The 226023-nt window shown below is 74.9% G+C and carries 197 protein-coding genes and 1 pseudogene (2 of these 198 cut by a window edge); 102 read left to right on the top strand and 96 right to left on the bottom strand.

Features of this window, described 5'->3' with window-relative positions; genetic code table 11:
• Together ACW14Y_RS31205 and ACW14Y_RS31210 are read left to right on the top strand one after the other, a co-directional pair.
• Positions 1–123, top strand: partial view of an MbtH family protein gene (locus tag ACW14Y_RS31205; RefSeq protein ID WP_380309469.1) — the 3' portion only. 75 nt of this gene lie to the left of the window's left edge; the window shows 123 of its 198 coding nt (coding positions 76–198); the start codon falls outside the window, past its left edge; the stop codon is at positions 121–123.
• Positions 120–1577, top strand: a complete 1458-nt coding sequence (locus ACW14Y_RS31210) for a DHA2 family efflux MFS transporter permease subunit (RefSeq protein WP_402721894.1) — start codon at positions 120–122, stop codon at positions 1575–1577. The genes ACW14Y_RS31205 and ACW14Y_RS31210 overlap by 4 nt, the downstream gene beginning before the upstream one ends.
• 79 nt (positions 1578–1656) lie before the next feature.
• On the opposite strand, the gene ACW14Y_RS31215 is transcribed toward ACW14Y_RS31210, so the two are convergent.
• The gene (locus ACW14Y_RS31215; protein ID WP_456984230.1) at positions 1657–2640 is read right to left on the bottom strand and encodes an N-acetyltransferase family protein; all 984 of its coding nucleotides are present in this window, start codon (positions 2638–2640) and stop codon (positions 1657–1659) included.
• 490 nt (positions 2641–3130) lie between these two features.
• On the opposite strand from ACW14Y_RS31215, the gene ACW14Y_RS31220 reads away from it, so the two are divergent.
• Positions 3131–3628: a beta-class carbonic anhydrase gene (locus ACW14Y_RS31220; protein ID WP_030391822.1), complete on the top strand. Its 498-nt coding sequence runs from the start codon at positions 3131–3133 to the stop codon at positions 3626–3628.
• Between the two features lie 57 nt (positions 3629–3685).
• Here ACW14Y_RS31220 and fes read toward each other — a convergent pair whose 3' ends face one another.
• A complete protein-coding gene (gene fes, locus ACW14Y_RS31225) occupies positions 3686–4885 on the bottom strand; it encodes an enterochelin esterase (RefSeq protein ID WP_456984232.1) in 1200 nt (399 codons plus the stop codon).
• A 19-nt stretch (positions 4886–4904) separates the two neighbouring features.
• The gene (fhuB, locus tag ACW14Y_RS31230) at positions 4905–7076 is read right to left on the bottom strand and encodes a Fe(3+)-hydroxamate ABC transporter permease FhuB (RefSeq protein WP_456984234.1); all 2172 of its coding nucleotides are present in this window, start codon (positions 7074–7076) and stop codon (positions 4905–4907) included.
• Positions 7077–7240: 164 nt separating this feature from the next.
• Between fhuB and ACW14Y_RS31235 the strand changes: the two genes are divergently transcribed.
• From ACW14Y_RS31235 to ACW14Y_RS31275, 9 genes are all read left to right on the top strand, one after another.
• Complete coding sequence (locus tag ACW14Y_RS31235) at positions 7241–8296, top strand: ABC transporter substrate-binding protein (protein WP_456984236.1); 1056 nt, start codon at positions 7241–7243, stop codon at positions 8294–8296.
• A gap of 102 nt (positions 8297–8398) precedes the next feature.
• A complete protein-coding gene (locus tag ACW14Y_RS31240) occupies positions 8399–9190 on the top strand; it encodes an ABC transporter ATP-binding protein (protein ID WP_266273696.1) in 792 nt (263 codons plus the stop codon).
• 228 nt (positions 9191–9418) lie between these two features.
• Positions 9419–10672: a PQQ-dependent sugar dehydrogenase gene (locus tag ACW14Y_RS31245; protein ID WP_456984238.1), complete on the top strand. Its 1254-nt coding sequence runs from the start codon at positions 9419–9421 to the stop codon at positions 10670–10672.
• A 160-nt stretch (positions 10673–10832) separates the two neighbouring features.
• The gene (locus ACW14Y_RS31250) at positions 10833–11687 is read left to right on the top strand and encodes a DUF4132 domain-containing protein (RefSeq protein WP_380311751.1); all 855 of its coding nucleotides are present in this window, start codon (positions 10833–10835) and stop codon (positions 11685–11687) included.
• Positions 11684–16861: a hypothetical protein gene (locus ACW14Y_RS31255; RefSeq protein WP_456984240.1), complete on the top strand. Its 5178-nt coding sequence runs from the start codon at positions 11684–11686 to the stop codon at positions 16859–16861. The genes ACW14Y_RS31250 and ACW14Y_RS31255 overlap by 4 nt, the downstream gene beginning before the upstream one ends.
• Positions 16858–18024: an ATP-binding protein gene (locus tag ACW14Y_RS31260; RefSeq protein WP_456984242.1), complete on the top strand. Its 1167-nt coding sequence runs from the start codon at positions 16858–16860 to the stop codon at positions 18022–18024. Before ACW14Y_RS31255 ends, ACW14Y_RS31260 begins: the two co-directional genes overlap by 4 nt.
• 121 nt (positions 18025–18145) lie before the next feature.
• On the top strand, positions 18146–22264 hold the full coding sequence (locus tag ACW14Y_RS31265; protein ID WP_456984244.1) for a DUF5682 family protein: 4119 nt from the start codon (positions 18146–18148) through the stop codon (positions 22262–22264).
• Positions 22261–24267: a hypothetical protein gene (locus ACW14Y_RS31270; protein WP_456984246.1), complete on the top strand. Its 2007-nt coding sequence runs from the start codon at positions 22261–22263 to the stop codon at positions 24265–24267. Before ACW14Y_RS31265 ends, ACW14Y_RS31270 begins: the two co-directional genes overlap by 4 nt.
• Positions 24268–24458: 191 nt before the next feature.
• A complete protein-coding gene (locus ACW14Y_RS31275; RefSeq protein ID WP_380307177.1) occupies positions 24459–24926 on the top strand; it encodes a MarR family winged helix-turn-helix transcriptional regulator in 468 nt (155 codons plus the stop codon).
• Positions 24927–24988: 62 nt separating this feature from the next.
• Here the strand turns inward: ACW14Y_RS31275 and ACW14Y_RS31280 are convergent, their stop codons facing one another.
• The 5 genes from ACW14Y_RS31280 to ACW14Y_RS31300 form a co-directional block, all read right to left on the bottom strand.
• Entirely contained in the window at positions 24989–25561 is a 573-nt protein-coding gene (locus ACW14Y_RS31280) for a GTP-binding protein (RefSeq protein WP_380384438.1), read from the bottom strand.
• 126 nt (positions 25562–25687) lie between these two features.
• On the bottom strand, positions 25688–26068 hold the full coding sequence (locus tag ACW14Y_RS31285) for a DUF742 domain-containing protein (protein WP_030391835.1): 381 nt from the start codon (positions 26066–26068) through the stop codon (positions 25688–25690).
• Positions 26065–26496 carry a roadblock/LC7 domain-containing protein gene (locus tag ACW14Y_RS31290; protein WP_030391836.1) on the bottom strand — a complete coding sequence of 144 codons (432 nt, stop codon included), beginning with the start codon at positions 26494–26496 and terminating at the stop codon, positions 26065–26067. The genes ACW14Y_RS31285 and ACW14Y_RS31290 overlap by 4 nt, the downstream gene beginning before the upstream one ends.
• Complete coding sequence (locus ACW14Y_RS31295; protein ID WP_456984248.1) at positions 26496–28769, bottom strand: ATP-binding protein; 2274 nt, start codon at positions 28767–28769, stop codon at positions 26496–26498. The genes ACW14Y_RS31290 and ACW14Y_RS31295 overlap by 1 nt, the downstream gene beginning before the upstream one ends.
• Positions 28770–29147: 378 nt before the next feature.
• Positions 29148–30419 carry an acyl-CoA dehydrogenase family protein gene (locus ACW14Y_RS31300; protein ID WP_380307200.1) on the bottom strand — a complete coding sequence of 424 codons (1272 nt, stop codon included), beginning with the start codon at positions 30417–30419 and terminating at the stop codon, positions 29148–29150.
• A gap of 558 nt (positions 30420–30977) precedes the next feature.
• On the opposite strand from ACW14Y_RS31300, the gene ACW14Y_RS31305 reads away from it, so the two are divergent.
• The 3 genes from ACW14Y_RS31305 (at position 30978) to ACW14Y_RS31315 (ending at position 36546) form a co-directional block, all read left to right on the top strand.
• Entirely contained in the window at positions 30978–32042 is a 1065-nt protein-coding gene (locus ACW14Y_RS31305) for a GAF domain-containing protein (RefSeq protein WP_380307185.1), read from the top strand.
• Between the two features lie 397 nt (positions 32043–32439).
• Positions 32440–33957 (top strand): lipase maturation factor family protein, encoded by a 1518-nt coding sequence (locus ACW14Y_RS31310; RefSeq protein WP_456988301.1) that lies wholly within the window; start codon positions 32440–32442, stop codon positions 33955–33957.
• A gap of 285 nt (positions 33958–34242) precedes the next feature.
• Complete coding sequence (locus ACW14Y_RS31315) at positions 34243–36546, top strand: hypothetical protein (protein ID WP_456984251.1); 2304 nt, start codon at positions 34243–34245, stop codon at positions 36544–36546.
• Positions 36547–36687: 141 nt separating this feature from the next.
• Here the strand turns inward: ACW14Y_RS31315 and ACW14Y_RS31320 are convergent, their stop codons facing one another.
• Positions 36688–37464, bottom strand: a complete 777-nt coding sequence (locus tag ACW14Y_RS31320) for a helical backbone metal receptor (protein WP_456988303.1) — start codon at positions 37462–37464, stop codon at positions 36688–36690.
• A 197-nt stretch (positions 37465–37661) separates the two neighbouring features.
• Between ACW14Y_RS31320 and ACW14Y_RS31325 the strand changes: the two genes are divergently transcribed.
• The 3 genes and pseudogenes from ACW14Y_RS31325 to ACW14Y_RS31335 all read left to right on the top strand — a co-directional run.
• Positions 37662–38753 (top strand): ABC transporter substrate-binding protein, encoded by a 1092-nt coding sequence (locus tag ACW14Y_RS31325; RefSeq protein ID WP_380384451.1) that lies wholly within the window; start codon positions 37662–37664, stop codon positions 38751–38753.
• Positions 38754–38867: 114 nt separating this feature from the next.
• Positions 38868–39902, top strand: a complete 1035-nt coding sequence (locus ACW14Y_RS31330) for a FecCD family ABC transporter permease (RefSeq protein ID WP_380307206.1) — start codon at positions 38868–38870, stop codon at positions 39900–39902.
• Positions 39899–40669: pseudogene (locus tag ACW14Y_RS31335) on the top strand (ABC transporter ATP-binding protein); the annotation flags it as partial. The gene ACW14Y_RS31330 and the pseudogene ACW14Y_RS31335, both read left to right, overlap by 4 nt.
• Positions 40670–40843: 174 nt before the next feature.
• Here the strand turns inward: ACW14Y_RS31335 and ACW14Y_RS31340 are convergent.
• From ACW14Y_RS31340 to ACW14Y_RS31350, 3 genes are all read right to left on the bottom strand, one after another.
• Positions 40844–41842 (bottom strand): L-tyrosine/L-tryptophan isonitrile synthase family protein, encoded by a 999-nt coding sequence (locus ACW14Y_RS31340; protein ID WP_380307193.1) that lies wholly within the window; start codon positions 41840–41842, stop codon positions 40844–40846.
• A gap of 117 nt (positions 41843–41959) precedes the next feature.
• Positions 41960–43321 carry a cytochrome P450 family protein gene (locus ACW14Y_RS31345; RefSeq protein WP_340633339.1) on the bottom strand — a complete coding sequence of 454 codons (1362 nt, stop codon included), beginning with the start codon at positions 43319–43321 and terminating at the stop codon, positions 41960–41962.
• A 56-nt stretch (positions 43322–43377) separates the two neighbouring features.
• Positions 43378–44832 (bottom strand): MFS transporter, encoded by a 1455-nt coding sequence (locus ACW14Y_RS31350; RefSeq protein ID WP_380307196.1) that lies wholly within the window; start codon positions 44830–44832, stop codon positions 43378–43380.
• Between the two features lie 229 nt (positions 44833–45061).
• Here ACW14Y_RS31350 and ACW14Y_RS31355 point away from each other — a divergent pair, with 229 nt between their 5' ends.
• Complete coding sequence (locus tag ACW14Y_RS31355; RefSeq protein WP_380307198.1) at positions 45062–45799, top strand: class I SAM-dependent methyltransferase; 738 nt, start codon at positions 45062–45064, stop codon at positions 45797–45799.
• 82 nt (positions 45800–45881) lie between these two features.
• Here the strand turns inward: ACW14Y_RS31355 and ACW14Y_RS31360 are convergent, their stop codons facing one another.
• Positions 45882–46469: a sigma-70 family RNA polymerase sigma factor gene (locus ACW14Y_RS31360; protein WP_266273678.1), complete on the bottom strand. Its 588-nt coding sequence runs from the start codon at positions 46467–46469 to the stop codon at positions 45882–45884.
• Positions 46470–46524: 55 nt separating this feature from the next.
• Here ACW14Y_RS31360 and ACW14Y_RS31365 point away from each other — a divergent pair, with 55 nt between their 5' ends.
• Positions 46525–46881: a zf-HC2 domain-containing protein gene (locus tag ACW14Y_RS31365; protein WP_456984254.1), complete on the top strand. Its 357-nt coding sequence runs from the start codon at positions 46525–46527 to the stop codon at positions 46879–46881.
• 487 nt (positions 46882–47368) lie between these two features.
• Here the strand turns inward: ACW14Y_RS31365 and ACW14Y_RS31370 are convergent, their stop codons facing one another.
• Positions 47369–48241 carry a hypothetical protein gene (locus tag ACW14Y_RS31370; protein WP_380441969.1) on the bottom strand — a complete coding sequence of 291 codons (873 nt, stop codon included), beginning with the start codon at positions 48239–48241 and terminating at the stop codon, positions 47369–47371.
• Between the two features lie 330 nt (positions 48242–48571).
• Here ACW14Y_RS31370 and ACW14Y_RS31375 point away from each other — a divergent pair, with 330 nt between their 5' ends.
• The gene (locus tag ACW14Y_RS31375) at positions 48572–49936 is read left to right on the top strand and encodes a cytochrome P450 (protein ID WP_456984257.1); all 1365 of its coding nucleotides are present in this window, start codon (positions 48572–48574) and stop codon (positions 49934–49936) included.
• An 80-nt stretch (positions 49937–50016) separates the two neighbouring features.
• Positions 50017–51432, top strand: a complete 1416-nt coding sequence (locus ACW14Y_RS31380; protein ID WP_456984258.1) for a CoA transferase — start codon at positions 50017–50019, stop codon at positions 51430–51432.
• A gap of 23 nt (positions 51433–51455) precedes the next feature.
• Here ACW14Y_RS31380 and ACW14Y_RS31385 read toward each other — a convergent pair whose 3' ends face one another.
• A complete protein-coding gene (locus ACW14Y_RS31385; RefSeq protein ID WP_456984260.1) occupies positions 51456–52055 on the bottom strand; it encodes an HdeD family acid-resistance protein in 600 nt (199 codons plus the stop codon).
• Positions 52056–52220: 165 nt separating this feature from the next.
• On the opposite strand from ACW14Y_RS31385, the gene ACW14Y_RS31390 reads away from it, so the two are divergent.
• Positions 52221–54041 (top strand): NAD-binding protein, encoded by a 1821-nt coding sequence (locus ACW14Y_RS31390; protein ID WP_456984262.1) that lies wholly within the window; start codon positions 52221–52223, stop codon positions 54039–54041.
• A 52-nt stretch (positions 54042–54093) separates the two neighbouring features.
• On the opposite strand, the gene ACW14Y_RS31395 is transcribed toward ACW14Y_RS31390, so the two are convergent.
• The 4 genes from ACW14Y_RS31395 to ACW14Y_RS31410 all read right to left on the bottom strand — a co-directional run bounded on the left by ACW14Y_RS31395 (position 54094) and on the right by ACW14Y_RS31410 (position 56505).
• Positions 54094–54492 carry an NUDIX hydrolase gene (locus ACW14Y_RS31395; RefSeq protein ID WP_456984263.1) on the bottom strand — a complete coding sequence of 133 codons (399 nt, stop codon included), beginning with the start codon at positions 54490–54492 and terminating at the stop codon, positions 54094–54096.
• Positions 54493–54613: 121 nt separating this feature from the next.
• Positions 54614–55168: a GNAT family N-acetyltransferase gene (locus tag ACW14Y_RS31400; RefSeq protein ID WP_456984265.1), complete on the bottom strand. Its 555-nt coding sequence runs from the start codon at positions 55166–55168 to the stop codon at positions 54614–54616.
• A 193-nt stretch (positions 55169–55361) separates the two neighbouring features.
• On the bottom strand, positions 55362–55937 hold the full coding sequence (locus ACW14Y_RS31405; protein WP_456984267.1) for an HD domain-containing protein: 576 nt from the start codon (positions 55935–55937) through the stop codon (positions 55362–55364).
• A 100-nt stretch (positions 55938–56037) separates the two neighbouring features.
• A complete protein-coding gene (locus ACW14Y_RS31410) occupies positions 56038–56505 on the bottom strand; it encodes an NUDIX domain-containing protein (protein WP_402721983.1) in 468 nt (155 codons plus the stop codon).
• A 17-nt stretch (positions 56506–56522) separates the two neighbouring features.
• On the opposite strand from ACW14Y_RS31410, the gene ACW14Y_RS31415 reads away from it, so the two are divergent.
• The 5 genes from ACW14Y_RS31415 to ACW14Y_RS31435 all read left to right on the top strand — a co-directional run bounded on the left by ACW14Y_RS31415 (position 56523) and on the right by ACW14Y_RS31435 (position 59525).
• Positions 56523–57302 (top strand): GntR family transcriptional regulator, encoded by a 780-nt coding sequence (locus ACW14Y_RS31415; RefSeq protein WP_402721878.1) that lies wholly within the window; start codon positions 56523–56525, stop codon positions 57300–57302.
• A 162-nt stretch (positions 57303–57464) separates the two neighbouring features.
• Positions 57465–57905, top strand: a complete 441-nt coding sequence (locus ACW14Y_RS31420; protein WP_402721877.1) for an ATP-binding protein — start codon at positions 57465–57467, stop codon at positions 57903–57905.
• Positions 57902–58054, top strand: coding sequence for a hypothetical protein (locus ACW14Y_RS31425; RefSeq protein ID WP_402721876.1), 153 nt, complete (start codon positions 57902–57904; stop codon positions 58052–58054). Before ACW14Y_RS31420 ends, ACW14Y_RS31425 begins: the two co-directional genes overlap by 4 nt.
• A 197-nt stretch (positions 58055–58251) precedes the next feature.
• Positions 58252–58386 carry a hypothetical protein gene (locus tag ACW14Y_RS31430; protein ID WP_286163382.1) on the top strand — a complete coding sequence of 45 codons (135 nt, stop codon included), beginning with the start codon at positions 58252–58254 and terminating at the stop codon, positions 58384–58386.
• Positions 58383–59525 carry a methyltransferase domain-containing protein gene (locus ACW14Y_RS31435; RefSeq protein ID WP_456984270.1) on the top strand — a complete coding sequence of 381 codons (1143 nt, stop codon included), beginning with the start codon at positions 58383–58385 and terminating at the stop codon, positions 59523–59525. The genes ACW14Y_RS31430 and ACW14Y_RS31435 overlap by 4 nt, the downstream gene beginning before the upstream one ends.
• Positions 59526–59583: 58 nt before the next feature.
• Here ACW14Y_RS31435 and ACW14Y_RS31440 read toward each other — a convergent pair whose 3' ends face one another.
• The 7 genes from ACW14Y_RS31440 to ACW14Y_RS31470 form a co-directional block, all read right to left on the bottom strand.
• Positions 59584–60363 carry an enoyl-CoA hydratase gene (locus tag ACW14Y_RS31440; RefSeq protein ID WP_030391862.1) on the bottom strand — a complete coding sequence of 260 codons (780 nt, stop codon included), beginning with the start codon at positions 60361–60363 and terminating at the stop codon, positions 59584–59586.
• Between the two features lie 146 nt (positions 60364–60509).
• Complete coding sequence (locus ACW14Y_RS31445) at positions 60510–61553, bottom strand: enoyl-CoA hydratase/isomerase family protein (protein ID WP_456984272.1); 1044 nt, start codon at positions 61551–61553, stop codon at positions 60510–60512.
• Between the two features lie 206 nt (positions 61554–61759).
• Complete coding sequence (gene fahA, locus ACW14Y_RS31450) at positions 61760–62983, bottom strand: fumarylacetoacetase (RefSeq protein ID WP_380304508.1); 1224 nt, start codon at positions 62981–62983, stop codon at positions 61760–61762.
• A complete protein-coding gene (locus tag ACW14Y_RS31455) occupies positions 62980–63918 on the bottom strand; it encodes a hypothetical protein (protein WP_456984274.1) in 939 nt (312 codons plus the stop codon). The genes fahA and ACW14Y_RS31455 overlap by 4 nt, the downstream gene beginning before the upstream one ends.
• Positions 63915–65114: a cupin domain-containing protein gene (locus ACW14Y_RS31460; RefSeq protein WP_456984277.1), complete on the bottom strand. Its 1200-nt coding sequence runs from the start codon at positions 65112–65114 to the stop codon at positions 63915–63917. Before ACW14Y_RS31460 ends, ACW14Y_RS31455 begins: the two co-directional genes overlap by 4 nt.
• A gap of 129 nt (positions 65115–65243) precedes the next feature.
• Complete coding sequence (gene hppD / locus ACW14Y_RS31465) at positions 65244–66458, bottom strand: 4-hydroxyphenylpyruvate dioxygenase (protein WP_266273659.1); 1215 nt, start codon at positions 66456–66458, stop codon at positions 65244–65246.
• 307 nt (positions 66459–66765) lie between these two features.
• A complete protein-coding gene (locus ACW14Y_RS31470; RefSeq protein WP_380304504.1) occupies positions 66766–68115 on the bottom strand; it encodes a phosphoribosyltransferase family protein in 1350 nt (449 codons plus the stop codon).
• A gap of 407 nt (positions 68116–68522) precedes the next feature.
• On the opposite strand from ACW14Y_RS31470, the gene ACW14Y_RS31475 reads away from it, so the two are divergent.
• The 5 genes from ACW14Y_RS31475 (at position 68523) to ACW14Y_RS31495 (ending at position 72337) form a co-directional block, all read left to right on the top strand.
• Positions 68523–69527, top strand: coding sequence for a 3-dehydroquinate synthase family protein (locus ACW14Y_RS31475; RefSeq protein WP_456984278.1), 1005 nt, complete (start codon positions 68523–68525; stop codon positions 69525–69527).
• 145 nt (positions 69528–69672) lie between these two features.
• Positions 69673–70953 carry a hypothetical protein gene (locus tag ACW14Y_RS31480; protein WP_456984280.1) on the top strand — a complete coding sequence of 427 codons (1281 nt, stop codon included), beginning with the start codon at positions 69673–69675 and terminating at the stop codon, positions 70951–70953.
• A complete protein-coding gene (locus tag ACW14Y_RS31485) occupies positions 70950–71516 on the top strand; it encodes a hypothetical protein (RefSeq protein ID WP_456984281.1) in 567 nt (188 codons plus the stop codon). The genes ACW14Y_RS31480 and ACW14Y_RS31485 overlap by 4 nt, the downstream gene beginning before the upstream one ends.
• Positions 71513–71923 carry a pirin family protein gene (locus ACW14Y_RS31490; protein WP_380304496.1) on the top strand — a complete coding sequence of 137 codons (411 nt, stop codon included), beginning with the start codon at positions 71513–71515 and terminating at the stop codon, positions 71921–71923. Before ACW14Y_RS31485 ends, ACW14Y_RS31490 begins: the two co-directional genes overlap by 4 nt.
• 216 nt (positions 71924–72139) lie before the next feature.
• A complete protein-coding gene (locus ACW14Y_RS31495) occupies positions 72140–72337 on the top strand; it encodes a hypothetical protein (protein ID WP_380304494.1) in 198 nt (65 codons plus the stop codon).
• An 82-nt stretch (positions 72338–72419) separates the two neighbouring features.
• Here ACW14Y_RS31495 and ACW14Y_RS31500 read toward each other — a convergent pair whose 3' ends face one another.
• On the bottom strand, positions 72420–74591 hold the full coding sequence (locus ACW14Y_RS31500; protein ID WP_456984283.1) for an ATP-binding protein: 2172 nt from the start codon (positions 74589–74591) through the stop codon (positions 72420–72422).
• A 259-nt stretch (positions 74592–74850) separates the two neighbouring features.
• Here ACW14Y_RS31500 and ACW14Y_RS31505 point away from each other — a divergent pair, with 259 nt between their 5' ends.
• The 3 genes from ACW14Y_RS31505 (at position 74851) to ACW14Y_RS31515 (ending at position 79451) form a co-directional block, all read left to right on the top strand.
• Complete coding sequence (locus ACW14Y_RS31505; RefSeq protein ID WP_380304516.1) at positions 74851–75492, top strand: response regulator; 642 nt, start codon at positions 74851–74853, stop codon at positions 75490–75492.
• Positions 75493–75597: 105 nt separating this feature from the next.
• A complete protein-coding gene (locus ACW14Y_RS31510; protein WP_456984284.1) occupies positions 75598–77940 on the top strand; it encodes a sensor histidine kinase in 2343 nt (780 codons plus the stop codon).
• Positions 77941–78107: 167 nt separating this feature from the next.
• Positions 78108–79451 (top strand): M28 family metallopeptidase, encoded by a 1344-nt coding sequence (locus ACW14Y_RS31515; RefSeq protein WP_380384536.1) that lies wholly within the window; start codon positions 78108–78110, stop codon positions 79449–79451.
• Between the two features lie 75 nt (positions 79452–79526).
• Here the strand turns inward: ACW14Y_RS31515 and ACW14Y_RS31520 are convergent, their stop codons facing one another.
• Both ACW14Y_RS31520 and ACW14Y_RS31525 read right to left on the bottom strand, forming a co-directional pair.
• Positions 79527–81227: an acyl-CoA dehydrogenase family protein gene (locus ACW14Y_RS31520; protein WP_380304486.1), complete on the bottom strand. Its 1701-nt coding sequence runs from the start codon at positions 81225–81227 to the stop codon at positions 79527–79529.
• Between the two features lie 88 nt (positions 81228–81315).
• Positions 81316–81936 carry a PadR family transcriptional regulator gene (locus ACW14Y_RS31525; RefSeq protein WP_456984287.1) on the bottom strand — a complete coding sequence of 207 codons (621 nt, stop codon included), beginning with the start codon at positions 81934–81936 and terminating at the stop codon, positions 81316–81318.
• Between the two features lie 202 nt (positions 81937–82138).
• Between ACW14Y_RS31525 and ACW14Y_RS31530 the strand changes: the two genes are divergently transcribed.
• A complete protein-coding gene (locus ACW14Y_RS31530) occupies positions 82139–82609 on the top strand; it encodes an SPW repeat protein (RefSeq protein ID WP_340633305.1) in 471 nt (156 codons plus the stop codon).
• Positions 82610–82735: 126 nt separating this feature from the next.
• Here the strand turns inward: ACW14Y_RS31530 and ACW14Y_RS31535 are convergent, their stop codons facing one another.
• Both ACW14Y_RS31535 and ACW14Y_RS31540 read right to left on the bottom strand, forming a co-directional pair.
• The gene (locus ACW14Y_RS31535; RefSeq protein WP_380384676.1) at positions 82736–84133 is read right to left on the bottom strand and encodes a class II fumarate hydratase; all 1398 of its coding nucleotides are present in this window, start codon (positions 84131–84133) and stop codon (positions 82736–82738) included.
• 174 nt (positions 84134–84307) lie between these two features.
• Positions 84308–85030 carry a carbon-nitrogen hydrolase family protein gene (locus ACW14Y_RS31540; RefSeq protein WP_380384545.1) on the bottom strand — a complete coding sequence of 241 codons (723 nt, stop codon included), beginning with the start codon at positions 85028–85030 and terminating at the stop codon, positions 84308–84310.
• Between the two features lie 243 nt (positions 85031–85273).
• Here ACW14Y_RS31540 and ACW14Y_RS31545 point away from each other — a divergent pair, with 243 nt between their 5' ends.
• Positions 85274–87232, top strand: coding sequence for a cholesterol oxidase substrate-binding domain-containing protein (locus ACW14Y_RS31545; RefSeq protein ID WP_456984289.1), 1959 nt, complete (start codon positions 85274–85276; stop codon positions 87230–87232).
• Positions 87233–87281: 49 nt separating this feature from the next.
• Here the strand turns inward: ACW14Y_RS31545 and ACW14Y_RS31550 are convergent, their stop codons facing one another.
• Positions 87282–87923 carry a helix-turn-helix domain-containing protein gene (locus ACW14Y_RS31550; protein ID WP_456984290.1) on the bottom strand — a complete coding sequence of 214 codons (642 nt, stop codon included), beginning with the start codon at positions 87921–87923 and terminating at the stop codon, positions 87282–87284.
• Positions 87924–87992: 69 nt separating this feature from the next.
• Between ACW14Y_RS31550 and ACW14Y_RS31555 the strand changes: the two genes are divergently transcribed.
• Both ACW14Y_RS31555 and ACW14Y_RS31560 read left to right on the top strand, forming a co-directional pair.
• Positions 87993–88715 carry an AzlC family ABC transporter permease gene (locus ACW14Y_RS31555; protein ID WP_456984292.1) on the top strand — a complete coding sequence of 241 codons (723 nt, stop codon included), beginning with the start codon at positions 87993–87995 and terminating at the stop codon, positions 88713–88715.
• Positions 88715–89023: an AzlD domain-containing protein gene (locus ACW14Y_RS31560; RefSeq protein ID WP_380304474.1), complete on the top strand. Its 309-nt coding sequence runs from the start codon at positions 88715–88717 to the stop codon at positions 89021–89023. The genes ACW14Y_RS31555 and ACW14Y_RS31560 overlap by 1 nt, the downstream gene beginning before the upstream one ends.
• A gap of 22 nt (positions 89024–89045) precedes the next feature.
• Here ACW14Y_RS31560 and ACW14Y_RS31565 read toward each other — a convergent pair whose 3' ends face one another.
• The gene (locus ACW14Y_RS31565; protein WP_456984293.1) at positions 89046–89381 is read right to left on the bottom strand and encodes a hypothetical protein; all 336 of its coding nucleotides are present in this window, start codon (positions 89379–89381) and stop codon (positions 89046–89048) included.
• A 37-nt stretch (positions 89382–89418) separates the two neighbouring features.
• Complete coding sequence (locus tag ACW14Y_RS31570; RefSeq protein WP_456984294.1) at positions 89419–90042, bottom strand: N-acetyltransferase family protein; 624 nt, start codon at positions 90040–90042, stop codon at positions 89419–89421.
• Positions 90043–90162: 120 nt separating this feature from the next.
• Here ACW14Y_RS31570 and ACW14Y_RS31575 point away from each other — a divergent pair, with 120 nt between their 5' ends.
• From ACW14Y_RS31575 to ACW14Y_RS31595, 5 genes are all read left to right on the top strand, one after another.
• A complete protein-coding gene (locus tag ACW14Y_RS31575) occupies positions 90163–91353 on the top strand; it encodes an acyl-CoA dehydrogenase family protein (RefSeq protein WP_375921059.1) in 1191 nt (396 codons plus the stop codon).
• Between the two features lie 144 nt (positions 91354–91497).
• Positions 91498–91848 (top strand): hypothetical protein, encoded by a 351-nt coding sequence (locus ACW14Y_RS31580; protein WP_380304512.1) that lies wholly within the window; start codon positions 91498–91500, stop codon positions 91846–91848.
• Positions 91849–92038: 190 nt separating this feature from the next.
• Positions 92039–92917 carry an alkaline phosphatase family protein gene (locus ACW14Y_RS31585; RefSeq protein WP_380304468.1) on the top strand — a complete coding sequence of 293 codons (879 nt, stop codon included), beginning with the start codon at positions 92039–92041 and terminating at the stop codon, positions 92915–92917.
• A 318-nt stretch (positions 92918–93235) separates the two neighbouring features.
• On the top strand, positions 93236–93715 hold the full coding sequence (locus ACW14Y_RS31590; RefSeq protein ID WP_380304466.1) for a hypothetical protein: 480 nt from the start codon (positions 93236–93238) through the stop codon (positions 93713–93715).
• Positions 93716–93833: 118 nt separating this feature from the next.
• The gene (locus ACW14Y_RS31595) at positions 93834–95198 is read left to right on the top strand and encodes a multidrug effflux MFS transporter (protein ID WP_380304464.1); all 1365 of its coding nucleotides are present in this window, start codon (positions 93834–93836) and stop codon (positions 95196–95198) included.
• A 228-nt stretch (positions 95199–95426) separates the two neighbouring features.
• On the opposite strand, the gene ACW14Y_RS31600 is transcribed toward ACW14Y_RS31595, so the two are convergent.
• The 10 genes from ACW14Y_RS31600 to ACW14Y_RS31645 all read right to left on the bottom strand — a co-directional run bounded on the left by ACW14Y_RS31600 (position 95427) and on the right by ACW14Y_RS31645 (position 108082).
• A complete protein-coding gene (locus ACW14Y_RS31600) occupies positions 95427–97517 on the bottom strand; it encodes a glycosyl hydrolase family 18 protein (protein WP_380439978.1) in 2091 nt (696 codons plus the stop codon).
• Positions 97518–98565: 1048 nt separating this feature from the next.
• On the bottom strand, positions 98566–99300 hold the full coding sequence (locus tag ACW14Y_RS31605) for a hypothetical protein (RefSeq protein ID WP_456984295.1): 735 nt from the start codon (positions 99298–99300) through the stop codon (positions 98566–98568).
• A 153-nt stretch (positions 99301–99453) separates the two neighbouring features.
• On the bottom strand, positions 99454–100452 hold the full coding sequence (locus tag ACW14Y_RS31610) for an ABC transporter substrate-binding protein (protein ID WP_456984297.1): 999 nt from the start codon (positions 100450–100452) through the stop codon (positions 99454–99456).
• Between the two features lie 161 nt (positions 100453–100613).
• Positions 100614–101306 carry an ABC transporter permease gene (locus ACW14Y_RS31615; protein ID WP_380304405.1) on the bottom strand — a complete coding sequence of 231 codons (693 nt, stop codon included), beginning with the start codon at positions 101304–101306 and terminating at the stop codon, positions 100614–100616.
• Complete coding sequence (locus tag ACW14Y_RS31620; RefSeq protein ID WP_456984299.1) at positions 101303–101971, bottom strand: ABC transporter permease; 669 nt, start codon at positions 101969–101971, stop codon at positions 101303–101305. The genes ACW14Y_RS31615 and ACW14Y_RS31620 overlap by 4 nt, the downstream gene beginning before the upstream one ends.
• Positions 101961–103202: an ABC transporter ATP-binding protein gene (locus tag ACW14Y_RS31625; protein WP_456984301.1), complete on the bottom strand. Its 1242-nt coding sequence runs from the start codon at positions 103200–103202 to the stop codon at positions 101961–101963. Before ACW14Y_RS31625 ends, ACW14Y_RS31620 begins: the two co-directional genes overlap by 11 nt.
• Before the next feature lie 304 nt (positions 103203–103506).
• The gene (locus ACW14Y_RS31630) at positions 103507–103941 is read right to left on the bottom strand and encodes a rhodanese-like domain-containing protein (protein ID WP_456984303.1); all 435 of its coding nucleotides are present in this window, start codon (positions 103939–103941) and stop codon (positions 103507–103509) included.
• The gene (locus tag ACW14Y_RS31635) at positions 103935–104444 is read right to left on the bottom strand and encodes a cysteine dioxygenase (protein ID WP_266273623.1); all 510 of its coding nucleotides are present in this window, start codon (positions 104442–104444) and stop codon (positions 103935–103937) included. Before ACW14Y_RS31635 ends, ACW14Y_RS31630 begins: the two co-directional genes overlap by 7 nt.
• A gap of 312 nt (positions 104445–104756) precedes the next feature.
• Positions 104757–104834: a putative leader peptide gene (locus ACW14Y_RS31640; RefSeq protein ID WP_106981192.1), complete on the bottom strand. Its 78-nt coding sequence runs from the start codon at positions 104832–104834 to the stop codon at positions 104757–104759.
• 47 nt (positions 104835–104881) lie between these two features.
• The gene (locus tag ACW14Y_RS31645) at positions 104882–108082 is read right to left on the bottom strand and encodes a hypothetical protein (protein ID WP_456984305.1); all 3201 of its coding nucleotides are present in this window, start codon (positions 108080–108082) and stop codon (positions 104882–104884) included.
• A gap of 439 nt (positions 108083–108521) precedes the next feature.
• Here ACW14Y_RS31645 and ACW14Y_RS31650 point away from each other — a divergent pair, with 439 nt between their 5' ends.
• From ACW14Y_RS31650 to ACW14Y_RS31660, 3 genes are all read left to right on the top strand, one after another.
• Positions 108522–109364, top strand: a complete 843-nt coding sequence (locus tag ACW14Y_RS31650; RefSeq protein ID WP_030391905.1) for a nitrilase-related carbon-nitrogen hydrolase — start codon at positions 108522–108524, stop codon at positions 109362–109364.
• Between the two features lie 22 nt (positions 109365–109386).
• A complete protein-coding gene (hydA, locus tag ACW14Y_RS31655) occupies positions 109387–110910 on the top strand; it encodes a dihydropyrimidinase (protein ID WP_456984307.1) in 1524 nt (507 codons plus the stop codon).
• 123 nt (positions 110911–111033) lie between these two features.
• Entirely contained in the window at positions 111034–112053 is a 1020-nt protein-coding gene (locus ACW14Y_RS31660) for a TIGR03842 family LLM class F420-dependent oxidoreductase (protein ID WP_456984309.1), read from the top strand.
• Between the two features lie 235 nt (positions 112054–112288).
• Here the strand turns inward: ACW14Y_RS31660 and ACW14Y_RS31665 are convergent, their stop codons facing one another.
• Positions 112289–112741, bottom strand: a complete 453-nt coding sequence (locus ACW14Y_RS31665; protein ID WP_456984311.1) for a MarR family winged helix-turn-helix transcriptional regulator — start codon at positions 112739–112741, stop codon at positions 112289–112291.
• Between the two features lie 92 nt (positions 112742–112833).
• Here ACW14Y_RS31665 and ACW14Y_RS31670 point away from each other — a divergent pair, with 92 nt between their 5' ends.
• The gene (locus ACW14Y_RS31670) at positions 112834–113247 is read left to right on the top strand and encodes a hypothetical protein (RefSeq protein WP_456984313.1); all 414 of its coding nucleotides are present in this window, start codon (positions 112834–112836) and stop codon (positions 113245–113247) included.
• A gap of 53 nt (positions 113248–113300) precedes the next feature.
• Here the strand turns inward: ACW14Y_RS31670 and ACW14Y_RS31675 are convergent, their stop codons facing one another.
• A complete protein-coding gene (locus ACW14Y_RS31675) occupies positions 113301–114221 on the bottom strand; it encodes an NAD-dependent epimerase/dehydratase family protein (RefSeq protein WP_380384590.1) in 921 nt (306 codons plus the stop codon).
• Positions 114222–114348: 127 nt separating this feature from the next.
• On the opposite strand from ACW14Y_RS31675, the gene ACW14Y_RS31680 reads away from it, so the two are divergent.
• Entirely contained in the window at positions 114349–115068 is a 720-nt protein-coding gene (locus ACW14Y_RS31680) for a TetR/AcrR family transcriptional regulator (protein ID WP_456984315.1), read from the top strand.
• Between the two features lie 505 nt (positions 115069–115573).
• On the opposite strand, the gene bla is transcribed toward ACW14Y_RS31680, so the two are convergent.
• Together bla and ACW14Y_RS31690 are read right to left on the bottom strand one after the other, a co-directional pair.
• Complete coding sequence (gene bla / locus ACW14Y_RS31685) at positions 115574–116491, bottom strand: class A beta-lactamase (protein WP_456984316.1); 918 nt, start codon at positions 116489–116491, stop codon at positions 115574–115576.
• A gap of 98 nt (positions 116492–116589) precedes the next feature.
• Positions 116590–117831: a glycosyltransferase gene (locus ACW14Y_RS31690; protein WP_456984318.1), complete on the bottom strand. Its 1242-nt coding sequence runs from the start codon at positions 117829–117831 to the stop codon at positions 116590–116592.
• A 242-nt stretch (positions 117832–118073) separates the two neighbouring features.
• On the opposite strand from ACW14Y_RS31690, the gene ACW14Y_RS31695 reads away from it, so the two are divergent.
• A complete protein-coding gene (locus tag ACW14Y_RS31695; protein ID WP_030302213.1) occupies positions 118074–118340 on the top strand; it encodes a GlsB/YeaQ/YmgE family stress response membrane protein in 267 nt (88 codons plus the stop codon).
• Positions 118341–118449: 109 nt separating this feature from the next.
• Here the strand turns inward: ACW14Y_RS31695 and ACW14Y_RS31700 are convergent, their stop codons facing one another.
• The 5 genes from ACW14Y_RS31700 to ACW14Y_RS31720 form a co-directional block, all read right to left on the bottom strand.
• The gene (locus ACW14Y_RS31700; RefSeq protein WP_456984319.1) at positions 118450–119058 is read right to left on the bottom strand and encodes a TetR family transcriptional regulator; all 609 of its coding nucleotides are present in this window, start codon (positions 119056–119058) and stop codon (positions 118450–118452) included.
• A gap of 167 nt (positions 119059–119225) precedes the next feature.
• Positions 119226–120248 carry an aldo/keto reductase gene (locus ACW14Y_RS31705; protein ID WP_456984320.1) on the bottom strand — a complete coding sequence of 341 codons (1023 nt, stop codon included), beginning with the start codon at positions 120246–120248 and terminating at the stop codon, positions 119226–119228.
• 87 nt (positions 120249–120335) lie between these two features.
• A complete protein-coding gene (locus tag ACW14Y_RS31710; protein ID WP_456984321.1) occupies positions 120336–120863 on the bottom strand; it encodes a (4Fe-4S)-binding protein in 528 nt (175 codons plus the stop codon).
• Positions 120863–121165 (bottom strand): GNAT family N-acetyltransferase, encoded by a 303-nt coding sequence (locus tag ACW14Y_RS31715; RefSeq protein ID WP_380384611.1) that lies wholly within the window; start codon positions 121163–121165, stop codon positions 120863–120865. The genes ACW14Y_RS31710 and ACW14Y_RS31715 overlap by 1 nt, the downstream gene beginning before the upstream one ends.
• Before the next feature lie 145 nt (positions 121166–121310).
• Positions 121311–122303 (bottom strand): class I SAM-dependent methyltransferase, encoded by a 993-nt coding sequence (locus ACW14Y_RS31720; protein ID WP_456984323.1) that lies wholly within the window; start codon positions 122301–122303, stop codon positions 121311–121313.
• A gap of 163 nt (positions 122304–122466) precedes the next feature.
• Between ACW14Y_RS31720 and ACW14Y_RS31725 the strand changes: the two genes are divergently transcribed.
• The 3 genes from ACW14Y_RS31725 (at position 122467) to ACW14Y_RS31735 (ending at position 126957) form a co-directional block, all read left to right on the top strand.
• Positions 122467–123993 (top strand): sensor histidine kinase, encoded by a 1527-nt coding sequence (locus tag ACW14Y_RS31725; RefSeq protein WP_456984325.1) that lies wholly within the window; start codon positions 122467–122469, stop codon positions 123991–123993.
• Positions 123990–124667, top strand: coding sequence for a response regulator (locus ACW14Y_RS31730; protein ID WP_456984327.1), 678 nt, complete (start codon positions 123990–123992; stop codon positions 124665–124667). Before ACW14Y_RS31725 ends, ACW14Y_RS31730 begins: the two co-directional genes overlap by 4 nt.
• Positions 124668–125361: 694 nt before the next feature.
• Positions 125362–126957 carry a M20 family metallopeptidase gene (locus ACW14Y_RS31735; protein ID WP_380440016.1) on the top strand — a complete coding sequence of 532 codons (1596 nt, stop codon included), beginning with the start codon at positions 125362–125364 and terminating at the stop codon, positions 126955–126957.
• A 115-nt stretch (positions 126958–127072) separates the two neighbouring features.
• Here ACW14Y_RS31735 and ACW14Y_RS31740 read toward each other — a convergent pair whose 3' ends face one another.
• Positions 127073–127720 carry an ArsR/SmtB family transcription factor gene (locus tag ACW14Y_RS31740; protein WP_456984330.1) on the bottom strand — a complete coding sequence of 216 codons (648 nt, stop codon included), beginning with the start codon at positions 127718–127720 and terminating at the stop codon, positions 127073–127075.
• Positions 127721–128212: 492 nt separating this feature from the next.
• Here ACW14Y_RS31740 and def point away from each other — a divergent pair, with 492 nt between their 5' ends.
• The 6 genes from def (at position 128213) to paaE (ending at position 133257) form a co-directional block, all read left to right on the top strand.
• The gene (gene def, locus ACW14Y_RS31745; protein ID WP_380384626.1) at positions 128213–128932 is read left to right on the top strand and encodes a peptide deformylase; all 720 of its coding nucleotides are present in this window, start codon (positions 128213–128215) and stop codon (positions 128930–128932) included.
• A 260-nt stretch (positions 128933–129192) separates the two neighbouring features.
• Positions 129193–130329, top strand: coding sequence for a 1,2-phenylacetyl-CoA epoxidase subunit PaaA (gene paaA / locus ACW14Y_RS31750; protein ID WP_456984332.1), 1137 nt, complete (start codon positions 129193–129195; stop codon positions 130327–130329).
• Positions 130326–130619 (top strand): 1,2-phenylacetyl-CoA epoxidase subunit PaaB, encoded by a 294-nt coding sequence (gene paaB, locus ACW14Y_RS31755; RefSeq protein ID WP_030391930.1) that lies wholly within the window; start codon positions 130326–130328, stop codon positions 130617–130619. The genes paaA and paaB overlap by 4 nt, the downstream gene beginning before the upstream one ends.
• A 17-nt stretch (positions 130620–130636) precedes the next feature.
• Positions 130637–131518 carry a 1,2-phenylacetyl-CoA epoxidase subunit PaaC gene (gene paaC / locus ACW14Y_RS31760; RefSeq protein ID WP_456984335.1) on the top strand — a complete coding sequence of 294 codons (882 nt, stop codon included), beginning with the start codon at positions 130637–130639 and terminating at the stop codon, positions 131516–131518.
• Complete coding sequence (gene paaD, locus ACW14Y_RS31765; protein WP_456984337.1) at positions 131515–132063, top strand: 1,2-phenylacetyl-CoA epoxidase subunit PaaD; 549 nt, start codon at positions 131515–131517, stop codon at positions 132061–132063. Before paaC ends, paaD begins: the two co-directional genes overlap by 4 nt.
• Positions 132064–133257: a 1,2-phenylacetyl-CoA epoxidase subunit PaaE gene (paaE, locus tag ACW14Y_RS31770; RefSeq protein WP_456984339.1), complete on the top strand. Its 1194-nt coding sequence runs from the start codon at positions 132064–132066 to the stop codon at positions 133255–133257. It begins immediately after the preceding gene.
• 36 nt (positions 133258–133293) lie between these two features.
• Here paaE and ACW14Y_RS31775 read toward each other — a convergent pair whose 3' ends face one another.
• Together ACW14Y_RS31775 and ACW14Y_RS31780 are read right to left on the bottom strand one after the other, a co-directional pair.
• Positions 133294–134481 carry an NAD(P)-binding domain-containing protein gene (locus ACW14Y_RS31775; RefSeq protein WP_456984341.1) on the bottom strand — a complete coding sequence of 396 codons (1188 nt, stop codon included), beginning with the start codon at positions 134479–134481 and terminating at the stop codon, positions 133294–133296.
• A gap of 179 nt (positions 134482–134660) precedes the next feature.
• Entirely contained in the window at positions 134661–135035 is a 375-nt protein-coding gene (locus tag ACW14Y_RS31780; protein WP_030391935.1) for a YbjQ family protein, read from the bottom strand.
• A gap of 147 nt (positions 135036–135182) precedes the next feature.
• On the opposite strand from ACW14Y_RS31780, the gene ACW14Y_RS31785 reads away from it, so the two are divergent.
• Positions 135183–136115, top strand: coding sequence for a hypothetical protein (locus ACW14Y_RS31785; RefSeq protein ID WP_380300329.1), 933 nt, complete (start codon positions 135183–135185; stop codon positions 136113–136115).
• A 158-nt stretch (positions 136116–136273) separates the two neighbouring features.
• Positions 136274–136951 carry an aminoacyl-tRNA hydrolase gene (locus ACW14Y_RS31790; protein ID WP_380384679.1) on the top strand — a complete coding sequence of 226 codons (678 nt, stop codon included), beginning with the start codon at positions 136274–136276 and terminating at the stop codon, positions 136949–136951.
• Positions 136952–136987: 36 nt separating this feature from the next.
• Here the strand turns inward: ACW14Y_RS31790 and ACW14Y_RS31795 are convergent, their stop codons facing one another.
• Together ACW14Y_RS31795 and ACW14Y_RS31800 are read right to left on the bottom strand one after the other, a co-directional pair.
• Positions 136988–137785, bottom strand: a complete 798-nt coding sequence (locus ACW14Y_RS31795; RefSeq protein WP_380440030.1) for a hypothetical protein — start codon at positions 137783–137785, stop codon at positions 136988–136990.
• Positions 137782–138690, bottom strand: coding sequence for an ABC transporter ATP-binding protein (locus ACW14Y_RS31800; protein ID WP_456984343.1), 909 nt, complete (start codon positions 138688–138690; stop codon positions 137782–137784). The genes ACW14Y_RS31795 and ACW14Y_RS31800 overlap by 4 nt, the downstream gene beginning before the upstream one ends.
• Positions 138691–138829: 139 nt before the next feature.
• On the opposite strand from ACW14Y_RS31800, the gene ACW14Y_RS31805 reads away from it, so the two are divergent.
• Together ACW14Y_RS31805 and ACW14Y_RS31810 are read left to right on the top strand one after the other, a co-directional pair.
• Complete coding sequence (locus tag ACW14Y_RS31805) at positions 138830–140137, top strand: sensor histidine kinase (protein WP_456984344.1); 1308 nt, start codon at positions 138830–138832, stop codon at positions 140135–140137.
• Positions 140134–140799: a response regulator gene (locus ACW14Y_RS31810; protein WP_380300333.1), complete on the top strand. Its 666-nt coding sequence runs from the start codon at positions 140134–140136 to the stop codon at positions 140797–140799. The genes ACW14Y_RS31805 and ACW14Y_RS31810 overlap by 4 nt, the downstream gene beginning before the upstream one ends.
• Before the next feature lie 101 nt (positions 140800–140900).
• Here ACW14Y_RS31810 and ACW14Y_RS31815 read toward each other — a convergent pair whose 3' ends face one another.
• The 3 genes from ACW14Y_RS31815 to modA form a co-directional block, all read right to left on the bottom strand.
• Positions 140901–141977 (bottom strand): ABC transporter ATP-binding protein, encoded by a 1077-nt coding sequence (locus tag ACW14Y_RS31815; RefSeq protein ID WP_380300334.1) that lies wholly within the window; start codon positions 141975–141977, stop codon positions 140901–140903.
• Positions 141978–142080: 103 nt separating this feature from the next.
• Positions 142081–142935, bottom strand: coding sequence for an ABC transporter permease (locus ACW14Y_RS31820; RefSeq protein ID WP_456988307.1), 855 nt, complete (start codon positions 142933–142935; stop codon positions 142081–142083).
• Between the two features lie 56 nt (positions 142936–142991).
• Complete coding sequence (gene modA / locus ACW14Y_RS31825) at positions 142992–143858, bottom strand: molybdate ABC transporter substrate-binding protein (RefSeq protein ID WP_456984346.1); 867 nt, start codon at positions 143856–143858, stop codon at positions 142992–142994.
• A 391-nt stretch (positions 143859–144249) separates the two neighbouring features.
• Between modA and ACW14Y_RS31830 the strand changes: the two genes are divergently transcribed.
• The 3 genes from ACW14Y_RS31830 to ACW14Y_RS31840 all read left to right on the top strand — a co-directional run bounded on the left by ACW14Y_RS31830 (position 144250) and on the right by ACW14Y_RS31840 (position 148269).
• Complete coding sequence (locus ACW14Y_RS31830) at positions 144250–145665, top strand: cytochrome P450 (RefSeq protein ID WP_380300336.1); 1416 nt, start codon at positions 144250–144252, stop codon at positions 145663–145665.
• Between the two features lie 792 nt (positions 145666–146457).
• Positions 146458–147177, top strand: coding sequence for an RNA polymerase sigma factor (locus ACW14Y_RS31835; protein WP_456984348.1), 720 nt, complete (start codon positions 146458–146460; stop codon positions 147175–147177).
• Positions 147178–147222: 45 nt separating this feature from the next.
• Positions 147223–148269 (top strand): hypothetical protein, encoded by a 1047-nt coding sequence (locus ACW14Y_RS31840; RefSeq protein ID WP_456984349.1) that lies wholly within the window; start codon positions 147223–147225, stop codon positions 148267–148269.
• A gap of 147 nt (positions 148270–148416) precedes the next feature.
• On the opposite strand, the gene ACW14Y_RS31845 is transcribed toward ACW14Y_RS31840, so the two are convergent.
• The gene (locus tag ACW14Y_RS31845; RefSeq protein ID WP_456984350.1) at positions 148417–149886 is read right to left on the bottom strand and encodes a cation:dicarboxylate symporter family transporter; all 1470 of its coding nucleotides are present in this window, start codon (positions 149884–149886) and stop codon (positions 148417–148419) included.
• Positions 149887–150105: 219 nt separating this feature from the next.
• Between ACW14Y_RS31845 and ACW14Y_RS31850 the strand changes: the two genes are divergently transcribed.
• From ACW14Y_RS31850 to ACW14Y_RS31865, 4 genes are all read left to right on the top strand, one after another.
• On the top strand, positions 150106–151788 hold the full coding sequence (locus ACW14Y_RS31850) for a sensor histidine kinase (protein WP_380437065.1): 1683 nt from the start codon (positions 150106–150108) through the stop codon (positions 151786–151788).
• Entirely contained in the window at positions 151785–152549 is a 765-nt protein-coding gene (locus tag ACW14Y_RS31855) for a response regulator (protein ID WP_380437063.1), read from the top strand. The genes ACW14Y_RS31850 and ACW14Y_RS31855 overlap by 4 nt, the downstream gene beginning before the upstream one ends.
• Before the next feature lie 130 nt (positions 152550–152679).
• Positions 152680–154104 carry a diaminobutyrate--2-oxoglutarate transaminase family protein gene (locus ACW14Y_RS31860; protein ID WP_456984352.1) on the top strand — a complete coding sequence of 475 codons (1425 nt, stop codon included), beginning with the start codon at positions 152680–152682 and terminating at the stop codon, positions 154102–154104.
• Complete coding sequence (locus tag ACW14Y_RS31865) at positions 154101–155681, top strand: pyridoxal phosphate-dependent decarboxylase family protein (RefSeq protein ID WP_456984354.1); 1581 nt, start codon at positions 154101–154103, stop codon at positions 155679–155681. Before ACW14Y_RS31860 ends, ACW14Y_RS31865 begins: the two co-directional genes overlap by 4 nt.
• A 25-nt stretch (positions 155682–155706) precedes the next feature.
• Here the strand turns inward: ACW14Y_RS31865 and ACW14Y_RS31870 are convergent, their stop codons facing one another.
• The 11 genes from ACW14Y_RS31870 to ACW14Y_RS31920 form a co-directional block, all read right to left on the bottom strand.
• Positions 155707–156390 carry a hypothetical protein gene (locus ACW14Y_RS31870; protein WP_456984355.1) on the bottom strand — a complete coding sequence of 228 codons (684 nt, stop codon included), beginning with the start codon at positions 156388–156390 and terminating at the stop codon, positions 155707–155709.
• A gap of 69 nt (positions 156391–156459) precedes the next feature.
• On the bottom strand, positions 156460–157260 hold the full coding sequence (locus ACW14Y_RS31875; RefSeq protein ID WP_456988309.1) for an inositol monophosphatase family protein: 801 nt from the start codon (positions 157258–157260) through the stop codon (positions 156460–156462).
• Between the two features lie 141 nt (positions 157261–157401).
• Complete coding sequence (locus ACW14Y_RS31880; RefSeq protein WP_456984357.1) at positions 157402–158661, bottom strand: type III PLP-dependent enzyme; 1260 nt, start codon at positions 158659–158661, stop codon at positions 157402–157404.
• The gene (locus ACW14Y_RS31885; RefSeq protein WP_456984359.1) at positions 158658–160439 is read right to left on the bottom strand and encodes an IucA/IucC family protein; all 1782 of its coding nucleotides are present in this window, start codon (positions 160437–160439) and stop codon (positions 158658–158660) included. Before ACW14Y_RS31885 ends, ACW14Y_RS31880 begins: the two co-directional genes overlap by 4 nt.
• Positions 160436–161746: an MFS transporter gene (locus ACW14Y_RS31890; RefSeq protein ID WP_456984360.1), complete on the bottom strand. Its 1311-nt coding sequence runs from the start codon at positions 161744–161746 to the stop codon at positions 160436–160438. Before ACW14Y_RS31890 ends, ACW14Y_RS31885 begins: the two co-directional genes overlap by 4 nt.
• Positions 161743–163590 carry an IucA/IucC family protein gene (locus ACW14Y_RS31895; protein ID WP_456984362.1) on the bottom strand — a complete coding sequence of 616 codons (1848 nt, stop codon included), beginning with the start codon at positions 163588–163590 and terminating at the stop codon, positions 161743–161745. The genes ACW14Y_RS31890 and ACW14Y_RS31895 overlap by 4 nt, the downstream gene beginning before the upstream one ends.
• Positions 163587–164819, bottom strand: a complete 1233-nt coding sequence (locus ACW14Y_RS31900; protein WP_380300348.1) for an ATP-grasp domain-containing protein — start codon at positions 164817–164819, stop codon at positions 163587–163589. The genes ACW14Y_RS31895 and ACW14Y_RS31900 overlap by 4 nt, the downstream gene beginning before the upstream one ends.
• A 212-nt stretch (positions 164820–165031) precedes the next feature.
• A complete protein-coding gene (locus ACW14Y_RS31905) occupies positions 165032–166051 on the bottom strand; it encodes an ABC transporter substrate-binding protein (protein ID WP_380300349.1) in 1020 nt (339 codons plus the stop codon).
• A 106-nt stretch (positions 166052–166157) separates the two neighbouring features.
• A complete protein-coding gene (locus ACW14Y_RS31910) occupies positions 166158–167132 on the bottom strand; it encodes an ABC transporter ATP-binding protein (protein ID WP_456984365.1) in 975 nt (324 codons plus the stop codon).
• Complete coding sequence (locus tag ACW14Y_RS31915) at positions 167132–168235, bottom strand: FecCD family ABC transporter permease (protein WP_456984367.1); 1104 nt, start codon at positions 168233–168235, stop codon at positions 167132–167134. The genes ACW14Y_RS31910 and ACW14Y_RS31915 overlap by 1 nt, the downstream gene beginning before the upstream one ends.
• Entirely contained in the window at positions 168232–169197 is a 966-nt protein-coding gene (locus ACW14Y_RS31920; RefSeq protein WP_380300381.1) for a FecCD family ABC transporter permease, read from the bottom strand. The genes ACW14Y_RS31915 and ACW14Y_RS31920 overlap by 4 nt, the downstream gene beginning before the upstream one ends.
• 258 nt (positions 169198–169455) lie before the next feature.
• On the opposite strand from ACW14Y_RS31920, the gene ACW14Y_RS31925 reads away from it, so the two are divergent.
• Positions 169456–170277, top strand: coding sequence for a (2Fe-2S)-binding protein (locus tag ACW14Y_RS31925; RefSeq protein WP_380437041.1), 822 nt, complete (start codon positions 169456–169458; stop codon positions 170275–170277).
• A gap of 48 nt (positions 170278–170325) precedes the next feature.
• The gene (locus ACW14Y_RS31930) at positions 170326–170727 is read left to right on the top strand and encodes a VOC family protein (RefSeq protein WP_380388914.1); all 402 of its coding nucleotides are present in this window, start codon (positions 170326–170328) and stop codon (positions 170725–170727) included.
• Positions 170728–170859: 132 nt separating this feature from the next.
• On the opposite strand, the gene ACW14Y_RS31935 is transcribed toward ACW14Y_RS31930, so the two are convergent.
• The 9 genes from ACW14Y_RS31935 to ACW14Y_RS31975 form a co-directional block, all read right to left on the bottom strand.
• On the bottom strand, positions 170860–171573 hold the full coding sequence (locus ACW14Y_RS31935; protein ID WP_380300354.1) for a bleomycin resistance protein: 714 nt from the start codon (positions 171571–171573) through the stop codon (positions 170860–170862).
• 120 nt (positions 171574–171693) lie between these two features.
• Positions 171694–172275 (bottom strand): GNAT family N-acetyltransferase, encoded by a 582-nt coding sequence (locus ACW14Y_RS31940; protein WP_456984370.1) that lies wholly within the window; start codon positions 172273–172275, stop codon positions 171694–171696.
• Positions 172276–172402: 127 nt separating this feature from the next.
• Positions 172403–173017 (bottom strand): GNAT family N-acetyltransferase, encoded by a 615-nt coding sequence (locus ACW14Y_RS31945; RefSeq protein WP_380300356.1) that lies wholly within the window; start codon positions 173015–173017, stop codon positions 172403–172405.
• A 96-nt stretch (positions 173018–173113) separates the two neighbouring features.
• Positions 173114–173611 (bottom strand): hypothetical protein, encoded by a 498-nt coding sequence (locus ACW14Y_RS31950; protein WP_456984372.1) that lies wholly within the window; start codon positions 173609–173611, stop codon positions 173114–173116.
• Positions 173608–173997, bottom strand: coding sequence for a hypothetical protein (locus ACW14Y_RS31955; RefSeq protein ID WP_380300358.1), 390 nt, complete (start codon positions 173995–173997; stop codon positions 173608–173610). The genes ACW14Y_RS31950 and ACW14Y_RS31955 overlap by 4 nt, the downstream gene beginning before the upstream one ends.
• Positions 173994–175553: a hypothetical protein gene (locus tag ACW14Y_RS31960; RefSeq protein WP_456984374.1), complete on the bottom strand. Its 1560-nt coding sequence runs from the start codon at positions 175551–175553 to the stop codon at positions 173994–173996. The genes ACW14Y_RS31955 and ACW14Y_RS31960 overlap by 4 nt, the downstream gene beginning before the upstream one ends.
• Positions 175550–175930: a type VII secretion target gene (locus tag ACW14Y_RS31965; protein ID WP_380388899.1), complete on the bottom strand. Its 381-nt coding sequence runs from the start codon at positions 175928–175930 to the stop codon at positions 175550–175552. Before ACW14Y_RS31965 ends, ACW14Y_RS31960 begins: the two co-directional genes overlap by 4 nt.
• 242 nt (positions 175931–176172) lie before the next feature.
• On the bottom strand, positions 176173–177219 hold the full coding sequence (locus tag ACW14Y_RS31970; RefSeq protein WP_380437033.1) for an ABC transporter substrate-binding protein: 1047 nt from the start codon (positions 177217–177219) through the stop codon (positions 176173–176175).
• An 80-nt stretch (positions 177220–177299) separates the two neighbouring features.
• Positions 177300–178076 (bottom strand): MerR family transcriptional regulator, encoded by a 777-nt coding sequence (locus ACW14Y_RS31975; protein WP_380300362.1) that lies wholly within the window; start codon positions 178074–178076, stop codon positions 177300–177302.
• 202 nt (positions 178077–178278) lie between these two features.
• On the opposite strand from ACW14Y_RS31975, the gene ACW14Y_RS31980 reads away from it, so the two are divergent.
• From ACW14Y_RS31980 to ACW14Y_RS31990, 3 genes are read left to right on the top strand one after another with little or no spacing between them, the layout of a single operon-like run.
• The gene (locus ACW14Y_RS31980; protein WP_456984376.1) at positions 178279–180033 is read left to right on the top strand and encodes a flavin-containing monooxygenase; all 1755 of its coding nucleotides are present in this window, start codon (positions 178279–178281) and stop codon (positions 180031–180033) included.
• Positions 180030–181013, top strand: a complete 984-nt coding sequence (locus tag ACW14Y_RS31985; protein ID WP_380300364.1) for an alpha/beta fold hydrolase — start codon at positions 180030–180032, stop codon at positions 181011–181013. Before ACW14Y_RS31980 ends, ACW14Y_RS31985 begins: the two co-directional genes overlap by 4 nt.
• Positions 181010–181948: an SDR family oxidoreductase gene (locus ACW14Y_RS31990; RefSeq protein WP_456984377.1), complete on the top strand. Its 939-nt coding sequence runs from the start codon at positions 181010–181012 to the stop codon at positions 181946–181948. Before ACW14Y_RS31985 ends, ACW14Y_RS31990 begins: the two co-directional genes overlap by 4 nt.
• Before the next feature lie 173 nt (positions 181949–182121).
• Here ACW14Y_RS31990 and ACW14Y_RS31995 read toward each other — a convergent pair whose 3' ends face one another.
• The 4 genes from ACW14Y_RS31995 to ACW14Y_RS32010 form a co-directional block, all read right to left on the bottom strand.
• A complete protein-coding gene (locus ACW14Y_RS31995) occupies positions 182122–183270 on the bottom strand; it encodes a serine hydrolase domain-containing protein (RefSeq protein ID WP_456984379.1) in 1149 nt (382 codons plus the stop codon).
• A gap of 7 nt (positions 183271–183277) precedes the next feature.
• Positions 183278–184216, bottom strand: a complete 939-nt coding sequence (locus ACW14Y_RS32000; protein ID WP_045938018.1) for a DUF6895 family protein — start codon at positions 184214–184216, stop codon at positions 183278–183280.
• Positions 184213–185016, bottom strand: coding sequence for a hypothetical protein (locus tag ACW14Y_RS32005; protein WP_380300367.1), 804 nt, complete (start codon positions 185014–185016; stop codon positions 184213–184215). Before ACW14Y_RS32005 ends, ACW14Y_RS32000 begins: the two co-directional genes overlap by 4 nt.
• A gap of 186 nt (positions 185017–185202) precedes the next feature.
• A complete protein-coding gene (locus tag ACW14Y_RS32010) occupies positions 185203–185394 on the bottom strand; it encodes a hypothetical protein (RefSeq protein WP_340632386.1) in 192 nt (63 codons plus the stop codon).
• A 176-nt stretch (positions 185395–185570) separates the two neighbouring features.
• Between ACW14Y_RS32010 and ACW14Y_RS32015 the strand changes: the two genes are divergently transcribed.
• Together ACW14Y_RS32015 and ACW14Y_RS32020 are read left to right on the top strand one after the other, a co-directional pair.
• A complete protein-coding gene (locus tag ACW14Y_RS32015) occupies positions 185571–186344 on the top strand; it encodes an SDR family NAD(P)-dependent oxidoreductase (protein ID WP_380300368.1) in 774 nt (257 codons plus the stop codon).
• Between the two features lie 196 nt (positions 186345–186540).
• Positions 186541–188355, top strand: coding sequence for an ABC transporter ATP-binding protein (locus ACW14Y_RS32020; RefSeq protein ID WP_380388884.1), 1815 nt, complete (start codon positions 186541–186543; stop codon positions 188353–188355).
• A gap of 54 nt (positions 188356–188409) precedes the next feature.
• On the opposite strand, the gene ACW14Y_RS32025 is transcribed toward ACW14Y_RS32020, so the two are convergent.
• A complete protein-coding gene (locus ACW14Y_RS32025; protein ID WP_380300369.1) occupies positions 188410–189078 on the bottom strand; it encodes a lysophospholipid acyltransferase family protein in 669 nt (222 codons plus the stop codon).
• A gap of 216 nt (positions 189079–189294) precedes the next feature.
• Here ACW14Y_RS32025 and ACW14Y_RS32030 point away from each other — a divergent pair, with 216 nt between their 5' ends.
• Positions 189295–189507, top strand: coding sequence for an EF-hand domain-containing protein (locus ACW14Y_RS32030; RefSeq protein ID WP_266273537.1), 213 nt, complete (start codon positions 189295–189297; stop codon positions 189505–189507).
• Between the two features lie 157 nt (positions 189508–189664).
• Here ACW14Y_RS32030 and ACW14Y_RS32035 read toward each other — a convergent pair whose 3' ends face one another.
• The gene (locus tag ACW14Y_RS32035; protein ID WP_380437023.1) at positions 189665–191875 is read right to left on the bottom strand and encodes a bifunctional glycosyltransferase/CDP-glycerol:glycerophosphate glycerophosphotransferase; all 2211 of its coding nucleotides are present in this window, start codon (positions 191873–191875) and stop codon (positions 189665–189667) included.
• An 897-nt stretch (positions 191876–192772) separates the two neighbouring features.
• On the opposite strand from ACW14Y_RS32035, the gene ACW14Y_RS32040 reads away from it, so the two are divergent.
• From ACW14Y_RS32040 to ACW14Y_RS32050, 3 genes are all read left to right on the top strand, one after another.
• A complete protein-coding gene (locus ACW14Y_RS32040) occupies positions 192773–193042 on the top strand; it encodes a hypothetical protein (RefSeq protein WP_266273535.1) in 270 nt (89 codons plus the stop codon).
• Positions 193043–193284: 242 nt separating this feature from the next.
• Positions 193285–193758 (top strand): YjbQ family protein, encoded by a 474-nt coding sequence (locus ACW14Y_RS32045; protein WP_380300372.1) that lies wholly within the window; start codon positions 193285–193287, stop codon positions 193756–193758.
• A 165-nt stretch (positions 193759–193923) separates the two neighbouring features.
• Positions 193924–194337, top strand: a complete 414-nt coding sequence (locus ACW14Y_RS32050) for a GNAT family N-acetyltransferase (protein ID WP_456984381.1) — start codon at positions 193924–193926, stop codon at positions 194335–194337.
• A 12-nt stretch (positions 194338–194349) separates the two neighbouring features.
• Here ACW14Y_RS32050 and ACW14Y_RS32055 read toward each other — a convergent pair whose 3' ends face one another.
• Positions 194350–195048, bottom strand: a complete 699-nt coding sequence (locus tag ACW14Y_RS32055) for a DUF1990 family protein (protein WP_456984383.1) — start codon at positions 195046–195048, stop codon at positions 194350–194352.
• 84 nt (positions 195049–195132) lie between these two features.
• Here ACW14Y_RS32055 and ACW14Y_RS32060 point away from each other — a divergent pair, with 84 nt between their 5' ends.
• Positions 195133–195402 (top strand): hypothetical protein, encoded by a 270-nt coding sequence (locus ACW14Y_RS32060; RefSeq protein ID WP_456988429.1) that lies wholly within the window; start codon positions 195133–195135, stop codon positions 195400–195402.
• Between the two features lie 69 nt (positions 195403–195471).
• Here ACW14Y_RS32060 and ACW14Y_RS32065 read toward each other — a convergent pair whose 3' ends face one another.
• Both ACW14Y_RS32065 and ACW14Y_RS32070 read right to left on the bottom strand, forming a co-directional pair.
• Positions 195472–198627, bottom strand: coding sequence for an AAA family ATPase (locus ACW14Y_RS32065; RefSeq protein WP_456984384.1), 3156 nt, complete (start codon positions 198625–198627; stop codon positions 195472–195474).
• Positions 198624–199793, bottom strand: coding sequence for an exonuclease SbcCD subunit D (locus ACW14Y_RS32070; protein WP_380312136.1), 1170 nt, complete (start codon positions 199791–199793; stop codon positions 198624–198626). The genes ACW14Y_RS32065 and ACW14Y_RS32070 overlap by 4 nt, the downstream gene beginning before the upstream one ends.
• A gap of 444 nt (positions 199794–200237) precedes the next feature.
• Here ACW14Y_RS32070 and ACW14Y_RS32075 point away from each other — a divergent pair, with 444 nt between their 5' ends.
• The 3 genes from ACW14Y_RS32075 to ACW14Y_RS32085 all read left to right on the top strand — a co-directional run bounded on the left by ACW14Y_RS32075 (position 200238) and on the right by ACW14Y_RS32085 (position 203225).
• Positions 200238–201203: a hypothetical protein gene (locus ACW14Y_RS32075; RefSeq protein WP_456984385.1), complete on the top strand. Its 966-nt coding sequence runs from the start codon at positions 200238–200240 to the stop codon at positions 201201–201203.
• Between the two features lie 216 nt (positions 201204–201419).
• Entirely contained in the window at positions 201420–202073 is a 654-nt protein-coding gene (locus tag ACW14Y_RS32080; protein ID WP_456984387.1) for a hypothetical protein, read from the top strand.
• A 351-nt stretch (positions 202074–202424) separates the two neighbouring features.
• A complete protein-coding gene (locus ACW14Y_RS32085; protein WP_266273527.1) occupies positions 202425–203225 on the top strand; it encodes an SGNH/GDSL hydrolase family protein in 801 nt (266 codons plus the stop codon).
• A gap of 105 nt (positions 203226–203330) precedes the next feature.
• On the opposite strand, the gene ACW14Y_RS32090 is transcribed toward ACW14Y_RS32085, so the two are convergent.
• The 3 genes from ACW14Y_RS32090 to ACW14Y_RS32100 form a co-directional block, all read right to left on the bottom strand.
• Positions 203331–204401: a nitroreductase/quinone reductase family protein gene (locus tag ACW14Y_RS32090; protein WP_456984389.1), complete on the bottom strand. Its 1071-nt coding sequence runs from the start codon at positions 204399–204401 to the stop codon at positions 203331–203333.
• 336 nt (positions 204402–204737) lie between these two features.
• Entirely contained in the window at positions 204738–205967 is a 1230-nt protein-coding gene (locus ACW14Y_RS32095; RefSeq protein ID WP_456984390.1) for a polysaccharide deacetylase family protein, read from the bottom strand.
• Positions 205968–206189: 222 nt separating this feature from the next.
• Positions 206190–208037: an AMP-dependent synthetase/ligase gene (locus ACW14Y_RS32100; RefSeq protein WP_456984392.1), complete on the bottom strand. Its 1848-nt coding sequence runs from the start codon at positions 208035–208037 to the stop codon at positions 206190–206192.
• Between the two features lie 516 nt (positions 208038–208553).
• Here ACW14Y_RS32100 and ACW14Y_RS32105 point away from each other — a divergent pair.
• The 6 genes from ACW14Y_RS32105 to ACW14Y_RS32130 all read left to right on the top strand — a co-directional run bounded on the left by ACW14Y_RS32105 (position 208554) and on the right by ACW14Y_RS32130 (position 215057).
• Complete coding sequence (locus ACW14Y_RS32105; protein ID WP_456984394.1) at positions 208554–211694, top strand: nitrate- and nitrite sensing domain-containing protein; 3141 nt, start codon at positions 208554–208556, stop codon at positions 211692–211694.
• Entirely contained in the window at positions 211691–212110 is a 420-nt protein-coding gene (locus ACW14Y_RS32110) for a roadblock/LC7 domain-containing protein (protein ID WP_030392000.1), read from the top strand. The genes ACW14Y_RS32105 and ACW14Y_RS32110 overlap by 4 nt, the downstream gene beginning before the upstream one ends.
• Positions 212107–212721 (top strand): DUF742 domain-containing protein, encoded by a 615-nt coding sequence (locus ACW14Y_RS32115; RefSeq protein ID WP_380312921.1) that lies wholly within the window; start codon positions 212107–212109, stop codon positions 212719–212721. Before ACW14Y_RS32110 ends, ACW14Y_RS32115 begins: the two co-directional genes overlap by 4 nt.
• Positions 212702–213379 (top strand): GTP-binding protein, encoded by a 678-nt coding sequence (locus ACW14Y_RS32120; protein ID WP_456984396.1) that lies wholly within the window; start codon positions 212702–212704, stop codon positions 213377–213379. The genes ACW14Y_RS32115 and ACW14Y_RS32120 overlap by 20 nt, the downstream gene beginning before the upstream one ends.
• Positions 213380–213625: 246 nt before the next feature.
• Entirely contained in the window at positions 213626–213754 is a 129-nt protein-coding gene (locus tag ACW14Y_RS32125) for a hypothetical protein (protein ID WP_255360182.1), read from the top strand.
• Positions 213755–214130: 376 nt separating this feature from the next.
• Positions 214131–215057: a winged helix-turn-helix domain-containing protein gene (locus ACW14Y_RS32130; protein WP_456984398.1), complete on the top strand. Its 927-nt coding sequence runs from the start codon at positions 214131–214133 to the stop codon at positions 215055–215057.
• 128 nt (positions 215058–215185) lie between these two features.
• On the opposite strand, the gene ACW14Y_RS32135 is transcribed toward ACW14Y_RS32130, so the two are convergent.
• Positions 215186–215968 (bottom strand): IclR family transcriptional regulator, encoded by a 783-nt coding sequence (locus ACW14Y_RS32135; RefSeq protein ID WP_266273519.1) that lies wholly within the window; start codon positions 215966–215968, stop codon positions 215186–215188.
• 518 nt (positions 215969–216486) lie between these two features.
• On the opposite strand from ACW14Y_RS32135, the gene ACW14Y_RS32140 reads away from it, so the two are divergent.
• The 6 genes from ACW14Y_RS32140 to ACW14Y_RS32165 all read left to right on the top strand — a co-directional run bounded on the left by ACW14Y_RS32140 (position 216487) and on the right by ACW14Y_RS32165 (position 222360).
• The gene (locus ACW14Y_RS32140) at positions 216487–217461 is read left to right on the top strand and encodes an ABC transporter substrate-binding protein (protein ID WP_380311266.1); all 975 of its coding nucleotides are present in this window, start codon (positions 216487–216489) and stop codon (positions 217459–217461) included.
• Positions 217462–217573: 112 nt separating this feature from the next.
• On the top strand, positions 217574–218596 hold the full coding sequence (locus ACW14Y_RS32145; RefSeq protein ID WP_380311248.1) for an NrtA/SsuA/CpmA family ABC transporter substrate-binding protein: 1023 nt from the start codon (positions 217574–217576) through the stop codon (positions 218594–218596).
• Between the two features lie 74 nt (positions 218597–218670).
• A complete protein-coding gene (locus tag ACW14Y_RS32150) occupies positions 218671–219477 on the top strand; it encodes an ABC transporter permease (protein ID WP_380311268.1) in 807 nt (268 codons plus the stop codon).
• Positions 219474–220250, top strand: coding sequence for an ABC transporter ATP-binding protein (locus tag ACW14Y_RS32155; protein ID WP_456984401.1), 777 nt, complete (start codon positions 219474–219476; stop codon positions 220248–220250). The genes ACW14Y_RS32150 and ACW14Y_RS32155 overlap by 4 nt, the downstream gene beginning before the upstream one ends.
• 100 nt (positions 220251–220350) lie before the next feature.
• Positions 220351–221280: an ABC transporter substrate-binding protein gene (locus ACW14Y_RS32160; RefSeq protein WP_380391029.1), complete on the top strand. Its 930-nt coding sequence runs from the start codon at positions 220351–220353 to the stop codon at positions 221278–221280.
• Positions 221281–221283: 3 nt separating this feature from the next.
• Positions 221284–222360, top strand: coding sequence for an LLM class flavin-dependent oxidoreductase (locus ACW14Y_RS32165; RefSeq protein ID WP_380311254.1), 1077 nt, complete (start codon positions 221284–221286; stop codon positions 222358–222360).
• Between the two features lie 234 nt (positions 222361–222594).
• Here ACW14Y_RS32165 and mgrA read toward each other — a convergent pair whose 3' ends face one another.
• Positions 222595–223587 (bottom strand): L-glyceraldehyde 3-phosphate reductase, encoded by a 993-nt coding sequence (mgrA, locus tag ACW14Y_RS32170; protein WP_456984402.1) that lies wholly within the window; start codon positions 223585–223587, stop codon positions 222595–222597.
• Positions 223588–223903: 316 nt separating this feature from the next.
• On the opposite strand from mgrA, the gene ACW14Y_RS32175 reads away from it, so the two are divergent.
• The 4 genes in view from ACW14Y_RS32175 to ACW14Y_RS32190 are tightly spaced (at most 40 nt apart) and all read left to right on the top strand, a layout consistent with a single transcriptional unit that may run on beyond the window.
• The gene (locus tag ACW14Y_RS32175) at positions 223904–224470 is read left to right on the top strand and encodes a TetR/AcrR family transcriptional regulator (RefSeq protein WP_456984403.1); all 567 of its coding nucleotides are present in this window, start codon (positions 223904–223906) and stop codon (positions 224468–224470) included.
• Between the two features lie 40 nt (positions 224471–224510).
• Positions 224511–225110 (top strand): DUF4865 family protein, encoded by a 600-nt coding sequence (locus tag ACW14Y_RS32180; protein ID WP_380436995.1) that lies wholly within the window; start codon positions 224511–224513, stop codon positions 225108–225110.
• A 16-nt stretch (positions 225111–225126) separates the two neighbouring features.
• Positions 225127–225645, top strand: a complete 519-nt coding sequence (locus ACW14Y_RS32185) for a carboxymuconolactone decarboxylase family protein (protein WP_456984404.1) — start codon at positions 225127–225129, stop codon at positions 225643–225645.
• Positions 225642–226023 carry the 5' portion of a phosphotriesterase family protein gene (locus ACW14Y_RS32190; protein WP_456984406.1) on the top strand. Its footprint extends 548 nt past the window's final position, so only the first 382 of its 930 coding nucleotides appear in the window; it begins with the start codon at positions 225642–225644; the stop codon falls past the right edge of the window. Before ACW14Y_RS32185 ends, ACW14Y_RS32190 begins: the two co-directional genes overlap by 4 nt.

Raw genomic sequence — 226023 nt, forward strand, 5'->3', positions numbered from 1 at the left:
TCGCTCTGGCCGGCCTTCGCCGCCGTCCCGGCCGGCTGGACCGTCGCCCACGGGCCCGGCGAGCGCGCCGCGGTGCTGGACTGGATCACCGCCCACTGGACCGAGCTGAGCCCGGCCCGATGACCGAGACGGACGCCAAGCCCGCCCCCGGCCCCGGCACCCCCGCCGGGGCCGGGGGCGGCGCCCCGGCCCGCCCGCTGTTCGCGGGACGCCTCGCCGTGGTGCTCGTGTACACGGCCGCGATGTGCATGAACGGTCTGGACTCGACGATCGTCAACCCGGCCCTGTTCACCATCGCCGGTGACTTCGGCCGTCCGGTCTCCGCCGCCAACGCGGTGGAGACCGCCTTCCTGGTCGGCCTCGCCGTCGGCCTCCCGGCGGCCGGCTGGCTCGGCGACCGGTTCGGGGTCCGGCGGGTCTTCCTCGGCTCGCTCGCGGTGTTCACCCTGGCCAGCGCCCTGTGCGCGGCCGCCCCCGGCCTCGGCGCGCTCACCGCCGCCCGGGCCGCCCAGGGCGTGGCCGGCGGGCTGCTCACCCCGGTCGGCATGACACTGCTGTTCCGGGCCTTCGAACCGCACGAGCGGGCCGGCCTCGGCAAGGTGCTGATCGTGCCGACGGCCCTGATGCCCGCGCTCGGCCCGCCGCTCGGCGGCTTCCTGACCGAGCACCTCTCCTGGCACTGGCTGTTCCTGGTCAATGTGCCGATCGGCGTGGCGGCCGTCCTGACCGGCGTGTTCGCCCTGCGCGACCAGGAGGAGCCGCCGGCCGGGCGCTTCGACACCACCGGCTTCCTGCTCGCCACCCCCGGCCTGGGCCTGCTCACCTACGCGCTCGGCTTCGGCCCCGCGCACGGCTGGACCTCCCCGGCGGTCGGCCTGTCCGGGGTGCTCGGCGCGGTGCTGCTCGTGCTCGCCGTCCGGCACCAGCTGCGGGCCGAGGAACCGTTGGTGGACCTGCGGCTGCTCGCCGACCGGACCTTCGGCGCGGCGAGCTGGCTGGCCCTGCTGACCGCGGCCGGACTGATGGGCGCGCTGTTCGCCTTCCCGCTGCTCTACCAGGCGGCGCTGGGCGCCTCGGCGCTGGACGCGGGCCTGAGCGTGTTCCCGGAGGCGATCGGGCTGATGGCCGCCTCCCAGGTGGTCGACCGGCTGCTGCCGAGGCTCGGCCCGCGCCGGCTCGCGCTGCCGGCCCTGCTGCTCGCGGCCCTGGTGCTGGCCGCCCTCGCCCTGCCGGGTGTCGGCGAGAACGCCTGGGCCGTCCGGGCGCTGATGTTCGGCGTCGGCCTGATCCTGGGCACCGCCGTGCTGACGGTGCAGATCGCGGGCTTCGCGGACGTGCCGGGGCCCGCGATGGGCCGGGCGATGGGTCTGTTCACCATCGTCCGCACCCTCGGCGGCGCGTTCGGCATCGCCGGCGCCGCGGCGCTGATCGGCGCGCTGGCCGAGGACGGCACGCACAGCGCCGAACCCGGGCCCTACCGGGTCGCGCTGCTGGCCACGGCGGGGGCGGTCGCGCTCGGCGCCCTGGTCGCGGCCCGGCTGCCGAAGGAGGCCCCGGGTCCGCCGCCGATGGACTGAGGGCCCGACGCCACCGCCGCAGGACGGCACCCCGCCCGGGGTGCCGTCCTGCGGCCGTTCGTGCCGTTCGCGGCCGGGATCAGAACTCCTTGACCAGCCGCCGGTGCCCGCTGCCCCACCGGTACCCGAGGGCGGCGTTCACCGCGACCATCGGCACATTGCCGGCCTCGACCTCGGTGTGCGCCGTCCGCACACCGTGCCCGAGCAGGTACCGCGCCGCCTGCAGCTTGAGCGCCCGGGCGAGCCCGCGTCCGCGCCAGGCCCGCAGCACCGCCGTGTAGTGGATGCGGCAGGCCAGCGGGTCGGCCGTCCCGTGCACCACGGTGGCGCCGACGATCCGCCCGGAGCACTCGGCGGTGAACACCCAGTCGGGGCGGCCGCCGGGACCGGCCAGGGCCTCGGCCCGCCAGTCGTCGAACTCCGGCAGGGCGTCGGCGAATCCGGGGTTGTCGCGGAGGGTCTCGCGGTAGAGCTGGTGGAGCTGCCGCTCGGGCTCGGGCGCGAGGGTGGTGGCGAGGGTGTCCAGGTACACGCCGGGCGGCGGCTGCGGGACGGGCAGGTGCGGGCCCAGCGGGGCGCTCGCCGACCGGACATGGGCGTCCACCCGGTAGCCGCGGCCGAGCAGCAGCCCGGTCAGGTCGGCGGTGGAGTCCCGCCCCGCGGTCGCCGACCCGTCGTGCCCGTCCGGGAGTTCGCCGAGCAGCCGGCCCGCTCCGGCCTCGCGGCCCCAGCGCTCCAGCCCGTCGTAGAGCGGCAGCAGCCAGGCCGGGGCGCGCCCCGGCGCGCTGACGACGAGCGAGGCGAGGTCCCCGGGCGGCGTCCAGGGCGCGCGCCAGGCGGTGGCGTACCCGAGCAGGTCCCCGGTGGGCCCGGGCTGGACCAGCCGGATCCGGCCGTGCCCGGTGAGGCGCCCGCGCCGGTCGGTGGTCAGCCGGTCCGCGTCCGGCAACGCCGCGTCCCGGCCGCGCAGTTCGGCGGCCGTGACGGGCGGCCCGGCCCCGTCGGCGGAGAGCAGCTCCGCCAGCGCGGGGTAGTCGGTGTCGGGCCGGAACGGGCGGATCACCGGTGGCCGCCGGAGAGAATGGAAAGCGTCACATGTGACACGGTACTGGCCCCGGCAGTGTCCCGCCGGGGGTTTCCCTTGCGCACCGGGCGGCCGCCCGTCCCGGACTCCCGGGCGCCGTCACCCGAGGGGGTGGAGAATGCCGGATTCCCCGGCAGGTGGGTGCGGTGGGCGGTACGGTGCCCGCATGACCGTGCTCGTCCGCCGTCGTCACATCGACTTCGGCCGCATCCACTCCACCGGCTGTCCGGTCACCTTCTGATCGATCGATCGACCCCCGGCCCGTCGGGCCGCGCCGCCCGGTAGGACGGCGCCGCACCGGACGGCCGTCGTTCCTCCGCCGCCGCGCACGGTCCGCCGCCTCCGGGCGGGCCGGTCCGCGCCCGCGCGGCGCCGTCCCGGCGCACCGGCCGACCCCTGCACACCGCCAGGCGTCCCCGCGTGCCCGGACGACCACGATCCGACCGCACCGAAGGGACCACCCTCCGCCATGACCGACACCGCCACCGACCACTACCTGCGGAACAACTCCGACTACGCCGCGGCCTTCGAGGGTCCGCTGCCGCTCCCGCCGGCCCGCCGCACGGCCGTCCTGGCCTGCATGGACGCCAGGCTGAACGTCTACGGCGCGCTCGGCCTCAACGAGGGCGACTCGCACGTGATCCGCAACGCGGGCGGCGTCGCCACGGACGACGCCATCCGTTCGCTGGCGATCAGCCAGCGGCTGCTCGGGACCGAGGAGATCATCCTCGTCCACCACACCGACTGCGGGATGCTCACCTTCGGCGACGACGCCTTCCGCGAGGACATCCGGAAGGAGACCGGGGTCAAGCCGCCGTGGGCGGCGGAGGCCTTCTCCGACCTGGAGACCGACGTCCGGCAGTCGGCCGCGCGGATCCGGACCAGCCCCTTCATCCCGCACACCCGGTCCGTGCGCGGCTTCGTGTTCGACGTCGCGACCGGGGCCCTCGCGGAGGTCGAGCTCTGAGCGGGAGGGGTGGTGGGTGCGACCGCCGCACCCACCACCCCTCGGGAAGCCGGGGTCTCAGCCGCGCTGCCCCAGCAGGTGGACCAGGCCGTCGGCGAGGCCCCCGCGCCAGCAGGCGTAGTCGTGCCCCCCGTTGAACTCGCGGTAGGCGAGGTCGTAGCCCCGGTCGAGCAGCACGTCGCGCAGGTTGCGGTTCTGGGGGAGCAGCAGCCACTCCTGGAGGCCGGCCTCCACCCAGAAGCGGGCGTCGCGGCGCTCGGCGGCGGCGAACCGGCGGGTGAGCCACTCGCTGCCGTCATTGTGCTCGGTGGGGTCCGGCCACCAGAAGGAACCGGACTGGGAGAGCGCGTTGCCGAACCGGGCCGGCCGGTGGAAGGCGGCGAAGGCGGCGGTCAGCCCGCCCGCGCTCTGGCCGGCGATCACCGTGCGGGCCGGATCGGCGGTGGCCCGGTACTCGGCGCCGGCCCAGGGCAGCACCCGGTCGGCCAGCAGGTCGACGAAGTCCGGGTTGCAGCTGAGGTCGTCCGGCCTGGTGCGGGGCGGGGTGTGGACGAGCAGTGCGACGGTCGGCGGGATCAGCCCCTCGGCCGTCAGGTTGTCCAGGGTGTCGCCGACGGACAGTTGCCCGCCCCACACGTCGCCGTCCAGCAGGACCAGCACCGGGTAGGGGCCGCCGTCCGCGCGGTGCCCGGCGGGCAGGTGGACGTCGATCGTCCGCCCGGCCGCCTCGGCGCGCACGGTGCGCCCGCGCGGCACCTCCGGGCGGCGTTCGACGTACGGCTGGGCGAGCGCCTCGGGCAGGGCGAGCACCGAGGAGGGGTGGCGCCCGTCGCGGCCGGGCAGCCGGGGGCCCCGGTCGAGCGGGTCGGGGCGGGCGTCGTCCAGGACCTTCAGCCAGTCCGCCCGCCGGGTGCCGGGGGCGGTCCCGCGCACCGGGTACAGCTGGTAGGACGCCCGGTGGTCGGCGCGCAGCCGGTAGGTGCGCGACCAGCCGCCGGCCCGGCGCTCCATCAGGTGCGGGGTGAGGTCGCCGGCGTGCCGGTCCTTGTCGGTGACGGTGTGGACGAGCGCGAGCACGCCGTCGTAGGGCTGCTCGCCCGGTTCGTCCCGCAGGACGAAGGTCACCTGCCGGTAGGCCGGGTCCTCGGGGTCGGGGTCGACCAGCGGGGCGCCCTCGGCGGCCACCCGGGCCCAGAACGCGTCGTCGCTGCCGGGCCGGTCCTGCTGAGCCGCAGGGTCGGGCTGTTCGTTCTGCACTGCGAGAACTCCTCGATGATCAGGCGGGGTTGCCCTTGCGGCCCAGCAGCACCCAGAGCAGGAACGGGCCGCCGAGCACGGTGGTGACGATGCCGACCGGGATCTCGACACCGGAGATCAGTACCCGGCCGAGGGTGTCGGCGAGCACGATCAGCACCGCGCCGACCAGGGCCGAGCCGAGCACCGGGACGCGGGACGGCCCGGCCAGCCGGCCGGCGACCACCGGTGCGGCCAGCGCGACGAAGCCGACCGGTCCGCAGATCCCGACGGCGAGTCCGGCGAGCGCCACGGCCAGCAGCAGGCAGGTGAGCCGGACCCGGCCGGGGTCGACGCCGAGCGAGGAGGCCACGTTGTCGTCGAAGCGCAGCACCGCGAGCCGGCGGGCCACCACCAGCGCGACCGGGACCAGGACGGCGAGGCCGATCAGCACGGGGGTGGCGACCTCGTAGTCCCGGCCGTTGAGGCTGCCGGAGGTCCAGACGTACAGCGAGGAGGCCGAACTGAGCGAGCGCCGGGCCATCGCGACCTGGCTGATCGCGGAGGCGAGCGCCGACATGGCGAGGCCGACCACGAGCACCCGGTAGCCGCGGGCGCCGAGGCCGCCGGAGACGGCGGTGACCACGGCGACGGCGACCAGCGCGCCGATCGGTCCGGCCCACCAGGCGCCGAACGTGCCGGTGGCGGTGACGGAGATCAGCACGGCGGCGGTGGCGCCGTCGTTGACACCGAGCAGTTCGGGGGTGGCGAGCCGGTTGCGGGCCAGCGTCTGGGTGAGGCAGCCGGCCAGGCCGAGCGCGGCGCCGGCGGCCAGGCCGGCGACGATCCGGCCGAGCCGGAACTTCTGCACCAGCAGGACGTCGAGGCGGTCGCCGTAGCCGAAGACGGCGCGGAAGGTGGAGCCGAGGTCGAGTTCGCTCTGACCGGCGTGCGCGGAGACCACCACGGCGGCGAGCAGCGCGGCGGCGAGGCCGAGCGCGGCCAGCGCCGAGCGCCGCGGCAGCAGGAAGGACAGCGCGCCGCGCCGGACCACCACGTCAGGCCGGGGCGGCTTCTCCTCCGGGTGGCCGCTCCGGCCGGAGGACTCGGTGGGTGCGGTGTCGGTCAGGCCGAGCGCGGCGTTCTTCCTGGACCGCACGATGGCGATCAGGGTGGGCGCGCCGACCAGCGCGACGATCACCGAGACCGGGGCCTCGAAGGGGCGGGCGACCACCCGGGCGAGCACGTCCGCCCCGGTCAGCACGGCGGCGCCGACGAGCCCGGCGAGCAGGGTGAGCCGGCCGACCCGGGGGCCGGCCGCGGCCCGGGCCAGGAAGCCGGCGAGCAGGCCGAGGAAGGAGATCGGTCCGGCCAGGGCGACGGCGGAGGCGGTGAGCAGGGTGACGGCGAGCGCGACGGCGGCGCGGGTGGCGCCGGGGCGGTGGCCGAGGCCGCGGGCGAGGTCGTCGCCGAGCGCGAGCGCGGACAGCGGCCGGGTGGTGAGCAGGGCGACCACGAAGCCGACGCCGAGCACCGGGGCGAGCTGGCCCAGCGTGGTCCAGCCCTCCACACCGGCCAGCGAGCCGAGCACCCAGACCCGGTAGCGGTCGTACGCCTCGGGGGAGTTGACGATCAGTACGCCGGTGAGGCCGCCGAAGGTGGCGCCGACGGCGGAGCCGCCGAGGACGAGCCGCATGGGGGAGCCGCCGCCCCGGCTGCCGGCGATCGCCAGCACGAGTCCGCTGGCCAGGACGGCGCCGCCGAAGGCGAAGGCGAGGTAGCCGTAGGAGGTCTGGACGCCGAGCACGGCGATGCCGAGGACGACCCCCAGCGAGGCGCCGGCGTTGACGCCGAGCAGGCCGGTCTCGGCGAGCGGATTGCGGGTGACGGACTGGAGTTGGGCGCCGGCCACCCCGAGCGCGGCGCCGACCAGCAGGGCGGTCAGGGTGCGGGGGAGGCGCAGGTCGCCGACGACCAGGGCGAGGTGACTGTCGGCGCGGGCGCCGTCGGTGTCGAGCAGGTAGTCCAGCACGCGGCCGGGGCCGACCTCGCCGGCGCCGACGGACAGTGAGAGCGCCGTCAGCGCGAGCAGTGCGGCGAGGATGCCGCCGAGGGTGATCCAGGCGGTGCGGCGGGACCGGTCGGCCGTCGGCGGTGCGGGGGCGGAGGGGTCCGCGCCGGCCGCTTCGACGGCACCCACTTGCGACAATGTCATAAGGTAAGGCTAACCTAATGGTCAGCGCGGTCGGACAGGTGTCCGAGCCGGGGTGGCATCCGTCCGGATCGTCCTGGTTCGTATCTCCGCACCACCGTTGCACCGCCGCATTCCGCACCGTCGTCCGTACCGCCCGTACGTAACACCCTTGCCCGGAGGCATCCATGTCGACCCCCCAGAGCCCGCTGCACCTCGCCCGCCGTCGCGCGGTCCAGGCGGTGGCCGCCACCGGGGCGGCCACGCTCCTGCTCGTCGGCTGCGGCTCGTCGGGCTCCTCCGACAAGGCGTCCGACAAGGGCTCCCCGTCCGCCGCCGGCACCTCGTCCGCCGCGACGACCGCCGCCGCGGGCAGCCCGGCCGCCCCGGCCGCCGGCGACAAGCGGACCGTCAAGGACGCCACCGGCACGGCCGTCGAGATCCCCGCCGAGCCCAAGCGCATCGTCACCCTCACCCAGGAGGACCTCGACGCGGTGCTCGCCCTCGGCCTCAAGCCGGCCGGCATCACCAACGGCCAGGGCCTCAACGAGCCGCCGGCGTACCTGAAGGACAAGGTCCAGGGCATCCCGGTGGTCGGCAACCTGCTCCAGCCCGTCATGGACAAGGTGATCGCCGCCAAGCCCGACCTCATCCTGGCCGGCGACATGCAGGACCAGCAGGTCCTCAAGCAGCTGCGCGAGATCACCCCCGCCACCCTGGTCACGATGGCGCCGACCGACGACTGGAAGCTCTCCTTCCGCGGCATCGGCAACGCCCTCAACAAGCTGGAGGCGGCCAACAAGGTCATCGCCGACTACGACGCCAAGGCCGTCAAGGCCGGCGGCGAGCTGGGTGCCAACAAGGGCGCGGCCGTCTCCATCGTCCGCTGGAACCCGACCGGCCCCAGCTGGATGGAGAAGAAGCAGTTCGCCAGCGGCGTCGCCCTCGACATGGGCCTGACCCGCCCGAAGGCCCAGGACAAGGACGGCAACGCGCACACCCCGGCGCTCAGCCTGGAGAAGATCAACGAGATCGACGGCGACTGGCTGTTCCTGTCGACCCTCACCGACGACGGCAAGGCCGCGCTGAAGGACGTCCAGTCCAAGCCCGCCTACCAGGAGCTCGGCGCCGTGAAGAACAACCACACCGTGACCGTGGACGGTTCGGTCTGGTCGACCCGCGGCGGCCCGCTCGCCGCGGACGTCGTGATCGGCGACATCGGCAAGGCGCTCGCCGCCAAGTGACCCGCCGACGGCGGGCGCCCCCCTCACCGGGCGCCCGCCGTTCGGTGTTTCCCCCGCACCGCCCCGCTACCCCGCCACCTTTGCGAAACCGAGGAATCCGCCATGGAGTTGACGGTCGAGGGCCTCACGGCCGGCTACGGCCCCGGACGTCCGGTGCTCGGCGGCGTCGACCTCACCGTGCCCGGCGGGCAGGTGGTGGCCGTCGTCGGCCCGAACGGCTGCGGCAAGTCCACCCTGCTGCGCTCGATCGCCCGGCTGCACCGGCCCGACTCCGGCCGGGTGCTGGTCGGCGGCGAGGACATCTGGAAGCTGCGCCCCCGGCAGGCCGCGCACCGGGTCGCCCTGCTGCCGCAGAGCCCGCAGGCACCGGAGGCGGTCACCGTGGCCGGGCTGGTCCGCTACGGCCGCCACCCGCACCAGGGCCTGTTCCGGCAGTGGTCCGCCGACGACGAGCGGCTCACCGCCGAGGCCCTGCGGGCCACCGGCGTCGAGGAGTTCGCCGACCGCCGGCTCGACCGGCTCTCCGGCGGGCAGCGGCAGCGCTGCTGGCTGGCCATGGTGCTGGCCCAGGACGCGCCCGTGGTCCTGCTCGACGAGCCGACCAGCGCCCTCGACCTCGGCCACGCCGTCGAGGTGCTGGAGCTGGTGCGCGAGGTCGCGGCGGGCGGGCGCACCGTCGTCATGGTGCTGCACGACCTCGCGGCGGCCGCCCGCTACGCCGACCTGGTGGTGGCGATGCGCGGCGGCGAGATGATCGCCTGCGGCCCGCCGCGCGAGGTGGTGGACGCGCCGCTGGTGCGGGCGCTGTACGACGTCGACAGCGATGTGCTCGCGGCGCCCGGGGACGGCGCGCCGGTGATCGTGCCGCGGGCGGGGGGCCGGAAGGCGGCCTGACCGGCCCGGTCCTCGGCGGTCCCCCGAACGGACGTGGGGGCGCGGCGGGTTGCCGGGCGGGCGTCGGGGCCGGGTGTGGCGGGTTGCCGGGCGGGCCCCGGGGCCGGGTGCGGCGGGTGCGGCGGGTTGCCGGGCGGGCGTCGGGGCCGGTGTGGTCTGCTGGACGGGCGTCCGCCGGACGTCCGTGCCGCCGCCGCCGTCGCCCGCGCCGCCTCCGGGAGGTCACCGATGCCCCGCCGTACCGCCGCCCTGCTCGTCGCCATCGCCCTCGGTTCGGCCGCCGCGGCGGGCTGCTCCTCGGCCGCCGGTCCCGACCCGGCCGGTGGGTCGTCCTCGGGGGCGGGTGCTGCGGCCTCCGTGCCCACTCCGGTGGTTTCCACGCCGGTGGCCTCCGCGCCGGCGGCCTCCGCGTCGACGACCCCTGCTCCGACGGACTCCGCCTCGACCGAGGTCCCCGCCCCCGCCTCCTCTTCCCCTCCCGCCCCCGCCTCGGTGTCCGTCCGGGGCACCGTCACCGACGGTCTCAAGTCCCCCTGGGGTCTGGCCGTCCTGCCCGGTGGCGACCTGCTGGTCTCCGAGCGCGACAGTGCCCGGATCCTGCGGGTCCCGGCGAAGGACGGCGGCAAGGTGGTGGCCGGTACCGTCCCGGGGGTCACCTCCGGCGGCGAGGGCGGCCTGCTCGGCCTCGCCCTCTCGCCCGACTTCGCCACCGACCACCGGGTGTACGCGTACCTCTCCACCGGCTCGGACAACCGGATCGTCCGACTCGACCTCGATCCCTCCCGGCCGGCCGGTTCCCAACTCGGCGCTCCCACTGTCCTCTTGAGCGGGATCCCGCACGGACCCCGGCACAACGGCGGGCGGATCGCGTTCGGCCCGGACGGCTTCCTCTACGCCGGCACCGGCGACGCCAACGACCGTTCGCTCGCCCAGGACCGCGACTCCCTCGGCGGCAAGATCCTGCGCCTCACCCGGGACGGCACCCCCGCGCCCGGCAACCCGTTCCCCGGCTCGCCGGTCTGGTCGCTGGGCCACCGCAACGTCCAGGGGCTGGCCTGGGACCCGCAGGGGCGGCTCTGGGCCTCGGAGTTCGGCCAGGACACCTGGGACGAGCTGAACCTGATCACCCCCGGCGGCAACTACGGCTGGCCCACCGTCGAGGGCACCGCCGGGCGGGAGGGGTTCACCGACCCGGTCGCCCAGTGGCACACCGCCGACGCCTCGCCGAGCGGCATCGCCTTCGCCGACGGCGCCGTCTGGGTGGCCGCGCTGCGCGGCACCCGGCTCTGGCGGGTCCCGGTGGACGGCGGCCGGGCGGCCGGTGCCCCGCAGGAGTTCCTCCGCGGCGACCACGGCCGACTGCGGACCGTGGCGGCCGACGGTGACGGAAGCCTGCTCCTCGTCACCGACAACACCGACGGCCGGGGCTCGCCGCGGCCGGGCGACGACCGGATCCTGCGACTGGACGTCAGCGCCGGGTAGCGGTGGGTCGCGTCCGGCCACCCGTTCGAGCGGTTTGAACGGGGTTCGACCGGGGATCCACCGCTTTCCTACCGTTCAGTACCCCTCCCTGCCCGCCGCGTTGTCAGTGTGTCCCGTTACGTTCCTCCCAACTGACCGACCAGCTGGGAGGAGAGCGGCCGTGGCGTGGGTTGAAACGGGTTCGGGCGGCTATTTCGTCGCCTTCGACGAGGAGGGCAAGGTGGTCTGCCGCAACGCGGCGGGCCGTCAGCTGAAAGCCGTCCCGCCGAAGCTGAACGACGATCCGGTGGTGGTCGGACTCCGACAGCTCACCGAGTGGCTGGACGCCCACCGGCGCGGCTGCCTGGAGACCGCCGAGCGGTGGATGGTGCGCTCGCTGCCGGTGCCCGCCGCCGTCGTCACCGCCGTCTGGGCGGACGAGGCGTGGCGCGAGGTCCTGCGCGACCTCGTGGTCACCGGGGCCGACGGAGAGGTGGCCGGCTTCCTGCGCGGGGCCGACCCGGAGCGCGGCATCGGCCTGGTCGACCTCGACGGCGACACCGTCCGGCTCACCGGCACCGAGCTGCGGATACCCCACCCGGTCCTGCTGGACGAGCTGGACGAGCTGCGCGAGTTCGCCGTCGAGCTCGGCGTCTCCCAGCAGGTCCAGCAGCTGTACCGGGAGGTCTGGCACCGGCCGGCGGATGCCACCGGCACCCAGGTCGACACCTACGCGGGCGGCCGCTACGCCGCGCTGCGCGACCTGCTCGGCCGCTGCACCAGGCTCGGCCACCGGGTCCGCGGCGGGCACGCCGTGCTGCCCGTGGTCGAGGACGGGCGGGCCCTGGAGGCCAGGGTCTGGGTCGGCGACTACTACGAGTACGACGAGTGCGAGACGGGCTCGCTCAGCTGGACCGGCCCGGACGGCAAGGTCCTGCCGCTGGCCGAGGTCGGACCGGTCGCCTGGTCCGAGGGGATGCGGATGGCCGCCGCACTGTACGCCGGCCGCACGATCGAAGGGGAGGAAGCCGCATGAGCACCACCACCGGAGCCGACCGCACCACCACCGGTGCCCTCGGCGGGGCCGACCGCCACCAGCGGCTGCTGGAGTCCGGGGCGATCCTCGCCCCCGGCACCCTGCCCGGCGCCGGCACCCCCGACAGCGCCGCCGACGTCCTCACCGCCCGCGGCTACGCCCACCCCGCGCTCGACGACCGCCGGATCGTCCGCCTGGTCCCCGGCGCGCTCGGCCCCGCCGAGGACCTCGCCGTCGACTTCCTGGGCCTCGTCCCGGCCGAGGAGCCGGTCGAGGTCGGCCAGGTCCGCCAGGAGGCGCTGGGCTTCCCCGCCTGGGCGCTCGTGCACGACCCGGCCAACGGCCACCACGCGCTCGCCCTGGTCAAGGAGATGGAGCGGCTCGCCCGGCAGGCCAAGTCCAAGCCCGGCCACGCCAAGGACGGCTTCGACGAGCTGGCCCGCCGGCTCGGCCGCGCCGTCCCGCACTTCCTGCCCACCTACTGCGAGCAGGTCGGCCGGATCTTCCTGGAGCAGGAGAACCAGACCTACGCGAGCACCTTCTTCGGCCGGGCCCGCGAGGCCGAGCGCACCCACAACCTGCCCGTCGACGAGGAGCGGCTGCGCGCCGTCTTCCTGGAGTTCGCGCTGGCCGGCGCCCTCACCGTCAAGGCGCTGCGCCAGTACGTCAAGGAGCTGAGCGGCCGGCTCGACCCGCTGACCGCCTGGCAGCGGTTCCGCCAGCTGTGCACCGAGCGCTCGGCGGCCGGCATGGCCCCCTACGCCGGGGTCGCCGAGGACGCCCGCGCCCTGCTCAAGGCCGCCGGGCTGGACCGGGACGAGCACGAGCGCGCCCTGCTGCTCGAACTCCTCGCCTCGCCCGCCGTCAACCGCGCGCCCGGCACCTTCTGGAAGAGCTGGCACGAGGCGGTCGTCGAGCTCGGCCGGGGCGACGCCGCCGTGCGCGCCCGCCTGCTGGAGCTGATGCCCGACCCGCCGGCCAGCGACGACCGCACCCGCCAGGACGCCGGCTGGCTCGCGGTGCTGGCGGAGAGCGGCGCCGAGCGCCTGCTCACCGACCTGCCCGCCGAGCCGGCCGCCGGGGCCGCGGCGGCCGAGCCGGCCGCCGCCTGGCTCCAGCGCTGGACCAACCACCTCGGCCGGGGCTGGCGCACCCTCGGCCTCAGCACCGAGACCGTCGCGCTGACCCACCGGATGCTCGACCGGCTGCGCGCCGAGGCCGTGCCGGTCGACCTCTTCACCGGGGTGCGCCGCAGCGCCACCCAGCTCGAACTCCTCGACCTGCTGCTCGCCGAGGGCGTCCCGGTCGCCGACCCGGCCGAGGGCCACAGCTTCGTCCTCCAGGACTGGGTCGCCGCCTCCGACACCGACGGCCGCACCCTCACCGCCCTCGCCGCCGACCCCCGCTTCCGGCCCGCGCTGCGCGCCGCCGTCCCGCCCGTCTGGGACACCGTCGACAGCCGCCGCCTCGCCGCCCGCCCGGTCCTGCGCGAACTCTTCGTCGAGTGGTCCGACGCCCGCGCCGACGAGCTGACGGCCGCCCGCGGCCTGGAGAGCGCGAGCGGCATCCTGCACCAGCTGAGCGCCCACCGCACCGCCGTCCGGGACGAGAACCCGGCCGCCGCCCGGCGGATCGCCGCACTCGACGTGACCGGACTGCTCGCCGACACCCTGCGCGGCGGCATCCTCGACGAACTCGGCTGGCCCGCCCTGGAGGAGGCGCTCGTCCGGCTCGGCGTCGAGGCCGGTGACACCCCCGGCGTCGGCAGCGGCCGCAACCTCCCCGAGGGGCTGCTGCTGGAGGAGGCCTGGCCGAACCTGGTGCTCGCCCGCGGCAACCAGGTCGTGGTGGCCGGCCCGCAGGGCATCGTGTTCGAGCACACCCTGCGCATCCCCGACAAGCTCGACAGCTGGCACCGTCCCCGCTTCCGCTTCGTCGACGGCGAACTCCTGGTCGCCTGGGCCCACGAGGGCAAGCAGCGGGCCTACTGGTCCGGCCGCCCCGCCGAGATCTTCGAGCTCGGCGGCGAGCGGATCGCCCACTACTACGGCGGCAGCGACATCGACACGCCGACCCTGCCGCTGCCCGGCGGCGGCCGCACCGGCGGCCACCGGCCGCTGCACGCCGGCGACACCGTGCTCCCCGCCCAGAGCCGCGTCCTCGGCGACGGCACCGGCCACTGGACGGCCCAGCGCCGCTCCGGCGGCCCCGAAATGGAGGAGCTCGACGCCGCCACCGGCAGCGCGGGCCGCGCCGCCGAGCCGCCGCGGATCGCCGCGAGCGCCGCGGCGGGCCGCCTCGACATCCGCCGCACCTGGCTGCTGCCGTTCCAGCCCGGCCTGGAGGCCACCCCGCTCGGCACCGACGGCACCGTCCTCGGCAGCTGGCTCCGGAAGGACGGCAAGCGGACCACCACCGTCACCGCCGACGGCACCACGCTCGTCGCCGCCAACACCCGCAGCGGCGGATCGCTGTACCCGCTCGGCCGGCTCACCCTGCCCGGTGGCGCCCGGCCGGTCCTCCAGGAGGGCCGCGGACGCCAACTGGCCCTCGCCCTGCCCGCCCCGGACTCCCCGGCCGAGGGCACCGTCACCGCCGACCCGGCCGGCTTCACCGCCGACTTCGAGCCCGGCCACCCCGGCGGCCTCGGCGGCGCCGGCACCGCCCTCGTCCTGCCGCTCGCCCACTGGCACGTCCTGCGCCCGCGCGACGAGCAGGGCTCGACCGAACTGCGCGGCATCAGCCACGAGCAGGCCGCCCGGCTGATCGACGCCGCCTGGCCGGCCGACGCCGAGCCCGTGCCCGCCGCCCGGCAGCGCTGGATCACCGTCCAGGGCGTGCGCCGCCCGGTCGTCAGCGGCGACAAGCCCGAGGAGCGGCTGCCGGTCGACGCCGTCGCCGGCGTCCTGCCCGGCGTCACCCACCGGCTGCTGCTGGCCGGCGTCACCGGACTCGCCCGCACCGCCGCCGACCTGCTCGACCGGATCGCCCGCTACCTCCCGCAGCCCGAGGACGACGGCCGCACCGTCGGCGGCTCCGGCGCCGTCGAGTGCGCCTACCGGCCCGAGCACGGCACCGACTACGAGCTCGGCCAGGCCGTCGCCCTGCTGCTGCCCGGCGTCGGCGGCTTCGGCCGCTCCTGGGACCGCAGCGCCAACTACCGCGTCCTCAACAACCTCAGGGCCGTCACCGCCGTCCTCGCCGAGCCCCCCGCGGCCGAGGGCGACGGCTGGAGCACCCCGCGGCAGATCGCGCTGCACGGCGACGACGACCACCAGGGCTGGCTGCAGACCCTCGGCCGGCTCGGCACCCTCGCCTACGCGGCCGCCGCCCCGCTCACCTCCGCCGAGCAGCGCGAGTCGCTCGCGCTGCTGCTCACCGAGCTCACCGCCGGTCCGCTCGCCGACCGGGGCGCCACCCTGCGCGAGATCGTCCTCACCGAGCCGCTGACCGACCCCACCGCCAAGCAGGGCAAGCACGAGCGGCGGGCCGGCCAGGTCTGGCGGCACGGCGACCGCACCGTCGTCGTCCTCGCCTGCAGCCACCACAACGAGGACAAGGCGCACTGGATCGCCGTCGACCACGACCCGAGCGGAGCCTTCGGCGCGGTCGCCCACTTCGGCACCGCCGAGGAGCGCGGCACCGAGGAGACCGTCGACGCGGCGTGGGTGGCCCGCTTCACCGCCCTGCTGCGCGAGCACGGCGCCATGACCCACCGTCCCGTCCGCGCCGCCGACTTCGGCGCGCGCACCGGCATCGGCGCCGTCCGCTCCACCCTGCTGTTCAGCCCCACCGAGGCCCTGATCCACTGGTACGGCGCGCCGCTGCCCCCCGAGGCGCTCAAGGAGTACGGCCTCAAGTCCGGCGAGGCCAAGGCCGCCCGCGACTGGCTGCGCGGGTGCGAACGGGGCGCCCTCGGCGAGGTCTGGTCCGCCCTGCTGCCCGCCGACCCGGAGGAGCTCTGGAGCACCGGCCCGGACAGCGCCGCCGGCGCCGCGCACTGGACGGCCCGCCTCGGCCGACTGGTCACCCTGCCCGCGGCGGAGCAGTCCACCGTCAGTGGCACCACCATCCAGCGGGTCGAGGAGATCCTCAACTTCGCGACCACCCCGTGGCTGAGCCGCACCACCCGCCAACGGGTGCTCCCCCTGGGGGAGGCGGCCACGCCCGTCCTGCAGGCCGAGGACCCGCTGGCCCTGCCCGACTACCACACCCTGTCCGAGGCCGCCGCCGCGCTCGCCTGGCTCGCCTACCGGCTGCCCTGGAACAGTCCGCTGCGCGCCTCGCTCGCACCCGCCGTCCGGGCCCTGCACACCCGTCTGGCCGACCCGGGGCTGCTGCTCTCCTACGACCTGCGGCGCAACAGCAAGGGCGAGCCGCTGGCCGCCGTGCTGCGCGCCCGGTTCGGCCTGCCCGCCGAGGGCGGCGCCGACGCGGACGGGCTGGTCCGCTGCGGCGAGGCTCTGGTGCTCTCGCCGACCCAGGACGAGGCGGAGCAGATCTGGTGGCGCCCGGCCGGCCTCGACGGGGCGCAGGACCAGGCGCTGGACCAGCTGGCCGGCCTGGGCGACAGCTACTGGCTGTCCCGTCAGCGGACGGTGCTCACGGCGCTCCTGGACGGGGAGCTGGACCGGCTGGTCGTCCTCCCGGAGCTGCCGGGCAGCGAGGGCGCTACCGGTGCCGGTGGTGCCGCCGGTGCTCCGGTCGACGGGGCCGAGGTCTGGCTCCAGCACCCGCTGCTCACGGTGCCCGAGCTGGTCACCGAGGTCGCCAAGACCCACGAGCTCGGCGAGGACGCCGCCGTCCTCTACCTCCAGCTGCTCGCCCTGCCCGACCCGACCGACCGCAATGCCGCGCGCTGGACGGGCTGGAAGCCGGCCCGGCTGAAGAAGGCGCGCGCCGAACTCCTCGCCTCGGGCCTGGTCATGGAGGCCAAGCGGGCCCGCGCCGGGCGCACCCTCTTCCTCCCCGGCGGCTGGCAGGAGGCCAAGGCCCCCGGTCTGCCCGTCGAGACCTGGAAGGCCGCCCTCTACGATCTCCCCACCCACCACGACGTGCTGCCGCGTTCCGCCGTCCCGGAGCTGTTCGCCCGGGCCTGGCAGCGCGTCACCGACGGGGACGCCCCCGGCTTCGAAGAGCTCCGGACCGGCAAGCGCAGGAAGGCCCGCCGATGACCACCACTCTCGCCACCAGTACCTCCACCGCCGGCACCGACGCCCCGGCCCGGCAGGTCGTCCCGCCGGAGGAGAGGTTCGCCGCCGAGCTGGAGTTCCTCGCCGCGCACGACTCCGGCCCGCGCCCGCCCGGCTGGCGGCTCACCCCGCGCGCCGTCGTCACCTTCGTGATGGGCAGCGGCGGCGAGAAGCTCAAGGCCGGGCGCAGGAGCCTGGCGATCGAGCAGAAGTTCGTCGGCGAGCGGGCCCTCGTCGAACGCTGCGTCGTCACCCTCGCCGGCGAGCGCGGCCTGCTGCTCGTCGGCGAGCCCGGCACCGCCAAGTCGATGCTCTCCGAACTCCTCGCCGCCGCCGTCTGCGGCACCAGCGCGCTCACCGTCCAGGGCACCGCGGGCACCACCGAGGACCAGCTCAAGTACGGCTGGAACTACGCCCTGCTGCTGGCCAAGGGCCCCAGCCGCGAGGCGCTGGTGCCCTCGCCGGTGCTCAGCGCGATGACCACCGGCGCGGTCGCCCGGGTCGAGGAGGTCACCCGCTGCCTCCCGGAGGTCCAGGACGCCCTGGTGTCGTTGCTCTCCGAGCGGCGGATCGCCGTCCCCGAGCTGTCCGGCACCCCGGACGGCCAGCTGCACGCCGCCCCCGGCTTCACCCTGATCGCGACCGCCAACCTGCGGGACAAGGGCGTCAGCGAGATGTCCGCCGCGCTCAAGCGCCGGTTCAACTTCGAGACGGTCGGGCCGATCGGCAGCCTGGCGGCCGAGGTCGAGCTGGTCCGCCGCCAGTCCACCGCCGCCGTCGCCCGCGCCGGGGCCGCCTTCGCGGTCGACGACGCGGTGCTGGAGGCCCTGGTCACGGCCTTCCGGGACTTGCGGACCGGCCGCTCCACCGAAGGCTGGGACGTCGAACGCCCGTCCACCGTGATGAGCACCGCCGAGGCGGTCTCGGTGGCCACCGCGCTCGGGGTCGGCGCCGCGTACCTGCCCGACGGCGGCGACCTGCTCGGCCGGCTCCCCGGCCAGCTGATCGGCGTCGTCCGCAAGGACGACCCGGCCGACGCAGCCCGGCTGCTCGGCTACTGGGACGGCCCGGTCCGCCGCCGCGCCGAACAGGGCGCCGCCACCTGGCGCACCCTCTGGGAGCTGCGCTCCGCCCTGGAGCACTAGGCCCCAGGCCCGGTCGGCCCGCCGCCACGAGGGCGGCGGGCCGACCCCCGGCCCCGCACATCCCCCTCCCCCTCCCCCTCCTCCCTTCCCCCTCCCCGAACTTCCACCGAGAGGTGAACACATGAGCAGCGCGGCGCCGCCCGGCGGGGCGGACCTCGGCCACGACGACCCGCGAGGGACGGTCGCGACCGAGGCGGCCCGACTGGCCGCCTCCGGCCTCGACGCACCCGGGCCCTTCCTGATCGGGGTGCGTCACCACGCCCCTTCGCTCAGCGTCGTCGTGCCCGCGCTGCTGGACGCCGCCCGGCCCGACGTCCTGCTGGTCGAGCTGCCCGCGGAGTTCCAGCCCTGGCTGGACCTGCTCGCGGACGAGGCCACCCGGGCCCCGGTCGCCCTCGCCGCCGCGCCCGCCGCCGACCGCCCGGACGACGCGGCCGACGGCGCCGGGCTCGCCTTCTACCCGTTCGCCGACTTCTCGCCCGAGCTCGCCGCCCTGCGCTGGGCCCGCCGGCACGGCGTCGAGACGGTCGCCTGCGACCTGCCCCTCGCCGTCCGCGACCGGTACGCCCACCGCGACGGCACCGGTCCCGGTACTCCCCGGCCCGGTGTCGCCGACGCCCTCCGCCACCGCCTCACCGGCCGCGAGGACGACGAGGACCTCTGGGACCGCCTCGTCGAGACCGCCGCCCCCGGTTCCACCCCGGAGGCCGTCCGTCGCGCCGCGCTGCTGGTCGGCTGGGCGCTGCGCCGCGACGCCCGGGACGGCACCGGCGTCGACCCGTACGACCTGCGGCGCGAGGCCTGGATGCGGGCGCGCATCGAGGAGGCGGCCGAGGGCGGCCGCCGTGTCGCCGCCGTCGTCGGCGCCTTCCACGCGCCCGCGCTCGTCCCGGCGGGGGCGGACGGCGCCGGGACACCCGGGCCCGACCCCGACCTCGTTCTCACCCCCGACCAGGTGCCGGACGGTCGCCACGTCGTCTCCCTGATCCCCTACACCTACCCGCTGCTCGACGCCCGCTCCGGTTACCCGGCCGGCATCCGCGACCCCGAGTGGCAGCACACCGTGCTCGACGCCGCCGGGGACCAGGACCGGCTGGCCGAGGCGCTGATCACCACCGCCGTGCGGATCTGCGAGGCCCTGCGCGGCCAGGACCACCCCTCCGGCCCGGCCGACGCCCGCGAGGTCGTCCGCCTCGCCGGCGACCTCGCCCGGCTGCGCGGCCTCGCGGCCCCCGGCCGGGGCGAGCTGATCGAAGCCGTGCAGACCGCCCTGGCCCAGGGCGAACCGCTCGGCCGGGGCCGGGCGGTGGCCCGCGCACTGGAACGGGTCCTGGTCGGCACCCGGACCGGCGCGCCCACCCCGGCCGCCCCGCGCAGCGGCCTCGCCCCCGCCGTCGAGCGGCTCCTCGCCGAGCTCGGTCTGCCCGGCCCCGGCGACTCCGCCGAGCCCACCCCGCGCGAGCTGCGCCTCGACCCGCTCCGCTCGTCCCTCGACCGCCGCCGCGAAGTCCTGCTCCAGAGGCTGACCGCCTGCGGCGTTCCCTACGCCGAACCGGTCGAGGCGACCGGAGCGGGCGGCACCGAGACCCTCACCACCCGCTGGCGGGTCCGCTGGACCCCGGCCGTCGCCGCGATGCTCACCGTCGCCGGCACCCAGGGTGTCACCCCGGCCCAGGCCGCCGAGGGAGCCCTGCGCGAGCGGCTGCGCCGGGAGCGGCAGGCCGACGGCCCGACCGCCCGCGAGGTCCTCCGGGGCCTCGCCGACGCCGACGCCTGCGGCCTCCCGGCCCTCACCGGCACCCGTCTCACCCAGCTCACGGCCGTCCTCCCGGAGAGCGGCACCCTGCCCGAACTCCTCGACGCCCTCGCCCTCCTCGACCGCCTCACCGCCACCCACCGCCCGCTCCCGGGAGCGGCAGCGGCCCTGGCCTCCGGCATCCCCGACCCCGGTGCTGCGGCCGACCCGTTGGCCGCCACCGGCACCGCCCTGGTGGCTCTCCCCTCGCCCGTTCCCGGGGGCGGGGGACCCACCGCGCCCGGCTCCGCTGCGGCGGGCCCCGCCGTGACCGGCCCGACCGCCACCGGTCTGGTGAGCCCTGCCGTGACCGGCCCGACGATCTCTACCGGCCCGGCCGCCACCGGCTCGACCACCACGGGTTCCGCCAGCCCCGCCGCTACCGGCCCGACCGGCTCCACCGGCCCCGCCGCGGCGGGCCCCGTTGCTACCAGCCCGACCGCCACCAGCCCGACCGCCACCGGCCCGACCGCCACCGGCTCCACCAGCCCCGCCGACCCCGCCGCTACCGGCCCGACCGACCCCACCGGCCCCGGGGCGGAGGACTCGTTCCTGGCCGCTGTGGCCGCCGCCGCAGAGGTGGTGACGGTGGCGGCGGTGCGGCAGTTGGAGGGGTTGGGCGGCTCGGACGAGGCCGACGACGCCAGGGCGCTGGTCGAGCTGGCCCGGCGGGCCGATCTCTCCGGCGGTCTGCGGCTGCGCCACGCGCTGGCCGAACTCGCCGACCGGGGGAGTCCCTTGGTGCGCGGTGCGGCCGGTGCGGTGCGGGTGCTGCTCCGGCAGGAGGTCCCGGGGGTGTTCGGTGACCGGGCCGCCTCCTGGGTGGACGGCGCCACCGGGCCCGACGCCCGGCACGCCCTGGGCCGGTCGCTGGTCGGTCTGCTGACGGCCGCGGAGGGGTTGCTTTCCACCGCCCCCGAGGTGCTCGAACCACTGCTGGAGCGGATCGCCACCCTCCCGGACAACGCCTTCCTGGACCGTCTGCCCGCCCTGCGCGGCGGGTTCGACACGCTCAGCCCGGCAGCCCGGGAGCGGCTGCTGACGCTTGTCGAGGAGCGCCTCGGAGCCCGGCTGGACGCGCTGCCGGAGGAGGTGCCGCCCGCCCTGCTGGCCGACTGGTCGCGTGCCGACCTCGCGGCCCGCTCCGCGCTCGCCCGCCTGGGGCTGCTCCCACCGAGCCTCCCGGCACCCACCGACGAGGCACCCACCGACAGGGCACCCGCCCCCGAACCCGAACCCGAACCCGTCCCCGCGCCCGCGCCGTCCGGCTCCCACGCCCTCGGCACGGCCGAGCGCTGGCGGCTGCTCCTCGGCCGCCCGGGCAGCGGCCGCCCCGGCAGCCGGGCCTCGCGGCTCGCGTCCGCGCTCGACGAGCTCTACGGCACCGGGCACGGCGAGGGCTCCGGCCCCGGTCTGGACGGCCGGGGCGGGGCGGGCGGCAACCGGGGCGGCCGCGAGGCGCCGTACCCGGGTGTGCGCGAGTGGTCCGAGGAGCTGACGGCCCTGTTCGGGCCCGGCATCCGGGAGGAGGTGCTGGCGGCGGCCGTGGCCCACGGCCGCGGTGACGCCCTGGAGGCGATCGACCCGGGTGCCGTCCGGCCGTCGGTCGACCTGTTGCGCACCGTTCTGGAGCACGCGGGCGGTCTGCCCGAGGCCCGGTTGGCCGCGCTGCGCCCGCTGGTCCGGCGCCTCGTCGACGAGTTGAGCCGGGAACTGGCGACCAGGCTGCGCCCCGCGCTCACCGGGATCAGCGTGCCGCGTCCGAGTCGGCGCCCCGGCGGCGGCCTGGACCTGCACCGCACCATCCGCGCCAACCTGGCGACCGCCCGCCCCGCCGCCCCCTCGGCCGGCACAGGCACAGGCACAGGCACAGGCAGCGACACCGAGCCGGGCCGCATGGTGATCGTGCCGGAGCGCCCGGTGTTCCGCACCCGGGCCAAGCAGGCGTCCGATTGGCGCCTGATCCTGGTCGTGGACGTCTCCGGCTCGATGGAGTCGTCCACGGTCTGGGCGGCGCTGACCGCGTCGATCCTGGCGGGAGTGCCCTCGCTGAGCACGCACTTCGTCGCGTTCTCGACCGAGGTGGTGGACCTGACCGACCGGGTGACGGATCCGCTCGGCCTGCTGCTGGAGGTCCGGATCGGCGGCGGCACCCACATCGCCGCCGGACTGAAGTACGCGCGGGAGCTGGTGACGGTGCCGTCCCGCACGCTGATCGCGGTGGTCAGCGACTTCGAGGAGGGCGGTCCGGTGGGCGGTCTGCTCGCGCAGACCCGGGCGCTGGTCGACTCCGGGTGCCACCTGCTGGGCTGCGCCGCACTGGACGACACCGGCACCGCCCGGTACTCGAAGGCGATCGCGGGCCAGTTGGTCGCGGCCGGGATGCCGGTGGCGGCGCTCAGCCCGCTCGAACTGGCGCGCTGGGTGGGGGAGAAGGTCCGATGACGGAGGCGGTGCAGGGCGTGGCGGGTTCGCGGGTGGAGTGGCCGGCGGTGCGACCGGAGGTGGTCGCCGAGGTGGTGGCCGGGCTGTCGGCGCGCCTGCAGAAGCGGCTGGACGGGGCCGCCGCCAAACTGGCCGAACGGCCGGTGGAACGGACGGGCGAGGACTGGCGGATCGCCGTGGACGAGGAGACGGAGCTCGTCCTGCACGCGCCGGGCGGGGTGGTCGCCACGTCGGACGATGTGCGCTGCGGTTGCCTGCTGGCACCCGCCTGCGTGCACCGGGCGGCGGCCGTCACGGTCTGCCCGCTGGCCGACGGCGAACCACCGACGGAGCAGGCCGAACCGGCAGAGCAGGCCGGCCGGGCCGGTCAGTCCGCACCGGGGCTCGCCGCCGGCGAGTCCCCGGCCACCGCCCCGGTCCCTTCCCCCGGAGCTCCGCCGGGCGACGCGCCAGCAAGCGGAACGCTCGGAGCTGCCGAACGCGCCGCCGTCGCCCAGCTGCACCGGGTGGGCTCCGCCGTACTCGCGGCGGGCGTGGGCGGTACGGGCGCGGTGCTCCAGGCGGAGCTGCTGCGGGCGGCCCACCGGGCCCGGCTGGCCGGGCTGCACCGGCCGGCGGCCGCGGCGGTGGCGGTGGTCACCCGGATCCGGGCGGCCCGGTCGGGCGAGCCGGACCACCGGCTCGCCGACCTGGTGGCCGGTCTGCGCGAGCTGCTCGGCCTCAGCACGGCCCTGTCCGCCGCGGCGGCGACGGACACCGCCGGTCCGGGCGTCGCCGCCCTCCGGGGGACGGCCCGCCAGGTGTACACGGCGGCGGGCGGACTGCGGCTGTACGGACTCTTCTCCGAGCCGGTGCTGACGGCCACCCACGCGGGCGTGCTCACCTGGGCGGTCGACGCGGGCGGCGGCCTGCACACGATGGCCGAGATCATGCCGCACACCGACGCCGCCGCGGCGGCGCCGCAGGCGGTCGGCGCCGGCAACCGGGCGGTCCGGCTGGGTGACGCGATGCTCAGCCACCGCGAGTTCACCCGGGCGGGGCTGGCCGTGCAGGGCGCGACCAGGTCGGCGGCCGGGCGGCTCGGGGCGGGCGCCGCGGTCCGGGCGGTGCGCGCGGCGGGAGCGGCCTGGACGGCCGAGCCCGCGGCCCGGCTCTGGGCCGAGCCGCCCGCCGCCCAGGTGGCGCGGGCGCTCGGCGCGGCAGCGCTTCCCCCGGAGGTCCGGCCGGCCGGGGGCGAACTCCTGTTCCTGGACGTGACGCTGCTCGGGGCGGTCCCGTACGGGTCGGGCGGGGAGCCGCGCCTGCTGGCGGACTGCGGGGGAGTGGTGCTGGCGCTGCGCGCCGCGCACGACCACCCGGGGCTCGCCCACCGGGGCAACCTCGCCCTGCTCGCGACCGCCCCGGGCCTGCGGCTGCGGGTGATCGGCCGCCTGGAGCGCTCGGCCCGTCCGGAGCTGCGTCTGCTGGCCGTCGGCGAGCCCCCGTCCGGCCGCCCCGCGGAGGAGCGAGCCCCGGAAGCCCCGAGCCCGTCGCTCGCCCTGCCCGCCGATCGCGCCGGCCGGGTCAACCTCGGCCTGGAACGGCTCCAGACGGCGGACCTGACCCTCCCGCCCCGGGACGCGGCCCCGCCGCTGGACGCCGCCCCGCCGCTCACGGCCCCGACGGCGGGGTCGCTCCCACCGGCCACGCCGGTGCACCTGCTGTCCCGCCGGGTGGAGCAGGCGGTGACCGGCGGCCGGGCGGTGCTGGCGCTGGGGACCGGGGCGGCGCGCGGCGACCGGGCCCGGCTGCGGTCGGCGGGGCTGGCCACCGGGGCATCGCTGCTGGAGGGGCTGCTCGCGACGGCGGTGGACCAGCCGCGCGACGTCTTCGGCCGGGTGGTCGCGGACGACCACGGCGCCTTCGCGGCCGCCTGGTTGGCGGCGGCCTGGTACGAGGAGGAGCTGGCCTCGGCACTCTGCGCGACCGCCTGGACCCAGGAGGTTCCCGGCAATCGGTCATAAGGAGAACTATTTGCACAAGCAGATATGCCGCGCCAAATGGCATACTTGAACGAAGCGGAACGTTCGAACGGCCGGTGGTCTGCCGGAGGGGGCCGGCCGCCCGGGGCAGGAGCCCGCAGGACGTCACCGGAGTTGCACTGCCGCACGGCAGGACCGTACGAGCACATGATCCGAGCAGGGAGACGCGAGCCATGGGGATCCAGGACGACGCCGCCGAGATCCGCGCCAGCGGCTGGCGCACGCTCGCCGCGCTGCACGGGTTGATCGACTCGGCCCTGGAGAAGGCGCTGCAGGCCGAGTACCGGCTCTCCGTGGTCGAGTACACGGTGCTGGAGGCGCTGTCGCGGCAGGACGGCTGGCACATGCGGATGCAGCAGCTGGCCCGCGCGGCGGCGCTCAGCAGCAGCGCCACCACCCGGCTGGTGAGCCGGCTGGAGGAGCGCGGGCTGCTCGGCCGCTACCTGTGCGCGGACGACCGGCGCGGCATCTACACCGAGCTGACCGCGCAGGGCCGCGAACTGCTCCGGGCGGCGCGGCCGTTGCACGACGCGACCCTGGAGGCGACGCTCACCGGGGCCGCCGACGTCCCCGAACTGGCGCCGCTGGTGCGCGCGCTCCACGACCTGGAGCCGGCGCCCGCCACCCCGGCCGCCTCCTGAGCACGGCGCGGGGGAGCAGGACGTCGGGGCACTCGGAGAACGGCCGTCCCGACGGCCGGCGCTCAGCGCCGTGAGCTGAGCGCGTCCTCGTGGACCCGGTCCAGCAGCGCGAGCAGCAGTTCCTTGCTGGACGCGCGCTCCCGGACGTCGCAGAGCACGACCGGCACACCCGCGTCGAGGTCCAGCGCGCGCCGGACGTCGTCGGGGGTGCAGTCGCGGCGCCCGTGGAAGCAGTTGACGCCGATGGCGAACGGGATGCCGCGCTGCTCGAAGAAGTCGACGGCGGCGAAGCTGGACTCCAGTCGGCGGGTGTCGGCCAGCACGATCGCGCCGAGCGCGCCGAGGGCCAGGTCGTCCCACATGAACCAGAACCGGAACTGGCCCGGGGTGCCGAACAGGTAGAGCACCAGGTCCTGCCGGACGGTGATCCGGCCGAAGTCCATCGCGACGGTGGTCGTCGACTTGCCCTGGACGCCGTCGAGGCTGTCGACCCCGATGCTGGCCCGGGTCATCCGTTCCTCGGTCTGGAGCGGTTCGATCTCACTGACCGAGCCGACCATGGTGGTCTTGCCGACGCCGAAGCCGCCGGCCACGAGGATCTTGACCGCGCCCGGCACCAGGCTCTGGGTCGTCACGTCTGGTCTCCTGGAGAGGAACTGAGCGAAAGGTCGGAAGAGCTGGGAACTCGAAAAGCTGGGGAGCGGAGGGCGACCCGCACGGGCCCGAGCCGCACAGGCCCGACCCGCACTGGCCCGACCCGGTCAGAGTCGCCGGACACCCTCGATCACAGCCCGGATCAACGCGATGTCCGGTGCCTCGGCGAGCTGGACGGGGGCCCGGGTGAGGATCATCCTGGCCTCGGCGAGGTCGTCGAGTAAGACCTTGACCACGCTCACCGGAAGGTCCATGGTGGCCGCGATCTCGGCCACCGCCAGCGGGCGTTCGCGGCAGAGGTCCAGGATCGCGGCCGGTTCGGGCGTCAGTCGGCTGGTGTCCGTGCGCGGGTCGGCGGTGACCACCAGGGTGATCAGCGCGAATCCGTCACGGACCGGTCCGGTACGCCCGTTGGTGATGGCGTAAGGGCGGACCAGATGGCCCGCGTCCTTGTCGAAGAACCAGGCCTCGTCGGCGTCGACGGTCACGCACCGCCACCCACGCCCGGCTGGCCGGCGTCGCTGCGCGGCGCCGCGGTGAGGTACTGGCCGACCTGCTTCACCAGCATGTTGATCTCGTAGGCCATCAGCCCGGCGTCGACCGCCTCGCTGGTGAGCACGGCGAGCCGGGCGCCCTGGCCGGCGGTCGTGACGAACAGGAACAGCTGGTCCATCTCGATCACGGTCTGCCGGACCCGCCCGCCGTTGAACCGGTGGCCGGCGCCGCGGGCCAGGCTCTGCAGGCCGGAGGCCACGGCCGACAGGTGCTCGGCGTCGGCCCGGTCCAGGTCCTGGGAGAGCCCGATCAGCAGGCCGTCCTCGGAGAGGACGATGGCGTGCCGGGTCTCCGGGACCCGCGCCACCAGCTGGTCCAGCAGCCAGTTGAGGTCGCGCTGGGTATCGGTGTACTGCGTCATCACTGCTGTTCCTTAGCTGCGGAAGGTGCGGCCGGGGCGGAGGGCGTGGCCGGCGCGTCCGCGTCGGGTGTCGTCGCACGGGCGGTGCGGGTGCCGCGCTGGATGGCGGCCATGGTGGCCCGCGAGCGCTGCGGCGCGGAGTCGTCCGCGGACGGTCCGAAGGAGCCGGTCCCGCCGACGCCGTCGGCAGCGTCGGGGGCCGACGGGCCGCCGCGGCCGTGCGGGGCGGAGGCGGGGGCGGGGGTGCCGGGCCGTCCGTACGCGCCGGGGCCGGGGTGGCCGAACGCCGCGCCCGGCGCGTTGGCCTCGCGCAGCTGCTCGGCGAGGCTGGCGTTGCGGACCCGCTGCGGCAGCACGCGCGGGGTGCGCAGCTCGCCGTCGGGGCCGAGCTCCGGCGCGGTCTCCTCGGCGCGCTGGTGCGTGGGCGCCGGTGCGGCCGCCGGGGCCGTCGCTGCCGAGGCCGCCGCCGTCGCCGCCGCGAGTGCCGCGAGCGCGGTCGTCGGCCCGTCGCCGCCGTCGGCCGCCGGCTCCCGGGCCCCGGCCGCTGCCGGAGCCCCGTCCGGTCCGGGCTCGTCCCCCTGGTCGTCGTAGGGCCGCGGCATGGCCGGTCGGGCCACCACCACGGCGCCCGGCAGCCCGGGGATGGACGAGCCCACTGACAGACCGGCGTTGACCGTCGGGTCGTCCTCGTCGCGGGTGCCGCCCTGGGGGTAGCGCGCGAGCAGTTCGCCGATCACCACGCTGCCGTCGAACCGGTCCGCCGTACCGGCGAGCACGCCGGTCGGGTCGCCACCGTACGGAACCGGGTCCGCGACGGGAGCCGGAGCCTGAATCGGGACCGGAGCGAAAGCCGGAGCCGCACCGAGAGTCGGAGCCGCACCGAAGGCCGGAGTCGCACCGAGAGCCGGAGCCGCACCGGGGGCCGGGAGCCCCTCCGTCACGACGGCCTCCGAACCCTGCCCCTGTCCCGCACTCGGCCGGGTACCCAGCAGCCCGCCCAGGACCCCGGCGAGCGCGCCGGACAGCTCCTGGTCGATCTCGCCGAGCTCCGCGTCCGCGTCCGCCCCGCCGCCGGGCGGCAGGTCGGGCACGGGCGTCCGGGTGACCCGGGCGCCGGACGGCAGACCGGGGAGGGCGGCCGGCTGCCCGGCCTGCTCCAGCAGCAGCGCGGGCACCAGCACCACGGCCCTGGTCCCGCCGTACGGCGAGGGCCGCAGGGTGACCTGGATGTCGTGCCGCGCCGCGAGCCGCGCGACCACGAACAGGCCGAGCCGCAGGTCGTCGCCGAGCGCGGAGACGTCCAGCTCGGGCGGGTTGGCCAGGTAGTCGTTGAGCCGCTCGTACTCGTCCTCGGCCATGCCGAGGCCGCGGTCCTCGACCTCCACCGCCAGGCCCTTGGGCACCTCCTGCGCGGAGACCTGCACCTGGGTGTAGGGCGGGGAGAAGGTGGTGCCGTTCTCGATCAGTTCGGCGACGAGGTGGATCACGTCGGCGACGGCCTGGCCGCTGAGCGAGGCCCGGGGCACGCCCTGGACGACGACGCGCGAGTAGTTCTCGGTCTCCGAGACGGCGCTGCGCAGCACGTTCACCATGGGGACGGCGTTGCGCCAGCGCCGGGCGGGCAGGGCGCCGCCCAGGATGACCAGGTTCTCGGCGTTGCGCCGCATCCGGGTGGCGAGGTGGTCGACCGCGAACAGTTCGCGCAGCAGCTCGGGTTCCTCGTGCTCGCGCTCCAGCGCGTCCAGCATGCTGATCTGGCGGTGGATCAGGATCTGGGTGCGCCGGGCGATGTTGAGGAAGACCTTCTTCGTCCCCTCGCGGCCCTGGGCCTGGTGGACGATCGCGGCGACGGCGGCCTGCCGGACGGCGGCGAGGCCGTCGGCGGTCTGCTGGACCTCGTCGCCGATCCGCCGGGAGGGGGTCCAGGCGGGCGGGGTCGGGACCGATTCGCCGGCCTGGAGCCGTCCGACGACCTGCGGGATCTCGTGCTGGGCGAGGGCCAGGGTCTCGGCGTGGAGGTCGGCGAGCCGGCCCGGGAGGGTGCGCGCGGCGCGCAGGCCGCGGACCAGGCTCCAGAGCAGGACGGCGACGACCACCGCGGTGCCGCCGTAGAGGGCGGTGCGCTCCCCGGCGTCGCGCAGCAGGTAGGCGGCGTAGCCCCAGGCGGCGGCGAGGCCGAGGCAGGGGACCACCGCGAGGGCGAGGAGCGAGCTGCGGAGGGAGCCGGACCGGCCGGCGCGGTGGCCCGTCCGGGGGGCCGATATGCCTGGCATCTGATTCCTTGTAGCAGGGCCGAACGGCGGTTGTCCGTGTGCGGTCCGACCGCGGTCGCGGGGCGCCACGGCCGGCGGTGCCCGGAGGGTTGCCGGATGTGGTGACGTCCTGTCACCGTCCGGACGGATGCTGCACGGCCGCCGACTGCAGGCACGCTACCAGCCCCAGGTGCCCTCTGGGCAACATCAACTGACGATATGTGAACGGGTGATGACGGCGCGGCGGGCCCGACCGGGGTCGGCCCCGGGGGTCGTTCCGGCAGGTAGGGGGAGGTGAGGGGTGTCCCTGGCGGCTTTCCGGAGGCCGGCGTTCGGCCGCCGGAAAGCCGTCAGGGACGTGTCAAGAGCGCCTGTGGGGAGGCCTCGCCCCTGCCCGGGTCAGCCCGCCAGCGGCATCCGCAGCACGGCCGCCGACGCGCCCTGCGCCTGTGCCTCCGCCCCGGCCTCGCGCTCGGCCAGCTCGGTCCACGCCCAGCTGGCCAGATGGGCGAGCTCGGCCGACCACTGCTTCCCGTAGGTGCCCGAGGCCACCTGGCCCAGCCGCAGCCGCTGGACGTCCGAGGTGCCGGCCGGCGGGTAGACGTGGGTGGCGTCGCGCAGATAGCGCTCGATGTGGAAGTCGGCGTGCAGGCCGCGGGCGGCGTGGATCTCCATCGCGTTGCGCGCCGAGTCCAGCGCGTACTCGGTGTTGATGAGCTTGGCGTTCATCAGTTCGGCGTCGCACGGCCGGCCGTGGTCCAGCTGGTGCGAGGCGTGGTACGCGGCGAGCTTGGCGGTCATCAGCCGGGACTGCATCTCGCCCAGCTTCAGCGCGATGTTGGGCAGCTGGGACAGCGGCTTGCCGTACATGATGCGCTCCTCGGCGAACCGCGCGGTGTCCTCGACGATCGCCCGGTGGATGCCGAGCGCGACCGCCGCCAGGTTCAGCCGCCCGTAGAGGGTCGAGGACGAGTACGCCACGTCCAGGCCCTGGCTCTCCAGGCCCAGCCGGTTGGCGGCCGGGATCCGGCAGTCCTCGAAGACGAGTTCGCCGAAGCTGAAGCCGTGCAGACCGCTCTGCGAGCCCAGTTCGCCGGTGCGGAAGCCCGGGCGGTCGCTCTCCACCAGGAACGCGGACAGCCCCTTGCTGCCCTCGCCGGTGCGCAGCACCACCCCGTGCACGTCACCGATGTGCGAATTGCCCACGAACCACTTGCGGCCGTTGAGCACGTACTCGTCGCCGTCGCGCCTGGCGGTGCCGCTCATGCCGAGCACATGGCCGCCGGACTCCGGCTCGGTGACGGCGATCGTGGGCAGCGCCGTCCCGTTGGCGAACCTGGGCAGCCAGTGGCGGCGCTGGGTGTCGCTGCCGAAGTGGATGACCTTGGCGACGCCGAGCTGCGAGGCCTGCGCGATCGCCCCCATCGCGCCGCTGACGCGCGAGAGTTCCTCGACGATCACGGTTTTGGCCAGGTGTCCCAGCCCCAGTCCGCCGAATTCGCGCGGGATGGTGACCCCGATCCAGCCACGTCGGGCGATCTCCCGCGCGAGCTCGAATTCGACCTGGCGCTCGGCCTCCATTCTGGCCACCTGCGGGCGCACTTCCTTCTCCGCGAACTCGCGTACCTCCGCTCGGAGGCTCTCGTGTCGCTCGTCGGTGAAGTAGTCCATCGCCATACCAGGTCCTCTCGGTTCGGGTCGTTCGGTGGATGTGCCTCCGTCCGTGCAGCCGATCCGCTTCGGCCGCCGAGGGGTGGGGGAGTGACGGTGGCGGCCGGTTGCCCCTGAGTTGCAGCCGGTGCGTGCGGATGTGCCGGCGGTGGCCCACGCTGCCCTTGGGGACCGCCGTTTTTCGGCAGGGCTCATTGTCATATGTGTGCCGTAAGCGCTCTACAGTGGATCTTGGATTGGCGCGATTCGGGCCGTTCACGGACTGCCGGGGATTGAAGCGGCGTCCGGCGGGGAAGTGACCTGTCCCGCTTTTGGGATCCGGGGTTTGTGCCACCTGCCGTTCCGGTTGTCCGCCGCTTCCGTTCCGGTTGCCCGGCGGTTCCCGAGCCGTTCCCGCCCGGCGGCCCGCCGGACGGCCCTCCGCCGCCCGCAGGTGGGCCGCCTGTCGCCTCGCCGCCGACATGCGGCTTTGACTGAGCATCAGCAGTGGGGAAGGGGAGGGGTCGGGAGCGCGTAAGGCGCCGGATGTCTGATTACATGTGCGCCATGACTGATGTGATGAGCACTCAAGGCCAGTTCCCGGGTGCCGCCGGGGAGTCCGAGAGGGCCCGCAGGCTGCGCAGCCTGGGCCTCAACGAGCCCGCCGCGGACGAGGCCTTCGACCGCTTCGCCCACCTGGCCGCCAGCATCACCCGCGCCCCCATCGCGATGGTCAACTTCATCAACGACGAGCGCCAGATGTTCCGGGGGCTCTACATCCCGCCAAACTCGACCGATGCGGTGGCCGAAGAAGGCTCCTCGTGGGCCGATCGCGGCATCGCCTTCGACCTTCCGACCCGGGAGATGCCGCTGAGTCACGGCTTCTGCCCCCACGTCGTCGCGCAGCGTTCCCCCCTCGCGCTCGACGACATCCTCGCCTACCCCCGGTTCGCCGGTAACCCGGTCGTCGACGAACTGGGCGTCCGCGCCTACCTCGGCGCCCCGCTCGTCGACGACACCAACACCGTCATCGGCACCGTCTGCGTGCTCGACCGCGAACCCCGCCAGTGGGGCCGCGAGCGACTCCGCGACATCCAGCACCTCGCCGAGGCCCTGCTCTCCGAGATCCGCCTGCGCGACAACCTGCTCGCCCAGCAGCAGGAGATGTTCGCGGCCTTCGACGGCTCGCCGTTCCCGATCATGCTCACCGACGGGCCCGGCCAGGAGATCCGCTACGCCAACGCCCAGCACGCCGACACCTTCGGCGCCCCCGCGGCGTACGGCGCCGTCGGCCTGGCCTACCCCCAACTCGGCGCCGCCGGCCTCCAGCAGGCGGTCTCCGAGGCGTACCACACCGGCCGCGCCACCGTCCTCAACGAGGTGCGGGTCCAGTCCCTGCGCCCCGAGGCCCAGCGCGGGCAGCAGATCTTCAGCTTCACCTGCACCCCGCTGCGCACCGCCCGCACCGGCCAGGTCACCGGCGTGCTGACGGTCGGCATGGACGTCACCGCGCAGTCCCGCACCGAGGAGGAACTCGGCACGCTCGCGGCCCTCCTGGTGGACCGCCTCCAGCAGAACGGCACCACCCCGGTCGGCCGCCCCGGCCTCGGCGCGGGGGAGACCGGCCTCGTCCTGCCGGGCTGAGCACCACCGCCCCGACCCGGTCGGACCGCGTGCGGGTCACCCCCCGGACCGCGTACGCACCACCGGAGTTCCGTACGGCGCAGCACCGGCCGCCCACCGCGGCGGCACCGCGCCCCGACCACGTTCCGAAACGTTCCTCCCACGTTCTTCCCTCGTCCCTCCAACGTCCGTCCCGTGTTCTTCCCACGTCCCGGCCAGGCCCCGAACGCGCCCCGACCGCGCGTCGTGGCGGGACCCGCTGCACCGGCCGCCCACCGCGGCAGGCCGTCCCACCGCGGCGGGGCGCCTCTCACCCCCGAGGAGAGGCTCCCCGCCGCGCTGCTGTCCGGGTGAACCGCCCGCCGCCGCCCGGCCGGACCGGCTCCCGGGACCGCCGCCGGTGGTAGGCATGGGCCGCATGCAGTGGTTCGCCGCCCCCGAGTACTGGCTCAGCAGACTGCTCGTGCAACGGCTGCTGGCCGCCCTCTACCTGATCGCCTTCCTCGCCGCCGCCCGGCAGTTCCGCGCCCTGATCGGCAGCCGCGGCATGCTCCCCGTGCCCCGCTTCACCGCCCGGGTCCCGTTCCGGCAGGCGCCCGGACTCTTCCACCTCCACTACAGCGACCGCTTCTTCGCCGCCTCGGCCCTGACCGGCGCCGCGCTCTCCGCCGCCCTGCTCGCCGGTCTCGGCGACGCCGTCCCGCTCGGGGTGTCGATGCTCTGCTGGGCGGTGCTGTGGGTCCTCTACCTGTCGATCGTCAACGTCGGGCAGACCTGGTACTCGTTCGGGTGGGAATCGCTGCTGCTCGAAGCGGGTTTCCTGGCCGCCTTCCTCGGCAACGCCGAGATCGCCCCGCCCGCCCCCGTCCTGTGGCTGCTGCGCTGGCTGGTCTTCCGGGTCGAGTTCGGCGCCGGACTGATCAAACTGCGCGGCGACAGCTGCTGGCGCGATCTGACCTGCCTGCGCTTCCATCACGAGACCCAGCCGATGCCCGGTCCGCTCAGCTGGTTCTTCCACCACCTGCCCGGTCCGCTGCACCGCGTCGAGGCAGCCGCCAACCACGTCACCCAACTCCTCGTCCCGGTCTGCCTGCTCCTCCCGCAGCCGGTCGCGACCTTCGCCGCCTGCGTCGTCGTCGCCACCCAGCTCTGGCTGATCGCCTCCGGCAACTTCGCCTGGCTCAACTGGCTCACCGTCGCGCTCGCGCTCGCCGCCGTCGACCCGGTCCGCCTCGGTGTGCCCGTCCACCCACGCGCCCACCCCGCCGCGCCGGCCTGGTTCGAGGCCCTGGCCCTGGCGCTCACCGCCGCCGTGCTCGTCCTGAGCTACTGGCCGGTCCGCAACATGGTCTCGCCCCACCAGGTCATGAACCGTTCCTTCAACCGCCTCCATCTGGTCAACACCTACGGCGCGTTCGGCAGCGTCGGCCGCACCCGGCAGGAGGTCGTGGTCGAAGGGACGGACGAACCGGCGGTCACCCGGCACACGGTGTGGAAGGAGTACGGATTCAAGGGCAAACCCGGCGACGTCCGCCGCCTCCCGCGCCAGTACGCCCCCTACCACCTACGGCTGGACTGGCTGATGTGGTTCGCCGCGATCTCCACCGGGTACGCCCGGCCGTGGTTCCTGCCGTTCGTCGCACGGCTGCTCGTCAACGACCCGGACACCCTGCGCCTGCTGCGGCACAACCCCTTCCCGGACGCCCCGCCGACCCACGTCCGGGCGACCCTCCACCACTACCGGTTCACCGATTGGCGCGAACTGCGGCAGACCCGCGCCTGGTGGCACCGGACACCGCTGACCGAGTACCTCGCGCCGGTCGACCTCGCCGCCCTCGCCCGCGCCGGACACCACCCGCCACCGGCCCCGGGCCCGGCCGGGCCCGTCGGTACGGACCCGGACGGCCGCGCCCGGCGTGCTCCGAACGGGCGATGACCCGGCGACGACCGGGTGACGCCCCGGTGACGGGCGATGACGCCGGACCACCCGACCGGCCCACCCGGCTGGCGCCCGGCCGGGCGCTGTGGCACGCCACACCGCCCCGAGGAGCGGTGGGTGCGTGCATGGCTCGAACGGGCACCCGTATTCTTGGCCTCCGACCGGCAGCCCTACCGCGCGCCCCTTCAGCCCCACCCGCCGGGGCCGCACCGCGCACCCGGACCGCCGCCCCCTCGCCGCCAGCCCACGCCCCCGCCGCAGCCGCCCAGAACCGGACCTCACATGACAGTGCTTCACTCCCGCAACGCCGACGCGGCCGACGCAGCCGGCTCCGCAGACGTCAAGGACACCACGGCCGCCACGGACACCGCGGCCGCCGCGACCACCACCGGCACCGACCTCCGCGAGGACCTCGGCCGCTACGCCGAGCTCGGTGCCTTCACCCTCACCGCCGACACCCATCCCTGGTACGCGGCCCTGGACACCGTCGCCACCCCCGAGGAGGCCCGCGCCGCGTCCACCGTCCTCGCCGAACTGCGCGGACACGACCTCCAGCAGGTCTGGGACGACGTCACCGCGCTCGCCGCCGATGTCCGGATCGACGCGCCCGACACCGTCGGCAAGACCGCCGTGCTCGTCGAGATGCTCCAGCTCCTGCGCCGCACCTCGACCGTGCTCGCCCCGGCCGCGTACGACGCCGACCTCGATTCCCTGATCGCCGCCACCGCCGACCGGACCTGGCGGCGCGAGCGCGGCGTCAAGCTGTCCTGGCTGCGCGGCCGCTCGCTGCGCAAGCAGGCCACCGCCCTCGCCGTGACCACCGGCCGCCCCCGGAGCCAGGACCTGCACGAGGCACTCGCCTCCGCCGCGGTCGAGCGCCGGGCCTGGGCCGCCCTCGCGCCCGCCGGCACCCTGCCCGCCGCGCCGTCCGACGCCGCCCTGGTCCACCGCACGGCCACGGCCTTCGAGGCGATCAACGGCGGGGTGCGCGAACTCGCCCGTCTGCTGCCCGGCCAGGACCTCGACGCGCTGTCCTTCCCGGACCTCGTCGACCTGGTCGACCGCCTCGCCGCCGACGAGGGCACCCTCTACCGCCTGCCCACCGTCCGCGGCCTGCGCAGCACCCTGGAGGACGCCGGCCTCGCCGAGCTCCTCACCGAGCTCGCCGCCGCCCGCGCCGACCGCCGCGCCGCCGAGGCCGCCTACGCCGCCCGCCAGGCCCTGGCCGGCGGGCAGCGCGACGGTCTGGTGCCGCCGGTGGAGGAGGCTGCCGACACGACGGCCGATGTGACGGCCGACGAGGCGGCCGACGTGACGGGTACGGAGGAGACCGAGGCGGCCGCCGACGTGGCCGCCGAGGTCGAGACCGACGTCGAGGCCGAGGCCGAGGTGGACACCGACGCCCCGGAGGTCGCCGAGGTCGCCGAAGCCGCTGAGTCCGGTGAGGCCGTCAGCGCCGAAGCCGTGACCGAGGCGGACAGCCCGGAGGCCGAGGCCCCGGTCGAGGAGCAGCCGCCGGCCGTCACCCTCCCGGCCCCCTCGCCCGCCGCCGACGACCTCCTCGGCACCACCCCCGCCCCGCCGGCCCAGCCCTCCGCCCCGGAGGCGGAGACGGTCGCCCCCGTCGAGGCCGAGGTCGAGCCGGCGGTCGAGCCCGAGGTCGTGGCCGTCGCCGAGGTCGAGCCGGTGGTCGAGCCGGAGCCCGTGGCCGAGGTCGAGCCCGTGGTGGAGCCGGAGCCCGCGGCTGAGGTCGCGCCGGAGACCGAGATCGAGGCCGTGACCGAGGTTGTGACCGAGGTCGAGACGATCGCGTCCGAGGAGGCCCCGGAGGCCGTGGCCGAGGTCGAGCCCGAGGTCGAGGTCGAGGCTGTCGCCGAGACCACGGTCGAGGTCGAGGAGGAGCCCGTCACGGAGGCCCCCACCGAGGTCGAGCCGGTTGCCGAGGCCCCGGCCGTCGCCGAGTCGACCGTCACCACCGAGGTCGTGGCCGAAGAGCCGGTCGTCGAGGCCGTGGACGAGGCTCCGGTCGCGGAGGTCGCGGAGGTCGCGGAGGTCGCGGAGGTCGCGGAGGTCGCGGAGGTCGCGGAGGTCGCGGAGGTCGCGGAGGTCGCGGAGGCGGCCGTCGAGGCCGAGCCGTCCGTCGAGGTGGAGGTCGAGCCGGAGACGGAGGTCGTCGCCGAGGCGCCCGCGCCCGTCGAGGTCGAGACCGAGCCCGAGGCCGTCGAGCCCGCCGTCACGGAGCCCGAGACCGTCGAGAGCGAGCCCGCCGCCGAAGCCGAGCCGGTTGCCGAGGCCCCGGCCGTCGTCGTCGAGGAGCCTGCTGCCGAGACCGAGACCGAGACCGAGACCGAGACCGAGACCGAGGCGGCCGCGCCCCCGGCGAAGCCGGACTTCACCCCGGGGCGGCCGGTCACCGCGTACTCGGCGGAGGAGCTGCTCGCCATCGTGCGCTGGATCGACGCCGACGGCGTCGGGCGGACCGACGAGGAACTGCTCCGTGCGGCGATGAAGGAGCTCGGCTTCGCCCGCCTGGGCCCGCGCATCAAGGAGGCGCTGGGCGCCGCCATCACCGCCGCCCGCGCCTGACCGAGGCTGCGCGGCGGTACCCGCACCACCCCCGCAACACCCGCACCACCACGGCCCCGGAGGCACGGTCCACGAACCGTGCCCCCGGGGCCGTGTCGTCGTTCCCGCCCGGCGGCCTGTGGCGCAGCGGCCTGCGGCGCCCTACCCCTCCCCGGCGGGCCGGGCCCGGCGCAGCTGCTCCGCCAGAACCGCCGGGGCCTCGGCCAGCGACGGCCCGTACCAGGTGAGGTGGCGCCCGCTCACCAGCGCGGCCGGGATGCCCGGGAAGGCCTCCGGGCCGTCCTCGGCGGTGAACCGGTAGGGCTCGTCGGGCAGGACGACCAGGTCGGGGCGGCCGGCGAGCAGCTCCGGCAGGGGGACGGCGGGGTAGCGCTCCGGCCGGGCCGGGTCCTCGGCGTGCGGGAGGCGCAGGCCGAGGCGGTGCAGCAGGTCGCCGGCGAAGGTGTCGTGGCCCAGCACCATCCACGGGCGGCGCCAGATCGGCACGACCGCCCGGCGGGCGGGACCGGGCAGCGGGACGGCCTCGGCCCAGGCGGCCTCGGCGGCGTCCAGCCAGGCGGGGCGGGGCAGGCCGCAGCCGGTGGTGAGCAGCCGGTCCAGTGAGCGGAACGCCTCGTCGAGGGTGCGGATGTCGGTGACCCAGACTGGCAGTCCGGCCGCCCGCAGCGCGTCGAGGTCGGGCCGGCGGTTCTCCTCGTCGTTGGCGATCACGAGGTCCGGGGCGAGCGCGGTGATCCGGTCCAGGTCGGGGTTCTTGGTGCCGCCGATCCGGGGGACCGTCAGGTCGGCGGGGTGGCTGCACCAGTCGGTGACGCCGACCAGCAGTCCGGGCGAGGTGGCGGCCACGGCCTCGGTGAGCGAGGGCACCAGCGACACCACCCGCCGGACCGCGCCCGGGCCCGGCCCGGGAAGCGGCACGACCAGCCCCAGATCGTCGACCGCCGCACCGTCCTCCGGCGTCCCGTCCGCCCTAAGGAAACTCACCGCGCAACCCTAACCGCCCTCCAGTGGCCGGGAGGGCAAAGTTCCGGGAACCGGCAGGGCACAACGGCCGACTACCTGGTCCGGGTTCACAGGACGAACCCGAGCACAACCATTGACCAGGAGAGTTACTGATGCGCCCTCGCGTCTTCTGCGGTATCGCGGCAGCCGTCGCCCTGTTCGCCACGGGCTGTTCCAGCGGCGGTGACGGGAGCGGCGACACCACGAACGGCGGCGGGAGCGCACAGGCGTCCGCCGCCGGCGCGTTTCCGGTGAAGGTGGCCGACTGCGCGGGCAAGGAGACGACGGTCGCCCGGGCACCGCAGCGGATCGTCACCACGGACGCGGCCGGTCTGGAGATGCTGCTCCAGCTCGGCGCCGGTGACCGCGTCATCGGGACGGGGTTCCCGCCCGGGAAGGGCAGCCTGCCGGCGGCCGTGGCCGAGCAGGGCGCCAAGGTGCCGGTGCTCGGGGACACCCTGATCCCCAAGGAGAAGCTGCTGGGTTCCGGCGCGGACCTCTACGTGGACACCTTCGGGCCGATGCCGATGATGGGCGCCGCGGGGGCCGGGCCGACCGAGGAGGAGCTCAAGGCGGTCGGCATGCAGCACGTGCTGCTGCTCTCCACGGCCTGCGCGAGCGGCCCGAAGGCCGCGGCCGGGCCGCGCACCGATCTGACCGGGGTGGCGGAGGACGTGCGCCGGCTGGGCGCGGTCACCGGGACGGCGGCCCGGGCCCAGGAACTGGTGGCCGCGATGGACCAGCAGATCAATGAGGTCAAGAACGCGACCTCGGGCGTACCGGAGGCGCAGCGTCCCGGGTACTTCCTCTTCGACTTCGACGCCGGTACAAAGCAACCGATGGCCGTCTGCGGCAAGCAGATCGCCAACGCGGTGATCACCCTGGCCGGCGCGCGCAACGTGTTCTCCGACTGCGACGCCGACTTCCGGCCCGTCTCCTGGGAGGACGTGGTGGCGAAGAACCCGGACTGGATCCAGCTCGCCGTGCGCAACCGGGGCAGTGAGGACGCCAACCGCAAGGCCTTCGACGAGGCCGAGGCGTTCCTCAAGGGCTTCCCGGCGACGCAGGGGCTCAAGGCCGTTCAGGAGGGGCACTTCCTGCGGATCGGTTCCGAGGTCACCACGATCGCCGGGATCCGCAACGCCGACACCGTGCGGCAGATCGCCGCGACCGTCCACCCGACGCTCGTCAAGAACGGGCAGTAGGCCGTGGCCCGCGCCGCCACCACCACCGCGGTCGCCGAGGGGACCGACCCTGGCACCGCCCCCGACGCCGACCCGGCCGCCCCCGGCCCCCGGCGCCGCGGGCGGGTCCGGGCGCTGCGCCCCGGGCCGCTGGCCGCGCTGCTCACCGCCGCCCTGGTCGTGGCGCTGACCGCCGCCGTCTCGCTCGGCTCGGTGGACATCCCGCCCGGAGAGGTGTGGTCGGTGGTCGGTCGGCGGCTCACCGGGCAGCACCCGGCGCCCGGCACCCGCGACCTCATCGTCTGGCAGCTGCGCGTCCCCCGCGCGCTGCTGGCGGCGGCGGTCGGGGCCGGGCTCGGCCTGGTCGGCACCGCGGTGCAGGCCCTGGTCCGCAATCCGCTCGCCGACCCCTACCTGCTCGGCATCTCCTCGGGCGCCTCGCTCGGGGCGGTGGGCGTGATCGTGCTCGGCACCGGCATGGGCCTGTCGCTGACCGTCGGCGGGATCGCCGGACTGACCGTCTCGCTGGCGGCCTTCCTCGGCGCGCTCGCCGCGTTCTCCCTGGTGTGGGTGCTGGCCCGGCGCGGCGGCGGCTTCTCCCCGCTGCGCCTGGTGCTGGCGGGCATCGGCATCGGCCAGTTCCTCACCGGCCTGACCAGCTATCTGGTGCTCCAGACCGGCGACGAGCAGCAGACCCGGGGTGTGCTGTTCTGGCTGATGGGCAGCCTCAGCGGCGCCACCTGGGGCCAGCTCGCCGTCCCCGCCGCCGCCGTGGTGCTGGGGCTGGTGCTGCTCCAGGGCCGCGCCCGGGGGCTGAACGCGATGCTGATGGGCGACGAGACGGCGGCCGGCCTCGGGGTCGACGTGGTCCGGCTGCGCCGGGAGATCTTCGCCGTCACCAGTGTGCTCACCGGGGTGCTGGTCGCCGTCTCCGGCGCGATCGGCTTCGTCGGCCTGATGGTGCCGCACGTGTGCCGGCTGCTGGTCGGGGGCGACCACCGGCGGCTGCTGCCGCTGTCCGCCCTCACCGGCGCCGTCCTGCTGGTCGTGGTCGACCTGATCGCCCGGGTCGCGCTGGACGGCCAGGAGGTGCCGATCGGCGTGGTCACCGCGTTGCTCGGCGCGCCCACCCTGCTCTACCTGCTGGACCGACGACTGGAGCGGAATTGAGAATCGCCGTCGAAGACCTGAGTGTCTCCCTCGCCGGGCGGACCGTGGTGGCCGGTGTCCACCTGGTCGCCAAGGAGGGCGAGATCGCCGGCCTGGTCGGTCCCAACGGCAGCGGCAAGTCCAGTCTGCTGCGCACCGTCTACCGGCATCTGCGGCCGAGTGCCGGGCGGGTGCTGCTGGCCGGGCGGGAGTTGTCGGAGCTGAGTCCGGCGCAGTCGGCCCGGCACATCGGGGCGCTGCCCCAGGAGCGCGGCGGCGACTTCGAGCTGACCGTCCGCGAGGTGGTCGCGATGGGCCGGACCCCGTACAAGCGGGCGTTCGCCAAGGACGACGCCGAGGACCACCGGCTGGTGGCGGAGGCGCTGACCCGGGTCGGCATGGCGCACGCGCCGGACCGGGGGTTCGCCCAGCTCTCCGGCGGGGAGCGGCAGCGGGTGCTGCTGGCGCGGGCGCTGGCGCAGCAGCCGGACGTCCTGGTGCTGGACGAGCCGACCAACCACCTGGACGTCCGGCACCAGGTGGAGCTGCTGGCGCTGCTGCGGGAACAGCGCCGCACCACGCTGGTCGCGCTGCACGACCTGAACGCGGCGGCCTCGGTCTGCGACCGGCTGCACGTGCTGCACCGGGGCACGCTGGTCGCCTCCGGGGAGCCGAGGGAGGTGCTGACCGCCGAGCTGCTGGCGGAGGTGTTCGGGGTGCGGGCGGCGGTGATCGAGCACCCGCTCACGGGGGACCCGTTGATCGCGTTCGACCACCGCGCGCCGGCGCGGCGCGCCGGACCCGGGGGTGCCGGGTCCGGTCGCGCCGCCGTCGGGCAGGGGGGCGGGGAGTGCCGCGGGTACGAGGGCAGGCGTGATTGCCCCGCCCCCGGTGGTACCGGTCACCGAGGTCACCGGAGTCACCGTCCCCGCCGGTCCCCCCGCCCCGGTCTCCGTCGAACGTCAGGAGGTCTCGTAGTGGCTCGGGCGGCCGTTGCGCTCGACCAGCCGGCCGACCTTCGCCGCCTCCGCACTGCGGATCAGCTCCCACTCGCCGTCCGGACGGTGCAGCACCGAGGAGTGCCACGGGGTCATCCACATGTCCGTGTGCTCCAGCAGCCGGATGCCGAACTTCAGCACGCCGACCTTCTGCGGGTGGATGGAGAGCCGGAACGAGCGCGGGTGCTGCTCGGCGATCAGGTCGCCCCAGGCGCGGCTGCGCTGGATGACGCCGTAGGCGCGCTGGCGGCAGTCCTTCTGGAGGGCGGACTTGGTGCCGGTCCAGCCGAAGGTGTCCTCGGTGAGGAAGCGGGTGATGCCGCGATAGAGCTTGGCGGTCTCCTCGTCGGTGAGCACCTGCTCGCGCAGCTCCTCCTTGGTCGGCGCGTACTGGGCGTGCACCCGGGCGCGCTTCTCGTCGAAGGGCAGGTCGCCGAGGACTTCCCGCAGGTCGAAGGTGTCGAGGTTGGTCAGGCCCTCGCGCTCGATCAGGGCGGACAGCTCGTCGGAGTACTGGTCGATGTGGTCGTCGGGGACGTGGATGAGGTCGCCGAAGATGTGGCCGTCGGAGCAGATCAGGATCTTGGCGCCGGGCTCGTAGATCTTGCCGATGTCCTCGGCGAGCCGGTTGAGGAAGGTGAGCGACAGCCGCTCGCCCTCGTCGGGCAGGTGGCTGAGCACCTTGGCGAGGTTCGGCGACTTGCAGGGGAAGCCGGGCAGGGTGAACAGGATCTGGTCCCCGGCGGTGATGAAGTCCGCCAACTGCTCCAGCTGGAGCGGGAAGTCGGCGGGTATCGCCTCGGCGTCCGGATCGGACGCGCGGCGGTGCGGCAGCAGCAGGTCGAGGATCTCGGCGGAGAGCCGGGCCACGGTCTGCTGGTCCGGGACGGTGTACGCGGTGCCGGTGCTCTCGTTGCTGTCGGCCTGGGAGTCACTGGTGACGGTGGTGCCGGCGGGCGGCATGGTTGTCCTCCACGGAACGTTGTACGGGCTTCGGGCAGGCGGAGCCACGCCCCGGCGGTGTTCGCCGGGACGCTGCGGTGGATGCGGGGAGACGCGTCGTTGGGTCCTCGCGGGCGGTCAGTGCCGCCGGTCGTAGGCGACCGGGAGCCGATTCACCCCTCGGGCGAGAACGGCGGGCACCCAGGCGAGCGAGTCGATCGCCTCGCCGTCGGCGGCGGACGGGCGCAGCCCGGGCAGCCGGGTGAGCAGGGTGCCGACGGCGATCTGGAGTTCGGCGCGGGCCAGGGCGGCACCGGGGCAGAAGTGGATGCCGTGGCCGAAGGCCAGATGGGCGTTGGGGGAGCGGTCGAAGTCCAGGACGTCGGTGTCCGGGAACTGCTCCTCGTCGCGGTTGGCGGCGCCGAGCGAGACGATCACCGAGTCCCCGGCCGGCACGGTGGTGCCGTGCAGGTCGCTGTCGGCCCCGAAGAACCGCCAGGTGGTGAGCTCGAACGCGCCGTCGTAGCGAAGGAGTTCCTCGATCGCCCGGGTGAGCAGGCCCGGTTCGGCGACGGGCTCGTCCGGGTCCAGGCTCGCGCGCAGCCGGTCCAGCTGGTCCGGGTGGCGCAGCAGGGTGATCAGCATGGTGGTGATCTGGTTGGTGACCGGCTCCTGGCCGGCGACCAGCAGCTGGAACACCATGGAGGCGAGCTCTTCGGGGCTCAACTCACCGGCGTCGCAGGCGGCGACGAGCCGGCCGAGCAGGTCCACGTCGGGCCCGGCGGGGTCGTAGGTGGCACGCTTGTGGGCGACCACGTCGGCGATGTAGCCCTGGAGGCCGTGCAGCCGGCCCTCGTACGCCGGTCGGCCCGGGTCCTGCGGGCCGACCGGTTGCACCACCTTGCCCCAGTCGCGGTCGAAGCGCACCGCGAGTTCCTGGGGCAGGCCGATCACGGCGGCCAGCACCCGGAACGGGAAGTGGGCCGCGAAGCCTTCGACCAGGTCGGTGCCGCCGGCCGGGGCGGTGGGCGGGAGTTCGTCGATCAGGGCGTCGGCGAGCTCCTGGATGCGCGGGCGCAGTGCCTCCACCCGGCGCGGAGCGAAGGCGTCCAGGACGAGCTTGCGCATCGTGGTGTGCTTCGGCGGGTCCTGGTGCAGCAGGTGCACCTGGAGCTGGGAGTGCTGGGGCTCCGGCATGATCGAGGCGAGCTTGCGCCAGTCCTCGTTGCCCAGTGAGTGGTTCTTGCCGAGCCTGGGGTCGTTGAGCGCGGAGTGCGCCGCCTTGTAGCCGGTGACCAGCCAGGCGCCGACGCCGCTCGGGAAGGTCACCCGGTGGACGGGTCCCGCGGCCCGCATCCGCCGGTACAGCGGGTACGGGTCGCTCTTGTACTCCGGTCCGAACAGCGGTACCGGATCGGGGAGTTCGTCGTACCCGAACGGGCAGCGCGGCCCGTCGGGCGTCTCGCCCGCCGCGGTCGGGTCGTGGACGGTGTCGGTCATTGCGGTTGTTCCTCCGGTAAGGATCTGCCGTGCGTAGGGGGAGGTGTGTCGGTGGGTCACACGCGGCTGCGGATCGTCCGGTCGGTTCCGGTGGTGCTCCCGCCGCCGGTGCTGCCGCCGGCGGCGGCGTCCTTGGTGCGGTTGTTGCGGTGGTGCAGGGTCAGCAGGCCGACGGCGAGGGCGGCGGCGGTGCCGGCCAGGGTGAGCCCGGCCCGGATCCCGGCGACCTCGGTGGTGCCGTAGAGCGCGGCGGCGGTGCCGAGCGCGGGGCCGAGCGCGAAGCCGAGGCTGCGGGCCAGTTGGACGGCCGAGCCGGCGGTGGCGAGTTGGTCGGGCGGGGCGGAGCTCATCACCAGGGCCTGGACCGGCCCGCCGTTGAGGCCCATGCCGACGCCGGCGACCGCGAGCCGCCAGGCGATGTCGACCGCGGACCAGTCGGTGTCGACCGGGACGAGCAGCAGCAGGCCGACGGCGGTCACGGCGGCGCCGGTCAGCGCCGTCGGGCGGGCGCCCCAGCGGTCCGCGAGCCGCCCGCCGAACCGGCCGGCCACCACCATGCCGAGCGGGAACGCCAGCATGGTGAGCGCGGTGCTGGTGGCGCTCTCGCCGTCGTCGCGGCGCAGGTACTGGGCGAGCAGGTAGTGGTTGGCGGCGAAGCCGGCCGCGAGGGCCAGCACCGAGCCGTTGACGGCGGCGGTGCCGGAGGCGCGCAGCACCCCGGCGACCGGGCGCCCGCCGGGGCGGCGCAGCCAGAACAGCACCAGCGGCACGGAGGGCAGCGTGAGCAGCAGCCAGAGCGGCGCGTCCGGGGCCAGCGTGAGGCCGAGCAGTACGGCGGCGACCGCCGAGCCGATCAGCGCGGCGTCGCCGAGCGAGGCGCGGTCGGGCAGCCGCAGCCGCTTGCCGCCGCGCGGGGCGTCCTTGCGGGCGATCAGCCAGGCGGCCAGGCAGATCGGCAGCTTGACGAGGAAGATCGCCCGCCAGCCGACGTGGTCGAGCAGCAGGCCGCCGACGACCGGGCCGAGGACGGCGCCCAGCGGGCCCAGCGTGGCGGGCACGCTCATCGCCCGGCCGCGCAGCTCGGGGCGGACGGCGGTGGCCGCGAGGACCGGCATCAGGACGAACAGCACGGCGCCGAAGGCCCCTTGGGCGAGGCGGGCGGCGATCAGCCAGCTCGCCCAGGGCGCGACGGCGGCCAGGGCGCTGCAGAGCGCGAAGCAGCCGACCGACAGCAGCAGGGCGGCGCGCAGGCCGACCTGGTCCAGCCACCGTCCGGCGGGCAGCAGCAGGGCCACCAGGGGGAGCTGGTAGCCGAGCACGGCCCACTGGGCGGTGGTCGGGGAGACGTCGAGGGCGTCCGCGATGTCGGTGAGCGCGAGGTTGACCACGTTCATGTCGAGCATCGCGACGAAGGAGATCAGCCCTGCGGCGAAGACCAGGCTCCACCGGTCCTCCGACCGGACCGGGCCGTCACCCGACGTACTGGTGGCGGGCGACTGCTGCGCTGCCATGGGTCATCCTCCGTTCCCCCGTGCTGTCCGGACACCACCTCGGCGGCGGCGTCCGGTACAGCAGTCGGAGATACCTCGGCTCCAGTTCCGAACAGATGGGGGATTTTTAAGGCTTGGCCGGATCATGCCCACAGTGGCCGATCCTGCCCGCTGCCCGCGACCGGTTCCCGGCGGCCGTTCTGTGCGGTTGCCGCCCGCTTCGGGTCCGCACCGTCATAGGTTCGAGCGCATGGCTGACGAATGCTTCGGACACCCCCGGCTGGCCGCGATCTACGACCCGCTCGACCCCGACCGGGGCGACCTCGACCCGTACCTGCGACTGGCCGGCGAGTTGGGGGCCCGCCGGGTGCTGGACATCGGCTGCGGCACCGGGGTGTTCGCCCTCCTGCTGGCCGGTCGCGGGATCGAGGTCGTCGCCGTCGATCCGGCCCTGGCCTCCCTGGACGTGGCCCGGGCCAAGCCGGGCGCCGGGCGGGTGCGCTGGTTCCACGGCGACACGGCGGACCTTCCGCCGCTGCGGGTCGACCTGGTGACGATGACCGCCAATGTCGCCCAGGCGATCGCCGGTCCGGCGGCCTGGCGGCGCACGCTTCGCGGGGCCTTCGAGGCGCTGCGGCCCGGCGGGCACCTGGTGTTCGAGACCCGGGACCCGGCCGCCCGGGCCTGGGAGGACTGGACCAGGGAGAAGTCCCACCGGGTGACGGAGCTCCCTGGTGTCGGCCGGGTCGAGAGCTGGGTCCGGGTGATCGGTACGGACGGGCCGCTGGTGACGTTCCGGTGGACCTATGTCTTCGCCGCGGACGGTCAGGTGCTGACCTCGGATTCGACGCTGCGGTTCCGGGACCGGGCGGAGGTCGAGGGCGAGCTGGCGGCGCAGGGGTTCGTGGTGGCGGAGGTCCGTGACGCGCCGGACCGTCCGGGGAAGGAGTTCGTCTTCCTGGCGCGCCGCCCGGTCGCCGACTCCTGACCGGACGGAGGGAGCACGCCGGACGGCGGGTGGCGGATCCCGGGATCCGCCACCCGCCGTCCGGCGGTCGTCGCACCCGCCCTCAGCAGGCGGCCGCCAGTTCCGCCGCGGCGCCCGGGGCGGGCTCGCCGGCCTCGGCGGCCCGCAGGCGGGCGATCAGTTCCTCGCGGGCCCGGGCGACCCGGGAGCGGACAGTGCCGACCGGGCAGCCGGCCACCTCGGCGGCCTCGGCGTAGCTGAGCCCGACCACCTGGGTGAGCACGAAGGCCTCCCGCCGCTGCGCGGGCACCCGGTCCAGCAGGTCGCCGAGCGCCACGCCGTCCTCGAAGCCGGCGGCGGGCGTGGTGCCCTGCCGTTCGGCGGCCTCCTGCCAGTCCGGCAGCGCCGCGCAGCGCGGGCGGGCGGCGGCGGTCCGGTAGCGGTCGATGACGGTCCGGCGGGCGATCGACAGCAGCCAGGTGCGGGCCGAGGAGCGTCCGGCGAACCCGGGCAGGCTGCGCAGGGCGCGCAGGAAGGTCTCCTGGGCGAGGTCGTCGGCGGACTGCACGTCGGTGAGGTGGGCGACGAACCGCCACACGTCCCGCTGGGTGGCCCGGACGAAGGCCTCGACGTCGGCGGACCGCCCCTCGCGGGCGGCCAGGGCGAGGGCGGTCAGCTGTTCGTCATCCACGGCGGCCTCCTACCCGGACAGTCCCACCTGGGAGAAGGTGCGGGACGATGGTCATATGAGATGCGAGCAACTCCGTACCGCTCTGTCCGCCCGCCTCGACGGTGAGCCGGCCGGTGTGCCGGACCGTCGACTGGACAAGCACGTCGCGCGCTGCGCGGTGTGCCGGGACTGGCTGGAGCGGGCGGAGCGGCTGCGCGGACCGCTGCTCGCGGACCGGACCGGCGGCGACCCGTCGGCCGAGTGGACGGCGGGGCTGCTCGCCCGCCTCGGCGCGGAGCCGGCGGGCGGGACGGAATCCGGCGGTGAGGCGGTCGGTGAGGCGCTCGGTGAGGCGGGCGGTGGGGCCGTCGGTGAGGTCGTCGGTGAGGCGGAGGGCCGTCCCGGGCAGGGGGACGGCGGGCGGACGCGGTAGGACGGTGGCGCCGGTTCGGACCGGTGCGCCGTCGAAGTGAGACATGGAGGGGTCCCGAGGGGAGAACGGGGGGTGCGGTCCCGCTGCGGGCGGAACCGTCGGCTTCGGTGGGCGGCCGCGCGTCCGGGCCCCGGCCGGCGGAACGGCGGGACGGACGGCGCGCACGGGCCCGGGCCCCGGTGGCGCGGACGGCGTCCGTCGGTACCGGCGGCGCGCGGTCCCGGGGCTGCCCGGCCGTCGGCGGCCTCCGTCGCCGTCCGTGGCCGTCGGTCCCGCTCCCGGCCCCTTACCCGGTCCCGGTCCCGGCGAAGGGCGCGGGGCTGGGCGGGGGCTGGGCGGAGCGGTGCGACGGTACGGCGGTGCGGTGGTTCGCGGTCGGTCGGGGTGGTCCGGGACGGGCGGCGGTACCCGGCGGCGCGGCTGCGGCGCGGGGCGACCTGCCCACCGCGCCGGGGACACCGTGGTGTCCGGGAGGGCGGAGGGCGCGTCAGCGGGCGTACGCGGCGAGGGGCGGCCCACGCCTCACCAGGGCGTGCGAGAGCAGCACCAGCCGGGGCAACCGGGTCCGGCGGCCGACGGGTCTCGGCGCTCCCGGCGGCCGGTACCCGGCGGGTCGGCCGAACAGGGCCAGCAGCGGCGCCAGCAGCGCCCCGGCCAGGACCGCGCCCAGCGCGCCGAGCAGGTCGAACAGCCGCACCAGCGCCGTCTCGCCGCGCCAGAGCAGCAGCGCACAGGCGAGCGCGGCGAGCACGTGGGCGGCGATCATGCCGGTGGACATGCCGTGCGCGGCCATGTCGTGACCGCCCATCGCGTGGCCGCCCGCGCCCTGACCGGTCACGCTCTGGCCGGTCACGTTCTGGCCGGTCAGGCCCGTGCCCGACCCCGGCGGGAGACCCGACGCCGACGTCGACGCCGCGCCGTGCGCGTGGTGCGCGGCGGTCGCGGCCTCGACCCCGGCCGGCGGGACGTCCGGATCGAGCCCGGCCATCACGGCCAGGTCGTCCGGCGTCACCCCGACGGGTGTCGAGTCCGGATTGCACAGCAGCAGCGAGGCCCAGTCCGTCGGCGGAGTGCGGCTCGCGCCGCCACCGGCGACCATCGAGCCCGCCTGTTCGAAGGTCAGGTGCAGCGCGGTCTGCGCCGCCACCATCCAGAGGCTGATCACCGTGAGCCCGCGCCGACGGCCGGCCAGCAGCCAGGTGAGGCCGAGGACGAGACCGAACGCGCCGGCGAGGACGGGGGCCGAAACCCCGGAACCGGACATGGAGACGTGCGCCGTGGCGGCCAGCGCCACGCAGAGCGCGGCGAAGACCACGGCGCGCAGCGAGCGGATCCGGTCGGTCATCACGATGACACTCATCGTCGCACCCGCCTCCGCCGACCAGTACCGCACCCTCCGCTATTGGCCGGTTCCACCCCTGTGACGGCACGTCCGGGCACCTCGGGCGGGTCCCGGGGAGGCAGGCCGTTCGGGCACCGACACCTCCGGGGCCGCCGGGAGGGGTGGTGCGGAAGGGCTGTCACCCGGTGGCCGGATCCCGACGGTACGGGCGGGGTCGGAGCACCGTTCGGCGTCCGACTGGTCCCGGAAGGTGTTATTCATGCCGTCATATCGGTTTGACAGCTTCGTTCCGATACGTACTGAATGTGACCTCGGACACACGGGACCGACAGCGACAGGAGGCCCGGGATGGGCACCACCGCATCCGACGCCGGCGCGACCACGACCAGCGGCGCGACGGCCGGAGGCGTCCGTCCCGGGACGGACGCCCGGTCCGGGGGCGAGGGCGGCGGCTCCGCGACCGCCGTCGACCGGCCGGGCGGTGCCGACCTCGCGGATCCGGCCTTCTGGGGCCTGCCCGCCCCGGTCCGCGCCGCCGCCTTCGCCGAACTGCGCCGCCTGCCCGCCCCCGCCCGCTTCGGCGCCGGCCAGGGCCGGGGCGGCCGCGACCGGGGCTTCCACGCCCTGGTCCGGCACGCCGACGTCGTCGAGGCCAGCCGGACCCCCGGCGTCTTCCTCAGCGGACCGGGCGTCACCACCCCCGAACCCGCCCGCTGGGTCCGCCTCCTGTTCGGCGACTCGATGGTGAACCTCGACGACCCCCGGCACGCCCAGCTGCGCCGGATCGTCTCCCGCGCCTTCACCCCGCGCCTGCTCTCCCGGGTGGAGGAGGACATCCGCCGGGTCGCCACCGAACTGGTGGACCGGGTCGAGCACGAGCGTCCCCGGGACTTCGTCAACGCGGTGGCCGCCGAACTCCCCTTCCGGGTGATCTGCGACATGATGGGCATTCCGGCCGAAATCCGCCGCGCCATCCTCGACCAGGTCAACCACGCCTCCGAGCACACCGGCGTCGCGCGCCCGCTGCGCGAACGCCTCCGGACGCCCGGCCGCGGGCTGCGGGCGCTGGCCCGGATGCAGGGCATGGTCGCCGCCCTCGGCCGGGAGCGCCGCCGCCGCCCCGCCGACGACCTGATCTCCGCCCTGGTCACCGCCGACGTCGACGGCCGCCGCCTCACCGGCCGCGAACTCGGCGCCTTCTTCTCCCTGCTGCTCGTCGCCGGGGTCGAGACCACCCGCAACGCCCTCGCGCACGGCCTGCACCTGCTCACCGTCCACCCGGACCAGCGCGCCCTGCTGCTCGGCGACCTCGACCGGCACCTCGGCGGCGCGGTCGACGAGATCGTCCGCCACTCCACGCCGATCATCCAGTTCCGCCGCACCCTGGCCGTCGACCACCGGCTCGGCGGTCCGGACGGGCCGCTGCTGCGGGCGGGCGAGAAGGTGGTGCTCTACTACGGCTCCGCCAACCACGACGAGACCGTGTTCGCCGACCCCGAGGCCTTCGACATCACCCGCACCCCCAACCCCCACCTCGGCTTCGGTGGCGGCGGGCCGCACTACTGCCTCGGCGCGCACCTCGCCCGGCAGGAGATGAAGGTGCTCTACCGGGAGCTGTTCACCCGGCTCCCGGAGGCCCGGTCGGTCGGCGAACCGGACCTCGCGCCGTCCAGCTTCGACCACCGGGTCCGTGCGCTCCGGTTCACCTTCTGACCCGCCGACCGGCCGCCCGGCTACCTCGGGAGGTGGCCGGCGTCACTGCGGCCGCCCAGGCCGCCGAGCAGAATGCCGACATGACCGACCGTTCGCTCCCCGCTCCGGCCCCCGCCCCCGCCGACCCTCTCCCCTCCGGCGTCGACGGGCCCACCGCCGACGCCTGGACCGCGCTCGGAGGACCGGCCGCGCTGCTGGACCGGGTCTCCTTCCACGGCCCGGACGCGGTGCTGCCCTCCCGGCTGCCCGTGCGGCGACTGGCCCGGGCCACCGTCGCCGCCTGCTCGCTGGCCGCCGCCGAACTCGCCGCGCAACGCTCCGGCGGCCCGGCGCCCGAGGTCCGGGTCGACCAGGGCGCCGTCGCCACGGCCTTCGTCAGCGAACGCCACCTGCGGATCGACGGCCGCGCCCCGGTCAGCTTCGCGCCGCTCTCGGGTTTCTGGCAGACCGCCGACGGCTGGCTGCGCACCCACGCCAACTACCCCCACCACCGGGACCGGCTGCTCACCGCCCTCGGCCTGCCCGCCGACACCGGGCCCGAACGGCTCGCCGCCGTACTGCGCGAACAGCCGGCCGCCGCCGTCCAGGAGCGCGCGTACGCGGCGGGGGCGCTCGCCGTCGCGGTCGCCCCGCCCCGGGAGCTGGTCCTGCCGCTGGTCGAGCGCCGGACCGTCGACGCGGCCGCGCCCCGTCCACTGGCCCCCGCCGAGCTGCCCGCCGCCGGGGTCCGCGTCCTCGACCTCACCCGGGTGATCGCCGGACCGGTCGCCACCCGCACCCTCGCCCTGCTCGGCGCCGACGTGCTGCGGGTCGATTCGCCCCGCCTGCCCGAGGCCGAGGACGCCCACGCCGACACCGGCTTCGGCAAGCGCTCCACCCGCCTCGACCTTGCCGTTCCGACCGACCGGGCCGTCTTCGAGGAGCTGCTCGCCACCGCCGACGTCCTCGTCACCGCCTACCGCCCCGGCGCCCTGGACGCGTACGGACTCGCCGCCGACGAACTGCTCGCCCGCCGGCCGGGCCTGGTGGCCGTCGAGCTGAACGCCTGGGGCTGGACCGGCCCGTGGAGCGGACGCCGCGGCTTCGACAGCCTGGTCCAGGCGGGTTGCGGCATCGCCGCCGTCGAGGCCGGGGCCGACGGGCGGCCCGGCGTCCTGCCCGCCCAGGCGCTCGACCACGGCACCGGCTACCTGATCGCGGCCGGGGTCCTGCGCTCCCTGACCGAGCAGCGCACCGGCCGCCCCGGGAGCCGCCACCTGCGCTACTCCCTGGCCGGCACCGCCTCCTGGCTGCTCCAGGGCATCGCCCCCACGGCCGACCCGCACGTGCTGCCGAACGACGAGCCCTACGACCCGGCCCGGTGGATCGCCGACACCGACGGGTCGGACTACGGCCGGCTCCGCCACGCCCGCCCGCCCCTCGGCCACGCCGGCGCCCCGACGGACTGGTCCCGCCCGCCGGGCCGCTGGGGCACGGACGCCCCGGTCTGGCGCTGACCGCCGTCCTTCCGTCCGGCTGGTCAGACGCCGGACGGGATCCGCTTCGCCGAGCTGCGCACCTGGAAGGCCGTCACGATCTCGACCAGTCCCAGGAACAACAGCCAGCACCCGGCCAGCACCGTCAGCGCCTTGATCGAGCCGACCGGCCAGACCATCAGCAGCACACCGGCCAGCGTGTTCGCCGCACCGGCGAACGCCTGCCAGCCGCGGGCCGGCATCGTCTCGTCCGAGATCGCGGCGACCAACTGCGTGATGCCGCGGAACAGCCAGCCGATGCCGATCCAGATCGCCAGCAGCAGCAGCGACTGCACCGCGCTGCGGAAGCACAGCAGGCCGAGCAGCACACAGATCGCCCCGCTGATGAAGGCCAGCACCCGCATCGCGGTGCTGGCGTGGGTGCCGAACGCGGCGACCAGCTGGACGATGCCGATGACCAGCAGATAGAGGCCGAACAGCACACCGACCACCATCAGCGTCTGCTTGGGCCAGACGAACACGATGATCCCGAGCGCGAGCGAGACCAGCCCGGCGAGCAGCAGCACCTGCCAGGCGGCCTTGGCGAGCATCCCTAGCGGACCCTGGACCGGGGAACCGTCGGGAGTGATGATCGGGGAGACCACGGTGGCATCCTCCTGGAGTGCGGGCAGCGGACGGCGTTCCCCACGATCACCGCCCACGGCGCGACCTGCCCGCCGGGTGCGTCCGTTCGGGCGATCGAACGGATTTCCCCCGGGGTTTCCCGAACGTCACCTCACCCTCACCAACCGTCGATAAGATCCGTCGATATGACTTCTGAAGGGTGGGGGACCCCTCCGGTCGAGCCGATCGGTCAGCACTACATCGTCTGCGGCGGCAATGCACTCGCCCACCGCCTGGTTCTCGAACTCGTCGAGCACTACGAAGTACCGGTCGTCGTCCTCGTCCCGGACCGCACCCGCGACCACGCACCCCGGATCGAGCAACTGGACGGCGTCGCCGCCGTCGTCGAGTACGCCAGCGTCACCGAGGAAGCCCTGCGCGCCGTCCGGATCGAGACCGCGCGCGGCATCGCCCTCGTCGACGGCAACGACCAGGAGAACATCCACGCCGCGCTCTCCGCCCAGGGGCACAACCCCGGGATCCGCATCGTGCTGCGGATGTTCAACCAGCGGCTCGGCGCCAACATCGAGCGGCTGCTCAGGAACGGCACCGCGCTCTCCGGCTCCGCCACCGCCGCCCCGGCCTTCGCCGACGCCGCGCTGTCCCGGCCCAACTCCGTCCAGGTCGGCGACCGCTTCCTGCACATCGCCTACGACGACGACATAGCCACCGACCGGATCTGCGTCGTCGCCGACCGCATCGACCGCCAGGACCTCGGCCGGATCCGCCTGCTGCCCGACCAGGAGGGCGACTCCGCCTCCTTCGTCCGCCTGGCCGGCGAGTTCGGCGACGGCGGCCCGGTCCGTTCGGGCACCGAGGCCCGCCGGGCAGCCGAACCCGCTCCCGCCGGACCGGACCCCGACACCGGGGGCGTCGCCGCGCTCCAGACCCTGCCCAGCGAACCCGCCGTCCGGATCCCCTGGTGGCGCCGGCTGCGCTGGCGCCTCCTCGACACCCTGCGCTTCTTCACCAGCGCCCGCCTCCGAGTGGTGCTGATCACCGCCCTGGCCGCCGTGCTGTTCGCCTTCGCCCTGCTCTGGTACCTCAACGGGGACTTCGCCTGGTCCCTCTACGCCTCCCTGCTCGACCTCGCCGGCGCCGCCCAACCGGACCAGCCCGGCACGGGCGACGGCAGCGGCACCGGCGGCACCTGGCAGCGGATCGCCCAGGTGGTGATCACCTTCTGCGGCATCACCTTCGCGCCGGTGGCCACCGCGATCATGGTCGAGGTGCTCGCCTCCGGCCGCCGCGGCCAGCACCGCAGCCCCGGCGCGGGCACCCGCGACCACGTCGTCGTGGTCGGCCTCGGCAACGTCGGCACCCGCGTGGTCGCCCAACTCCACGGGCTGGGCGTGCCGGTGGTCGGACTGGAGAGCGACCCCCAGGCCCGCGGCATCTCCGCCGTCCGCGCCCTCGGCGTCCCCGTCGTGGTCGACGACGGCCCCCTCGCCGAACAGCTGCGCCGCGCCCGCCTCAAGCACAGCCGCGCCGTGGTCGCCGTCAGCGGCGACGACGCCACCAACCTGGAGGCAGCGCTCGAAGCGCGCGCCGTCCGGCCCGACGTCCGGGTGGTGCTGCGCCTCTTCGACGACTCCTTCGCGAGCCACGTCTACGCCACCCTGGACAACGTCGTCTCGCGTTCGACCTCGTATCTCGCGGCCCCCGCCTTCGCCGCCGCCCTGATGGGCCGCGAGGTGCTGGGCACCCTCTCGGTCTTCCGCCACGTCCTGCTGATCGCCGAACTCCCCGCCGAACTCGGCACCGGCCTGATCGGCCTCAACCGCCACGACCTGGAGGACACCAACGGCGTGCGGGTCCTGGCGGTCCGTCTGGCTCGCAGCCCCCGCCTCTACCACTGGAACTACGCGGACCGCACCCGGACGCTGGAACCGGGCGACAGCGTTGTGGTGGCTGCTACGCGGAGTGGCCTTGCCCGCCTCAACACGACGCTGACGGAGAACGCCTGACAGCCGCAGGAAGTCGGCCACGCCGACTTCCTGCGCTCAAGGAGCACTGCCCTCACAACAGGCGCCGGCCGTCGTGCACGCGGACGGCCGGCGCCAGGTCACTTCGGAGCGCGTCCAGGACGCGCACGGCGTACACCTCGGCCATCCGCTCGGACACTTCCTCCGGTGTGAGCCATGCGACGGCGGTCGACTCGGCGGAGAGCTGCTCGCTCCCGCTCTCCGGGACGCAGCGGAACACCAGGGCGACGATTCCGCGGCTCATGTTCTTGTAGACACCGGTCAGCCGCTCGACGCCGACCTTGATCCCGGTCTCCTCGAAGTCCTCCGCTGTTTCCAGCACCCCACCCGGCGGCTCCCAAGTCCCGTTGTCCGCCCGCCGGATCGCCAGCACCCGCCCGTCCTCCCGTACCACCACCCCGGCGACGGACACCGAGTGGAGCGGCGACAGCAACCCGCCGTCCGCGTCACATGCCACAGAGAGGTACTGCTGAGCGCGGTCGTTCCCGGTCACGGCCGCCCTTCCGCAAAGGGCGGCCGTGAAACGATCAAGCTTCGGTCCCGGGGCTCGCCGATCACCTCACCGGATCCGACCTGCTCGCCAGGTCGAGAACCATCACGTGGTGGCGGGCCGCACCCTCCCACGGGACGGCAGATGCCACCCGCCGGTAGCCCCAGGAGAGGTAGGCGGCCTGGGCTGCGACGGCCTCCGGTCGGGTGTTCAGCATCACCCGTGCCTGGTCGAGGCCGTCGACCAGAACGCGGTGCATGTTGGTGGCGGCGCCCAGGCGCCGCCACCCGGGTCGGACCGCCAGTTCGAACAGGCCGAAGGTGCGGTGTCCGTCCTCGTGTCGAAGCTCGTCCGGCACGGCATCGGTCAGGGTGTTCCACCAGCCGGTATTCGCCGAGAGCGGGTAGCCGTAGGCCATACCGACGACCTCCTCGCCGTCGAACGCGATCGCCGCCCGGAACCCCCGCCGCCGTACCTGCGATCGGAATCGCCGGAAGGCCCGCTCCGTATCCGCCGGCCCCTCACCGTAAGGAGGCCCTACGAACGCTTCGGCGAAGACCCCCTTCGGCTGTGCCTCCAGCTGGGCGGTCTGCTCGCCACCGAGGAGCCGAACCGTCATAGTCATGCGATCCCCGCCTCTGCGCCGAAACTCCGAGCTCGTCCGTTGACTGCTCCGGCCGTATTGCGGAAAGTCGGCTGGTCCGACTTCCCGCGCTACCGAAAATCTCCCGTGGCCTCTCAGCCCGCACGACAGCCGTCCAGCAGCGCGGTGTGGAACGGGTTGACGACGGCTTCTTGAACCTCACCACTGGCTACCCCAGGTAGACCTTCTGCCATTCGAGAGAAGACATGCTGAGCGCCGCCTCCGCGAGTTGCCGGGCCGACTCCGTCTTGAGGCGGGCAAGGCTGCTGTCGATCCACGGCTGGACGTTCTGGTAGCCCTGCTCGCGGTATTCGACCGCTTGGATCAGACATTCGAGCTTGTCGGCATCGTGGGCGAGGACCACCTCCAGGCTCTCTCCGTTCTCGTACTCCTCGACGACCGCCCGGATCCCCGCCGCGACGGCGGGGTGAGCGGCGCTGACCTGGTCGGCCGTGACGTCCTCGTTGGATGCGGCGGTGACGTACCGCCGCCCGATGTGCGGAATGTCGCCGACGCGCGTCTCCTGCGTGTCGTGGAAGAGGCAGAGCAGCGCGACCTTCGCCGGGTCGGCACCCTCCATCATCGCGAGCACCGCACCGACGACACCGGTACGGAAGGAGTGTTCGGCGATCGTCTCGGGATCCTTCACGCCGGCGATCCACCAGCCCGACCGCTTCGCCCGCTTCAGCATCCCGGCCTCGAAGAGGTATCCCGTCGTGCCCTTCAGCTCTTGGTCGTCAGCCATGACTGCCCTCTCTCGAACGCTGTAGCCGCCTGCTCGGAGTCCGTATCTACAGGTCGGTCTACTCGACGGCTCGGTCGAGCCGTGCGGCCTGTATGTGTCCCTACCCACCCAGCAGGCGCCGGCCGTCGTGCACGCGGACGGCCGGCGCCACGTCACTTCGGAGCGCGTCCAGGACGCGCACGGCGTACACCTCGGCCATCCGCTCGGACACTTCCTCCGGTGTGAGCCATGCGACGGCGGTCGACTCGGCGGAGAGCTGCTCGCTCCCGCTCTCCGGGACGCAGCGGAACACCAGGGCGACGATTCCGCGGCTCATGTTCTTGTAGACACCGGTCAGCCGCTCCACAGCGACCTTGATCCCGGTCTCCTCGAACACCTCGCGCCGGACACCGTCCTCGAAGCCCTCCGCTGTTTCCAGCACCCCACCCGGCGGTTCCCAAGTCCCGTTGTCCGCACGCTGGATCGCCAGCACCCGCCCGTCCTCCCGCACCGCCACCCCGGCGACGGACACCGAGTGGAGTGGCGTTGACTGGGGCTTCCCGGCGCTGTTACTCATGTGCAGGAGAATAGGAGCCTTGAAGGACTATGGCGAATGATGACGTGGCCTCGTCGGCCACAGCAAAGTACTTGCAGATCGCGGCTGACCTCACCGCGCATATCGCATCGGGTGCTCTGGCTCCTGGTGCGACGCTGCCCAGCGAGGCCGAACTCATGCAGCGGTACGGAGTTGCGTCCGGAACCGTGCGCAAGGCCATCGCCGAGCTCCGTACGGCTCAGCTGATCGAGACGCACCATGGACGCGGTTCGTTCGTCCGTTCTCGTCCGCCGGTCCAGCGGAAGTCTGCCGATCGGTTCCGTCGTTCCCACAGGAAGGCGGGTAAGGCCGCATACCTTGCGGAGGCAGAGACCTCGGGTGGCGTTCCGTCGGTGACCGTGTTGTTCGTCGGCCCCACGTCGGTGCCTCAGGAGCTTGCCTCGCGCCTCGGCCTTCCCGTCGGTACGCAGGTTCTGGCACGCAAGCGTCGGTACTTTCGGGATGGTGTTCCGACCGAGGAGGCCACGTCCTACTTGCCCTGGGACGTGGTCAAGGACATCCCGGAGATCTTTGCGGAGAATCCCGGCGGCGGTGGAATTTATGCGCGACTTGAGGAGCATGGACACACGCTTGCTGAGTTCACCGAGACTGTCCGGGCCAGGCTCGCAACCAAGTCCGAATCCAAGGCGCTTGCTCTGAGTCCTGGCGCGCCGGTGCTCCATCTCGTTCGCGATGCTGTGGGTGAGAACGGTCGAGTGCTGGAGGTGTGTGACACGGTCATGGCCGCCGACCAGTTCGTCCTGGACTACCGCTTCTCCGCCGACGACTGACTGATAATCAGCTTAGTCAACCCGTCGCGAGGCTCCGGCTCGCGACGGGTTGACTCATGTATAGGAGTCGGGCACTCTTCTGCCATGCACTCTTGTACATGAGTGCATGGCAGTACCTCATCTAGAGGAGATGGCCACATGGGCCAACCCCTTGGAGCTCCCATGCAGAAGTTCCTGATGGAGACTCATGCGCCGACTGGCGCCGAACCGAGCGTTGTCCCGTCGGAGGCCGAGATCTTGTTGCCCTACCTGCCGGAGTCGGCGGGTCGAGCTCGTCGCTTCGTTCGGGACACACTGGCCGGGTGGGGGCTGGGCCGGTTGATCGATTCCGGTGTGCTGATTACCAGTGAGCTAGTGACCAATGCCGCGAAGACCGGGTGCGGGCAGCAGATGACGGTGTCCGTTCGGCATGTCTCGCAGAACGCGGTTCGGATTGCGGTGCGCGACGGCTCGTGCATTCTGCCGGTGCTGATCCGCGCCTCCGCCGACGAGGAGTGCCACCGGGGCCTGGCCCTGGTGGATCGCCTCACCTGCGGCCGGTGGGGCGCGACCGTTGAGCCGGCAGGGAAGATCGTGCATGCCGATCTGACGATCGCGCGGTGAGCCTGCAGTTGCCGGACGACGATCTCGATCCCGACGGCTCGTCTCCTGAATCTGATCCCACCCGAGTCTGGGCCGCATACGGGGTCTCGCTGGCAGCGGCTTTCCATGTTCTCGCCGCAGCCTTGGTGTTGATCGACCGCTCCCGCTGAATGCTGCCTGTGCCGCCGGATCGGCGGCACAGGCAGCGAATCAAGACCGGCACTTCCGCAAGTCGAAAGGAGCCTCGCCATGTCCGCCACGGACCCGAAGCCGCCCCGGCCCAAGCCTGCGAACCCGCCCACACCTCGGCCGCCGGACCGGTAGCCGTCACCCAACCCGCAACCGTCCCAACTCGCAAGGAGGAAGCATGGCCTGGGGAACCGACAAGGACAGCAACGGCAAGCACGGGGGCAAGAAGGACCCCGGTACCGCCAAGCCGTCGCCCGACGGCTCGCGGCCGATGCCCGAGCCCAAGCACCGGAAGGACGACGACAAGAAGTGACGGACTCCGTGCATCGACCGGAGCAGGCCGCGGTGCGCGGCCTGCTCCGGGCCGTCGGCGAAGTGCTCGGCGGCCCCGTCCCCTCCGAGTGGCGGGAGGCGGTCGAGGCGGTGCCGCGCCACCGCTTCCTCCCCGACCGGGTCTGGCTGGCGGACGGCGACGGCGGCTATGAGCCGTGCGACCTCGGCAGCGACGACCGGCGCTGGTTCGAGGCGGCCTACGCCGACGTGCCGATCGTCACCCAGGTCAACGACGGTCGGGAGTCCTCCGACCCCTGGCCCTCGTCCTCCGCCTCGGCGCCCTCGATCGTCGTGCGGATGCTCCGGGACCTCGACGTCCGGCCGGGCATGCGGGTGCTGGAGATCGGCACCGGCACCGGCTGGAACGCCGCGCTGCTCGCGCACCGGCTCGGGCCCGGGAGCGTCGTCTCGGTGGAGATCGACGCGGAGGTCGCCCGGCAGGCGTGGGCGTCCCTGAACGCGGCCGGCCTCGGCGCCGAGGTGGTCCACGGCGACGGTGCCGACGGCTGGAGGCGCCGGGCGCCGTACGACCGGATCCTCTCGACCTGCTCGGTCCGTCGGGTGCCGTGGGCGTGGATCGAGCAGACCGAGCCCGGTGGCATCGTCCTCACGCCGTGGGACAACCCGATGATCTGCTGGGGGCTGCTGAGGCTCACCGTCGGACGTGAGTACGCGGAGGGCCGGTTCAGCCCGCACTCGGCCTTCATGCTGATGCGCACCCAGCGTCAGGATCTGCGGATCTTCCGCGATGTGGTGAGGGACAACCACGTACCCGAGGAGAGCCGGACGTCTCTCGACCCCCAGCGCGTCACCGGGGACCGATGGGAGGCCCGGTTCGCCCTCGGCCTCCGCCTCGGCGATGTGTGGACCGCGTGGGAGGAGGGCGCCGCCCGCCTCTGGGCGGCGACCACCGACGCTCGTTGCTGGGCCGCCGTCGATCCCGAGGGACGGGTGCGGCAGTACGGCCCGCGTCGGCTCTGGGACGAGGTGGAGGCGGCCCATCGCTGGTGGGAGGAGCAGGGGAGGCCCGGGCCTGAGCGGTTCGGGTGGACGGTCTGGGCCGAGGGGCAGGGACCCTGGCTCGACGAGCCCAACCGGCCCGTGCGGAGGTGGGACTGACCAGCAAACGGGCCCCTTCGCCCGGAGGACGAAGGGGCCCAAGCCGACCGGTGTCGCGTCAGCGGTGCTTGAACTCCGCCGGGCGCTTCTCGGCGAAGGCGGCCATGCCTTCCTTCTGGTCGGCGGTGGCGAAGGCGGCGTGGAAGAGGCGGCGTTCGAAGCGGACGCCCTCGGCGAGGGTGGTCTCGAAGGCGCGGTTGACCGATTCCTTCATCATGATCGAGGCCGGGGTGGACATCGCGGCGACCTTCTCGGCGGTGGCGAGGGCCTCCGCCAGCAGCTGGTCGGCGGGGACGATCCGGGAGACCAGGCCGGCCCGCTCGGCCTCCTCGGCGCCCATCATCCGGCCGGTCAGGCACAGCTCCATGGCCTTGGCCTTGCCGACGGCGCGGGTGAGGCGCTGCGAGCCGCCGATGCCCGGGATGACGCCGAGCTTGATCTCCGGCTGGCCGAACTTCGCGGTGTCCGCCGCGATCAGGATGTCGCAGAGCATCGCCAGTTCGCAGCCGCCGCCCAGGGCGAAGCCGGACACCGCCGCGACCACCGGCTTGCGCAGCGCGCCGAGGCGGTCCCACGGGCCGAGCCAGTCGTCCAGGTAGACGTCCGGGAAGCGGTTGCCCTGCATCTCCTTGATGTCCGCGCCCGCCGCGAACGCCTTCTCCGAGCCGGTGATCACCAGACAGCCGATCTCCGGGTCACGGTCGAACGCGGTGGCGGCGGCCACGACCTCGTTCATCAGCGTGGTGTTGAGCGCGTTCAGCGCCTCCGGCCGGTTGAGCGTGATCAGCCCGACCCGGCCCTTGCGGTCCACCAGGATCGTCTCGTAGGTCTCGGTCATCGCCGTTGACTCCCTTTCCGCTGCTCGGCCCCGCTCGGGGCGCCCAGGACCGTCCAACGATCTCCGAAACGGGCCGCCTCGCGCCAGTCTCGATCCGCGAGACGGTCGTCACCCGGTCAGCAGGTCGACCGCCCGCACGGGACCGGTCAGCCGAGCCGCAGGTCGAGGTCACCGTCGGCCGGGGGCTCGAAGAACGCGGCCACCGCCCGCTCGTCGACCTCCGCGAGCGTCGCCGGCGACCAGCGCGGGTTCCGGTCCTTGTCGACCACCTGCGCCCGGATGCCCTCCACCAGGTCGTGGTGGGCGACCGCCGCGCAGGACACCCGGTACTCCTGCGTCAGGCTCTCCGCGAGCGAGCCGTGCGACCGGGCCCGGCGCAGCGCGCTCAGCGTGACCTTGAGCATCGTCGGCGACCGCTCGGCGAGCTCCTCGGCGGCCTGCTTGGCCTCCGGCACGCCGCTGGCCACCAGCCGGGCCACGATCTCCTCCACGCTGTCGGCCGCGTAGCAGGCGTCGATCCACGCGAGCTGCTCCGCGAGCGGCGCAGCCGGAGCCGGCTCCGCGTACCGGGCGACGACCTCCGCCACCGGAAGCGGGCCGTCGAGCTCCGCCAGCAGCTCCGGCAGCTTCGCCGAGGGCACGAAGTGGTCGGCGAACCCGCACAGCAGCGCGTCGCCGGGCGTCATCGAGGCGGCGCTCAGCCCCAGGTGGGTGCCCAGCTCGCCGGGCGCGCGGGACAGCAGCCGGCTGCCACCGACGTCCGGTACCAGGCCGATCCGGGTCTCGGGCAGGGCCACCACCGAACGCTCGGTGACGATCCGCACCGAGCCGTGGGCGGAGACGCCGACGCCGCCACCCATGGTGATGCCGTCCATCACGGCCACGTACGGCTTCGGGTAGCGGGAGATCAGCTCGTTCAGCCGGTACTCGTCGCGGAGGAACGCGCGCGTCCCGGCCCCGCCGAGCTTGGCGTCGTCGTGGAACATCCGGATGTCGCCGCCCGCGCACAGGCCGCGCTCCCCGGCGCCGGTCAGCACCACCACCCGCACCGCGTCGTCCCCGGCCCACGCGTCCAGCGCGGCCCGCACGTCCAGCACCATGCCGTGCGTCAGCGAGTTGAGCGCCCGGGGCCGGTCGAGCACGATCCGCCCCACCCCGCCGTCCCGCCGGACCAGCACCTCGTTGCCCATCGTCCCCACTCCGTCCGTCGTCGCCCGGTCCGTGCGGTCAAGATCCGTGCGGTCAAGATCCGCGCTGCCACCGTACCTTCGGGCCCCGGCCGGTCCGCAAGCACGGAGGGCGGCACCGGTGCTGACCGGTGCCGCCCTCCGTCGTGCGGGTGGTGCGGGTACTGCGGGTGGTGCCGCGGCGGGGCTCGGGTGGTGGCCCCGCCGGGTCAGGGGGTGATGCGGCCGGTGACCTCGCCGAAGCCGACGACGGTGCCGTCCGGGCCGGGGGCGGTCGCGGTGATGGTCACCTCGTCGCCGTCCTCCAGGAAGGTGCGGGTGGTGCCGTCGGGGAGCTTGAGCGGGTTCTCGCCGTTCCAGGTCAGCTCGATCAGGGCGCCCCGGGTCTCCGGCTCCGGGCCGCTGATGGTGCCGGAGGCGAAGAGGTCGCCGGTGCGCAGCGAGGCGCCGTTGACCGTCATGTGGGCGAGCTGTTGGGCAGCCGTCCAGTACATCGAGGCGAACGGCGGGCGGGAGACCAGGTGGCTGTTCAGTCGGACCTCCAGGGCGAGGTCCAGGCCCCAGTGCCGGTCGGCCGGCCGGTCGTCGAGGTAGGGGAGCAGCTCGACGTCGCGGGCCGGCGGGGCGACCCGGGCGTGCTCCAGGGCGGCCAGCGGCACGATCCACGGCGAGACGGAGGTGGCGAAGGACTTGCCGAGGAACGGGCCGAGCGGCACGTACTCCCAGGCCTGGATGTCCCGCGAGGACCAGTCGTTGACCAGGCAGACGCCGAAGACGTGCTCGTCGAAGCGGTCCAGCGAGACCGGCTCGCCCAGCACCGAGGGCGCGCCGACGACGAAGCCGACCTCGGCCTCGATGTCCAGCTTGCGGGACGGCCCGAAGGACGGGACGGCGTCGGCCGGAGCCTTGCGCTGCCCCTGCGGGCGGCCCACCGGGGTGCCGGACACCACCACGGTGCCGGAGCGGCCGTGGTAGCCGATCGGCAGGTGCTTCCAGTTGGGCGTCAGCGGCTCCGTGCCGGGGCGGAAGATCTTGCCCAGGTTGGTGGCGTGGTGCTCGGAGGCGTAGAAGTCGACGTAGTCGGCCACCTCGAACGGCAGGTGCAGCGCCACCTCGTCGAGCGGCAGCAGCAGCGGGGAGAGCGCGTCCCGGTGGGCCTCGTCGGTCAGCCAGCGGGTCAGCGCGGCGCGGACCTCGGTCCACACCGGCCGGCCGGCCGCCAGCAGGGGGTTGAGCGAGTCCGCGTCGAGCAGGACCGAGGGCTCCCCGGTGGCCCGGGCGGCGGCGCCCGCGTCGAGGACGAAGTCGCCGATCCGGACGCCGATCCGTCGCACGCCGGGCCGGTCGGCCGCGGTGAAGACGCCGTACGGCAGGTTGTGCACGCCGAACGGCGAGTCGTTCGCGGGGGCGAGCCAGCTGCGGGGGGTGGTCAACGGTCCTCCTGGGGCGTCAGGTCGGGCGACAGCAGGCCGAGGGCGGCCAGGTCGTCCAGGGGCTCGGCGATGCTACAGGTGCCGAAAGCGGTGAACGAGTTGCGGATCACCGTCACCTGACGGTCGGTCAGTGCGCGGACGGCCTCGGCGAGCACCGGTCCGGAGCGCTCGGCCAGGATCTCGGCCGCCGCCTTCGGGTCGGTCTCCGCCGCGGCCAGGAGCACGTTCAGGAACCCGTGGTGCTCGAAGCCGGTCACCGGGTCGGTGTGACGGACGGCGTGGTGCAGCCCGGCGGTGCACTTGTAGGGCAGGCCGCGCTGCGCGCACCCGGTGAGGAAGCCCGCGAGCTCGGCCTCGTCCGGGAAGGCACCGGCGACCACGCCGCCGGTGCGGAACTTGGCCCGGTACGGGCTGTCGACGAGGACGTCCAGGACCTCCTCCAGCCCGTCGCCGCGCAGCAGTTCGCGCGGCAGCTCGACGGCGGCGGGCACGTCCGGCGGCAGCAGCAGGTCGAGCGCGGCGACGGCCTCGCGGGCGTCCCGGGTGGCGAGTTCGACGCCGGCCAGCACGAACGGGGCGGCGGCGGTGAGGGCCGGGCCGAGCTCGGAGCTGCCCCCCGGCAGCACCAGGCCGACCCGGAGCCGGGGGCCGGTGCCGTCCGCCGCAGTGCCGTCCGCCGCGGGCACCGAGGCGCCCGTCACCGCGTCCACCGCGTCCGCCGCGGCGGCCAACTCGCCCAGCCGGCCCGCCCCGCAGAGCAGCGGGCCGACGGCGTCGGCGTAGGGGGCGGCGCGGTGCGCGAGGTGCGCGGGCACCGCCTCGGCGACGGGCAGGTTCCCGGGCGGGAACACCGCCGCGTCGTCGAACAGCCCCTGGAACAGCGGCGGGACGGCGGCCGCCGAGGAGGCGGCGGGGGTGGCAGGGGTGGTGCTCACGACTGCGGCCCCCGACCGGCCCAGGTCCAGGCGTAGTTCGGGTCCTCGGTGGCCCGGCCGCCCTCGCCCAGCTCCAGCGGGCGGAAGGTGTCCACCATCACCGCGAGCTCGTCGAAGAACTCCGCGCCGATCGACCGCTCGTACGCGCCCGGCTGCGGGCCGTGGGTGTGCCCGCCGGGGTGCAGCGAGATCGAACCCTGGGCGATGCCCGAGCCCTTGCGGGCCGCGTAGTCCCCGCCGCAGTAGAACATGACCTCGTCGCTGTCCACGTTGGAGTGGTAGTACGGCACCGGGATCGACAGCGGGTGGTAGTCCACCTTGCGGGGAACGAAGTTGCAGATCACGAACCCGTTGCCCTCGAACACCTGGTGGGCCGGCGGCGGCTGGTGGATCCGCCCGGTGATCGGCTCGTAGTCGCTGATGTTGAACGCGTACGGGTACAGGCAGCCGTCCCAGCCGACCACGTCGAACGGGTGGTGCGGCACGGTGTACCGGGTGCCCGAGATGCCGTTCGGGCCGCGGTGCTTGACCAGGACGTCGACGTCCGTGCCGTCCACCAGCAGCGGGCCGGACGGGGCGCGCAGGTCCCGCTCGCAGTACGGCGCGTGCTCCAGCAACTGCCCGTACTTGGAGAGGAAGCGCTTGACCGGGGTGATGTGGCTGTTCGCCTCGATGCAGTAGGCGCGCAGCGGCTCCTCGCCGGTCGGCACCCAGCGGTGGGTGGTCGCCCGGGGGATGATCACGTAGTCGCCCTGGCCGACCTCCAGCGTGCCGAAGACCGTCTCCAGGGTGCCGGAGCCGGACTCCACGTACACGCACTCGTCGCCGAGCCCGTTGCGGTACAGCTCGCTCGGCGCCCCGGCGGCGACGTACGAGATCCGCACGTCGCCGTTGCCGAGGACGAGCCGGCGGCTGCTGACGACGTCCGCGGACTTCCACTCCTGGCCCGCGAACAGCTCGTGCAGCTTGAGGTGCCGGGGGAGCAGGGGGTGGTTGGCGACCGTCGACTGGTCGGGCAGCTCCCACGCGACCGCGTTCACCACGGCCGAGGGGATGCCCCGGTGGTAGAGCAGCGAGGAGTCCGAGGAGAACCCCTCCTCGCCCATCAACTCCTCGTAGTACAGCCCGCCTTCGGGCGTGCGGTGCTGCGTGTGCCGCTTGGGCGGGATGCTGCCCAGCTGACGGTAGTGCGCCATCGTCCCTGCTCCTCCCGGACCCTCCGGGGCCCAGACCTTCGTACGGCTCCAGCGGTGCCCTGTCGCCCGCGGGGCTGTCGCCCGTGGGCTGTTGCCCGTGGGCCTGTCGCCCGCGGGGCGGGGCCGGCCTCAGAGGTTGCCGCGGGCGTCCTGCTCGCGCTCGATGGCCTGGAAGAGCGCCTTGAAGTTGCCCTTCCCGAAGCCCAGCGAACCATGCCGCTCGATGAACTCGTAGAAGACGGTCGGGCGGTCGCCGATGGGCTTGGTGAAGATCTGCAGCAGGTAGCCGTCCTCGTCGCGGTCGACCAGGATGCCGCGCTTCTTCAGCTCCTCGATCGGCACCCGGACGTGGCCGATCCGCTCGCGCAGCGCGGGGTCGTCGTAGTACGAGTCGGGGGTGTTGAGGAACTCGATGCCCCGGGCCCGCAGCACGTCGACGGTGGTGAGGATGTCGTTGGTGGCCAGCGCCATGTGCTGGCAGCCCGGGCCGGTGTAGAACTCCAGGTACTCGTCGATCTGCGACTTCTTCTTGGCGATGGCCGGCTCGTTGAGCGGGAACTTTACCCGGTGGTTGCCGCTGGCGACGACCTTGGACATCAGCGCGGAGTAGTCGGTGGCGATGTCGTCGCCCACGAACTCGGCCATGTTCACGAAGCCCATGACCTTGTTGTAGAACGCGACCCACTCGTCCATCTTGCCGAGCTCGACGTTGCCGACCGCGTGGTCCAGCGCCTGGAACAGGCGGCGCGGCGAGCCCTCGGGGTGCTTCACCCGGCTCTCGGCGACGATGTAGCCCGGCAGGTAGGGGCCGGTGTAGCGGGAGCGGTCGACGAGGGTGTGGCGGGTCTCGCCGTAGGTGGCGATCGCGGCGCGGCGGACGGTGCCGTGCTCGTCGGAGACGTCGTTCGGCTCCTCCAGGATCGTGGCGCCCTGGGCGCGGGCGTGCGCGATGCACTTGTCCACGTCCGGCACCTCCATCGCCAGGTCGACGACGCCGTCGCCGTGGCGGCGGTGGTGGTCCAGCAGCGGGCTGTCCGGGGAGACACCGCCCTTGATCACGAAGCGGCAGGAGCCGGAGCGCAGCACATAGGCCTTGCGGTCGCGGCGGCCGGTCTCGGGGCCGGAGTAGGCGACCAGCTCCATGCCGAAGACGACCTGGTAGAACTGGGCCGTCTGGGTGGCGTTGCCGACCACGAACACGACGGCGTCCTGCGCGGTGACCGGGAACGGGTCGCTGGCGGGGTCGTGCTCGACGAGGCCGACGAGGCGGCGCAGCTGCTCGGCGTCGAGACCGGCCTCGCGCTCCTCGGGGGTCAGCTCAAGGGCGTGGGTCTGCGGGGTCATCGGTCGTTCCTCCACATTGAGGCCTCGGCGTTGAGGCATCCGCTGGTGGCGGCCGCGCCGCTGAGGGGGTGGGCAAGGCTGCGCGGGCGGTTGAGCGCTGAGCTTGCTCCAGTCGGGGTGGTTGGGCAACAGGTCGGGTTTTCACTGTTCAATGTGTACAAGGTGATCAGGAAATCGCTGACCGGGCTGTGCAGAATGCTCGGTGGATCAGTGGTGTTTCACGGCTTCTGCGTAACGGCCACCGACAGGCCACCGACAGGCCGACGCCGGGCCGGCACGGGCCGGCGCGGGACGACGGGGCCGGTGGTCAGGGCGGTGCGCCTCCCCGGTCCGCGCCGAAATGCTCGCGGAACCAGCCCCGGGCCAGCTCGGCGACCCGGTCCAGCGTGCCGGGCTCCTCGAAGAGATGACCGGCGTGCGGGACCACCGCGAGTTCACTCTCGCAGCGCAGGTGCTCGCGCGCCCGCCGGTTCAGATCGATCACCTCGTGGTCCCGGCCGCCGACGACCAGCAGGGTCGGCGCGGTCACGGCGGCCAGCACCCGGGCCCCGGCGAGGTCCGGCCGCCCGCCCCGGGAGACCACCGCGGCCACTCCGTCGCCGAGCCGCGCGGCCGTCCACAGCGCGGCCGCGGCACCGGTGCTCGCGCCGAACAGGCCGAGGGGGAGCGCGGGGCCCGCGGACGGTCCGAGCGCGGGGTCCGAGGGCAGGGCGCGGGCGACGTCGGTCAGCCGGGCGCCGAGCAGGGCGATGTCGAAGACGTTCTGCCGGTCCGGCTCCTCGTCCTCGGTGAGCAGGTCGAACAGGAAGGTGGCCAGCCCGGCGCGGTTCAGCTCCTCGGCCACCCGGCGGTTGCGCGGGCTGTGCCGACCGCTGCCGCTGCCGTGCGCGAACACCACCGTGCCGCGGGCGCCGTCGGGCACGGTCAGCCGACCGGTCAGCCGGACCCCGGCGGCGCGGACGGTCAGCTCGCGGTCGGCGGCGGGAGGTCCGCCCCCGGGGACGGGCCTGCCCGCGGCCTGGGCGAGGTGGCGCAGCACCTCGGCGTCCCCGGTCTGCGAGAAGTCGGCGTAGAACTCGCCGATCGCGAAGAACGGCGAGGGCGTGGCGACGCAGACCAGCTCGTCCGCGACATCGCCCAGCCGCTCCGTCCAGTCCTCCGGCGCCACCGGTACGGCGAGCACCACCCGCCGGGCGCCGCGCGCCCGCACGATCAGGCAGGCGGCGCGCGCGGTCGAACCGGTCGCCACGCCGTCGTCGACCACGACCACCGTCCGTCCGCGCAGGTCGACCGGCGGCCGGTCGCCCCGGTAGCGGCGGGCCCGGCGTTCCAGCTCCGCCCGTTCGCGGGCCTCCACGGCGGCCAGCTGCCCCGGGGTGACCCGCGCGGGACGCAGCACCTGGTCGTTGAGCACCCGCACCCCGTCCTCGCCGATCGCGCCCATCCCCAGCTCCGGCTGGTGGGGGAGGCCCAGTTTGCGGATGACGCAGATGTCCAGCGGTGCGGTGAGCGCGGCGGCCACCTCGGCGGCCACCGGCACCCCGCCGCGCGGCAGGGCGACCACCACGGTGCCGGGCCCGCGCAGGTGGGCGAGCCGGGCGGCCAGCCGGTGGCCGGCGTCGGTGCGGTCGGTGAAGCGGGTGCGGGTGGCGGGCATGGGTACGGCCTCTCCGTTCCACCGTACGCGCCGGGGCGGCCGGACGGACCCGGCGTCGCGCGTGGGCCCGGGGCGGGGCGCGGGACGGCTGTCGGCGGGCGCGGTCCCGCGCCGGGTCGGGACGCGGATGGGGCCGTCCACCCGTGCGTCCGGGACGGCGGGCGCGGCACCGTGGGGACAGCTGCCCGGTGGGCCCTCCCTCGCCCACCGGGCCGTCCTCCGCGTTCTCCGCGTCCGTCCGCGCCCTCCCCGCGCCGTCCCGTCCCGCTCGAAGGAGCCGACCCGTGAACGTCCCCCGAACCCGAACCCGAACCCGATCCCGAACCCAGGACGGCCCCGCCCCCGTGGGGTCGCTCCCGGCACCACCTGCCACGTCCGGAGGCCCCGCCCGCCCGGGGCTCCGCTTCGTGCCCGGCCTGCTGGATCCGGGCAACCCGGCGCTCGCCCTGGCCGGCGGCCCGCCCGGGCGCCGGCTCGTCGTGGTCGACGCCCGGGTGCACGAGCTGCACGGCGACCGGCTCCACCACTACCTCGACGCCCGCGGCGTCGACCACGAGACGCTGGTGCTGCCCGTCCACGAACAGGTGAAGACCATGGACGCGGTGTTCCAGGTCGCCGACCGGATGGACTCCTTCGGGATCTCCCGCCGGGGCGCCCCGGTGCTGGCGGTCGGCGGCGGCGTGCTCGCCGAGGTCGTCGGGCTCGCCTGCACCCTCTACCGCCGCTCCACGCCGTTCGTGCGGATCCCCACCACCCTGCACGGCCTGCTCGCCCACCGCCCCGAGGCCGAGACGCTGGTCGACCCGGCCTTCCTCGTCACCCTGGGGCGCCGCCAGGTCGCCAGCGGCCTCGCCGAGGTCCTCAAGGTCGCGCTGATCGCGGACGCGGACCTGTTCGGGCTGCTGGAGCGGCGCGGCCGGGACCTGCTCGACACCCGGTTCCAGGCCGCCGGTGTCGGCACCGCCGTGCTCGCGCGCGTCGTCGGGGGGACGTCGTTCGACGACGGCACGTCCGACGGCGGGCACTTCGGGCACATCCTCAGCCCGACGCTGGAGACGCGCGCGCTGCCGGAGCTGCTGCACGGCGAGGCGGTCTGCGTCGAGATGGCGCTGAGCACGGTGGTCGCCCGGCGGCGCGGCCTGGTCGACGCGGAGCAGACCGAACGGATCCTCCGGCTGATGCGACGGCTCGAACTGCCGGTCCGGCACCCGTTGCTGGAGTCGATCGCGCTCGGCGAGGCGCTCGCCGACACCGTTCGGCGCCGCGACGGAGGGCGGTGGCTGCCGCTGCCGTCCGGGATCGGCGCGGGGGTGCTCGTCGACGACCTGGGCGGGCGCGAACTCGTCGGCGCGGCGGGGTGGTTGCGCGCCTGGTCGGCGGTGACGGCCGCGGCGCCGGCACTCAACGGCTGACGGCGGACGTACACCCGCCACCACGCCCCGACGGCCCGGGCGTCCCGCCCGGCGGCCGGGGCACGGACGGGCCCCGGGGCTCAGGCGCCCGGGGCGACGGGCGGGACACGCTGGGCCTCCGACCCCGAACGGGAGGAGGCCCCCCATGCGTCGCACTGCCCGGTTGGACCGCCGGATCCAGGCCGGTGCCGCGCACCTCACCCTCGCGGTCCGTGAAGGCGAGCACTCCTGGGGCGAACTGGGCGAGCTGATCGCCGGGTTCGAGGCCCGACGGTTCGTCCTCGTCACCGACGGCACCGCGCCCCGGGGTCAGGTGGCCCGCGTCCGGTCGCTCGCCGGGGCCCGGGCGCCCACCGTCCTGCACGAACTCCGCGCGCGGCCCGGGACCACGGCCGCGGCCACCTACGGCGGGGCGGCCACCGGCGGCCGGGCGGACGCCGAGGCCCTCCCCGACGGCACGGTCATCGCCGTCGGAGGCGAACGCGCCTGCGCGGTCCCGGCCGCCGTCCGGGTACCGACCGACCTCGCCGCCGCCTGCGGTCCCGCCCTCACCCTGCACCGTCCGGTCCCGGCCGCCCTGGCCTGGGTCCGGTCCGACCTGCTCGCCGCCGGGCCCGCCGCACGGACCCGGGCCGGGCTCGTCGCCGTCGTCCGGCACGTGCTCGCCGTCTGCCCGGCCCACGGCCCGGCGCTCGCGGGTCTGCTCACGCCCGGGGCCCGCCACGACGCGCGGACCCTGACCGCGCTGCTCGCCCTGTGCGCCGACGCCCGGTCCGCCCTGGTCGGCTTCGACCCGGACGAGACCGGCCCCGCCCTCGCCCTCGGCTACGGCCGCAGCCTCGCCGCCGCCGTGCGGGCGACGCTCGGCCCCGCCCTCGCACCCGGCGACGCCGACGCCCTGGGCCTGCTGCTCGCCGCCGCCGTGGCGGCCCGGCTCGGCCTGGCCGCCCGCCCGACCGGCCGGGCCCACCGGGACCTGCTCGCCCGGAACGGCTCCGCGACCGCCCTGCCCGCCGGAGCGGACCTCGACCGGCTCGCCGCCGCGGCCGTCGCCACCACCCGGCCCGGCCTGCTGCTCCTGGCCGACCTGGGACGTCCGTACTGCGCGGACGGACGGCTGCTGACCCCGGTGGACGGCGCGGTCCTGCGGGCCGCCGCGGGCGATCTGGCCGACCGGGCCGACCGGGCCGACCGGGCCGACCGGGCCGACCGGGCGGGCCGGGCGGGCCGGGTCACCGTGCCGCACAGCCGGGCTGCCCGGACCGGCCCGGTCGCACCCCCGGACCGGGGGGACGGGCGCCCGGTCGCCGGTCGGGAGCAGGACGGGACCGGGTCCCCGTGCGGCCGGGACGGCGGGCGCAGCAGCGTGGAGACCAGAAGCGGCCCAGCAGGGACCGCAGTTCAGCAGAAGGAGTTCCCGTCATGACGGGCACCGTCATCACCGACCTCCGCCGACGCGGCGCCGTCGACCCCACCCGGGTGCTGACCGGACCGCTCCGCGCCGTCGGACTGCAGTGGCTCGACCCGGGCCGCAGCGTCGAGGTCGCCGCCGAGGGCGTCGAACGCGCCCTCTACATCACGGCCGGTTCGGGCACCGCCACGGTGCCCGGGGCCGACGCTTCGACGGTCGCCGACTCCGGACTCCCGCTGGTCGAGGGCACCGCCCTGACCCTGCCGCTCGGCGCGCGCACCGTGCTCACGGCCGGCACCGCCGGGCTCGAGTACTTCCACGCGATCCTCGCCGTCACCGGCCGCCCGGGCGGTGCCACCGCCCACCCGGCGGCGGAGCGCCCGACCACCGAGCGCCGACCCGCCGAAGGCCCGTCCCCCGAAGGCCCGTCCGCCGAGCGGCCGAGCACCGAGGCCCCGCCCGCCCGGCCCCCGGCCGGTTCGGACGGCGCCGCCGACACCCCCCGGAGCCCCGAGCGCCCCAACACCCCCGACCGCCCCGAGACCCCTCCGAGCCCCAAGGGAGGCGAGTCACGATGATCGTCACCACCGCCACCGCCTCGGCCACCGTCCTCCTCGGCCCGAACGGCGAACGCGTCCGCGTCCGCTGCCTGGCCCGCCGGTCCATGCTCACCAGTGCCTGCGAGACCTTCGACCACCTGCGGCTCAGCCCCGGCGCGCAGCACGCGCTGCCGGGACGGCCCGACGGCGAGACCGTCCTGTTCGTGGTGCGCGGCTCGCTGCTCGTCGGCCGGACCGCCGACGAGCCGGACCACCTGGCCGTCGACGGCGACCTGCTGCTGGCGCCCCGGGGCTGTCCGCTCCGGCTGGAGGCCGGTCCGCTCGGCGCCGAGGTGCTCTGCCTCGCGCTGGACGCGCCGCGCCGCACCGCCGCGACCAGGAACTCCCTGGCCCGGCGCCGGGCCGAACGGCGCAGCCGGCCATGACCGGTCCCGTCGCCGCCCCGCCGCCCGACCACGACCACTCCGTTCCCCGGCCCCCGCCACCCCGGCGGGGGCCGGGTCTTCGTACCCGCGCACCGGTCCTGGGACCGGAACGGGACGGCAGTCCCATGTGCCCGGGGCGCGCCGCCGACCAGAGTGGAGGGCGGAGCGGTCGATCGGTCGGACCGTTCGAGGGGAAAGAAGTCTGGAGCACCACTCATGGCAAGGAACACGAGAACGAAGACGTTCGGCGTCGCATCCGTGGTCGTCTGCATCGTCACAGCCACCGTGGTCGTCAGGAGCGCCCTCGGCGCGCCGGCCGAGGCGGCGCCCGCCGGAGGGACGGCGCCCGCCGGCGGGACCGGCAAGGCCACCGCGCGCCGCTGCAAGCCGGGCGAGAAGGACTGCAAGAGCTGACCCCGTCCACACGGCTCCCACCCGGTACCGTCCCCGTCGCCCGTGCCCCCCGTGCCTCACCGCGCGGGGGGCACGGGCACGTTCAGGCACCGGGCCGGGGGCTTCGGAAGGGGTGGCGGGGGAGGACGGCGAGCACCCGGGTGCCTCTGGTGCGGGCGAGCCGGCCGACGGTGCAGCGGCCGCCGACCTCGGCCGCGCGGTCCGACATCGACCGCAGCCCGACCCCGTCAGTCGGTCCGGCGTCGGCGGGGCCCGGTTCGACGGCGCCGGGGTACGTGTCGGGTCCCGCCGGACCGCCCTGGCCGATGCCGTCGTCCTGGACGGTCAGCACGAGGTTCGCCTCGTCCACCCGGAGGGTCACCCGGGCGTGATGGGCGCGGGCGTGGCGGAGCACGTTGTTCAGCGCCTCGGCGGTGATCCGGTACGCGGCCACCTCGACGGCGGCGGGCAGTTCCGGCAGCGGGTCCGGCCGCAGCGCGGTGCTGACGGTCAGGCTGTCGCTGCTGAAGGTGGCCGCCAGGTGCTCGACGGCCCGGGTGAGGCCGAACTCGCCCAGCGGCGCGGGCCCGAGCCGGTCCGTGATCCGCCGCACCTCCTTGATCGTCAGCGCCAGGTCGCCGGAGATGCCCTCCAACGTCGGAGCCAGCGCGTCGGTGCCTCTCCCAGGGGTGGAAGCGGCCGAGGCCGCGTTGTCGACCCGCAGCCGCAGACCCGCCAGCGCCGGTCCGAGGCCGTCGTGGATGTCCCGGCGCAGCCACCGCCGTTCCTCCTCCCGCGCCGCGACGATCTGTTCCCGGCCGGCCTGGAGGTCCTCCTGGAGCCGCAGCGAGGCGACGGCCGGCGAGGCCTGGTCCGCCAGCGAGCGCAGGATGTCGACGTCGCTGGGGTCGAGCCGCTCCTCGCCCGCCCGCAGTCCGACGGTCAACTCCCCGATCGTCGTGCCGTGGTGGACCAGCGCGAAGCTCTGGACCGGCCCGTCGAGACGCCCCACGGCGGCCAGCGGGCGACGTCCGGCCCGGGTGGTGACGGCCAACGCCACACCCGGCAGCCGCAGTTCCTCGGCGACGGTGCCGCAGAGCGCGGCCGGCAGCCGCTCCGGGTCGACGACCTGCCGGACCTGCCCGGCCAGGGTGCGGAGCACCTGGTAGGGCTGGGCGCGTTCGCCGTAGTAGAGCCGGTCCACCAGGCCCACGGCCCGTCGGGCGGCCCGGGGCAGGCCCGCGCCCAGGGCCAGGAGCAGGGCGCTCAGCAGCAGGGCGGCGCCGCCGCGGCCGGGCACCAGCCAGCCCGACAGCACCGTCGCGCAGACCACGAACAGCACGGTGAGCCCGGCGGCGAGCAGCAGCCCGCTGAGCACGGACCGGGCGGCCCGGTCCAGCCGCCACCCGCCGTCCCGGACCACCAGGAACGCCACCGCGACCGCCCACACCGCGCCCGCCGCCGTGAACAGCGAGTAGCTCAGCCAGTACTCGTACCGGAACCGCCGGGTGTAGTAGTCCTGCATGCCGGCCCAGAGCAGGTAGGCGCCGAGCATGCCGGCCAGGTGGGCGCGGTGGCGGGGCGCGCTCCGGCGGAGCAGCCGGACCAGCAGCACGGCGGCCGCGATGCCGATCAGCAGGTAGTTGACCGGGTCGTAGAAGCGGTCGAGGTGGTCCGACACCGAGCCGAAGGCGTTGGCGACGGCGCTGTCGGCGAGCGGGTTGGCGCGGCCGAACACCTTCTCGTGGTCCAGGAAGGACATCGCGTCCGGCAGCACCCAGAGGGTGACGGCGCCGATGTACCACCACCACCTGCGGGTGGTGAGCCGTCCGGCCGGCAGCCAGAGCGGCAGGACGTAGAACAGCGTCCCGCTCACCGTGTCGCACACCGCGCGCACCACGGCGGCCGCGCCGACGAGCCCCGGGTCGGAGACCTCGACCCAGACGGGCGCGGCGGCCGCGCTCGGCAGCATCGACGTCAGCGCGTAGACGAGCATCACCCAACCGAGTGGATTTCCCGGACGGTGGGCGTGCAGCAGCATGCCCGCGGCGGCGGTGGGCAGCGCGTAGACCAGGATCGCGAGCTGGTCCCGGGGGTCCGCCACCCCGGGCGCGTCGAGGTGGACCAGCACGTAGCAGGCCCACAGCGCGGCGACCGCCAGGCAGAGCACGGTGAGCGCCGCGGCCCCGGTGAGCCGGAGCCGGTCGGGCGACCGGCGCGGCGGGGCCCCGGCGGGCGTACGCGGCAGGCGCGGGAGAGGGGTCACCGTGGTCATGGCACCGCCTAGGGACGGATGAGGGGTGGGGTCCGCCGGGGGGCCGGCCGCCGCGTCGGGCGCGTTCCTCCCAGTCTCGGCCGCCCGCCGTCCCGGGCACATGGGGCAGCGGTCTCGTTCGGCCCGGCAGCGCCGTCCCACGATCACGGAAGGTCACACCGGCATCGCTGGTAGTGTCGGCCAGGTGGATGAAGAGCAGCCCGCCGAAGACCCCCGGGCCGGGGGACCGCGACCGGACGGGGAGCCGTCGGCCGCACCCGTGCGGGTCCTGATCGTCGACGACCACCCGCTGTTCCGGGAGGGGCTGCGGGCCGCCCTGGAGAGCGCCGAGGGCATCGTCGTCGTCGCCGAGGCCGAGCGCGTGGGCGACGTGCCGGAGGCGGTCGCCCGCCACCGTCCGGACATGGTCGTCATGGACCTCTCCCTGCCGGACGGCTCCGGACTGGAGGCCACCCGCCGGCTCGCCGCCGACCGGCCGGCCCCGCCGGTGCTGATGCTCACCATGGCGGACGACGACGGGAGCCTGCTCGCCGCGCTCCAGGCGGGGGCCCGGGGCTACCTGGTGAAGGGCGCGGGCCGGGAGGAGGTGCTGCACGCGGTGCGGACGGTCGCGGCCGGTGGCGCGGTGTTCGGCGCCGACGTGGCCGAGCGGATCACCACCCTGCTGGCCGGCGCGCGGGTGCGGGAGGCCGGGCAGCTCTTCCCGGCGCTCACCGCCCGCGAGGCGGAGGTGCTGGACCTGGTGGCCCGGGGGCTGGACAACCGCCGGATCGCCCGCGAGCTGGTGGTCGCGGAGAAGACGGTGCGCAACCACGTCACCCACATCTTCGAGAAGCTGCACGTCGCCACCCGGGCCGAGGCCGTGGCCCGGGCCAGGGACATGGGCCTCGGCGACAGCTGACCGGGCGACGGCGGTCCCCGCCGGGCGCGGTCGGGACCGGGACCGGACCGCCGTCCCGCGCCCCCGGGACGCCGGGCCGCCGAGGATGCGGGAGAGGAGGCTCTCATGAGCGAACCGGCCGCGACCTCGGCCACCACCGGGACCGGGCACAGCGCCGCACCCACCGCGCCCCGCGGGCCCGCCGCGCCCGCGCGCCGGCAGCCGTCGGCCCCCCGACCGGGCCGCCCGGCCGCACCGCCCCGGCGGAGCGGCCTCACCCCGGCGGCCTGGGCCTGCGCGGTGACCCTGCTCAGCGGATTCGGCTGGGTGCTGCTCGCCGTCACCCACCAGGACGCCGCCTGGGCCGTGCCGTACTACCTCCACGACGGCGAGACCGTCCTGCTCGGTTTCGCGTTTGCGCTCTCCGGGCTGCTCATCCTCGCCCACCGCTCCGGACCGGGAGCCGACGGACCGGGAGCCGACGGACCGGGCGTCGACGGACCTCGAACCGACGAACCGGGCGTCGACGGACCGGCGCCCGCCCGGGCCTCCGCCGGCGGCGCCGCCCCCGGCGCCGAACCCGCCCCGGCCGGGGCCCCGGTCGGCCGCAGCCTCGGCCGCTGCCTGCTGGCCGCCGGACTCGGCGGCTGCCTCTCCCGCTTCGTCCTCCTCGCGGGCGCCGCCGCCCACGCCGGCCCGGTGGCGCAGGCCCTCGGCGCCGCACTGCTGCTCGCCTCCGTCACCCTGTTCGTCTTCGTTTCCCTGGCCCTGCCGCTCTGGCTGCCCGAGGGACGGCTGCCCGGCGGACCGGGCCGCGCGTTCGTCGCCGCCGTCCTCGTCTGGAGCGCGCTGCACGCCTGCGCCGTGCGGCTCGGCAGAAGGCTGCCGTACTACGGTGACGTGCTCGTCCCGGGCGGAGCGCCGATCGACGAATGGCACGCGACCCTGGTCGCCTGGGGCATCGTCGTCGTCAGCCTGACCGTGGCCGCCGTCCGCTGGCGCCGCTCCGCGCGGCCGCACCGCAGCGTCACCGCCGTGCTGGTGCCCTACCTGGTGTGGCTGGTCACGACCAACATCGCGCTGCAGCTGGGGAGCGCGGAGAGCGTCGCGGCCGTGGCCTACTTCGCCGGGTCCGCGCTGTGGATGCTCGGCGCGGTCGGCTACGCGTTCACCCGGGACCGCTCCCGCTACCTCGACCGGGCGACCCGCCGGATGCTCAGCGTCCTCGCGCTGATCGCCCTGCTGATCGCCGGCTACCTCGGCATCGCCCTGCTGCTGCGCCGCGCCCTGCCGACGGCCAGCAACGCGGGCGCCCAACTGCTGGCGGCCGGCGCGCTGGCCATCGGCGGACTGCTGGGACCGACCACCCGCTGGGTCGTGCGGGCCGTCGACCGCTTCTACTACGGCGACCGGGCCCGCCCCTACCAGGTGGTGCGGGCGCTCGCCGAACGCCTGAGTCGCGCCGTCAGCCCGGCCGACGCCCCGCCGCTGCTGTGCGACACCGTGGTGGGCGCCCTCGGTCTGCCCGGCGCCCGGGTCGTCCTGCACACCCGCACCGGCCCGCACGAACTCGCCTCCGTCGGCACCGTCGGCCCCAACAGCCAGGTGTTCCCGCTCAGTTACGAGGGCGCGGTGATCGGCGACCTCTACGCGCCGCCGCGGGCCGGGCAGCCGGAGCTGGACGCCCAGGACCACGAGGTGCTCCGCTTCCTCGCCGACCAGGCCGCGCCCGCGATCGCCTCGCTGCGCATGTACGAGGAACTCCAGCGCGGGCGGCGGCAGATCGTGCTCGCCCGGGAGGAGGAGCGCCGCCGGTTGCGGCACGACCTGCACGACGGGCTCGGGCCCACCCTCTCCGGGCTGCGGCTGGGTGTCGACACCGCCAGGGCGACCGTGCCGGAGGGCTCCTCGGCGGCCCGTTCGCTGCGGGCGGTGTCGGCGGGGATCGGGCAGGCGATCGACGAACTGCGGCGGATCACCGAGGGGTTGGCGCCCGCCGCGCTGGCGGGGGAGGGGCTCGCGGTGGCGCTGCGGCGGCTGGTCGCGGAGCTGGACGGGCCGAGGGTCCGGATCGCCCTGGTGCTGGACCCGGACCCGCCGCCGGGGCTGGCGGCCGCGGTGGAGGTGGCGGCGCTGCGGATCAGCGGCGAGGCGCTGCACAACGTGCTGCGCCACTCGGCGGCCGGGCAGGCCCGGCTGACGCTGCGGGTGCGGCCGGAGGCGGTGGTGGTCGAGGTCTGGGACGACGGCCGGGGATTCCCCCCGGACCGGTCGGTGCCGGTGGGCGCCGACGGGCCCCGCCGGGCCGGCTCGGGGCTGGGGCTGCGTTCGATGGCCGAGCGGGCCGAGGAGCTGGGCGGCCGTTTCACCACCGGCAACCACGACGGCGGCGCCCTCGTCCGCGCGGAGCTTCCCCGCACCCCGGACCACCCGGCGGTGGAGTCGGACCGCCCGACGGCGGACGGCTGACAACCGCTCTTCTGCCCGCTGCCTCTTGACGGGGCCGGAGCTTCCCTCAATCATCATGGTCGCGTCAACTTTGCGATGCGGCGTCGGCCCCACACCCCCTCAATGCCCCGATTCCGCCCGTGAAGTGGCGCGCTTCCGTTCTGCCCCATCAGATATCGGAGCCTCCATTGACCGAGCGCGCCCCGAGGCGATCCCGCCTGCGCCGATCCGCCCTGTCCGCCGCCGCCGTCGTCACCCTCGCGGCCGCCCTCCTGACCCCGGCCGCCGCCGCGGCTCCCGCGGCGCCCGTCGCCGCCCCGTCGGCCGCGGCCGCCGCCCCCGACATCCCGGTGGCCAACGTCAAGGCCCACCTCGCCCAGCTCCAGTCGATAGCCACCGCCAACGGCGGCAACCGCGCCCACGGCCGGACCGGCTACAAGGCCTCGATCGACTATGTGAAGGCCAAGCTGGACGCCGCCGGCTACACCACCGCGCTGAAGACCTTCAGCTACAACGGCTCGACCGGCTACAACCTGATAGCCGACTGGCCCGGCGGCGACACCTCGCACGTCGTGATGGCCGGCGCCCACCTGGACTCCGTCACCGGCGGGCCGGGCATCAACGACAACGGCTCCGGCTCCGCCGGCATCCTGGAGACCGCGCTCGCCGTCTCCCGGGCCGGTCTCACGCCCTCCAAGCACCTGCGGTTCGGCTGGTGGGGCGCCGAGGAGTACGGCATGATCGGCTCCAAGAACTACGTCAACAGTCTGTCCTCCGCCGACCGTTCGAAGATCGACACCTACCTCAACTTCGACATGATCGGCTCGCCCAACCCCGGCTACTTCACCTACCGCTACGACAGCGCGCTCGACGCCCTGTTCCGCGACTACTTCGCCGGTATCGGGATCAGCACCGAGCAGGACTTCGAGGGCGACGGCCGCTCCGACCACGCCCCGTTCCAGGACGCGGGCATCCGGGTCGGCGGCCTGTTCAGCGGCGCCGACTACACCAAGACCAGCGCCCAGGCCGCGAAGTGGGGCGGAACGGCGGGCCAGCCCTTCGACCGCTGCTACCACTCCTCCTGCGACACCAGCGCCAACATCAACGACACCGCGCTGGACCGGATGACCGACGCCATCGCGTACGCGATCTGGACCCTGTCGGCCGGCAGCACCACCCCGCCCACCGGCACCGTCTTCGAGAACACCGCCGACGTGCAGATCCCGGACAACGGCGCGGCGGTCACCTCCGCCGTCACCGTCACCGGCCGGACCGGCAACGCGCCGGCCGCGCTCCAGGTCGGGGTGGACATCAAGCACAGCTACCGCGGTGACCTGGTCATCGACCTGGTCGCGCCGAACGGCACGTCCTACCGCCTGAAGGCCTCCAGCAGCGACTCCGCGCCCAATGTGCAGACCACCTACACCGTGAACGCGTCCGCCGTGGCCGCCAACGGCACCTGGAAGCTCAAGGTCCAGGACGTCGGGCCGCAGGACACCGGCTACATCGACAGTTGGAAGCTCACCTTCTGACGACCGGTCGGTGAAACGACTCCTGGGGTGCCGGTCCGCCGACCGGCACCCCAGGGCGCACCACGGGTGGGGCGGCTACTCGGCCATCTCGTACGCGCCGGAGAGCGCCTCGACCATGCCCCACACCTTCGCCGTCCGCTCGCCGTCCGCGACCGGGCGGCGGACGTGCGCCAGCGCCCACGCCGCCTGCGCCTCGGTGGTGGACGCCTTGCCGTGCAGCTCGGTGGCGTGCGCGGAGAAGTCCCGCACCAGCGCGTCGAAGACCTGGTCCAGCAGGTCCTGGTCCAGCCCGGTGAGCTCGGCCTGCTCCAGCACCAGCTGGCCGTAGACGATCAGCGCGAACAGCTGGCCGATCTCCAGCAGGAAGTCCAGGTCCGCCTGCTGCTCGGCGCTCGGCGCGTGCTCCAGCAGCAGCGCGCAGAAGCCGTCGGCCTGCTCGCGGAACCGGGCGACGTTCGGCAGGTGCGCGTGCGCGTCGTAGGCGGTCCGCCAGTCGTGGAAGCGGATCGCGCCGAGGCCCCGGGCCGGGCCCTGCCGGAACAGGAACTCGTCGTCGGCGGCGTCCCGGCGGGTCGGCACCGCGGGGTACTCGGCCGGGGCGAACAGGTAGTTGGCCATGAACTTGAGGATCAGCGCCAGGTTGACGTGGACGGTGCCCTCCAGCTTCGGCAGGCCCCGGATGTCCTTGGCGGCCTTGTCGAAGTAGGTGTCCGCCTCGAAGCCCTTGGCCGCGATGACGTCCCACATCAGGTCGATGACCTTCTCGCCCTCGGTGGTGACCTTCATCTTGGTCATCGGGTTGAAGAGCAGGTAGCGGCGGTCCTCGGGGGAGGCGGTGCGGAAGTAGTCCACCGAGCGGGCGGCGAACAGCTTCATCGCCACCAGTCGCGCGTAGGCGTCGGTCAACTCCCGCCGCACGTGCGGGAAGTCGGTGACCTTCTTGCCGTAGAGCACCCGGTTGTGGGCGTGCGTCACGGCCTCGTACATCGCGTGCTCGCAGATGCCCACGGAGGCGGTGCAGAGGTTGAACTTGCCGACGTTGACGGTGTTCAGCGCGGCGTCGAAGGCGGCCTTGCCGGTGTGCAGCACGTCCTCGGCGCGGACCGGGTAGGCCTCCAGCCGGAACTCGCTGACGTACATCTGGGCGTTCACGACGTTCTTGACCAGGTGGTACGCCTCGTGGCGGCTGTCGGCGGCGAAGAAGACGTAGCCCTCCGGCCCCTCGACGTCCGAGCGGCGGCCGAACACCGAGACCAGGCCGGCGACGTTGCCGTTGCCGATGTAGTACTTGGAGCCGGTGGCGGTGAAGCCGCCCTCGCCGTCCGGGGTCAGGATCATGTCGGTCGAGTAGATGTCGGCGCCATGGCTGCGCTCGGAGAGCCCGAACGCCATCACGTGGCCCTCGCTCAGGAGCTTGGCGGCGCGCGCCCGGACGGCCTCGTTCTCGCTCTGCCAGACCGGGCCGAGGCCCAGGATGGTGACCTGCCAGGTGTACCAGTAGCCGAGGCCGTAGAAGCCGAGGATCTCGTTCAGCTCGGCGATCCTGGCAGTGTCCCAGCGCTTGTCCGGGTCGGCCGCGGACGGCGTCAGGAACTCGGCGAACAGGCCTTCCTTGGCGGCGAATTCGAGGAAGTCGGCGTACCAGCTGCGATCGATGTAGGTGTCGATCAGGGCCTTCTTGCCGCGCGACTCGAACCAGTCGACGGTCGCGCGCAGCAGCCGGCGGGTCGGCTCGTCGAACTGCGCGGGGTCGTAGGAACGCGGGTTGAAGAGCATCGCGGGCTCCCGGGGGTCGAGGGTGGAGAGGTGGAGAGCTGAGGGTGGGGGTGGAGCGTGGCGCGTGGGGCGAGGGGTGCGCGCGGGGTCAGCCGGTGGGGTCGGCGGTGCCGGTCCCGGTGTCGCCGTCCGTCCCGGTCCCGCTGTCGGACGGGGCGGCGGCGGCCTCCGGGGCCAGCTCGCGCAGGGTGGCGAGCACGTCGTCCAGCCAGGCGATCGTCATCCGCTCGTACTCGATGCCGCCGCGCAGCACCACGTGCTGGAGCCGCTGCCGGGCGTCGAGCGTGTCCGGCGCCGGGAAGTCGCGGCCCTCGCCGTAGAGGTAGTGGGCGAGCAGGGCGGCATGGCCCTCCCGGTGCCGTTCCACCTCGGGGATCAGCGCGGCGGGGTCGTCGAAGGCCGCCGCGCGGATCCGCACGGCGAGCTCGTGGCGGACCGTCTCCGCCTCGACCGGCTCGCGCAGCCAGGCGGCGAGCGCGGTCCGGCCGGGCGCGGCCGCCGAGTAGACCTTCTTGTCCGGCCGCCCGTCCTGGACGACCTCCTCGACCGAGATCCAGCCGTCCGTCTCCATCCGCCGCAGCACCCGGTAGATCTGCTGGTGGGTGGCGGTCCAGAAGCGGCCGATGGACCGGTCGAAGCGCCGGGCCAGCTCGTAGCCGGAACCGGGCTGCTCCAGCAGCGAGACGAGGATCGCGTGCTCCAGTGCCATGGGCGGCATCCTGCTATGCAACGAGTTGCATACGCAATGGCGGCGGGCGGGGTTGAGACGGAGGTCACCCGCTCGGGCGGAGGGGTCGGACCGGCGGGTGGGCAGGGTAGCTTCCCCGGCGAAAAGGTGCAAAACGGTCCAACGGCGCCAGAATGGTACTGGGCTTGCGCCCTCCATGTTCCAGCACTAGGAGGTGGTATCGGTGTCTACCCAGATCCCGATGGGCATGGAGCACCATCCGGACATCGTCGAACTCCGGGAGCACTACGAGCGGGTCACGCTGACCCCACGGGCCCAGGCCGTCGAGGCCCTGGCCGTCCTGGCCGGTCTGTTCCTGGCGGCCTCGCCGTGGATCGTCGGCTTCACCGCCTTCAGCACGCTGACGGTCACCTGCCTGATCGTCGGTCTCGCCTACTGCGTACTGATGGCCGGCTACGGCTCGGCGTACGAGCGCACACACGCACGGGCCTGGGCCGCGACCCTGCTCGGCGCGTGGACGTTCGTGTCGCCGTGGGTCGTCTCGGGCGAGGTGAACCGGGGCAAGAACATCGTGACCTGCATGATCGCGGGTGGCGTCATGTTCCTGCTGGGGCTCGCCGCCATCTCGATGGCCACCATGACGTCGAACGGAGCCGCGATGCGACTCGGCCGGGCCGGCCGAGCGAAGAGCTGACGTCCGACGGAAGCCCGGAACCCGGGGCGCGGAACGGCGGGCCCGCCGTTCCGCGCCCCGGGCGCGTGTCCCGGTGCGCGTGCCCCAGTGCCGGGGCCTCAGCGCGGGTGCCTCAGCGCGGGGGCCTCACTGCTGGGGCCGGGTCATCCGCAGGACGTCCAGCGCCTCGTCCAACTGTCCGACCGTGAGCAGCCCCTGCTCGACGTACCCGCGGTCCAGGACCACCTGGCGGATCGTCCTGCGCTCCGCCAGCGCCTGCTTGGCGACCTTGGCCGCCTCCTCGTAGCCGATGTACCGGTTCAGCGGCGTGACCACCGAGGGCGAGGACTCCGCGTACTCCCGGGCCCGCTCGACGTTGGCGGTGATGCCGTCCACGGCCCGGTCGGCCAGCAGCCGGGCGCTGTTGGCGAGCAGCCGGACCGACTCCAGGACGTTGCGGGCGATCACCGGCAGCATCACGTTGAGCTCGAAGTTCCCGCTCGCCCCGGCCACCGTCACGGTGGCGTCGTTGCCGATCACCTGGGCGGAGACCATCAGCACCACCTCCGGCAGGACCGGGTTCACCTTGCCCGGCATGATCGAGGAGCCGGGCTGGAGGTCGGGGAGGTTGAGCTCGCCGAGGCCGGTGCGCGGGCCCGAGCCCATCCACCGCAGATCGTTCGCGATCTTCGTGAACCCGACCGCCACGGTGCGCAGCTGGCCGCTCAGTTCGACCAGGCCGTCCCGCGCGCCCTGCGCCTCGAAGTGGTCGCGGGCCTCGGTCAGCGGCAGGTCGGTGGCGCGCGCGACCTCCTCGATCACCGCCGCCGCGAAGCCGGGCGGGGTGTTGATGCCGGTGCCCACCGCGGTGCCGCCGAGGGGGAGTTCGGCGACCCGGGGCAGGGTGGCCAGCAGCCGCTCCCGCCCGTGCCTGACCTGCGCCGCGTAGCCGCCGAACTCCTGCCCCAGGGTGACCGGGGTGGCGTCCATCAGATGCGTCCGGCCGGCCTTGACCACGCCCGCGAACTCCGCCGCCTTGCGCTCCAGCGCCTCGGCCAGGTGCTCCAGCGCGGGGATCAGGTCGTGGCTGACGGCGGCGGTGGCGGCGATGTGGATCGAGGACGGGAAGACGTCGTTCGACGACTGGCTGGCGTTGACGTGGTCGTTGGGGTGGACCGGCCGGCCGAGGCGCTCGCCGGCCAGGGTGGCGATCACCTCGTTGGCGTTCATGTTGGACGAGGTGCCCGAGCCGGTCTGGAACACGTCGACCGGGAACTCGCCGTCCCACCGGCCCGCCGCGACCTCCTCGGCCGCGGACACGATCGCCCCGGCGGTCTCCTCGTCCAGGACGCCCAGCCGGGCGTTGACCCGCGCGGCGGCGGCCTTGATCCGCGCCAGCGCGGCGATGTGCGCCGGCTCCAGGCGCTGGCCGGACACCGGGAAGTTCTCCACCGCGCGCTGCGTCTGCGCCTGCCACTTCGCGGCGGCCGGTACCCGCACCTCGCCCATCGAGTCGTGCTCGATCCGGTACTGCTCGTCACCCATCGTGCGCTGCACCTCCTGAACGGTCCCGGTCGGACCGGGGACCCCTGCGGATCCAGGGTCCCCGCTCCGGCCGGGTTCGGCTTCCGCTGACCACAGCCGCGCGCCGGCCCGGGGTATTTCCGGGCGGGACGCGGAGGCGGACGCGGACCCGGGCACTGTGCCCGACGCTTGTGACTACCCCAGGACGGCGGTCACCACCTCGCCCGTCCCGGTGCCCGCCCGGACGACCTCGCCGCCGTCCGGGGCCCAGACGCCCGAGCCGCCCGAGCTGGCGGCGAACTCCCCGCTCGGCCCGGCGGCGGTCGCCAGCACCACCCAGACGCCGTTGTCCGCGGCCCGGGCCGGGTAGCGGGCCGCCTTGGTGGCCAGCGCCTCCGGGCCCGCCCCGTACAGGGTGGAGGCGACGTACGCCTCGGCGCCGAGCGCGACCAGCCGCTCGGCGTGCCCGGGGTCGGCGGCGTCGGCGCAGATCGCCAGGCCCAGCCGCCAGCCGTCCAGCTCCAGCAGGGAGGGCCGCTCGGCGGCGGCGAAGCGCTCGGGCTCGTTCCCGTAGAGGTTCGTCTTGCGGCAGGCGACCGAGGCGCCCGCGCCGGTGACGGCGAGGGTGGCGATGAAGTCGCGGCCGTCGGGGTCGGTCACCGGCGCGCCGACCAGGGCGGTGGCGCCGGTCGCGGCGCAGGCGGCGACCAGCGGCGCCAGGCGCTCGTCGGACGGGGCGACCGAGGGCGCGGCGAGGTCGTAGCCGGTGAGCGAGAGCTCGGGGAAGACCACCAGCCGGGCGGCGCCGGCCTCCCGGACGGCGGCGGCGTGGCGCTCGACGTTGACCGCGACGGTGTCGGGGCGACCCGGTTCGGCGCAGGCGGGCTGGGCGACGGCGACGGTCAGGGGCGCGGGCACGGTGAGGCCTCCGGAGACGTTCGGGAACGGCGATCACGATCAACCTACGAGCCCACCGGGAAATCCGGCAAGGTTCATTACTTCGAGTGAAGATCACGAGCCGGGGCGGGGTGCCCCGGCGGCTGCTTCGTACGCTCACCCGGAATCGGGGGAGACACCGGACACGTGTCCGTCGGACACGGGTCCACCGGACCCGAGGTCACTGGACACGCGTCCACCGGACAACAGGACACAGGGGCGGGCATGACGGCAGCAGCGGACCACCAGCACCATCAGCACCATCAGCACCACCCGCGGCACGACGGACCGGCCCCGGACGGCGCCGCCGCCCCCGACCCGGCGGCGCCGTCGTCCGCCCCCGACCCGGCGGCCGGGGAGCCGGGCGACCGCGGCCTCAGCCGCCGCCGTCTCCTCGGCCTCTCCGCCGCGCTCGGCACCACCGGCTGGCTGGTGAGCGGCACCGTCGGCCCGGACAGCGCCCGGGCCGCCGCCCCCGTCCCGCCCGACCTGCCCGCCGGCACCGAACTGTTCCAGCGCGTCTACCGGAACTGGTCCGGCGAGATCGGCACCGACCAGCTCTGGACCTGCGCCCCGCGCACCCCCGAGGAGGTCCCGGCGCTCGCCGACTGGGCCCGCGCCCACGGCTGGCGCCTGCGCGCCCAGGGGTACCGGCACACCTGGGCACCGCTCACCGTCGCCGACGGGACCCCCGAGGCGGCCCGGGTGCTGCTGGTCGACACCACCCGCCACCTCACCGCCGTCACCGCCGACTCGCCCACCACCGTCCGCGCCCAGACCGGCGCCACCATGGAGGCGCTGCTCGCCCACCTGGCCGACCGGGGCCTCGGCCTCACCGCCGTCCCCGCCCCCGGCGAACTCACCGTCGGCGGCGTGCTCGCGATCGGCGGCCACGGCACCGCCGTCCCCGCCGCCGGCGAAGCGCGCGCCGACGGACACGGCTACGGCTCGGTCAGCAACCAGGTGACCAGGCTGACCGCCGTCGTCCTCGACCCCGCCACCGACCGCTACACCCTGCGGACCTTCGACCGGTCCGAGGCGGACAGCGCCGCCTTCCTGGTCCACCTCGGCCGGGCCTTCGTCACCGAGGTGGTGCTCCGGGCCGGCGCCGACCGCCCGCTGCGCTGCGTCAGCCGGCTGGACATCCCCGCCACCGAACTCTTCGCCCGCCCCGGCACCACGACCGGGCTCGGCGGCCTCTCCCGCCCCCGCACCTTCGCCGACTTCGTCGACCGCGACGGCCGGGCCGAGGCGATCTGGTTCGCCTACACCGACCGGCCCTGGCTGAAGACCTGGAGCCTCGCCCCGAACCGCCCGTTCGGCTCCCGCGCCGTCGACGAGCCCTACAACTACCCCTTCTCGGACTCGATCCCGGAACCCGTCGCCCGGCTGGCCGGCCAACTCCTCGCCGGAGCCTGGGGATCCGCCCCGCTGTTCGGCCAACTCCAGTACCTGATCGCCAAGATCGGGCTCACCGGGGACATCACCGACGTACTGCTCTCCGGCGGGCTGATCCGCGACCTGCTCACCGGCGAGGTGCTCACCCACCTGCTCGCCGGCGGCCTGCACTCCGACCTCTGGGGCCCCTCCCGCACCCTGCTCCAGTACGTCCGCCCGACCACCCTGCGGGTCACCGCGAACGGCTACGCCGTCCTCGCCCGGCGCGCCGACCTCCAGTGGGTGGTGGCCGAGTTCGCCGACCTGTACCGGCGGTTGCTCGACGACTACCGCGCCCGCGGCGAGTTCCCGGTGAACGGCGCGGTGGAGATCCGGGTCACCGGCACGGACGACCCGGCGTACTCCGGGGTGCCCGGCGCCCGGCCGCCGCTGCTCTCCGCGCTGCGCCCGCGCCCCGACCGGCCCGAGTGGGACACCGCGGTCTGGCTCGACGTGCTCGGCTTCCCCGGCACGCCCGGGCTGAACCGCTTCGCCCGGGACCTCGAACAGGCCCTGCTGCGTTCCTTCGACGGCACCCGGGCCGGTCTGCGGGTCGAGTGGTCCAAGGGCTGGGCCTACACCGAGGACGCCGCCTGGGCGGACGCGGACATGCTGGACCGGGTGATCCCCGCCAGCCACCGCGCGGGCGGAGGGGCCGGTTGGGACGAGGCGGTCACCGTCCTGGACCGCCACGACCCGCACCGGGTGTTCGGCAACCCGTTCCTGGACCGGCTGTTGAAGCTCTAGGCCCTCCGGCCCAGGTCGACCGGCCGACGGGTCGGCCCGCCGGGCGTCCTCAGACGTGCTCCATCACGATCACCGCGAGGGTGCCCGGCGCCAGGGCCCGGAACACGTGCGGGGCGTCGCCCGGGTAGCTCACGTAGTCGCCCGGGCCCAGCTCGACGGGCGCCCCGGTCGGCCCGGCCAGCGCCCGTCCGGCACCCAGCAGCACATGCTCGACGGTGCCCGGCATGTGCGGGTCGGAGGCCCGGGTCTCGCCCGGTTCGGCCTCGATCCGGTAGATGTCGCGCCGGGCGTTGGGCGGGCAGGAGGCGAGCAGGGTCGCGGCGTAGTCGGCCCGCTCGGAGTGGGTGACCGGGCCCTCGCCGGCCCGCACCACCCGGACCACCGGGCGCGGCGGGTCGACCAGCCGGCTGAACGGCACGTCCAGCGCGACGCCGAGCGCCCACAGCGTCTCGACGCTCGGGTTGCCGACGCCCGACTCCAGTTGGGAGAGCGTCGACTTGGCGATTCCGGCCCGGCGGGCCAGCTCGGCCATCGACAGTCCGGCGCGTTCGCGCTCGCGCCGGATCGACGCCGAGATCAGCCCGATCAGCTCGTTCCCGGCGGCGCCGGGGCCGGAGGTGGCGCCGGTGCCGGGGGTGGCGCCGGTGCCGGGGGTGGATCCGGGGCCGGTTCCGCTGCTGCTTCCACTCATCCGCGTTCGCTCCACAGGTCCAGGCGTTCGCCTTGACGAACGACACCGTTGGGGTTCACTCTACTGGACATGCGTTCGCTCCTCCGAACCCTCGAACGTGCCACGCTCCGCGACATCGCCCTGGTGTGCCTCGCGGACGCCCTGGTCGGTGCCTCGTTCGGGGCGATCTCCGTCTCCGGCGGCCTCCCGCTCTGGGTGCCGGTCGCCATGTCCGTCCTCGTCTTCGCCGGGGGCTCGCAGTTCGCCGCCGTCGGCATCGTGCTCTCCGGCGGCGGCGCGCTCGCCGCCGTGGTCACCGGCCTCGTCCTCAACGCCCGGCTGCTGCCCTTCGGTTTCACCGTCGCGGACACCCTCGACGGCCCGCTGTGGCGGCGGCTGCTCGGCGCGCAACTGCTCACCGACGAGTCCGTCGCCTTCACCCTGCTCCAGCCCGACCCACGGCGGCGCCGGGCCGCGTACTGGGTGTGCGGCCTCGCGCTGTTCCTGATCTGGAACGCCTCCGTCCTGGCCGGCGCGCTGGCCGGCGGGCTGATCGGCGACACCGACGCGCTCGGGCTGGACGCGGCCTTCCCCGCCGTCCTGCTCGCGCTCGTGCTGCCCTCGCTCACCGACCGCCGCACCCGCACCGCCGCCCTGACCGGCGCCGCCGTCGCCGTGGCCGCCACCCCGTTCCTCCCGGCCGGCCTGTCGGTGCTGCTCGCCCTGGCCGGGCTGCTGTTCGCGGGCCGCCCGGCCGCCGCCGCTTCCGCTGCCGAGGGTGAGCCCCGCCCGCTCGCCGAGGAGGTCCACTGATGTCCCTGCTCGCCGTCCTCCTGCTCGCCGCCGGCACCTACGCGTTCCGGCTGGCCGGACCCCTGCTCGGCGGCCGGCTCACCGTCTCCGACCGGCTGCGCCACCTGCTCGCCGTCGCCGCCGCCGTCCTGCTCGTCGCCCTGGTCGCGACCGGCGCGCTCACCGACGGCCGCGACTTCGCCGGCTGGGCCCGCCCGGCCGGCGTCCTGGTCGCGGGCGTCCTCGCGCTGCGGCGCGCGCCGTTCCCGCTCGTGGTGGTCGCGGCCGCCGCGACCACGGCGGCGCTTCGGCTGTGCGGCGTCGCCTGAGACCCCGCCGGGGGTACGGGCGTCAGCCCGTCTCCGCCCCCCGGGCCTCGGCCGCCGCGAGCCGCTCCTGCTGCACCTCGGGGTGCTTGCTGTCCCACAGCTGCTCCCACACCCTGAACACGCAGTGGTAGTCCCGCATGCTCCCCTGAAGGATCAGCAGGTAGCTGTCACCGTCCCGCAGCAGCCTGCGCCGCCGGGCGTTGAACGGGTGCTGCGGGGTGTAGGTCGGGACGAGCCGCCGCAGTTCGGCGACGGCGTCCTCCCGGGTGCCCGTCACCTCGGCGAGCACCTTGCTGCCCCAGATCCGGTCGTCCCCGATGCCCTCGGTCTCCTCGACCACCACGGCCCAACGTCCCACGGTCCACCCCTTGTCACTCGTCCGTGTGCGAAAGCGGTCATCGTAGCGACGCGACCGCTCGGCGCCCAGGGGAGTCGGCGGCCGCCGGCAGCGCCTTGAAGTAGATGCTCGTCGCGTGCGGCACCCCCGCCGGGTCGGTCGCGAAGTCCGGCACCGTGCCGACCCTGGTCCAGCCCGCCGCCGCGTACAGGCGCTCGGCGGGGCTGTCCGTCTCGGTGTCGAGCACCAGGGTCCGGATCCCGCGTCCGACGGCCTCCTCCTCCAGGGCCGTCAGCAGCCGGCCGGCCAGACCGTGTCCCCGGTCTGCCCGGTGGACCATCAACTTGGCCACCTCCGCCCGGTGCCGGCCGTTGGCGGTCGACGCGGGCCGGAGCTGCACCGTCCCCGCGATCCGCCCGCCCGTGTCGGTGCCCGCGCCCGTGCCCGTGCCGGTGGCCGCTTCGGTGCCCGCGCCCGCCTCCGGGTACGCGACCCAGAGCAGCAGCCGCCCCGCCCCGACCTCCGGGGCCAGCGCCCGCCACCAGTCGGCCGCCGCGCCGGGGTCGAGCGGAGCGAGGAAACCGACGGAGGCGCCGCCGTCGACGGTGTCCGCCAGCAGCCCGCCCAGCCGCTCGGCCGCGCCGAGCAGTTCCTCCGCCGTCACCGGCCGGACTGTGTACATGCTCACTCCCTCGTTCCCGACGGTCCCGGGGGCCGGTGCGCGATACTCGCCGGGACCCAACGCCGCGACCGGTCCCGACGCCCCGGCCGGTCCGCGCCGCCGAGACTACAAGGAGCTTCAATGGCGAAGCCGACCAGGATCGACCCCGCCGACCTGCTCGCCGTCGGTGACCTGCTCACCGACGAGGAGCGGCTCGTCCGCGACACCGTGCGGAAGTTCACCGAGGACCGGATCCGCCCGCACATCGGCGACTGGTTCGAGCGCGGGGTCTTCCCCGCCCGCGAACTCGCCCCCGAACTCGGCGCCCTCGGCGTGCTGGGCATGCACCTCGACGGCTACGGCTGCGCCGGCTCGACCGCCGTCGCCTACGGGGTCGCCTGCATGGAACTGGAGGCCGCCGACTCGGGCCTGCGCAGCTTCGTCTCCGTCCAGGGCTCGCTGGCGATGCGCTCCATCCACGCGTTCGGCTCGGAGGAGCAGAAGCAGCGCTGGCTGCCCGGCCTCGCCGCCGGCGAACTGATCGGCTGCTTCGCCCTCACCGAACCGGACTTCGGCTCCGACCCCGCCAACATGCGCACCCGCGCCCGCCGCAAGGGCGCCGGCGAGGGCGCGGACTGGGTGCTCTCCGGCTCCAAGATGTGGATCACCAACGGCTCCCTCTCCGACGTCGCGGTGGTCTGGGCGCAGACCGAGGACGGCGTCCGGGGCTTCCTGGTCGAGCCCGGCATGCCCGGCTTCACCGTCACCGACGTGCACGGCAAGCTGTCCCTGCGCGCCTCGGTGACCAGCGAGCTCGCCTTCGACGAGGTGGTGCTGCCGGCCGACGCCGTGCTGCCCGGCGTCACGGGGCTGCGCGGACCGCTGTCCTCCCTCAACGAGGCCCGCTACGGCATCCTCTGGGGCACCGTCGGCGCCGCCCGCGACTGTTACACCGCCGCCCTCGACTACGCCAAGAGCCGGGTCCAGTTCGGCCGCCCGATCGCCGGGTTCCAGCTCACCCAGCAGAAGCTGGTCGAGATGATGCTGGAGGTCGAGAAGGCCTACCTGGTCGCCCTGCGGATCGGCCGGCTCAAGGACGAGGGCGCGGCCCGCCCGGCCCACGTCAGCTTCGGCAAGCTCAACAACGTCCGGGCCGCGCTGGAGATCGCCCGCAGCGCCCGCACCGTGCTCGGCGCCAACGGCATCACCACCGAGTACCCGGTGCTGCGGCACGCCAACAACCTGGAGTCGGTCCTCACCTACGAGGGCACCAGCGAGATCCACACCCTGGTCCTCGGCGAGGCGATCACCGGCGAGTCCGCGTACCACTGACCGGCCGCACGGGTGTCCGGGGCCGGTGAAAACCGGTTCCCGTTCGGGCCGTTCATGACTAGCGTCGTGTTCATGAACGGCCCGACGACCCACCTCACGACCATTCCCACCGGCACCCCGACCGCGCCCGCCGTGGAGCACGCTGTGCCGACCACGACGCTGTGGCGGCCCACCGGCCCGGAGGAACTGGCCCTGGTCGCGGCCTCCGACTGGCGGGCCTGGCCGCCGCGCCTGCCGGACCAGCCGATCTTCTACCCGGTGCTGAACGAGGACTACGCGATCCGCATCGCGCGGGACTGGAACGTCCCCGCCTCCGGGGTCGGCCACGTCACCCGCTTCGAGGTGGAGACCGCCTTCCTGAGCCGCTACCCCGTCCGCCAGGCGGGCGGCCGCACCGTCCTGGAGCTTTGGGTGCCGGCCGATGAGCTGGCGGAGTTCAACCAGCACATCGTCGGCCGCATCGAGGTCGTGCACGAGTTCCGCCCGCGGGGCTGACCCCCGGCCCGGGGCCGGCCCGACGCCGGGCCGGCACCGGTCGGCGCCGTTCGGACACGGCCAGGACATCCCGTGTTGTCCGGGAGGCAACCCCGCGGTTCGGCGGGCCGTGGAGCATGGCCCGGTCGCCGCCGTCCGCCCCGGTGCGGGCACGGTCGGCACCCGCACCGTGAAAGGAACCGCCCCGCTCATGTCCGTACCGCAGCTGCCGCGCCCCCGGGTCCTCGTCGTCGGGATCGACGGCGTCCGGTACGACCTGCTGGAGCAGGTCCCGATGCCGAGGCTCGCGGAGGTCGCGGAGGCCGGATTCCTGGCGCCCGTGACGGTGGCGGAGTCCACGCCCACCATGTCCGGACCGTGCTGGGCCACCATCGTGACCGGTGTGGAGCCCGCCAAGCACGGCGTCTGGGGCAACCACCTCGGCGGCAACCGGCTCGACGTCTTCCCCGACTTCACCACCCGGCTGGCCCGGGGCGACCGGCGCCGCACCTTCGTCGCGGCCGGCTGGGACCCGCTGGTGATCGGCGAGTCCGGCGGACCGCTGTTCCGCGCGCCCGGCCGCCTCTGCTACGTCGCCCCCGCCGAGGACACCCCCGAGGCATGGGAGGCCGTCGACGAGGAGGTGACCCGGGAGGCCGTGGACGTGCTGCGCGACGCGGACCCGGAAGCCTCCTTCGTCTACCTCGGCGCCGTCGACGAGACCGCCCACTTCCTCGGCTGCGGCGAGGAGTACCGCGCCTCGATGCGCGCCGCCGACGAGCGGCTCGGCCGGCTCCTGGACGCGGTCCGCGCCCGGCCCGGTCACGCCGAGGAGGCCTGGACGGTCATCGTCGTCACCGACCACGGCCACGTGGACGTCGGCGGCCACGGCGGGCGGACCGTCGAGGAGCGCACCGCCTGGGTAGCTTGTGCCGGACCGGACATCCCCGCCGCCCCGCCCACCGGGGAGATCCGCCACCCCGACGTCGCGGCCCAGGTCTACGCCGCCCTCGGCCGGCCGATCGACCCGCACTGGACGCTGGACGGCCGCCCCTTCCCGGTCGCCGTGCCCGCGACGGCCGCGGCCTGACCCCACCGCCGCCCGGGTACGGTCCGGCGTCCGGGTGAGCGACACGCCGTCACGGCACCCGGGCGGCCCCGGCCGGGCTGCGCGCCGACCGGCCCCGGGCCAGGCTCGACCGGGGTGAACCCCGAGAACGGTCGCCCCCGTGTACCTCTCAAGGTGGAGGTCGTACCCCCCAAGGACGGCGGTCGATCAAGACCTCCTGGTGACGTCAGGGCCCCGGGTGCCCGCCAGGATGGAAGACAACGGGGAGCCGCTCCCGGCCCCGACGGGGCGCACGGGAGCGGACGCGGAGCAGCAGGGCGCAGGAGAGGACACAGGGGCATGAACGGCATCGCGGGGAAGATCGCCATCGGAGTGGTCGGCACGGGCATGGCCGCGGCCGTCGCCACCGTGGCGGTCGGGCCGAGGGTCGCCGAGTGGTACGACGGCCGGCACCAGGAGCAGGCCAGCTACGCCAGCGGCAGCGAGGCCAAGGCCGACCGCCGCTCGATGCCGACCTGGCTGCCCGACAACGCCTCCTCGGTCCGCTACCTGATGTCCACCACCGGCGACGACCGCCTGCTGCGCGCCACCGTGCCCGAGGGGCGGCTGCCCGCCGGCTGCACGACCACCGCGACCGCCAAGGGCAACCACCTGGCGCCGGTCACGCTCAAGGCGGGCTGGTTCCCGGAGGGGATCACCTCCAAGGTCACCGGCTCCTGCGGCCACTACAAGGTCACCCTGACCGGCAACCAGCTCTACGCGTGGCAGGACGGCGCCGCCGTGCAGGCCGCCCTCCGCGCCGAGCGCCTCCCGCGCTGACCGGGGCTCCCGGCCGGTGGCGAAATGGGCCGGGCGGCCGCCCCGGCTGTCGGTGGCCAGGGGCGCTGGGGTAGGACGGAGCGAGCACGATCGCCGTGCTCGTTCCGAGAGGAGCCCCATGCCTGGTCCGACCGCCGGCTCTGCCGGTGACACGTCGACCGCCCCCGCCTCACCCGCCGCCGACGCCACCGTGGCCTCCACGGCCGACGCGGCCACCCCCGCCGACGCCGCCACCCCCACCGACGCCGCCGGGACCGCCGCCGGTGCGACCGGCCGCGCCGCCATCGTCGTCCTCGGCGGACTGGTCGCCCTCGGCCCCCTCACCACCGACCTCTACCTGCCCGGTCTGCCCGCGATCGCCGACGACCTGGTCGCCGAACCGGCCGCCGTTCAGCTCACCCTCACCTTCTCGATGTTCGGGGTGGCCGCCGGGCAGCTGATCTTCGGACCGCTCAGCGACCGCTTCGGACGCCGTCCGCCCCTGCTCGCCGGACTCGTCGTCTACACCCTCGCCAGCATCGTCTGCGTGATCGCGCCCGACCTGACCACGCTGATCGCGGCACGCTTCGTCCAGGGCGCCGCGGGCGCCGCCGGACTGGTCATCGGCCGGGCCGTCGCCCGCGACCGCTTCGAGGGCGTCGCGATGATCCGCTTCCTCGCCTCGATCACCCTGATATCCGGTCTGGCCCCGATCCTCGCGCCGCTCTTCGGCGCCCAGATGCTGCGCTTCACCTCCTGGCGCGGCACCTTCGGCGCACTGGCCGCCCTCGGCCTCCTGCTCACCCTGGTGGCCTTCGCCGCCCTGCGCGAGACCCTCCCGCCCTCCGCCCGGCGCGGCGGCGGCCTGAGCGGCACCCTGCGCACCATGGGCGGGCTGCTGCGCAACATGCCGTTCCTGGGGCTGCTGCTGACCAGCACCTTCGCCTTCGGCGCGCTGTTCGGCTACATCAGCGGCTCGTCGGTGGTGCTCCAGCACGTCTACCACGTGTCGCCGCAGACCTACAGCCTGCTGTTCGGGCTCAACTCGGTGGCGATCGTCGGCGCCACCCAGCTCAACGGACGGGTCCTCGCACCCCGCTTCACCGCCGGGGCGCTGATGCGCACGGGCCTCGCGGTGATGATCGCCGCCGGGGTGTCGCTGGTCCTGGTCACGGCGGTCTGGGACCTCGGGCTGGTCGCGGTGTGCGCCTCGCTGTTCGTGATGATGGCCAGCCTCGGCATGGTCCTGCCGAACTCGGCGGCCCGCGCGCTGAGCCTGGTCGCCCCGCAGTCCGCCGGTTCCGCCTCCGCGCTCCTCGGTACCGGCACCTTCCTCTGCGGCGCCGTGGTGGCCCCGCTCAGCAGCCTCGGCGGCAGCCCGTCGGCGGTGCTGCTCGCGGTCGTCGTGCTCAGCTGCGCGGTGCTCTCCGCGGCGTCCTACCTGCTGCTCCTGCGGCCCGCGCGGACCGCCCCGGCCGACGCGCCGGAGCCGGCCGCCGCATAGCCGTTGCGGCCCCGGCCCCTGTCCGGCCCCGGCCGTTCCCGGTCGCCGGAGGGCCGCTGAACGGAGTCCGCCGGGGTGCCACGACCAGTGTGGTCGTGGCACCCCGGCGGGGGAGTGGGGCGGGGCCGGCCGGTGGACGGGGACCGACGCCGGCGTTCAGCCGGCTACCGTCGTGCGCCCTTCAGTACTGGCCCGCGCGAGTACTGGCCCGCGCGCCCGGTCCGACCGTCAGGCGATCGAGAAGTCGTCGCCGTAGACGCTGCCCTGGCCGTACCAGCCGTGCAGGTAGACGGTGACGGTCCCGGAGGCGCCGGTGGTGAACGGGACGCTGAGCTTGGTCCAGCCGGAGGCGCTGGTCCAGGTCGAGCCGGTGGCGCCGCCGCTCACGCCGACGTAGGCGTAGCTGCCCTGGACCCAGCCGGTCAGGGTGTAGGCCTTGTTGGGCGCCAGGGTGACGGTCTGCGAGCACTGGCCGTTCTGGGAGGCGGTGGCCGCCGCCTGGAGCGCGTAGGAGCCGGAGTGGACCGGGGTGCTCACCACGCTGCCGCCGGTCTGGCAGGTCCACGGGCCGAGGCTGCCGGTCTCCAGGCCGCCGTTCACGATCGCGCCGGGCGGGGTGACGCCGGTGACGGTCAGCGTGTAGGTGCTGCTGTGGCTGCCGGAGGCGGCGGTGCCGGTCACGGTGAGCGGGTAGGTGCCCGGGGTGGTGGCGGCCGTGGTGGCGACGGTGAGGGTCGCCGAGGAGCCGGCGGTCACGGTGCCCGGATTGACGGTGGCGGTGACCCCGGCCGGGGCGCCGCTCACGGTGAGGTTGACGCTCTGCGCCGAGCCGGAGACCACGGTGGTGCCGACGGTCGCGGTCGCCGAGGAGCCGGCGGTCACCGAACCGGTGGCGGGGCTCACGCCGACCGAGAAGTCGTTGCCGGGCTGCGTGCTCGTCACCTTCAGCGAGTAGGTGGCGGTGTGGCTGCCGGAGGCGGCGGTGCCGGTCACGGTGAGCGGGTAGGTGCCCGGGGTGGCCCCGGCGGTGGTGGCGACGGTCAGCGTCGCGGGGGAACCGGCGGTCACGCTACCGGGGTTGACGGTGGCGGTGACCCCGGCCGGGGCGCCGCTCACGGTGAGGTTGACGCTCTGCGCCGAACCGGAGACCACCGCGGTGCTGATGGTCGCCGTCGCCGATGAACCGGCCACGACCGTGCCCGAGTTGGGGTTCACGCCGACCGAGAAGTCGTTCACCGGCTGGGTGTTGCTGGTGAACGGCGCGAAGATCTTGGTGAAGTCCCACTTGTTCTGGGCGATTCCGGAGCAGTCGTCACGGGCGGCGGCACCGGCGCAGCTGCCGTTGTCGCGCTGCAGCGCCCAGAAGGACAGCGTGTTGATGCCCTTCGAGACCGCCCAGTTGTAGACGGTGGTGGCGTTGGCGAGGGTGAAGGTCTCCGCCGGGCCGAAGTCGTCGACGCCGATCATCTCGGTGATGCCGATCGAACCCCACAGCTGCGCCGGGGTCTTGGTCGGGTAGAGCTTCGCCAGCTGGTTGTACAGGCCGTTGGCGGAGGTCTGGGTGTCGGCCGCCATGTCGTGGGCGGCGTTGTCGTAGTAGTCGAACGTCATCATGTTGACGACGTCGATCTTCGCGTTGTTGGTGACGGCGTTCTTCAGCACCGCGAGGCCGCTGGCGGCCAGGCCGCTCGTCGTGGTCGGCAGCGTGTAGGAGAACTGGATCTGCCGGCCGTTCGCGGCGGCCCAGTCCTGCACCACCTTGATCGCCTTGTTGCGGCGGTCGACACCGGCCGAGTTGTCCAGCGAGTCGACCTCGATGTCGAGGTCGATCCGGCTGATGTCGTAGGTGGTGATCAGGTTCTCGTAGGCGGCGGCGATCTGGTTGACGTCGGTGCAGCTGTCGGCCAGTTCGGTGCCGGTGGTGTCGGCGGTGTAGCCGCCGAACGACGGGATGACGTCGCCGCCGTTGGCGCGGATGGTGGCGATGGCGGCGCCGAACGAGGACTGCGCGACGGGCAGCGAGGTGTCGCCGTTCCAGTACGGCGTGCAGGAGCCCTTGGTGGCGGTCTGCAGGAACGCCATCGTGAGGTACTTGGCGCCGGACTGGGCGGCCAGCGTGGCGGGGTTCTCGCCGGTCCAGGCCTCGAAGTAGGGGGCGAACACCCGGGTGGGGAGCGGGGTCGCCGCTGCGGCGGTGCCGGCGGCGGCCGGGCCGGTCGGCGCCGCGCCCGCCGACGTCGCGCCGGCCACCAGGCCGGCCGACGCGACGAGCGTGACACAGGCCGTCAGGGCGGCCTGGAGTGTTCTGGGTAGACGCATGGTTTCTCCAACAGACGTGGTGGGGCAGGACGTTGGTGAAGCGTGCGGAGCTGTGCCGCGGCGTCCTCGGCGGACGCGCGGGGTGGACGTGCCGGGCCGGGGGAGGAGCTTTTCGGCCGTACGGCGGGGCGGTGTTCGGGGGTGTGCAAACCCCGAGGACGCAGGGCACGGCGGGCGGCGTGCGTGGGCGCGCGCATGGGCCGTGACGGGGCCTGGGGGCGGAGCGGAGCAGGGCAGGGCATCGCCTCAGCCGCCGGTGGTCACACCCCCACAGTGCATCCCGGTCGGATCGACATGCCTATGGTTGGACTAGACCACTCGTCTGTCAAGAGTCCTAACAGTTCGTCAGCGAAGGGCTGAGGTTGGCCGAGGATCGGTCAACCGTCGAACAATCCGGTTGTGACCGGTGCGCACGCTCGGACATCATCGGAGTCATGCGAGACCTCGACTGGAAGCTCGACAGAGAGGGCGGCTGCCGCCCGCAGGCGTGAGCCCCCGGCTCCCGGGTCCTGGGGGCCGCCCGCCACCCCGGTGGCCGGCGGCCGGACCGTGTCCGTTCGCCTCGCCACTCGTCCGCCGCCCGGTCCGCCGGGTCCCTCGGCGGGCCCGAACACCTTTCGCGTCGTGACGCCCCCGCGTGACGACGTCCCCGCGCCGTGGTCCCCGCCCGTCGTGGTGCCCGCCGCCCGGTCGGGCCGGATTCCGGTCCGTCGGGGCACCGTTCGGCGCGCGCGGGCGCGTCCGCCGCCCCGTTGCCCGTTCCGTCCCTACGCGTCCCTGCGCGACCGTCCGCAGGTGCGCCGGTCCGCCGGCACCCCGCGCCGACGCCCGTGCCCGTACGCCCGTAAACCCGTACGCCCGTACGCCTCTCTACGCCTGGAAAGGAGGAGCCATGGACTTCGTCTCGTCCGACGACAAGGACACCGCCTGGAGCTACGTCTGAGCCGGTGGCAGGTGTGTGCCGTGGCCGCGCGGGTGGTCGTCGCGCGCGGCCACGGCGGGCCCGGCGCTCAGGACACCGGGCCGATCGGGGCCCGTCGGGCCCGACTCAGACCGACGGGCAGAGAACGGTGCGCAGCGCGTCGAGGATTTTTTCCGCCTTCTCGGCCCCGAAACCCTGGGGATGGGCGGGATCCGTGAAGCGCTGGTCGGCCAGGTCGATCAACTTGGCCCGGTCCTTCGGGAACTGGTACATCGACTGGCACTGGCTGCGGGCCCGCTCGACGGCCTGCTCGGGCTTGCCGCCGACGATCGCCGGATCGATCGCGTCCAGGGCGGCCACCAGCTGCGCCGTGACATCGGCGGCGGGCTTGCCGGGCAGTCCCGCGTCGGTGGGCGGCGCCGGCTTCGGCGTGGCCGGGGGCTCGGCCGGCGGCTTGCCGGGGTCGGCCGGGGCCGGGGAGCCGTCGGGGGCGCCGGTGGCCGGTGCGGGACCGGTGGCGGCCGGGGCGGGCGGGTTCGCGGTCGCGGACCCGGTCGCCCCGGCGGTCGTTCCGGTGCCCGCTCCCGAGCTCGTTCCGGCGGTCGTCCCGGCCGAGCCGCCGGCCGTTCCGCCGGGGCCGGACCCCGCGGTGCTGCCGGCCGTGCCGGTGGCTCCGGTGCCGGGCGTGTCGGTGGCTCCCGGGGCGGGTCCGGGGTCGGTCGCGGTGGCCGACACGCCGGGGGAGCCGGAGGCCGGGCTGCCGGCCGCGGTGGTGCCGGAGCCCGAGCCGGAGCTGGAACACGCGGCGAGGCTCACCGCGGCGAATGCCGTGAGGGTGGCGGCGAGAAGGCGAGTGCGCATGCCGTCACACTGTCATGTCCGCGCCTTTCAAGGAAGATCTGTCGGACCCGGGATCGCCGCCCCGCCCCGGCCCCCGAACGCGGAAGCCGCCGCGCGGCGGGACCGTCCTCCCGACCGGTCCCGCCCCGCGGCGGCTCCCCTCCGACCCCGAGGTCAGGACAGACCGTTGCTCTTCAGCCAGTCCTTGGCCACCGCCGACGGGTCCTCCTTGTCCACCGCGACCTTCTTCATCAGCGCCAGCAGCCCCGCCGTGTCCAGCTTGGCCGACACCGCGTTGAGCGCACCGGTCGTCGTCGTGTCCATCTTGGCCTTGTTGACCAGCGGCGTGACGTTCTGGGCGCCGAACAGGTTCTTCGGGTCGGCGAGCGGGACCAGCTTCAGCTGGGTGATCTTCGGATCGGTGGAGAAGACGTTGCCGACCTGGATCGAACCGTCCTTCACGGCGTTGGCCGTGGTCTCGCCGGTCGACTTCCACTCCTTGAACGTCAGGCCGTAGACGTCCTTCAGCGGCTGCTCCTGCCGCGACTTGAACTCCGGCGGACCGCCGATGGTGAACTCGCCCGCCTTGGCGGCGAGGTCCGCGATGGTCTTGAGCCCGAACTTGTCGGCGCTCTCCTGGCTGATGCTCAGGGTGTCCTTGTCCTCGGCGGGCGAGGACTCCAGGATCCCGAGCGCGGGGGGCAGCGTCTTCGTCAGCTCGGCGTTGACCGCCGCCGAGGTCGGGTCGGCCGACTTGCCGCCCAGGTAGGCGAGCAGCGCGCCGTTGTACTCGGGCAGGACGGAGAGGCTGCCGCTCTGCAGCTGCCCGTAGAGCACCTCGCGGCTGCCGATGTTGAACTTCTCCTCGACCTTGACGCCCTTGGCCCGGAGCGCCTGGGAGTAGATCGAGCCGAGCAGCACGTTCTCGGGGAAGTTCGCGGAACCGACCACGACCGTCCCGCCGGGGGCGGCCGCCGCGGAGGTGCCGGTGCCGCCGGCCGCCGAGGTCGGCGCGCCGCCCGCGGCCGAGGTCGAGGCGCCGCCGCCCAGCGGGTCGCCGCCGGAGGAGGAGCAGGCGGTCGCGGCGAGCGCGAGCACGGCCAGGACCGCCGCGGAGGCGGTCCGCCGCACCGGGGCCGCGGCGGCCGGCTTCGGGGTCGCGGAACCGCTCACGGGGGTGAATGTCGACATGGTGACAGGTTTCCTCTCGGGGTGGTCACATCGGGAAGGAACGAACGGCGTCCCGGGGTCCGGAACGAAGGCGATACCCGAAGCGGGGCCGGAACCGGAACCGGAACCGGAAGCAGGGGAAAGGGAAGGCGAAGAACGGGCGGTCACGACGACCGGCGGTCCGAGGCCCGTCGCTGCGCCCGCAGACCGGGCGGCAGCGCGTACCGGGCCAGCAGGGCGAAGAACGCCTGGGCCGCGACGGCCAGCAGGACGACCAGCAGCGCGCCACCCACCGTCGCCGCGTAGTCCCGGGTGGCCAGCCCGTCGACGACGTACCGGCCGAGGCCGCCGAGCCCGACGTACGCGGCCACCGTCGCGGTCGCGATGACCTGCACGGTCGCGGTCCGGAAACCGGCCAGCAGGGTCGGCAGCGCCGACGGCAGACAGACCTGCCACAGCACCTGCGGGTGCGTCAGACCGACACCCCGGGCCGCGTCCCGCACGTCCGGGTCGGTGCCCCGGACCCCCTCGACGGCGGCGACCAGCAGCGGCGGGGCCGCCAGCGCCACCAGCGGCACCAGCACGGCGGTGTCGCCGACCCCCGCGAGCAGCACCGCCAGCGTCACCAGCCCGAGCGTCGGCAGCGCGCGGGCCGCGCCGGCCATCGCCGTCACCACGGTGACGCCGCGCCCGGTGTAGCCGATCAGCAGCCCGAGCGGGACGGCCAGCAGCGCGGCGCAGAGCAGGGCCTCGCCGGAGAGCAGCAGGTGCTCGGCGATCCGGTGGGCGATCGCGTTCGAACCGCTGCGGCGGTCCGGGTCGGAGAAGAAGTCCCCCAGCCAGGTCAACCAGTTCACTGCCCGGCTCCCTTCTCCCGGACGGCCCAGGGCGCGAGCAGCCGGCGGGCGCCGACCAGCAGCAGGTCCACGGCCAGGGCGAGCACCGCGATCAGGACGATCCCGGCCACGATCGGCGTCGGGAAGGTGCGCTGGAAGCCGTCGACGAACAGATAGCCGAGGCCGCCCCGGCCGACCAGCGCGCCGACCGAGGCCAGCGAGATGCTGGACACGGCCGCCACCCGCAGACCGGCCACCAGGTAGGGGACGGCGGCGGGCAGTTCGACGGCGGCCAGCCGGTGCCACGGCCCGTACCCCATCGCGGTCGCGGCCTGCCGCACCGGGTCGGGGACGGCGCGCAGCCCGTCCACCGTGGTCGGCAGCAGCACGGCCACCGCGTAGAAGGTGAGCGGGATCATCACGGTGGCCTGGGTGGCCAGCCCGGTGTACGGGATGAGCACCACGAAGACGGCCAGCGAGGGCAGGGCGTAGACGATGTTGAAGACGGCGGCGAGCGGCTGGTAGAGGCGCGGGAACCGGGTGCAGGCCAGACCGAGCGGGAGCGCCAGCAGCAGGCCGATCAGCACCGGGACGAGGGCGATGACGGCGTGGTCGGCGAGCAGGTCGCCGAGGTAGCCGAGGTGGTCGCCGATCCAGTACCAGCGGACGATCGGTTCATCGTCCACCGCCGGCTCCGTCCGTCTCGGCCGTTGTGGCTGCCGTGGCCGTCGTGGCCTCTGCCTTGTCGCTCGTCGCGGTCGTCGCGCCCGTCGCGGCCTCAGCCTTGTCGCTCGTCGCGCCCGTCGCGGCCTCTGCCTTCTCGGCCTGCCGCGCCCCGTTCGTGGAGGGCGGGCGGGTCGCGAGCGCGGCCAGCACCGCCTCGCGGTCGGCCGTACCGAGCGCGCGGCCCTCGGCGTCCACGGCGACGGCGATCCCGGTGGGGGACAGCACGGCCGCGTCCAGGGCGGCGCGCAGGGTGTCGGCGTCCGGCCGGAACCCGGGCGCCGGCTCCAGGGCCGCGCCCACCGCGTCCCGGTCGATCCAGCCGATCGGCCGCCGCCCGTCGTCCAGCATCAGCTCCCAGCCGCCGAACCGGATCCCGTGCGGCGAGCGCCGGGCGTCCTCGCCCGGACCGCCGGGTATCGGCCGGACGACGACCGAGGTGGCCGGTCTCAGCCCGAGGCCGCGCAGGCCCCGGTCCCGGCCGAGGAAGGCGGCGACGTCCAGGTCCGCCGGCGCCGTGAGCAGCGTGTGCGGATCGGCGAGCTGGGCGATCCGGCCGCGCTCGCGCAGCACCACCACCTGGTCGCCGAGCCGGACCGCCTCCTCGATGTCGTGGGTGACGAACAGCACCGTCTTGTGCAGCTCGGACTGGAGGCGGAGCAACTCCTCCTGCAGCCCGGCGCGGACCACCGGGTCGACGGCGCTGAACGGCTCGTCCATCAGCAGCACCGGCGGGTCGGCGGCCAGGGCCCGCGCGACACCCACGCGCTGCTGCTGCCCGCCGGAGAGCTGGAACGGGTACCGCTTGGCGGTCTCGGGTGCCAGCCCCACCAGGTCGAGCAGTTCGGCCGCCCGGGCGCGGGCCTTCTTCCGGTCCCAGCCGAGCAGATAGGGGACCGTCGCGATGTTGTCGATCACCCGCCGGTGCGGGAACAGCCCGGCCTGCTGGATCACGTAGCCGATGCCGCGCCGCAGCTTGGCCGGGTCCAGCGCCGCCACATCGGAGCCGTCCAGCAGGACCCGCCCCGAGGTCGGTTCGACCATGCGGTTGACCATCCGCAGCAGCGTGGTCTTCCCGCAGCCGGACGGGCCGACCAGGACGGTCGTCCGACCGGTGGGGACGTCGAGGTCGAGGCCCTCGACGGCGACCGTGCCGTCGGGGTGGCGCTTGCCCGCGCCGTCGAATCTGATCACGGGGAATGTCCTCGTCTCGGCGGCCCCCGGTGGCGGCGCCGATGGTGGTGTCTGTCGCTGTGCCGGTCCGTCGGCCTGTCGCTGTGCTGTGCTGCTGTGTTGTGTCGCTGTGTTGTGCTGCTGTGCCGTGTCGCTGTGCCTGTCGGTCGCCTGGTCTGCCCGCCTTCGGACCGGCGGAAACTCTGATCAGCCTATGACCTGGTGAACCCGGTGTCCCTGATTTACCGGGCGTGGTCGGATTCACCAGGAGCGGCCGACGCGCACGCGGGGAGCACGGGGCGCGTGCCCCGGAAGCACCGGACTATCAGCCTTCCCGAGGACTTTCCTCGCGGCCCCCCTCGCGGCTTTCCTCGTGGCCTCCCTGACGGGTCGGCAGCCCGGCCGCCGCCCAGGCGACGAAGCCGCCGTCCAGGTCGGTCGCCCGGTGCAGGCCCAGCTCGCGCAGCGACGCGGCGGCCAGACTCGACGCGTACCCCTCCGAGCACACCACGACCACCTCCAGGTCGTGGCCGGTGGCCTCCGGGATCCGGTGACTGCCCGTCGGGTCGAGCCGCCACTCCAGCACATTGCGTTCGATGATCAGCGTGTCGGGGATCTCCCCCTCGGCCGCGCGCTGCGCCGCCGGGCGGATGTCCACCAGCAGCGCGCCGGCGCGCTGCGCCTCCAGGGCCTCGTCCGGGCCGGGGCGGTGCACCCCTTCCCGGGCGCGGGCCACCAGGTCGTCGATCGTGGTCACCACTGGTCGGGTCCTTCCTCGGAGGTGCGGACCAGGCCACCGGCCCGCAGTTCGTAGTGCGCCATGGAGCTGAGCGGTGGGGAGTAGGCGTGCAGCGTCACGGCCGGGCCGGACGCGGTGTTGCGGACGTCGTGCACGTACTCGGGGCCGAACGCGCGGGTGGTGCCGGACCCGATCCGCCGGATCAGCAGCCCCTGCTCGGGACCGCCCAGCGACAGCTCCTCCAACTCGCCCAGCGCGACGGTGAACGCCCCGCGCGAGCCGCCGTGGTCGTGGAAGCCCGTGGACTGGCCGGGCAGCCAGCTGATCAGCCAGACCTCGTGGTCCTCGTCGGCGGCGAGCCGCCGGTACCAGCGCTCCTCGGTGGAGAGCCGGACGTGGTGGATCCACTGCTCGGGCTGCTCGGCCAGCTCGCGGACGATCTCCCGCAGCGTGCTCGGGGTGAGCGGAGTTCGGCCCTCCTCGACGGGGGCGGGCGTAGTTGTCGGTGCGAGGTCCAGGTTCATGTGGGTGTCCTCGGGACGGGCGGGCGGTGGTCGTGGAGCGCTTCGCCGTGCGGCCCGCGCGCCGCCGTGGGGCAGGGTGCGGCGGGGCGGGGTGGGACTGCTCGGTGCCGTGCGGGTGCGGTGCGTTTCCGTGCGCTGGGGCGCGGTGGCGCGAGGTCCGTGCGGTGCCGGGAGCCGGTGGCGGGTGCCTGCCGCACCGGTCGGACCGGCGGGGTGGCACGGTCGTGCCGGGCGGCGTGGCGTCAGGAGAGCGAGTGCGCGGCGTGGGCCCTGGCGAAGGTCACAGGGCGGAACCGGCGGGAAGGAACAGGGTCAACAGGCACAGATGGAACTCGCCTGGCGTCGGAGGTCGACGTGCAGGCGGCAGACCAGAGTGGTGCCGGTGTCCATGGGCCGGATCCTTCCCGACGGGACGGGCGCGAGTCAAGCGAGCGCGGTCACGGTCGCCCGTCGCGTCCCTGGTCGGACGCGGTCGGAGCCCGTTCGGCGTCGGGCGGCGTCCCGGGGCCCGGGACGGTGCCGTTCACGTTCGGACCCCGGCCCGGCCGGTCCGTCCTGCCGCCCTTGGCCGCAGTCGTTGCCCTCTCCGCTGCCGTTCCCGCTGCCGTCCCGGCCAGCGCCGCTTCGACGACCGGGCCCGCCTGCTCGCCCAGGTACCGGCCGAGGGTCTGGTAGGCGTCGAACTGCCGGTGGTCGAACCACTGGTCACCGGCGCCGTCGTAAGGGAAGACCGGATCGCCCGTCGCGTAGGCGTGCAGCTCGTACGGCATGTCGGGGGTCAGCACGGCCTGCGCGACGATCAGCGTGCCGTGCCGGGCCGACGCGCCGCCGTCGGAGTCCCCGAGCTCCAGCGGCCACGGGTACACGATGTCGCCGACCACGACCGCCCGCGCGGCCAGCCGCTCGGCCAACCGTGCCGCCAGACCGCGCAAGGGTGCCCGCCCGCCCTCGCCCTCGCTCCTGGTCCCGGCGCTGCCGGGCACCAGCAGGTCCGGCTCCCGGAGGGTGATGGCGATGCCCAACTCCTCCCGGGCGAGGGTGATCGCCGCCGCGAGCGACCCCGCGAAGGCGGAGTCGCCGCTCGCGTCGACGCACACCACCGTCCGCACGCCGTGCCGCAGCAGCTCGACCAGGCCGAGGTTCTCGTAGTGCCCGCCGTCGGTGGTCAGCAGGAACCGCGCGTCCATCGGGTACCGCCCGAACGCCTCCCGCAGCTGGTACGACAACCGGCGCACGGCGGGCTGCGGAGCGTACCGCCAGTCCCGGTCGGCCGCCCAGAGCGGGGCGAGGGCGGCCGGGTTGGGCAGCCAGGTGCCGAGCCTCGCATTGGTGATCGCGAACAGCCCCTGGTACGCCCGTGACCGACGGCCCATCGCGGAGGAGAACGCGGCGCCCGAGACGGCCATCGCGGACTGCACCGTGAGGTCCCGGGCGATGTGCCGCCGGGTGCGCCGCTCCAGCAGATCGGTGCGCGCGTACCCGACGTCCGGGCCGCCCACGTAGTCGGAGGAGAAGGTGAACGACACCGCCCGCCGGCCGGGCGGCGTCCGCGCGCTGCCGGAGAGGTTGGCCGCCGCCGCGAAGATCACCTGGGGGAAGTCCGGGTGCCGGGCGCCGTAGTGGCTGAGCCGGGTCTGCTCGCGGAAGAAGTGGTACGGCCGGGCCAGCACCTCCCCGCCCGCCTCCCCGCCCTCGTCCGTCTCCCCGCCCGCCTCGCCGCCCTCGACCGCCCTCCGGACGGCGAAGGCCGAGGCGAGCCGGTGCCGGTAGAAGGGGTGCAGCCCCATCCAGGTCTGGTCGAGGTTGAGGCCGACCGTGCCCAGGACCAGCGGCAGCAGCACCTGCACGGCGGTCGGCCAGGTGTGCCCGGTGGCCACCGCCCACCCGAAGGCGAGCAGCGCGCCGACGGTGAGCGCGGTCAGGGCCGACCAGAGCACGAGGTACTCGGTGATCCGGACGGTGAGACCGCTGCGGCGGGCCCCGCGCAGGACACCGCCGAGCACCGCCGCGCCCTGCCCGATGGCGCGCCGGCCGTGCCAGAGGATGCCCAGCAGCAGCGCCAGGTAGCTGAGCAGCACGGTGAGGCTGATGCCGGCCCAGGCCTGCCGGGCGCCGACCGCGAGCGCCCGCCGCACCGCCACCGCGCCCCAGGCCAGACCGGGGACGGCCAGCACGCCCAGCGAGAGCAGCACGGCCAGCGCCAGCGCGCCGTGCGAGAAGCGGCGCAGGAGGCGCGGCAGCGGCGTGTTCCAGCCGAGCCAGGAGAAGGTGAGCAGCCACAGCAGCCACCCGCAGGCGGCGGCCGAGAGCAGCCCGGCGAGGGTGAGCAGGACGGGCACCCGGACGGTCGGCGAGCCGCCGGCCGTGCCGAGACCGTCCAGGTCGGCGAGCGGTACGAGGTGGTAGAACCGGCTCAGGCCGAGGCCGAGCACCAGGACGGCGGCGAGCAGCAGCGCGAGCGCCGCGACCAGGCCGCGCAGCAGGGTGCCGAGCGCGACCAGCCACTCGCCCGCGCCGTCCGCGAGGTACTTGGAGTGGCGGCGGAGGTGGTCCTCCTCGGGCGAGCCGGGTTCGAGCACGGTGTCGGAGGTCAGCCCGGAGCGCACCCGGACCGGACTGTCCGGCGCGGAGTCGCTCAGCGCCAACTGCATCGCGCCGACGGCATACCCGCCCCCGGAGACCGCGACCAGGTAGCGGGCCCGCCTCAGCCAGGGGCGCAGCGCCTGGAGCGCGCCGAGGGTGACGCAGGCCGAGCGGATGCCGCCGCCGGAGACGCAGAAGCCGAGCCGGGCGTGCTCGCGACCGGGCGGGACCCGGGCGGCGTTGTGCCAGCGGGCGTGCCGGGTGAGCGGTCCGTGGACCCGGGGGCCGGGCGGCCACCGCCCGCCCCGCGCGGTCAGCACCGGCCACGGCGGGATCAGCGCCGGTCCGGCGGCGGTGGGCGGATCCGGTCCCGGGGAGGCTCCGGCCGCCCCGGCCTCGCCCCGTCCGCGCGCGGCGCGCCCGTCGGCCTCCCGCCCCCGCTGCCCAGGCGCGTCCCCCTGCCCCATCCCGCCCTCGTCACCCTCCGAACCCTCCGACCGCCGCAGCAGCAGCCCGCGCACCGCCCGGTGCACGGTGGCGCCGCACACCACGACCGCGACCGCCCCCGAGGGGAGCAGCAGCAGCCATGTGACCGTGGCGAACGCGGCCGCCGCGGCGAACGGCGCGTCCCCACCCGTCGGCCCGGGACCGGCCGTGCCCAGCCCGGCGTCCAGCAGGGCGCCCTCGACCAGGTCGCAGGCACCGGCCAGCACACCCGCCAGGCCCGCGGCCAGGGCCGCCGACCGCCAGTGCGCGCGGGTGAACACATGGGCCCCGAGCAGCCCGGCCGCCGCGAGCGTGACCGTGCAGCCGCCGATCAGCCAGAGGCCGGCGTCCAGCGCGGCACGGAACTCCGGGGCCTGCCCGGCGATCACGGCCTCGGCGGCGGACCGGGAGCCGGCGAGTTGCAGCCGGACGCCCCTGGTGCCCTGGTCGGCGGCCGTCCGCCGCGCGTACAGCAGCCATCCGAGCACGGCCGGCACCGGCACCGAGAGCCCGAGCAGCACTCCTCCCCAGGCGGGCACCCTGCCCGCGGCCCTGTCCTCGGCCGTCACACCGATCCACCCCTCTCCACCACCGCACCACCACAACCACCACCACCCGACCCCGGGCACGCACCCCGCGCCCCGCGCCCCGCGAACGCCCCGATCCCGTCCGGATCCTGTCTGTTCCCGCGGACCCGCGTCCGGTAAGGGCGTCACCACCTTCCTGCCCCGTCGCACCCCACCCCGAGCATGGATTCACCCGAATGAGTAAGGAGTGCGCTCCCGGGGTAGATGACCGTTTCATCCCACCTACGAGACCCCGCGTGTCCGCCCGGCAAGATCGCCCCGGCCACGTCGCGTCGGACGTATTGTCAGGCGACCGGAGCCGGGCCTACGGTCGACGCACCAACTTTCTACGCACGTAGACATCCACCGCAGGCAGCACCGCCCGCCGACCCTCGGACCGCGGGCCCGCCCCCGGACGGGCCGCGGAGTTGCGGAGGTACCCATGTCGCAGATCGTCCGCGCCGCCCTCGTCCAGACCCGCTGGACCGGCGACCAGGAGAGCATGATCGCCCTCCACGAGCGCTACGCCCGCGAGGCGGCCGCACAGGGCGCGAAGATCCTCGGCTTCCAGGAGGTCTTCAACTCCCCGTACTTCTGCCAGGTGCAGGACCCGGAGCACTACCGCTGGGCCGAGCCCGTCCCCGACGGCCCCACCGTGCGGAGGATGCGCGAACTCGCCCGCGAGCTCGGCCTGGTGCTGGTCGTCCCCGTCTACGAGGAGGACCAGCCCGGGGTCTACTACAACACCGCCGCCGTGATCGACGCCGACGGCAGCTACCTCGGCAAGTACCGCAAGCACCACATCCCGCAGGTCAAGGGATTCTGGGAGAAGTACTACTTCAAGCCCGGCAACCTCGGCTGGCCGGTGTTCGACACCGCGGTCGGCAAGGTCGGCGTGTACATCTGCTACGACCGGCACTTCCCCGAGGGCTGGCGCGCCCTGGGCCTGGGCGGCGCGCAGATCGTCTACAACCCCTCCGCCACCAGCCGCAGCCTCTCCGCCTACCTGTGGCAGCTCGAACAGCCCGCCGCCGCCGTCGCCAACGCCTACTACGTGGCCGCCATCAACCGCGTCGGCACCGAGGAGTACGGCGACAACGACTTCTACGGCACCTCCTACTTCGTCGACCCGCGCGGCCGGTTCGTCGGCGAGGTGGCCTCCGACAAGGAGGAGGAGCTGGTCGTGCGCGACCTCGACCTCGACCTCATCGAACAGGTCCGCCAGCAGTGGGCGTTCTACCGCGACCGCCGCCCGGAGGCGTACGGACCACTGACCGAGGCGTGACGGAGAGGGGCCCCAGCACACCATGACCAGCACCCCCGGCAACACCCCGAGCGGCATTCCCGCCAGCACCCCGAGCGGCACTCCCGGCAGCACCCCCGCCACCGGCAGGGGCACCGGCACGGCCACCGCCCGGACCGGACGCACCGCCATCCGCGGCGGCCTCGTCGTCACCGCCACCGAGGAACTGCGCGCCGACGTCCTCGTCGAGGGCGAACGGATCGCCGCCCTCGCCGCCACCGGCAGCCAGGCCGCCCTCTCCTGGACCGCGGACACCGAGATCGACGCCGACGGCCACTACGTCGTCCCCGGCGGCGTCGACGTCCACACCCACATGGAGCTGCCGTTCGGCGGCACCCACGCCTCCGACACCTTCGAGACCGGCACCCGCGCCGCCGCCTGGGGCGGCACCACCACCATCGTCGACTTCGCCGTCCAGTCGGTCGGCGGCAGCCTGCGCGAGGGCCTGGACACCTGGCACGCCAAGGCCGAAGGCAACTGCGCGATCGACTACGCCTTCCACACCATCGTCTCCGACGTCACCGACGCCGTCCTCAAGGAGATGGACACCCTCGTCGACTCCGGCGAGTCCACCTCCTTCAAGCTGTTCATGGCCTACCCGGGCGTCTTCTACAGCGACGACGGCCGCATCCTGCGCGCCATGCAACGCGGCGCCGCCAACGGCGGACTGACCATGATGCACGCCGAGAACGGCATCGCCATCGACGTCCTCGTCGAACAGGCCCTCGCCGCCGGCCGCACCGCGCCCCGCTACCACGGCGAGGTCCGCCGCGAACTGCTGGAGGCCGAGGCCACCCACCGGGCGATCAAGCTCGCCCAGGTCGCCGGCAGCCCCCTGTACGTGGTCCACGTCTCCGCCGCCTCCGCGCTCGCCGAACTCGCCCGGGCCCGCGACGAAGGACTCCCCGTCTTCGGCGAGACCTGCCCGCAGTACCTCTTCCTCTCCACCGACAACCTCGCCGAGGAGGGCGCGGACGGCTTCGAGGGCGCCAAGTACGTGTGCAGCACGCCGCTCCGGCCCCGCGAGCACCAGGAGGCGCTCTGGCGCGGGCTGCGCACCAACGACCTCCAGGTGGTCTCCACCGACCACTGCCCGTTCTGCTACACGGGTCAGAAGGAGCTCGGCCGCGGCGACTTCTCGAAGATCCCCAACGGCCTTCCCGGCGTGGAGAACCGGATGGACCTCCTGCACCAGGCCGTGGTCGACGGACGGATCAGCCGCCGCCGCTGGATCGAGATCGCCTGCACCACCCCGGCCCGGATGTTCGGCCTGCACCCGCGCAAGGGCACCCTCGCCCCCGGGGCCGACGCCGACATCGTCGTCTACGACCCGAACGCCGTCCAGACCGTCTCCGCGGCGACCCACCACATGAACGTCGACTACTCGGCGTACGAGGGGCGCACCCTCACCGGCCGGGCCCGCACCGTGCTCTCGCGGGGCACCGTGGTGCTCGACCGGGGCACCTGGCTGGGCCGGGCCGGCCACGGCGCCTTCCTGCGCCGGGACACCTGCCAGTACCTCGACTGAGCCGCCGCGCCCCGGCCGGCCGGCTGCTCCCGCCGGCCGGCCGGTCGCTCTCTCCCACCCGGTGACCTCTCCCGACCGGTCGCCTCTCCCGACCGCACCCCCGACCAACTCCCGGAGCCCGCCTTGGACATCGGCCTCGTCCTGCAGACCGACCCGCCCGCCCGCCTGCTCATCGACCGCATGATCCGCGCCGAGCGGGCCGGCTTCAGCCACGGCTGGACCTTCGACTCCTGCGTCCTGTGGCAGGAACCCTTCGTCATCTACAGCCGGATCCTCGCCGAGACCAGCACCCTCACCGTCGGCCCCATGGTCACCAACCCCTCCACCCGCACCTGGGAGGTCACCGCCTCCCTCTTCGCCACGCTCAACGACATGTTCGGCAACCGCACCGTCTGCGGCATCGGCCGCGGCGACTCCGCGATGCGGGTCGCCGGCCGCAAGCCCGCCACCCTCGACCGGCTCTCCCACGCCATGCACGCCGTCAAGGAGTTGGCCGAGGGGCGGACCGCCGAGGTCGACGGCACCGAGATGCACCTGCCCTGGGTCGGCGAGGGCGCGCGGCTGCCGATCTGGATGGGCGCCTACGGACCCAAGGCCCTCGATCTGACGGGCCGCCAGGCGGACGGCTTCATCCTCCAACTCGCCGACCCGTTCCTCGCCGAGTACATGGTCAAGGCCGTCCGCCGGTCCGCCGCCGAGGCCGGGCGCGACCCCGACGCACTCACCGTCTGCGTGGCCGCCCCCGCCTACGTGACCGCCGACGACTCCCCGGCCGCCCTCGCCCACGCCCGCGAGCAGTGCCGCTGGTTCGGAGGCATGGTCGGCAACCACGTCGCCGAACTCGTCCGGCACTACGGCGAGCACTCCGGCCTCGTCCCCGACGAACTCACCGCCTACATCAAGGACCGTCAGGGCTACGACTACAGCCACCACGGCCGCGCCGGGAACCCCGACACCGCCTTCGTCCCCGACGCGATCGTCGACCGCTTCTGCGTCATCGGCCCCGTCGAGACCCACCGCGCCCGCCTCGAACAGCTCCGATCCCTGGGCGTCGACCAGTTCGCCGTCTACGCCATGCACGACGCCGTCGAATCCACCATCGACGCCTACGGCACGGACATCATCCCCGCCCTGGGTGCCTGACCGGTCCCGGCGGCAGGTTCGATCCTCCTCCGACGGGTCAACGCCCCCTCTGGTCGGCGGCGTTCGGAGGCCTTGCTCCACCCGCTCGGCGGCCCGGTGCCAGCAGGGTCGCTGTCTCGCGCCGGGCCACGGAGCCCGGCGCGGAACCTGTGGCGGCGCGCAGGCCCGGCGGCAGCCGCCCCAACCGCCGGGGCGCACGTGACGAGCGGACCCGGGGCGGACGGGGCTGCCGCCCTCAGTCGCTCGTCGGCAGTCCCGCCTCGGCGCCCAGCAGGCCGAGCGTGCGGCGCAGTGCCTCCCGCTCGGGGGCGGCCAGCGAGGCCGTGAGTTCCTCGTCCAGCCGGTGTGCGAGGGCGGTGCAGTCGGCCAGTAGTTCCCGCCCGGCGTCGGTCAGTGCGAGTACCTGACGGCGCCGGTCCGCCGGGTCGCGCACCCGGTCCACCGCGCCGATCCGCTCCAGATGGTCGGCCAGCGAGACGACGAGGCTGGGTGCCACCGCCATGGTCCGGGCTAGCTCCAGCTGGGACGGTGGTGCGCCGGAGTCCAGCGCCGCCATCACGCCGACGTGTTTGGGCTTGAGGCCGAGTTCCGCCAGTGCGGTGGTGAACCGCGCCGTGACGATGCTGCCGAGCGTGCCGAGCCGGAAGACCACGGAGGCGGTCAGCGGCAGGGGGTTGACATCATTCACGAAAGGAACGCTAGCATGCACTAACCATTCAGACTTAGAACGATTCGAGGGCTGACTTAATGCTCCGTTCCACCTCCGCTTCCGGTCGCGGCATGCGCGCCATGGTGATCGCCAACGCGGTCGGCGCCGCGGTGTCCATGGCGTTCAGCGTCGTCGGCCTGCTCTCCCCGGGGCTTGCCCTGTCCGGCGGAACCGACCAGGTCACCCCGCTCGCCGACCTCTACGCCCAGCTCTACGCGGCCCGGGCCCTGCCGCTCGGCGCGGTGCTGCTGTACCAGCTGCTGATCGGCCGGACCGGCCGCGGCCTCGCGCCGCTCCTGCTGGTCGGCGGCGCCGTCCAGGTGGTCGACGCGGCCATCGGCGCCTCGTCCCACAGTCCCGGCATGGCGGTCGGCGGCATCGTGCTCGCCGCCCTGCATCTGGGCCTCGCCGCCCGCCTCGCCCGCTCCGCCCGCTCCACCCGCGGTGTCGGCTCCACCGGCCTCCCGGCCCCGGAAGCGGCCTGACGGCGAATGGCGGGCGAACCCGCCCGCCCCGACGGTCGGTGCCGCGCGTGGCGCTACCGGCCGAGCCGTGCCCGCCACCACGCGACGGTCGCCCCCAGCGCCTCGTCGATCGGGGTCGGCGACTCGCCGAAGGTCGCGGTGTACGCGTGGGAGTCGATCACGAACGGCCGGTCGAACTGGTACCGCACCTCGCGCAGTTCCCCGAGCATCGGGTTGACCAGGCCGGCCAGGTGGAGCGGCCACCAGGGAATCCGGCCGACCCTGGCCGGCGGCAGGTCCGCCAGCCGGCACAGACGCCGGACCGCCTCCCGGGTCGACAGCGGCGGAGCGGTGGGAACGTGCCACGCGCGTCCCCATGCCCGCTCGTCGGTGCCGAGCCGGACGAGCGCGCGGGCGATGTCGGGGATGTAGGTGAAGCTGTGCGGTGCGTCCGGGTCGCCGATCACCCTGACCGCACGCCCGGCCAGGAGCGCGGGCATCATCCGCTGGGCGAGATGGCCGGCCTCGGTGACGCCGGGCCCGAAGAAGTCCGAGGCCCGAGCCTCCGCGGCGCGGATCCGGCCCTCCTGGTGCCGGGCCGACGCGTCGCGCCACATGTCGATGCGGGCCCGGGCCTTGGTGCCGGTGGCCGCGAGCGGCAGGTCCTCCGTCATGGGGGTGCCGACGGGGCCGTAGCCGTACAGGTTGCTCATGGTCACCAGGACCGAACCGGCGGACTCCGCGGCGTCGAGGAGGGCGTTCGCGATCGGCGGCCAGTCGGTGGGCCACCGGTGGTACGGCGGGTTCGCGCAGTTGTAGATCACGTCGGCGCCCTTGGTGGCCTGCCGTAGTGACGCCGTGTCGGTGACGTCGAGCGCCGTGCTGCCGTTGCCGCCGGAGCGACTCAGGACGACGACCTCGTGCCCCTGTTCGTCGAGCAGTCTCGCCGTGGTGGCGCCGACGGGGCCCTTGCCGATGACGATGTGCCGTGCCATGCAGGTCCTCCTGGAATTCGAGAGAGCAGTGCTCTCTTCGTGGAGGAGTGTTCTCGCAGTGGCGGGAAGAAGTCAAGAGCAGTGCTCTCTGTTGTGTGCACTGCTCTTGAATGGAAGGATGGGCGGCATGACGGCATCGCAGACCGCGCGGCAGCTGGCCCGCGCCGAGCTCACTCGCGCGATCAAGGAAGCCGCCACCCGCCAGCTCGCCGAGACCGGGGCGGCCGCCCTGTCGCTCCGCGCGGTGGCGCGTGACCTGGGCCTGGCCTCCTCGGCGCTGTACCGCTACTTCCCCAGCCGGGACGCGCTGCTCACCGCTCTGATCGTCGACGCGTTCAACGCGCTCGGAGCGGCCGCGGAGTCGGGTGCGGCGTCCGCCGTCCCCGCCGATCCGGGCGTCCGGTGGCTCGCCGCATGCCGGGCGGTCCGCCAGTGGGCCCTGGCCCACCCGCACGAGTTCGCCCTGGTCTACGGCTCGCCCGTCCCCGGCTACCGGGCCCCCACCGACACGGTCGACCCCGCCACCCGGGTCACCCGCCTGATGGCCGCCCTCGTCGTCGAGGCACACGCCTCGGGCCTCCTGCGCCCGCCCGCGCAGCCGCTCCCGGGGCCGAGGCTCGTCACTCAGCAGGTGCTCGACGGCGCGGGCGGTGCGCCGGCCGAACCGTACGCGGACCTGGTGGAACGGTCACTCACCCTGTGGATCTCCCTGATCGGCACGATCAGCTTCGAGCTGTTCGGCCATCTGAACAAGGTGATCACGGACTTCCCCGCGTACTTCGACGCCGCTATGACCGTTGCCGCCGAGGCAATCGGGCTCCAGGTCCTGCCGCCTCCGGCTGCGTGATCAACCCCGCCTCAGCGGGGAGCAGGCGATCTCCGCCGCAGTGCAGGGCGGGGACTGCGGATCAACTCCGCATGCGCGGGGAGCAGTGGTACTCGGAGTAGTCCTCCACCCACTCCGAGGGACCAACCCCGCAGGCGCGGGGAGCAGCAGTCCCACCTGAAAGGTGACTCTTGAACGCCGGGACCAACCCCGCATGCGCGGGGAGCAGCTCAGTACTCATCTCCGAGCACTGCAACGGCAGGGACCAACCCCGCATGCGCGGGGAGCAGTTCGACCTGCCGGGCGGGCAGGGTGGCGGGCGGGGACCAACCCCGCATGCGCGGGGAGCAGAGTTCGTGAGCTGGGGTGTTGTCATGCGAGGGCGGCGGTTTTGGCAACTTCCTTTGAATCGGGCATTCTGCGCAATCCGGCGAGAGCTTGAGTCGATTTCAGGCTACCGGGCGCAGAGGATCGTGGGGGCGGGCTTCCGCTGACAACGGTGCTCGGGGCGCGGGCGGGTCGGGTGCTAGGCCAGAGCAGTGGCGACGATCCTGGCCGCCTCGGCGATCAGTGGTTCGTCCGCCGGGGCGTCGGCGGTGTGCTTCGTGGAGAGCACCGTCACCACGATCGGCCCGCCGCCCTGCGGCCAGGTGACTCCGGCGTCGTTGGTGGTGCCGTAGTTGCCGGTGCCGGTCTTCTCGGCGACGGTCCAGGTGGGCGGCAGTCCGGCCCGGAGGCGGTTGGTGCCGGTGGTGTTGGTCAGCAGCCAGTCGGTCAGCCGCTGGCGGTCGGCCGGGGCGAGAGCCGTGCCGAGAGTGAGCCGGGCGTAGGTGAGGCCGAGGGCGTGGGGGGTCGTGGTGTCGGTGAGGGGGTCCGGTTCGGCGGAGTTGAGGGCGGGTTCCCAACGGTCGAGGCGGGTCACCCGGTCGCCGATGGAGCGGCAGAACCGGGTGATCGATCCAGGGCCGCCGAGTTCGCGGAGGAGGAGGTTGGCGGCGGCGTTGTCGCTGTACCGGATGGCGGCCGCGCACAACTCCTCGACCGTCATGCCGGCTTCGAGGTTGGCGGGCAGGCCCGTGATCGGTGCGTAGCCCGAGTCGGTGACGTCCTTGGTCGTGTAGTGCAGTCGTCGGGCGAGGAAGGTGCCGTCCCGGTCGAGGTCCCTCAGTACCGCGGCCACGGCGACGGTCTTGAAGGTGGAACACAGGGGGAACAGTTCGTGCGCGCGGTACGCCACCGTCCGGCCGGTGGCGATGTTCTTGGCGAAGACGCCCAGTCGTGCGGAATGCGCGGCTTCGAGGGTACGCAGTCGATCCGTGGGTTCGCTGCCGGGTGCGGGTGCTTCCTGTGCGAAGGCACGCCCTTCGCCGGACAGGACGGTGACGGTCGCGGCCGCCGCTGCGATTCCGCCGAGAATCTGCCGTCGGTTCGGTCGACCATTCATGCTGCCTCCTTCTCCTGCTGATGGCACCGAATTCCCCGAAAGGGACCGTTCGGCGTTTCATTTCCAGGACGTCGAGGGGGAGGTGACGGGTTCCGGGGTTATCGGGACAGCCTTTCGACGGCCGCCAGGACCTTGGCCGGGCCGTCCTCGGTGGCGAGGGCGGCGGCGACGGTGTGGGCGTGGGTGCGGTGGTGGGGGTTGTCGAGGGTCTGGCGGATGGCGGTGGCGAGGCGGGGTGCGGTGAGGTGGGGGAGGGGGATCGGGCCGGGGGAGGTGCCGAGGCGGGTGAGGCGGGCGGACCAGAAGGGGGCGTCGAGTTGGGCGGGGACGGGGACGCTGGGGGTTCCGGCGCGGAGGGTGGCGGCGGTGGTGCCCGCGCCGGCGTGGTGGACGGTGGCGGCCATCCGGGGGAAGAGCCAGTCGTGCGGGGTGTCGTCGATGGTGAGGACGTCGTCGTTGTCGTCGGGTGCGGTGAGGCCGCTCCAGCCGGACTGGACGACGGCGCGGACGCGGGCGGCCCGGACGGCGGCGAGGACGGTGGCGGTGAGCCGTTCGGGGTCGGGGACGACGAGGCTGCCGAAGCCGATGTACACGGGCGGCGGCCCGGCGGCGAGGAAGTCCAGGAGGCGGTGCGGGGGTTGCCAGTCGGGGTCGGTCCGGGGCCACCAGTAGCCGGTCACGCCGAGGGAGGGGTGCCAGTCGGCGGGGCGGGGGACGACGCGTGGCGAGAAGCCGTGCAGCACGGTGCGGTTGCGGCGGCCGCGGGCCACGGAGCCGGCGGGCAGGCCCAGTTGGCGGCGCAGGCCGTGGACGGCGGGGGCGAAGAGCCGGTCGACGGCGGCCTGCACGGCGTGCCCGGCGAGCAGGTTGCCCGGTCCGCCGAGGGATCGGGTACCGGTGACGGCCGGTGCGAACTCGCGGGTGGGGGAGAGGGGTTGGAGGTGGAGGGCGATGTTCGGGATGCCGGCGGCCTCGGCGACGGCCTGCCCCAGGTCGGCGGTGGTGCTGGTGGTGAGGAGGAGGTCGGCGCCGGGTTCCGCCGCCGCGGCGATGCCCGCGCCGAGGGCGGGCATGAACGAGCGGGCGAGGCGCACCAGGTGGAGCAGGCCGAGCGGTCCGGCGCCGGACCGCAGGAGCTGCTGTCCGTGGGCGGAGGCGAGTTCGGCGCGCGGGTCGATCGGCAGCGGGCGGAACTCCAGTCCGCAGGCGCGGACGGAGTCGGCGAAGGTCGCGTGGGTGGCGAGGGCCACCTGATGGCCGGCCGCCTGGAGGCGGGCGCCGAGTCCGGTGAACGGGGCGACGTCGCCCCGTGAGCCGGCGGTGGCGATCAGGATGCGCATGGCCGCAGTATTCCGGGGCAGTCGGGTCCCGAGAAGGGCGCCACGCCAGCGGTGCACGGTGGGCCGCGGGCCTTCCCGTGCGGACGCGCCGGGCGCGGACGTGTCGGGCGCGGACGCCTCCGAGTGCGGACGCGCAGGGTACGGACGCACCGGACGCGGAACCGTCCGGGGCCGGCGAGGCGTCCCAGCAGGTAGTACGGCGTGCACGGGGCCGCCGTACGGCTCGAAGGGCGGTAGGACGCATGAGCTTCGTCGCATGGATCGTGCTGGGCCTGGTGGCCGGGGCCCTGGCCAAGCTGCTGCTGCCGGGGCGGGACCCGGGGGGTCTGGTGGTGACCACCCTGATCGGTGTCGCCGGCTCCTTCGTCGGCGGATGGATCTCCGCGAAGTTCCTGGACCGGCCGGTGACGGCGCAGTTCTTCGACCTGGCGACCTGGGCGTCCGCGATCGGTGGCGCCCTGGTGCTGCTGATCCTCTACCGGCTCGTGTTCGGCAACTCCCGCAACTGACGGCGGTCCGGGCACCGGGACGCAGCGAGGAGCCGGGACGACGGTCCGGACCGGCCGCACGGAGGACCGTGCGGCCGGTTCTCCGCGTTCTGTGCCGGGCGGGGAGCGGTCAGGCCCTGCTGGCCAGGCCGCCGAGGATGAGCCGCCAGAGGGCCTCGAACCGCTCCTCGGCGGCCGGGTCGGACCAGCTCGCCGCGTGGGCGGGGTTGTGGAAGTGGGCGGTCGCCTCGAACACGGCGCGGGCGGTCGAGCCGATGTGAGTGGCCGGGTCGGTGGAGGCGGGCTGGAACTCCTCGCTCGCCACGCCGTCCCGGACGATGTCGGCGATCTGGGCGATCAGCGTCCCGATGTGGGCGTCGACCGTGTCGCTGTTCTCGCCGACCAGCGTCATGTAGGTCGCGAACAGCTGGGGATCGTCCAAGGCCTTCCGGCGCTTGGCCGCGAAGAGCGTGGCCAGCCAGCGGTGCAGGCGCTCGGCGGCCGGCCCGGTCTCCTCGGTGATGAGGCGCAGCTCGTCGTGGGCCTGGGCGAGCCAGCGTTCGGTGACGGCCTCGCGCAGCGCCGCCTTGCTCGGGAAGAAGCGGTAGACGCTGCCGTGGCTGACACCGAGCGTGCGGGCGACGTCGACGACGGTGGCCTTCGCCGGTCCGAACCGCCTGAGGACGTCCTCCGTCGCGCTCAGGATCTGCTCGGCGGTGAGTGCGTTGTCCGGGCTCACGGGGAGGTACGTCCTTACGGGTGCGGCGTCCGCCCGCCGGTGTGCGGCGGACGGACGGCCGACCGGTCGGCGGTCGCTCGGGGGCGGGGCCGCCGGTCGGCCTGCGGTTGGTACGGGTGCTGACGGCCCCGCCCGGAGCGGGTTGCCGACACGGCCGGGACCGCGACTCAGTGCTCGCTGTCGAGATGGGCCATCTGAGCGGCAGCGTACCTGTCGCCGGCCGCGGACCCGGCGGGGACCGCCGCCTCGATGGCCGCGAGGTCGGCCTCGGTGAGGGTCACGTCGAGCGCTCCGAGGGCCTCGCTGAGGCGGTCGCGGCGGCGGGCGCCGACCAGCGGCACGATGTCCTCGCCGCGCGAGGCGACCCAGGCGATCGCGATCTGCGCGACGGTGGCGTTCCGTTCGGCGGCGACCGCGCGCAGGGCGTCGACCAGCCGGAGGTTGTGGGTGAGGTTGTCGCCCTGGAAGCGGGGGCTGTGGCCGCGGAAGTCGATGCCGGACAGCTCCCGGTCGTTCTGCCAGTGGCCGCTGAGCAGGCCGCGCGAGAGTACGCCGTAGGCGGTCACGCCGATGCCGAGCTCGCGTGCGACGGGCAGGATCCCGGCCTCGACGGAGCGGGAGATGAGCGAGTACTCGATCTGGAGGTCGCTGATCGGGTGGACGGCGGCGGCGCGGCGCAGGGTGTCGGCACCGACCTCGGAGAGGCCGATGTGGCGGACGTGGCCGGCCTCGACCAGCTCGGCGATCGCGCCGACGGTCTCCTCGACCGGCACGGCCGGGTCCAGCCGGGCGGGGCGGTAGATGTCGATGTGGTCGGTGCGCAGGCGGCGCAGGGTGTAGGCGAGGGCGGTCTTGACCGCCGCCGGGCGGGCGTCGTAGCCGAGCCACTGGCCGTCCGGGCTGCGCTGGGCGCCGAACTTCACGCTGATCCGGACGTCCTCGCGGTCGCGGCCGCGCAGCGCCTCGTGGATCAGCAGCTCGTTGTGGCCCATGCCGTAGAAGTCGCCGGTGTCGAGCAGGGTGATGCCGGCGTCGAGGGCGGCGTGGATGGTCGCGATGCTCTCGGCCTCGTCGGCGGGGCCGTAGAGGTCCGACATGCCCATGCAGCCGAGGCCGAGGGGGGAGACCGTCGGGCCGGTGGCGCCGAGCTTGCGCGGGGGGAGGTGGCGGGGGTTCTGGGTGGTGGACATGGGTCAACGATGACACAGCGACTGACAGATTTCAAAATCTGTCATCTGAAATCTGTCAGCTGTCATTCGTCGATCATCGGAAGGGGCTCACCCCTTGTGCTCGCCGCACTCCCCGCTCCGGTCGCAGTACGGCGGCTCCGCGCTCCGGCCGCAGCCGCACAGCATCGCCCTCGGCGTCTCCCGGACCTCTCCCGACGCGTCCGTCACCCGCAGCTCGCCCCGGACCAGCAGCCGCCCGTCGGCCGTCCGCCGCACCGTGGTCGGCCGGTCCGGGACCTCCGCCCCGCCGTCCGCCGGCCGGTAGGTCAGTGCCCCCGTCGGACAGCGGCGGACCACCTCCGCGATCACCCCCGGCTCGGCGGCGTCCGGCATGATCCACGGCCGCCGCGCCGTGTCGAACACCGCCGGCAGCCCGTGCACGCACTCGGCGGCGTGCCGGCACACCCGGGCGTCGAAGGACACCGTGATCCCGTCCCCCCGGTACGCCCGGGCACCGCTGGTGCGCCCGTCCGCGGCCTTTCCGCCGCTGCCCCCGCTGCCGCCCGTTCCACCGCTGCTGCCCGCGCTCCCGCTGCCGCCCGCGTCCTCGGCGCCCGCGCGGCCGACGGCGGCCATCAGTCGCTCACCCGGCTGCGGTTCTCGTACGCCAGGTCGAGGTACTCGGGATGCCGGAGCATCCACCCCTTGATGAACGGGCACGTCGCCAGGACCGCCAGCCCCCGTGCCCGCGCGTCGTCCAGGGCCGCCCGTGCCAGCGCCCCGCCGACGCCCTGCCCCTCGAAGGCGGGCTCGACCACCGTGTGCGGGTACACCACCAGCCCGTCGCTGCGCAGGTACTCGGCGAACCCGGCCAGGGTGCCGTCCGACCGGGCCTCGAACCGGCCGGCACCCTCGGCGTCACGGATCGTGACTGTCATGGCAGGCTCCTCGCTGCTCGATGCGTTGCTCAATGCGTTGCTCGATGCGCGGCGCGACGTACTCCTCGACTGTTCGACGCGCCGCCCAGCGCACTGCTCGATCCACTGGCTCGGCCCGTCGACCGGGCCGGGGCCGCCCGGTCCATCATCGAGCGGACGCCGCGACCCCGCCCGCCGGGCCGTCGACACCTGCGGCGGCCGGGCCTGGTCCACCCGCACCTGATTCACCCGGACCTGGTCCACCCGCCGCCGCGCCCGCCGCCGACCGGTTCCCGCCCGGGGCACGCAGCAGGTGGGCCCGCGCCGGCGGGACGTTCCGCCACACCACCCGGCTCCCCAGCCCGTACTCCTCCTCGAACCGGCGCAGCAACCGCACCACCGCCCGGTGCCGCGCACTCTGCCGGGGGCCGGACGACAGCATCCGCGCCGCCGACGTCCCCAGATAGCCGAAGTACGTCAGCTCGCCCCCCGGCACCAGCAGCTCCAGGTAGAGGGCGAGGATGCGCCGGACCTCCGCCGGCTCGAAGTTGGTGAACGGCAGCCCCGACACGATCACGTCGTACCGTTCGACGCCCGCTCCCGAGCGACCGTCGTCGTGGCCGCCGTCCCCGGCGGGAGGAGGGCCGCACCCCGGCAGGTCCTGCACCCGGCACGTCGACAGCCGCAGGCCGAGACCGGCCCCGCGCCGCGCCAACTCCTCGTCCGTCCGAAGCCGTTCGGCGAACCGGGGATTGGGCTCCACCACGTGCAACCGGTCTCCCGCCCGCAGTACCCGGACCAGCCGCCGCGTCACCACGCCCGTCCCCGCCCCCACCTCCAGCACCGAGAGCGGCCGGTCCGGACGGCTCGCCGCCGGGACCGTCAGCGCGTGCACCAGGCCCGCACCGCTCGGCGCCACCGCGCCCGTCAGCCGGAACGTGCGCAGCGCCTCGGACAGGAAGAGCCACCCGTCACCGCCCCCCGGCTCCCGCCGCCCGGACCGAGCGGTCGCGGTGTTCGCGCTCGCGGCGGTGTCGGCAGGGGAAGCGGAGGGGACGGTGGTGGAGACGGAGGGGGAGACGGAGGGGGAGACGGAGGGGGAGACGGAGGGGGAGACGGAGGGGGAGGCGGGCCCGTGGCCGAGATGATGTGTCGTCATGACAGCGACGCTAGAGAGGGCCGGACCTGCCCGGAACGGCCGAAGGACGCTCCGCACCCCCGACGAAAGTCGAGGGTGCCGCTGGCCGATCGGCAGGGGTGGCGCACGGCCGGGTCGCCGTAGCATCGGGCCCGGACGACGGACGGAAGGAGGCGCGACGCGCATGAACGACCCGCAACGCCTGCTCGGTTGGTACGCCCGCGGCCGGCACCGCCCGACCGAGACGCTGCTCCTGCTGACCGTCCTCGTGCTCGCCGGCGAGGAGAGCCTCGCCCAGTGGCACCTCCACGACCTCCCCTGGCGTCCGCTGCGCGTCGCCGGGGCCGTCCTCGCCCCGCTCTCCCTGCTGCTGGCGCGCCGCCACCCGGTCGCCGCCGCCGTGCTCCCCGTCCTGTTCAGCGGGCTGCTGAACCGCGCCTTCCCCGGCCTGTTCAGCCTCTACCACCTGACCTCGACGGGCCGCTCCGGCCCGGCGCTCGCGGCCGCGGTCGTGCTCGCCGGGCTCGGCGCGGTCCGTGCCGACTCCCTCGCCGACTGGGCCGGCACCACCGGTTCCCAACTCCTGGTCGAGGCGGCCGTCCTCTCCCTCGGACTGTGGCTGCACAGCCGCCGCGTACTGATCCGGACCCTGAACGCCAAGGTCGAGGCACTCGGCCGGGAGCGCGAACTCCGGGCCGAACAGGCCCGCTCCGCCGAACGCGCCCGGATCGCCCGCGAGATGCACGACGTCCTCGCCCACCGGCTCAGCCTCCTCGTCCTGCACGCCGGTGTGCTGCGCGACCGGGCCCGGGCCGGCACGGTGGCGGACGACCCGGAGCGCCTCGCCCATCGCCTCGAACTGCTCAGGGCCACGGCCGCCCGCTCGCTCGACGACCTGCGCGACGTTCTCGGCGTGCTCCGGGCCGATCCGTCCGGGCCCCTGGGGGCGACCCTGTCGGCCGGGTCCGCCGAACCGGCCGGGGACACCGCGGGAGCCGGCAGTGCACGAGCCGCCACCGGGCGGGGGAGCGCGAGTGCGAGCGCGGGTAAGGGACCGGCTGCCGAGCCGGGCCCGGCGCCCCCCGAAGCGGGCACGGTCGTGCTCCCAGAGCCCGCCACTCCCCGTCCGCCCGTCGACTCCGGCCCGCCGGCCGGCTTCCGTCCGCCCGTCGCCGCGCCCGCCCTGCGCGACCTCGCCGAACTCGCCGCCGAGGCCACCGGCTCGGGCCAACGTGTGGAACTGGACCTCGCCGGTGACCCGGAGGCCGTCCCGACCACCCACCGACTGGCCGTGCACCGGGTCGTCCAGGAGGCGTTGACCAACGCGCGCAAGTACGCGCACACCGCCCCGGTCACCGTCCGCGTCCGGTACGGCGCGCCCGCGACGACCGTCGAGGTGTGCAACGGCGCGGGTGGCCCGGCGCCGTCCGGTGCCTGCACCGGGGGCGGTTACGGGCTGGTCGGGCTCGGCGAGCGGGTCGGCGCGCTCGGCGGCCACTTCGACGCGGGCCCCGACGGCCGGGGCGGGTTCCGTCTCGCGGTCCGCCTTCCCGCACCGGACCGGCTCCCGGTCCGGCCACCGCTCAACCCGCCTGTCCCACCGCCCGCCTCGGCGCTTGCCCCACCGCCTGTCCCACCGCCCGGCCGGTACCCCGCCCCGGCGGCCGCCGGCCCGCGGACCGGCCCGAACCCACCGATCGAGGCGACGTGATCCGCACCATGGTGGTCGACGACGACGCGCTGGTCCGCCTCGGACTCGTCGACCTGCTCGCCCAGGACCCGGAGCTGACCGTGGTCGCCGAGGCCGCCGACGGACTGGAGGCCGTCGAACTCGCCGCCCGCCACCGCGTCGACGTCGCCCTGATGGACATCCGGATGCCCAGGCTCGACGGCATCGCCGCGACCCGGCGGCTCCGCGCCCTGCCGGACGGTCCGCGGGTCATCGCGCTCACCACCTTCGACCTCGACGAGTACGTCTACCAGGCCCTGGCGGCCGGGGCCGACGGCTTCCTGCTCAAGGACACCCCGCCCGCCGAGATCGCCCGCGCCGTCCACGTGGTCGCCGGCGGGCAGGGCATGCTCCACCCGGCCGCCGCCCGCCGCCTCATCGACCGTTACCACCGCACCGGGGAGCCGCGGGCGGTCGCGGCCCGGGGCCGCCTGGAGGGGCTCACGCCGCGCGAGGGCGAGGTGCTGCGCGAACTCGCCGTCGGCCGCTCCAACGCCGAGATCGCGGCCGTCCTCGGGATGCGCGAGAGCACGGTCAAGGCCCATGTCAGCCGGATCCTCACCGGACTGGGGGTCGGCAACCGCGTCCAGGCGGCGCTGCTCGCCCGGGACGCCGGCGTGGTGGGCGACGGCGGCATGGTGGGTGACGGCGGCTGACCCGACCGCCGTTCCCTCGTACGACGGTCCGTCCGCACTTCTCCACCATCGCCTGGGAACACGGTGGTTTGCCCCGAATCAACCGCCCCCGGATCAGCGCCGCGCGGTAGTCGAAGCCGATCCGCCGTCACCCATCTGGCTTGGAAAAGGCGCGCCTTGGCGTCCTGTGCTGCCGAACCCCGGCCCCGGGTCCATGGTGGAGGTGGGCGCGATCCGGCGACCGCGCCCGCGCGCCGAGCCGGGTTCGCATGTCGTGCGCCGACCGCCGTTCAGCGGCCGGGCGACGGGGCGGATCCCGACCCCGGCACGCTGGGAGCAGGGCCACCTCGCAGGAAACCGAACGGTTCTTCTAGGCTCACATCTCGGCTTCCCTGTGGTGGCGCGTCGTTCTGCGCCCGCCGCAAGGGAAGCCGCCGTCCACGGAGGCTCCGGGACGATCGGGGCCACCGGATCGAGCGAGGAGGACGCACATGCCACACACGCCGCCCAGCCGTTCCAGCGCACTTGGAACGGACGGAACCTCTTGGTGTCCCGCCGTCACAGCCGGGCCTGTCGGCCCGGTGACCTGGTCGGAGCGGACGGGCCGTCCCGGCCGATCCGCGCGGCCGCTGTATACCGGCGGCGGCCGCGGAGGCAAGCGTTGAGTCCTCAAGCCGTCCGCCCCGCCACTCCCGCGGCAGGCCCCGTGGCCGCCGTGACCCCCGTCCCCGTCACCGCCCCGGTGGCCGTCGCCGCCGGCACGATCACCGCCCCGGCCGCACCGACCCCGACGGCCACCACCGGATCCACTGCCGCGACCACCACCACCGCGAGCGCCGCCGCCGCAACCACCACCGCGAGCGCCGACAGCACCACCACGATCACCACGACGACGGTCGGCGCCACCACTGCCGCCGTCGCCACGACAGCAGCCACCACTGCCTTCACCCCCGTCGAGCCGACCAGGACCGCCGGTGCCGCAAGCGGCGCGGCCGCCTCCGGCACGACCGTGAGAACCGGCACCGCCCGAACCGCCCTCGCCCCGGCCGCCCCCACACCCGCCGCCGCGCCACCCACCGCAGCGGCCCCCCACGCTCCGGCCGTCCCCGACAGCGAGGGCCAATCCGGCCCCACCGCCGCTCTCCCCGGTCTGCCCCAGGCCCTCAGCACCCGCGCCCGCACCCTCGCCGGAGCCGTCCGGCGACGCTGCGCGGACCTGGCCCGGATCGAGTCACCCAGCGGTGACGCACCCCGACTCGACGCCCTCGCGGAGGAGTTGGCCGCCGGATTCCGGGCCACCGGCGCCACCGTCCAGCGCGAACCCGGCCCGGCCGGCGACCACCTCGTGCTCCAGTGGGAGGGCCGCGACGAAAGCCTGCCGCACCTCCTCGTGGTCGGCCACCACGACACCGTCTGGCCGGCCGGCATCCTCACCGACTGGCCGGTCACCGAGCAGGACGGCACCCTGAGCGGACCCGGCGTGGTCGACATGAAGGGCGGACTCGCCATCCTGGAGGGAGCCTTCGCCCTTCTCGCCGACCTCGGCCAACGCCCCCACCGCACCGTCCGCCTGGTCGTGGTCTCCGACGAGGAGGTCGGCAGCCCGGACGGCAGGCGCCTCGTCGAACGCCAACTGCGGGACGCCGCTGCCGTCCTGGGCCTCGAACCGCCGCACCCGGACGGCCGGCTCAAGACCGCCCGCCGCGGCTCCACCCGGGTGCGGCTCACCGTCACCGGGCGCGAGGCGCACGCCGGCAACGACGCCGCCGACGGCGTATCGGCAGTGGACGAACTGGTCGACCAGCTCGTCGCCGTCCGCGGCCTGACCAGCCTCCCCGGCACCGAGCTCAACGCCGGCCGGATCAGCGGCGGCAGCCGGGCCAACGTCGTGGCGGGCCGGGCCGAGGCGGAACTCGGCCTGCGCTTCTCCACCACCGAGGCGCAGCGCCGGACCCTCGACAACCTCGCTCGCCTGACCGCGCTGCGGCCGGGCGCGCGGGTGCGGACCGAGGTACTGTCCAGCCGCCCGGCCTGGCCCGAGCGCTCGGCGAACCCGCTGCTGCGCCACGTTCGTTCGCTGGCGGCGGTGCTCGGGCAGCAGTTGGACGGCGCTCCGGCGGGCGGGGCGGGCGACACCAACCTGCCGGGCTCGCGCGGACTCCCCACGCTCGACGGCTTCGGAGCCGTCGGTGGGGGTGCGCACGCCCGGCACGAGCACATCCGGATCGACCAGCTGGCTCCGAGGATCGCCCTGCTGGCGGCGCTCCTCGCCGTCCCGCTCCCGCGGCTGCGCGACCGCTCGGAGGGGTGACGGCTGATGGTTGACGGCTGACTGCCGGTGGTCGACGGGTGACTGTCGACCACCGGTGGACAGTCGGCGGCAGCTGACGGCTGGCAGATGGTGAGATCTGTCAGCCGTCGGCTGTTCAGTGCTGCTCGGTGTCCGCTCCGGCTTCCTCCGCGGTTTCTTCCCTGGCTTCTCCTCCGGTGTCCGCTCCGGTGTCCGCGAGCAGCGGGAAGAGCCGGGTGACCGCCGCGACGGGGTGCGTCCCGGGGCGCGGTTCGCGCTGCCGGTAGGGCGCGAGCAGGGCGCGGACGGCGGCGCCGAGGTCGGCGAGTTCGTCGCTGGTGAGGTGCAGGATGTCGCTGGAGGTCTGGTCCCGCTGCCACTCGGCGGGCGCGGCGGACCGGTTGGCGAGCCAGTGGCGGTAGCTGCCGTCCTCCAGCTCGGTCGCCAGCTCGGGGGTCAGGTCGCCGCCGGTCCGGCCGGCCGCCGGGGTGCCCGGCTCGGGCGGCATCAGCGACCCCTCCCAGCGCAGCCGCCACGGGCGGGAACGGCCGTCCCCGGTCGGCGCCTCCTCGACCAGCCCGTACCGGGCCAGCTGCCGGAGGTGGAAGGAGCACGTTCCGGAACTCTGGCGGAGCATCTGCGCGGCCTGGTTCGAGGTGATGCTGCCCCACTCGGCGATCAGGTCGAGCAGCGCGGCGCGGACCGCGTGCTGCGGCAGCGGCCGGGAGGGCGCCCCGCTCTGGAGGGCGGCCGGTTCGGCGGGAGTGTTGCTGTGGGTGGTCACTTTGCAAAGCGTCCACTTTGCAAAGTTCTTTGGCAAGTCCGGATCGGGTCGATCCGTGGTCGGGCCAGTGTTTGCAGGGCGTGTGGAGCTGTTGGCGGCGTGCGACGGGGCTCCGTCGAACGCCTTCCCACACTTTGCAAAGTGCGCACTTTGCAAAGTGTGGGAGAGTGGCGAGCCGTGGAGCCGACGCCGGATCGCCGGTGCCGGGTCCTCCGCGCCACGGTGCCGCATCCGGCACCGTGGCGCGGAGAACGCAGCGGTCCGGCTGCCCGGCGGCCCGGGAGTCCGCCAACACGCCAGGACGGCAGTACGCCAATACGCCAATACGCCAAGGCGGCCATGCGGCCATACGGTCATGCGGGAGCTCGGCCAAGGCGGGAGCCCGGGAGCGCGACCCGCAGGGCCAGCGCGGACGCACGGGCCGGCACGAACGCGGCACCACGGCAGCACGGCAGCACGGAAGCCGCAGGCATCACGGAGGGGGAGAAGGTCATGGCGCGACACGAGTCGGCGAACCGGGCGGAGACGACCCGGAAGCAGACCGGGCAGGTCAGGCAGGTCGGGCAGGTGAGGCTCCAGGGCGAGGTGCAGGCGGCCTACCCCGAGGTGCCGCCGGAGGCGCTGAGGGGCGAGGTGCGGCGGGTCACCGTTGTCGGGGAGGAGGTCCTGCACCGCCGGTGCCGGGACGTGGCGGAGGACGAGTTCGGCACGCCCGCGCTGGCGCGGCTGATCGACGACATGTTCGCCACCATGCGGGTCGCCGAAGGGGCCGGACTGGCCGCCAACCAGATCGGCGTCGACCTCCAGCTCTTCGTCTGGGACTGCTTCGACGAGGACGGCGTCCGTCACGTGGGCCACATCCTCAACCCGGTGCTCGACGAGCTTCCCGCCGGGGAACGGCGCCTGGTCGAGGCGGAGGAGGGCTGTCTCTCCGTCCCCGGCCCGTACGCGGACCTGGCCCGTCCGGACCGGGCGGTGGTCCGGGGTCGGGACCAGGCAGGCCGGCCGCTGGTCGTCGAGGGGCGCGGCTACTTCGCGCGCTGCCTCCAGCACGAGGCCGACCACCTGGGCGGCGGTCTCTACATCGACCGCCTCGCCGCCCGGGAACGGCGCGCGGCGCTGCGCCGCATGGAGGAGCGCAAGGCGGAGGTGTTCGCAGGGCGGGCCGTCCGCGCCGAGGAGCTGGCCGCCCTGCGCCGGACGTCGGCCTGACCCAGGACCGGCCTGCCACCTCCGGCCTGCCGTCTCACCCCTGCCGTCTCCTCCATGCCGTCGGCGAGCGGCCGGCGGCGACTCGTTCCACTCGGCCGGGTCCGAGCCCCAGGGGGCCCGGGCCCGGCCTTCGCCCGTCCCCGGCCCCGCCCTGCCGGGTCACGAAACAGCCGCCCACCCCCGGGTCGCCGCCCCGTCGTGGGGTCGCTGCCCCGACATCGGCAGTGCTCCCTTGTCAGTCGCCCGTCCCACCGCGCACAATGGTACCGACCGAACGGTCAGTCGGTTGGTGGCCCGCCGACGGGTGGGGACACAGGCAGCGAAAGGGGACCGTGGTGACAGCAGAGGTGGCCGAGCGGCCCGGGGCATCGCCCGAGGACGCGTTCGAGGCCGTCATCGCCGCGGAGCAGCGCATCGAGCCCCGGGACTGGATGCCCGACGCCTACCGGGCGACCCTCGTGCGCCAGATCGCCCAGCACGCGCACTCCGAGATCATCGGCATGCAGCCCGAGGGCAACTGGCTCACCCGCGCCCCCTCCCTGCGGCGCAAGGCGATCCTGCTCGCGAAGGCCCAGGACGAGGCCGGCCACGGCCTCTACCTCTACGCCGCCGCCGAGACCCTCGGCGTGGACCGCGCCGAACTCACCGAGAAGCTGATCTCCGGCCGCCAGAAGTACTCCTCGATCTTCAACTACCCGACCCTCACCTTCGCCGACGTCGGTGTGATCGGCTGGCTGGTCGACGGCGCCGCGATCTGCAACCAGGTCCCGCTCTGCCGCTGCAGCTACGGCCCGTACGCGCGCGCCATGGTCCGGATCTGCAAGGAGGAGTCCTTCCACCAGCGCCAGGGCTACGAGCTGCTGATGACGCTGATGCGCGGCACCGAGGCCCAGCGGCGGATGGTCCAGGACGCGGTGGACCGCTGGTGGTGGCCGTCGCTGATGATGTTCGGCCCCTCGGACGCCGCCTCGCCGAACACCGCCCGTTCGATGGCCTGGCGGATCAAGCGGCACACCAACGACGAGCTCCGGCAGCGCTTCGTCGACATGACCGTGCCACAGGCCGAGCACCTCGGCGTCACCCTCCCCGACCCCGGGATGAGCTGGAACGAGGAGCGCGGCAGCTGGGACTTCGGCGAGCCGGACTGGTCCGAGCTGAACCGGGTCATCCAGGGCCAGGGCCCGTGCAACGCCCAGCGGGTGGAACGGCGGCGGGCCGCCCACGAGGACGGTGCGTGGGTCCGCGAGGCGGCCACCGCCTACGCGGAGAAGCGCCGCGCCGAGGCCCGCACGAGTACCGGGGCCAGTGCGAGTACCGAGGCCCGCACGAGTACCGCGACCAGCGCGAATACGGCGACGGACGCCGGCACGGAGACGGAACAGGAGAACGGAAAGTGACCGAGTCCAAGGCCGGCTGGCCGCTCTACGAGGTGTTCGTGCGCCCCAGGCGGGGCCTGAACCACGTGCACGTCGGCTCCCTGCACGCGGCCGACGACCGGATGGCGCTGCTCGCCGCCCGCGACCTCTACACCCGCCGCAACGAGGGCGTCAGCCTCTGGGTGGTCCGCTCCGACGCCATCACCGCGTCCACCCCGGACGAGCGCGACCCCTTCTTCGCGCCCAGCGGCGACAAGGTCTACCGCCACCCGACCTTCTACGACATCCCCGAGGATGTCCCGCACATCTGACCGGGAGCAGCCGAACCATGACCGACGACCACGTGTACCTGAGTCTCGCCGAGGCGTCCCCCGAGCCCGAGGGCGAGGGCCGCTGGGCGTACGGGACGGGCTTCGCCGACCCGCTGCTCGGGGTGGACACCGCCGTCCCGCCCGGGCTGGAGGGGACCGACCTCGCCGCCTACTGCCTGATGCTGGGCGACGACGCGCTCGTCCTCGCCCAGCGCCTCATCGAGTGGTGCACCCGCGCGCCCGAACTGGAGGAGGAGGTCGCGCTCGCCAACCTCGGCCTCGACCTCCTCGGCCAGGCCCGCCAGCTGCTCACCCGGGCCGGGCAGGCCGACGGTTCCGGGCGGACCGAGGACGACCTGGCGTACTGGCGCGAGGAGCAGGAGTTCCGCAACGTCCGCCTGGTCGAGGCGCCGAACGGGGACTTCGCGTACTCGATCGCCCGCCTGCTGCTGTTCTCCACCGTCCGCGGCGCCCTGTACGAGGCGCTGGCCGGGCACGCCGACCCGGTGCTGGCGGCGGTCGCGGCGCGCGGGGTGAAGGAGCTGGCCTACCACCGCGAGTACGCCACCGCGTGGACGCTGCGGCTCGGCGACGGCACGCCGTACTCGGCCGCGCGGATGCAGGCCGGTCTGGACGCGGTCTGGCCGCTGCTGGAGGAGCTCCTCACCGCGCACCCGGTCGAGCTGCGGGTCGGCGTGGACCCGGCGACGCTGCGCGAACCGGTGCTGCGCTCCCTGGCGGCGGTACTGGCGGAGGCCGGGCTGACCGTGCCGGACGTCCCGGGGCTGGCGACCGTCGGCGGCCGGGCGGGCCGGGACGGGGTGCACAGCGAGGCCCTGGGCCTGCTGCTCGCCGAGATGCAGGTGCTGGCCCGCGCGCACCCGGGCGCGACGTGGTGACGGCCGTGACCGCGGAGCGCGCGTCGAGCGGGGCGGCCTGGGCGGTGGCGGCCGCCGTGCCGGACCCGGAACTGCCGATGCTGACCCTGGCCGACCTGGGAGTGCTGGCCGACGTCGAGGTGTCGGGCGGCCCGGCGGAGCCGGTGGTGACCGCCTGGCTCACCCCGACCTACTCGGGCTGCCCCGCCGTCGCCGAGATGGCCGCCGATGTGGACCGGCGGCTGCGCGCGGCCGGGTTCGCGGACGTCCGGGTCCGGCTGCGGCTCGACCCGCCGTGGTCGACCGACCTGATCACCCCCGAGGGCCGGCGCAAGCTCGCCGAGGCCGGCATCGCCCCGCCACGGCCCGGGGGCGGCGCGGCGGCCGGCGGCGCCACCCTGCTGAGCCTCGGCCCGACCCGGATCGCGGCCGCCGCGCCCGTCGCCTGCCCGCTCTGCGGCGGTACCGACACCGAGGAGCTGTCCCGCTTCGGCTCCACCGCGTGCAAGGCGCTGTGGCGCTGCCGCGAGTGCCGCGAGCCTTTCGAACGCGTCAAGGAGATCTGAATGGCCGCCGTCCCACCAGCCGCCGTCCCACCAGCAGCCGTCCCGTCGGCAGTCCCGGCAGTCCCGGCAGGTCCGGCAACCCCGCCGTCCGCCGGGCCCTCGCCCGTCCGCCCGGCCCGCCGGCCGGCGTTCCACACCCTGCGGATCGCCGCGGTGGAGCGCCTCTGCGACGACGCCGTCGCCGTGACCTTCGCGGTGCCGGACGGGCTCGCCGAGGCGTTCGCCTTCCGGCCGGGGCAGACGCTGACGCTGCGCCGGGTGGTGGACGGGGTCGACGAGCGCCGCTCGTACTCGATCTGCGCCCCCGCCGGCGGCCCGCTGCGCATCGCCGTGCGCGAGGTTCCGGGCGGCCTGTTCTCCCGCTGGCTGGTGCGGGACGCCGGGCCGGGGGAGGAGGTGGAGGTGCTGACGCCGTCCGGCCTGTTCACCCCCGACCTCGGCGAACCCGCCGACCACGTCCTGCTGGCCGCCGGCTCCGGCATCACGCCGATGCTGTCCATCGCCGCCTCCGTGCTGGCCGCCGACCGCGCCTCCACCGTGACCCTGCTCTACGGCAACCGCCGCAGCGACACCGTGATGTTCGCGGACGAGCTGGCCGACCTGAAGGACCGCTACCTGGGCCGCTTCCAGCTGGTCCACGTGCTCTCCCGGGAGACCCGGGACGCCGAACTGCTCAGCGGCCGGCTCGACCCGGAGCGGGTCGAGGCCCTGCTGCGGGCGCTGGTGGACGTGCCGACCGTCGGCCACTGGTGGCTCTGCGGACCGTTCGGGATGGTCACCGGGGCGAAGGAACTGCTCGGCGGGCTGGGCGTGCCGACGGAGCGGGTGCACCAGGAGCTGTTCCACGCCGAGGACGAGCCGATCGGCGAACGCGCCGACGACACCCCGGGCGCGGCGGACGGTGCCGAGGGCGTCGAACGCAGCGAGGTCACCGTCGTCCTGGACGGCCGGGGCAGCACGCTCAGCCTGCCGCGCGACCGCTCGGTGCTGGACGGCGCGCAGCGCTCCCGGCCGGACCTGCCGTTCGCCTGCAAGGGCGGGGTGTGCGGGACCTGCCGCGCCCTGGTCACCGAGGGGGAGGTGTCGATGCGGCGCAACTTCGCCCTGGAGGAGAAGGAGTTGGCGGCCGGCTACGTCCTCACCTGCCAGGCCCGCCCGGTGACGGACCGGGTGACGGTCGACTACGACCGCTGACGGGGGGACCTGCCCCGACCGGGCGCCAGCCGCGCGCTACCCGGCCGCCACCGCGACGGCGGCCGGGGAGGCGACCGGGGCGCCGAGCAGCTCCACGATCCCGTTGACCGCCGCCCGGCCCGCGCGGTTGGCGCCGACGGTGCTGGCGGACGGCCCGTAGCCGACCAGGTGGACCCGGGGGTCGGCGGTGGCCCGGGTGCCGGTCAGGGCGATGCCGCCGCCCGGGGAACGCAGGCCGAGCGGGGCGAGGTGGCCGACCTCGGGACGGAAGCCGGTCGCCCAGACGATCGCGTCGACGGCGAGCTCCTCGTCCCCCCAGGCGACCCCGTGCTCGGTGAGGCGGTCGAACATCGGCCGCCGCCGCAGCGCGCCCAGCTCCTCGGCGCGACGGTAGGCCACCGACGGTCCGAGCCCGGTCACGCTCACCACGCTGCGCACCGGCAGCCCCTGGCGGACCCGCTCCTCGACCTTGGCGACCACGGCCCGCCCGTACTCGGGGGTGAACGGCCCGGCGTGGAACACCGGCGGGGTGCGGGTGACCCAGACGGTCTCGCCGACCGCCGCGACCTCCGACAGCACCTGGATCGCGGAGGCGCCCCCGCCCACCACCAGGACCCGCTTGCCGGCGAACTCCTCCGGCCCCCGGTACGCGGCGTAGTGCAGCTGCCGCCCGGCGAACCGGCCCGGGTAGTGGGGCAGGAAGGGGCGGCTCCAGGTGCCGGTGGCGTTGATCAGGGCCCGGGCCGACCAGGTGCCGGAGTCGGTTTCGACCAGCAGCCGGGCGTCGGGCCGCGCAGACTCCGAGCGCACCGACAGGACCTTGACCGGGCGCACCACCGGGAGCGCGTGCTGCGCCTCGTACGCCGCGAAGTACCCCGGGACGACGTCGCGCGCCGCCGCGTTCGGGTCGACTTCGGGCAGTTCCACGTCGGGCAGGTCGTGGAACCCGTGCACGGTGGCCATCCGCAGCGAGGGGGACCGGTGGGCCCAGGCACCACCGGGGGCGTCGTCGGCGTCGAGGACCACGAACCCGCCGTCGGTGGTGCCGGGCCCGCCCGCCCTGCCGACTCCGCCCGCCCCGTCGCCCCCGAGGGCTTCGCGGTACGGGGCGAAGCCGCGGCGGCGCAGGTGGTAGGCGGCGGACAGGCCCGCCTGGCCCGCGCCGACCACCACGACGTCGACCCGGCGGACCGGCTCGGAGTTGGTTGCACCGTAAACAGTCACGCCGGTGAAACATCCGGTGCGGGCCGGGTGTTCCCGGCCGCCGCCGGGCCGGGAACACGGCCGTGCGCGGGCCCGTACGCGCAGACCTCCGTGCCGACGTCCGCCGCCCTCGTGACATCGAACCGGAGCATCGGTACCGCGTTCCCGTCCGCAGCCGAGGTCGGACCGACCGTCCAGGCTCAGGCCGTGGCCGGGGAGATCACCACCGCCGTGCCGTACGCGCAGACCTCCGTGCCCGCGTCGGCCGCCTCCGTGACATCGAAACGGAACATCAGCACCGCGTTCCCGCCGCGCGCCTTGGTCTGCTCGACCAGCCGCTCCATCGCCTCGTTCCGGCTCTCCACCAGGGTCTTGGTCAGGCCGCGCAGCTCGCCGCCGACCAGCGACTTCAGCGAGGCGCCGATCTGGCTGCCGATGTGCCGGCTGCGCACGGTCAGGCCGAAGACCTCGCCGATCACATGGTCCACCCGGTAACCGGGAATGTCGTTGGTGGTCACTACCAGTACCTGGGCGTCCGGGCGCTGCCCGCCGCCGTACTCGTCGATGTTTGCCATGGCGCCCATCCTGCGGGCGGTCCGACGCCGCCGAACAGAGGCGCGCGGGGGTGCGGCCGGGAGAAGGCGGAGCAGTGACGGCGAGAACGCGTAGGGTAGCCGGAACAGACCGGTGATCGGACGGCCGAAAGGCCGTACCGTAGCCCCATGGGCGAGCGAAGCGATCATCCACAGGGGCCGGGCGCGGCGGAGGACTCGGGCGCGCAGGAGATCGAGGCGACGGTGGTCCTGGGACTGCGGATCACGAACTGGCCGGCGCTGCGCGCCGCGGCCATCGCGGCCGTGGAGGAACTGGACTTCGACGGCGTCGATCCGGCCGGGCAGCGCCGTGAACTGCTGCGAGAGGTGGCCGAGGACGCCAACGCGGCACTCGGCGCACTGCTGCACCCGGACCGGCTGGTGGCGGCGATCCCCGGGGTCGAGGCGGTCGGCGGCACGCTGGAGATCAGCGTCACCGAGGACTTCGCGCCGGACTTCGCCGAGCTGTTCCCACTGGAGGGCGACGAGGAGGACGGCGGCAACGCGGCGGGCGACTGGACGCTCACCCCGCGCACCGCGTGCCTGCTCCACGCCCAGCTGCTCGGGCTGGCCGACGCCGCCTACGACGACCTCGACGAGCACGAGGACGAGCCGGTCGCCGACGGCGAGGAGGCCGACTGGACGGTCTTCGGGAGGCTGCCGCAGCGCACTTGGCGGCTGCACCGCAACTGGCGCCGGTCGATGGCCCGCACCTTCGACGACCTCGCCGACGACCTCGCGCTCGGCGAATGGCCGCTGCCGCGCTGCCTGGCGGAGGAGATCGCGCTGCGGATGGCCCTGGTCGACGCCCGGACACTGCTCGGCGCGCAGCCCGAGTCGGTCGCCGACATGATGGGCGACCTGCCCGCGGACCTGTACGACTACGACTGGGACGGCTGCCACGACGAGCTGTTCGGCGTCTACGGGCCGGACGACGGCGATCCGGAGCTGACCGCGGAACAGCGCGCCGAACTGCTGCTCACCGCCACCCACCCGGAGGGCTGGTTCCTGAACTACGACGACGCGGAGGAGCGGGACGCGCAGCGCGGCTACCGCCGTTGACCGCCAGCCGCTGACCGCCAGCCGCTGACCCGGCGCCGGGTGACGGGCATCGGGTCAGCGGGCGTCGGGTCCCGGGAGCCCCGAGGTGATCGCCCCGGGGCGGGGGCTGGCATGCTGGTCGGGTGACCTCACCGTTCGACGCCCCCGTTCCAGACCCGATGCCCGAGGACCGCGACGCCCGGCAGCAGTACGTGCTGCCGCTGGTCGTCCGGATGGAGCGCGCGACGCCGCCCGGCCGGACCGACGCGCTGGAGACCTCGGCGCGGGCGGTGCTGACCCTGCTGAACGACCCGCGGGTGGTCGAGCCGGAGGGCGAGTGGGCGGAGCGGGTGCTGGCCTGGGAGGACGCGCGGATCCGCAAGGTGGTCCGGCGGGCGCGCGGCGGCGAGTGGCGCCGGGCCGGGGAGCTGCCCGGCATCACGGTGACGGGACTGGAGGCGGAGGTGCGGGTGTTCCCGCCGGTTCCGCTGGACGGCTGGCCGAAGGAGCTGGCCAAGCTCCAGGTGTCGGGCACCGACCTGGAGGAGACCGGTCCGGTCGGCGCCGCGACGCCGGGTGTGCCGGTGCTGTGGCTGAACCCGGAGCTGGAGATGAGCGCCGGCAAGACGATGGCGCAGACCGGCCACGCCGCCCAGCTCGCCTGGTGGCGGCTGGACGACGCCCGTCGCAAGGAGTGGGCGGAGAGCGGCTTCGCCCTCGCCGTCCGCACGGCGACGCCGGAGGCCTGGACCGAACTGGTGGCGAGCGGCCTCCCGCTGGTCCAGGACGCGGGCTTCACGGAGATCGCCCCGGGCAGCAGCACCGTGGTGGCGGACCACCCGGCGCTGCGCGGCTGAGAAGGGCACCCGCCGCCCCGGCTCGCCGGCACGGGGTCAGAACCCCTGGCGGCGCAGGCTGCGCATGCCGCCCCAGGTCGCGGCGGCGGCCCACACGGCCATGATCAGCAGGCCGGTCCAGTGTCCGTACGCCACCTGCGGGTCGTCGGCGTAGCGCAGCGCGTACTGGCCGGCCCGGTCGGGCAGGAACTGCACGGCGTGGCGCACGACCGGGACGCCGGACAGCAGCGGGGAGAGCAGGAAGACGACCGGCAGCAGCAGGCCCATGGCCGCGGTGAGATTGCGCAGGACGGCGGTCAGCCCGAGACAGAACACCACCAGCAGGACCGGGTAGAGCACACCCGCCGTGGCACTGCGCACCAGGGCGGGTCCGTCCCAGGCCTCCGGGACGAACACGGCGTAGCCGGTGAACGCCCCGGCCGTCCCGAGCAGTCCGACAGCGAGGGCGACGGCCGCGCCGAGGGCGAGCTTGGCGCCGTAGAGGCGGCCGCGGTGCGGGACGGCCGTCAGCGAGAGGCCGATCATGCGGGTGTTGAACTCCTGGCCGAACAGCAGGACGGCGAAGCAGACCAGCGCCGCCTGGCCGAAGTTGAGGCCGTAGTGGATGCCGACGCCCGGGTCGGAGGTGATGCTCCTGTCCTTGTCGCCGAGAGTGGCGGCGACCGTGGTGGTGAACCCGACCGTGAGCAGCAGGCCGATCAGCGGGGTGATCCAGAGCGAGCGCAGGGTGGTGAACTTGATCCGTTCGGCGCGCAGGGCGGCAGCGAGCGTCGAGCCGGTCACGGTCGTGGTCGTCGGCGCGGTGGTTGTCGTGGCGGTCGTCGCGGTGGTCATGCGGCCACCGCCCGGTACTCGACGCTGTCGGCGGTCATCCGCATGAAGGCTTCCTCCAAGGAGTCCTGTTGGACGGCGATCTCGAACAGCACCACGCCGTCGGCGGCGGCCAGGGCGGCGACGGACTCGGCCGTCGTGCCGCTGACCTCCCAGGCGCCGTCCGCCGAGGGTCGGGCGTCCAGGCCCGAACGCAGCATCAGCGCGGCCAGCCGGACCGGGTCGACGGCCCGTACCCGGACCCTGGTCCGGCCGTGGCGGTCGATGAAGTCGGAGGCGGCCGAATCCGCCAGCAGCCGGCCCCGGCCGATCACCACCAGGTGGTCGGCGGTCAGGGCCATCTCCGTCATCAGGTGCGAGGAGACCAGCACCGCCCGGCCCTCGGCGGCCAGTCCGCGCAGCAGGGTGCGGATCCAGCGGATGCCCTCCGGGTCGAGGCCGTTGACCGGCTCGTCGAGCATCAGCACCGGTGGATCGCCGATCAGGGCCGAGGCCACCCCGAGGCGCTGGCGCATGCCGAGCGAGAAGCCGCGGATCCGCCGTCCGGCCGCCCCGGTCAGGCCGACCCGGTCGAGCACCTCGTCGACCCGGCGGTCCGGCAGGCCGTTGCTCGCGGCCAGCCAGCGCAGGTGGCCGCGGGCCGTGCGGCCGCCGTGCAGGGCCTGCGGGTCGAGCAGCGCCCCCACCCGCCGCAGCGGGCGGTCGAGTTCCGCGTAGGGCCGGCCGTCGACCAGGGCCCGGCCGGCGGTGGGGCGTTCGAGGCCGAGGATCAGCCGCATGGTGGTGCTCTTCCCGGCGCCGTTGGGCCCGAGGAAGCCCGTCACCACCCCCGGGGCCACCTCGAAGTCGAGCCCGTCCACGACACGTGCCCCGCCGTACTCCTTGGTGAGGCCCTCCACCTTGATCACGACCGTCCTCCGTTCCTCCGTGCTGTCGGTGACTCCATGGGACCGCAGCCCGGGGGCCCGGCGGATCCCGCCCGGGAGGGGATCTGCCTCCCTCCCGAGAGGGAGTTTGCTCAGGGCCCTGACCTGGCAGGATGGCGCGATGCCCCGAATACTCGCGCCCCTGTTCAGCGCCACCACCTACGCGCGCTGGCTGCATCTGGTGATCGGACTGGTCTTCGTCGGCGTCGTCCTGATGGTCTATCCGGGCATCGAGGGGTGGAGCCGGGGCGAACTGCTGGCGCGGGCGGTGCCGGTGGACGCCGCGCTGCTGGGGCTGGCCGCACTGGTGCCCGCGATGCGGCGGGCGGAGGGCGTGCAGGCGCGGCTGCTGCTGGTGCCCGACCGGGAGCAGGACATCGCGGTCGAGCCCTCCCGCGGCTGGGCCGACCGCCACCGGACGGCGGCCTGGTTGGTCGGCCGGGTGGTCCTCGGCTGGCTCGTCGGCGGGGCCTCGGTCCTCGTGCCCGCCGCCGTCCTCGACCTGGTGGCGCGGCCGGAGCAGGCGGTGTTCGGTCTGCGGCCGGGCGGGGAGGGCGGGGAGGACGGAGCCGGGGGACCGAGCGGGACGGTCGGGTCCGGCTGGGTGCTGCTGCTGGCGCCGGTGCTGCTGTTCGCGCTCGGCTGGCTGGTCGTCTGGGCCGGGCGGCTCCAGCTCGCCATGGCGGTACGCCTGTTGGGGCCGTCCCCGGCGGAGCGCCTGGCCGCCGCCGAGCTCCGCGCCGAACGCCTGCTGGAACGCAACCTGCTGGCACGCGAGTTGCACGACTCGATCGGACACGCGCTGACGGTGACGGTGCTCCAGGCCGGGGCGGCGCGCGAGCTCGGCGACCCGGCGTTCGCCGCCAAGGCGCTGGAGGTCATCGAGGAGACCGGCCGGCGGGCGATGGACGACCTGGAGCGCACGCTCGCCCTGCTGCGCGACCCGGGCGACCCGGGCGACCCGGGCGGATCGGGCAGCCCCGGTCCGGACTCCGGGCACGGCCACGGCGGCGAGGACGCGCGGGAACGCCCCGGGATCGACCGGCTCCCCGCCCTGTTCGAGACCGCCAGGGCGGCCGGCAGCCCCGTCGAGGCCCTGGTCGACGTCCCCTCCGGCGCCCTCCCCGGGGTGCTCTCCCGCGAGGGCTACCGGATCGTGCAGGAGGGCGTCACCAACGCCCTCAAGTACGCGCCGGGGGAGCCGATCAGCGTCCGGGTCGCCGTCCGGGACGGCAGCCTGGAACTGCGCTGCGCCAACGCCCTCCGCCCGCAGTCCGCTCGCTCCCACGGCAGCTCACCGCGTCGGGGCGGCAAGGGGCTTCGGGGCATCCGCGAACGGGCCGTCCTGCTGGGCGGCGAGGCCGCAGCGGGCGCCGCAGCAGGCGAGTGGGTGCTGACCGTTCGGGTACCCCTACGCTTGGCCGCGTGACGATCGACATTCTGCTGGCCGACGACGAGGAACTCGTCCGGGCCGGCCTGCGGGTGGTGCTGGAGGCGCAGGGCGACCTGCGGGTGGTGGGCGAGGCGGAGGACGGTGCGGAGGCGATCGCGCTGGCCCGCCGACTGCGCCCGCACGTGGTGCTGATGGACGTTCGGATGCCCGGTCTGGACGGCCTCGCCGCCACCCGCGAACTGGTCCGCGACGCCGCCGCGCCCGGCGGGTACGCGCCGAAGATCCTGGTCGTCACCACGTTCGAGATCGACGACTACGTCTACCAGGCCCTGCGGGCGGGCGCGGACGGCTTCCTGCTCAAGCGCACCCGGCCGAGCGAGATCGCCCAGGCCGTACGGCTGGTGGCGGCCGGCGAGTCACTGCTCTTCCCCGCCCAGATCCGCCGGCTCGCCGCCGCCCAGGGCAACGCGGCGGCCCGCGGCACGATGGCCCGGGCCGCCCTGACCGAACGTGAGGCCGAGGTGCTGCGGCTGGTGGCGCGCGGGCTGACCAACGGCGAGATCGCCGAACAGCTCTACCTCGGGGTGCAGACGGTGAAGACCCACGTCAGCAGCCTGCTGGCGAAGCTCGGCGCGCGGGACCGGACCCAGGCGGTCATCCTCGCCTACGAGTCGGGTTTCGTGACGCCCACCGAGTGACCGCCGGATCCGTCGGCGGCCGGGGAGTGGCAGGGGAGTGGCCGGTCGTCGGTCGTCGGTCGTCGGGCGTAGGTGGCGGGTGGCCGTTGGCCGGTGGCCGTTCAGGCCGGGTAGGCGTGTGTCTGGGCGGCCTTGACCGCGGCCCAGACCGTCGAGCCCCGGGCCAGGCCCAGTTCGGCGGCCGCCGCCGGGGTGAGGTCGGCGGCCATCGGGACGGCGCCCGTCAGGTCGGCCCGCACCTGGTCGCCGTGGAGGTCGAGCCCGTTGACCGTCAGTTCCCAGACATTGCGCGCGCTCCCCTCCGGCCGCGAGCCGTGGAGGACGACGGCGGACGGCGGGAACGCGACGAAGACCGGCCCGGACAGGTCCTCGTCGGTGGTCAGCACGGCGCCGTCCGGCAGTGTCACCAGGTGCCCGGCCGAGGTGCCCCGGTAGAGGTTCAGTCCGACCAGCCGGGCGATGTAGTCGGTGCGCGGCCGGCGCGCGATCTCCGCCGGCAGGCCGGACTGCACCTCGCGTCCGCCCTCGATCACCACCAGCCGGTCGGCCAGCACCATCGCGTCCAGCGGATCGTGCGTCACCAGCACCGCGACCGCCTCGAACTCGGCCAGGTGGCGCCGCAGCTGCGCCCGCACGTCGAGCCGGGTGCGGGCGTCCAGGGCGGCCAGCGGCTCGTCCAGCAGCAACAGCCGGGGCCGGACGGCGAGCGCCCGGGCGAGCGCCACCCGTTGGGCCTGCCCGCCGGAGAGCCGGGCCGGGCGGGCGGCGGCGTGCTCGGCCAGGCCCATCCGCTCCAGCCAGCCGGCGGCCTCGGCGCGTGCCTCGCGCTTGGAACGGCCCCGGCAGCGCGGGCCGAAGGCGACGTTGTCGAGGGCGCTCAGATGCGGGAACAGCAGGTAGTCCTGGAAGACCACGCCGACCGGGCGTTCCTCGGCCGGGGTGTGCAGGCGCTGGGCCGGGTCCTCCAGGACGTCGCCGTCCAGCCGCAGGTGACCGGCGCCGAGCGGCAGCAGTCCGGCCAGCGCGCGCAGGGCGGTGGACTTCCCGGCGCCGTTCGGGCCGAGCAGCGCGACCACCTCGCCGGGGGCGGCGGTGAGGGCCAGGTCCAGGGTGAAGGCGGCGCGGTCGACCCGCAGCCGGGCGTCCAGACCGGCGGCGGCGCCGGGGTGGGAGGTCATCGGCGCGGCACTCCGGGGAAGGGGACGGCGAGGAAGGGCACGACGGGCAAGCGCACGACGGGCAAGCGCACGACGGGCAAGGGGACGAGGGCAGCGGCGGGCCTCACGGCGCGGACATCCAGCGCTCGCGCAGGCCCGCCAGCACCGCGATCGACACCACCAGCAGCACCAGCGACAACGCGATCGCCGCCTCCGGGTCCGACTCCATCGCGAGGTAGACGGCCAGCGGCATGGTCTGCGTGCGGCCGGGGAAGTTGCCGGCGAAGGTGATCGTCGCGCCGAACTCGCCGAGCGCCCGCGCCCACGCCAGCACGGCACCGGCCCCGATGCCCGGGGCGATCAGCGGCAGGGTGACCCGCCGGAACGCCGTCAGCCGGGAGGCGCCCAGCGTCGCGGCGGCCTCCTCGTAGCGCGGGTCGGCGGCGCGCAGCGCGCCCTCGACGCTGATCACCAGGAACGGCATCGCGACGAACGCCTCCGCGATCACCACCCCGGTGGTGGTGAACGGCAGGGTGATGCCGAAGGCGGAGTCCAGCCAGGAACCGACGATGCCGCGCCGGCCGAGCACCAGCAGCAGCGCGACGCCGCCGACCACCGGCGGCAGCACCAGCGGCAGGGTCACCAGGGCCCGGACCAGCCGCCGTCCCGGCAGCTCGGTCCGGGCCAGCAGCCAGGCCAGCGGCACACCGAGGACCAGCGAGACCGCGGTGGCGGCCGTCGCGCAGACCAGCGAGAGGCGCAGCGCCTCCCACACCTGCGGGCTGGTCAGCTGCTCCGGGAGCGCGCTCCAGGGCGCCCGGACCAGCAGCCCGACCAGGGGGAGGACGAGGAACGCCAGGCCGAGCAGCGCGGGCAGCAGCAGGGCGACCGGCACCCGGCCCGCCCCCCGTCGGCCGCGGCGGCGCGGCCGGCCGGACCCCGGGCCGGACCCCGGGCCGGAGCCCGGACCCGGGAGCAGGGCCGGGCCCGAGGAGTCCCCGGACCCGGTGCCGCCCGCGCGGCCGGTGCGACGGATCACGGCGCCTGGAAGCCCGCCGCGGTCAGCACCTGCTGCGCCTCGGACGACTGGATGTAGGCGACGAAGGCGGCCGCGCCGTCCTTGTTCGGCGCCTTGGCCAGGGCGGCGATCGGGTAGTCGTTCACGGCCTTGGCGGCCTCCGGGAATTCCACGCCGTCGATCTTCGCAGCATCGGCCTGCACATCGGTGCGGTACACGAGCGAGGCGTCGACCTCACCCAGCTCGACCTTGGTCAGCGCGCCCTTGACGTCCTGCTCCAGGGTGACCGGGGTGAGGTTGACGCCGGCGGCCTTGAGCGCGGTCAGCGCGGCGGCGCCGCAGGGCACCTCCTTCGCGCAGAGCGCGACCTTCACGCCCGGCGCGGCCAGGTCGGCGAGGCCGGCGAAGTGCTTGGGGTTGCCCTTGGGGACGGCGATGGCAAGGGTGTTGCGCACGAAGGTCTTCGGCTCGCCGGTGGCGCCGCCCGCGTCGGTGACAGTCTTCATGGTGGCCGGGCTGGCGGCGGCGAACACGTCCGCCGGGGCAACGGAGTTGATGCTCGTGGCGAGGGCCGAGCTGCCGCCGAAGTTGAAGGTGACCTTGGCGCCGGGGTTGGCGGCCTCGAACTTCTTGCCGAGCTCGGTGAAGGTCTCCTTCAGCGAGGCGGCGGCGAACACGGTGATCGCCCCGGTGGCCTTCGGGACGCCGGCCGTGCTCGTGCCGGCGCCGGTCGCCGCGCCCGTGCCGGGGGCGGCGGGGGAGCTGCTGCTGCTCTTGGCGTCGGTGCCGCCGTCGCTGCCGCAGGCGGTGGCGCCGAGGGCGAGGACGAGGGCCGCCGCCGCGGTGGCGGTGAACCTGGTGGCGGTGAGTCTGCGGACGGTCATCCTTGGCTTCCCCTCCTGGGCGCGCCGGGAGGGGCGCGGGGTCAATGCCGCAGGTGCGGCCATTACGCCGATCATAGTGCCGCATATGCGGGCCTAATTTCGTCTGTCTCATCGCACAGGCCAGGGGTGCCGAAGCGTGTGGCGGGTCTGTCGGAAGACGCAAGCGGCCCGGGGCGGGTTGTTCGGATCCCGCGCGACCTCCGGGGGGCGCGGGGCGGACGGTGAGCGCGGGGTGGCGCGCGTCGGCAGCGCTCTGTGCGCCCCTTCTGTGCCGATTACCCGGCAGTTACGTTGGGGACGGAACGGGGGCACGACCGACCGGTCGCGCGGTCGGGGGCGGGGGTGCCCGACCGGCAGCGGGACCGGTGAGGCGCACGACCGAGGAGGGGACATGTCGCTCACCGCCGCGACCACCAGCACCACCGGCACCGCCGCCACCATCACCCGGATACCCGGGCCGCCGGGACTCCCGCTGGTGGGCTCGCTGCTCGACCTGACCCGGCGTCCGCTGCGGACGTACCTCGACGCCCGCCGCGACTACGGCGACGTCGTCCGCTTCGCCGCCGGGCCGCCCGGACTGCGCGCCGAGTTCTACGCGGTGTTCTCGCCGGAGGGCGCGCACCAGGTGCTCGGCAGCGAGGCGGCCAACTTCCGCAAGGACAACAGCTTCTACGACGAGCTGCGGACCAGCCTCGGCAACGGCCTGCTGACCAGCCAGGACGGCGACTACCACCGCCAGCGCCGGCTGATCCAGCCGCTCTTCACCCGCCGCCGGGTGGACGGCTACGCGGAGGCCGTCGGGCAGGAGTGCGCGGTGCTCGCCGACCGCTGGCGGGTGGTGCCCGGCGGCGTGGTCGACGTCGCGGAGGAGATGTCGCGGTTCGCGCTGCGCACGGTGTCCCGGATCCTGTTCGGGGCGGACGTGGAGGCGGCGGTGCGGGTGGTGCACCACAGCTTCCCGGTGCTCGGCGAGTTCGTCCTCGAACGCGGCTTCGCACCGGTGAAGGTGCCCCGCGGCTGGCCGACCCCCGCCAACCGGCGGGCCGCGGGCGCGCAGCGCGACCTCTACGCGGTGTGCGACCGGATCATCGCCGAGCGGGCGGTGCGGCGGGCGGCGGGCGTGGCCGACGCCGCCGGTCCGGACGACCTGCTGGAGCTGCTGACCCGGGCCCGGGGCGAGGACGGCGAGCGGCTCGACCCGGCCGAACTGCGCGACCAGGTCCTGATCTTCCTGCTCGCCGGGCACGAGACCACGGCGACCTCGCTCGCCTTCGCGCTCTTCCTGCTGGCCAAGCACCCGGAGCAGCGACGCCGGGCGCGGGAGGAGGCGGACGCCGTACTGGCCGGACGGGCGCCGGTGGCGGCGGACCTGGAGGCGCTGCCCTACCTCACCCGGGTGATGAAGGAGGCGATGCGGCTCTACCCGGCCGCCTCGCAGATGGGGCGCCGTTCGGTGGCCGAGTCGGTGATCGACGGGTACGTCGTGCCCGCCGGAGCCCAGGTCATCCTCGCGCCGTGGGTCACCCATCGGCACCCGGACCACTGGGACCAGCCGGACCGCTTCGACCCGGACCGCTTCCTCCCCGAGCGGGAGAAGGAGCGCCACCGGTACGCCTGGTACCCGTTCGGGGGCGGGCCGAGGGCCTGCATAGGGCAGCACTTCTCCATGCTGGAGTCGGTGCTGGCGCTGGGCGCGCTGCTGCGGGACTTCGAGTTCGAGGCGGTGGACCGCGGTGTCCGGCTGGGCCAGGGCATCACGCTCCAGGTGCGGAGCCCGATGCGGGTCCGGCTGACGCCGCGCGGCTGAGGGCGGGAGGTCGGCGGCAGGCGGCCGGCTGCGCGGGGGAGTTGGACGCGGAGTACCGGGGATCGGACGCTCCGCCGTCGGGGCAGCCGGACCGGTGGCGGCACACGACGGGGACATTCGAACACAAGGCGCCGGTGTCGCGGGCGGATTCGCGGATCCTCGCCGCCGCCGGGGGGCCGCGCCGATAGCGTCCCAGGCACCCCGGGTCGGAAGCGCACGCACGGACGGCACAAGAAGCACCGTCGCTCCACCACCCCGGCCTCCGCGCGGAGTCCGCCCGGCCCGGGGGCGCCCGTCAGGGTCAAGGCCGACCCGCCCGGGCGGACGGCGCCCGGGGCCCACCTGCCCGACTCCGGGGGCCGCCCCGGGGAGCGGCCCCCGGAGCGCGGTGGCCCTGGCCGGTGGGACTCCGAACACTCGTGCGCCCAATAGCTGTTGGCGCATCGCCTCCGGGAGGGCCGGAGGTGGCTCGCGACACTTTGCAAAGTCCTGGCGCACTTTGCAAAGTGCGCCAGGACTTTGCAAAGTGCCTCGGCGTCACCCCGAGCCCGCCTCCCACCCCTCATGCGAACGGCTGCGGAACGGTGGGACGACGAACTATGATGTGATGTGCGTCACAAGGCCGTGCCGCCAGGGGCCCGATGTCCATCGACCGGGTCTTCGGGGTGCCGATTTCGGGGTGCCGATTTCCGAGGGGGCGGGATGGGAATCACGGCCGGTTGTCGAGGCGGGGCGGGCCGGGACCCGGATCCGGATCCGCGCCCGTCCGCCGAATCCGCCGAATTCGACCGGGTGTTCACGGAATTGCTGCCCAGGCTCCAGCGCGCCGCTGTTCGCATGCTCGGCGACCCGTTCGGCGCGGGCGATGTCGTCCACGAGGTGTATCTGCGGATCGCCCGGAATCCCGCCCGCTTCCTCGGCCATCCCCGGCCCTACGCCTACGCGTTCACCGCCATGGCGAACGTCGTGCGCGACGAGTGGCGCCGCGACCGTCGCCGGCTGCTCCCGTCCGAGGCGCTGGAGGACGTCGGCCCGGTCGGCGGTCCCGCGGCGGTCGGCGGGTGGGTCAGCGGGTACGACGGTCCGTCGGGCGGCGGGGTGGCCGAGTTGCAGGCGCACTGGGAGGTGGTGCGGCTGCTGCGCTGTCTGACGGTGAAGCAGGCGCGGGTGGTGCTGCTGGTCGACCTCGACGGCTACAGCCTGGAGGAGGCCGCCGAACTCCTCGGCGTGCACCGCTCCACCCTGGCGGTCACCCGGCGCCGGGCGCTGGACCGGCTGCGGAACGTCCTCGAACGGGAGCGCGAGTCGCCCGCCGGCAGGGGGTCCGAGGCGGACGCCGGGGCCCGGCGTCCGCCCGCCGACCGCTCGCCCGGGCGTCGGGCCGATTCCCGACCCTGCCGCGTGCCCGGTCCCCCGCCCGGTCCCCCCTCGGGCTCTCCGCCCGTTCCCCCGTCCGGCCCCGCGCCCGGGCATGTGCCGGGGGCGCGCGCGGGGTCCGACGCACCGGTCTGACGGCAAGTCAGCTCTGCTCCGGCCTCGCCCCGTACGCTGCAAATCGTGATCACGTACGAGGAGCATCGGCTCCGGTCCCTGGTGGACGAGGGCCGTTGGATCGAACTGCTGGGCGCCTATCGCCAGGCCCGGGCCGCCGCCGTCGCGCTCGACCTGGCGGACGGTCGCCCGGCGGACGGCGACCTGGCGGGCAGGGATCCGGCGGACCGTCGCGGGACGGTCGCGGCCGAAGCGGCGCAGGGCCGGGCCGGCATCGCCACCGCCGCGCTCGGCCACCTGATCGCGTACGCCGCACCGCCGGAGGTGGCCGCACGGCTGTTCGACGCGGACGGCGGCCCCGGCACGGCCGCGGGGGTGGCCGACCACGACGCCGGGCCGCTCTGGGAGGTGCTGGCGACCCGGCACACCTGGCGCCGGCTCGCCCCGCTGCTCGGTCCGCCCCCGGTGCGGCGGCTGGTCGCGCAGACCCGGGTGCTGCTGGGGGAGGACCTCTCCCGGGGCGCCGAACCGGACCCCGAGGGCGTGCCGCTGCTGCTGGAGCCCTGGGAGTCGGTGGGACGGGCCGAGGGCATGCCGGTCCGGGAGTACCTGCGCCAGGGCGGTTCGCGCAGCGCCTTGCTGACGCTGCCCGCCAGCCGGGAGGGGCTGGCCCGGGTGGAGCTGCCCGAACCCGGCACCCGGCTGCCGGGGCAGCCGGCCACCCGGGCGCTGGCGGAGCTGGCCGGCTGGGCGCGGACGGTCTGCGTGCGCGGACCGGCGGCGGGGGCCGCCGCCCAGCTCGCGCCGGGACCGCTGGTCACCGGCGGCTACCTGCCGTTCGCCCTCGCCTGGCCGGCGCTGGTGCAGGCGGGCATCGCGGACCGCGCGCACGGCGCGGCGCACGGGCGGCTGGCGCTGTGGCGGGCGCTGACGGCGATGACCGGCGCGCAGCGGCCGGAGTCGGCGGACCGGGCGGAGGTCCGCGCCCTGGTCGCGCGGATGCGCTGCTTCACCTGGGACGATCCGGCCGACCGGCTGCGGCACCTGCACCTCGCGCTGGAGGATCCGGCGACCGGGCTGAGCTGGGCGGTCAGCGGCTCCGAGGAGGTCTGAGCGGGCCGGTCGTCCCGCGAGACGCGGGTTCGGGCCCTGCCCGAGCACCGGCTCGGCCCCCGGACATGGGGGACCCCTGGTCCGGCGCCTTTTCCGGGGGGTTGGGCGGGGCGCCGGACCAGGGGAGTGTGAGGGACGGGCCGCGGCTCAGGCGGCCGTCGTGGTCGCCGCCGCCGTCGTGGCGGCGGCGGTGGTCGGGACAGCGGCCGGGACTGCAGCGGCCGGGACCGGTGCGGCCGGGACCGACCCGGCCGGGACGGCGCCCTCCGCCGCCGGGGCGCCCGCGCCGCCGTGCGCGTCGGCGTCCAGCAGCGTCCGCTCGTCGAACGGCACCTCGCCCGCCAGCACCTGCCGGGCCCGCTCGCGGTCGAGCTCCCCGGTCCACTGCCCGATCAGCACGGTGGCGACGGCGTTCCCGGCGAAGTTGGTGAGCGCCCGGGCCTCGGACATGAACCGGTCGATGCCGACGATCAGCCCGACGCCGTCCACCAGGGCCGGCTTGTGCGACTGGAGCCCGCCCGCGAGGGTGGCGAGTCCGGCGCCGGTGACGCCGGCCGCGCCCTTGCTGGCGATCACCATGAAGACCAGCAGCGACAGCTGCTCGCCCACCGACATCGGCTTGTCCATCGCCTCCGAGATGAAGATCGAGGCCATGGTCAGGTAGATCGCGGTGCCGTCCAGGTTGAAGCTGTAGCCGGTCGGGACGGTGATGCCGACCACCGGGCGGCTGACGCCCAGGTGCTCCATCTTGGCGATCAGCCGGGGGAGGGCGCTCTCCGAGGAGGAGGTGGAGAGGATCAGCAGGAACTCGCGGCCCAGGTAGCGCAGCAGGGTGAAGATGTTGACGCCGGCGACCAGGCGCAGCAGGGTGCCGAGCACCACGACCACGAACAGGGCGCAGGTCAGGTAGAAGCCGATCATGATGACGGCGAGGCTCTTCAGCGCGGCCGTACCGGTGGCGCCGACCACCGCGGCCATCGCCCCGAAGGCGCCGATCGGCGCCACCCACATGATCATCGCCATGACCCGGAAGACCAGCCGCTGCACGTGCTCGATGCCGCGCAGTACGGGTGCGCCGGCCGGGCCCATCGCCTGGAGGGCGAAGCCGGCCAGCAGGGCGATCAGCAGGGTCTGCAGCACCTTGCCCTCGGTGAGGGCGGAGAGCATGGTGGTCGGGATCATCCCGAGCAGGAAGTCGGCGGTGGACTGCGCGCCGCCGGCGGCGGCCTGGGCGTGGCCGGACTTGGCGAGCGCGGAGGTCAGGTGGAGGCCGCCGCCGGGCTCCAGCAGGTTGCCGACCAGCAGGCCGATGCCGAGGGCGACGGTCGACATGGCGAGGAAGTAGCCGAGTGCCAGGCCGCCGACCTTGCCGACCTTGGCGGCCTTGGTGACGGAGCCGATGCCGAGCACGATGGTGCAGAAGATGACCGGGCTGATCATCATCTTGATGAGGTTGACGAAGCCGGTGCCGACGGGCTTCAGCTCGACCGCGAAGTCCGGCGCGGCCAGGCCCACCACGACGCCCGCGACGACCGCCGCGATCACGGCGAGGTAGAGGAAGTGGGTGCGGTCCTTCGGTCTGGTGCCGGCGCCCGCCGCTGCTCCGGTGATCGACATCTGTGGCTCCTTCGCCCTGCTGTGCCCGGTGGCGCGTGCGCCGTGGGGATGCGCTCATGGGGGTGCGCCGGCGTGCGGTCCGGGGGCCCCGGGTGGTGGGCCGCTCCGACTATGGCGTCCGGGCGTGACGCGGGTCACGTTTGCGTTCATAGAGTTCACGTCGCCCTCCTCCTCGCAGCGGGGTCCGCGCCGCCGGGGCCGTGGTGCACACTGACAGGCATGTCCGCGCGTACCCCTCTCCCGCCGCGCCGGCTGGTGCGCAGCCTGGCCGGACAGCTCTTCCTCGTCCAAGTGGTGATCGTCGCCGCGGTGGTCGCGGGCGGGGCGGTGCTCGCGTACCTGTTCACCGCCGGGCGCGCCGACGACGCGGCCCGCCGCCAGGTCACCGCCGTCGCCCGCGCCGTCGCCGACTCGCCGACCGTCCTCGACGCCGCCGGCGCGCCCGATCCGACGGCCGTGCTCCAGCCCTACGCCGAGCGGGTGAGGGTCGACACCGGGGTCTCCTTCGTCACCGTGATGGACACCGCCGGCGTCCGTTGGACCCATCCGCTGCCCGAGCAGATCGGGCGGCCCTTCCTCGGGCACATCGACCGGGCGCTCGCCGGGGAGACCCGCAGCGAGACCTACACCGGCACGCTCGGCCCGTCCGTGCGGGTGGTCACCCCGGTGCTGGACGAGCGGCACCGGGTGGTGGCGCTGGTCAGCGCGGGCATCACGGTGCAGTCCATCTCGGCCCGGCTGCGCGGTCCGCTGCTCGCGCTGGTGGGGGTCGCGGGGGCCGCGCTCGCCGTCGGCGGGATCGGCACCTACCTCGCCAACTCCCGGCTGCGGCGGCACACCCACGGCATGGGGCCGGCCGAGCTCAGCCACCTCTACGAGTACCACCAGGCCACCCTGCACGCCGTCCGGGAGGGGCTGGTGCTGCTCGACCGGGACCACCGGGTGGTGCTCTGCAACGACGCGGCGCGCGAACTCCTGGGCCTGGAGGGGGTGGTGGAGGGCCGCCCGGTGGACGGGCTGGGACTGCCGGACGCGCTGCTGGCGGCCGTCTCCGGGGACGCGCCGGTCCGCGACGAGGTCCATCTGACCGCCGAGCGGGTGGTGGTGCTCAACACCTCCACCATCGGCACCGGGCTCGGCCGCGTCCTCACCCTCCGCGACCACACCGAACTCCAGGCGCTGAGCGGCGAGCTGGACTCCGTGCGCGGCTTCACCGAGGCGCTCGGCGCGCAGGCGCACGAGGCCGCCAACCGGCTGCACGCCGTCGTCTCGCTGATCGAACTCGGCCGTCACCGGGAGGCGGTGGAGTTCGCCACCGCCGAACTCGCCCTCGCCCAGCGGCTCACCGACCGGGTGGTGGCGGCCGTCGGCGAACCGGTGCTGGCCGCCCTGCTGCTGGGCAAGGCCGCCCAGGCCGCCGAGCGGGGTGTGGAGTTGACGCTCACGCCGGACAGTTCGATCGACGACGGGGTGCTGCCGTCGCGACTGACCGCCCGCGATCTCATCACCGTCCTCGGCAATCTGATCGACAACGCCGTGGACGCCGCGATCACCGGCGCGGCCGTGCACCCCGGGCCTCCGGAGGTCGCCGTCACCGCCCGGATCGACGGGGACCACCTGCTGCTGCGGGTCGCCGACACCGGGGACGGGATCGACCCGGGCGCGGTGGCCGACGTGTTCCGGCGCGGGTGGAGCACCAAGCAGGACGGCCGTGCGGGCGGCGACGGCAGCGGCCACGGGCGCGGACTCGGGCTCGCCCTGGTCGCCCAGGCCGCCCGGCGCAACGGCGGCACCGTCGAGGTCGGCCGGGAGCGCGGCGCGGTGCTCACCGTCCGGCTGCCGCTCGACCGCCCGGCGTCCGAGGGTGCGGGGGACCACCGGCGCGTGGCGGTGGCCCCGTGAGCCGAGGCGGCGGCCCGGCCGCCGACGCCGAACGGTCCGAGATCTCCGTCCTGGTGGTCGAGGACGACCCGGTGGCCGCCGCCGCCCACACCCTCTACGTGGGGCGCGAGCCGGGATTCCGGGCCGTCGGCACCGTGCACGGCTGCGCGGAGGCGCTGCGCTTCCTGGAACGGGCCCGGTCCGCCGGGCACCCCGTCGACCTGCTGCTGCTCGACCTCTACCTCCCCGACGGGCACGGCCTCCAGCTCTGCGGCACCCTGCGCGCGGCCGGGCACGCCACCGACGTCATCGCGGTCACCTCCGCCCGCGACCTCGCGATGGTCCGCCGGGCGGTGTCCGCCGGCGTGGTCCAGTACCTGCTGAAACCGTTCGCCGCCGCCGCGCTGCACGACCGCCTGGAGCGCTACGCCCGCTACCGGGACACCCTCGGGCGGACCGGGGCGGCCACCGGGCAGGACGAGGTCGACCAGGCGCTCGCGCTGCTGCGGATGCCCGAACGCACCGCCCTGCCGAAGGGACTGAGCGCTCCGACGCTGGACACCGTGGCCGGGGTGCTGCGCGCGGAGCGCACCGGCCTGTCGGCGGCCGCCGCAGGTGCGGCGGCCGGTGTCTCGCGGATCACCGCCCGCCGCTACCTGGAGCACCTGGTGGACACCGGCCTCGCCGTCCGGGAGCCCCGCTACGGCACGGTCGGCCGCCCGGAGCTCTGCTACCGCTGGACGGGCGGCCCCGACGGACCGGAGGTCCCCGGTCGGCCGTGACCTCCGGGCGGGCCGCTCGTTGGGGAAGTGGACGGGTTGTCACTCGCAAGGGTGGTTCAGGTGCCCCCGGACGGATCGGGGCAGGTCAGACAAGTAAGGTAAGGCTCACCTAATTTTCTGGGAGTCCGCCTTGACGCTCGCCGCTGAGCCCGCCACCGGTCCGACCGTCCCCCGCGCCGCCGCCGTTCCCGCGCCGGGCCCGGCGCCCGAGTCCACCGCCGGGACCGGGCCCTCGCCGAGTGCCGTCCTGCGCCGCCAGCGTCTGCGCGAGTCCGCCGCCCGCACCTACGCGCGCTCCTTCCCGATCGTCCCCGTGCGCGCCAGCGGCATGACCGTCGAAGGGGCCGACGGCCGCCGCTACCTCGACTGCCTCTCCGGCGCCGGCACCCTCGCGCTCGGCCACAACCACCCCGTGGTCCTGGCGGCGATCCGCCGCACCCTCGACAGCGGCGCCCCGCTCCACCTGCTCGACCTCGCCACCGCCGAGAAGGACGACTTCACCACCGCCCTGTTCGAGAGCCTGCCGCCCGCCTTCGCCGACGGGGCGCGCGTGCACTTCTGCGGGCCCGCCGGGACCGACGCCGTCGAGGCCGCGCTCAAGCTGATGCAGACCGCGACCGGCCGGTCCGGCGCCCTCGCCTTCACCGGCGCCTACCACGGGATGACCGCCGGATCCCTCGCGCTCACCGGCAACGTCGCCGTCAAGGAGCCGCTGCCCGGCGGCGGCGAGGTCGTCCGGCTGCCCTACCCCTACGGCTACCGCTGCCCGTTCGGGGTCGGCGGGGAGGCGGGGGCCGAACTCTCCGCCACCTACGTCGAACGGTTGCTCGACGATCCGGCCGGCGGTGTCGTCCCGCCCGCCGCGATGGTCCTGGAGGCCGTCCAGGGCGAGGGCGGCGTCGTCCCCGCGCCGGACGACTGGCTGCGCGCCATGCGCCGGATCACCACCGAGCGCCGCATCCCGCTGATCGTCGACGAGGTGCAGACCGGCGTGGGCCGCACCGGGGCGATGTGGGCGGTCGAGCACAGCGGGATCGTGCCCGACGCGATGGTGCTCTCCAAGGCGATCGGCGGCAGCCTCCCGCTCGCCGTCGTCGTCTACCGGGAGGAGTACGACGGCTGGCGGCCCGGCGCCCACACCGGCACCTTCCGCGGCAACACGCTGGCCATGGCGGCCGGAGCCGCCACACTGCGCTACGTCGCCGCCAACGGGCTGGCCGAACGGGCGGCGGCGGTCGGCGACCGGATGGTCGCACGGCTGCGCGCGCTGGCCGGGGAACTCCCCGCGATCGGCGACGTGCGCGGACGCGGGCTGATGATCGGCGTCGAGCTCGTCGACCCGGCCGCGGAGCCGGACGCCTGCGGGGCCCGGCCGGCCGCGCCCGAACTCGCCGTCCGGGTCCGCGAGGCCTGCCTGGCCCGCGGACTGATCGTCGAACTCGGCGGGCGGCACGACGCCGTCCTGCGGCTGCTGCCCCCGCTCACCATCACCGACGAGCAGACGGCCGCGGTGCTGGACCGGCTCGCCGACGCCATCGCGGCGGCGTCCGCGTGAGCGGCGGCCCGGGAGCAGGAGCAGGAGCAGGAGCAGGAGCGGGAGCGGGAGCGGGGGGCGGGGCCGGAGAGGGCGTCGACGCGCCCCTCGACGCCCTGTCCGGCGGCGTCGGCGGACCCGCCGCCCTCGGACCGCTGCTCGCCACCGTCCTCGACGCGCTGGAGACCGGCGCCACCCGACGCGGCGGCCCGCTGCCGCCCGGTCACCCCGGCGACCTCGCCGCCCTGGTCGACCGGGCCCTCGCCGCCGCCGATGGCCCCGACGCCCTCGCCCGCCTCACCGAACTGCTCGCCCACGGCGCCGCCGACCCCGCCGACCCGTTCTGCGCCGCCCACCTGCACTGCCCGCCGCTCGCCGTGGCCGCCGCCGCCGACCTCGCCGTCAGCGCCCTCAACCCCTCCCAGGACTCCTGGGACCAGGCCCCCGCGGCGACGGCGCTGGAGACCGCGCTGCTCGCCGAACTCGCCGCCCTGGTCGGCTACGACCCCGCCCGCGCCGCCGGCGTCGTCACCTCCGGCGGTACCGAGTCCAACCTCATGGGCCTCATGCTCGCCCGCGACCAGAAGCTCGACGGCATCGTCGAACTCGACGGGCTCCTCGGCCTGCCCGCCGGCGCCCGGCCCCGGATCTTCGCCTCCCGGGCCGCGCACTTCTCGGTCCAACGGGCGGCCGCCCTGCTCGGCCTCGGCGAACGCGCCGTCGTCCCGATCGACGTCGACCGCGACCTGAGGATGGACCCGGTGGCGCTCGAACGCGCCCTGGCCGAAGCGAGTTGGGCCGGGCACACCCCCGTCGCGGTGGTCGCCACCGCCGGTACCACCGACACCGGCGCCGTCGACCCGCTGCCCGCCGCCGCCGAACTCGCCGCCCGCTACGACGCCTGGCTGCACGTCGACGCCGCGTACGGCGGCGGCGCCCTGCTCTCCGACCGGCTCGCCCCCCTGCTCGACGGCATCGAACGCGCCGACTCCGTCTCGCTGGACTGGCACAAGCTCGGCTGGCAGCCCGCTGCCGCCGGTGTCTTCCTGGTGCGCCACGCCGAGAACTACGTCTCGCTCGCCCGCCGGGCCGTCTACCTCAACCCGGCCGACGACGAACAGGCCGGCTACCCCAGCCTGTTGGGCCTCTCGCTGCGCACCACCCGGCGCGCCGACGCCTTCAAGCTCGCCGTCACCCTGCGCACCCTCGGCCGCGCCGGGCTCGGCCGGCTCGTCGACGCCTGCCACGACCTCGCGCGGTCCGCCGCCGACGCCGTCCGGGCCGAACCGGAGCTGGAACTGCACACCGAACCCGTGCTGACCGCCCTGCTGTTCCGCTACCGCCCGGCCGGCCCGGACGCCGTGCGGAGCGAGGTCGACCCGGCGGCCCTCGACCGGGTCAACGCCGAACTGCGGCGCGAACTGCTGCGCGGCGGACGGGCCGTGGTCGGCCGGACCGAACTGCCGGGCGAGGGCCCCGGCCGGGTCCGGCTCAAACTGACCCTGCTCAACCCGCACACCACCCCGGCCGAGGTGGCCGCCCTGCTCGCCGAGGTCGTCCGCGCCGGCCGCCGGACCTGGCGCTGGGTCGGCCGGTAGGGCGGAGGCCGGACCGGGCGGCCGGTCAGACGGCCCCGGTGGGGACGGGCGCGGCCACCCGCAGGTGGTAGTCCACCGCCACCGTGATCCCCGGTTCACTGGCCTGGCCCCAGACCGTCAGCTCGTGGAGGCCGGGCGCCGGTGGGTCCATCCGTACCCAGAGGCCGCAGGACCAGGTGTTCTCGATGTGGGCGGCGGAGTCCCCGAAGGGGCTGCCGGGGGCTCTGCGCAGCTTGATCCGCGTCGCGCCGAGCGGCTCGGCGGCGAGCGGGGCGCCGTCCAGCGTGGCGGAGCCCTCGGCGGTGTCCATGAAGGTCTCGCAGTCGGAGGCCTCGCCGAACCTCGTCACCAGCGGGAACAGCACCGGCAGGCCGAGGGGCACGGTGCACGTCCGCTCGACCGCGCCCCCGCCGGTCGTCCCGGCCAGGTACCAGATGTTCTCGTGCTGGCCCTCGGCGCACCACCGGCCGCTCCGGTCGAGCACCGGGCTGCGCTCCGCGGTGCTGCCCGCAGCCCAGTTCCACCAGCCGTACTGCACCTCCGCCGAGGTCAGCGACCGCACCACGAGCGGCGGGCTCGGCGACTCCGCCGGCTCCTCGGCCGGCGCGGACGGGGCCGTTGCCGCGCTGTCGTGGTCCGGTGCGGCGGTGCAGGCGGTCGCCAGCAGCAGCGCGCCGAGGGACAGGGCGGTCCGTCGCCATGAGGTCATGATCGCGGAGTCTACGAGCCCGGCCGCCGACTGCGCGCCCGGTTTTCCGCCCGACGCCCGGGGCGCGGCCTACGGCGCGAACAGGATCTCGCGGCACCGCTCCCAGGTGGCGGGGTCGGCCGCGACCAGCAGGCCGTCCTCGCCGCCCGGGGCCTCGGGGCGGTAGGGGGAGCCGTCGATGCGGGCGGCGCGGCCGCCGGACTCGGTCACCAGGAGGGAGCCGGGGGCGTGGTCCCAGGGGAGGGTGCGCCAGTAGAGGATGAAGTCGGTGGCGCCCTCGGCGACGTCGGGGTACTCGACGCCGGCGGCGTGGCGGCCGGAAGTGAGTCCGCCGAAGGCCTCGGCGGCGTTGGCCTCGATCAGTCGGCGGCGGGTCGGGTCCAGGAACCGGCTCTTCACCGAGCCGCGCCAGGCGGCCGGATCGGTGCCGGCGGGCGCGCGGGTCAGCCGGTGGCCGTCGCGCCAGGCGCCGGAGCCGAGTTCGGCGGTGTAGGTGGTGGCGGTGGCCGGATGCCGGATCCAGGCGGCGACGGTCCGGCCGTCGCGCACCAGGGAGACCATCACCGCGTAGTCGGGGCGGCCGGCGACGAAGTTGGCGGTGCCGTCGACGGGGTCGACCAGCCAGACGGCGGGTTCGGCCTGCAGGGCCCGGGCGAGCGCCGGGTCGGCGGACACCGCCTCCTCGCCGACCACCGGGACGGGCAGCAGCTCGCGCAGCCTTCGGGCGATGATCAGCTCGGCCTCGCGGTCCGCGACGGTGACCACCTCACCGGGGGCCTTCTCCATCACCTCGCCGGAGGCCAGCGCCCGGAACCGGGGTTCCACCACCTCGGCCGAGGCCTCGGCGATGATCTCCGCCACCTTCTCCATCAGCACGTGCCCGCTCCCTTCGTCGCTACCACCTTCGCACGTCAGTGCGGGGAGGGTGGGTCATTGGCACGACCGGCGGCCGACGGATCCCGGAATCCGTGGTCGGACCTCTGGAATCCGTCGGCCGGCAGGGGTGCCGCCTCAGCTGTCCTCCGTCGGGCCGTCCAGGTGGTGGAAGCCCGGGCGGGGGTGCATCAGGAACTCGTGGTGCGAGATGTTCCAGGCGTACGCCCCGGCCAGGTCGAAGAGCACCCGGTCGCCCGCGCGGAGGCGGGCGGCGGCCGGGGCGGCGTGGGCGAGCACGTCCTTCGGGGTGCAGAGCTGTCCGGCCAGGGTGGCCCGGCCGGTGGTCACGGCGGGACGCTCCCACGGATGGGGCCAGTCCTCGACCGGCAGGGTGCCGAACGGCTGGCTGTGGCCCCGGGTGGCCGGGGTCCGCAGGTGGTGGGTGCCGCCGCGGACGACCGCGAAGTCCTCCCCGTGGCTGCGCTTCACGTCCAGCACCTCGGTCGCGTACCAGCCGCAGTACGCGGTGAGTGCCCGGCCCGGCTCGATCCGCAGGAGCAGGCCGGGGTGGCGGTCCAGCAGCTTGCCGAGGCCCTCGCCGAACGCGGCCCAGTCGAACCGGGCCTCCGGGTCGGCGTAGTCGACGGCCATGCCGCCGCCCACGTTGACCTCGTCCAGCGCGAAGGCGTGCCGCTCGGCCAGACGGGTGGACCAGCCGACGATCTGTTCCGCCAGGGCCAGCTGCTCGGAGGCCGCCAGCCCGCTCGCCAGATGGGCGTGCACACCGCGCAGCCGCAGCCGCCGCCGGACCGGGGCCAGCGGACCGACCGGTTCGGTGAGCAGCCGGACCGCCGCCTCGGCGCGGTCCGGGTCCAGCCCGAACGGGGTCGGACGCCCGCCCATCGCCAGCGCGACGGAGTCCAGCGCGCCCGACCCGACCGGCAGGTTCACCCGCAGCAGCACGTCCACGGCCGCGTCCGGCCGGTCGGCCAGCACGGCGGCGAGCCGGTACAGCTCCTGCTCGCTCTCGACGTGCCAGCGGTGCACGCCGGCGTCCACGGCGGCGGCGATCTCGGCGGGTGTCTTGCCGGGCCCGCCGAAGGCCAGCGGGGCGTCCGGGACGGCCGCCCGGACATGCGCCAACTCGCCGCCGCTGGAGACCTCGTAGCCGTCCACGGCCCCGCTCAGCGCGGCCAGTACCGGGGCCTCGGGGTTGGCCTTGGCCGCGTAGTACAGCTCGACCCGCTCCGGCAGGGCGGCCCGGACGGCGGCGGCGTGCGTCCGCAGGGCCGCCAGGTCGTAGACGTAGGCCGGGAGTTGGTCCGGCTCCAGCTCGGCAACCCGGCGGCGGACGGCCTCGGTGGCGGTGGTGGTGGCGGCGGTGGTGGCGGTCATCGGGTCCTCCCGGCGGCGACGGGCGGGGCCTGGACGGGCTGCGGGATCCGGGCGGCAGGTGGGGCGGGCGGCGCGGGTGGGGCGGGTGTCGCGGACGCGGCGCCGGTGTGGGCGGCCTCGGCCAGCACGGAGCGGGCCAGCGGCGAGGCCATCCGGACGTACCCGGCCGCGCGGTCGGCCTTGCGCTCCCAGCGGGTGAGCAGATTGGCCTTGGCGGGCAGCGGCACGCCGGCCAGCAGTGCGCGCAGCCGGGGCGGGCAGCCGTGCTCCGCCGCGTACTCCTCCAGGACGCGGCGGACCGCCTCCCAGAGCGCGCCCTCCGACGCCGGGTGCAGGTCGGCGACGGCGGCGAGCAGTTCGGCCACGTGGTTGACCAGCAGGCAGTAGACCACCCGGTCCCAGCCCCGCTCGGCGTCGTAGGCCATCGGCCCGGCCACCTCGGGCGGCAGCGCGGCGAGCAGTTCGGCGTGCCGCTCGGGGACGAGCTTCGTCCCCTCCAGGTCGCGGAAGAGCACCTGGGCCGGGCGGCCGGACGCGTCCACGCCGATCAGGACGTTCTGCAGGTGCGGTTCCAGCACCACGCCGTGGTCGAAGAAGGCGGCCAGCACCGGCGGGAGCAGCAGCCGCAGGTAGGCCGTCCACCAGTCGAGCGCGCGGGCCGGGTCGGCCGGGTCGGACAGCAGCCGGGAGATGTGCGCCGAACTGGTCGGGTACTCGTCGGCGACGGCGGCGGCCAGCAGCGGGGTGACGCCGGGGCGCAGTGAGCCTCCGAGGCCCTCGCGGACGATGAGTCCGAAGCCCTCGTACAGCGCCCGGTCGGGCCGTCCGTCGGCGCCGGGCAGGGCGAGGGTGCGGAAGGCCGGCTCGCGCAGCACGGCGGCGTCCGGGAAGCGTTCGGCGAGGTCGGCCAGCACCGGGGCCAGCAGGCGGGTGAGGGTGACCGCGCCGGTCAGCTCGTAGGCGGCGTTCTTGCGCAGGCAGTTGGTGATCCGCACATTGAGGCTGAACTTGAGGAACGCGCCCGCGCCGTACAGGGTCCGGACCGAGGCGGTGGCCGCGAACGGGGTGCCGCCGGGGCCGAGGTCGACGATGTCGCCGCTTTCCAGGGCTCCGCGCAACAGCGGGTGGTCGCCGAGGAGTTCGTACTGCCAGGGGTGGGCGGGCAGCAGCCGGTAGCCGTCCGGGACGGCGGCGAGGCTGTCGAGCAGGGCGGTCGCGGCCGGGTCGGCGGAGGCCTCGGAGATCAGTTCCTGCCGGACGGCGAGGTGGCGCAGCGGGAATTCGGCGCGGGCCTCGGGGGCGTAGTCGCGCCAGTCGCCGCGTTCGGCGGAGCGGGACTTGGGCGCGGGGTGGAACCGGTGGCCGAACAGCAGGGCCTGCTCGGACTCCAGGTAGCGGTTGGGCCCGGGGCCGGGGCGGCCGGCCAGGGCGGTGGCGACCGCCGTGTGGCTGGAGGCGAGCTGGCCGAGGAACTCCTCGTTGACGGTGCCGGTGCGCAGTTCCAGTTCGCCCTGGACCTGGCGGGCGAGTTCGTGCCAGTCCAGTGCGCGCCAGCCGCCGGGGTGTTCCTCCTCCACCGGTCCGGTGAAGCGGTGTGCGCCGATCAGCGAGGTGCGGCGCAGGGCCACCCGGAGCAGGGTGCCGCGCCGGGGGAGGCGGATCAGCAGGCGGCCGCCGGTGACGGCGGTCTGGTGTTCGGGGGCCGACACTTCGCGCAGCAGGCAGTTGAGCAGGGTGTGGACCACGGCATGGTCGGCGGTGGGCAGTCGGTGCGTCATGTGCGACTCCAACGCTGGCGGGAGTGGGAGGAGAGTGCGGTGGCCGCGACGGCGGCCAGGAGTGCGGCGGCGGTGCCGACCAGCACGGGGGAGGTGGCGCCGAACCGGCCGTTGACCAGCGCCGCGACGGCGCCGGCGGCCACGGCGCCGCCCTTGGAGACGAATTCGAGCGAGCCGAACAGTCGCCCGGGTGCCCGGCCGCGGCAGGCCTCGGCGGCGAGCACCGAGAGGCAGACCAGGCCGAGGGTGAGTCCGGCGCCGAGCAGCAGTCGGACGGCGACGAAGGCCGGCAGCGAGTCTGCCACGGCGTGCCCGGCGAGGCCGAGCGCGACGAAGCCGAAGCCGAGGGCGATGCCGGTGTGCGGGCGGTGCAGGAAGGCGGTGTGGGTGCGGGCCGCGAACGCCAGGTAGCAGAGGTGGGGCAGGGCGAACAGCACGCCGGTGGTGGTGCCGGAGACCCCGGGGAGGCGTTCCTCGGCCAGGGATATCAGATAGGGGAAGGAGATGATGGTGGCGAAGACGAAGGCGAACTCCAGGCCGTAGAGGACGCGCAGGGGTGTGCGGCCGGTCGGCTCGTCGGCGGTCGCGTCCGTCGGCGCGGCTGCGGCGGTCGCGCTGCCGGGGCCCGGGCCGAGGGCGGGGTCGGGTTCGGAGGCGGTTCCGGCCTCGGCCGCGCTCTCGGCCGTCGCCCTCGCCCCGGGGCGTCCCGGTTCCGGCAGCAGGGAGAGGAACACCGCCGCGGTGAGCGGCAGTACGGCCATCAGCAGGTACTGCCGGTGCGGGTCGATCCACGGCGACAGCGCGCCGACCAGGATCGGCGCGGCCACCAGGGCGGCCCGCGCGCTGCCCTGCATCAGGGTGAGCGCCCGGGACAGCCGGGCGCCGTCGAGGGCGGCGGCGAGGTAGCCGTTGGTCGCGGCGAAGGTGCCGCCGAGGAAGCCCTGGAGCACCAGCGCGAGGGTGAAGGCGGCCAGCGAGTCGGCCGCCCCGGCCAGCAGGAAGGACACGGCGAGGCCGAGTTGGGCGCGCAGCAGGAGTCGCTTGCGGCCGTACCGGTCGGCGAGCCGCCCCCACAGCGGGGCGCCGAGGGCGCTGAACACGGTGGGCACGATGTACAGCACGCCCGCCCAGCGGCCCTGCTGGTCGCCGAGTCCGGGCAGGATCGCGGTCAGGTAGGGCGGCAGGCCGAGGGCGGCGAAGGAGGCGACGAAGTAGCAGGCGGCGACGGCGTGCACCTGGCGCCGGCCGAGTCCGCCCGGTGCGGCGGTGTCGCGTTCGGACGGCCGGGGCAGCGCGTCGACGGTCACTGCGCCGGTCCTGGTTCCTGCGCGGAACGCTGTTGCAGCAGCAGGTAGTTGGGGCCGTCGGTGTAGTGCTTGTTGATGTCGGCGGCGCCCGAGCGCCGCTTGCTGAGCAGGGTGCCGGCGGTGACCATCGCCTTGACCGGGAGCCGTTCGGCGTCGAGCAGGGCGGCGCGCAGCGGTTCGGCGGCCGGTCCGGTCCGTTCGACGGCCTCGGTCAGCCGCTTGCGCAGCAGGGCGAGCAGTTCGTCGAGTCCGGCCCGGCCGTGGGCGGCGAGGCCGAAGGCGAGCGAGCCGGCGCACAGGTGGCCGGTGATGGTGGTGAACAGGTCGGTGAGCCGCCGGTCGTCGTCGCCGAAGATCCGGGCGTCGTCGAAGTCCTCCCGCGCGGGGGAGAGTTCGCCGAGCGAGGCGGTCATCCGCCCGGTGTGGACCCGCGGGCCGTCGTCGTCCTTGTAGAGCAGGCGCAGTCCGCCGTCCTGGTCGAGGACGAGCGAGGTGTTCTGCTGGTGGGACTCCAGGGCGACGCCGTGGCCGAACAGGGTGGTCTGCCAGTCGAGCAGCAGTTCCAGCAGGGCGTCGTAGAGGGCGACCGGGTCGCCGTCGTGGAACCGGTCGGCGAGCCGGTCGACGACCAGGTGCCCGCCGGTGGCTCCCGCGGCCGGGTCCGCGGCGGGAACCCCGGCCGACGCCGGGGCCGGGGCCAGCAGCGCGGCGAGCGGGACGGTCACGGACCGCTCCAGCCCCTCCGGGTAGCGGCGCAGCAGCACCGCCAGCAGCTCGTGCCCGGCATGTGCCCAGGTCTGCTCGTCGGCGTGCAGGATCCGTCCGGCGAACCGGGGTTCGCGCGCCAGCACGGCCTCGACCAGCCGCTGTCCGGCGGCGCCGTCGACCAGTGTGCCGGGCTTGATGGTGCGGCGGTTGAGCCGGCCGAGGGTGGCGGTGGCGAGCGGCAGCTTCAGGTGGTGGAGCGGGTCCTCGGCGACCGCGACCGTCCGCATCGAGAGGGTCGGGACGACGGTCAGGTAGGGGCGCTCGGCGAGCACGGCGCGGCCGTCCAGGCCGGTGGCGCGCAGTGCCTCGTCCAGGGCCGGGCCGACGGTCAGCGGGTGCACCGGCAGGGTCTCCCAGGCGGCGTCGCCGCCGGGCAGGTCGAGGCCGAGCCAGCTCGGGGTGGGCCACCAGCGCGGCAGCGGGCGGTCGCCGTGCCGGGTGAGCGTGCCGGCCGGCACGGCGAGCCAGCGCAGCTCGAAGGCGGGGTGGAACTCCGGTGCGTGGGAGCGCAGTTCGCGCTCGTCGAGGCCGGAGCGGCCGCGGGCGGTCGGGTAGACGGGGTGGTCGAGGAAGGCGGCCAGGGTGTCGTGGCCGAGGGCGGCGGCGGGGCCGGTCCAGTGGGCCGGGTCGGCGCCGTAGAGGTCGGTGAGCGCGGTGTGCACCTCGGCGCGCACCCGCTCGTGCAGTTCCATGGTGGCGAGGGTCTGGCGGCACTCCTCGGCGAACGCGGCCCAGCCGGGCCGGTCCTCGGCGTCGGCGTGGGCGGCCAGCGCGGTCAGGGCGGCGTCGAGGTCCCCGATCCGGCGGCCGTCGACCTCGACGAGCGGCAGGCGCGCGCCGTACTCGCTCTGGAAGCCCTCGGCGGCGACGGGGACGGCGATGCCGTGCTCGGCGGCCACCAGCCAGGCGCCGTCGGCCCGGTGCTCGACCGTGCCGCGGGTGCGCAGTCCGAGCACGTCCTCGCGGACCAGGGCGGAGAGCACCCGGAGGGCGAGCAGGCCGGCGGGAGTGCCGGGGCCGGCGGCAGTGGTGGTGGCGGCAGCGGTGGTGGCGGAAGGCGTGGTGGCGGCGCTCACGGGGTGATCTCCCAGCGGTTGGCGGCCACGAACCGGGCCACGGCGGCGTCGACGGCGGCCTGCTCGGGGCCGACCGCCCAGATCACGCCCAGGTAGTCCCGGTTGGTGCGGTAGTGCGGGTGCCGTTCGCCGACCGGGCGCAGCGGCCGGTAGGCGAGCCGGACCCCGTCGGCGTCCTCGTCGTACGGCCCGGGGGCGGCGGTGAGGGTCCCGGCCCGGTCCGCGCAGACCACCTCGTTGCGGGCGCGCAGCCGGGTGGCGGCGCAGCGTTCGCCGAGGTCGGCGGGGAGTTCGAGGCCGAGGTGGGCGGCGAGGATGTGCTCGAACAGCGGGAGGCCGAGGATCTCGGCCAGCATCAGGTCGCACTGGTCGCCGATGGCGCGGTAGTTGACCTCGATGATCCGGGCCCGGCCGTCCGGCTGGACGACGAACTCGGTGTGGCAGGCGCCGAGTCCGACGCCGAGCGCGTCCAGCTGGGCCAGGACCTGCGCGACCACGGCGGACGGGTGCGCGGGGACGAACTCCAGCATCTCCTCGACGAAGTCCGGCGGCGGGGAGAGTCTGGTCCGGAACCCGCCGAGGACGTGCCGGCGGCGGCCGTCGCCCAGGGTCTCCAGGGTGTACAACTGCCCCTCCAGGAACTCCTCGACGACGAGGGCGGCGTCGGGGCGCCGGTCCTGGATCTCCTCGGCGCGCCGGACCAGTTGCTCGAGGTCGGCGACGAGTGAGACGTCCTCGCTGGCGACGCCCTCGCGCGGCTTGACCACGACGGGGAAGGGCAGGTCCGCCGCGCGCAGCACGGACGGGTCCTGCCCCGGCGCGAGTTCGACCGAGCGGACGGCGTCGAGGCCGGCGGCGGCCAGGTGGCGGCGGAGCTGGCCCTTGTTCTTGGCCCGCAGGGTGGCCTTCCAGTCCTTGGCCGGGAGGCCGAAGTACTCGGCGGCGAGAGCGGTCTGGGTCTGCAGGTGGTCGCTGTTGCTGAAGACGGCGAACGGCGCGTCGGTGGTGCCGGAGGCGCGGAGGCGGGAGATCAGCCCGATCACCTCGCGGAAGTCCCGGACGTCGCACTCGGTCACCTCCGGCGCGAACGCCGTTCCGGCGTAGGCGCTTCGGTGGGCCTCGGCGTGGTCGGTGAGGACGGTGACGGCGAGGCCGAGGCGGGCGGCGGCCGGCAGGAATCCGTCGGTCACCGAGTCGGTCGGGTTGAGGGCGAGCAGGTAGAGGCGCATGGCAGGGCGGGTCCTCTCCGTGTGGGCGGGCGGGGGCGGGCGCGAGGGAGCGCGGGCCGGCTCGGGCGTGGGTGAGGGCGTGCGTGGGGCGCGTGAGGCGCGGGACGGGCAGGTGGGACGGGGCGGGCCGAGGGGCGGCCTCGGGCCGTCCCCCCTGCCACCCCTCGCCGCCCGTCCGCCCGCCCGCCTGCCCGTCCGTCCGGGCGCGGGGCCTACTTGGGGGCGTCGACGCCCGCGGCCTTGGCGATGTCGACCAGCATGGCGTCGGCGGCCTGGACACCGATGCCCGACATCCAGGTCTCGTCCGGCACGTTGAACACCTTGTTGTCCTTGACGGCGTTCAGGCCCTTCCAGACCGGCGTGTCCTGGACCTCGCTCTGCTTGGTCTTGGACGGGTCGTCGGCGACGGTGACGAAGACCAGGTCGGCGTCGGCCTGGTTGATCTGCTCGGCGCTGACCTCCAGGATGTTCTGGTCCACGTCCTGGGCGGCCGGGCGGGCCAGGCCGACGTCCTTCAGCACGACGCCGCTGTACGAGGCCTTGGCGTAGAGGCGGGTCGGGCCGGCCACGAACCGGACCACCGAGGCGGTCGGCGCGGTGCCGCCGTTCTTCGCCCTGATCGCCTCGCCGAGCTTGGCGGCGCGGGCCTCGTAGTCGGTGAGGGCCTTCTTGGCCTCCGCCTCCTTGCCGAGGGCCTGCGCGTAGAGGGCGAGGTTGGCCTTCCACGGGAAGCCGGTGGTCTCGGCGAGCACGGTCGGGGCGATCGCGTTGAGCTTGTCGTAGACCTTGGCGTGCCGGACCTTCGAGGAGAGGATCAGGTCCGGCTTCAGGGAGGCGATCAGCTCCAGGTTCGGCTCGTTCATCGGGCCGACGTCCTTGGCGTCCTTGATCTTGTCCTTGAGGTAGTTCGGGAAGCCGCCCTCGGTCTTCATGTGCGGGGAGACCGCGCCGACCGGGGTGATGCCGAGCAGGGTGACGTCGTCCAGCTCGCCGCTGTCCAGGACCACCACGCGCTTGGGCTGGGCCTTGATCTCGGCGGTGCCGGCCGCGTGGGTGACGCTGCGCGGGAAGACGGCGGCCGCACCGGCGGCGGCCGAGGCGTCGCCGGCCGGCTTGGCGGTGTCGGCGGCCTTGCTGTCGCCGTTGCTGCCGCAGGCGGCGAGCAGGGTGGTGGAGAGGGCGACGGCGAGGACGGCGACGGGCAGTCTGCGGGCGCGGACGGAGCGGTTCACGAGGGGTTCCTTGTCTCTGGTTCGGGGCAGGGCGGGGCGCCGGAACGACCCGCGAGGGGCGGGCACGGCCGGAAGCAGGGGGGAGCGGAGCTCGGGGGAGGGGGCCTCAGCGCTCCGGGGCGCCGGGAGTGGCCGGAGCGGCGGGGGCAGCCGGTGCGGCGGGGACGGCCGGGGCAGCGGCGGCGGCCCGTCTCGACCGGGCCCGGGGCACGATCAGCGGAGTGCCGGTCTCCGGGTCGGGCACGACCCGGCAGGCCACCTGGAAGACGCTCTCCACCAGTTCGGCGGTGAGCACGTCCGAGGGCGCCCCGGCGGCCGCGAGCCGGCCGTCCTTGAGGACCACCAGGTGGTCGGCGTACCTGGCCGCCTGGCCGAGGTCGTGCAGCACCATGACGACCGTCCGCCCGGCCTGCGTGTGCAGGTCGGAGACCAGGTCGAGGACGTCGAGCTGGTGGCGCAGGTCGAGGAAGGTGGTCGGTTCGTCGAGCAGCAGCAGGTCGGTGTCCTGGGCCAGCGCGAGCGCGATCCAGGCCCGCTGCCGCTGGCCGCCGGAGAGCCGGTCCACGTGCTGGTCGCGCAGTTCGGCCATGCCGGTGCGGGTGAGCGCGTCCTCGACCGCGGCCTGGTCGGCCTTGGACCACGGGGTGAGCATGCGCTGGTGCGGGAAGCGGCCCAGCCGGACCAGCGCCTCGACGGTGACGGCCTCGGGGGTGACGGGTTGCTGGGGCAGCAGGCCCATCCGCTTGGCGAGCGAGCGGGCCGGCATCCGGTGGATGTCGGCGCCGTCCAGGGTGACGGTGCCGGCGGTGGGTTCCAGCAGCCGGACGAGGCCGCGCAGCAGGGTGGACTTGCCGCAGGCGTTGGGGCCGACGACGGCGGTGACGGCGTTGCCGGGCAGTTCGAGGTCGAGCCCGTCCACGACGGTCCGGTTTCCGTAGCGCAGGCCGAGGCCGTGGGCGGCGAGGCGGTTCGTCGACCGGTCGGCACCGGCGCCCGTGGCACTTGCGGCGTCGGTGGCGCCTGCGGTACCTGCGGCGTCGGCCGCGGCGGTGCCGGCCCCGGTGGTCACGTCGAGGGTCATCAGCTGGTCCTCCGGGGAAGACGGCCCTGGCGGATCATCAGCACCAGGAGCCAGGGCGCGCCGAGGGTGGCGGTGACGGCACCCACCGGCAGGCCGTGGACGGGGATCACGTGGAGCACGAGGAGGTCGGAGGCGAGCAGCAGCAGGGAGCCGGTGAGGGCGGTGAGGCCGAGCGTGCCGAGGGTGGGCGGTCCGGCGAGCAGCCGGACCAGGTGCGGCACGGCGAGCGCGACGAACGCGACCGGCCCGGTGAGCGCCGCGGCGAGGGAGGCCAGGGCGATGGTGAGCAGGAGCAGCAGGACGCGGTCGCGCCGAGGATCGAGCCCGAGCCCGCCGGCCGAGTCGTCGCCGAGGTCGAGGACGGCCACCCGGCGCTGGGCGAGCACCACGGCGACGGTGGTCAGCGCGACGGCGGAACCGCCGATCCAGACCTCGTCCCAGGTGCGGCCGTAGAGGGAGCCGGTGGTCCACTGCATCGCGGACGAGGCCAGTTCGGCCGGGAACCGCACGATCATCAGATTGACGGCGGCGGCCAGGCCCTGCTGGACCGCGAGCCCGACCAGCACCAGCCGGGTGACCGCCATCCGGGAGCGCCAGGCGAAGCCGCCGAGCAGCAGCGCGGCCAGCAGTCCGCCGCCCAGCGCGGCCAGCGGGATGAGCTCCTGGGAGGCGCCGGTGGCGAGCATCAGGACCGCGCCGAAGGACGCGCCGCCGGTGACGCCGATGGTGTCGGGCGAGGCGAGCGGGTTGCGGAACAGGCGCTGGAGCATCGAGCCGGCCACCGCCAGCCCGGCGCCCGCGATCAGCGCGGAGACCACGCGCGGGGCGCGGAACTCCTGGACCACCAGCACGTTCCCGGGGTCGCCGGATCCGGCCAGCGCGCTCAGCGCCTCCCAGACCGTCATCCTGACCTGCCCGGTGCCGAGCGCGATCCCGGTGAGCAGGACCAGCAGGGCGGCGGCGACCAGCGACCAGGCGGCGGTCCGGGCGCGGCGGCGGGCGGCGGAGGTGCCCTGAACCGGGGCGGAACGGCCCGGGGCGGCGGAACGGCCCGGGGCGGCGCCGGCCCCGGCGGGGGCCGGGTCGAGGGTGGGGGCGCTCATCGGGCCACCTTGCGGGCCAGCACGGCGAGCAGCGGCGCGCCGAGGAACGCCGTCACGATGCCGACCTCCAGTTCGGAGGGGCGGGCCACCATCCGGCCGAGCACGTCGGCGGTGAGCAGCAGCACCGGACCGGCGATCAGGCAGCCGGGCAGCAGCAGCCGGTGGTCGTTGCCGAGGAACGGCCGGACCAGGTGCGGGGCGGCCAGTCCGATGAACGCGACCGGTCCGGCGACGGCCACGGCGGACCCGGCGAGCAGGACGACGGCCAGGCCGCCGACCACCCGGATCCGGGCCACCGGCACGCCGAGCGACTGGGCGCTCTCGTCGCCGAGCGCCAGCGCGTTGAGCGCGGGCGCGACGGCGAAGGAGGCGATCAGGCCGAGTGCGAGGAACGGCAGCACCGGCGCGAGGGTGTCCAGGTGCCGTCCGGCGACCGACCCGGCCAGCCAGAACCGCGCCTCGTCCAGGGTGCGGTGACTGGCCAGCATCAGCGCGGAGGTCCACGAGGTGAGCACCACCGTGAGCACGGTGCCGCCGAGTGCGAGCCGGACCGGGTCGAGGTCCCCGCCGTGGCGCGACATCGCGTACGCGGCCACGGCCGCCACCGCCGCTCCGGCGAAGGCGAACCAGACGTACTCGATCGGGCGGGTCAGTTCGAAGGTGTAGATCGCGGCGACCACGGCGAAGCTCGCGCCGGCGTTGATGCCGAGGGTGATCGGCGAGGCGAGCGGATTGCGGGTGACGCCCTGGGCGACCGCCCCGGCGACGCCGAGCGCGGCCCCGACCGCGAGGCCGATGAGGGTGCGCGGCACCCGAAGTCCCGTCACCACATCGGCGTCGCCGCCGTGCTCACCGCCGGTCAGGGCGCCGATCACGGTCCCCAGCGGGACGGTGCGGGAGCCGAGCGCGAGGCTCAGCGCGACGCACAGCGCCAGCAGGCCGAGCCCGGCGACCAGCACCAGGGGGAGCCGGGCCGCTGAGCGGGTTCTCGGGGCCGGGGTCGGGGGAGCCGGCGGATCGGTGGTGAGCACGGGGCGAGATATTAGGTTAGGTATGCCTAAGTGAGTCAAGTCGTGGCTGGATTGGTACGTACCGGGCGAGTCGGGACGCGAGCGGCCGGGGTGGCGCGAACCGGCCGGTGAGTGCCTATAAGGTGAGGCTCACCTAACACGATCTCGGGAGTGCCGGTGATCTTCTCGGGTCCGCCCCTGCCTGCCGCCGTGCCCGTCGCGCCACGTCCCGCGAATCCGCTGGACACCGACTACCGGCTGCTGCTCGACCTCTGCCCGGTCCTCCGGGTGCGACTGCTCACGACCGACGAGCCCGCCCCGGCGCGTGCGCTCGGCTGGTACTCCGCGGTCGAACTGGCGACCGACCCGGCCGCGCTGGAAGCGGCGCTGGCCGGCGAGGCCGCGCGGATCGCCCCGGTCGCCGCCGGGCACGGCACCGCGCCGCGCCCGCACGTCGCCGCCTCCCGGCTGCTGCACCACTACCTCTGGTCGGTCTGCGTGCTGATCGCCGGACCCTGGCGGCTGGGCGGGCGCGTCCCGTCGATCGATGGCGCGAACCTGTGGTTCCACGCCCCTACGGGTGATTTCGCGCTGCGCCCGCACGCCCATGTCACCCTCCCGGGCGAGGACGAGCTCCGGGCCGAACTGCGCGCCGCCGTCGTCGCCCACGTCGAACCGCTGCTGGCCGCGTTCGCCGCCCCCACCCGGCGCGGCACCCGGGCGCTGTGGGGCATGGTGACCGACGACCTCGCCTCGGCGATCTGGTACCTGGGCAAGCGGCTCGACGAGTCGGCCGGGTCGGCCGTCCCCGTCGAGGAGGACGCCGCCGTCGCCGCCGCGACGGCCGTGCTCCCCGGGCACACCGACCCGCTCCTCGGCGCCGCGGACTTCCGCGTCCTGTGCGGGGAGGACGGTCGCGCCCACCACACCCGGACCCGCCTCGGCTGCTGCCTCTACTACGCGATCGAGCCCGGCGGGGCCTGCGTCACCTGTCCCCGGACGGGGGACGAGGAGCGCCTGCTGCGGCTCTGACGGTCCGTCGACGGGGGCCTCGCGCCGCCCTCGGTAGGCTCGGTGGCCGTGATCGACTCCAGCACCCACATCCGCGTCGCCAGGCCCTCCCGGGACCTCGCGGCGGCCGAGCGCTTCTACGTCGACGGCCTCGGCCTGGCCGTCCTGTGGCGCACCACCGAACGCGTCCCCGGTGAGCACGACCTCCTCATGGTCGGCCCGCCCGGCGGCGGTTGGCACTTCGAGCTGACCCACGACCCGGAGCGGCCGGTCGAGCCGGCCCCCACCGTCGACGATCTCTTCGTCGTGTACCTCGGGGCACCGGTGGACGAGGCGCTGGTGCGGCGTCTGGAGGCCGCCGGCGGTACCCGGGTTCCCTCGCACAACCCCTACTGGGACGAACACGGTGTCACGGTCGCCGATCCGGACGGCTACCGGCTGGTGCTGTGCGCCCGGGTCTGGGCGTCCTGACCTGCTCGCCCGGTGACCTGCTCGCCCGGTGATCGGCGACCGGCGGTCCGGTGCCGGATGACGGCCAACGGACCGCAGATGTGGCATCTGCCATCTGTTGGCCGCCATCCGTCGGATGCCGTCCGTCGGACGTCAGCCCCGGACCAGGAGACCGGCCAGGCGCCCGAGTTCGTCCCGGACGGACTCCCGCTCCTCGGCCGTGAGCCCCGCGGCGATCGACTCCGCCCGCCGGGTGAAGGCCTCGGCGCTGCCGCCGTCCGCCAGGCGGTGCGCCAGGTCGGCCCGCAGCGCCAGGATGCGGAACAGCAGGAGCGGGGCGGGCGGCCCGTCCGGCGACTCCAGCGCCCGGTCCAGCACCCGGGCCGCCGCGGCCGGGTCCTCCTGCGAGTCGGCGAACACCGCGGCGTGGTGCAGCGCCTTCGCGAACGGCTCCTCGGAGGACGGCCGGTGGTGCCGGTCGGCACGGATCGACTGGCCGATCCGCAGGCAGTTGCCGCCGGGATCGGTCAGCAGGAACTCCCGCACACCGTGCGGAGTGTCGCCGACCGCGCCCAGCCGGGGCAGGCCCTGGGTGGGCACCCGCCCGTAGGCGGACCGCAGGCCCTCCTGGAACGCGGCGTGCAGCGCGTCCACGTCGTCGGTGCGGACCAGGCAGGTGCTGTAGCCGGCACCCGGGTCGTACTTCTGCATGCCGAGGAAGTGGAGCTGGATGCCGCCGCGTTGGACCACGGCGTAGGGCTCCGGGTTTCGCTGATGGACAGTCACTTCGAAGCCGAGCGCGGTGTAGAAGTCGAGCACCGGCGGCAGTGTTTGACAGGGCAGGATCGGAACTGTCGATTCGACCATGCTCGCTGACTTTACCCCTGGTCGACCGCGAAACGGACGCTTCCGCTCAGATGTCGGCCACGGGCCGCCGAGCCCGTACACCGGTGGCCACCACCGGTGGTCGTCCCGGACGACGGCCGGCTACCGCTCCAGTACGACGGATGCCAGTCGCTTGACCATCACCCGCTCCCCGAAGGCCCGTTCGGCCCCCGGGGCGCCGCCCTCCGCCGACCGGTCCGGCGCGTCCGACCGGTCCGGCGCATCCGGCACGTCCGGCACGTCCGGCCGGTCCGCCTCGGTGAACCCGTTGCGCCGGTACAGCGCCTCGGCCGGCGTGTTGTCCGTGAGCACGGCGAGCCGCAGCGAGGTGCGGCCCGTCCGCCGGGCCCAGGTCTCCACGGCGGCCAGCAGCCGGTCCCCGGTCCGCCGCCCCCGGGCATCCGGGGCGACCCAGAGCGAGCGCAACTCGCCCACCCCGTCCCGCCCGGGCGAGGGAAGCCCGCCCGCGAGCCCGATCGGCCGCCCGTCCGCCGACACGGCGACGACGTGCACGGCGTCCCGGCGTGCGAACCGGGCCCGCCACTCCTCCTCACCACCCGTCGGCCAGTCCGACAGCCGCACCTTGAAGGCGTGCGGGGCGTCGCGGAGCGCGGCCAGCCGGGCGTCGCGCCACAGCGGCCAGTCGTCGGGGTCGGCGGGGGTGAGGACACGCAGATCGATCACGTCAGCAGTCTGCGCCCGTCCCGCACGGCCCGTCCAGGGGGCCCGCGCGGCGGTGGCGGGACGGCCGGGCGTGATGAACTGCGGTGGTCCGGAGAGGATTTGGCCCGGTGCTCCCGCGCGCGGACGGCTACCCGACGACGGCGGTCGTGTCGGCGGCGGTCGCGCCGGCGTCCTCGGGCACCGCGGGTGCGGAGCGCCGGCGGGCCTCCCACTCCCGGCGGAGCAGGCCGAACAGCAGGCGGTCGTAGCGGGCCCCGGCGAGCAGGACGGCGTCCCGGCGGCGGCCCTCCTCCTGGAAGCCGAGGCGGGCGAACGCCCGGGCCGCCCGGGTGTTGCCGCTCCAGGTGTCCAGCTCCAGCCGGTGCAGCGGGAACATGCCGAACAGGTGGTCCACCAGCAGGCCGAGGGCCTCCGTGCCGTAGCCGTGGCTCCAGAAGTCCTGTTCGCCGATGAAGATCCCGACCTCGGCGACGCCTTCGTACGGGTCGAGGCCCCGGTAGTCGACCATGCCGATCGGGCGGCCGCCGGCCTTCTCCTCGACGGTGAGGACACCGCTCTCGCGCGGGTCGACGCGCAGCATCCGGGCGAAGCGGTCGGCCAGCGCCTCCGCGGTGGTCGGGCCGAAGCGCGGGTCGCCGGCCGCCGCCAGCCGCACCACCTCCGGGTCGTTGCGCCAGCGGAGGTGGTGGTCCGCGTCCTCCGCGCGCAGGGCGCGCAGCCGTACTGCCTTACCTTCGATCATGAGCGGATGGTAGGCCGCGCACCGCGCTCCCGGCACCCGCATTCCGGGCCGAAGGGGGTCCGTCGGCCGCGACGTCCCTCGGCCGCAAGGGGCCCGTCAGCCGACGGTGACCCGGACCTCCTTGCTGGCCAGCGTCCGGCAGGAGGCCGGGTTCTGCGGCTCCGTGCAGGTCGCGAAGTCGACATACCGCCAGGTGAGCGTGGTGCTCCCGGCGGCGGTGGCGGTCCAGCTCTGGCGGACGGTGTGGCCGCAGCCTGCGGTGTTCGGGGCGCAGGTGCTCTGCTTGCTGTCGGCGTCCCGGCGCAGCAGGGCGGTGTCGCCACCGTCGACGAGCCGCCAGCCGTGCGGCAGCGGCGCGACCCGTACGTCCATGCCGAGCGTCCGGCCGACGGCGAGGTGGACCTCGCCCGGTTCGAAGGCGGGCTGCTTGCCGCCGGCCACCGCCTCCGCGTCGAGATCGGCGGGCAGGGCCAGCAGGGCGGCGGGGTGTCCACCGCCGGAGCCGCCGGGGCCGTCGGACGAGCACCCGGTCAGGGCCGCCAGCCCGACGGCGAGGAGGGCGGCTACGGCGGTGGGGACCGTCCGGCCCCTCATGCCGCACCGCCCGCCCGCGCGTCCCGGCGCAGTTCGAGCAGCGCCGCGACCTCGGCCAGCCAGCGCGCGAACAGGTGCTCGCGCCCCACGTCCGCCCCGGTCGCCGCCGCGGCCCGCAGCCAGTCGCGGACGAGCGCCGTGCCGGACTCGCCGATCACCGGCTCGGGCAGCGCGAGCGCGGCCGCGAAGCCGCCGGTCCGCACGTGCCGGGCCAGGAAGCCCAGGGGGTACGGGCCGATGCCCGCCGCCTCGGCGCGGTGCGCGGCGGCGATGGCCGCCTCGGTGAACAGGGCCTGGCGCGGCCCGCCGGCCAGCAGCAGGCCGCGGGTGACGGCGGCGGGCACGTCGAGGTCCGCCAGCTCGGCATCGGACCGGACGGTGGTCATTTCGGCAGCTCCAGGGCGGTCGACGTGTTGAGCGGGTGGTCGCCGGGGGTGAGTCCGCCGAGCTGGCTGTTGATGAACTGCTCCTCCGTCACCCAGGAGGTGAAGCCCCACGGGTTGTAGATCTGCAGCCTGTCGCCGTCCCGGCCGATGATCATCATCTGGTGGCCGGAGTCCTCGTTGCGCACGGTGATCGGCACCGGCAGGCCCTCGTCGACGGATTTCTCGATCCGGGTCACCGCGTTGCGCCGGTCCTCGTCGCTCTTCAGCTCGACGTGTTCGTAGTCGGCGCCGGTCGCCCGGCCGAGGTCCTTGTCGGCGAGGTAGGTCTGGGCCGTGGCGCCGAGCCCGGCGTCCACCTGCGGGTAGACCTTCTTGTTGCCGTCGGCCCGCTGGCCGTCCCGGTACTCGCCGAGGTAGGCGTCCTGGAGGCGCTGCCCGAAGTTCTCCGGCGAGTCGGCGCCGGGGGTGTCGGGTGTGCCGCCGGTGGTCAGCCGGAACATCAGCAGCGGGTCCAGCTTGGCCTGCGCGATGACGGTGGAGGCGGCGACGCAGTCGCTGACGTTGCGCTGCGAGTAGACGCCGTAGCCGTCGATGCTGACGGGCTGCCCCTGGTAGGTGACGTCGAGGTTGTCGGAGGACTCCCGCCGGGTGTCGTCGGTGGACGTGGCCGGTACGAGGTGCTGGGCCAGCCAGGCCGGGTCGTCGCCGTGCGGGTGGATCTGCGCGTCGAAGCGCTGGATGTCCGCCACCGGGTGCCCGGCCGCCAGCGCCTTCCACAGGTAGGCGGACTCCTCGGGGGACTTGGAGCCGGAGAGCAGCGCGCGGAACGCCGCCTGGTCGGCGCCGGTCATCACCCCGAGCACCTGGTTCGCCCGGTCGAGCTGGTTGGGGGTGAGGATGTAGTCGCCGTCCTCGCCCGCGCCGGGGTTCTTCTCGGTGGCCAGCACCACCGCCGCCAGCGGGTCGATCGAACCGTCACCGGCGCGCGCCGCGCGGGCCTTGGCGGCGAGCTGGTTGAGCTTGCCGGCGGTGCCGGTGCCGCAGCTCTCGGCGCGCCGCGCGGCCGCCAGCCGGGCGTCGACGCCGGCCAGCGCCGTCTCCCGGGCGCCCTGGTCGAAGCCGGTCGGGTCGTGCCGGGCGCGTTCACCGGCGTCGTGCAGCTGCTGGCGGCCCTGGGCGTCGGTGGACTTCGCCCACTGCAGGTCGTTGGCCCAGGTGTCGAGCACCTTGGCGGCCTCGGCGAGGGTGTCCTTGGAGGTCGTGGTCTCCGCCGACATCGCGTGCACCGCCTGGGTCGCGTGCTCGGCGACCGAGCCCGTCCAGACCGAGGGCAGCTGGTTGGCCGCCACCCCGGACAGGTCGGTGGTGGCCTTGGCGAAGGAGGCCGCCGCCTTCGCGTAGTCCTGCGCCCGGGCGCGGACCGCCGCCGGGTCGCCGAGCGGCTCCGGAACGGCGAGCGCCTCCTCGATGCCCTGCACCAGGTGCAGGTTGGGCAGCATGAACGTGAACTGCTCGATGCTGTGCCGCGCGTGCTCCAGATCCTTGACCTTGCTCACCGGCCGCCGCCGGCGGGCACCAGGCCGGAGGTGACGGCGTGCTCGGTGTTGCGGTAGTTCGCGGTGGTGGTCGCCATCTTCTGGGACAGCTCCTCCAGTGCGCGCTGGGTCACGCCGATCTCCTTCGACCAGGCGCTGTCGAAGGAGGACCAGGCGCGGTCCACGCCGAACTCGCCGAAGGCGGTGGAGGCGTAGCAGACCGAGCCCGCGTACGCCGTCCTGGCCTCGGCGATGTCGGTCGCCGTCCGGCCCAGCTGCTCGGCGACGCCGTTCAGGCCCGCCACATTGACGCGGTATCCGTCCGGGCCGGCCGATCCGCCCGGCCCGGAGCCGTTGACGGTGCCGCCGGCCGCGCCGGGCACTGTTCCGTCGCTCATCCTGGTCGTTCCCCCCGTGCTGCGGGCCGTCCGCCGGCCCGGTTCGGTCGGCGCCGCGGTGGTCCGCGCGGCAGCCGAGCGGCGAGCCTAGCGCCTGCCGCAGGCCGGGGGCCGCGTCCGTCCGGCCGCCCGCCCCGGCCCCGCGATTTCTTCACGCGGGGAGCGCGCGGGCTCCGCTTCGGGCCGTCGGTCCTTGGCACGTTCTTGGGGTTCGGCGTCCGGGGGGACCGGGTGGGCGGCCGTCAGCCGACGAGGTCGCGCCGCATCTCGTCGAGGATCAGGCCCGCGCCGGTGTAGCCGATGCCGAGCATCCAGAGGTTGTCGTCGACCTGGTGGACCCTGCCGTTGCGCACGGCGTCGAGGCTGTTCCACAGGGTGCCGCCGACGATCCTGGCGTGGTCGGACTTCGCCGGGTCGCCGTAGACCGAGTAGAAGACGACATCGGCCGCGGCCTGGTCGACCTGCTCGGGGCTGATCTCCAACGCGAAGCCGGACTTGTTCTGGTTGGCCGGGCGGCCGAGACCGAGGTCGGTGAGGATCGAGCCGACGAAGGTGTCGTTGAGGTACAGGCGGGTGGGCGCCCCGGCGAGGAAGCGGGCCATCTCGACCTTGAGCGCCGCCGCCTTCTCCGGCCCGCCGAGCGCCGCGACCAGCTCGGCGGCCTTCGCCCGGTACGCCTGCTCGGCGGCCGCCGCCTCGGCCTGGCGCCCGAGCGCCTCGGCGTGCAGCCGGACGTTCTCCTTCCAGGCCGGGCCGGTGGTCCTGCTCAGCACGGTCGGCGCGATCTTGGACAGTTCGTCGTAGCGCTTGTCGTCGCGGACCTGGTTGCCGAGGACGAGGTCGGGGTGCAGCCCGGCGATCACCTCCAGCTGGGGCGAGCCGATGACGCCCACGGCCTTGACGCCGGTGAGGCGTTCGGCGGGCAGGTAGGCGGAGAGCGGCGCTCCGGCGGCGACGGTGGTGGCGCCGACCGGGGTGAGGCCCAGGGTGACGGCGGAGTCGAGGGCGTCGGTGTCCAGGACGACGACCCGGCGGGCCCGCGGCGGGACGGTGCTCTCGCCGCGCGCGTGCCGCACCACGCGGGGGCCTCCCGTCGTGCCGGTGGTTCCCGGGCCGCCGGCCGCTCCCGTCGGGCCCGACCCGTCGGCCGCGGCCGGGCCGTCGGACCCGCAGGCGGTGAGCGCCGCGCCGGCGGCCAGTCCCGCGGCCAGCGCGAGCAGCCCGCGACGGGTCGGGGCGGGGAGGGCGGGGGCGGGGGTCGAACGGCGGTGGGCGGGGGCGTCGGGCATCGGGCGACTCCGTTCCGGCGGCAGGCGGCGGGGCGGCTGATCCCTGCCCGGTGGCACGGATCGTTACGCCTGCGCGACCCTCAGTCGCCCTCCCGGTGCTCCAGCCGCTGCCGCAGCAGCTCGTCGTACTCGGCGTGCACCCGGCGGTCCATGGCCAGGGCGAACTGGGCGTCGGTGACCGTACGGGCGAGCGGGCGGATCCGCAGGATCTGCTCCGTCAGCCGGGCGGCCTCGCCGGGCGGCAGCGGGGTCTCGGCGGACAGCGCGCCGAGCACGTGCTCGCGCACCAGGGCGGTGAAGATCTCGGCTATCGCCGTCACGTGCTCCTGGGTCCGCCGGCTCGCCGCCAGGACCACCGACAGCGGTACCCCCTCCGCCACCAGTGCCGTGGTGGCGTCCATCAGGCGGCGGCTGACGTGGGTGATCCCGTCCTCCTCGACCGTGATGAAGCCCTGGTCGATGGACTCGGCGGTGTTCTCCTCGGTGAGCTGGTCGCCGAAGGCCGTCTTCAGCTCGTCCCAGTCGAGATGGACCGCGGTCTCGTCGGACCAGGGCGCGACGAGCGCCGCCTCCAGGCCGATGAGGTCGGCGACGTCCCGCCCGCTCTCGCCGGCCCGGATGAGTTCGGTGATGCCGCCGAGGGTGTGGCCGCGTTCCAGCAGCTCGGCGATCATCCGCAGCCGGGACAGGTGGGACTCCCCGTACCAGGCGATCCGTCCCTCCTTGCGGGGCGGCTGGAGCAGCTTCCGCTCGCGGTAGAAGCGCAGGGTCCGGGTGGTGATCCCGGCCGCTTCGGCCAGCTCCTCCACCCGGAACTCGCGTTGTCCGACCTCGGGGGCGGCTTCGACCTTGTCCACGGCGCTCAGCATAGGGCGGGCGCTGCTCCGAACGGAGCGGTCGGGCTTCTTCCATCAAGTGTCAACAAGGGCTACTCTGCCAACCGTGCCAGTGATTGCTGGCATGGTTGGCGTGATCCGAGCCGCGCGGCGGGAGTTGTCGGACGACCCCCAGCGGCGGCGACGTGCGCCCCACGGTCCCCCACCCCCAGGAGGACGCCGCATGGCATCCAGCACCAAGCGCCCCCGCCCCCGAGCCTCCGGGGCGACCGACCAGGACCAGTCGCGCACCGCGCCCGAGGCCGTGGAGCCGGACGCCGTGGCGTCGGAAGCCGCCGAGCGGGAAGCGGTCGAGCCGGAAGCGGTCCCGCACGTCCGGGTCGCCGTCATCGGCTCCGGCTTCGGCGGCCTCGGCGCCGGCGTCCGGCTGCGCCGGGCCGGCATCACCGACTTCGTCGTCCTGGAGCGCGCCGACTCGGTCGGCGGCACCTGGCGCGACAACAGCTACCCCGGCTGCGCCTGCGACGTCCCCTCGCACCTCTACTCCTTCTCCTTCGCCCCCAACCCGGACTGGCCGCGCAGCTTCTCCGGCCAGCCGGACATCCGCGCCTACCTGGAGAAGGTCGCCGACGTCTTCGGCCTCCGCCCCCACCTGCGCTTCAACACCGAGGTCACCGAGGCCCGTTGGGACGTCGAGCGGACCCGCTGGCGGATCACCACCACGGCCGGCCGCTGGACCGCCGACGCCCTGGTGGCCGCCGCCGGACCGCTCGCGGACCCGCAGATCCCCGACCTGCCGGGCCTGGACTCCTTCCCCGGCAAGGTGTTCCACTCCTCCCGCTGGGACCACGACTTCGCACTCGCCGGCAAGCGCGTGGCGATGGTCGGCACCGGCGCCTCCGCCGCCCAGATCGTCCCGGCGATCCAGCCGCAGGTGGGGAAGCTGACGGTCTTCCAGCGCACCCCGGCCTGGGTCCTGCCGCGCCGGGACCGGGCGATCACCGAGCTGGAGAAGCGGCTGCACAGCCGCTTCCCGATCACCGCGAAGGCCCGCCGGGGCACGCTGTTCGCCCTGCGCGAGCTCCAGGTGGACGCGTTCGTCCGACGGCCCGGCCTGCTCAAGCTGGTCCAGCGCCTCGCCGAACGCCACCTCGCCGACGGCGTCGCCGACCCGGCCCTGCGCGCCAAACTCACCCCGGACTACCGGATCGGCTGCAAGCGGATCCTGCTCAGCAACACCTACTACCCGGCGCTCGCCGCCGCCAACACCGAGGTGGTCCCCGCCGGACTGCGCGAGGTGCGTGGCTCGACCCTGGTCGCCGCCGACGGCAGCGAGCACGAGGTGGACGCCATCGTCTTCGGCACCGGCTTCCACGTCACCGACATGCCGATGGGCTCCCGGGTGTTCGGGGCCGACGGCACGAGCTTCGCCGAGAAGTGGAAGGAGGGCATGGAGGCGCTGCGCGGGTCCACCGTGCACGGCTTCCCGAACTTCTTCTTCGTCATCGGCCCCAACACCGGGCTCGGCAACAGCTCGATGATCCTGATGATCGAGTCCCAGCTCAACTACCTGATCGACGCGCTGACCAGGCTCGACGAGATCGGCGCGACCGCGATGCAGCCCACCGCCCGGGCGCAGCGGCGCTGGAACCTCGAACTCCAGCACCGGATGGACCGCACGGTCTGGAGCACCGGCGGCTGCCGCAGCTGGTACCTGGACAAGAGCGGCAAGAACACGGTGCTCTGGCCGGGTTCGACCACCTCGTTCCGCCGGGCCACCCGCAAGGTGGACCTCACCGAGTACGAGCTGATCCTCCGCCGCGACGACCGGGCCGCGCCGCCCGTACCGTTCGAGCCGTCGGAGCCGTCGGAGCCGTCGGAGCCGTCCGCACTGTCCGAGCCGTCCGTACTGTCCGAGTCGTCCGCGCCGGCCGGGCCGCCCGCGGCCGCCACCGGGACCGAGGAGGTCATGGCATGAGCCGCCGTCCGATCCCCGCCGACTGCCTCCAGCCGGTTCCCGCCGAGGAGTTGGCCGTCCGCTCGGCCGACGGCACCCGGCTGCACGTCGAGGTCCACGGACAGCCCGGGGCGCCCACCGTCGTCCTCGCGCACGGCTGGACCTGCACGACCCACTTCTGGGCGCCGGTGGTCCACCGGCTCGCCGACCGGTACCGGGTGGTGGTCTACGACCAGCGGGGCCACGGCCGGAGCGAGATCCCGTCGAGCCGGGCCCGCTACTCCACCCGCGCGCTGGCCGAGGACCTCGCCGCGGTGCTCACCCGGGTGGTGCCGGAGGGCGAGCGGGCGGTCCTGGCCGGGCACAGCATGGGCGGCATGACCATCATGGCGGGTGCCGCCCGCCCCGAGGTCGCCGGGCGGACGGCCGCCGCCGTCCTGATCTCCACCGGGCCGTCCGACCTCCTCACCGAGGTGCGGATCGTCCCGGACGCGGTGCGACCGCCGGGGCTGCGCCGCTTCCTGCACCGGCAGGTGCTGCGGTCCCGGCTGCCGCTCGGGCCGGTCGGTCCGGTCAGCCGGGCCGGGCTCAAGTACGCGATCATGGGCGCGGACGCGCCCGCCGAGCGCACCGAGGTGGCCGTCCGGATGGCGCACGCCTGCCCGACCGGGGTCCGCGCCAACTGGGCGCGGGTGCTGGACCGGCTGGACGTCCGCCCCGGGCTGGCCCGCCTCACCGTGCCGACGGCCGTCGTGGTCGGCGCCGAGGACCGGCTCACCCCGCCGGTGCACGCGCACCGCATGGTCGCCGCGCTCGCCGATCCGCAGGGGCTGCTCCTGCTGCCCGGGGTCGGCCACATGGCTCCGCTGGAGCGGCCGGCCGAGGTCGCCGCCGAGATCGACCGGATGGCGACCGCCCACCTCCCGGCCCGCCGCGCCGAGGACCCCGGTACCGACCTGCACGCCGCCACCGCCGACCCCGAGAGGACCGCCGCCGCATGACCGCCACCCCACCGCTCTCCGCCCAGGTCGTCGTCGTCACCGGAGCCGCGCGCGGCGTCGGCGCCGCGCTGTCCCGCAACCTCGCCCGCCGCGGCGCCAAGGTCGCGCTGGTCGGCCTGGAGCCGGAGGAGCTGAAGGCCGTCGCCGCGTCCTGCGGCCCGGACGCCACCGCCTGGGAGGCCGACGTCACCGACGTCGAGGCGCTCACCGGCCTCGCCGGGCGGATCGAGGCGCACTACGGCCGGATCGACACCGTCGTCGCCAACGCCGGCATCGCCCTCGGCGGCCCGCTGCTGGACAGCGACCACCGGGCGTTCAGCCGGGTGATCGAGGTCAACCTGCTCGGCAGCGTGGCCACCGCCCGGGCCTTCCTGCCCCTCCTCGCCGAGAGCCGCGGCTACCTCCTGCAGATCGCCTCGCTGGCCGCGCTGACCCCGGCGCCGCTGATGAGCGCGTACTGCGCGAGCAAGTCGGGCGTCGAGGCGTTCGCCCACGCGATCCGGGCCGAGGTGGCCCACCAGGGTGTCAAGGTCGGTGTCGGATACCTGAGTTGGACCGACACCGACATGGTGCGCGGGGCCGACGAGGACACCGTGCTCAAGCAGATGCGCTCCCGGCTGCCGTGGCCGGCCAACAAGACCTATCCGCTGGAACCGGCGGTGGACCGCCTGGCCGCCGGGATCGCCCGGCGCTCCGCCCATGTCTACGCCCAGGCGTGGCTGCGCGGGATGCAGCCGGTCCGCTGGGCCCTGCCGTCGCTGATCGCCGCGGTCGGTTCGCGCGACGTGGCCAGGCTGGCGCCCCAGCTCGCCGCCACCGCCGCCTCCCGCCTGCGGCCGGTCGGCGCGGGCGGCGCGGCCGACACCGCCGCCCGGTCCGACCATGCCGACCGGGCCGACCAGGCCGGGCGTTCGGGCCGGTCCGAGCGGGACTGACGGCCGGGACTGACGGCCGGGCGCCCGCGCCGGACGTGGGCGGCCCGACGACGGCCGGTGGATCTCCCGGATCCACCGGCCGTCCGCCGTCCGCCGTCCGCCGTCCGCCGTCCGCCGTCCGCCGTCCGCCGTCCGCCGTCCGCCGTCCGCCGTCCGCCGTCGACCGGCGACCGTCAGTCGCTTCCCGCGGTCCCCCCGTCCGGCCGGGCGAGTCGCTTGAAGGTGTCGTAGGCGGTCTGGGTGAAGGAGGACCGCACCGTGGGGCCGGTGTTGGTGAGCGCGGCGACGGCGGTGGCGGTCTGCGGGCAGAAGCCCACGAACGCCGTGAAGCCGCGCGTCCCGCCGGAGTGGAAGAACAGGTCGCGATCGTCCGGGGCGCGCCGGTGGTTCCAGACCAGGCAGATCTCGGTGCCGGAGCGCGGCAGCCGCAACCGGGGCCGCCGCACCTCCCGCAGCGCGGTGCCGAGCGGGCCGCCGTCCGGCGGTTCCAGATGGGCGCGCAGGAAGCGCAGCAGGTCCGCGCCCCCGGCCCGGACGGCGCCCGCGCCCGGGAGGGCGGGGATGCGCCACGGCGGGAGCGGCCGCCCCAGGTGGTGGCCGGTCGCGAGCTGCGGCGCGTCGGGGGAACAGCTGAGGGTCGTCAGTCCGAGCGGGCGGCCGATCCGCTCGTCGAGCAGCCCGGCGTAGTCGGGGCCGCCGCCCGCCTCGGCGAGCAGCCAGCCGAGCAGACCCACCCCGTAGTTGGAGTACCAGTACACCTCACCGGGCGGGCGGCGCACGGTGGTTCGGGCCAGCGCCGCCCAGAACCGCTGCTCGTCGAAGGAGGCGTAGGGGTTGCGGTTCCAGGCGGGGACGGCGCTCGCCAGCAGGCCCGGCGGCAGCCCCGGCAGGCCGGAGGTGTGGGTGGCCAGGTGGATCAGCCGGATCGGTCCGCCGCGCCGGACGTCCGGAGGCCGGCGGCCGGCCGGGAGGTGGCGCTGCACCGGGTCGTCCGGGGCGACCTCGCCGCGCGCCGCCAGCTCGGCCAGCAGCAGGGCGGTGAAGTTCTTGGTGACGGAGCCGAGTTCGTAGCCGGTGTCGGGGGTGCAGGGCCCGCCGTCCCGGGCGGTCCGCCCGTGGCAGTGCACGGCGGAGCGCCCGCCGCGCGCCACCGCCAGGGTCACGGCGGTGGCGTGCGGCCCGGCGGCGAGCACGAGTCCGGCGAGCTGCTCCGCCCCTGGCGTACCCGGTCCGGTGCCCCCGGCTTCCGCGACGCCCTCCGCTCCCGTCCCCGCTCCCGTTCCCGTTCCCGTCCCCGTCGTCCCCGCCACCGTCGTGCTCATCGCGTCCTCACGCCGGGACCGCCGCGCCGCCGAGCGCGCGGGAGAGCGTGACGGTGCCCGCGACCACGGCGACCACGGCCGTGTGCTCGTGGTCCCGGAACGCCTGCTCGGGGTCGTCCGAGACCGGTTCCGCGCTCTCCCGGGGGATCAGCCCGTCCTCGCGCTGGATGGCGGCGAGCGCCTCCCAGCCCTGGGCGCCGGTGACCGGCTCCCCGATGCAGGAGTCCACCACCAGCAGCTCGCCGACGAGGTCCCACTGGCCGACCTCCAGCCAGGTGTCGACCCAGACCGGCAGCCAGTTGCGGACGTAGTCGCGCATCGGCTCGGGCATGCTCTCCGGCTGCGCGCCCCAGTCGGTGAGATGGAAGACGGCGTGGGTGATGTGGTAGCCGGTCAGCCAGTCGATCGCCCAGGGCTCGGGGGTGGCGCCGAGCCAGGTCCTGGCGGTGAGGGCGGGCCAGTCGTCGGGCTGGTTGCGCAGCCCGATCACCCGGCGGGCGTTGGCGAGGGCCAGCCGCCGGTTGGGCATCATCTCGATGGCCTGGATCCCGCGCACCTTGGTGAGCGATTCCAGCAGCTCCTCCAGCGCGGCGTGCCGGTAGCCGGACCGGGCGAAGTGGACGTAGGTCTCCAGCGGGTCGGTCATCACCGGGTAGCGCAGCAGCCGCTCGTAGAGGAGGTTGCCCTCGCGCAGCTGGGACCAGCCGAAGTCCAGGAGCTCACGGGCGATCCGGGCGTCCTCCGGTCCGGTGACGCCGTCGCGCAGGACGAGCGAGGCGGCGAGCGCGGACTCGGCGAGCGGCTTGTAGGCGTTGTTGGGGTCTGCCAGGTCGATGGTGACGTCGTCGGGCAGCCGGCCGAAGCCGCGTTCGTGGCAGGTGTGCAGCCAGGACATCGCCCGGGAGCCCAACTGCTGTGCGGTGGCGAGGATCCGGTGGTCGGTCATGACGTCCCTCCGGTCAGCAGGTGCTCCGCGACCGCGAGTTCGAGCGCGGTGCGGGCGCTGCCGTCGCCGACGGAGCGGATCCGCTCCAGCATGGGTTCGACCTCCAGCGGCAGTTCGCGGCCGTCGGCGGCGAGCCAGGCGAGCCAGCGGGTCAGGCGCGCGGCGACGCGATGGTCGCAGCGCAGGAGGGAGCGGACGGCGCCGCGGGCCAGGGCGAGGCGGTGCTCGCGGGCGGCGTCGTGGACGGGCCCGTCGAGGCCGGGCAGGGCGAGCGCGGAGAGCTGGGCCATCCGCACCGACCAGGGCTGCCAGGCGTACGGCTCCGGGTGCGGGGCGTGGCCGGGTCGCGGTGCGCCCGGACCGGTGTCCTCGCCCGTCGCCCCGGGGAGCGGGGCGTCGGCGGCGGGCCCGAGTGCGCGGGCCAGCAGGACGGCGGTGCCCCAGTCCCGCCACGCGGTGACCAGGGCGGCGCCGGCGGCCCGTTCCTCGTCGGCGGAGGCCGGGGGAGTGCTGGCGGGGGCCGGGAAGGCGGACGGGGGGAAGGCCCGGTGGGCCTCCGCGAGCAGCAGGACGGCCTGCTCGTCGGGCCCGGTCGCACCCAGCGCCTGCGGTGCGAGGACGTCCGGCCCGAGCACCCGGGCGGCGGCGAGGACCGGACGCGGCACGGGGCCGGTACCGGGGAAGGCGGGCGCGGGCGCGACCGCACCCCCGGCGCCCCGGAGGGCGTCGAGGGTGTGGCCCGCCAGCCGCTCCACCGCTGCGGCGTATTCGTCGCGGAGTGCGAGATCGGCGGTCGGCATGGTTGCGTGCTTCTCCTTGGAGGGGGGCTTCGCGGTGTTACGGGGTCGCGGCGCGTTCGCGTGGCGGCCCCGCCGGGGTCCGGGCCGTTGGCCTGCCGCCCCGGCCGCCGGGCCGGTGGCCGCGGCGGGACCGGAGGGCTGTGGCGCGGTGGGACTCCGCGCGTCGCCCGGCAGCGTCCGTTCCGATTACCGCGTCTTCTCCTTCGGCGGCTTCGGGGACAGCAGCAGCGCGCCTGCCAGCAGCAGCAGCGCGGCGGCTTCCGGACGGTACGTGGGCGCGTCGCTGACGGTCGCCTCGTCCTCCGTGATCAACATGCCGAGTGCGTCGAGCTCGCCCTGGGTGGCGAGAGTCGTGGTTCGGGTGGTCTGAGCAAGCATCGGGTGCCTCCTCATCGAAGTACATCGCCAGGCCCGGCGACGCCCCCCCTCGAACGACGATACGAGCACGAACGGTCAGGCGCCACCGCGGTACTGTCCGTGACGGTCGTCACGAAGAGGTACCGCGCTGCCGCACAGCGCTGTCGCCGGTACTCGGGAGTAGGTACGGTCGCTGCATGACCACTGCCTTGATCACCGGCGCGACCGCCGGCATCGGAGCCGCCTTCGCCCGCCGCCTCGCGCGGAGCGGCTACGGACTCGTCCTGGTGGCCCGGGACACCGCGCGGCTGGAGGGCTCCGCCGCGGACCTGCGGGGGAGGTTCGGCGTGGAGGTGGAGGTGCTCACCGCCGATCTCTCCACCGACCAGGGCATCGCCGACGTCGAGGCCCGGCTGTCCGACGATGCCCGCCCGGTGGACCTGCTGGTGAACAACGCCGGCTTCGGCAACCGCGGCGCCTTCGCCACCGTGCCGCTGCAGGACGAGCTGGACATGCTGAAGGTGCACATCGAGGCGGTGCTGCGGCTGACCACGGCCGCCCTGCCGGGGATGCGCGAGCGCGGGCGCGGCGCGGTCGTCAACGTCGCCTCGGTGGCGGCCTTCCTGCCGCGCGGCACCTACGGCGCGAGCAAGGCCTGGGTGGTCAGCTTCACCCAGGGCGTGATGCGGGACCTCGGCGGTACCGGGGTGCGGCTGATGGCGCTCTGCCCGGGCTTCACGCACACCGAGTTCCACGAGCGGGCCGGTATGGGCACCGGGAACATCCCGTCCTGGGGCTGGCTGTCGGCCGAGCGCGTGGTCGAGGAGGCCATGCGCGACCTGGCCCGGGGGCGTTCGGTGTCGGTGCCGAGCAAGCGCTACAAGGCGGCGGTGGCGATCGCGCGGGTGCTGCCGTCCGGCAGGCTCGGTGGCGTCTCCTCCAAGGCGGCCCGGACGTACCGGACCGACTGAGGCGGCCGGCGCCGCCCCCGGGGGCGGGTGCGGCGGTCGGGGGTTCCGAGCGGCACAGCGGAGGCCATCTCACTATTAGCTTTGCTAACTATGAGCCTCTCTCGTTATGCTGGCGATCGCCCGACCGCCCACCCGCCGCCGGCGTGCGCCCCCGGGCGCCGCGCCCCCGCGGCCTTCCGAGGGAGGCTGCCCCACCGTGCGCCCCGAAGGCATCCAGTGGACCCCGCCCGCCCGCGCCGAGAACGACCCGCGCCCGCCCACCCAGTGGCGGCGCATACTCGCGCTGTTCCGCCCCTACCGGGGCCGCCTCGCCGTCGTCGGCCTCCTGGTGGCCGCTTCCGCCGTGGTCTCGGTGACCACGCCGTTCCTGCTCCGCGCCGTGCTGGACACCGCGATCCCGCAGGGCCGCACCGGCCTGCTGACCGTCCTGGTGCTCGGCATGGTCGCCACCGCCGTGGTCAACAGCGTCTTCGGCGTGCTCCAGACGCTGATCTCCACCACCGTCGGCCAGCGGGTCATGCACGACCTGCGCACCGCCGTCTACGGCCACCTCCAGCGGATGTCGCTGGCCTTCTTCACCCGCACCCGCACCGGTGAGGTGCAGTCCCGGATCGCCAACGACATCGGCGGCATGCAGTCCACGGTGACCTCCACCGCCACCTCGCTGGTCTCCAACTTCACCGCCGTGGTCGCCTCGGTGGTCGCCATGGTGGCGCTGGACTGGCGGCTCACCGTCGTCTCGCTGGTGCTCCTGCCGGTGTTCGTCTGGATCAGCCGCCGGGTCGGCAACGAGCGCAAGAAGATCACCGGGGAGCGGCAGAAGCAGCTCGCCGCGATGAGCTCGGCGGTCCAGGAGTCGCTGTCGGTCAGCGGCATCCTGCTCGGCCGCACCATGGGCCGCACCGACTCGCTCGCCCGCGAGTTCACCGGCCAGTCCGACCGGCTGGCCGACCTGGAGGTCCGCGCCTCGATGGCCGGCCGCTGGCGGATGAACACCATCCAGATCGTGATGGCCGCGATGCCCGCGGTGATCTACTGGGCGGCCGGCATGACCGCCGCCGGCGGCGCGCCGATCGTCTCGGTCGGCACCCTGGTCGCCTTCGTCTCGCTCCAGCAGGGCCTGTTCCGCCCGACCATCAGCCTGCTGGCCACCGGTGTCGCCGTGCAGACCTCGCTCGCGCTGTTCCAGCGGATCTTCGAGTACCTCGACCTGACCGTGGAGATCGACGAGCCCGAGCACCCCGTCACCCTCGGCGAGATCCGCGGCGAGGTCCGCTTCGAGGGCGTCGACTTCCGCTACGACCCGGAGCAGGAGCGGCCCACCCTCGGCGGGGTCGGGCTGCGGATCCCGGCGGGCGGCTCGCTCGCGGTGGTCGGCGAGACCGGCTCCGGCAAGACCACGCTCAGTTACCTGGTGCCCCGGCTCTACGACGTCACCGGCGGCCGGGTCACCATCGACGGCGTCGACGTCCGCGAGCTGTCCTTCGAGACCCTGTCCCGCGCGGTGGGTGTGGTCTCCCAGGAGACCTACCTCTTCCACGCCTCGGTCGGCGACAACCTGCGCTTCGCCAAGCCGGACGCCACCGACGAGGAACTCGTCGCCGCGGCCCGGGCCGCGCGGATCCACGACACCGTCGCCGCGCTGCCGGACGGCTACGACACCCTGGTCGGCGAGCGCGGCTACCGCTTCTCGGGAGGGGAGAAGCAGCGCCTCGCGCTGGCCCGCACCATCCTGCGCAACCCGCCCGTGCTGATCCTCGACGAGGCCACCAGCGCGCTGGACAACAGCACCGAACGCGCCGTCCAGGAGGCCATCGACACCCTCGCGGAGGGCCGCACCACGATCACCATCGCGCACCGGCTCTCCACCGTGCGCGGGGCCGACCAGATCGCCGTCCTGGAGCGCGGCGAGGTCGCCGAGCTCGGCACCCACGAAGAGCTGCTGGCGGCGGACGGCCGGTACGCGGCGCTGCTCCGCCGGGAGGCCCCGGTCGCGGCCGTCGCTCCCTGAGCGGGGGCGGGGGCCGGTCGGGGGCGGAGGGCAGGAGGGGCGGGGCCGCCGGGCTCAGGCGGCCTTGGGGACCTCGTTGTACGACCCCACGAGCTCCTGGCCGGAGAGCTGCTGGATCGCCGCCATCACCTCGTCCGTGACCTGGCGGCGGGCCTTGAGGGAACGCGCCTGGCCGTGCAGCTCGTCGAAGTGCAGCGGCTCCCCGAAACGGACCGTCACCTTCTTGAGGCGCGGCAGCCGCTTGCCGACCGGCAGGATCCCTTCCGGACCCTCCAGCGCCACCGGCACCACCGGGACACCGGCGGTCAGCGCCAGCCAGGCCACGCCGGTCTTGCCGCGGTAGAGCCGGCCGTCCAGCGAACGGGTGCCCTCGGGGTAGATGCCGAACGCCTTGCCGTCCTCCAGGATCTCCAGCGCCGACTCCAGCGAGGCCTGGGCGGACCGGTAGGTGCCGCGCTCGACCGGCACCGCGCCGATGCCCTGGAAGAAGCCCCGGGACAGCGCGCCCTTGAGGCCCTTGCCGGTGAAGTACTCGGCCTTGGCCAGGAAGTGCACCCGGCGCGGCGCGGTGAGCGGGATGACCACGCTGTCGATGAAGGAGAGGTGGTTGCTGGCGAGGATGACGCCGCCCTTGCGCGGCACGTTCTCCATACCCTCGATGGTGGGCCGCCAGATCCCCCGGGCGAGCGGTTTCAGCACCAGCCTGGTGACGAGATCGAGCATGGTCCCTCCCTGGACGAGCATGCCCGAGAGGTGCCCGGGCCTGGGGTACGACGAGCGGCGTTCGTTTCCCCGGCCGGGCCGGGATTCAGACCCGCAGACTACGACACCCACCCCCGAGCCCGTCCACTCCCGCCCGCAGTGGCGCTCACCACGGCCGGGTAGGGTACCGCCGTCGGAAATGCACATCAGCAGTTGATTCGGTCCCAGGAGGCCCCCATGGCAGACGTCGACGACATCCGCGCGGCGTTCGACAAGTTCGACCGGAACGGCAACGGCCGGATCACCGCCGTCGAGTACGCCCTCGTCGCGCGCGAGCTCGGCGACCTCACCACCTCGGTCGCGGTGGCCGAGGCCATCATCAAGGGGATGGACACCAACCACGACGGCGAGCTGACCTTCGACGAGTTCCTGGCCGCGCGCCAGGGCTGACGAGGCAGGGGCCGACCGGCCCGGACGGGGTCCCGGATCGTTTCCGGGGCCCCGTCCTCGCGTTGTCGCACGTTGTGCCGGTCCTGCCGGTCCTGCCGGTCGTGCCCGCCGTGGCCGCTGTGCCGGTCGTGCCGGTGCTTGTCGTGCCGCCGTGCCCTCAGCCGGTGGTCGGGAACACCCGGCGGACCACGCGCTCCGCCGCCCCGCCGTCGTCCCAGGGGCAGAACCGCTTGCGGAAGTCCGCCCGCGCCACCGGCTCCGGGTCACCGGCCAGCAGCGCCGCCGCCAGCCCCTCCGGATCCGTCGTCAGCGCGCCCGGCGGCTGCTCGAACAGGTCGAAGTAGACCCCCCGGTCGCGCTTGTACTCCTCCCAGTCCGGCGCGAAGACCACGATCGGCCGGTCCAGCACGGCGTAGTCGAACATCATCGACGAGTAGTCCGTCACCAGGACGTCGGCCGCCAGGTAGAGGTCCTCCACCGTCGGGTGCGCCGACACGTCCAGGATCTCCGCCGCGTCCTCGTCCGCCGTCAGGTCGCCCGGGCCGCCGGTGTGGAAGTAGTGGGTGCGGACCAGCAGCGTGAACTCCGGCCCCAGCCGCCGGGCCAGCTCCCGGACGTCCAGCAGCGGCACGTAACCGCCGCGCGCCTCCCGGTGGGTGGGCGCGTACAGCACGGCGGTGCGCCCCGGCGCCAGCCCGAACCGTTCGCGCATCGCCGCCGTGCCGGCCGGCGTCGCGTCGGCCAGCCGGTCGTTGCGCGGGTACCCGGTGTCCAGCATCTCGTAGCGGCCGGGGAAGGCCCGGGCGAAGTGCTCACTGGTGTGGGGGTTGGAGGAGACGAGGAAGTCCCAGCGGTCGATCGCCTCCTGGAGCCGGTCGAAGTCCATCCCGTCGGCGGCCACCGGGTGGTCCCTGAGGTCCATGCCCATCGCCTTCAGCGGCGTGCCGTGCTGGGTCTGGACGTGCACCGTGCCGGGCCGCTTCACCATGGTCCGGGGGAAGTTGACGTTGTTCACGAAGTACTTGGCGGTGGCCATCGTCCGCAGGTACGCCGGGGTGTTGACGATGACGTACGGCACACCGTCCGGCAGCGTCGCCGCCTGCGCGCGGTTCTCCACCACCCAGACCCCGTGGATCCCCGGCGCGAGCTCCTTCGCCTTCTCGTAGATCGCGGCCGGGCTGCACGCGTACCCCCGGTGCCAGTACGCGGCGTACACCGCCAGGTTCGGGTTCAACGGCATCCGGCGGAAGGTGTTGTACGCGGTGAACCGGGCGCTGCTGCGCACCCCCTTCTTCAGGGCCGGTGCCACCGCCCGCGCCCCGCGCTTGAGTTCGCGCGGCAGTCGGCCGGTGCGGCGCAGTTCCGCGTACGCGCGCCGGGAGCCCCGGGCCGCGAGCCGGTACTGCACGCCGCGCACGCCCCCGGGGAAGCGGTAGCCCGCCGGGCGGTGCCGGGTGAAGTGCTCGGCGATCCGCCGGAAGAACTCCGGCCGCAGGCCGACCGGGACCAGTCCGGGGGTGTCGTAGACGGTGAGCGCCTGCTGCACGGTCCGCTCGAAGACCAGGGTCCGCAGCGTCCCGGGGACGGGGCGGCCGGGCCGGTCGGACCGGTCCAGGAAGGCGAAGATCGCGTCGTACTGGGCGAAGGCGTCGGCGTGCTTGGCGGAGGCGGTGCTGGTGATCGCCCCGGCCCGGCCGCGCCGGTAGAAGTAGCAGGGGCGGTCGAGGTAGCGCAGCCGCTCGGCGGCGAGCAGCGCGGGATAGGTGACGGAGATGTCCTCGTAGAAGCCGCGGCCGAAGGAGACGCCGAGCCCGAGCAGGAACTCCCGGCGGAACACCTTGTTCCAGACCGACATCACCGTCTTGAACACGGCCGGGTGCTCGGCCAGCGTAGCCCCCGCGACCAGCGGGGACCCGGTCAGCACGTGCCGCCAGGGGTTGGGCTCGGTCCCGCCGTCGGGGTAGACGTGGACGAAGTCGGTCAGCAGGACGTCGGCGGGCGCCTCGCCGCGCCGCTCGCGCTCCAGCTCGCCGGTGAGCTCGTCGAGGAGGGCGGTCACCGTGCCCTCGGGCACCCAGTCGTCGCTGTCGACGAACCAGACGTACCCGCCGCGCACCTCGGGGAGGGCGGCGGTGCGGGCGCCGCCGAGGCCCTGGTTCTCGGCGAGGTGGAGGACGCGCAGGCGCGGATCGCGGGCCGCGTACTCGTCCAGGATCGCGCCGCTGCGGTCGGGGGAGCGGTCGTCGACCGCGATCACCTCGAAGCGGGACTCGGAGGACGGGGTGTCCGCCAGGAGGGAGTCGAGGCAGCGGGGCAGGAAGCGCTCCACCCCGTGGACGGGGAGCACGATGCTGAGGAGGACTGGCACGCTGGCCGAGTCTACCGAGCGCGGTGGAGGACGGCGGAGGACGGGTGCGGGCGGCCGGTGCGGCGGCGCCGCTGGTGGGCGGGGTGTATGCGGTCCCGGGGGCGCTGTCCCGGGGGTGCGCGGTCCCGGGGCGGGGCGGCTCGGGGGAGCCGATCGGGACGGTCCCGGGGCGGGCGAGGCTCGGGCGGGCGCGGCCGGGGCGAGCGCCAGGGGTGTCGCGGCCGGGGCGATCACGGTCGCGGTGGTCACGGCCGGGGCGGTCACGGCCGAGGGCTGCGGAGCCGGAGCCGCCGGTGCCGGACCCCGCACGGGGTGGCACCGGCAGCCTGGTGGCGGCCCGGCCGACCCTCTACGGCCGGCCGCCGGTCCGAGCACCTCCCGAACCTGGCCACCGCAGCGTCGAGGCGGCCTGGCAGTAGGCACGGGGGAGCCGGAATCTTCATCAGTCGAACACGGGGGGCGGTGATGCTCGCGCCCGCGTGGTCGATAGAGATATTGCTTGGAGCCGACTCCGGCGTCAATCCCCCGACTGTGTTCACTTCCTAAACGGATAGTCGTACCTCCTCCCCGGTGGACCGGGGCCCTCCCGCGGGTGATGGCGAGAAGGCGGTGCGGTGGCCGCCGGGTGGCCACGGCGGGTGAAGAAGTGGTGACCCCGTGCGCCGGGCGTACACCGTCACGGCGGGCGCCGGGTGTGCGACCCGAAGAACCGGTGACGTGGCGCCGGTCGTGCACCATCATTGATGCTCAGTCGTGATCGGTCGGGTGGGCCCTGGTGCGGTGTCAGTTGACGCAGCACGGTACGGTTGCAGAACACCAGGACGGTTGCGCGAAGGCCGTCTGTCACGGATAGTCTTCGCCTCACGGCCCTGGCGCCTCGTAGGGGTGGGAAAACTGATGGAACACATGCAAGTGCGGCCCCGGCCTCGGGTGCCCGCGATCCAGTGCGGCGTCGGCGCGACCGGCCGCCGGATCGAGCGGCACCTGGCTGTGCTCGGCGCGCCCGCGCTCCCGGCGGTGGACACCGCCGAGGCGCTCGGGTTGATAAGGGAACTGACGCCGCGCGGCGTCGGCGCCCCGACCGCGCCGCCGCGCCGCCACACGCGGGTGAAGCTGCTGGCGCCGCTGCGCCGGCTGCGACGGGGGCTCTTCGGCAGCCGCGGCTGAGCCGACCGGTGCGCACCGACCCGACGGATCCTGACGACCGTCGGGTCTTCGGCGTTCCCGCTGTCCGACCGGTGCCGGTACGGGCAGCTCCTCTGCGAGCACAACTGATCATCCGCGGTCCGTGACGGTCCGCGGATGTCATCTTTGGTCTGAACCTCTCAGCCTATGACGACCGGCCCCTCCGGCGCCGGGAGTCGGCGAGGCTTGCCGGTGCACCCCCGGCCGTGGGACAGGATGGCGCCATGGCGGACCACACCCACTCCCGAACCACGTCCCACTCCACCTCCACTCCCACCTCCTCGTCCTTCCGGACCGAGACCTTCGACATCACCACCGGAAGCCACGAGGTCGCGCTCGACATCACCGACCGCTGCGTCCGGTTCCTCGACCGGCACGCCGTCGGACGGGACGGCCTGCTCAACGTCTTCGTCCCGCACGCCACGGCCGGGATCGCCGTCCTGGAGACCGGTTCCGGCAGCGACGAGGATTTCCTCGCCACCCTGCGCGACCTCCTGCCGGCCGACGACCGCTGGCGCCACCGGCACGGCAGCCCCGGCCACGGCCGCGACCACGTCGTCCCCGCGCTGGTGGCCCCGCACGCCACCCTGCCGGTGATCGACGGGCAACTCGCCCTGGGCATCTGGCAGTCGGTGGTGCTGGTCGACACCAACGGCGACAACCCGCACCGCACGCTCCGGCTCTCCTTCCTGGGCTGAGCCCGCCGCCCGGCCCCGGCCCCGCCGCCCGGCCCCGGCCCCGCCGCCCGGCCCCGGAGGCGACCCCGGGGGCGTCGACCCCGCGGGGGCCGGGCGGCAGTGCCGCTCCGCACGTGGTCGTGGAAGGGGTGATCACGGTCGTGGACGCATGGCAGGCTGTTTCGCATGGTGATCAGTGATGTCTCGCAGGCCGGCGACGCGGTGTTGGTGGTGCGTCCGGAACTGACGGATGCCGAGCTCAACGAGTTGTTCGGCGCGTCGTGGCCGGCCCACAGCCCGACCTCCTTCGCCCCGATCCTGTCCCGCAGTCTGACCTGGATCGCGGCACGTCGGGGGGACCGGCTGGTCGGATTCGTCAACGTCGTCGGCGACGGCGGCGCGCACGCCTTCGTCCTGGACACGACCGTGCATCCGGACGAGCGCCGACAGGGGCTCGGGATGCGGCTGGTGCGGGCGGCCGCGGACGAGGCGAGGACGCACGGTGCCGAGTGGCTGCACGTCGACTACGAGCCGCACCTGGAGTCCTTCTACAGCGAGTGCGGATTCCGGCCGACCGCCGCCGGGCTCATGCGGCTCTGAGCGGACGGCGGTTCAGGCAGTGGGCGCACCCGGCGGCGGTGCGCCGTCCGGCGACGGTGCGCCGGTTCCGGGGTCGGCGGCGGCCCGCACCACGGAGGCGAGGTACCGTTCGATCGCCAGGTACTGGCAGAGCACGGCGACCGGGCGGCCGAGCCGCGCGTACCAGGCGGTGAGCCGGGCGAAGGCGACGACCTCGAACCACACCTCGCCCGCCGCGTCCATCGACACCAGGAACGCCTCCTCGCCGCACTCCGGGTGCCCCGGCAGCGTCCCGTAGGCGAAGCCGATCCGGTCCGGCTCGTCCACCGTCCAGACCACCCGGCACGGGATCACCAGCCGGGGCCAGCGGCTGCCGGGCAGGCGGAGCCGCAGGAGCACGGTCGCCCCGGGCTCGGCGGGCGCGTACGGGAACACGGCGAACCCGGTGCCCAGCTGGCAGCCCCAGCCGAGGACGAAGCGGCCGGCCCGGGCCAGGACCTCCGGACCGTGCCCGAGATGGACCCGCCGCCGCAGATGTTTGTAGCCCTCCGGCAGCCGGTCGTCCGCGGTGGCGCCCACCTCGCGGTAGTCGGGTTCGGTGGCCCGGGCGGCGCTCAGCCTCCGCTCCAGGGCGGACCCGGTCGGGGCGGAGCGGACCGGCGGGACCGGGGCCACCGGTGAGGGGACGGCGGGGACGGCGCGGGGCACCTCGTGACCGGGAGATTCGGGCATACGGCCACCGTATCGACGGCTCCCGGCCCGGCCCCGCCCGGGACCGCCTTGCGCCCCGCCCGGTCCGGGGAGTAGAGAGGCGGCATGAGCGAAACAGCCAGGCAGGACACGGTCGCCCCCGGTACCCAGGACGTCCCGGGCCTCGTGAGTACCCCGGTGGCGGCGGAGCAGGTCTGCGAGCTCTCCCCGAGCGGCGCGGAGGCGGCCCTGCTGCCCGACCCCGGTTCGACCGGCCCGCGCGCGGACTGCGTGCTGTGCGGCGAGCCGACCGAACTGCCCGCCGACCACCCGGGCAGCACCCTCTGCCCCGTCTGCGCCTGGCAGCAGGCCCAGCGGATCGCCTGCTCCGGCTGAGGCGGGCGGACCGGTCGGCCGTCGGGACCGCCCCGGTCCGACGGCGCCCGGGTCAGGCGCCCCTCGGTGTCACGAGTCCTCCCGTCCCGCCGGCGCCAGGGTGGAGCCGTGCCGGCCCTTGCGGACCATGAGCTGGGCCGGGATCCGGCTGCGCAGATCGGCGACGTGGCTGACGATGCCGACCGCGCGGTCCCGCTCGCGCAACCCGTCCAGGACGTCCATCACCTCCTCCAGGGTGTGCTCGTCGAGGCTGCCGAATCCTTCGTCGATGAACAGGGTGTCCAGCGGCATGCCCCCGGCCTCGTCGGTGACCACGTCCGCCAGACCGAGGGCCAGGGCGAGCGAGGCGAAGAAGCTCTCGCCGCCGGAGAGCGTCGCGGTGTCGCGCTCGGTGCCCGTCCAGGCGTCCACCACCCGCAGCGCCAGCCCCGAGCGCTTGTTGCCGCCGCCCCGGTCGTCGCTGTGGACGAGCGTGTACCGGCCGCCGGACATCCGGACCAGCCGGTCGCTCGCCGCGGCCGCCACCTGCTCCAGCCGTGCCGCCAGGACGTACGACTCCAGGCGCATCCGGAGCCGGTTGTCGGTCGAGGTGCCCGCCGCGAGCGCGGCCAGCCGGCTGATCCGCGCGTACCTGGTCAGCTCCGGGGCCAGCGAGCGGGCCAGCTCGGCCAGCTGCCGTCCGATGGCGGCGAGGGCCTCGCAGCGCAGCCGGGCCGCGTCCCGCGCCGCGTGCGCCGCCCGCAACCGGTCGGTGGCGGCGCCGAGCCCGCTCCGGGCGCCCGGCAGGTCGGCCGGCGGCAGGGCGGCCGCCGCGACCAGTTCGGGTTCGGCGAGCCGCCGCTCCACTGCGGCGAACTCGGCCCGGTGCCGGTCGATCCGCTGCTCCAGGGCGTCCCGCTCGGCCCGCGGCAGCAGGACGGCGACGGCGTCCTGCGCGCTCGCGAACCCGGCCGCCACCGCGGCCTCGGCCAGCTCGTCGTCCGCCTGCTTGAGCTGGTGCGCCGCCTCGGTGGCGGCCCGGGCGGCGCCGGCCAGCGCGGCCACCGCCGAGGCGAGGCGGTCGAGCGCGGCCGCCCGGGCCGCCACCGACGGCGCATCGCCGCGGGCCGCCGCCACCCGGGCGGTCAGCTTCTCCTGCTCGGTGTGCAGGGCGCGGGCCTGGGCCGCGAGCTCGGCGCTCCGCTCCCGGGCGTCGGAGAGCGCCGTGCGGCGGGCGGTCTGCTCCTCAGTGAGCCGCTCGACCGCGCGGACGACCGCACCGAGCCGCTCCGCGACCCGGACCGCCTCCCGGTGCTCCGCCCCCAGCCCGCCGAGCATCCCGGCCAGGGAGTCGGCGGCCTCCTCGCCGGCCGCGCCGGCTGCCGCCGCCCGGCGCACCCGGAGCCCGGCGAGCTCCTGCTCGGCCGCGTCGGCGGCCTGCTCGGCGGCCGTCTGGGCCCGCCGGGCCCGCTCCTCGTCCTCGGCCCGGACCGGCTCGCCGACCGGGCGCGCCGGGGCCGGGTGCTCCGCCGAGCCGCAGACCCGGCAGGGCTCGCCGGCGCTCAGGCCCGAGGCCAGCTCGGCGGCCATCCCGGCGAGCCGGCGCTCACGGAGCTCCAGGCCGTACTGGCGGGCGTCCAGCGCCTCCGCGCGCAGGGCGAGGGCGCGCGGCCCGGCCCGGCCGACCTCGCCGTCCAGCGCGTCCCGGGCCCGCGCGGCGGACAGCCGGACGGTCAGCTCAGCGCGCCGGGCGTCCAGCCGCTCGACCAGCGCGGCGGCCTCCCGGGCGGCGGACTCCTCCTCCTTCAGGGCGGTGTGCCGGGCGTCGAACTCGGCCAGCCACTCGCCCGCCTCCTCGGCGAGGTCCTCGGCGCGCCGCAGGTCCGAGGTCAGCGCCGTCCGGGCGTGGGCCAGCTCGGCGCACTGCCGCTCGTCCGCCCCGGCCGCCTCCAGCCGGCCGATCTCCTCGCGCAGCCGCCGTTCGGCCCCGGCCAGCTCCTCGGCCTCGGCGTGCGCCAGCGCCCGGCCGGTGCCGACCGGTCCGTCGCCGCGCTCACCGCCGTCCCCGGGGCCGCTGCCGTCGGGGCGGTCGCCGCCGAGGAGCTCACGGCCGGTCCGCCCGGTCGCGACCTCGGCGAGCACCGCCCGGTGCCGGTGCTCCTCCTCCCGGGCCTGCCGGTACGCGGCCGCCGCGCGCTCCCGCAGGTGCAGCACCGACTCGACGCCGACCGCCGCCTGCGCCGCCGTCAGCCGCCGCCGGTCCGCCGCGCGGGCGGGCTCGTCCTCGGCCAGCCGGGCCGCCTCCCGCACCGCCTGCCGGTGCCGCTCCTGCCGGTCGGCCCGCTGCTCGGCGGCCTCCCGGGCCCGCTGCGCCGCGAGGTGCGCCTCCTCCGCGCCGGCCAGCGCGGCCTCGGCGACGGTCAGCCGCTCGGCCGCGCCGCCGCGCAGCACCGCGGCCCAGCCCAGCACCGCCGCGGTGAGCCCGGCGTCCGCCGCCGCGCTCGGCGCCGCCTCGTCCTCGGCCGCCACCGGGCCCTCGGCGGGCTCGGCGCCCGGCCCGGCCGCCTGCTCGGCCTTGCTGGCCAAGTCCCGCAGCCGGCGGCGCCCGGTCAGGACGGCGGCCTCGTGGGCCCGGCGCTGCTCCGCGAGCCAGGCCTCGACGGACTGGAACCGCTCGGTGTCGAACAGTCGGCGCAGCAGCTTGCCGCGCTCCTCCGAGTCGGCCCGCAGGAAGCGCGCGAAGTCCCCCTGCGGCAGCAGCACCACCTGGCAGAACTGGTCCCGGCTCATCCCGATCAGCCGGTGGATCTCCTCGCCGGCCTCCTGGTGCGACTTGCTCACCGCCCGCCAGCCGGGGCCGCCCGCGCCGGTGCCCGCGCCGTCCGCCGACCACTCGCGCAGCAGGGTCTGGGCCCTCTCGACGGTCATGCCCGTGCCGACCTTCTTCGGCCGGGGCTGCTCGGGGATCCGGACGATCTCCAGCCGGCGGCCGCCGAGCGTCAGCTCCAGCCGGACCTCGGTCAGCCGGTCGGGCTCGGCGTGGTCGCTGCGCAGCCGGTTGGCGCGCCGGGTGCCGGGCACCTCGCCGTAGAGGGCGTAGCAGACCGCGTCCAGCACGCTGCTCTTGCCCGCTCCGGTGGCGCCGCGCAGCAGGAACAGGCCGCCGGCGGCCAGCGCGTCGAAGTCGACCGTCTCGGCGCCGGCGAAGGGGCCGAAGGCGGTCACGGTCAGCCGGTGGAGTCTCATCGGGGCTGCTCCGCCTTCCGGTCGGTGGTCTCCCGGACGCGCTCGAAGCCCTCGCGCAGCCAGCCCAGCTCGTCCGGGTCGGGGTCGGCGCCGGGGCGGACGTGCCGCAGGAAGCCCTCGGCGATCTCCAGGTCCGTCCGGCCGCTGACCCGGGCCGCGTAGGAGGGGGAGGCGGCGGCGGTGCTCTCCTCCGGGTCGAACAGCAGCTGGAGGGTGTGCGGGAAGCGGCGGCGCAGCCGCTCCATCGGCTCGGTGGGGCGGCTCGGGTCGGTGAGGGTGACCTGCACCCAGGCCTCCTCGTCGGCGGTGTGGCGCTCGTCGGTGAGCAGCTCGTCGAGCCGGCCGCGCAGCCGGGCCAGCCGCCGCGGGGCCGGGCAGGGCACCCGCTCGGCGGCGACCGTGCCGTCCGCCGCGAGGTCGACCAGCCACATGCTCTTGCGCTGCTCGTGCTCGGAGAAGGAGTAGGCGAGCGGGGAGCCGCTGTAGCGCAGGTGCGGGGCCAGGGTCTGGCAGCCGTGCAGATGGCCGAGCGCGGCGTAGTGCACGCCGTCGAAGACCGAGGCGGGTACGGCCGCGACCCCGCCCACCGCGATGTCGCGCTCGCTGTCGCTGGGCTCGCCGCCGGTGACGAACGCGTGGGCCAGGACGACCGCGCGGGTGCCGGCCGGGCGGGCCGCGAGGTCGGCCCTGACCTGGTCCATCGCCGCGCCGAGCACGGCGGCGTGCCCGCCGCGGGCCAGCCCGAAGCGCTCCCGGACCAGGGTGGGCTCCAGGTAGGGCAGCCCGTAGACGGCGACCGGTCCGTGCGCGTCGGCCAGCAGCACGGGCTCGGCGCACTCGCCCGGGTCCGTCCTCAGGTGGACCCCGGCCCGGCCGATGAGGCCCGCGCCGACGCCGAGGCGGCGGGCCGAGTCGTGGTTGCCGCTGATGAACACCGTCGGCACGCCGAGGTCGGCCAGCCGGTGCAGCACGTCGTCGAACAGCGCCACCGCCTCCAGGCCCGGCAGCGCGCGGTCGTACACGTCGCCGGCGACCAGCACGGCGTCGACGCGCTCGTCCCGGACCACCGCCACGAGGTGGTCCAGGAAGGCGCGCTGGGCGTCGTGCAGGCTCTCCCGGTGGAACGAGCGCCCGAGATGCCAGTCGGAGGTATGCAGGAGTCGCATGGTTCCCGACCATAACGGGCGCCACCGACAAGCCGGGCCGGAACGGGAGTCGCCGGTCGGCCCCGGGCCGTCCGCGGGGCCTCCGGGGCATCACTCCGGGTCGATTGTCAGTGACGGTGTGTACCGTCGCGTTCGCCGGGAGCCGAGGGGCTCGTGGGGCCGGTGCGGGAGTGGCGACGACGGAGGGAGACGACCGTGCGCGAGCGGATGCAGGAGCGGGGCAGGGAGCAGGAGCAGGGCCGGGAGCAGGAGCGGGGCCGCGAGCGGCGCCGGCGGCGGGGCCGTGACCGGCGGCCGGGTGCGGGTGGCTGCCGGGAGCGGTGGCGCGCGCCCGTGGTGCGGCTGTGGGGTCCGGGGGCGGAGCGGCGTCGGCCGGGGCCGAACGGGCCGGGCGGGAGGGTCCCCGACGGGCGGCCGCCGGGCGGCGGGGCGAGCGAGCCCCGGGTGGGCGCTTCGGGCGGGCCCGCCGGTCCCGGGGTGCTGGAGCGGCGCCGGGGGCGTCCGCGCGGGGCGCCGCCGCCGCAGCCGGTGGCGCTCGCGCTGGCCGTCGGTGCCGCCGACTTCGCGGACCTGGCGCGGCACGGGCTGTTCGGCGGGCTGACCTTCCGCTCCTACCTGCGGCGGGTGGCGGTCCAGCTCCGCGCGCTGCGCGGACAGGGTCTTGAGGTCCACCTCCGGGTGCTGGACCCGGCGGACTACGCGGAGTACTGCGAGGAGCTCGGCTTCGCGCCGGGGGACGCGGCGGCCCGGGTCGCGTACGCGGCCGATCCGGAGCTGGCCGGGGAGCCGTTCCTCTACACGGGGCAGCGGCTGGCGGTGCTGCTGCCGGAGCTGGCCGACGACCACCGGGCGCGGGTCCGGATCTCGGTCGCGATGGCGGCCCTGCTGACGGCGGCGGGCGAGGGGCCGCCGGGGGAGCGGCGGCTGGTGGCGGTGATGCGGCACGCCGTCGAGGTCCAGCTGGCGGTGGGCGCGGGGGCCGGTGACGGGATCCACCTGCTGACCCTGCGCTGCCACGGCCCGGAGGACGGCGAGGAGCTGACCTCGGCGACCGACGTCCGGGTGGAGCGGGGCCGGCCCGGGCCCGGCGGGCGGGACGCCGAGGCGTTCTGCGTGACCCTGGCGGCGGGCCTCGCCGTCGGCGGCGCCGGTGCGATGGTGCTGCACGGGGACCCGGCGGCCCCCGGCGGGCAGACGGTGCGGGGGTGGGCCCTGCGGGGCGGTCGGCTGCGGCCGATGACCGTCCGCGAGGTGCTGGACGAGCTCGCCGACGACGTCGGCCGGGGCCTGCCCTTCCCGCCGGCCGTCGTCCCGCTGCCGGGCTTCCCGTTGCCGGCGCCGCCGCCGTCGGGCGAGGGCGGACCGCCGCGGGAGCGGCCGACCGGGGGCGGGGGTGGGCCCCTGGCCTGATGGCGGCTGACCAGGGCGTTCGGCCCCGGCTGTCCACCAAGCGGCGCTGGGGACTGTTCATCGACCGCCTGTTCGGGGAAGATTTCGGGGAAGATCAACAGTGGGAACGGCCGGTGCCCCACGCCGCCGCGCCCACCGCTCCGCCCCGAACCGCGCACCGCGAACCGTCCCCGCGCACCGTCGGTCCGGCGAGCCCGACACCGAAAGGGGGGACGCATGAGCCGGATCGAGTACAGCGCGGAGATCGCCGAGCTGCTCGGCCGGGTGCGCCGGCGTCCCACGGCGGGCTGGCCGTGGCGACCGGGCGAGCAGGTGCCGGCCGGGCTGCCGGTGAAGCAGTCCTGGGGGTGGCTGTTCGCCCCCGACGGCCGGGTGCTGACCCTGGTCAACCCCAAGGACGGCGTGGTCTCGCTGCCCGGGGGCTCGCTGGAGCCGGAGGACGCCGGTGACCCCGGCTCGGCGCTGGCCCGGGAGGCGGCCGAGGAGGCGCAGGCGCTGATCGGCACGCCGTACTACCTCGGCTACCTCTACGACCGGGTCGGTTCGGCCAACGGCGGCCACGAGTGCGCCCGGGTCCGGATGGCCGCCGCGCTGCGGGCCGTCGGTCCGAGCGCGCCGGACCCGGCCTCGGGGCGGCACTACCGGCGGCTGCTGGTCGCACCGGGCCTCGCCGTCGAGCTGCTCGGCTGGGGTGCGCCCGGCCTGCGTCAGGCCCGGGCGGCGGTGGCGACCGCCGTCCGGAGGCTGGGTGTGCCCTCGGCCGCCGACGAGACGATCGAGGAGCTCCCGGCGGCGGGCTGCGAGCTGTCCCCCGGCGCGGCCCCGGGTGCCGCCGCGGGTACCGCCCCGGGGGAATCGCCGACCGCCTGACCGCCTGACCGCCTGGCTGCCTGACCGTCCGACCGCCTGACCGTCCGACCGGGTGCCCGACTGGCCACCTGACCACCTGACCGGCCGTCGGCCCGACCGCCGGGTGCGCGTGCCGCGCGCCGGGCCGCGCGCCCGAGCACGGCGCCGACGGCGGTCGCACGTCCGGCCGAGTTCCGTCCCTCGATCGGGCGACGCCCGGAAACCGGCGCACTGGCGCACTTACCGTGCCAGAAGGGGCAGTTCACCGCGCCGTTGTCAGACTGACCGTCAATTGCCTTGGCATGACAACTTCCAGAGTTAGCTACCGCCTGGTATCAAATTGTGTGACGCACGTCACTCCCAGGAGGTGTCATGCTACGCCCTGCCCGTGCCATGTCCGTCGCCGTCACCGCGGCGCTCCTCTCCCTGACCACCCTCGTCACAGCCGGTTCGGCCCACGCCGCCGGAGTCAACTACGTCGCGCTCGGCGACTCCTACGCCTCCGGCCTCGGGGCCGGCAGCTACACGAGCGAGAGTGGCAGCTGCAAGCGCAGCACCAACGCGTACGCGTACCTGTGGAAGAACGCGCACGCGCCGTCCTCCTTCTCGTTCCTCGCCTGTTCCGGCGCCAGAACCGGAGACGTGCTCAACAACCAGCTGTCCACCCTCAACTCGGCCACCACGCTGGTCAGCATCAGCGTCGGCGGCAACGACGCGGGCTTCGCCAGCACCATGCAGACCTGCGTCCTGGACTCGGAGAGCGCCTGTCTCAACGCGGTCGCGACCGCGAAGAACTACGCCACCGGCACGCTGCCCGGCAAGCTCGACCAGGTCTACTCGGCGATCCACGCCAAGGCCCCGAACGCCCGGGTCGTCGTGCTCGGCTACCCGCACCTCTACAAGGTCGGCGGCAGCTGCATCTTCGGCATCGGCGACACCAAGCGGGCCGCCATCAACGGCGCCGCCGACGTGCTCGACGACGTCATCGCCAAGCGAGCCGCCAACGCCGGATTCGCCTTCGGCGACGTCCGGTCGATCTTCCGCGAGCACGAGATCTGCGGCTCCAGCACCACCTGGCTGAACAGCACCACCCTGCCGGTGGAGGAGAGCTACCACCCGAAGGCCGCCGGCCACTCGGGCGGCTTCCTGCCGGTGTTCACCGCGCAGGCCTGACGCCCGCACGCACCGGCCGGCCCCCGTCCCCGTCCCCACTCCCGACCGCACAGCCCGGCGGGCCCGCCGGTCCCCCACCAGGGAGGGACCGGCGGGCCCGTCCCGTCAGCGCCCCGAGCGCCCCGGCGGGGGGAACGGGATCCCGGCCAGCGCGGGCAGCAGTTCCCGCTCCTCGCGGGCGAGATGGGACTCCAGCTCGTCCGCCGTTCGCGCCAGCGCGGCCCGGAACGCCTCCGGCTCGGCCGGATCGAGGTCGGACACCAGCGCGACCAGCTCGTCCTTCAGCCGCGCCACCGTGCGGTGCTCCTCGGCCAGCTGTTCCAGCACGCCCCGCAGCTCCGGGTGGCTGCGGGCCAGCGCGGGGAAGACGCCCCGGTCCTCGCCGGTGTGGTGCACGGTCAGGCCCTGGCAGAACGCCAGGCAGTGCCGGCGGATCTGCAGCCCGAGCGACGGAGCGCGCCTGGCGTCGCCGGCGAGGTGCGCCTCGGTCTCGGCCCGCAGCTGCCGCAGTTGGGCACGCAGCCAGTCGTGCACCTCCAGCACTTTGTCCGCGAGGCTCGCCACCTCGCGTGCCGGAGCGTCGGCCCCGACCCCGACCCCGGCCTCGGTTCCGACCCCGACCCCGACCCCGGCCTCGGTTCCGACCACGGCCCCGGCCTCGGTTCCGACCCCGACCCCGACCCCGGCCTCGGTTCCGACCACGGCCCCGGCCTCGGTTCCGGCCCCAACCCCGGCCCCGGTTCCGGCCCCAACCCCGGCCCCGGGGCGCTCCAGGACGACCACGGGCAGCCGCCGCGCGGTGCGCCGCTGGTAGTCCCCGTAGCCGGGGGCCGACCGGACGACGGCCTCGAACAGCCGCTCGCGCCGGTCGCCCTCGGCGGGGACGGCGGTCGCGTCGAAGACCTCCGTGCCGAGTTCGACCCGCACCAGCGGACGGGCGAGCAGATTGCGGTACCACTGCGGGTGCTCGGGCGCCCCGGCCGCCGAGGCGACGACCAGCAGCAGCCCGTCCGTCCGGACGAATCCGAGCGGGACGGTGTGCTCCCGCCCGGACCGTTCGCCGACGGTGGTCAGCAGCAACAGGTCCCCGCCCTCGAAGGGTCCGCCGACCCTCCCGCCACGGGCGCGGAACTCCTCGACGACAGCTTGATTGAACGACAGGGAAGACATGGGCATACGACTGTGCGGCTCTTTCTGGGGAAGCGGCGGCACAGCCCCGGGAGGGGGCCGATCGCGGCCGCGAAGAAGCGCTCCGAGGAGCTCAGGAAAGGGGAGCGGAGATCGTTCTCGTCACGCGTCGTCCCTCGGTGTCGAGTGCCGGCCCGGCTGCCGGCCGGCCCACATCTCTTTGGCCGGCGCCACGCTGCACGCGGCCATCCCAGCATCCGTGCGGCTCCGCTGTCAACGCGTCGACGCGTCGACGCGACGGGGAACCGACGCGTCCGGGAAACGGCGCACCGCCGGCCCCGGTGCGGGGTCGGCGGTGCGCGGTGCTGCTGGGTGCCGGCGGTGTCAGCGCAGGTAGGAGGCCAGGCCGGCGGGCTTGAGACCGGCGGCCTCGGCGGCGGCCAGGGCGCGGCGGAGGTCGTCGGCGAGGGTGTCGGTCCAGTGCATCAGGACGACGTCGCCGGGCGACAGGGTCCCCTCGTGCCAGACGTTGGAGGCGCCCCAGCTGAAGTCCGCGTCGGCGGTGAGCACGGTGCGCATGCCGCAGTTGGCGGCGGCCTGGAGGGTGTCGGCGTTCCAGGCGAAGTACGGCGGGCGGAACACGGTCGGCGCGGTGCCGAACAGGCGGGTCAGCGAGTCGCGGGCGTCGCAGATCTCGACCTGCTGCGCGGCGGGCGAGAGGGTGGTGAGGTCGGTGTGGGAGACGCTGTGGTTCTGGATCGAGGAGCCGGGCGCGGCGGTCACCCGCCGGAAGTAGTCGGGGTTGTTGGCGGCGGCCATCGGCAGCGGGAAGGCGGTGATCGGCAGCTTGTTGGCGGCGATGACCTGCTCCGCCTCCGGGGTGGTCTGCCAGCCGTCGTCGACGGTGAAGAAGACCACCTTGTCACTGGTCGGCACCGAGGCGGCGGCGGTCGCCGGGGCGGGCGCGGGGCCGTCGACGCGGACGTCGTCGACCGCGAACGGGCCCTGCTGGTACCAGCCGTGGACGGAGAGCTTGACGGTGGTGGCGCCCGGGGCGGCGGTGAAGCGGGTGGTCAGCTTCTGCCAGCCGCCGTTGGTGGACTCGGTCCAGGCGGGGGCGGTCGGGCGGTCGGTGCCGCCGGTGGCGCCCAGGAAGACGAACTTCCCGCGGACCCAGGCGGAGGCGGTGTAGGTGGTGCCGGGCTGGACCGAGACGGTCTGCACGCACTCGCCGGTGGACTCGTCGCCGGCCGGGGTGACGGCCAGGGCGGAGGTGCCGGAGTGCGGGGCGGCGGTGGTGAGGGCGGCCTCGGCGGGCCCGCCGGAACAGCGCCAGCCGGGCACACTGCCCCAGTCGGCGAGCGAGGAGGCGGGGATCTCGAACCCGGGGTTGGTCGCCAGGTTGACGGCGGGAGCGGCGGCGGACGCGGGCGCGGCCGCGGAGGACGGCTCCGCGGACGACGGGGCCGCGACGGCCGGTCCGGCCAGGCCGGCCACCAGCAGCGCGGCCGAGGCGGCCAGTGCGGGCAGGCGGGAAGGCAGGCGGGAGGGCAGGCGGGAAGGCAGCCGGGAGGACAGCCGCCCGAACCCGAGGGCGGACGGACGCGTGGACATGCGCAACGAGATGGACACGTGGGGACTCCAGCGTGGGGGACGCGCCCGTGGGGCGGACGCGCGGACAACGGGACGTGGGGGTGCTCCCGGAGGGGCGGGAGCGTCGGCGTGCCGCACTCGGACCGGAGCAAAACAATGGACTGGACCACCGCGATCGTCAAGGGACCGGTCGTGCCCGATGGACTCCCAATTCACTTGCGTAAAACGGGACAAGACGAGACGTCAGGGGGCGTACAGTTCCTCGATGTCGGCCGCGTAGTACTCGACGATCGCCGCCCGCCGGAGCTTCAGCGAGGGCGTCATCAGCCCCTGCTCCACCCCGAACTCCCTGGGCAGCAAGCGGAAGGCGCGGATCGACTCGGCCCGCGACACGGCGGTGTTGGCCGCCGCCACCGCCCGCTGGACCTCCGCGTGCAGGTCCTCGTCGGCGAGCACGGTCCACGGGTCCGACTGCCCGCGCCCGCGCCGCTTCAGCCAGTGCGCCAGCGCCGCCGGGTCGAGGGTGATCAGCGCGGCCACGTACGGCCGGTCGTCGCCCACCACCAGGCACTGCGAGACCAGCGGGTGCGACTCCACCCGGACCTCCAGCGCGGCGGGCGCGAGGTTCTTGCCGCTGCTGGTGACGATGATGTCCTTCTTGCGGCCGGTGATGGTCAGGTAGCCGTCCTCGTCCAGGCTGCCGAGGTCACCGGTGCCGAACCAGCCCTCGAAGAGCGATTCGGCGGTGCAGCGCGGATGGTTGAGGTAGCCGCCGAAGACGCCGGGGCCGCGGACCCACACCTCGCCGTCGTCGGCGATCGCCACCGTCGCACCGGGCACCGGCCGTCCGACCGAGCCGATCTTCGACCGTCCGGGCGGGTTGCCGGTGACCGCCGCCGAGGTCTCGGTGAGCCCGTAGCCCTCGAACAACTGGAAGCCGATCCCGGCGAAGAAGAGCCCGAGTTCGCGGTCGAGGGTCGAGCCGCCGCACATCAACGCCCGCACCCGGCCGCCGAACACGGTGCGCAGCCGCTGGTAGACGGTGCGTTCGTAGGCCAGGTGGCGCAGCCGCAGCGCGGTGCCGGGACCGGGGCCCCGCCCGAAGGCGCGCTGTTCCCGGGCGGCCGCCCAGTCGACGGCCACCTGCCGGGCCTGTTCGAGCAGTTCGCCGCGGCCGGCCTCCTCGGCGGTGCGCCGGGTCTGCTGGAACACCTTGTCCAGGACGTAGGGGACGACGAGCAGGAAGGTCGGGCGGAGCGCGGCGAGCGCGGGCAGCAGCGCGTCCGTGGACACCTCGGAGACGTGGCCGATCCGGAAGCCGCCGCGGATCGAGGCGATCTGCACCATCCGTCCGTAGACGTGTGCCAGTGGCAGGAACAGGACGGTGCACGGCGGGTGCCCGCCGGTGTCGCGGAGCGCCTCGCCCCAGCCGTCGAGCAGCGCTTCGGCCGCGGCGGCCAGCGCGCCGTGGGTGATCAGGCAGCCCTTGGGGCGCCCGGTGGTGCCGGAGGTGTAGACGACGGTCGCGACGGTGTCGGTGGTGACGCCGAGCCGCTGCCGGTGGACCAGCGAGTCGGGGACCCCGCGGCCGTCCTCGACGATCGCCTCGACGCAGTCCCGGTCCAGCTGCCAGATGCCGGTCAGGTCGGGTAACGCGTCGCAGACCGCGCCGACCGTCATCGCGTGGTCCTCGTCCTCGACCAGGCAGGCCACCGCCTGGGTCTCGGCGAGGATCCAGCGGACCTGCTCGGGGGCGGCCGTGGGGTAGACGGGGACGGAGATCGCGCCGATCGACCAGAGCGCGTAGTCGAACAGGGTCCACTCGTAGCGGGTGCGGGACATCAGCGCGACCCGGTCGCCGTAGCGCACGCCCCGGGTGAGCAGGCCCTTGGCGAGGGCGAGCACCTCGTCGCGGAAGTCGGCGGCGGTGATGTCCTGCCACGCGTCCCCGGTCGCGGCCTGCCGGGCGCGGTCGGTCCGGCGGGACAGCTGGACCAGGGCGGGGGAGCGCTCCGCGGTGTCGTAGAGCGAGTCGGCCAGCCCTCCGGCGGCCGGCGGTCCGGCCGGGGCGGGGGTGGTGAACTCGCGCACGATCCCCCCGATCAGTCCTGCAGGTGCAGCGAAACTATCGGATCGCCCGCCGACTGCCCAGGGTTGTGACCGTGACGCGACGAGATCGGCACCGGCGTGTGCGGAAAGTGTCGCGGAGTCGTCGGGAGCGTCGTACGACTGTGCGGGAGCGGTGATCACGACGGCGATCCGGACACGATCCGGACCGGCTCGGGGAGAGGCGCGGGGGGAGGCCCGAGGAGAGGGCGGGTTCGACCCTCGAACGAGTGGTCAGGCCGTAGTAGAGTCTCGCAGACCTGCGGCCGGGGCCCTCGGTCGCGGCCGAGCGCTGCCCCTGGCCGACGCTTGGTCCGTACCAACCCTGTCCGCGTCAACTCGTCCGTGTCAACTCGTCGGTGCCGACCCGCCTCCGGGTCGAGCCGCCTCCGTGTCGCCCGCCCCCACGCTCCGCTCCGCCCCCAGGCCGCCCCGCCCCCGCGTACCTCCCCGTAGTCCCCGCACCCCGTCCGCGCCTGGCACTTCCCGACCGAGGACTCCATGCGTCTGCGCAGCAGCTCGATCCGCGCGAAGATCATCGCGCTGCTCCTGGTGCCCATCGTCGCCCTCACCGCCCTCTGGGCGTACGCGACGCTCGCCACCACCGGCGACGTCTGGAGCCGGCTCGACGTCAGCGCCACCTACAAGGAGTTCGGCACCCCGGTCGACCTGTACGCGCACGACCTGCAGAACGAGCGCCGGGCCGCCGTCCGCAGGCTCGCCGACCCGGCCTCCCGCGCCGCCCGCGACGCCTTCGAGCAGGCCCGCGCCGCCACCGACCACGACCTCGCCGTCCTGCAGCAGAAGAAGGACACCGAGGGCAGCCGGCTCGACGAGGCCCAGCGCGGCCGCTACCTGCAGATCCTCGCCGCCGCCGACCAGCTCAGCCCGCTCCGCGCCCAGATCGGCCGCGCCGCGCTGAACTGGGAGTTCGCCCTCGGCCAGTACACCGACCTGATCAAGCCCACCTTCGGCTTCCGGTCCGCGTTCGTCGCCCGCCAGAGCGGCCAACTCCCGCGGCAGGGCACGATCATGATCGAGCTGATGCGCGCCCGGGAGTACCTCGCCCAGGAGGACGCGGCGATGGAGGGGCTGCGCACCGGGACCGGCCGGCCGACCTCCGAGCAGTACCAGGTCGCGCTCGACGCGCTGCACAACCAGCAGGCGCTGTTCACCGTCTACATCGCCGAACTGGACCCGGTCGACCAGGCCGACTACATCGCCCTGCGCGGAGGCGAGGCCTGGGCCGCGCTGGCCCGCGCCGAGGCGGACTTCGTCGGCGCCGGCGGACCCGAGCGGGTGGTGCAGGCGATCAACGGCGACGCCTGGCGGGAGACCGCCGACCGCGCCCTCGGCGACCTCGCGGCGATCAACGCCCGGCTGAGCGGCACCATCGACGACCGCGACCACTCCTACGCGGTCGGACTGCTCTGGCGCGGCGGCATCGCCGGTGCGATCGGTCTGGTCGCGGTGGTGCTCTCGGTCCTCATCTCCTTCCGGATCGGCCGGGGCCTGGTCCGCGAGCTGATCGGCCTGCGCAACGCGGCCAACGAACTGGCCGGCACCCGGCTGCCCTCGGTGATGCTGCGGCTGCGCAAGGGCGAGTCGGTGGACGTCGCCACCGAGGCCCCCGAGCTGGAGTTCGGCCAGGCCGAGATCGGCCAGGTCGGCCGCGCGATCAACGCCGTGCAGCGGGCCGCCGTCGAGGCCGCCGTCGAGCAGGCCGAACTGCGCCGCGGCGTCTCGGCCGTCTTCGTCAACCTGGCCCGCCGCAGCCAGGTCCTGCTGCACCGCCAGCTGACCCTGCTCGACACCATGGAACGGCGCGCCGAGGACCCGGCGGAGCTGGAGGACCTCTTCAAGGTCGACCACCTCACCACCCGTATGCGGCGGCACGCGGAGGGCCTGATCATCCTGGCCGGCGGCTCGCCGGGCCGGGCCTGGCGCAAGCCGGTGCGGATGGTGGACGTGGTCCGCGCGGCGGTCGGCGAGGTCGAGGACTACGCCCGGGTGATCGTCCGGCCGTTCCCCGGTACCGGCCTGCTCGGCAGCGCGGTCGCGGACGTCACCCACCTGATCGCCGAACTGGTCGAGAACGCCGCGGTGTTCTCCCCGCCCAGCACCCAGGTCACCGTGCAGGGCGAGGTGGTGGCGCACGGCTTCGCGCTGGAGATCGACGACCGGGGGCTCGGGCTGAGCGAGCAACTGCTCGCCGGGATCAACGAACGCCTCGCGGTGGAGCAGGAGTTCGACCTCGCCGACACCGACCGGCTGGGCCTGTTCGTGGTCAGCCGGCTGGCGCGTCGGCACGGCATCCGGGTGCACCTGCGGCCCTCCCCGTACGGGGGGACGACGGCGGTGGTGCTGATACCGCGCGAGCTGCTGGCGGAGGCGCCGGACGGGCTGCCGGAGCCGCCCGCGGCCTCGGGCCCCGGCGCGGGGACGGGGAACGGGACCGGCCCGGTCGCCGCACCCGGCCCGGTCGGCGGCCGACGGTCGGCGGTGGGTCGGCGCGGACAGCGCGACCTGGTCGCGGTGCCCGCCCTGGCCGAGGAAGACGCCCCCGACTCCCTCGACGCGCGAGGCCCGAACGGTACGAACGGTACGAACGGTACGGGCGGCGCCAACGGTGCGCCGAGGGGGGCGAACGGAGCGGGCGGCCGGCACCGGATCGCCGGTGGGCCGCGCCCCTCGGCACCCGAACCGGCCCGCACCCCCGGCGGTCTGCCGCGCCGCGCGCGCGGCAGCGGCGGGCCCGTGCTGGTCACGGCGGCCGCCGCCGACGCGACCGGCCCCGGCACCGGCCGCCACCGGCGCGCGGACGACCCGGCGGCCGCGGCGGACGGCCTCGACTCCCTCGGGCCGGACCCGGCCGAGCTCCGGACCGGGACCGCCGACGCGGCCGGGACCGCGGCCGAGTCCGGGACCGGGGCCGGAACCGGGGCCGGGAGCAAGGCAGCGGCGCCCGCGGCGACGGGCCCGGGTACCGCCGACGCCCTGCCGCCGCGGACCGCCCCGTCGACGACCGCCACCACCGCTACGCCGGGCGGGCTGCCGCGACGGGTGCGGCAGGCGAGCCTCGCCCCGCAGCTGCGCGAGCGCGCGGCGGAGGCGGCCGCCGGGCGGGCCGACGGCCCGGGCGGCTCCGGTGCGCCGGGCGGCGGTGACGAACCGGTGCGCGAGCGCTCGCCCGAGGAGGCGCGGGCCACCTTCGCCTCGTTCCAGCGCGGCTTCACCCGGGGCCGCGGCACCCCGGCCGCCCGGCCGACGGCCGCCCCGACGCCGACACGGACGCAGACGCAGACGCAGACGCAGACGCCGACCCCGACGCCCTTCCCGGCGCCGACGGCGCGCCGCGCGCTGGCCCCGGCACCCGCCCCGGCGGCGCTGCCCGGCCCCTCCGGGGGCGAGCCGGCGCCGCTGGTCCGACGGGCGCCGGTGCCGCCGCCGACCAGGTTCGTCCGGCCCCCGCGCCTCGTCGCGGAACCGGACGGACCCGCCGGTCCGTTGTCCGACGGGCCGCCCGAAGGCACCGCACCATCCGCACGACCGGCACGACCCGCACCGCACGTACGGCGGGCAGGCCCAGCACGACCCGCACCATCCGCACGACCCGCTCCAGCAGAAGGAACTGATTCATGACCACTTCGACGCAGTCGTCCGGAGACCTCAACTGGCTCCTGGACGACCTGGTGGGCCGGGTGGCCGCCCTGCGCCACGCGGTGATCCTCTCCGGCGACGGCCTGGCCACCGGCGCCTCCCGCGACCTCGCCCGGGAGGACGCCGAGCACCTGGCCGCCGTGGCGGCCGGCTTCCACAGCCTGGCCAAGGGCGCCGGCGGGCACTTCAAGGTCGGCGGCGTGCGCCAGACCATGGTCGAGCTGGACGAGGCCTTCCTGTTCATCACCGCGGCCGGCGACGGCAGCTGCCTGGCGGTGCTGAGCGAGGCCGAGGCCGACATCGGCCAGATCGCCTACGAGATGGCCCTGCTGGTCAAGCGGGTCGGCGAGCACCTGGCCGCCGAACCGCGCGCCGACGTGGCACCGCCCGGGAGATGAGCGGTCCGATGGCGGACGAGGAGCCGAGGGCGGTGGCAGCCGGCCCGGAGCCGGCCGGTGCTTCCGGTGCGGAGCCGGCCGGTGCCTCCGGCACGGCCGGAGCGGCCGGAGCGACCGGCGGGGAAGCCGCCGACCGGGGTCCGGACGGTCGCGGTCCGGACGACCGGGGCGGTGAGGGCCGGGACGGGGACGATCCGGGGCTCGACCTGTTCCGGGCGCGGACCCCGGTCGACGACCGCTGGTTCGACGACGAGGCCGGCCCGGTGGTGCGCCTCTACTCGATGACCCGGGGCCGGGCCAGACCGGTCGAGGACGGACTGTTCGACCTGATCTCGCTGATCGTCGCCAAGGACCCGGCGCCGGTCGCCGCGGCCGTCCCCGCCCATGTGCTGGACCCCGAGCACCAGACCATCCTGGCCTGGTGCCGCCGGGAGCCGATCTCGGTGGCCGAGCTCGGCTCCTACACCGATCTGCCGGTCAGCGTCGTACGCGTCCTGCTCGGCGATCTCTACGACGCCGAGCTGATCAGCGTCACCCGACCCGTTCCGCTCGCCGAGCTGCCGGACGAGCGCCTGCTGCGAGACGTGATCAATGGACTCCGTGCGCTCTGACCTCCACGCCCCCGCCGCCGACGCCCCGGGCCCCGCGTACGACGGGGGCGCCGAGCGGGCCAACGACCCGCGCTGGTGGGGCGGTCCGGCGGTCGCGGTGAAGATCCTGGTCGCCGGCGGCTTCGGCGCGGGCAAGACCACCCTGGTCGGCTCGGTCAGCGAGATCCGGCCGCTGCGCACGGAGGAGGAGCTGAGCGAGCTGGGCCGCCCGGTGGACGACACCGCTGGCGTCGAGGCCAAGCGCACCACCACGGTGGCGATGGACTTCGGCCGGATCGACCTGCGGCCCGGGCTCGCCCTCTACCTGTTCGGCACGCCCGGCCAGGACCGGTTCTGGTTCGTCTGGGACGAGCTGGCCCGGGGCGCGCTGGGCGCGCTGGTACTGGCCGACACCCGGCGGCTGGCGGACTGCTTCCCCTCGGTGGACTTCTTCGAGCAGCGGCGGATCCCGTTCCTGGTCGCCGTGAACTGCTTCGAGGGCAGTGAGCTGTTCTCGCCCGAGGAGGTCAGGGACGCGCTCGACCTGGACCCGGACATCCCGGTGGTGCTGTGCGACGCCCGCCGCCGCGAGGACGGCAAGGAACTGCTGGTGGCCCTGGTCGAGCACGCGGCGGCGCGCCGGGGGACGAGCGCCGGGACGGGCACCGGGGCCCGCTGAGCCCGCCCGGCCCGGTCCTCCGCCCCGGTCCGACAGGTGGCGTCTCATCAGGGTGTTCACATGCCGGACGATCCCGGCCGAGCAGGTTGCCTTGACGGGCCCGGCGTGGAAGGCTCTGGTGACGAAGGCCGCCCGGGCCCACTGCCGGGATGCCTCGACCGTGCCGCGCACCCGGTGTGCGTCCGGCACGCGTGTCGCAGCGCGGTACGGGGACGTACCGGCAGACCGAGGGGGGAGGACCGAACCATGAACGTCGAGCAGCGATGTGCCGCGGCCGGGTCCGCCCAAGCCGATCTCGCCATGCCGGCCACCCCGGCGCTGACCGTCCGGCGGTACATCGACCACGCGCTGATCTGCAGCGCCTGTTGTCGCTGACCTCGCCAACCGTCGCCAGCCACCTCACCGTCACCGCCGTTCGCCGCCCGGGGGATCTCCCGGCCGGTGCGCCCCTCCCGGACTCACCGGACGGGCCCGGCGGACGCTGACGGTCCATCGCATCGTCGACCCGGCAGCACCGGACAGCAGTCCGGTGGTCCGCCGTCGGCCCTGCCCGCTTTGCGGAGAGCACCAGTGAACCTCCTCGAACCGTTCTGGCCGTCCCGCCAGCCACACCTGTTCGACCAGACGTGTCCGGGCTCGCCCAGCGCGTCCCGGCACTCCCTCCGCTGACCTCGGGTCGGTCCACGGCAGCACGCCCGGTAGACGCGCAGACGACTCCACCCCGTCCGTCACGCGCGAAATGAGCGACATCATGTCTTCCACCTCCACGGCCACTCTTCCCCTCCCCGCCGCGACCCCGCACCTGCGCGCGGTCCGCTCCGTCCCGTCCCCCGTCGATCGCCGGCACGGGGGGCCCGTACCGCAGCGGCCGGCCGCCGCCGGCCAGCCCGGCTCCGCGCCGCAGGGGTCCGCCCAGTCCGGGTTCGGGCAGCCCGGCTTCGGCCCGTCGGGCTTCGCCGCGTCGGGTTCCGCGCGGGTCGCCGCCGCGGCGGTCCCGTCCGTCTCGCCGGTTCCGCCGGTCGCGCCGCAGATCGTTCCCGCGCTGCCGCCGCAGGCGCTGCTCGCGGCGCTGCCCGAGGGCGCCGCGGTGGTCGCGGCGTTGCCCCAGGGCTCGCTGCCGCAGGCCCTGCTGGCCCAGTACGGGGCGCAGTTCGGCGCCTCGGCGGGGCAGCCGATGGTCGGTTACCTGGTGCTGGTCCCGGCCGAGGGCGGCGGAGTCGCCGTCGCGCCGGGAGTCGGGCAGCAGGGCTTCCCGACCGCCTCGATCCCGGCCCCGCAGGCCGGTCCGACCGCCGCCGTCGGGGCGTCGGTCCTCGGTGCGCCCGGCGCCGCCGGCCTCGGCGCGGCCGGAGCCGGGGCCACCGCCGGAACGCGTCCGGTGCGGCCCGTCGGCCGGGGGATCACGGTCGACACCGAGCGCCGGAACGCTTACGTGGACGGTCAGTTGCTCGACCTGACCTACCTGGAGTTCGAGCTGCTCGCCCATCTGACCGAGCACCCGCAGCGGGTGCACACCCGCGACCACCTGGTCTCCGCCGTCTGGGGCTACGGCCACGTCGGCGACGGCCGCACGGTGGACGTGCACGTGGCCCGGCTGCGCCGCAAGCTCGGAGCGGCCTACCGCGACAGCATCGTGACGGTCCGTCGGGTGGGCTACAAGTACACGCCGGCGGCCTGAGCACCGAGCACGCACCCTGAATCCCGACGCACGGCGCATCCCGCTCCACCGCACGTCGCTCCACCGATCGGCCGGGGGCCGGGCGTTCCTTCCGAACGCCCGGCCCTCTTCCGCGTTCTGACGATGCCTCAGATCCGCTGGTCCGGCGGCAGCAGCAGGACGGCGAGCGCGCCGGCGCAGGCCCGGGCGTGGTCGAGGAACCACTCCAGCCGCTCGTCGGTGAGGTGGACGGGCGTGGAGCGGACGGCGAGGGCGAACCTGGCCTGTCCGGCGCCGTCCAGCACCGGGACGGCGACCGTGCGCACCCCGGTCTCCGACTCGCCGTCGTTGAGCGCGTGGCCCGCCGCCCGGACCTTCGCCAGCTCCTCCGCCAGGCGCTCCGGCGCGGTGATGGTCCGGTCGGTGAACGGCGCCAGCGGGCCGAGCGTCGCCACGCCCGCGTCGCCGGGGCGGGGCCAGGCCAGCAGGACCTTGCCGAGCGCGGTCGAGTGGAGCGGTCGGCGCAGTCCCAGCCCGGTGTCCGGCCGGACGGAGGCGCCGACCAGGATCACCGCGTGCGGACCGCTGCGGATCGCGAGATCGGCGGCGGCACCGGTGCGGCGGGACAGCAGGTCGAGCTCGGGCGCGGCCAGGTGCAGCCCGCGCTGGTGGAAGGTGAGTTGGCCGAGCTCGGCGACCGCCGGGCCGAGCCGGTAGCGGGCCGTGTGCTCGTCCTGCTCCAGGAAGGCGGCGCTGACCAGGGTGCGGGCCAGCCGGTGTGCCGTGGACACGGACAGGCCCATCCGTCGGGCCAGGTCCGAGGCGCTCAGGTCGGGGCCGTTGTCGTGGAAGCAGTGCAGCAGTCCGAGGGCCCGCTGGACGGCCTGGGCGCCGGCCGGCGGGCTCTGGGCGGCGGTGACGGCCTCGGCCATGGCATCTCTCGTTCTGTCCGTGGCTCCGGCCGTTCACCGGAGTCGCTCCCAGACTATGGCAGCGTGCGCTGCGGGAATGTGTCAACGGCATTGCAAAAGGATGCCGTTCATGAACAAGCAATCCCATGATGTGGCAAACCCTTGCTCCTGGCTCGCCCGCCGTGGAACGCTCGGCGCAGCGCACCGGACGGCCCCGTCCGACGGCGCCCGGACCGCGGGAGAGGAGCAGTGCCGTGACGACCCACCGGTGCCCCTCCTCCCGCGCCTGTTGTCGCTGACGCGCCCCGGCCCGCGCCGATCCCCGTAGGACCCCGCCCCGCCCCCGTTCCTTCCACCACGCCTGGTGACCCGTACCGCGCACCCCGCCCCGCCGTCGGGGGCGCGCACGCACCCCGCCCCGCCGCAGAGGACCAGCCACCGTGCCCAGTTCCGCCCGCAGTTCCGTCGCGGAGACCTCCCCGACCGCCGCCGTCGCCCCGAGGGCCGCGCCCGACACCCTCTGGTTCACCCGTTGCCCGGTGCCCACCGCGACCGGCATCGCGGCCGACCGGGGCTGGCTGGGCCGGGAGTTCGCCCCCGACGGCATTGCCGTCCGCTCGCTCCAGGACGCGCCGCCCGAGGTCGCGGCCGACCACCACTACACCCACGCCCTGACCGGGCTGTTCCGCGAGGGCGGCAACGTGCCGGCGCTCTGGGCCCGTTCGCGCGGCGAGCGGACCAGGCTGGTCGGGCTCACCTGGATCGAGGAGCGCCAGGTCGTCCTGGTCCGGTCCGGCAGCGGGATCACCGGTCCCGGACAGCTCCGCGGGCTGCGGCTCGCCGTCCCACACCATGGGATCGCCATCGACTTCTGGCGCGCGATGGCACTGGCGGGCCTGCACGGAGCACTCTCGCTCGCGGGTCTCACGCCGGCGGACGTCGAACTGGTGGACGTGCCGGCCGCGCCGGGCGAGGGCCAGTGGGAGGCGGAGCTGACGGCGCTGCGGGACGGCGTCGTGGACGCGGTCTATGTGAAGGGCGCGCTCGCCGTGGAGGCGGCCCGACGGATCGGGGCGGAGGTCGCCGTCGACCTGGACGCCGTGCCGGACCGCCGGGCGCGGGTGAACAACGGCACACCCCGGCCGATCACCGTGCGGCAGGAACTGCTCGACGCGCACCCGGACCTGGTGGCCCGCTTCCTCGCCGTGCTGCTGGAGGCCGCCGACTGGGCCGCCGGGCAGCCGGCGGAGGTCGCGCGGATCCTGGGCGCCGAGACCGGAGCGGGGGAGGAGGGCGTCGCCGGGGCGTACGCGGAGGGCGGTCACCGCACCCTGCACCTCGATCTCTCCGAGGACCGCCTCGCCCTGCTGGAGCAGCAGGAGCGCTTCCTCGACCGGCACGGGTTCCTGGCCGCTCCGGTCGACGTCCGGGCCTGGGCCGACCCGGAGCCGCTCCGTGCCGCCCGCGAGCTGCTCGCCGCCCGCCGCGCCGAGGGGCGGACGCACGGTGACTGACGGACAGCGGCCGACACTTTCCGGAAGCTGTCGGTCCGCCGCCCGCCACCTCCGCCCCGTTCCCCGCCCCGCATCCCCCCGCCCGCACCCCCCGACCTCAGGAGCCGACCCCGTGCATCCCTCCCGCCCCGTCCTCGCCGCCACCGCCCTGCTCGCCACCACCCTCCTGGCCGCCTGCGGCTCCTCCGCCGACGGGGGAGCGACCGCCGCCGGCCAGGGCGACAAGGCCGAGGCGGTGCTCCGGCTGCCCGACCCCGGGAACAACGGCTTCCTCGCCCTGGGCAAGAAGGACGGCTCGCTCGACCGCGCCCTCGCCGCCGTCCACGCCAAGGTCGCCTGGACCGGCAGCGCCGGCCCCTTCGCCCCCGCCGCCCAGGCCCTCTCCGCCGACCAGCTCGACGTCGCCCAGGGCTCGATCACCTCCGCCGTCGCCGCGCTCGCCCAGAAGCCCGGCTTCAAGCTGTTCGCCCAGACCGCCCCCGACGGCGTCGGCGAAGGCATCCTGGTGAAGAACGGTTCGCCGATCAAGAGCGTGCAGGACCTCGTCGGCCACAAGGTCGCCGTGAGCCAGGGCGGCACCAGCGAGTACCTGCTGCTCAAGGCGCTGGAGAAGAACGGCATCCCGGCGGACAAGGTCGAGCGGGTCTACCTGCGCGCCGACCAGACGGCGGGCGTCTTCAACTCCGGGCAGGTGGACGCCTGGGCCACCTGGAACACCTTCTCCACTCCGTCGATCGCCAACTCCGGCGCGCACTTCCTGGTCAACGGCAAGGAGGTCGGCTCCGACAACTACGCCGTCTGGGCCGTCCGCAACGGCTTCGCCGACAAGTACCCCGAGGTGGTGAAGGCCTTCTACACCTATCTGCGCGAGAACGGCCTCAAGGAGAAGGCCGACCCGGCCGCCTACCTCAACGTCTTCACCGACTCCGGGCCGACCGCCGTCTCCGCCGCCGAGAAGGAGGTCGCCGTCGAGGTGACCCGCCAGGGCGCCCCCGCCGACGCCATCGGCGAGGCCGACATCGCCCGCTTCGGCACCGTCGCCGCGTTCTTCGCGGAGCAGAAGGTCACCAAGCAGACGGTGGACGTCAAGCCCTATCTGATCGACCTCGGGGCGCTCGGCGGTGGCACCAAGTGACCACCGCCACCCGCCCGTCGGCGTCGGGCGACAGAGCCGCCGATCCGGAGGCCGCCGCCGCCCGGGCCGCCGGACTGGTCGAACCCCGCACCCGCCGCCGGAGCTCCCGCCCCCGCGCCCTCGCGCTGACCCTGCGCGCCCTCGGCCCGCTGGCCCTGCTCGGCGGCTGGGCCCTCGCCTCCGCCACCGGCGCGCTCACCCAGGACGTGCTCGCCTCGCCCGCCCAGGTCGCCGAGGCGGTCGGCGAACTCTGGGGCAACGGCCAACTCGCCGACGCCCTCGGCGTCTCGCTCACCCGGGCCGGCCTCGGCCTGCTGATCGGCGCCGGCACCGGCCTGGTGCTGGGCGTCGTGACCGGCTTCTTCCGCCTCGGCGAGGAGCTGCTCGACTCGGCGGTCCAGGTGCTGCGCACCGTCCCCTTCCTCGCCCTCGTGCCGCTGTTCATGGTCTGGTTCGGCATCACCGAGACCGCCAAGGTCGCACTGATCGGCGTCGCCACCAGCTTCCCCATGTACGTGTCGACCTCCGGCGGGGTCCGCAACACCGACCCCAAGCTGATCGAGGCCATGCGCAGCTTCGGCCTCGGGCGCTGGGCGATCGTGCGCACCGTCGTGCTGCCCGGCGCCCTGCCCGCCCTCCTCTCCGGCCTGCGGCTCTCCATGACACTCAGCGTGATCGCCCTGATCGCCGCCGAGGAGATCAACTCCACCGAGGGCATCGGCTACTTGATGGCCCAGGCGCAGAACTTCTCCCGTACCGACATCCTCGCCGTCTGCATCCTGATCTACGGGGTGCTGGGACTCACCGCCGACGGCATCGTCCGCCTGCTGGAGCGGGTCCTGATGCCCTGGCGCAGGGCCGCCCAGGGAGGCACCCGATGACCACCACCCCCGCCCCGACCCCCACCTTCACCGCAGCAGAGGCCGGGACCGCAGCCGAGAGCGAGGCCGAGGCCGGGACCACCCCGGCCGTCCATCTGCGCGGCCTGCGCCGGGTGTTCGGCACCCGGGCCGTCCTCGACGGCGTCGACCTCTCCATCGCCCGCGGCGAGTTCGTCGCACTGCTCGGCGCCAGCGGCACCGGCAAGACCACCCTGCTGCGCATCCTCGGCGAGCTGGACCGGGCCGACGGCGGAACGGTCCTCGTCCCGCCGGTGCGGACGGTGGTCTTCCAGGAGCCGCGCCTGGTCCCCTCGAAGCGGGTGCTCGCCAATGTCACCGTCGGCCTGCCGCGCGGTGCGGCCACCCGGGAGACCGGGCTGAGGGCGCTCGCCGAGGTCGGACTCGACCGGCACGCCGACGCCTGGCCGGTCACCCTCTCCGGCGGCGAGGCGCAGCGCGTCGCACTCGCCCGGGCACTGGTCAGGGAGCCCCAACTGCTGCTGTTGGACGAGCCGTTCGCCGCCCTGGACGCGCTCACCCGGCTGCGCATGCAGGACCTCGTGGGCGATCTGGTCCGCCGCCACCGGCCGGCCGTGCTGCTGGTCACCCATGACGTGGACGAGGCGGTGCGGCTCGCCGACCGGGTCGCCGTGCTCCGGGACGGCAGGCTGGTGCGCGACGAGCGCGTGGGCGTCGCCCGGCCGCGCGACCCGGCCGACCCCGCCTTCGCCGACCTGCGCCGCCGACTGCTCGCCGACCTCGGCGTCCACTGACACCGCCCGTCCCCTCCCCCCGAAGCCCCCGAAGCCCCCTCGCCCGAACCGCCCCCGCCCGAAGCCCCCTCGCCCCGCCCGCACCACAGGAGCTGATCCCATGGCCATCGCCCTCGGCGTCCACGCCAGCAACCCGTCCCTCTACTACCTCTCCCGACTCGACTACCTGAACGAGGAGTTGGCGCCGCTCGGGGAGACCGGAGCGTTCCACCACTACACCGACGGGACCCGCACCGGCGAGCTGCTGGCGGAAGGCGTGATCGACTTCGGCGGCACGGGCTCCACCCCGCCGGTCACCGCCCAGGCCGCCGGGCACGACCTGGTCTACGCGGCGGTGTCGGCGCCCCGGCCGGACCACGGCGCGCTGCTGGTGAGCGCCGACGGACCGGTGCACTCGGTCGCGGACCTGAAGGGCGGCACCGTCGTCCTGGCCATCGGCTCCTGGCAGACCCACCTGCTCGCCAAGGCCCTGGACGCCGAGGGCCTGTCCTACGCCACCGATGTCACGGCCGTCCGCCCGGCGGCGGGGGAGGACCAGGCACGGCGGCTGCGCGAGGGCGGGATCGCCGGCTGGATCGCCCAGGGCGCCGAACTCGCGGCCGCCCGGCGCGACGGCGGGTTCCGCGAGCTGGTCCGCACCGGTGACGTCATCACCGACCGCTCGGTGTTCTTCACCCGGCGCGGCTTCGCCGTCGACCGGCCCGAGGTGGTCGCGGCGATCGTCACCGCCCTGCGCCGCGCGGACGCCTGGGTGGCCGCGAACCTGTCCGAGGCGGCCGCGATCGCCGCGGCGGACCTCGGCGGCAGCGCGGAGGACTGGCGGACCGCCCTGGCCGGGCTGCCGTGGCGGCTGGAGCCGGCCACCGCCGGGTTCGTCGCCGAGCAGCAGGAGGCGGCCGACATCTTCCACCGGGTCGGCTTCGTCGACCGCCCGGTGGTCGTCGCCGACGCCCATCTGCCCGCGCTGGAGGCCCCGGTGGCAGCGGCCGCCACCGCCGGCGACACGGCCGCCGACACCCGGGCGGTCTGACCGATGGCCTCCGAATTCCTCTGGTACATCATCCCGCGCGAGGGCCACTACCCCTGGGAGCCGGCCGGCCGCCGCCCGGCCGACCTCCGCTACCTCCAGCAACTGGCGGGCAGCGTCGAGCGGCTGGGCTACACCGGCGCGCTGCTGGCGACCGACCTGCACGACGTGTGGGACCTCGGCAACGCGCTCGCCGCCGCCACCACCCCGGCGTTCAAGCCGCTGCTCGCCGTCCACCCCGGGCTGATCTCGCCCACCCTGCTGGCCAAGATGGCGCTCAGCTTCGACCACCTGCACGGCGGCCGGCTGCGCTTCAACGTGGTCAACGGCTCCACCGAGCAGCTGCGCGAGTACGGCCTGCACGTCGAGCACGACGACCGCTACCGCCTGAGTGCCGAGTACTGGTCGATCGTCAAGCGGCTCACCGCCGGTGAGGTCTTCGACCACAAGGGGGAGTTCTACGACCTCCGGAACGCCGGAGCGAGCCTGCGCGAGCTCACCCCGGTCCAGCCGGGCGGCATCCCGCTCTGGTTCGGCGGCAGTTCGGCGGCCGGGATCGAGATGGCCGCCGAGCACGTGGACGTCTACCTCACCTGGGGCGAACCGCCGCACCAGCTCAAGGAGAAGCTCGACCTGGTCCGGGAGCGCGCCGCGGCGCACGGACGCACCCTGCGGATCGGCCTGCGGCTGCACCTGATCGTCCGCGACACCGAGGACGAGGCCTGGGCCGCCGCCGACCGGCTCCTCGACGTGACCAGCGAGGCCACCTACGCCCGGCAGCTGGGCGGCGCGCGCGGCGAGGACGGCGTCGGCTGGCAGCGGCAGTTCCGGCAGCACGGCGGCAAGGTGCCGGCCCGGGCCCGGGAGCTGGAGGTCCACCCCAACATGTGGCCCGGAATGAGCCTGTTCCGCCCCGGTCCCGGCACCGCCGTGGTCGGATCGACGGCCCAGGTGGTCGAGCGGCTCCAGGAGTTCGAGTCGCTCGGGGTGGACACCTTCATCCTCTCCGGCAATCCGCTGCTGGAGGAGGCCCACCGGGTCGCCGAGACGGTGCTACCGGCGCTGGGCGTCCGACGCCGGTAGGGCACCCGGAAGGAGGGGGAACGGCAGCGGCGAGGTCAGCGCCAGCTGCCGGGCGAAGCGGGCGACGGTCCGGAGGAGGTACATCCGCACGACGGGCTCCCGAGGTCTCGAAGGACGCGTACGGACGGTCCCGTACCCGCGGTCCAACGAGCACGGTGCCCCGCCGGTCACGCATCGACCGGCGGGGCACCGCGCGTTCCGTTCCGGGGGCGCTCCGGCGCCCCGGCGCGCGCCTCAGCGGCTGAGCGCGTCGATCTCCGCGAGCTCCTCCGGCGTCAGCGGACCACCCGCCAGCGCGTCGAGGTTCTGGTCCAGCTGCCGGACGCTGCTGGCCCCGATGATCACCGACACCACCCGCTCGTCCCGCAGGACCCAGCTCAGCGCCAGCTGCGCCAGGGTCTGCCCGCGCCGCTCGGCCACCTTGTTCAGTGCCCGCAGCTGTTCGAGCTTCGCCCCGGTGAGCGCCTCCTCGCGGAGGAACTTGCCCACCGACATCCGCGATCCGCTCGGCACCTCGCCGGTGAGGTAACGGTCCGTCAGCAGGCCCTGGGCGAGCGGCGAGAAGGCGATCAGGCTGGTGCGGGTGTCGGCGACGGCGTCCAGCACGCCCTCGTCCTCGACGTAGCGGTTGAGGATCGAGTAGGAGCACTGGTTCATCAGCACCGGCGTGCCCAGGTCGCGCAGGATCGCCACGGCCTCCCGGTGCTGCTCCGCCGGGTAGTTGGAGATGCCCGCGTACAGCGCCTTCCCGGACCGGACGGCGGAGGCCAGCGCGCCCATGGTCTCCTCGAGCGGGGTGTTCGCGTCGTAGCGGTGCGAGTAGAACACGTCCACGTAGTCGAGGCCCATCCGGCCCAGCGACTGGTCCAGGCTGGCCAGCAGGTACTTGCGGCTGCCGCCGTCGCCGTACGGGCCGGGCCACATGTCGTAGCCGGCCTTCGAGGCGATGAACAGCTCGTCCCGGTACGGACGGAAGTCCTGCGCGAACAGGTGGCCGAAGTTGCGCTCGGCACTGCCGTACGGCGGGCCGTAGTTGTTGGCCAGGTCGAAGTGGGTGACGCCCCGGTCGAAGGCCCGGCGCAGCACCGCCCGCTGGACGTCCAGCGGTTGGGGGTCACCGAAGTTGTGCCACAGGCCGAGCGAGACGGCCGGGAGCAGCACGCCGCTGCGGCCGGCCCGGCGGTAGGTCATCGAGGCATAGCGGTCTTCTGCGGCGAGATAGCTCATGGCGGACATCCTGCCAGTTCGGGACCGGCCGGGCGGTGGTGATTCGCTCCTCGGGCGCCGCCGTCGCTCCGCCCTCCCGCTCCGGTGACGCATGGTGACCGGGCGGTGGGCAGCGGGGTGATGCGCGCCACGGTCGGCGGGCGAGTGCCGCGCGGTTTTCCTGGGGACGACGATCACGCAGGGCTGTGGACCGCCGGGGGGCGGCCCACGGTCCACGGCCGGGGCGCGCCGCGGTTCGGGTCCTGGGGGCATGCGTCTCAGGATTCTGTACCTACTGGTATGTACAGCGGCTGTACCAGTAGGTACAGTGGCGGTCATGGCGACCCAGGACCGACTCATCGAAACCACTCAGGAACTCCTCTGGGAGCGCGGCTACGTCGGCACCAGCCCCAAGGCCATCCAGCAGCGGGCGGGCGTCGGCCAGGGCAGCATGTACCACCACTTCGACGGCAAGTCCGACCTCGCCGCCGCGGCCCTGCGCCGCAGCGCCGAGCAGATGCGGGCCGTCGCGGAGGCCGACCTCGCCGGTCCCGGGACGGCCTACGGGCGGGTCGCCGCCTATCTGGGGCGCGAGCGCGACGCCCTGCGCGGATGCCGGATCGGCCGGATGGCCCAGGATCCGGACGTGGTCGCCGACCCCCGGCTGCGGGCGCCGGTCGAGGAGACCTTCGACTGGCTGCGCGGGCGGCTCGCCGCCGTCGTCGCCGAAGGGCAGGCGAACGGCGAACTGCGGCCCGGGGCCGAGCCCGCCGACCTCGCCGCCGCCGTGGTCGCCGTGGTGCAGGGCGGCTACGTGCTCGCCCGCGCCGCCGACAGCGCCGAGCCGTTCGAGCGGGCCGTGCGCGGCGCCCTCGCCCTGTTCGCCGCCCACCGCCGCGACTGAGCGGCAGCACACCTCCCACCGCCCCCACCCGGAGTCCTCCGTGCACGCGATGCAGTACGAGATCACCCTGCCCGCCGACCACGACATGCGCACCGTCCACCGGCGGATCGCCACCAAGGGCCCGCTGCTGGACAGTTGGCCCGGCCTCGGCCTCAAGGCGTACCTGGTGCGCGAACGCGGCCTGGACGGCTCGCCCGTCAACCAGTACGCGCCGTTCTACCTCTGGCGCACCACCGAGGGTCTGAATTCCTTCCTGCTCGGCCCCGGATTCCGCACCCTCTGCGCGGACTTCGGCCGCCCCGCCGTCCGGCACTGGATCGGCGCGGGCCTCCGCCGGGGCCCGGCCGCCGAGGGCCCTGCCGCAGTCGGGCCGCCCGGTCCCGTCGCCGCCACCAGGCTGACGGAACGCCTGCCGGAGGGAGCGGACCCGGCCGAGGCCGTCGAACGGGCCCTGGCCGAACTGCCCGACCACCCCGACCTGCACACCGCCGCCGTCGCCCTCGACCCGGCCCGCTGGGAACTGCTGCGGATCGCCCTCTGGCGCGCGGCCGCCCCGGACGGGGCGCCCGGCACCCGGTACCGGGTGCACCACCTCTCCAGCCCCGAACTCGACCGGCTGCCCGTCGGCCGCCACTGGTGAAAGGACCCTCCGCCCCGTGAATCCGGCAGCCCCCACCTCGACCCGACAGCCCCGTGACGCGGGCCTGGTGCCCTCCCCGTTCGACCGCGCCGCCGGTCACGCCCTGCTCGCCGAACTGGCGGGCGAGCGGACCCGGTCCGGCACGCTCGGTCCGCTCGACGAGCTCGCGCCGGGCTTCGCGGACTGGATCGTCACCGCGCTCTTCGGCGGCACCTACCAGCGGCCCGGACTCGCCCTGCGGGACCGCCAGGTGGCCAATCTGGCGGCGCTCACCGCGCTCGGCGGCGTGGAGCCGCAACTCGCGGACCATGTGCGCAACAGCCTGCGGATCGGCCTGACCAGGACGGAGGTCACCGAGGTCCTGGTCCACCTCGCGCCCTACGTCGGCGTGCCCAAGGCGCTGGCCGGACTGCGCGTCGCCGCCGCCGTGTTCACCGAGGCCGACGAGGAGGGCGCGGGGGGCACGGAGGGCGCGGAGGGCGCGGAGGGCGCCACCGCCCCGGGGACGCCCCGGACCGGGGGAGCGGCGGAGTGAGCAACCCCGGCACCCGCGTCCGCACCGTCCGCACCGTCCTCGGCGACCTCGATCCGGCCGAACTCGGCGTCTGCGACGCCCACGACCACCTCTTCCTGCGCAGCCCCAGGCTGCCGGGGGAGGAGCTGGACGATCCCGCCGCGGCCGAGGCGGTGCTGCGGGGCTTCGCGGCCGCCGGCGGCCGGGCGTTCGTCCAGTGGACGCCGGCCGGGATGGGGCGGCGGGCCGACGCGCTCCCCGGGCTCTCCCGGGCGACCGGGGTCCACCTGGTCGCGGCCACCGGGCTCCACCAGGCGGTCCACTACGATCCGGCGGACCTCGACCGGCGGTACGAGGGGCTGGCGGGCTTCTTCACCGCCGAGCTGACCACCGGGCTGC

This window comes from Kitasatospora sp. cg17-2, from assembly GCF_054031055.1.

What these genes read in the sequence shown, in the direction of transcription:
- ACW14Y_RS31490 (WP_380304496.1), top strand. Translation starts at nt 71,513, where the DNA reads ATGATCGTCACCACCGCCACCGCCTCGGCCACCGTCCTCCTCGGCCCG.
- ACW14Y_RS31990 (WP_456984377.1), top strand. Translation starts at nt 181,010, where the DNA reads ATGACCGCCACCCCACCGCTCTCCGCCCAGGTCGTCGTCGTCACCGGA.
- ACW14Y_RS31400 (WP_456984265.1), bottom strand. Translation starts at nt 55,168, where the DNA reads ATGACGGTTCGGCTCCTCGGTGGCGAGCAGACCGCCCAGCTGGAGGCA.
- ACW14Y_RS31240 (WP_266273696.1), top strand. Translation starts at nt 8,399, where the DNA reads ATGGAGTTGACGGTCGAGGGCCTCACGGCCGGCTACGGCCCCGGACGT.
- ACW14Y_RS32030 (WP_266273537.1), top strand. Translation starts at nt 189,295, where the DNA reads ATGGCAGACGTCGACGACATCCGCGCGGCGTTCGACAAGTTCGACCGG.
- ACW14Y_RS31680 (WP_456984315.1), top strand. Translation starts at nt 114,349, where the DNA reads ATGACGGCATCGCAGACCGCGCGGCAGCTGGCCCGCGCCGAGCTCACT.
- ACW14Y_RS31585 (WP_380304468.1), top strand. Translation starts at nt 92,039, where the DNA reads ATGTCCGTACCGCAGCTGCCGCGCCCCCGGGTCCTCGTCGTCGGGATC.
- ACW14Y_RS31345 (WP_340633339.1), bottom strand. Translation starts at nt 43,321, where the DNA reads ATGACCGACACCGTCCACGACCCGACCGCGGCGGGCGAGACGCCCGAC.
- ACW14Y_RS31705 (WP_456984320.1), bottom strand. Translation starts at nt 120,248, where the DNA reads ATGTCCACCACCCAGAACCCCCGCCACCTCCCCCCGCGCAAGCTCGGC.
- ACW14Y_RS31915 (WP_456984367.1), bottom strand. Translation starts at nt 168,235, where the DNA reads ATGAGCGCCCCCACCCTCGACCCGGCCCCCGCCGGGGCCGGCGCCGCC.
- ACW14Y_RS32120 (WP_456984396.1), top strand. Translation starts at nt 212,702, where the DNA reads ATGGACTCCGTGCGCTCTGACCTCCACGCCCCCGCCGCCGACGCCCCG.
- ACW14Y_RS31955 (WP_380300358.1), bottom strand. Translation starts at nt 173,997, where the DNA reads ATGACCACCGTCCGGTCCGATGCCGAGCTGGCGGACCTCGACGTGCCC.
- ACW14Y_RS31235 (WP_456984236.1), top strand. Translation starts at nt 7,241, where the DNA reads ATGTCGACCCCCCAGAGCCCGCTGCACCTCGCCCGCCGTCGCGCGGTC.
- ACW14Y_RS31430 (WP_286163382.1), top strand. Translation starts at nt 58,252, where the DNA reads ATGGCCTGGGGAACCGACAAGGACAGCAACGGCAAGCACGGGGGCAAG.
- ACW14Y_RS32155 (WP_456984401.1), top strand. Translation starts at nt 219,474, where the DNA reads ATGACCACCACCCCCGCCCCGACCCCCACCTTCACCGCAGCAGAGGCC.
- ACW14Y_RS31850 (WP_380437065.1), top strand. Translation starts at nt 150,106, where the DNA reads ATGTCCGCGCGTACCCCTCTCCCGCCGCGCCGGCTGGTGCGCAGCCTG.
- ACW14Y_RS32160 (WP_380391029.1), top strand. Translation starts at nt 220,351, where the DNA reads ATGGCCATCGCCCTCGGCGTCCACGCCAGCAACCCGTCCCTCTACTAC.
- ACW14Y_RS32135 (WP_266273519.1), bottom strand. Translation starts at nt 215,968, where the DNA reads ATGGCCGAGGCCGTCACCGCCGCCCAGAGCCCGCCGGCCGGCGCCCAG.
- ACW14Y_RS32090 (WP_456984389.1), bottom strand. Translation starts at nt 204,401, where the DNA reads ATGCCCATGTCTTCCCTGTCGTTCAATCAAGCTGTCGTCGAGGAGTTC.
- ACW14Y_RS32125 (WP_255360182.1), top strand. Translation starts at nt 213,626, where the DNA reads ATGAACGTCGAGCAGCGATGTGCCGCGGCCGGGTCCGCCCAAGCCGAT.
- ACW14Y_RS31870 (WP_456984355.1), bottom strand. Translation starts at nt 156,390, where the DNA reads ATGACCTCATGGCGACGGACCGCCCTGTCCCTCGGCGCGCTGCTGCTG.
- ACW14Y_RS31690 (WP_456984318.1), bottom strand. Translation starts at nt 117,831, where the DNA reads ATGCGCATCCTGATCGCCACCGCCGGCTCACGGGGCGACGTCGCCCCG.
- ACW14Y_RS31305 (WP_380307185.1), top strand. Translation starts at nt 30,978, where the DNA reads ATGAGCACTCAAGGCCAGTTCCCGGGTGCCGCCGGGGAGTCCGAGAGG.
- ACW14Y_RS31600 (WP_380439978.1), bottom strand. Translation starts at nt 97,517, where the DNA reads ATGCGTCTACCCAGAACACTCCAGGCCGCCCTGACGGCCTGTGTCACG.
- ACW14Y_RS32085 (WP_266273527.1), top strand. Translation starts at nt 202,425, where the DNA reads ATGCTACGCCCTGCCCGTGCCATGTCCGTCGCCGTCACCGCGGCGCTC.
- ACW14Y_RS31325 (WP_380384451.1), top strand. Translation starts at nt 37,662, where the DNA reads ATGCGCCCTCGCGTCTTCTGCGGTATCGCGGCAGCCGTCGCCCTGTTC.
- ACW14Y_RS31790 (WP_380384679.1), top strand. Translation starts at nt 136,274, where the DNA reads ATGCCCGAGGACCGCGACGCCCGGCAGCAGTACGTGCTGCCGCTGGTC.
- ACW14Y_RS31780 (WP_030391935.1), bottom strand. Translation starts at nt 135,035, where the DNA reads ATGGCAAACATCGACGAGTACGGCGGCGGGCAGCGCCCGGACGCCCAG.
- ACW14Y_RS31590 (WP_380304466.1), top strand. Translation starts at nt 93,236, where the DNA reads ATGAACGGCATCGCGGGGAAGATCGCCATCGGAGTGGTCGGCACGGGC.
- ACW14Y_RS31875 (WP_456988309.1), bottom strand. Translation starts at nt 157,260, where the DNA reads ATGGAGAAGGTGGCGGAGATCATCGCCGAGGCCTCGGCCGAGGTGGTG.
- ACW14Y_RS32110 (WP_030392000.1), top strand. Translation starts at nt 211,691, where the DNA reads ATGACCACTTCGACGCAGTCGTCCGGAGACCTCAACTGGCTCCTGGAC.
- ACW14Y_RS32175 (WP_456984403.1), top strand. Translation starts at nt 223,904, where the DNA reads ATGGCGACCCAGGACCGACTCATCGAAACCACTCAGGAACTCCTCTGG.
- ACW14Y_RS31255 (WP_456984240.1), top strand. Translation starts at nt 11,684, where the DNA reads ATGAGCACCACCACCGGAGCCGACCGCACCACCACCGGTGCCCTCGGC.
- ACW14Y_RS31830 (WP_380300336.1), top strand. Translation starts at nt 144,250, where the DNA reads ATGTCGCTCACCGCCGCGACCACCAGCACCACCGGCACCGCCGCCACC.
- ACW14Y_RS32055 (WP_456984383.1), bottom strand. Translation starts at nt 195,048, where the DNA reads ATGCCCGAATCTCCCGGTCACGAGGTGCCCCGCGCCGTCCCCGCCGTC.
- paaE (WP_456984339.1), top strand. Translation starts at nt 132,064, where the DNA reads ATGGCCGCCGTCCCACCAGCCGCCGTCCCACCAGCAGCCGTCCCGTCG.
- ACW14Y_RS32050 (WP_456984381.1), top strand. Translation starts at nt 193,924, where the DNA reads ATGGTGATCAGTGATGTCTCGCAGGCCGGCGACGCGGTGTTGGTGGTG.
- ACW14Y_RS31310 (WP_456988301.1), top strand. Translation starts at nt 32,440, where the DNA reads ATGCAGTGGTTCGCCGCCCCCGAGTACTGGCTCAGCAGACTGCTCGTG.
- ACW14Y_RS32115 (WP_380312921.1), top strand. Translation starts at nt 212,107, where the DNA reads ATGAGCGGTCCGATGGCGGACGAGGAGCCGAGGGCGGTGGCAGCCGGC.
- ACW14Y_RS31295 (WP_456984248.1), bottom strand. Translation starts at nt 28,769, where the DNA reads ATGCCAGGCATATCGGCCCCCCGGACGGGCCACCGCGCCGGCCGGTCC.
- ACW14Y_RS32060 (WP_456988429.1), top strand. Translation starts at nt 195,133, where the DNA reads ATGAGCGAAACAGCCAGGCAGGACACGGTCGCCCCCGGTACCCAGGAC.
- ACW14Y_RS31480 (WP_456984280.1), top strand. Translation starts at nt 69,673, where the DNA reads ATGCGTCGCACTGCCCGGTTGGACCGCCGGATCCAGGCCGGTGCCGCG.
- ACW14Y_RS31900 (WP_380300348.1), bottom strand. Translation starts at nt 164,819, where the DNA reads ATGCGCCTCTACCTGCTCGCCCTCAACCCGACCGACTCGGTGACCGAC.
- ACW14Y_RS31290 (WP_030391836.1), bottom strand. Translation starts at nt 26,496, where the DNA reads ATGACGCAGTACACCGATACCCAGCGCGACCTCAACTGGCTGCTGGAC.
- def (WP_380384626.1), top strand. Translation starts at nt 128,213, where the DNA reads ATGGCGCGACACGAGTCGGCGAACCGGGCGGAGACGACCCGGAAGCAG.
- ACW14Y_RS32010 (WP_340632386.1), bottom strand. Translation starts at nt 185,394, where the DNA reads ATGCTTGCTCAGACCACCCGAACCACGACTCTCGCCACCCAGGGCGAG.
- ACW14Y_RS31670 (WP_456984313.1), top strand. Translation starts at nt 112,834, where the DNA reads ATGCGCGCCATGGTGATCGCCAACGCGGTCGGCGCCGCGGTGTCCATG.
- ACW14Y_RS31375 (WP_456984257.1), top strand. Translation starts at nt 48,572, where the DNA reads ATGGGCACCACCGCATCCGACGCCGGCGCGACCACGACCAGCGGCGCG.
- ACW14Y_RS31350 (WP_380307196.1), bottom strand. Translation starts at nt 44,832, where the DNA reads ATGGCAGCGCAGCAGTCGCCCGCCACCAGTACGTCGGGTGACGGCCCG.
- ACW14Y_RS32025 (WP_380300369.1), bottom strand. Translation starts at nt 189,078, where the DNA reads ATGCTCGATCTCGTCACCAGGCTGGTGCTGAAACCGCTCGCCCGGGGG.
- ACW14Y_RS31270 (WP_456984246.1), top strand. Translation starts at nt 22,261, where the DNA reads ATGACGGAGGCGGTGCAGGGCGTGGCGGGTTCGCGGGTGGAGTGGCCG.
- ACW14Y_RS31495 (WP_380304494.1), top strand. Translation starts at nt 72,140, where the DNA reads ATGGCAAGGAACACGAGAACGAAGACGTTCGGCGTCGCATCCGTGGTC.
- ACW14Y_RS31420 (WP_402721877.1), top strand. Translation starts at nt 57,465, where the DNA reads ATGCAGAAGTTCCTGATGGAGACTCATGCGCCGACTGGCGCCGAACCG.
- ACW14Y_RS31500 (WP_456984283.1), bottom strand. Translation starts at nt 74,591, where the DNA reads ATGACCACGGTGACCCCTCTCCCGCGCCTGCCGCGTACGCCCGCCGGG.
- ACW14Y_RS31220 (WP_030391822.1), top strand. Translation starts at nt 3,131, where the DNA reads ATGACCGACACCGCCACCGACCACTACCTGCGGAACAACTCCGACTAC.
- ACW14Y_RS31650 (WP_030391905.1), top strand. Translation starts at nt 108,522, where the DNA reads ATGTCGCAGATCGTCCGCGCCGCCCTCGTCCAGACCCGCTGGACCGGC.
- ACW14Y_RS31560 (WP_380304474.1), top strand. Translation starts at nt 88,715, where the DNA reads ATGTCCCTGCTCGCCGTCCTCCTGCTCGCCGCCGGCACCTACGCGTTC.
- ACW14Y_RS31595 (WP_380304464.1), top strand. Translation starts at nt 93,834, where the DNA reads ATGCCTGGTCCGACCGCCGGCTCTGCCGGTGACACGTCGACCGCCCCC.
- ACW14Y_RS31995 (WP_456984379.1), bottom strand. Translation starts at nt 183,270, where the DNA reads ATGAGCACGACGGTGGCGGGGACGACGGGGACGGGAACGGGAACGGGA.
- ACW14Y_RS31415 (WP_402721878.1), top strand. Translation starts at nt 56,523, where the DNA reads ATGGCGAATGATGACGTGGCCTCGTCGGCCACAGCAAAGTACTTGCAG.
- ACW14Y_RS31885 (WP_456984359.1), bottom strand. Translation starts at nt 160,439, where the DNA reads ATGACGCACCGACTGCCCACCGCCGACCATGCCGTGGTCCACACCCTG.
- ACW14Y_RS32105 (WP_456984394.1), top strand. Translation starts at nt 208,554, where the DNA reads ATGCGTCTGCGCAGCAGCTCGATCCGCGCGAAGATCATCGCGCTGCTC.
- ACW14Y_RS31695 (WP_030302213.1), top strand. Translation starts at nt 118,074, where the DNA reads ATGAGCTTCGTCGCATGGATCGTGCTGGGCCTGGTGGCCGGGGCCCTG.
- ACW14Y_RS31785 (WP_380300329.1), top strand. Translation starts at nt 135,183, where the DNA reads ATGGGCGAGCGAAGCGATCATCCACAGGGGCCGGGCGCGGCGGAGGAC.
- ACW14Y_RS31525 (WP_456984287.1), bottom strand. Translation starts at nt 81,936, where the DNA reads ATGGCACTGGAGCACGCGATCCTCGTCTCGCTGCTGGAGCAGCCCGGT.
- ACW14Y_RS31275 (WP_380307177.1), top strand. Translation starts at nt 24,459, where the DNA reads ATGGGGATCCAGGACGACGCCGCCGAGATCCGCGCCAGCGGCTGGCGC.
- ACW14Y_RS31300 (WP_380307200.1), bottom strand. Translation starts at nt 30,419, where the DNA reads ATGGACTACTTCACCGACGAGCGACACGAGAGCCTCCGAGCGGAGGTA.
- ACW14Y_RS31555 (WP_456984292.1), top strand. Translation starts at nt 87,993, where the DNA reads ATGCGTTCGCTCCTCCGAACCCTCGAACGTGCCACGCTCCGCGACATC.
- hppD (WP_266273659.1), bottom strand. Translation starts at nt 66,458, where the DNA reads ATGACCCCGCAGACCCACGCCCTTGAGCTGACCCCCGAGGAGCGCGAG.
- ACW14Y_RS31675 (WP_380384590.1), bottom strand. Translation starts at nt 114,221, where the DNA reads ATGGCACGGCACATCGTCATCGGCAAGGGCCCCGTCGGCGCCACCACG.
- ACW14Y_RS31720 (WP_456984323.1), bottom strand. Translation starts at nt 122,303, where the DNA reads ATGACGACACATCATCTCGGCCACGGGCCCGCCTCCCCCTCCGTCTCC.
- ACW14Y_RS31945 (WP_380300356.1), bottom strand. Translation starts at nt 173,017, where the DNA reads ATGATCGAAGGTAAGGCAGTACGGCTGCGCGCCCTGCGCGCGGAGGAC.
- ACW14Y_RS31535 (WP_380384676.1), bottom strand. Translation starts at nt 84,133, where the DNA reads ATGGGTGACGAGCAGTACCGGATCGAGCACGACTCGATGGGCGAGGTG.
- ACW14Y_RS31805 (WP_456984344.1), top strand. Translation starts at nt 138,830, where the DNA reads ATGCCCCGAATACTCGCGCCCCTGTTCAGCGCCACCACCTACGCGCGC.
- ACW14Y_RS32040 (WP_266273535.1), top strand. Translation starts at nt 192,773, where the DNA reads ATGGAACACATGCAAGTGCGGCCCCGGCCTCGGGTGCCCGCGATCCAG.
- hydA (WP_456984307.1), top strand. Translation starts at nt 109,387, where the DNA reads ATGACCAGCACCCCCGGCAACACCCCGAGCGGCATTCCCGCCAGCACC.
- ACW14Y_RS31635 (WP_266273623.1), bottom strand. Translation starts at nt 104,444, where the DNA reads ATGAACCTGGACCTCGCACCGACAACTACGCCCGCCCCCGTCGAGGAG.
- ACW14Y_RS31605 (WP_456984295.1), bottom strand. Translation starts at nt 99,300, where the DNA reads ATGCGCACTCGCCTTCTCGCCGCCACCCTCACGGCATTCGCCGCGGTG.
- ACW14Y_RS31965 (WP_380388899.1), bottom strand. Translation starts at nt 175,930, where the DNA reads ATGAGCGACGGAACAGTGCCCGGCGCGGCCGGCGGCACCGTCAACGGC.
- paaC (WP_456984335.1), top strand. Translation starts at nt 130,637, where the DNA reads ATGACCGACGACCACGTGTACCTGAGTCTCGCCGAGGCGTCCCCCGAG.
- ACW14Y_RS32015 (WP_380300368.1), top strand. Translation starts at nt 185,571, where the DNA reads ATGACCACTGCCTTGATCACCGGCGCGACCGCCGGCATCGGAGCCGCC.
- ACW14Y_RS31340 (WP_380307193.1), bottom strand. Translation starts at nt 41,842, where the DNA reads ATGCCGCCCGCCGGCACCACCGTCACCAGTGACTCCCAGGCCGACAGC.
- ACW14Y_RS31880 (WP_456984357.1), bottom strand. Translation starts at nt 158,661, where the DNA reads ATGACCGCCACCACCGCCGCCACCACCACCGCCACCGAGGCCGTCCGC.
- ACW14Y_RS31980 (WP_456984376.1), top strand. Translation starts at nt 178,279, where the DNA reads ATGGCATCCAGCACCAAGCGCCCCCGCCCCCGAGCCTCCGGGGCGACC.
- ACW14Y_RS32130 (WP_456984398.1), top strand. Translation starts at nt 214,131, where the DNA reads ATGTCTTCCACCTCCACGGCCACTCTTCCCCTCCCCGCCGCGACCCCG.
- ACW14Y_RS31950 (WP_456984372.1), bottom strand. Translation starts at nt 173,611, where the DNA reads ATGAGGGGCCGGACGGTCCCCACCGCCGTAGCCGCCCTCCTCGCCGTC.
- ACW14Y_RS31315 (WP_456984251.1), top strand. Translation starts at nt 34,243, where the DNA reads ATGACAGTGCTTCACTCCCGCAACGCCGACGCGGCCGACGCAGCCGGC.
- bla (WP_456984316.1), bottom strand. Translation starts at nt 116,491, where the DNA reads ATGAATGGTCGACCGAACCGACGGCAGATTCTCGGCGGAATCGCAGCG.
- ACW14Y_RS31725 (WP_456984325.1), top strand. Translation starts at nt 122,467, where the DNA reads ATGAACGACCCGCAACGCCTGCTCGGTTGGTACGCCCGCGGCCGGCAC.
- mgrA (WP_456984402.1), bottom strand. Translation starts at nt 223,587, where the DNA reads ATGAGCTATCTCGCCGCAGAAGACCGCTATGCCTCGATGACCTACCGC.
- ACW14Y_RS31390 (WP_456984262.1), top strand. Translation starts at nt 52,221, where the DNA reads ATGACTTCTGAAGGGTGGGGGACCCCTCCGGTCGAGCCGATCGGTCAG.
- ACW14Y_RS31640 (WP_106981192.1), bottom strand. Translation starts at nt 104,834, where the DNA reads ATGGACACCGGCACCACTCTGGTCTGCCGCCTGCACGTCGACCTCCGA.
- ACW14Y_RS32080 (WP_456984387.1), top strand. Translation starts at nt 201,420, where the DNA reads ATGAGCCGGATCGAGTACAGCGCGGAGATCGCCGAGCTGCTCGGCCGG.
- ACW14Y_RS31470 (WP_380304504.1), bottom strand. Translation starts at nt 68,115, where the DNA reads ATGCCCGCCACCCGCACCCGCTTCACCGACCGCACCGACGCCGGCCAC.
- ACW14Y_RS31510 (WP_456984284.1), top strand. Translation starts at nt 75,598, where the DNA reads ATGAGCGAACCGGCCGCGACCTCGGCCACCACCGGGACCGGGCACAGC.
- ACW14Y_RS31260 (WP_456984242.1), top strand. Translation starts at nt 16,858, where the DNA reads ATGACCACCACTCTCGCCACCAGTACCTCCACCGCCGGCACCGACGCC.
- ACW14Y_RS31575 (WP_375921059.1), top strand. Translation starts at nt 90,163, where the DNA reads ATGGCGAAGCCGACCAGGATCGACCCCGCCGACCTGCTCGCCGTCGGT.
- ACW14Y_RS31985 (WP_380300364.1), top strand. Translation starts at nt 180,030, where the DNA reads ATGAGCCGCCGTCCGATCCCCGCCGACTGCCTCCAGCCGGTTCCCGCC.
- ACW14Y_RS31545 (WP_456984289.1), top strand. Translation starts at nt 85,274, where the DNA reads ATGACGGCAGCAGCGGACCACCAGCACCATCAGCACCATCAGCACCAC.
- ACW14Y_RS31265 (WP_456984244.1), top strand. Translation starts at nt 18,146, where the DNA reads ATGAGCAGCGCGGCGCCGCCCGGCGGGGCGGACCTCGGCCACGACGAC.
- ACW14Y_RS32005 (WP_380300367.1), bottom strand. Translation starts at nt 185,016, where the DNA reads ATGCCGACCGCCGATCTCGCACTCCGCGACGAATACGCCGCAGCGGTG.
- ACW14Y_RS31405 (WP_456984267.1), bottom strand. Translation starts at nt 55,937, where the DNA reads ATGGCTGACGACCAAGAGCTGAAGGGCACGACGGGATACCTCTTCGAG.
- ACW14Y_RS32045 (WP_380300372.1), top strand. Translation starts at nt 193,285, where the DNA reads ATGGCGGACCACACCCACTCCCGAACCACGTCCCACTCCACCTCCACT.
- ACW14Y_RS31245 (WP_456984238.1), top strand. Translation starts at nt 9,419, where the DNA reads ATGCCCCGCCGTACCGCCGCCCTGCTCGTCGCCATCGCCCTCGGTTCG.
- ACW14Y_RS32065 (WP_456984384.1), bottom strand. Translation starts at nt 198,627, where the DNA reads ATGAGACTCCACCGGCTGACCGTGACCGCCTTCGGCCCCTTCGCCGGC.
- ACW14Y_RS31370 (WP_380441969.1), bottom strand. Translation starts at nt 48,241, where the DNA reads ATGAGTGTCATCGTGATGACCGACCGGATCCGCTCGCTGCGCGCCGTG.
- ACW14Y_RS31970 (WP_380437033.1), bottom strand. Translation starts at nt 177,219, where the DNA reads ATGCCCGACGCCCCCGCCCACCGCCGTTCGACCCCCGCCCCCGCCCTC.
- paaA (WP_456984332.1), top strand. Translation starts at nt 129,193, where the DNA reads ATGGTACCGACCGAACGGTCAGTCGGTTGGTGGCCCGCCGACGGGTGG.
- ACW14Y_RS32095 (WP_456984390.1), bottom strand. Translation starts at nt 205,967, where the DNA reads ATGTCCACGCGTCCGTCCGCCCTCGGGTTCGGGCGGCTGTCCTCCCGG.
- ACW14Y_RS32165 (WP_380311254.1), top strand. Translation starts at nt 221,284, where the DNA reads ATGGCCTCCGAATTCCTCTGGTACATCATCCCGCGCGAGGGCCACTAC.
- ACW14Y_RS31485 (WP_456984281.1), top strand. Translation starts at nt 70,950, where the DNA reads ATGACGGGCACCGTCATCACCGACCTCCGCCGACGCGGCGCCGTCGAC.
- ACW14Y_RS31445 (WP_456984272.1), bottom strand. Translation starts at nt 61,553, where the DNA reads ATGGGCAACGAGGTGCTGGTCCGGCGGGACGGCGGGGTGGGGCGGATC.
- ACW14Y_RS31460 (WP_456984277.1), bottom strand. Translation starts at nt 65,114, where the DNA reads ATGGCGCACTACCGTCAGCTGGGCAGCATCCCGCCCAAGCGGCACACG.
- fhuB (WP_456984234.1), bottom strand. Translation starts at nt 7,076, where the DNA reads ATGACATTGTCGCAAGTGGGTGCCGTCGAAGCGGCCGGCGCGGACCCC.
- ACW14Y_RS31935 (WP_380300354.1), bottom strand. Translation starts at nt 171,573, where the DNA reads ATGGTCGAATCGACAGTTCCGATCCTGCCCTGTCAAACACTGCCGCCG.
- ACW14Y_RS31910 (WP_456984365.1), bottom strand. Translation starts at nt 167,132, where the DNA reads ATGACCCTCGACGTGACCACCGGGGCCGGCACCGCCGCGGCCGACGCC.
- ACW14Y_RS31520 (WP_380304486.1), bottom strand. Translation starts at nt 81,227, where the DNA reads ATGCTCTTCAACCCGCGTTCCTACGACCCCGCGCAGTTCGACGAGCCG.
- ACW14Y_RS31815 (WP_380300334.1), bottom strand. Translation starts at nt 141,977, where the DNA reads ATGACCTCCCACCCCGGCGCCGCCGCCGGTCTGGACGCCCGGCTGCGG.
- ACW14Y_RS31710 (WP_456984321.1), bottom strand. Translation starts at nt 120,863, where the DNA reads ATGGCCGCCGTCGGCCGCGCGGGCGCCGAGGACGCGGGCGGCAGCGGG.
- modA (WP_456984346.1), bottom strand. Translation starts at nt 143,858, where the DNA reads ATGACCGTCCGCAGACTCACCGCCACCAGGTTCACCGCCACCGCGGCG.
- ACW14Y_RS31355 (WP_380307198.1), top strand. Translation starts at nt 45,062, where the DNA reads ATGGCTGACGAATGCTTCGGACACCCCCGGCTGGCCGCGATCTACGAC.
- ACW14Y_RS31570 (WP_456984294.1), bottom strand. Translation starts at nt 90,042, where the DNA reads ATGTACACAGTCCGGCCGGTGACGGCGGAGGAACTGCTCGGCGCGGCC.
- ACW14Y_RS31550 (WP_456984290.1), bottom strand. Translation starts at nt 87,923, where the DNA reads ATGAGTGGAAGCAGCAGCGGAACCGGCCCCGGATCCACCCCCGGCACC.
- ACW14Y_RS31715 (WP_380384611.1), bottom strand. Translation starts at nt 121,165, where the DNA reads ATGACAGTCACGATCCGTGACGCCGAGGGTGCCGGCCGGTTCGAGGCC.
- ACW14Y_RS31210 (WP_402721894.1), top strand. Translation starts at nt 120, where the DNA reads ATGACCGAGACGGACGCCAAGCCCGCCCCCGGCCCCGGCACCCCCGCC.
- ACW14Y_RS31845 (WP_456984350.1), bottom strand. Translation starts at nt 149,886, where the DNA reads ATGTCGATCACCGGAGCAGCGGCGGGCGCCGGCACCAGACCGAAGGAC.
- ACW14Y_RS32070 (WP_380312136.1), bottom strand. Translation starts at nt 199,793, where the DNA reads ATGCGACTCCTGCATACCTCCGACTGGCATCTCGGGCGCTCGTTCCAC.
- ACW14Y_RS31440 (WP_030391862.1), bottom strand. Translation starts at nt 60,363, where the DNA reads ATGACCGAGACCTACGAGACGATCCTGGTGGACCGCAAGGGCCGGGTC.
- ACW14Y_RS31380 (WP_456984258.1), top strand. Translation starts at nt 50,017, where the DNA reads ATGACCGACCGTTCGCTCCCCGCTCCGGCCCCCGCCCCCGCCGACCCT.
- ACW14Y_RS31365 (WP_456984254.1), top strand. Translation starts at nt 46,525, where the DNA reads ATGAGATGCGAGCAACTCCGTACCGCTCTGTCCGCCCGCCTCGACGGT.
- ACW14Y_RS32000 (WP_045938018.1), bottom strand. Translation starts at nt 184,216, where the DNA reads ATGACCGACCACCGGATCCTCGCCACCGCACAGCAGTTGGGCTCCCGG.
- ACW14Y_RS31795 (WP_380440030.1), bottom strand. Translation starts at nt 137,785, where the DNA reads ATGACCACCGCGACGACCGCCACGACAACCACCGCGCCGACGACCACG.